Source organism: Chitinophaga sp. RCC_12, from assembly GCF_041360695.1.
Taxonomy (GTDB): Bacteria; Bacteroidota; Bacteroidia; order Chitinophagales; family Chitinophagaceae; genus Chitinophaga.
On the sequence record NZ_JBFUPS010000006.1, the window covers coordinates 173,015 to 403,700 of the forward strand.

Below are 230,686 nucleotides of genomic sequence, written 5' to 3' on the forward strand. Positions count from 1 at the left end.
CACTCCAGTTTGTATAAAAAGGTAAAATCCATTTCCGGTCAAACCATCAATTCCTTTATCCGGTCCATCCGTCTCCGGAAGGCAGCCGTTTTGCTGCTCAAGGAAAACTACACCATTACGCAGGCAGCCATGCAGGTGGGCATTGGTGATGTAAAGTATTTCCGCGAACAGTTTGTAAAACTGTTTGGGATGAACCCTTCCGATTATGTAAAAAAATACCGCCATTCTTTTAACCGGGACTTCAATGTCACCGAAACTGAGGGGTAAATTCCTGTAATTAGCCGTGGATGGCACTTTATGCATATCCTGGGCGAGATGCCCGGGGGAAATACCCCTGTAATATTTTACGATTTTACCCCCTTTTTTAAATGATTTACCCCCTCTATGATGTCTGCCCGGCATAGTACATTGCGGGTATCATGAAAAGATGCGTACATCTTCCATGCAACCAAAATGGGTATTCCACTCTTCCAATTTAAATTATTGCGTTATGAAACAACTTCAATCCGGAACGGACCATCAGGTGTTTGTCCTATTACGGCGCCAACCTTTCTTTCAACTTATGCTGGCAATCACCTTGTTATTGATGGGAATGAACGTACAGGCACAACAAACCCCCATTACGGGAAAAGTAACCGATGCCAGTGAGCCTGTTCCCGGTGTTACAGTACGTGTAAAAAATAAAGCTACTGGTACGCTGACAGATGCGGAGGGCAAATTTTCCCTTAACGCCGCACCGGGTGATACCCTGATATTTAACCACATCGCCTATGAAGCGATGACGGTGCCTGTAAAGAACCTGTCTCCCTTAAAAATAGCATTGACATCCCTGAGCAAAAGTGTAAATGAAGTAGTGGTAGTGGGATATGGCACTCAAAAGAAAGCTACGCTGACCGGATCTATTTCCGTGGTAAAAGGAGCTGATATTTTGCAGAGTCCACAGCCGAACGTGTCCAATGCCCTCACCGGCCGCTTCTCCGGGGTTATTGCCAATAACCGCTCCGGCGAGCCGGGAAAGGATGGTTCCCGCATTACTATCCGCGGACTGGCCACTACCGGCAACAATGATGTGCTGATGGTAGTAGATGGCGTACCCGGACAAATAGGTGGTTTGGAACGGCTGGACCCCAATGATATTGAAAGCATATCGATATTGAAAGATGCATCTGCCGCGGTATATGGTAGCAGGGCCGCCAACGGCGTAATGCTGATCACTACTAAACGGGGTAAAACCGGCAAACCGGTGATCAATTACAGCTTTAACCAGGGATTTTCATCTCCCAGCCGCTTGCCCAAAATGGCCGATGCTGCCACTTATGCGCAGATCAGGAATGAAATCCAATATTATAATAATCCTGCTGGTGGTATGAACCAGTTTTATACTGACGAGCAACTCCAGAAATTCCGTGACGGGTCAGACCCGGTGAATTTCCCGAATACCGACTGGCAGGAAGCTACTTTAAAGAAAGTGGCCACCCAAAATCAACATAGTCTTTCCGTAAATGGTGGCAGTGAAAATGTGCGTTATTATGTTTCACTTGGCATGATCAGCCAGGATGGATTGTATAAAAGCGGGGTGACCAAATATAACCAGTATAATTTCCGGTCAAATATTGATGCAGATGTAACGAAGAGATTAAAGGTAAGCCTGTATTTATCGGGCAGGGAGGAAGACCGCCTTTACCCTACTACCAGTGCAGATGACATTTTCCGGGGTATTTACCGTGCTTATCCTACCGTGTTGGACAGGTATCCGAACGGATTGCCTACCACCGGTATTGAAAACAATAACCCGGTGATGCAGGTAACTGACGCCGGTGGTACTGCGCGCAACCCTACACAGGTATTTAATGGTATCCTGAAAGGATCGTATGCCATACCGGGTGTAGAAGGGTTGTCGCTGGACGGATACTTATCGGCTGATAAATCCTGGAGTTCCAATAAAAGCTTCGCCACTCCTTATAAAGAATATACTTATAACCAGACTACACAATCGTACGATAAAACAGTGGTAGGCGGTTCCAACGGACTGGCTTCACTTGCCCAGCAGCAGCGGAACATGACGCTGATCACCAGCAATATTAAGCTGAACTTTGCCCGTCGTTTTGGCCAGCATAATATCACGGCCCTTGTTGGCTATGAGCAAAGCAAAACTGACCAGGATACCTTAGGTGCGATCCGCTTGAACTTCCCAACGCCGCAAACGCCTGAGATGTCGCAGGGAGGATCTGCTGCCACGGATAAAAACAATTCCGGCACCAGTTACAGTTTTACGAGAAAAAGTTATTTCGGCAGAATTGCCTATGACTATATGGAAAAATACCTGCTGGAAGTACAGGCCCGTTACGACGGTTCCTCTATTTTCCCGAAAGGCGAGCAGTATGGCTTTTTCCCTTCCGTATCTGCCGGCTGGCGCGTTTCAAAAGAAGAGTGGTTTAAAAACGTAAGTTTTATTAATGATCTGAAGCTGCGCGGCTCTTATGGTACCCTGGGAAATGACAATGTGGGTTTATTCCAGTATTTCGATAACTACTCCATCGTAAACCAATACGTAACCGGTGGCCAGATCCTTTCTGGCATTGATCTTACCAAACTGGGCAACCCGTATATCACCTGGGAGATTGCGCGGAAAATGGATCTGGGTTTTAATGTGGCTTTCCTGCAACATTTTAACCTGGAGTTCATTTACTTCCAGCAGAAGCGTTCCAAGATCCTTACCCAACGGAATGCGTCGCTGCCGCAGACTTCCGGCATTGTGAATCCATTCGATCCTGCTTTCCCGCTGGTACCTGCTGAAAATATCGGTAAGGTAAACAGCAATGGTATAGAAGCGACCCTGGGTTACGACAACACTACCAGCGGCGGTTTTCACTATAACATTTCCGGTAACATCACCTATGCAAAGAACGAAATCAAATTTATAGATGAAGCCCCCGGCACACTGTCTTATCAACGGAAAACCGGTGGTCCTATGAACAATTACCTGCTGTATGACGTGATCGGTATATTCCGGACTGCGGATGACCTGAATAAGAACGTACACCTGTCGGGTGCGCAACTGGGAGACCTGATCTACCGCGATGTGAATAATGACGGACAAATTAATGCAGATGACCAGGTAAGAACAAAGTATGGCAACATTCCTGAAATCACCTATGGTATTATACTTGGCGGTGATTACAAAGGATTTGATTTGTCGGTGTTATTAGCCGGACAGTCGCATGTAAGTCAATATGTATTACCTGAATCCGGTACCATTGGTAACTATTACAGCAGCTGGGCAGATAACCGCTGGAGTCCCACCAATACCGGCGGCTCGTATCCAAGAGTAGATGAACGCGCTTCTAATTCTGTAAATGGCGGCCGTTTCCAAAATAATTTCTGGCTCAACAACGCTGCTTTCCTGCGGTTGAAAAATGTATCGCTCGGTTATACGTTCAAATCGGACATTCTGTCCCGCATAAATATTGGCAGTCTGAGAGTGTATGCCAACGCATTTAACCTTTTCACCATTACCAAGGTAAAAGACTACGATCCTGAAGGAAATAATGAAAGGGGACAGTTTTATCCACAGCAGCGGATCATCAATGTGGGGGTAAATGTTAGATTCTAAACCAGAAAAAAAGCAGTCATGAAAACAACGCACTTTATATACAGTTTAACTTTAGTTGCCGCAGGATTATTTTCCTCCTGCAAACAGGACTTTCTGAATATTACGCCTACCGACCGTATCCTGGCCGACGCCGTACTGGGCGATTCCGCTTTGTTTCAGAATTACGTGATCAACCGGTACACGAGCATCAAATTACAGGATAAAGAAGGAGAAGGTACTAATCCGGGTTTTGGCAGAGGCTTTGAATACGGCCTTTGGAGCTCTATCACCGACGAATCCATTTATAACAACGACGATAATACCTGGGTGATCCAACAGGGGCAGATTGCACCGGAAAATACCGGCATTGCAGGTACTATCTGGGGAAGAAGCTATCGCAGTATCCGGGAATGTAATTACGCACTGAATAACATTGACAGCGTGGAAATGAGCGCCTCTCTCCGTAAAAAGCTGACCGCAGAGTTGCGCTTTATCCGGGCGTTCCGGTACCATGATCTGATCCGCAATTATGGCGGCGTGGTGCTGATGGGTGATAAAGAGTACCAGCTCACCAGTGACCTTACAGATCCGGCTTTATTTAAAAGGGCCACCCTGCAGGAATCTATGAATTATGCCGTGAGTGAACTCACCGCCGCAGCAGCAGACCTGCCGGCTGACAACGATGGCAGCTGGCAGACCGGCAGGGCAACTCAGGCCGTTGCCATGGCGCTGAAAGCACGCTTATTATTATATGCAGCAAGTCCGTTGTACAACGTTGGCACCTGGCAAGCCGCAGCTGATGCTGCTAAAGCAGTGATGAACCTGTCGAAGTTTTCCCTCGCAGCAGACTACAGCCAGTTGTTCCTGAAAGCAGATAACAATGAAATCATTTTTGCACGGCAATACGCCGTAGGCGCCCGCCACGTGTGCCTGGAAATATCCAATGGTCCTAATGGTTACGGCGGATGGGCAGGTAATACCCCGCTGCAGAACATGGTAGATGCTTATGAAATGAAAAATGGTAAACTGATCACCGATCCAACATCCGGCTATAACGCGCAACAGCCGTATGCGAACAGGGATGCCCGTTTTTACGCCACTATTCTTTATAATGGCGCACCATACAGGGGATCTACGGTACAACCATTTTCTCCCGGTGGAAAAGATGGAAAAGATGGCCCTTCCAACTGGAACTCCACTAAAACTGGCTACTATCTTAAAAAATTCATGGACGATAAAAACCCGATCGATAATCCCTGGGACGTGGCTGGATTACAGCCCTGGATCTATTTACGTTATGCAGAAGTATTGCTGAACTATGCAGAGGCACAAAATGAAGCAGCAGGGCCTGATGCCAGCGTATATGCCGCGGTTAACCAGATCCGGCAGCGTGCCAGTGTACAGCAACCGGTGCTTCCGGCCGGCCTGAGTAAAGACCAGATGCGTGAGGCTATTCATCATGAAAGACAGGTAGAACTGGCATTTGAGGAACATCGCTTTTATGATGTACGGCGCTGGAGAACAGCTATTGTAACAGAAAATGTTCCTGCTTACGGCATCAACATCAGCGTTAATAACAGTGGCGTATATACGTATACTAGAAAAGTAGCGCTTGCCGGCCGTTTGTTCGCTGAAAAAAATTACTGGCTGCCGATTCCGAGAACAGAAATCCTGTCATCCAACGGCCTGTTGGAGCAGAACAAGGGTTATTAAACACTCATCCGCTTCACACAAAGCTGCTATGTTAGCCTGCCGGTTATCATAATTGAAAAATATTTAACGGGCATTTTGCTATTTTCCGGCGGCTTTGTGTGAAGCAAAGCGTTTTAGGAACATGAAAAAAATCATTTGCTCACTGCCGCTGTGCTTTGCGCTGCATACTGCATTATCGCAACAAAGCAACAGCAACGTTATCCAGGTGAACATCGACCTACATAAAACAGCGCAAACGATCCGCAACTTCGCGGCTTCGGATGCGTGGGCGGGTCAGTTTACCGGCAACTGGCCGGATAGCAAACGTAACCAGATAGCCGACTGGCTGTTTAGCACCGATACCACCGCCAACGGCCAGCCCAAAGGCATTGGCCTGTCGATGTGGCGTTTTAACATCGGCGCCGGCAGTGCGGAACAAGGCGATAACAGTGGCATCAAAGACGAATGGCGTCGCGCGGAATCCTTTCTGCAGGCGGATCATACCTACAACTGGAAAAAACAATCCGGCCAGTTGTGGTTTTTACAGGCGGCAAAACAACGCGGCGTTACAGATTTCCTGGGTTTCCTGAATAGCCCGCCGGCAGTGTTTACCAGCAACGGAAAAGCCTTTGCCGACAAGGGACAATGTAACCTTTCCCCGGACAAGTATGCTGCTGCCGCTGTTTTTCTGAAAGAGGTAGTGCAGGGCATACGTATAGCCACGGGCGTTAGTATCAATTATATCAGCCCGGTAAATGAACCACAGTGGGACTGGAGCGATGGCGGACAGGAAGGCTGCCCTTATAACAATGAACAGATTGCAGGCTTTACCAAAACCATCAGCAAAACTTTCAGCGAAGCAAAGCTGCCGGTAAACATACTGATTACAGAAGCAGGAAAAATCAATTACCTCTATGCCCCGGAAGATAAGCCGGGCAAAGGCTCACAGATAAATGCCTTCTTTAATCCTCATAGCCGGACTTACGTGGGCAACCTCCCCAATGTATACAAAGGCATCGCCGCCCATAGTTATTTCACTACTTCGCCGGAAGATACGGCCACCGCTATACGAAAACGGCTGCATACCGCGCTGAACGGGCTGGAATTCTGGCAATCGGAATATTGTATCCTGGGAGATAACGCGGGAGAAATAAATGGCGCCGGTGTAGACCTTGGCATGGATGCAGCGCTTTATATGGCGCGGGTAATCCACTCCGATCTTACTATTGCAAATGCCGCTGCCTGGCAGTGGTGGCTCGCCATTTCGCCGTATAATTATAAAGATGGATTGATTTATATCGATAAAAATAAAACAGACGGGCAGCTGCGCGATACCAAAATGATGTGGGTGTTAGGCAACTACAGCCGGTTTATAAGACCCGGCGCTACCAGGGTGCAGGCAGTTATGAGCGATAGCGCAGCGTCGAAAAATCTCTATCTGTCTGCTTATAAAAACAAAGATAATACCCTCCGGATAGTGGTGATTAACAACGGCAGCACTGCCGCTGATGCCAACATACACTGCAGGGAACTAAAAACAGGCAGTATGCGCAGCTATACCACCAGCGCGCAGGAAAACCTAACGCCAGGCTATATTTCCGGTAACATTATTCACATTCCGCCACGGTCAGTAGTTACATTGACAGGTAACCTAAGCAATAAACAGTAGATAATGAAAAAACTAAGCGTTGTAATTTTAATGGTATTGTGCAGCATACAGTTGTTTGCACAACACACTTTCCAGCTCGGCGACTCCGCCTTCCTGCTGGACGGCAAACCTTTCCAGATGATTTCAGGAGAGATCCATTACCTGCGCGTGCCGCGTGAAAGCTGGCGTGACCGCCTGAAAATGGCAAAGGCAATGGGACTGAATACCGTAGGCACCTATGTGTTCTGGAACATGCACGAGCCAGAAAAAGGACATTATGATTTTTCCGGCAACAACGATGTAGCCGCCTTTGTAAAAATAGCACAGGAAGAAGGATTGTGGGTGGTATTACGCCCTAGTCCGTATGCCTGCGCCGAATGGGAATTTGGCGGATATCCATACTGGCTGCAGAACATAAAAGGTCTCGAGGTGCGCAGTAAAGAACCGCAATACCTCGCCGCCTATAATAATTATATCAAGGCAGTTGGAAAACAACTATCGGGCTTGCAGATAAATCACGGCGGCAACATCCTGATGGTGCAGATAGAAAATGAATATGGTTCTTACTCCAATGATAAAAGCTACCTCGACATTAACCGGAAGATGTTTATTGACGCAGGTTTCGACGGGCTGCTTTACACCTGCGATCCCGCAGCCGATGTAGCCAAAGGCCATCTGCCCGGTTTGCTGCCGGCAGTAAACGGTATCGATGATCCGCAAAAGGTAAAACAGCTGGTGAGAGAAAACCACAATGGCAAAGGGCCGTTTTATATTGCCGAATGGTACCCGGCCTGGTTTGATTCCTGGGGACAAAAGCACCACACCATTCCTTATGAAAACTTCCTCGACCGCCTGGATCGTGTACTCGCAGCCGGCATTTCCATTAACATGTACATGTTTCACGGTGGCACTACCCGTGGCTATATGAATGGCGCGAACTATAATGATAAGAGTCCTTATGAGCCGCAGATCAGCAGTTACGACTATGATGCGCCACTGGATGAAGCAGGAAATGCCACACCAAAATTCATGAAGTTCCGCGAAGTGATAGCCAGGCATCTGCCGGCGGGCGTAACTTTACCCGAAGTTCCCGCAAAGAAACCGGTAATCACCACCCCACAGATCACCTTTGAACGCAGCGCAGCAGTTTTCAACAAATTGCCCGCGGCCATTAAAAGCGTAGATCCGTTAACGTTTGAAGATCTTAACCAGGCTTATGGATTTGTGCTGTATCGCACTACCGTTCCCGGCGGACATAGTGGCCTGCTGAAAATAAAAGATCTCCGTGATTACGGTATTGTGTTCGTAAACGGCAAAAGGGTGGCTATACTGGACCGCCGTTTGGCGCAGGACAGTGTGGAGGTAACGCTTCCAGCCGGTACTGTTACCCTGGATATCCTGGTAGAAAATCTTGGACGTATCAATTTTGGACCCTATCTTCTTAAAAATAAAAAAGGTATTGCCGGCCAGGTATTATTTAATGGCCAGGCTATTCATCAGTGGCAGCAATTTAAACTGCCCTTTGATGTTCAGCCGGCTGTAAAGCCTTCTGCTGCCGGTACTGATGCACCGGTGCTGAAAGAAGGCAGCTTTACGCTTTCCTCTACCGGTGACACCTACCTGGACATGACGCAGTGGGGTAAAGGAGCCGTATGGATCAATGGACACCACCTGGGCAGATACTGGCAGGTAGGCCCGCAACAAACCTTGTATGTACCTGCTGAATGGCTGAAAAAAGGCAGCAATAAAATTACTGTGCTGGAACTGATTAAGCCGGCTGCAAACACCTTGCAGGGCATCGATCATCCTATACTGGACGTATTACAATAACACAAGAGAAGTTTGTAAAAAGCTATTGGAGCGGGTTTCCGTTTCAATAGCTTTTTACTTTACCTTTATACGGTACCTCTAATCCCACAGCTGCCGTATGAAAAAAATTGTTCTGTTAGCAATTGCCTGTATGGCCGGGTTACCGGTTTTCTCTCAGCGCTTTGTACACGGCATAGGGTTTTCCACATTTATTGATCATACGTCCAGGTACGGCAGCATCGCCAGCTTCGGCCTTTCCTATGCCATCCGTTATAATGTGATGGAAACAGATAAGATGACTGTTTCGGTGGGCATTCCATTATCAGTTGGCGGGTCGGGGGAATCTGACACCAACATGGAATCGTATTATGATGCGGAAGGTAATATTGTGTATTACTACACCCGCGATGAGGATGATGGTCCCAGGACAAAGCCCAGGGGTATGGTCGATATCCCGCTAATCATTAACCTGAACTTCGCCGGATTTTCTTCCCTGGATAATAAAAACTCCGTAGGCCTCTTTGTGGGAGGCGGACTGGCCTACCATTACGGTCCTGTAAATGTAAAGTACAAAGACCGTAACGGCGGCAGCTTTACAGACTCTACTACCCAGCATGCGGTAGGGCCGATAGGTAACCTGGGAATGCGGATCGGGCTTGGCAAAAAAAAGAACGGCGCTATTGAAATCAGGGGCTCCTATATGAAGAGCTTAACAAAGCGACAGCCCGACATTTATGGCATCAGCTTATTATATATACTTCCTAAAACAGGCAAATACGCTAATTCTTACGGTTTATATTAATCCCCACCCTTGCAAAATAAAATGATCCGAGTGTGCCCATCTGCACCGACGCATATTTAAACACGCCGAAATAACTGTTGCCATATACCTGTTCATCCGGGAAAACATCGAGGATGTTATTGGCGCCCACTGTTATGGTAACAGGTTTCAGGTTATAGCTGAAAGACAGGTCCGTTACCACTTTCCCTTTGTGCACCTGTACTTCTCCAAAGGGGAAACTGTTGCGGGATACTTCTCCGAAATATACATTGCGCAGTAACACACTGAATTTTTTATAACCATAGGTAAGCGATAAATTAGTCTTTACGCGTGGTGTACCATCCGTGATAAGAATACTGTCGTTGGGAGAAAAGAAGATCTGTTCCTGTCCTTTTAAACCGTCGGGAATATGCAGGTTGCCGGTGATCTTATTTTTATTGTAGTTGAATCCCAGCGAAGCATTGAAACTATGGGGACCCGAACGGAGATTATAGTCGGCTACCACATCGATGCCCGCGGTACGGGTATCAATACCATTGCTGAAAAATCGTGCAGAACTGGCGCCCAGCGGATTGATAATATGCTGGATAGCTTCCACCGGATCGCCGTTGGCATCGAAGCCGAAGCTGCCGGTTAACACAATCCTGTTTTTGATGTTGGTAAGATAACCATCTACAGAGATGCTGAAATTATGGGCGGCCTGTGCGGTAAAGCCCAGGCTGTAGTTTACAGATGTTTCCTGTTTCAACTTTGGGATACCCAATGCTTTTGCCACGGTGCTCTGGTTGGTAAAGAACCCGGATTGACCGAGCGTGTTATCCGGTAAAATATCCGTGCTCACATAACTGAAATACTGCTGATGCAGGGAGGGCGCCCGGAAACCATTGCTCACGGCGCCACGCACGTTGAACGCATCAGAAATTTTATACCTTGTCGCAAATTTACCACTCAGCGCTGTTCCGAAATCGCTGTAGTGTTCCAGCCGCGATGCCGCGCTGATCAGCCACCTGGAAGTAACATCCAGTTCGCCATCTATATAAACACCGGTGTTATTCCTGTTTTTATGGATGGCATTATCCGGTGAAAACCCGGTAAACGACTGCGATCCGCCTGCCAGTCCCGAGGGGTTAGACACGGTACCATCCGGGTTTTCCATCAAGGCGTAATTTTTCCAGGAAGCCTCTTCCCCGGTGCGGATGCGGTAATCATCTACCCTGAACTCTGCGCCAAAGGCCAGGTTAAAGCCAGCAGCCACGCCTGCAAAGCGACGGCTGAAATCGAGGTTGGTAGTGTTCTGTAAAAATTCATGTCCGCCGGCTTTGAAGCTGGTGGGAGATGCATTCTGCAACGAGGCATTTACGGTATGATCTACCTCATAGTCGAAACGGTTGTCGCCCAGTGTATTGCTCAGGTCGGCCTGCCATTCACCAAATTTATGTTTCAGTCCTACGGCGATAGAACGGTCGTGGATACGTGAATCAGTAGTAGGCTGAAAACCATCGGGGTAAATCGTATATACGTTTACGGTAGGATCGCTTGGTAAGCGTCTGAAGCCGAAGCCTTCGCCCTGGCGGTAACTGTAGCCGCCAAAAGAATAGAATTCACTTTTGCTGTTGTTAAAAGGAAGCGATAAATTATAGAATACGCCGCCATTCTTTATTTGTGCATCGCCGATCTGGAAATTAAAATCATTTCTTTTTAGTCCTTTCTGCTTCAGCATATCGTCGTCGTACTTCCGGGAAGCGGCGGGATCATTGGTAAAGTCGTACGCGAAATAATTATCGAGAGACGACTGATCGAAGATGATTAGGTTATTATTTTGTGCGCGGGTGGTTTTACCTCTCTGGTAAGCTTCCCCGGTGATATTGATATAACCGCCCTGTTTGCCGAGACCGGCGCCGTAGTTGAGGCTCAGCTGACCAAGGCCTCCATCGCCGCGGGAGGTAACACCGCCGGTTAATGCGGCAAACAGCTGCTGCGTGTTTTGTTTCAGGATGATATTAATCACCCCTGCAATGGCATCGGAGCCGTATTGCGCTGAGGCGCCGTCGCGCAGCACTTCTATGCGTTCGATGGCAGCAGCAGGGATGGCATTGAGATCTGTTCCTACAGAACCATTACCAACAGTGCCCTGGTTATTGACCAGCGAGGTAGTATGACGACGTTTGCCGTTAATCAATACCAATAACTGGTCAGGACCAAGCCCGCGGATGCTGGCGGGATCAATATGCTCGCTTCCGTCTGAAGAGGATTGCCGGTTGGAGTTAAAAGACGGGGAAATATATTGCAGGATCTGGTTCAGATCATTTTGCGGTGTGAGTATTTGTATTTTGGAGAGATGAAAAACATCAACGGGCGCCACGGTGTTTAATCGTGTGCGGCCACTGCTGCGGGTACCTACTGTTACCACTTCATTCAAAGTGCGTATAGCCGGGGCCGGTATAGTATCTGCCGCGTTTTGCGCAATGGCAGCGCTGCTGATCAATACAAAAATAAAGGCAGGGTATAAAGATCTTATCATCAGTAGCGATTTATTTTTTAGGAGATAAAGTTACTTCCACGCTCCACTCACTACCGCTTCCGATGTGATAGGCAGCGGCAAAGTTGCCCTGGTTGAGGGCAAAAGACAGCTGCAGTAAGCTGTTCAGGTAGCTCAGTGGTTTTCCTTCCGGTACTGCGCCAAAAGTTTGACTGTACGGCGCCGCTGTTTGATGTACTTTTTTTCCGTTATGGAAAAATGTGACCTGCAGTACATCGCCGTATTGAGGATGCAGCTGGTTGAGGAGATCGGCGGTGATGTTGGTCCACACGTTACCATATTGCACATCCAGGATGGAGATGTTGCCCTTTAGTTTTCCGCCTTCCAGCACGGCCGCCTGGTAAGGTATTTTTACTACCTCTTTGGGCAATACCGATCCTACCTCTTCAAAGGTGATAGCGCCTGCTGCCAGTCGCGCGCCGGTATATGCATATACATCCCTGCCATGGAAAGTGTAGGATTTCTGCGAGTCCTTTCGGCGGTTCACGGCTTCATTGATTTCACGTATTTCCGCGATGCCTTCGGAGGCCGCAATGAGGGTGAGAGTGCCGTTGTCTGGTGTTACAATAAAGTGGCCTTTGTTTGTTTTGAGCACTACCGATTTACGGCTGGTACCCACGCCGGGGTCTATTACCGATACGAACACGGTGCCTGCGGGCCAGTAGGGCACTGTTTGTTCCAGCCGGTAGGCGGCCTCCCATATATTGTATGCGGGTATTTCATGGGTGAGGTCATATAGTTTCAGGTCGGGCGATACGCCGGAGGCTACGCCTTTCATGGCAGAAACGGCGCCATCTTTCAAACCGAAATCCGACTGGAAAACAACTATTTTATTTTGTGCAAATCCAATGCTGGTAGCTAATAATAATGCCAGGCTGGCGATGAAACGGTGTGTTGCAATGTTCATGGGGGAATGTAATTAGTCTACAAATCTAGTAGATTATTATGAAATCATTAAAAATTATTACCTTGAATATAATTCATCTGCTATTAAAATGAAGTACCAGGAATTACCACCACCGGCATATCTTAAAAACCACGTCCGTTATTTCTGGACGCTGGAGAGTAATGATGTTGCCCACGTGCCTAAAATTTTGGGGCCAATGGCAGATGGTTGTCCGGGTTTAATTTTCCAGCAGTCGGACAGCGGTACCTTTTACCAGGAAAACAAAGAGTTGCCTGATTTGTTGTTGTACGGCCAAACCACGAAATATACGGAGCTGCAGGTAACAGGCACCATCTGTTCCATTGGGGTGTGTTGTTATCCGCATGCGTTGAAATCTGTTTTTGGTTTGAATGCCGATGAGTTAACCAATTCCTGTTTAGACCTGGATATACTGGCGGCTACCAGGGATTTTTACCTGGCAGAAAGGTTAGGCAACACGCCTTCATTAACGGAGAAGATAGCCGTTATTGCTGCTTTTTTATTTAAGCAGATAAATGAAAACAGTACGCCTGCCGATGAGGTGACGCACTTCGCCTTATCGCAGATCATTGCATCCGGTGGCAGTATTTCGTTAAAGGACTTACAGCAGCAGTTGCAGTTAACGGAAAGAAGTTTCGAGCGCCGGTTTAAACAGGGCGTTGGCATCTCTCCGAAATTATTTTCCCGGATATGCCGTTTTCAAAATTCCCTGAAGCAATTAAAAAGCAACAACTACAGCAAGTTGTCTGATATTGCCTTTGAGCATGATTATGCTGATCAATCCCACTACATCAGGGCCTTCAAGGAGTTTGCAGGCTTCTCTCCTTACCAGTACCAGAAAAAATCGACCGAAGCAGAAGCAGGCAGTAATTTCCTGTTGATGACCAGGTAAGTATCCCAATTTTTGTTCTTATAGATAGTTCCTTTAAATTGGGCGGCAAATGACACGTGTATGGAGATTTTCGCATCTACCCCCCGGTTGATTTTAAGGGAACTGATACCTGCTGATGCCGCCGGCATGTTTGAACTGGATTCAGATGAAGCGGTACATTTATACCTGGGTAACAAACCCGTAAGCACCATAGAAGAATCGCGGGAGGCCATTCAGTTGATCCGGCAGCAATACCGGGAGAACGGTATTGGCAGATGGGCGGTGATAGAGAAAGATACCAACCAGTTTGTGGGATGGGCGGGATTAAAACTGATAAAAGAACCTACCAACGGCCATGTTAACTACTACGACCTCGGCTATCGTTTTATAAAAAAATACTGGGGAAAGGGATATGCTACGGAATGTGCGCGGGCCAGCCTGGAATATGGCTTTAACCGGCTCGGGCTGGAAAATATTTATGCCATTGCCGATGTAAACAACGATGCGTCGAAGCGCGTTTTAGAGAAGGTGGGGCTGAGCCTGGACGGCACTTTTCACGACGGCGAAACGATGCATAATTGGTTTACAATCAGCCGGGAAGCATGGAACAGATCGCGTAACTGACAGCAGGGTACTGACTGAAGTGTAATTACAGCAGCCCGGTTTAACTTGCTTTACACAAAAGTGACCGGTGTTGCCATCCTTTACCCTCAATCAGTATCCCTTTTTATGAAGATTAACAGCATACAGTTATTAAGGGCAGTAGCAGTTATCCTCGTGGTACATGTACACGCCATCGACTTACAGGAAGCATTCACCGTTTCCCATCAGCAAAAATTTTATTTCCTCGAAAACTTTGGTGCTATTGGCGTAGATCTCTTTTTTGGGATATCGGGGTTTATCATCAGTTATGTAGCCAGTAACTATTTTGGTGCGCGTGACGGCGTGGATTTCCTGAAGAAACGGTTCCTGCGGATCAACCCTATTTATTATGTAGCCAGTGTGTGCTACATGGTGTTCTTTTGTTTTTTTGACCAGATGTACCCCATCACCGCTATTCTTTACGGATGGCGGGATACGATCTTTATGCTGCCTGTATTGAACTCGCAGAAGTGGCTGGCGCCTATCCTGGTGGTGGGCTGGTCGCTGAGTTTTGAGTGGTGGTTCTATTTCCTTTTCTTCTTCCTGATCCTGTTCCGTACAAAATACAAAACCTTGTTGCTGTTACTTGTTATTCCTGCGCTGGTGGCGGTGGGACAGTTGCTGAAGCCAGCTGATTTCCGGCTGATATTTTACACTAACCCTATCATGCTGGAGTTTCTCTTTGGGGTGATCATTTTCTGGCTGTACCGGCATGCAAAAGTGGCTGCCGGCGTAGCCGGGCTGCTGCTCCTGCTGGGCGTGGGCGGTTATATTTATAACATCGTGTATGGATTTGGAAATATTTCTGAACTGAGCAGTGTGACCGGTGGTACCGGCAGTTTGAAAAGGGTGTTATTGTGGGGTTTGCCCAGTGCGTGTATCCTGGCGGGTTGCATTTTCCTGGAGAAGCAGGGTGTTTGGACAAAGCTCTGGAATAACAAATGGGGTTTATTGATAGGCGATGCTTCTTATTCTATTTACCTGACCCACTATACTTTTTATTATTTCATCGCGCAGATATATGCCGCCACCGGCTATTTCCTGAATGCCGATCTTTCTGTTATCGTACATATGGTGCTGGCGGTGGCGGTGGGTATTTTCTTCTACTACAAAGTAGAGCGGCCGCTGATAAAGTTACTGCATTCCAGGCCCGCTGCGCGACCTGTTCATACGGCTATGCCATGATTTATATCAGATCAGGGGGTGTTGGGAATCCAGCCCCCTCTTTTCATCCACCACACCATGGGGTCCAGCCATTCGTTTACGGGTAACCGTTGGGTGAAGCCGTGGTTGCCGGTGGGATAGAGATGCAGTTCAGCGGGAATGCCTCCTCTCAGCATGGCCTGGTAAAAGGCGATACTGTTATTTACATTCACCACGGCATCATCGCTGGTATGCGTTATATAGGCCGGCGGTGTATTATTGTTCACCCACTCTTCGTTGGAAAAGAAGGCAATTTTTTCTTTGGAAGGCTCACTCCCTATCAGGTTGATGCTTGATCCCTGGTGCGCCAGGTCCTTGTTCATGCTTATTACGGGGTATACGAGGATCATGAAATCCGGGCGCAGATCGGTGTTTTCCTTATTGGGCACATAGCTCCTGGCGCTGTGGGTGCCCAGCGTGGAGGCCACGTGTCCGCCGGCGGAATAGCCTGCAATCCCTATTTTATGTGGGTCCAGTCCCCATTCCGCGGCATTCATGCGTACCAGTTTAATGGCCTGCTGTGCGTCCTGGAGCGGTCCTATACTTTTATCGCGCATGGTGGCATCTGAGGGCAGCCGGTATTTTACCACGAAGGCGGTGACTCCTTTTGTAATGAATGCTTCTGCGATTTTGGTGCCTTCCTCTGCGAAGGCCAGGAAGGCGTATGCACCGCCGGGGAAGATGATCACCGCCGCCCCATTGGGCTTTTCCGGCTTATAGATAGTAATGGTAGGTGCATCTGCCGGTGCAGTTTTCCCGATACTGTTGGGAATGGAATCTTTGTACAAAGGTCTTATTTCCTGGGCCTTTACAGATATAGCGGTAAATGGCAGCACAAAAACAAGAAGGGCCAGCATTTTCCCGATGCGGGGATAATTGTGTTGAATCATCCGTCAAAAGAAAAAATTCCGGTCCGCCGGAGTGTTTTACAATTGTAAAAGCGAGTGGATTAACAAATGATTCACCGGAATGGTGGCGTGGTATTTTGCGTGTTTTTCCTGCAAAGGCATCAGAAAAATGGGAACCAACGGCTTTCATTACCGGGCACATGCGTGGATATCCTTTACCCATCTGCCTGAAAAATATTTTAAAAAAAATTCCCGGAAGATGTCCAATTTCCTTTTTACCGATCCTTATTGGTGTATAAACGAACAAATTCATCACCAATAAAAACTTAAAAACATGAAACAGAGAATCAATCTGCTGACAAAAGGAGCTAACGCAGTAAAAGCATTATATGGCGTAGGCGCGTATCTTGCAAAATCATCCATTGAAAAATCCCTGCAGCATTTAATTTATTTCCGGGTATCCCAGATGAATGGCTGCGCATTTTGCCTGGATATGCACTCCAAAGATGCACGTGCAGAAGGAGAAACGGAGCAGCGCATTTATATGCTGGCGGGCTGGAGAGAAGCTACTGTGTATACCGACCGTGAGCGGGCTGCCTTTGCCTGGGCAGAAGCAGTTACCAGGCTTACGAACGGCGACGTACCCGATGAAGTATATGACGTAGTTCGTCAGCAGTTTTCAGAGGAAGAGATTGTAGACCTGACCATAGCAGTTACTACCATTAACAGCTATAACCGCATTAATGTGGCTTTCCGTACCTCAGCAGGAAGCTATACGCCGGGGATGTTTGCCGCCAAAGCAAATTAATTCATATATTTCATCCGTGATTTAAATTATAAAAAGATGAAAGAATTCTTATTGTTATTTCGCCAGTCGGAATATGCCTACCGCGAATACTCTGCGGAAGACTTCCAGTCGCTGATGAAGAAGTGGCAGGATTGGACAGGCGGTATTGCTGCACAGGGCAAACTGGTGAGTAACGGCCGTCGCCTTTCTACAGAAGGAAAAGTATTAAAAGCAGGAGGCGTTATTACCGATGGGCCGTTTGTAGAAATCAGGGAACGGCTGGGCGGCTTCTTAGTAGTGCAGGCCGATACGCTGGAAGAAGCTACCACATTGGCTCATGGCTGCCCGGTGCTGGACTCCCAAGGCTGTGTGGAAGTGAGGGAAATAGTTTCGTAACCAGTATCACGGAAATAAAGAAAACCACTCTTTCGTTAGAGTGGTTTTTACTGTTTTAGTATGGAAAAGGAACACGAATCACTGAAGTATTTATTTAAGCAGGAATTCTCAAAAATGGTGGCTGTGATCAGCAAACTTTTTGGGTTGCAGCATATTGAGATCGCAGAAGATATTGTGAGTGAAACATTTTTACTCGCATCGGAAACATGGGGCGTGAAAGGACTCCCTCCCAATCCTGCTGCCTGGCTTTATACCGTAGCCAAACAAAAAGCCATACATCATTTCAGAAGAAATAAAATATTCGACAAAAAAGTATTGCCCGAAATAGTGGCCCGGCAAGAACTGGTGGATGATGCCGAAGCGCTGAGTTTCTCACAGGAGAATATCAAAGACAGCCAGCTGCAAATGCTTTTCGCCATCTGTAATCCGTCTATTGCCAGCGAGGCACAGATAGGGCTGGCGCTGCGCATCCTTTGCGGTTTCGGGATAGATGAAATTGCAGAAGCTTTTTTGTCCAATAAAGAAACCATTAATAAAAGATTGTTCCGGGCGAAAGAGAAACTGCGCGAAGAAAAGATCAGGATGGAGTTGCCCCCGGAAAATGAAATTCCGCAGCGGCTGGATAATGTATTGCATATTATCTACCTGCTTTTCAGTGAAGGATATTACTCCCAGACACAGAACCAGATCCTGCAACAGGATCTTTGCCTGGAAGCGCTCCGCCTGGGATTAATGCTTACGGCTTACGACAAAACCAACCGGCCCAAAACAAATGCGCTCATTGCCCTTATGTGTTTCCACGCTTCCCGCTTCAATGCCAGGCAGGCCGGCGAAGGCGAAGTGGTACTGTATGAAGCGCAAAATGAAGCGCTATGGGATCAGGCATTGATCAACCAGGGCATTTATTTCCTGCAGCTTTCTGCCGAAGGCAATGAGATCAGTTCCTATCACCTGGAAGCCAGGATCGCTTACTGGCATTGTGTGAAAGAGGATACGCCGGAAAAATGGGAAGAGATCCTGCAGTTATACAACGCCCTGCTGATGATCAATTACTCCCCCAGTGTAGCACTGAACCGTACTTTCGCCCTGTATAAAGCAAACGGGCAGCAGGAAGCGCTGGCAGAAGCAGAAAAGTTGAAGCTGGAAAATAATCATTTCTATTATGTGCTGCTGGGAGAACTGTATAAGAATATTGATAATGATAAAGCAAAAGCGAGCTTTCATAGAGCCTGGCAGTTAGCTAAAACAGATACCGAAAAACAAGGCATACAAGTACAAATAAACCGGCTTACCGATGAGCATACACACTAATCTGATCAGGGCTATGGAACATTTCATCCGTATGGATGAAGCCGAGAAGCTATTCATTTCCTCGTTGTTTGTGAGCCGGGAATACCAGAAGAATGATTATTTTCTGCGGGAAGGACAGGTTTGCCGGGAAGCGGGTTTTATTGAGAAGGGGCTGATCCGGTACTACAGTATTAAAGACTCCGGGGAGGAGCTGACATTTGACTTTGGAAAGGAAAATGAATTTACCTGTAATTACGAAAGTTTTCTCGATCATTCTGCTTCGCAGCGCAGCATCCAGTGTATTGAGCCAACCACAATACTGGCGATTTCCTATGAAAATCTTCAATTGCTTTACAGCAAAATAAAAGAAGGGGAAAAATTTGGCCGGTTGATTTGTGAGTACCTGTATTTGAATGCCATAAAAAAAATCACTTCTATTTATAGCGATCAGCCGGAGCAACGTTATCTGCAATTCGTCAACAACTATCCCGACCTGCAGCAGCGCATCCCGCAGTATTATATTTCTTCCTTTGTAGGCGTAAAGCCTCCGTCTTTAAGCCGGATCAGGAAAAGGCTGGCGATGTAGATTTATTAACCTGGGTGAACGAACCCGCGGAAAGCTGTTTTTACCTTTGTTGCATCATCATAAAATAATGCAACAAATGAAAAACACATCTGAAAAAATCGCCTTTTACGCCACCGTATCTATGGGGATATTGCTGGTATTTATCGGGCTTCGCTTCCTCCTCTCCCCGCTGGTGGCGGAAGCTGCTTTTGGCATCCACGTACCTGTAAACGGTAATTTCTCTTTTCATTATATCAAAGGCATCCGCGATCTGTTTACCGGCATTGCTATACTTGGCGTACTATGGACCGGCGAGCGCCGTGCATTGGGAGTGCTATTGCTGGCAGGAGCCATTATCCCGGTGGTGGATTTCAGCCTGGTGTTGCAAAATCCCGTATATGAAACCGGCAAACTGATTCCGCACGTGGTAGCTATTGTAATGGCGCTGGTGCTCGGAGGGTTTTATCTTTCTTCCACCGCCCAAAAAACATCCCATGCTCTTTAATATTGTGTTGCTTCTGCACTTCGGATGCTTTTTAGGATATCTCGCTATATTGGTGACCCAGCGGACCGATTACCATACAAAAGTGCGCGACCATAAAGGACTGATACTGGGCATTGTGCTGCTGGTAACCGGTATCATACTGGTGGCGCTGAAATATCCGCATGTCAATTATTACAAAGTGATACCCAAAACCGGCCTGTTCGCGGTGGTAACGTTCATCAATATACGTTTCACAAACAAAGTATTTACAAAGCCGGCTTACTATGCGTTACTGGCGTCAACACTGGCGGCTGCCTGCATAGCGGTATGGCATTAAAAAAGGGAGCTAACCAATATGGTCAGCTCCCCCTCGACATCATTGCTCTCTGCTATTGATAATTATAATTATCCCAGTAAGGATTTTTTGCTCTTGCTGCAGCAGGCACCCAGAAAATCGGGCTGGTTAAATTATTTTCTCCTGCTACTTTCTTGAAGTTATCCGGGTTGTTGGTCAGCTCAATAGTTGGATAACGTACTCTTTCAGGCATTGGTTTCCATACGGAAGTATGCCAGGTGAAGGGTTCCAACTTCGGATGACGGGTCCTTCTCAGTTCTGCCCACAGTTCGTAAGGCTGGTAGAGATTCAGGTGAATATACTTTTGCTGCATCAGGATTTCCATTTTGTCGTCCAGTGTAGCGGCCAGCGTAAACTTGGCTTTAACCACATCGCCCCATGCGCTCACTACTGCTGCAGATGGTTTCGTAGGGTATACCATGGCTGTTTGCTGAGGTGTCATCTGGGTTTTAGCGTAGCTGCTCAGTTGATTAATGGTGTACCAGAAATCTATCGAGTGTGTTACTTCGTCTTTAATGTGTTCTTCAGCGGATTTGCCGGTATTCGCTAATCCTTTCAGCGCTATTTCCGCCAGCAGCAGATCCAGCTCTCCCAATGAACTCATATAAACCGGCATCTTCGCATTCTGGTGGAAGGTAGCATGGTTGTAAGTAGATTTGGCATTGGTAGAAAAAGTAGAAGCGATATTATCTGCATACGGATAATACCTTTCTCCGCTGTTATACAATGCAGATTGTTCTTCAATATTAGCAGATACACCACGGTAATCCAGGTATTTGGTAGGCATAGCCAGCACGGGCAGGCGCGGATCATCAATCCCTTCCTGGTAAGCAGGTGTGCCGTAGTTCATCCTTTTCATGATGATGTTCGGGATAAAGGAGGCGAAGGTATTTTCATACACCCCACGAATCCATGTTCCGCCACCGGTGGGATCAATATCAAACCAGTAGAACCAGTAAAGATCCGTTTGTGGCAAAGGCTTAGCCAGTGCTGCCTGGATCAGCGGTTTGGCATATGCTTCTTCCACTCCGGCGATTCTTACCAGCAATTTCAGGCGGGTAAAATTGATCAGGGATACCCACTTATTGATATCACCGTGGAAGGCTATATCCTGCTCCGTAAATACGGTTTTGGCATCAGCCGACATCTGTGAATAGGCAGCGGGCAGTTCATCCACAATAGCTCCCAGTTCCTGTATGATAGACTGGTAGATCTCTTTTGGATCATCATATTTAGGGAAGAGGTATTTAGGTTCTTTTTTTGCTCCCTGGAAAGCATCTGAATAAGGAACCGAATTAAAGAAATCTACCAGCTTGGCGCTTTGGTAACATTTTATAAAGCTAACCAGTTTCAGGTATACATCTCCATCCTGTTTCAATTGCCCGGTACGTGCATTCACAGAATCCCTGATCACTTCATAATTCTTCAACCGGGTATAACTGTGTTGAAAGAAAGATTGCCCGTTGATGGGAGAATCATCAAATCCGTTACCGGTGGTTAAATCATTGTATGTGGAGAACCAGTCGTAGCGATAAGATACAAACCGTTGCACCACTTGCTCATAGCCGGTGATACTGGTACCTCCGTTGAGCAGGTAATACCACTCGCCGTAGTCCTGTGCAAATATTTTATTGTTTGTAAGCACGCCGGTAAATAAGCCGGGCACCACATCTATAGTACTGCCGGTGGAGAGCTTGTCTTTGTCGTAGAACCGGTCTTCCAGGTCTTTTTTACAAGCTCCCAGGACGGAAGCAGAAAGCAGGAAAATATATAAGTAAGCTTTTTTCATTTTTTTCAGTTTATACATTAGAAAGCAACATTTAACCCCAGGGAGTAAGTCCTTTGGGAAGGGTAGATGGTATTTTCCACGAAAACATCTGCACCCAGCGCTCCTTCCGGATCAATATTGGGAATAGATTTGTAGAGATAGAACAGGTTACGGGCAGCTGCGGTGACCGTGAGCCTTTGCATTCTTATCCTTTTGGAAATTTCCGCGGGTAATGTATAGGAAAGCGCTACTTCCCTCACTTTGATGTAATTGTTTTTGAATACGCGATCCGGTGGGAAAGAGGTAGCCAGGTCGTTTGCATAGCTTCCATAATAAGAAGAAGCACTGGTGATGATATCATTGGTTACATACTTCCCATTATCATCAATTTTCACACCGGGCAGGACCAGACCATCGTGATACACCTTACCATCCGCAGACTGAGCAGGCGCTGGCTGTGAATGCTGCCACGGCACGTTCTGTTCGTTAGAATTAATATAATAGGCCAAACCGCCGTTTTCTTCATCGCGGTATTTCATGGTATTTTCTAACTGCCCAACACCTGTTAAACGGTTGTTGGTGTAGCTGAAAATAGTACCGCCGTATTTGTAATCCAGCCCGATACGGAAGTTGAAGTTCTTATACTGGAAGTCGGAAATAAACCCGCCGTATACTTTTGGCATTACATTGCCGGCTACGGTTGATTTCTGATCATCGAGTATATAGATACCCTGGTTGTTGACTACTTTATTGCCAGCTTCATCACGTTTATAATCGTTCATTACAATTTCACCATACGGGCGACCTTCATCTGCATGAATAGATGCAGCAGCGCCATTAATCAGGTTACTGAAAGGATAATTGGTAACGCCCGGATACAGGTCTATTACTTTTGATGCCTGGCTGGCGGCATTCAGGGTGAGGCTCCAGCGGTAGTTTTTACCTACCAGTGGTACGCCTGTTAATGCCAGTTCAAAACCCCAGGCCTTTACATCACCCGCATTCACGATCAGACCAGTGGAACTGGAGGCTGAAGAAATAGGTAAGCTGATGATCTGGTTGTAGCGGTGGTTGGTATAGAAAGAGAAATCGAGGATCACCCTATCCTGTGGCAGGAAGGTGTTGTTGATCCCAATTTCAAATTCCCTTTTACGCTCTGGTTTCAGGGCGCCCGGTAACAATTTGTCGGGAGGAGAAACGGAGTTGGCGCCTGTACTTGGCAGACGAGTGTATCCATACAGGTTATTGGCGAAATAACGGGTAGTACCGTTACCTACATCCGCCCAGGACAATCTCAGCTGTCCACTGTTTACGCCGGCAAGCCGGTAACGTTCTGTATAATTCCAGGTAAGTGCAGCGCCCGGATAAAAATACTTGTTGTTTTCCGGAGGAAGAGTAGAGTTCCAGTCCTGGCGACCCTGCAATTCCAATGTAAATTCATTCTTCCAGGACAGTGCTGCTGAGGCCAGCAAGCTATATAATACGTCAGAACCTCTTGTATAGTTTCTGAGCAGGTGTGCATTGTCGGCACTGGGTGTTCCCAGCTGATTGGAGAAAGAATACCAATCGGGGAAGGTAAGTCCACCAACGGTGCTGGTGGCCAGGTAATCCACATTACGCAGGCGGTACACACCGCCTCCAAATGCGAACAAACGGAGATCGTTGTTCAGGAATGATTTATTATAGTTCAGTAACGCCTGGTAAGTTTGGGTGGTAGCGTTTTCCTTTGCTACGCCAAAACTTCCTTTGTCTACCGTGGGAAGCAACCTGGTTATACTTACCTCTGTATTATAATTGGTATTATCATAATCCAACCCCGCCTGTCCTACGAGGAAAATATTCTTCGTAAAGTTTAATGTTACTTTGGCAGAGGTAATCATGTGGATGTTTTCATCCTTGTAGCGGTTCTTTTTGTTATTCCAGATATAGTTGCCAAGTAAGTTAAAGGCATCGGATACACGTGCATTGGAAAGATCCCTTTTATAGCCGGTGGCATCTGTATAATAAGGATATACCAGGTTATAATCATAGTCAACCGGGTATCCCCATGCTACCGGTCCATCGTTCTGGGAACGGCGGTTTTGGGTAGAGATGCTGTAAATGTTGGAGATCACTTCAAAGGAAGCCAGTTCGGATGCTTTGATATTACCATTGAAGCTAAAGGAGTTCCTTTTCTGCCAGGAATTATCACCGGCAATATCCTGGTAATTATAGTTGGTATAAGAAGCCCTGATACTACCCTTTTCATTACTGCCCGCAATTGCTACGTTGGCAGAAGTAGAGTGACCGTTCTGGAAGAGTGACATAAAGTTATTCGCATGCGGCGAATTCTTCACCATGGAACTATCGTAGAACATCACATTGGCACCATCGAAAGCAGGACCGAAGCTGAAGCGCTTATTGGGCAGCATCCTGGTTTTTACGCCATTGATGGTTTCATAGGTCGTATCATAAAGGTTGTCACCCAGCCCATATTTGGTTTGCAGCTTCAGGTAAGATACCGGTTGTTCTATGGTGTGTTGTATGTTACCGGTCATACCAAATCCTTTCACATTACGGCCGTTTTTGGTAGTAATGATCATTACACCGTTGGCGGCATCGCTACCATACAATACAGTCGCTTTAGCGCCTTTCAGGATATCGATTGATTCGATATCGTCCGGGTTAATATCATTGATACCGGCGCCATAGTCGAATCCCTGCCCCACGTCACCGCCTATCTGTGTTTTACGGTCGCTCAGGATTACGCCGTCTACCACAAACAGGGGTCTTACGTTCTGATCGGGGTTCATACTGGCTGCGCCGCGGATGTTAATCCTAACGCCGCCCTGCGGACCGGATGCGCCAACGTTTACGCCTACACCGGCTGCTTTACCATACAGGGCAAGGAATGGGTTCATGGTTGAACCGGCCTTGGTAAGTTCATCGCCTTTAATGGTGCTGATCGCGTATCCGAGTGTTCCCTTCGGGCGTTTGATACCGAGAGCGGTAACCACCATTTCATTCAACCCGCTGGAGGCAATGGAAAGTGTTACGTTCAGGAATGTGGAGGTGCCGAGGGTAACTGATTTTGATTCATATCCTACAGAGGTGAATACCAGTACTACATTGCCTTCCGGCACATCAAGACTGAACCGGCCCTGTACATCTGTGGTGGCACCGTTTTTAGTGCCTTTGATGAGAATGGTGACGCCGGGGATGGGTGTTCCGGTGCTGTCTTTTACCGTACCGCTTATTTTACGGAGTACTACTTCCGGTATGGCGATGAAGGGAGTGGCATTTTCCAGCCTGATATCTTTCTCTTTTACAGCGATGATTTTGCCGATCACTTCATAACTGAAGGGTTGGTTTCTGAAAAGCAGTGCCAGTACGTCTTCCAGCGAACCATTCCGGATGGAGATATCTACCGGCTTACTTTTGGTGAGCATAGCATCTTCATACCAGAACTTATAGCCGGATTGCTTTTTTATTTCTTCAAATACCTTTTGGATCGGTGCGTTCTTTTGCGACAAGGTTATCTGTTGCGACAGAGATTTGGCGCTGATCTGCAAACAAACTACCGTTAAGAGGATAGCCGTAATCTTCATTTGCTTAATCAGTTGTTTTTTTATCCTCAGATGGGCACCTGATTTTCTGAATGTCAGGACGCGATCTTTGATGGTTGATAATAGCCCAGGTACAAAGACGGGCTTTGCATGACAATTAGATTGCATACATTTGTGGTGTTTGGGTTGAGATAAATCTTGATTTCTGATAAGTATTGATGTCAGGTACCAGACCCAGGCTCTTTTCCAGGGGCGGGTGAGATCGCTCCTGGTTTTTTATGCCGGTTCTTACCACACGTCATTCAGGGACCTTTGTTCATGGTAATAGCAATTTGGTTGATATAATGAATAAGATACTTACGGCATAACGATCAGCCTGCGTTGTTCCATTTTAAAATGGATCCTGCTGATTTCCAGTAATCGCAATAATTCTGACAAGTTCGCGTCTCTCGGAATATCTCCTGTGAAGCTGCGGACGGGTATTGCGCCGCTATATACTACTTCCACATCGTACCATCTTTCCACCTGCCGCATGATTGTTTTGATGTCTGCACTTTTAAAAGAAGTAAGTCCGTTTTTCCATGCTACCGCCAGGCTTACGTCAGCATTTTCTATTACTTTCATTTTGCCGTTTGGTTCCAGCAGTGATTGTTCTCCCGGCTTTAATACACTGGAAGCATTTGCCTGGCTTACCTTTACGGCGCCTTCCAGCAGGGTAGTTCTCATGGCTGCTTCATCGGCGTAAGCCATTACATTGAAGCTGGTGCCCAATACCGCGATACTGGCGTTATTAACGGATACAAAAAATGGCTGGCTGGCATTCCTGGCTACTTCAAAGTAGGCTTCCCCGTTTAGTTCCACCCGGCGTTCCTTTCCAACAAAGGCAGTTGGAAATTTCAGGGAAGAGGCGGCATTCAGCCACACTTTTGAGCCATCCGGCAGTTCCAGCTGATACTGTCCCCCTTTGGGGGTTTTTAATATGTTATAGGCTATACTATTAGCAGCTGTCTGCTTGTTTTGGTCGTATTTCAGCATTCCCGGGCTCACATGTAAATTCACATTCCCTTGTTTCGCCAGTGTGCCCTTCAGTGAGCTATCCAGCGCTATCACATTCCCGTTTGCCAGTGTGAGCATGGCTTTTGTTCCGCCCGGTTTCACATCTTTTTTTATATTTTCTGTTACCACAGCTGGTAACTTATCTGCTTTCCGTGTTTTGGTGACCAGCAGCAAGATGCTGGTGGCGACGATCAATAATAATACAGCAGCGGCCCAACGCTGCCAGTAAACCCATTTAAGCGGCTGCCGCGCCGGTACCTGGTTTAGCTGGGGCGAGGGAAAAAACATTTCATCTTCCTCACCGGACTGTATCCAGGCTTCTTCGATCAGCAATTCCAGCTGCGTTTGATTATCTGCCGCATTTAAAAAATCACTTAACTCGGATTGTTCCGCCTGGGTGATTGTTTTACCCGCATATCGGCTAAGCAGGTAGCGCAACCTGGTATTATCCATCAGCATAGATTGATTCTACCCTATAAGACAGCAACAAGTATAAAAAAGAGGTAATGGTGTAAGAAAAAAAATTTACCCCCTGAAAGGTGTGACCAGAATAAGCATCAGCAAATTGATTTCCGGGTGCGTCATTGCATAACTCCGGATGGAACGCAGGGCCAGTACCATGTGCTTCTTAACTGTTTCCAGAGAGATGGCCATACGCTCAGCAATTTCAGCCTGGCGGAGACCTTCATCCCGGCTTAAAAGATATACTTTCTGACGCTGGGCCGGCAGTTCTGAGATGGCCTGGTCTATGATGCGCCGGTAATTCCGGATGACAGCATCATCTTCCTGGTCGTGGGTAGCCGCTATACTGGTTTCCCATGCCTGTTTCCTGGCCAGCTCCCGGCCAAGCTTCTTCAGGAAGGATATGCTATAGTTCCTGGCTACTGCATACAGGTAAGGATGAAAATGTTCTACCTGCCTTAACTTCTCCCGTTTTTCCCAGATCCGGATAAATATTTCCTGTACAATCTCTTCGGCCAGCGGTTTGGATCCCGTTAGCTGCATAACAAATGCTCCCAGCCTGTTTTGGTAGGTATGAAATAAATGTGCAAAGGCAGCCTCATCGCCCTGCGACACCCTGAATAGTAAATCTGGTTCACTATTTAATTGCACGGTATTCAAAATAAATGTAAGTGCTTCCCCCGAAGCTAATCTGGTTGATATAACATAAAGGTATGCATTCCTTTGCTGATAAAAAATCACACCTTTCGGCCACCTGCCGGAAATGTTAATTCCACATCAATGATTGTTAACCAACAATTAATTTCCACTGCAATGAACCAAACAGTATTCTCCTGTATTTTTAATATAAATACTTCCATTATGAACCTGAAAACCCTTTTGGTGGCCCTGGCCATCCTTTCTCTTTTTGGCTGTAAAAAAGACCTGGTAAATCCTGATGCTGCAGCCAGCGGTGAAGCAATCACAAAAAACGCGGTAACCGGCGCTTTAAGCGTAACCCTTACCGGCTGGATGAGCGCCATTGCAGACAATACCAGTCTCACGGCCCTGTCTATTCCCGGCACACACGACAGCGGCGCCCGTGTGGAACCGGTTGGCGGCACCGCCAAATGTCAGAACCTCAGCATCCGCGAACAACTGGATGCCGGTACCCGTTTCCTTGATATCCGTTGCCGGCACATCGGCGATGCTTTCGCCATTCACCACGGTTCTATTTACCAGAACCTCAATTTTACGGACGTACTTACCGCCTGTTATGATTTCCTGGCAGCAAATCCTTCAGAAACGATTGTAATGTGTGTAAAAGAGGAGTATGATCCTACCAACAACACCCGCTCCTTTGAGCAAACTTTCGACAGCTATACACAGCTGCAACCCTCCAAATGGTATTTGGGCGATGCGGTTCCAAACCTCGGCCAGGTAAGGGGCAAAATTGTGCTGCTGAGAAGATTTGGCGCCACCAGTACCCCCAAAGGTATTGAAGCCACCAACTGGGCAGATAATACCACGTTTTCTATCAATAACGCCAACTCCTCCCTGCGGGTGCAGGACCAGTATGTAGTACCCGATAATAACGCGAAATGGACAGGCATTACCAACCTGTTCACAGAAGCTAAGAACGGCAGCCAGTCGGTACTCTACATCAATTTCACCAGTGGCTATAAATCACTGATCTTTGGCATTCCCAGCATTACTACCGTTTCCAATGCCATCAATCCACAGATCAACACTTACTTTACCAGTAACACGCATGGCAGATATGGTATTATCCCGATGGATTTTGCAGCGGCCGACCGGAATACGCTGATCATTAATACTAATTTCTAAAGATATATGGTCAATAAATGAAAGGAGGCCGCTTCATCGGGGATGAAGCGGCCTCCTTTTTCCCGGTTTTTAAAATGCCGGGAAGTTGTTATCTTTAGATAACTCCAGAAAAGATTCATCAGACAGCTATCCCATAACAGTATAAAACCATTGTGAAATAATATTCTTACCCCCAAATTTTAAAAATCAATTGTTATGAATTACCCCAACAAAGTAATTAAGGCTGGTGAAACAAACAGCCAGATTGTAAAAGCCATTCAACAAAGACTGATTGAACTCGGTATTGGTACTTTACAGGGCACAGGCACCTTTGGCCCCAAAACTGTATCTGCCGTAAAACAATTCCAGGCACTGCACCGCGACCGGTTTGGCAATCCGCTTATTGTGGATGGTGAAGTGGGCGCCATTACCTGGGAAGTATTGTTTGACGATGGTGTACCGGAAGAAACAAATGCGCCCAATACGCTACTTGCCAAAGCGATTGAAGTTGCCGAAAGCCAGATTGGCGTGATGGAAGTACCTCCTGGCAGCAACCGGGGACCACAGGTAGAAGCCTATCTGGCCAGTACCAATACCCCTCCCGGCAACTACTGGTGCGCCGCCTTTGTATACTGGTGCTTCAAAAAAGCCGCAGCAGACCTGGGCATTTCTAATCCCGTTGTTAAAACTGCCGGCTGCCTGGATCACTGGAACAAAACAAAAGCGCTGAAAATCACCACCGCAAAAGCTATCAACAACCCCTCCCTGATAGTTCCGGGCAGCATCTTCATTAAAAGCCATGGTGGCGGCTTCGGTCATACCGGTATCGTAACCGCTGTAAATGGTGGCTTTATTGAAACCATTGAAGGCAATAGCAACCCCAACGGCAGCAGTAACGGGATTGGCGTGTTCCGTATTAAATTCCGGAAGATAAATTCCATTGAGAAAGGGTTCATTATTTACGGATAAATTCCTGCTTCCGGGCCGCCAACCTGTTGCCCGGAAGTATTACTTCACCATAAACACGCTTCTTTTTCATTTTATAATAAAAAAGATATTTCAAATAGCGTTTTATTCCCTTCTTTTTTGATTAAATTCATTAGCGAAAACCTAAGTATACTACCCCAAAATAAACACCCTCAATAAATGATACCTCATTGGAAAGTTATCCAGGAAGTAGCAAATCGTTTTGGCGACCGTCAGCCACAGTTTGAAGCCGCCGAAAGAAAGATGTGTGCCTTACGGGAAGCCAATCAGCCTTTAGTACAACTGGAAGATAATCCCACACGGGTGCAATATCGTGTGGCCCGCGAAAACACGCCCCTGGTGGCAACTGCGCTGGAGCGGATTACAGGCACGGCCGACTTCCAGGACAAATATGTGCTGGACAGGTTATCTGAAATGTCGAAGGCCGTGTGCCGTATCCTGAAAGGCGGGACGCCCATTGGCACCGGTTTCCTCGTAACAGAAGATATCCTGCTGACCAACCACCATGTGATTGAATCGGCTGATGATGCCGAAGACATGATGGCAGAATTCAACTATGAAGTGGACGCTACTACAAAAGCGCTGAAAAGAAGCGCTTCCTTCAAACTGGATGCCCGCAAGTTTTTTATGACCTCCAGCCTGGAAGTAAGTAAAACCACGCTGAACAGCGGTCTCGACTTCACCCTGATAGGTGTAAACCTGACCGGTACTTTTGGTGAATTACTGTCGCAGTTTCCGCCCATCCGTCTTGACGGCAACCTCGGCAAAATCATCAAAGGCGAATCCTGTGTAATTGTGCAGCACCCCAACGGACTGCCTAAAAAAGTGGTACTGAAAGATATCCGCTTCTTCTCTGAAACGGGCACCCGCCTGGTGTATGAATCGGATACACTGCCCGGCAGCAGCGGCTCCCCGGTATTCGGAATGGGTACCTGCGAAATTATTGCCCTGCATCACAGCGGGCTTTCCCGCACGGATGATCAAAACCGCGTACTTACCCGGAGTGGACAACTGGCCACTCCTGAAACACCGGACGACGAGATTGACTGGATCGGCAATGAAGGCATTAAAGTGAGTGTAATTGTCAGCGCTGTACGGGAAGCCACGTTAAGTCCGGATATGGAAAAAGGCCGCCGCGCTTTATTAAAAGATACCGACAATATAGCACCGCAACTGAAGCAGGCCTTACCCGACCAGGCCAGCGTCCGGAGTGGTGTAAACAATGTAGTAACAGCTGCAGCTGCGAGCAATAACAGCACTCCATCCAATGTTCCCGATATTCCTTCATCTCCCAAAGAAAATACTATGGATGTTCCTTCATCTGCCAATATCAGTACCCCTACCGCCTTTATAATCTCTGCATTGAATAAACCGGAAACGGTGGCGCAGATAGAAGCGGTATTATCTGTAAAATATCCGCCGGGTGTTAAGCTGTCGCTGCTTACACCCGCCACCGCCGTTGCCGGCAAAGAAGAGTTGTTTACGTTTACCACCAACTTCAGTGGCAATGCCCATGAAGAAGCCGGGAAACTGGCACAGGTACCAGGCATCTTTTATGCAGAAGCAGATCTGCCTTTATACCTGAATGCCGATACCGTTAATATTATCAGGAAGGGTGGCGGTCCTGCCGAATCCGGCTTTCTGTTTGACGACGGTTATGGCACGCCCAACGAAGATGCTTTCCTTAAAAATTATACGGTAACGGCTGTGAGCAAATTTGTTGCCGGCCGGAAAGCAGAAGAATACCGGCGCTGGAACTGGTATGCCACCGGGTTCGATAAGATATTGCTGACACAACAAACACCTGCATCCCCGCATGAAAAAGGCATCCGTGTTGTACAGTTTGATACCGGTTATACCGACCATTCCAAAGTAGCCGGTGCATTTGACACCGACAACGATTATAACTTCCTCGATAATACCAATGACGCGCTGGACTTGCGCACCATATCGCTGGGAAAGCAACCCGGTCATGGCACCCGCACCGGCAGCCTGTTAATTGGCCACGACTTTTCACCTGCCGCAGGTAACGGCAACTGCGGCTTACTGGCTCCCGACAATTACAAACTGGTTCCGTTTCGTATAGCCGAAACAGTAGTCATCATCAACAGGCAGCAGCAACTGGCAGCAGCATTGGATGCAGCCATTGCCCAGGGTTTTGATATCATTACCATGAGCATGGGCATTCCCCCTACGCTCACCACTGCACGGCTGGCAAAAAAGGCATATGAAAGTGGCGTTATCTGGTGCTGTGCAGCGGGTAACAGCGTGCAGGCGGTAGTAGCACCCGCTGTGTTTCCCGGCACTATTGCAGTGGCAGCGTCCAATCCGCTGGACCGGGAATGGACCGGATCTTCGAGAGGAGATACAGTAGATATTACTGCGCCGGGAGAAGATGTGCTGGTACCCATCTGGCAGGCGGCAGGCGACCACCTGGAAGGTTTTGCCTATGGCGATGGCACCAGCTACGCCACACCGCATGTTGCTGCCGCAGCTGCATACTGGCTGGCAAAATACCAGGACCAGCTCAGGGCGCCGGAATATGCCGGCTGGAAAAGAGTAGAAGCTTTCCGGCAGGCGCTGAAAGACTCTGCCCGCAAAAGCGATCAACTACCCACGAAAGGTTTTGGCAGTGGTATTCTCAACGCAGAAAAACTTCTAAACACGCCCCCTAAACCCGCCGGCAAATTAAACAACCAATACAACGGCTGGAACGAAAGCGCTTTCCTGAACTCGCTGCAGGGTTATGGCGAAATAGTAAAAACTTACTGGAACAAACTTCACAATGCCATTTTTGGTACAAGAAGAGGCAACCAGGAATCGCTCACCGCTATTTCCACTCCAATGTCCGACAGTGCGCGGATGCTGGAAAGCGCCACCTTTGGAAAGAGCAGAAGCGCCTATGAAAGCACCACTCCTGCCACCTATCCGGATCTGCTTCAACGGTTTAACACCGTTCAGTCTATTATTGAAAATGCCGCTAAATAAGTGACCCCATGACAAACAAGATATTCGACTTTCATTTTCATCTGCTGTTTAAACATTATCTCAGCAATGGCACCCCTATAAATGAGCAGGTGAAAACCACCGGCCTGGCCAGTTTGCTGAACGATCTTTTCGGCGGACCGTTCAATAGCCAGTCGTCGCCCGACCAGGTGAAAGACAGCCAGCTCTATCTGGGAGTGGCTTCTATTATCAGCCTGGAACACGCCTTTGCCCGTAGAATTTTGCATGTGCTGGGTATCGACTTCTCCCATATATTACCTTTAAACAAAGACATCATAAATAAAACCAGGGATGGGAAGACCAGCTACTACGCCGAGTTTCAGCAACAGGTAAAAATGTACCTGGATAGTAAGGCCATCCTGGAGCAGGCACCCTATCATATAAAATATACAGGGAGGAAAGATTGGGAAGGTAAAACGCCGCAACAAATAGCAGATGTGCTGAAAGATGATAACACACAACGCTACCTCATCTTTTCTATAGAAGGCGGTCATAATTTATCCGACGTACCTATCCGGGGTGCTGCGTTATCCAGGACGCCGGAGCTAAACCTGAAGGATATCCAGGATAACAGCGAACTGGATTTTATCAGTATTAATCTCTGTCACCTCAGCTATATCCCGGAGCAGCCGCTGGGCGGGTTTGCGCAGGGACTTAACAAGCAGGCGCAAATAGCTTTCAGCAGCGAGGACTTCATGCCTAAAGCCGGTCTCGGACTTACACAGCTGGGAAAAAAGGTAATACGCCAGGCGCTGCTGCATGAAAAGAGACCGGTGCTTATTGATCTGAAACATATGAGCGTATACACGCGGTTTCATTATTACCGTTACCGCGAATCGCTGATCAATGAATCGCCCGCCGTCAACAGGCTGCCGATCATCACCTCTCATACTGGTTTCACCTTCACTTCATTGAATAACTATCTCGCTAAAAAACAATTCAGATCCACCACTGGTCAGCAGGATGGCGTATTGGTGAGTATAGTGGAATCTGAAAACCGGAAAATCGGAAAAACAAACGACAGCATTAATAGCGGTCTTTATGGCAATCCCTGGACTATCAATTTATTCGATGAAGAAATTATAGAGATCATGAGCTCCCGGGGAATGATTGGTATCAGTCTTGACCAGCGTATCCTGGGTGCAGAAAAAATGGTTGACAGTAACCGGCCTGAATATTTTGATCCCGAATACATTGCCCGGGAGGAATGGGAAAAGCTTTTCAGGGATGGTCAACTTCCGGGCGCAGAGAAATTATTTGATTTCCTGAGCATTCCTTCGAGGGCGGAGCGGCACCTGATGCTGTTGTGCCTTCACATTATTTATGCCGTGAGGATCGGGAATACCGGCATGGGATGGGAGCCTGGTACTTCGCCGTGGGATCATATCTGCATCGGCTCTGATTTCGATGGACTGATTAATCCTATCAACCGGATAGATAATATCCTGAAATTATCTGACCTGGCTGCCGGGTTAAAAAAATATTTACCTGTTGCCGATAAATATCTGAATACGGGAGATGGTAACAATGCGCGCTCACTTCGCTACAATCCCGCAGACGGATCCCTGGACATGAATTACCTGGAGGAAGTGATCGGGAAGTTTATGTACACCAATGGGCTGAGTTTTACCGCAAGGTACCTGAGTAACTGGAAGGAATAGCGCCGATTTCAAATAGCTGTATCGTAGTATAAGACCGTTGTTTAATAACCACACTGCACGCAGGTGATGCTCCTCTATGCGCCGCATACACTTCATATTATAATTTAAGATGATTATTCCATTTTGTATATAAGAATCATAGTCGTAAATTGATAACGTAATTATCACCAGCAAGCGCGAAATCACCTCATGGAGCAAGTACAAATTGGTAAGTGTGTGTACATTCTGAATACGGGTAAAAACCTGTATAAGATTGGTAAAACGCAGGACCTGCATAAGCGTCTGGCGGCTTATCATACACACCTGCCCGTAATGTTCCGAGTTATCAGGCAGTATGCAGCGTTGAATATGACAGACCTGGAAGAGAGTCTGCATATTGTTTTTCAGCATAAACGTGTAAAAGGCGAATGGTTTGAGCTCAGCAAGAGCGACCTCATCATCTGCGATAATATTGCCCGGAACTATGCTTTGCAGGCCTTACAGAAGCAGCACCGGAAGTATACTGACATTGCTTTCAGCGACAATCCCCTGTTACAGGTAATGGAAGCCAATGAAAAATATCTGCAGGATTATTCCAGGATTGCTGATGACATTAAGCTGGGACTTAATAATGACGAGGTATTTGAGCTTCATGAAGGCACGGTGAATAAATCCATTATTGAAACGGTGAGGCGATTAATGCGGTACCGCACTCCCAATTCAGAATTTCTAGGCAAATGGCTGCGGGTTGTAAACGAGCTGAGTGATGGCATTAGTGAAAGTACTATTCTTCAAAAATACAAAGGCCAGATCAGCCGTTCCACTATACAAATGATCAAAAGAATTTTACGTAATCAGTTGTATTGATACCGGCGACTCACTCCACTTTTTTTGCGACAGCTATCCCATTCTGAATTTTTGTTAATCCTGTAACGGTTCCGTTTTTATCCAGGTTGAACACCAGCTGCGCATCTAAATTTCTTGCAAAAAAACTGCAGGTATCATAGGGAACTATTTCCTGCCTGATTTGCCTGCGACCGTTGCCTGTGCCATATAACCGGTTACCATCCCGGGTAATGGCAAGAATAAAGTTATCCGGAAACTGATATTTCCCAATGTACCTTTTCAGCGCTTCAGGGGAAATATTTATCGCATACAGGTTGTTCAGTTTAATACCTGTCCGGATGAATGTAACTGCTTTCCCCGCCGTTTCAGAAACGAGCCCGCCGATACTTCCATCTTTCTTCTTCAAAAATTCTATGATGGTCAGGTTGTTCTCAAAATAAAATTTGTCATTCCCAAAAGGGATCAGCTGTTCTTTCGGTCCTCCTTTTACAAAGTACAGGAGTCGTCCATCTTCATAAGATACGGTTCTTTGTCCCTCTGTTGCTGATTCATAGATGGCTGCATATGATTTAAGTTGCGCTATGGGTAACCCGATTTCGTTGGTGTGATAAGGTTTACCGATAGCTATGCCGGCAATTTTTGATCCGATGACTTCAGGGTTATTGTTTTCACAGTTGGTAAAAACAGCCACAAATACTTTCTCCTTTGGCAGATAAACAGTGAATGTTGAGAATCCATTGATCAGGCCATCGTGTTTAATATCCGGGCTTCCCTGGATATTTCCCAGCCACCAACCGTATCCGTAAGCAGTGAAATTTCCATTGTTCAGTTGATGGGAGGTATGTGCTTTTTCCAGGCTTTTTCTACTGAGAACTTTCCCATCCATCAGGGCTTTATTCCAGATGTACAGATCTTCAACGGTAGAAAGAATGGAACCTGCTGAATAGGGTTGTGTCATACTTAGAAAATCGGCGTTCTTATATGTGTCGTTGTCTTTCTGATAGCCACTGATACGGCCGGGGATTATAGAAGCAGTATTGTCGTACCCGGAATTTTTCATTCTTAACGGTTTAAAGAAATTTTCGCTGATATATGTTTCATAGGGCATACCCGAAACGTATTCAATGATATGGCCTAACAGTACATATCCGTTATTATTATAGCGAAAACCTTCGCCGGGCAAAAAGTCTGATGGCTGGTGCTTAAAAGAGTCAATCAGCGCCTGTGGGGTAAAATCACGCTTCCTTGTTTCAGGCGTCCATGCGCCTGCACTGGTATTTATACCCGAGGTGTGGGTAAGCAGCTGTTCGATGGTAACATCCGGCACAGGATAATCCCTGATAAATTTAGTGATCTCATCCTGCAACGATAATTTCCCTTCCTCTGCCAGCTTTAAAATTGCGCAGGCGGTAAATTGTTTGGTAATAGAGCCTATCCGGAATACATGATCGGGCTTCAATGCTATATTCAGCTCCAGATTAGCTTTCCCAAATGCTTTTCTGTAAACAATTTTATTTGCTTTAGCCACCAGCACGGCAGCCCCCGGGCCGGTGGGCGGAAACGTCCGGGTTAACATGGCATCCAGTTCTCTTTCCAGGTGCTGACCAAAGGATATAAGTGGCAGATATATCAGCATGGAATACATCGCTATTATCAATAATTTTCTCATGGTGTTTGTGTTTAATCCTTAAAAAAGAGCAAAGGCTTCCCCTAGCGGGTTAAACCCGCCAGTTCTGGCTGCAATAAATGAAGCAGGAAGTATTACTTTTTCTTATCTATGCTCTTTAGTACAAAATAGGAGACTATCAAACTAATTCCCAAAAACAGGAATATGGTTGCCGGCAGTATAAAATCTCGTATTCCATCAATATTTAATGATCTCAAAAAAGTTCCCAGTACAACTCCCAGGGATATGCCAATACTCACAATGCCAAGAAGCAATATAAATAACAGGTAGTTGGTACCTCCTTTAAAATAGTCAGGAGGAAGTCCTTTTTCAATAATGGTCATTCGCTCTTTATACCTTGTTGTGAAATAGTAATAACTTATCCCGAAAACGACAAGTGCAAGCGAAATGATTAAAGATGCGGACGTTATTTGCATGACTATATTTTTAGATATTTTTGAGTTCCTAATAATAAGACTGCTAAAAAGCCAAAGTGGTCACAATGTGACCACTTCGCTCCCCAGGTAGTCTAAATCATGAGATGGCAACCCACAGAGAAAATAAACAGGAAAATGAAATATGGAATAAAGCCATAAATGGCGATATAAATAGTATTGCCGACTTGGTAAATACCTATAAGGACTTTTCTTTTACAATCGCGAAATCTGTCGTTGCCAATAATGAGGATGCGGAAGAGGTAGTACAGGATGCTTTTATGAAGGCATTTGCAGCGCTGGGTAAGTTCAAACAGGCGTCCAGATTTTCTACCTGGTTATACCGTATTGTTTATAATACGGCATTGACAAAACTCAAAAACAGGAAAACGCCTACTGTGAGTATAGACCAACAGTCCGAAACCGAACAGGATGAGGCTACAGAAAATCATGGATGGAATCTGGTAAAGGATGCGGAAAGAAAAAGATACGTCAGATTAGCGCTCAACAGGCTATCGAAGGAAGACCGGCTGGTGCTGATCCTCCACTATATCGAGGAAAAGAATATTGCTGAAATCTGTGAGATCCTTGGCGCCGGAAAGTCTGCCATAAAGATGCGTTTATTAAGAGGAAGGAAACAGCTGGAAGCCGAATTAGGGTTATTGTTAAACCATGAAACAAGAAATTTACTATGAAAAATAATAATACGTCAGAAGATAAGCTCCCGGCTATCCTGAAAGAAGACGGCATAGAAAAGCCGTCGGAATTCTTCTCCCATCGTTTAATGCAGGCCGTTGTACAGCAACAAAAGGAAAAAGCAGCTGCAGTTTTTAAACCCGTGAATTGGATAGGAAAATTTATTTTGGGTATCCTCTTATCATTCAACCTCCTGTTACTTTATTATTTGAACCCCTTACGGGAGCAATCTGTACTATTCATTGCCATAGCTGCGTTCTTAGCGGGTACATGGGGCGTAATTGCGGTGATAAGGAGATTCCGGTTATCACGTTAAACTATCTGTGACTGATGAATTAAGGGATATGCGTACCGCAGTCCCCTCCGTGGAGTTGACGACTATGCAATCCATGGCTGCTGGTTGATATCCGAGCCTTGATTATTCGTGAAATTATCTGCGGAAGCCAGCGCGATCAGTTTAAAAAGTCAATACCTTTCTATTTTCCCGCTATTCAATTATTCTTTTAAATATATTTTGTACTAATTGGTAAAGTATATATCTTTATACCGGCAAATAACTTCTATATGACACACTTCACGTAATAATTATAAACAAATACCCGTCACAAACGATATTTTTTTAACTAATAATGTACCAAACAGTACAAAAACTACATTCAGATGCAAACACTCACTACTACCCCCGTTCTCCACAAAACAGTTACTGTCAATCATCTCAATATTTTCTACCGCGAAGCCGGTCCGGCAGATGCGCCCGTGATATTGCTACTCCATGGCTTTCCATCCACCTCGCACATGTACCGTGATCTGATCCATGACCTGGCCGGCAGGTATCATGTAATAGCCCCGGATTACCCGGGATTTGGCCAAAGCAGTATTCCTTCGCAATCAGCATTCGATTATACTTTCGATAACCTGGCCCTGGTAATAGAACAGTTTATCGACAAGCTGGGATTAACAAAATTCAGCTGGTACCTGCAGGACTATGGCGGCCCTGTCGCCTTCCGCATCATTAGTAAAAGACCCGAACTGGTGGAAGCGCTGATCATACAAAATGCCAATGTATATAACGAAGGATTAGGCCCGGATATACAGGAAATTGGCGCACTGCAGCAGGCCGGAGATGAGAAAGCATTACTGGCAGCCATTGTGCATAAATTAAGCCTGGAAAAAATCAAGGAAGAACACCTGCTGGGAGCGGCCAACCCCAAAAGCGTGAGCCCGGACAGTTATGAACTGGCACATGCCTATATGTCGAGGCCCGGCGTGGAAGCAGTACAGGTAGCCCTGTTTCAGAATTATGGCACCAACTTCCCCAAGTACCCTGAATGGCAGCAATACCTGCGTACCCACCAGCCACGGCTGCTGGTAGTATGGGGCAAACACGACCGCATCTTTACCTGGCCCGGCGCAGAAGCTTATAAAAAAGACGTGCCCAATGCAGAAGTTCACTTACTGGAAGGCAGCCACTTCGCACTGGAAGAATACCATGAGGAAATAGCTGCCCTGATACACGATTTCTTAAAAAGATAATTACTAAAAAATATTTTATGTCGCACACAAAAATTGCCATCAACGGATTTGAAATAGTAAGCAGTGACATCATCGGCGCCACTACGGCTCCCTCTTTGATGCCACTCAAACAAAAGTATTATCTGCCGGGGAACAACAGATTATAAGAGTGGTGAGCTGGTACGATAATGAGATGGGTTATGTTTCACAGCTGGCTCGTACCGTCATCTATTTTGCCCGGTTACAACAGTAGTAATTTGCTCATAAAAAAAATGCGTCCCGGAAATCCCGGGACGCATTTTTTCTTTACATCTCTTTTTCTACTTCACTACCTCTACCCACTTGCCTGGTGCGAAAGCATGTATGGTATTATCATACATCGCCTCGCAAGAGGTTGCCGGCAGATAATACCTGCCGAGATAGGCTGCGTTCAGCAATACATTATAAGTACGTTTCTTGTTTTCTTCTATGTTGAAATAAGTGTATACCCGGTCGTCACGTATATCCATATACGTAGCCGGTGAAGAATGGAACGCGCTGTCGTTTTCCATCAAACGGGTGTTTATTATTTCCCAGCCGGAAGGGAAGACCTGCGACAGGGCCATTTGTTCGTAGTACCCTCTTTTACCAGGGTTATTGACGGTAACGGTGGCCATAAAATCGCTTCCCTGGCGCAATGTAGCCGGATCCAGCGGTTTGCCATCGCGGGTACTGAAGCTTACCTGCATGCCCAATATATCCGGGTTATTGGTAGCCACGGGTTCCTGACCTGCATCCGGTTGGCCCTGGAGGATAAGGCGCACGTACAACACATTTTGCCCGTTATTCTGGATGCTGATATTGCCCGCACTGCCGTTGACCGCAACAGGTATTTGCGTAACAAAAGATTGCCCGGTTACACTGCCTTTGGTACCGTTAATAGTATACGCAAAACTCATCTTGCTACCGCCCTTGTTGTTGCCGCAATATTTGGCAACGGCAATCAGTGAATAAGCAGTTGTTTGTGTACTATACCACTGGTCGTTTTGCGATAGTTGTGCAGCAATTTGTTTCACGAGTTCATTAGCGCGGTTACGTTGCCCCATGATGGTAAGCGTTTCCAGGATCATAGCTTTGTCGCGCAGATCGGAACCAAAGGTGCCGCCCAATTGTGTATACGCTTTCACCTCGGTGGTAAGTCCCTGGATAAGGGAATTGGCTACTTCCGGCTGACCGGAAAGCTTATAAGCCGCAGCAAGCCGCCATTTGGCCGGAACGGACAGATATTTGAATTCCTTTAACCGGTTCATCGCACCCAGTTCCGGTGATTTGGCCAGTGCGAGCAGGTACAGGCGGTACGACTGTGTAAGATCTCCACCATAAAAATTAAGGGTGCTGGGCGCCCAGGTACCAGCCTTATTACGCTGGTACTTCTTCCACTGATCCAATAATCCCGCTGGTAATGTATAACCTTGTGCCTGTGCTTCTATAAGGAAATGACCGCCATAGTTGGTACCCCACTCATCAGAGTTTCCTTCACCCGGCCAGTAGCTGAAACCGCCGTCGGAAGTCTGGAAACTTTTCAGCCTGTTGATACCCGCTTTCACGTTACGGTCTACTTCTGCCCGCTGACTTTCTTTCAGATCCATCAACTGGTTCAACACCAGTTGCGGGAATACGCCCGAAGTAGTTTGTTCAATACAGCCATGCGGATACTCTATCAGGAATCGCAGGCGTTTGCCCAGGTTGAGCGACGGAATGGTAGATACTTCCAGCACACCGGAGTTGGTGCCTGTCATGCCCACCGGGCTAAAAGCAGATTGCCAGCTCTTATTTCCTTCCAGCGTATTTTCAATAATGTTGGTGATCACCGGGTTGGGATTACGAACATTCAGCTCAATGTTTTCTTCTGCCTTTTCTGCACCACTGGTGGCTGTTACTTTTATTTTAGCCACGCCCGTTTGCGGACGTACTTTTACGTCGAAGTATACAATTTGTTCCCCGGGTTGAGAGAAGGTCACTGTTTTGGTTTGTTCACCTACAACTTCCAGTAGTGAGCTGGTAGATAAACTAACATTTACATTACGGATATTGGGCTCCAGGCCAAACACGGTTACCGGTACCTGGATGGTTTCTGACGGACCAAGTACACGTGGTGCGGTGGTGAGCAGCATCAAAGGTTTCTTTACCGCTACCGCTTTTTCAGCAAAGCCATAGGCGCCGTCCTGCCCGGCTACCACCATTGCTTTTACTGATCCTATGTATGGCGGCAGCTTAAATTTATGTGTTTGTTTTTGTCCTGTTTTCAGGTAGAAGGGACCCATGTATTTTACCACAGGCTTAAAGCGATTGGCTTTAGCGCCACCGGCATTTTTATCCAATCCTTCGTCACCGCCTATACTCAGGATGCGGTCCATATCCGCTCCCCAGGCGCCTATTACGTAGTCGAACAGATCCCAGGTTTTTACGCCGAGTGCTTCCCTTGCATAGAATGCATTATGAGGGTCCGGTGTTTTGAAACGGGTAAGATCGAGCAGGCCTTCATCTACAATAGCGATGGTATAGGTCATTGGTTTGCCATTACCTTCACTTACGGTGATGCTGGCTTCTGTTTCGGGCTTCAGCTTGTCGGCCATGGTGATTACCGGTTTCAGGATAGTGCCCGGATCCTCAATAGAAATCGGAATGGTACCATACATACGGATTGGCAAATCGTTGAGGGTTTGCGCATGTGGTTGCAGCAAACTAACGTTCACGTATATATTGGGCGTCATCGATTTTTCTGCCTTGAATTTAAAGGTCGTTTGTCCCTGTTTGGTAGTGATCCAGTATGTTTTCAGCACTTTACTGCCGGATTCAATACTTACTAGTCCGCGGCCGCCTTCACTGCTTGGAATGGTGAGGTTAATATCATCGCCGGTTTTGTAGGTTTGTTTATCGGATGTGAACACCAGCATGGAGGCCTCTGCAGGATTATCCTTCTGCATCCTTTCCGCCCAGCCCGGCCAGTCGATATACACCGCCTTACCTGCGGTATGACCGCTTTGCAAATCTTTCACCCGGATCAGGTACCGGCCCCAATCCGGTGAGTTTACGCGCAGGTCCCATTTACCTTTACCATTCTGCAGGGTAACGGTTTCTTTACTCAGCAGCTGATTATAGCTGTCTTGTGTGAAGTTGGAATAGTCGTCCTGTTCACCTTCATCCCACCACCATCTCCATTTGATCTTGTATAATTCTACCTGTACTTCGCGGCTGCCGGTTGTGAGATTGCCATTGCCGTCTACATCTACCAGGTCGATCGAATGCGGGCGGTCCGTGAGCAGCATGCCGGTAGTCCGGTCGCCTGCAGGAATGCGTATGCCGGCGTAGGAAGTGAAAGGATTATAAGGCATGGAGAAGTGGTCGATACTGAAATCTCCTCCCGGTTCAAATACTTTTACTTCAAAGTTAGCTTTCAGCTGGCCGGGTGCTACCTTACCCAGTTGAATATCTGCATTCACGGGAGCGCTGCCGCTTTCACTCAGCGGGCCTTCAAAGATGGTTTTATTTTCTGCTTCGAAATGGGTTACCGGGTCGTCGAAAGCGTAGTCCCCGAATTTAGGGAAGCTGGTGCTTTGTTGTACCAGCGATACATCCACTTTGGCTTTCAGATGCTGTGCAGTGGCGCCAAACAGCCACATGGCAGATAAGTTACCTGTAGCGCTGCCTTTCGACAAGGAAGTGATACTGCCGAAATCCATTTTTATTTTGAGGCGGTTAGGCTTCACCGTTTCAATGCGTACATTTTTCTGGAAGGTGGCACCGCCTACTTTTACTTTTGCCACCCAGTTGCCGGTTGGATCATCCGGTGCAGTAGCGGTAGCAAAGCTGTAGAAGCCATTTAGTCCTTCGTGCTGATTGATCCGTTTGTAGAGTTGCCCTTTAGGATTATATAATTCCAGTGAAACAGGGTGGTCTGCCGGTAATTTCTCCCCTTTATCTTCCAAAATAAAAGTAAGATAAACGGAATCGCCCGGACGCCATACACCACGTTCGCCATAGAGGAAGCCTTTGATACCGTTTTGTACTTCTTCTCCTTTCACATCAAACCGGCTTAATGGAAGCGAGCCGCCATCGTCGAGTTTAAGGTACCCTCTTTCATTTTCTTTTTTGGCGATGAGCAGGTAGGGTTTGCGTTTCAGATCAAAGGACGCGAGTCCTTCCCCATCACTTTTGGTTTTGAAGATGACCTGGTTTTGATAGTCAAGTAATTCCAGTTCCACTCCGATGAGCGGTTTGGTATCGCGGATATCGGTTACAGCCACCAGCATGCTGTTATCGTTTCCTCTTTTGGCGATAAGACCGATGTTGGAAGCAATCACATTGCGGGATGCCCATTTGTCTTTGCTGTAGTAGGAGTTGGAGCAGGCATCATTGCGGCGGTCCCAGTTATAGCCATATGGATAGTAGCTGTCGTACCGTTGCCAGAACGAGTCATCATCATCAATTTTTTCTCCGCCATAATATTCTTCTTCTCCTTCCTCATCGGAAGACGCATTGTCACCGTCCTTGGTAGTATCTGCCGAGCAGGCGGTCATGGCGTATGATTTCCGGAAGCCGATAGTAATGCGGTAAATGGCGCCGGGTTCGGTGCGCAGCATTTTATCCAGGTCCAGGAAGAAGCGGTTCTTCTTATGCAGGTTCACAGATTTATCTCCATCAAGGCGGATAGTTTTCTCTACTACGGGCTTGCCTACACGACGGAGCTCCTGGCTGCCGTCGAGGTCATTCCGCTGAAGATACTGCGGCACATTATTCTCGTAGATTTTTATAATGGAAACGTCCACCGCATTGAGGTTCACCGCTTCAAACGGCATCACCAGCTTATTGCTTTCCGGGAGAATTACGCCTTTGCCGGGAATGCTCACGCTGGGTAAAGTATTTTCAAAGTTAACGTTGGCGCTGAAGGTTCTACCTAAGCGTTTATCCGTGATGTTTATAACGCCTTCATTTACGATTACATTATAGTTTCCTTCCAGCCGCACCGGTGCATACACTCTTACTTCGCTGCCATCAATGGTGTAACGCAGGTCGCTTTGACCACTGATGCCGATCAATCCTTCCAGGGTTTGGGCCATACTTACGGGGTCCGAAAACTGTACCAGGAGATGTTGCTCCGGATCTGAGAGCGCTTTTACATTCAGCACTTTAAAGTCGCCGATAGCGGGAACTTCGATGGTATTTTTCCCGGTATTATCCACTTTCAACGATCCGCCGTTCCAGCTCAGTTCCATGTTACGGGCAATGTTAGCCCGTGCAATGTTGGCAATGGTGAAGCGGGAAGTACGTTCTGCGGCGTTGTGTTGCCAGGTAATAGGTAAGCCTTTACCGGCGTATTGTGCGGTGAGTATTTTTTCAATCGCCTGCGGGTCTTCCACATCCGCTGTATAAATAGCGCCGGTGCAGGTCATGCGGTCGAGCGTATTATTAGTGCTGGCTTTCAGCCCATCATTCTCTATAGAGAATGATGGCTTGATGATCTTGAATTCAAAATCAAATGATTTGAGTTCCTTGGGCACTTCCAGTATTTTGCCAAGTTTAAAGTTGGCTTCATACGTTTTACCGGGTTGCAGGTTTTCATCCGGTCTGAATTCGATGGTGGTGGCATCAATCCAGTAAGCCTTTCCTTTGATGGAAGGGGAAAACTCAAATACTTCCTTCTCCAGGGGTTCGTTCTGGGTATGGGTTACATTGGTTTGTGAGGTGAGGTGAACACGGATAGCGCTTTGTTTGGAAATAATCCCCGCGGTATATGCCTCAATGTACCGGGCAAATTCGGGGTTCATTTCTTTCTTCGCCGTACGGCAACCATTGATCACAAACAGGGCGGCCAGGAATAAAAACAATGCTGCTACAGCGGTAAGCCTTTTTGTTGGGTGCATCGGGAAAGCAGATTAGGTGATTAACTATTAGGTGCGAATGTCGGGAATTTTCTTTAAACGCGGATTTTGTCTTTCTCAGGATTACGCTGATTTTTACTGATTAGCTGGATTTTTACTTTTGGATTTTTTTTGATTTTCTTACTGATTAATATAACTAAGGGAGATAAGAGCGATATATCCGCTTCCATCTCCCTTAATCCTTTATAAAATCCAAAAGTAAAAATCCAGCTAATCAGTAAAAATCAGCGTAATCCTGAGAAAGACAACATCCGCACTACACCATTTCACCCTTGTTCAACCGGATGAACTTATCTACACACGAAGGCAGTTCATCTTCGTAGTGGGTAACGAAGATGAGTGTTACCGGCATGTGTTCACACAACTGTTCTATTACTTTTTTGAAATGTAGCTTTTGTTGGGTATCCAGTCCCTGGCAGGGTTCATCAAAGATCAGCAGGGGTGGATTTTTAACCAGCGCGCGTGCCAGCAGGGTTAAGCGCTGGGCGCTTTCAGGCACCTGTTTGAACGGCGCTTTTTCATGTTCCGCTATATTGAGAACGCTCATCCAGTCGCGGGCCACCTGTTGTTGTGCAGCAGTAGCTGGCCTGGTGCTGCCGATTACGTCGGAGAAGCCGGAACATACTACCTGGAGGCAGTTGTCGCGGGAGGTAAAATACTGGTGTAATTCAGGGGAAACGAAGCCGATTTTTTTCTTGATATCCCAGATGCTTTCGCCGCTGCCCCGCTTCCGGTCGAACAGCCAGAGCTTATTGGCATATGCCTGCGGATTATCCCCATTTACAAGACTCAGCAGCGTAGATTTACCGGCGCCGTTGGGACCAAGCAGTGCCCATTTTTCGTTTGGTTTTACCGTCCAGTTGATGCCATTCAGGATGGTGTTTTCACCGTATTTAATATGGATGTCTTCCATCCGGACAATGGTGTCGAATTGTTGCTGCTGACTGTTTTGCACCAGCGCGGCTATCTTATGGGCTTCCATTTCCGGCAGCGCTATTGCTGTTGCTGCGGGCAGCGGCAGCTGTATAAATTCACTGCGTGTATACTTACCTGTTATACCGCCATTTTCCAGGGTAAGGACATGTGTAATATGCTCAGGAATTTCATGGGGGGCGGTAGCAAGCAATACGGTGGCGCCGCCGGCAATGATTTCATTGATCATATTGCTGAAATCTTTCCTGGCCTGCACATCCAGCCCGATGTAGGGATTATCCAGCATAAGCAGTTGCGGCTGTTGGATGAGGGCACGTGCAATCATTACCCGGCGGGTTTCGCCATTGGATAATTTGATGAGCCGTTTTTCCAGCAGCGGGGCGATGCGGAGCGGCTGGAGTAATGCCGGTACTTCGGTGAGTTCCAGGTATTCCATTACAGTAGGTGAATTATCAGCGTCCATACTATTGAAGCGTTGCTGATAATAAAAATCCGTGGTAGTATTGGAGAGGTTCCGGAAGGTATGATGATGTCCCACCATGGCTACCAGGTTACGGTAATTAAACCAGGGATCTGTGACGGTATGTTGCCGGCACCACTCCTCGTAAAAGTGGTAATGGATACTACCATTGATGATATTAAATTTACCAAGAATGGTATTCAGCAGGGCTGTTTTACCGGAACCGCTGGGTCCTGTAATGGCCCACTGCTCTCCTTTGTTGATCTGCCAGGTGAGGGTATTGAATAATGTTTTATCAAGATACCTCACCGTAATGTGTTCCAGCGAGAGGAACGGTGTTTGCTGTTCTGCCATAGTTTGAACGATTGGGCTCAATATTCTTCTGTCGGATATAAAATTAATCCGATTATTGAAAGCTTCCACTAAATTTATGGCAAAGCTTGAGGGTATGATCTGGAATATAAAATCATTTGAGGAGTTAACTACTGCCGAACTCTATGCTATCCTGCATTTGCGTAGTGAAGTATTTGTGGTGGAGCAAAACTGCGCCTACCAGGACCTGGACTATTCCGACCAGAAAGGACTGCATTTAATGGGAACAGATGAAGAGGGCCGGTTGCTGGCATATACCCGTATTTTTCCGCCGGGGATCAAATTTAAGGAGGCATCTATCGGCAGGGTAATTACATCCCCGCTGGCCCGTGGCAAAGGTGCGGGAAGGGAATTGATGGAGCGCTCTATTGCAGCGTTGCAGAAGCATTATGGCGTGATTCCTATCCGGATAGGGGCACAGCAATATTTGCAACGGTTTTATACTTCACTGGGATTTGAGCAAACCAGCGATACTTATATGGAAGATGGGATTCCTCACATTGAGATGCTGCGGCGATGATCGCCGCGGAGGTTGTCTTTCTCAGGATTACGCTGATTATACTGATTACCTGGATTTTTACTTTTTGATTTTATAAAGGATTAAGGGAGATAGAAGCGGATATTCGCTCTTATCTCCCTTAATTATTATTTTAAGAAAATCTAAAAATCTAAAAAAAATCCAAAAGTAAAAATCCAGGTAATCAGTATAATCAGCGTAATCCTGAGAAAGACAACCTCCGCACCGCGTTATCGCTTAGGTATTTTCTTCTTCTTCACTTCTTTATCGGGCGCGTGTTCTTTTATCCGGTAGAAAGGGATGGCGTATGAAATGGTGTATTGCACATCAAAAACTGATCTTTTAGAACCGTTACCAAAACCGGGAATGACGAGTGGCGTCATGTTATCGGTTTTTACGTTGTTAACCAGGATGCGTTCCCGGATGTTCCAGCCCATGAAAAAGTTCTTGAGCACTTCTACTTTCAATCCTACCAGGAGTTCCACCCAATGGGCATTCACTGCGGTTTTGGGGACGCTGCCCGTGAGATTATCGCCCCAATAGGTATTTTTAATGGAGTAGGTGGGAACCGAATAATTAAAATGAGAGAATCCATAACGGAAGCCCACATAGAACATATTCTTTTCGGAAACATATTGCCTTTTCAGAAAATTATAATCAACACCCAGGGTTACAAACATACCATTTCCTTTGTAGGTATAATTGGTATCGCTGTATGGGGTATTGGCATATCCGGCTTCAAAGGCAGCGTAAAGATTACTGTTGATACGAGCATCTGCCACAGCAGTTACTTCTTTTCTGTAAGGATAATAGATAGCAGAAACGATACGGCTAAGATCCACTCCTATCCGCACTGCACCCGGAATAAACCAGGAGCTGTCTTTATGCGCCAACACCGCTGCTTTTGCTGAATCAGCCAGCACTTTATGCGTGGTATCAGCTTTAACAGCTTTGGGCAGCGTATCCGTTTTAGCGGCGGCCGGCTTGTTTTGTGCCATGGCAGCAACGCTGAGCAGGATACTAGTCAAAAAAGAAATACAAAGTAAGATGCGTGTCATTACTGCTAGTTACGGACTTATTATTAATTACGACAGAATCGATAGTATGCATGGTGGTGATAACGGTATCTATATTAAAATAGGTACCAAAGCCACATCCGGGGGAAATAAAATGCTGTTGCCGTGTATACCTGATCTTTAAAGTATCAGGTACAAAGCTGGAATCCACTTTCACGTAAAAGAGGCTGCTGTCTGCTATCGGCGATAACTGGAAGAACAGGTCGCCCAGTGCCTGACTTTTGTAAATGGTATCTCTGCCAAATGCATATGCGGTTACTTTGGGCATAACAGTATCAGATAACTTGTCATTGAGTTTGCGCATAAGATGCGTATGGTAATCATTCCGTAAAGTCTGATCGCATACTTTCGTTTCATTTTCACAGGCAATGATGCCCGCGAAAATGAAACAGGTGAGTAATATCTGGTAGATGCTTTTCATTGCTTGTTTACAGTTGGCAAGATATTAAATTCCCAGCTCCTTTTTGAGGAATCTGGCGGTATGACTTTCTTTGCAGGTACTTACCTGTTCTGGAGTGCCGGTACATAAGATGGTACCGCCGCCGCCACCGCCTTCCGGCCCCAGGTCTACAATGTAGTCCGCCATTTTAATAACATCCAGGTTATGTTCAATGACCAGTACGGTGTTGCCCCTGTCTACCAGTTTGTACAGTACTTTTAACAGCAGCTGTATGTCCTGGAAATGCAGTCCCGTTGTTGGTTCATCGAGTATATAAATGGTCTTGCCGGTATCTTTCTTGGATAGTTCGGTGGCCAGTTTTACCCGCTGCGCCTCGCCTCCGGAAAGGGTTACGGCAGATTGTCCGAGCGTAATGTATCCGAGTCCCACATCCTGCAGCGTTTTTATTTTGCGGTAGATCCATGGTACCGGCTGGAAAAATTCCACGGCTTCGTCTACTGTCATGTCCAGCACATCGGAAATGGATTTGCCTTTATAGCGGATTTCCAGCGTTTCGCGGTTGTACCGGCGACCGTTACATTTTTCGCAATGCACATATACATCCGGCAGGAAGTTCATTTCGATCACGCGCATGCCGCCGCCTTCACAAACATCACAGCGACCGGTTTTTACATTAAATGAGAAACGGCCAGCATTATATCCCCGGATCTTAGCCTCCGGCACGGAAGCAAAGAGGGTCCTGATGTCGGTGAAAAATCCGCAATAGGTAGCCGGGTTGCTGCGCGGGGTACGGCCTATGGGCGACTGATCAATTTCAATCACCTTATCTATAAACTCCAGTCCCTTGATGCTTTTGTAAGGCATGGGAACCATCTTTGAGTCGTAAGCGTGTTTAGAAAGAATGGGATACAGGGTTTCATTGATCAGGGTAGACTTACCGCTGCCGGAAACGCCGGTAACACAAATGAAAGTGCCCAGGGGCAGTTTCAGGTTTACATTCTTCAGGTTATTGCCGGTAGCGCCTTTCAGCTCGAGGAAATTACCATTGCCTTTGCGGCGTTGTTCGGGTACTTCCGGGGTGGCGTTACCATTCAGGTATCCGGCGGTGGGTGTATTGAGTTTAAGTATTTGTTTGGGCGTACCCTGTGCAATGATCTGGCCACCGTGAACACCGGCGCCGGGACCGATATCTACCAGGTGATCCGCATGGAGCATAATGTCTTTGTCGTGTTCCACTACAATAACGGTATTGCCCATGTCTTTCAGGTTGCGGAGGGCATCTATCAGCTGCATGTTATCGCGCTGATGTAAACCGATACTGGGTTCATCCAGGATATAGGTGATGCCCATGAGCTGGGATCCTATCTGGGTGGCGAGGCGGATACGTTGCGATTCGCCGCCGCTGAGGCTCCGCGTGGGGCGGTTCAGCGTGAGGTAGTTTAATCCTACGTTCAGCAGGAACCCGAGTCTTTCACGAATCTCTTTCAGGATATCTTTGGCAATTGCATTTTGTTTTTTCTCAAGACGGGTTTCGATATTTCCAAACCAGGCCAGGAGCTTATCCAGGTCCATGTTACCAAGTTCAGAGATATTTTTTTCATCGATCTTAAAAAACAGGCTTTCCTTTTTGAGGCGGGCGCCGTTACATTCAGGGCAGGTGCTTAGTTTCATGAAACCTTCTGCCCAGCTGCGTACATGATCGGAGGAGGTGTCGTTAAAATAACGGCGAACCATGTTTACTACTCCTTCGTATTCAGTGGCGTATTCGGTGCTGCCGTTGTTTTCTCCAAATTCAAGGTCTACTTCCAGTTTGCCGTTTTCGTCGCCAAACAACAATACGTTGAGGGCTTTTTGCGGGATGCTGGAAATAGGGGCTGTTAAGGAAAATTTATACTTTTTGGCGAGTTGTTGTACCTGTTTAAAGGTAAAGGTATCGCGTGCTTCGCCTAATGGTTTTAGTCCGCCGTCGGTGATGGATATGTTGTAATCCGGGATTACTTCGTCCATATCTATCTGGTAGATGGTGCCAAGACCTTTACAGCGGGGACAGGCGCCATAGGGGGAGTTAAAGGAGAACGTGTTGGGGCTGGGCTCTTCGTAGGAAAGGCCGGTTTCCTCACACATCAGTTGTTTGCTGTACTGGCTCACTTTATTGGTATCGTGGTCCATGATAAACAGCAGTCCTTTCCCCATGGTGAGCGCTTTTTGTACGCTCTGGCTGATGCGGGTGCGCGCATCTTCCTGAACCTGGATTCGGTCTATCACGAGTTCAATGTCATGGATCTTGTAGCGGTCCACCTGCATTCTTTCTTTCAGGTCTTCTATTTCCCCGTCAATCCGCACTTTGAGGTAGCCTTGTTTACGTACCTGTTCAAACAGTTCCCGGTAGTGGCCTTTTCGTCCGCGTACAAGCGGTGCGAGGATGGCCAGCTTTTTATTTTTATAATGTTTGAAAACATGCGCCAATATTTCCTCTTCTGAGAAGCGGGTCATGGGTTTGTTGGTATTGTAGGAATAAGCGGTTCCGGCGCGTGCGTAGAGCAGGCGGAGGAAATCGTAAATCTCCGTGATAGTACCAACGGTAGACCGTGGATTTTTATTGGTCGTTTTCTGTTCTATAGAAATAACGGGAGAAAGTCCGGTGATTTTATCCACATCGGGCCTTTCCATATCGCCGATAAACTGGCGGGCATAAGCGGAAAAGCTTTCCATGTAACGGCGTTGTCCTTCTGCATAGATGGTATCAAATGCCAGTGACGATTTTCCACTGCCACTGATGCCGGTGATCACTACCAGTTTATTTTTGGGCAACTGCAGGTCCAGGTTTTTCAGGTTATGCTCCCGGGCGCCAAAAATGGCTATTTGTTCGTCTGCCGGGGCTTGCGCAACGGAAGTATCGGGTACATTCTCTTTTTTCTTTGCCATAATATTAAACTACTAAGCTACGGCATAATTGCGAATTTTCGGTTCTGTAATGCTAAGAATTTTAGCGAAGTGAGGGGAGGCGCCTTCGGCGCCTTTAAATTGTCTTGGAGCAGGATTTTGGGATTAACCGTAATTGCACTGATTTTCCCACGTCTTGTTATAAATATTTCGGGGAGATAAACTAGGATTAAATTGATTTTACCCCTTGGTGATTATTAACGGGGTTGTTAACAGATTCGGGGAGATAGAAGCGGTTTTATCCGCTTTTATCTCCCCGAAATATTTATAACAAGACGTGGGAAAATCAGTGCAATTACGGTTAATCCCAAAATCCTGCTCAAGACAATTTAAAAGGCGCCGTAGGCGCCGCCTACGCCTTATATTTTTTGAATATTACAATCGCGTTGTGTCCGCCAAAACCGAAGGTATTGCTCATGGCTACGTTCACCGTACGTTGCTGTGCCTTACCGAGGGTGAGGTTCAGGTTGGTAGGGATGCCTTCACCCAACACGGAAGTGTTGATGGTGGGTGGAATGATATCTTCCTGTGTGGCTTTGATACAAGCGATGGCTTCAATTGCGCCGGCCGCTCCGAGCAGGTGACCTGTCATGGATTTGGTAGCGCTGATATTGAGTTTTTGCACATGGTCACCAAAAGCGGTAACAATGGCTTTTAATTCGCTGAGATCTCCTACTGGTGTGGAGGTAGTGTGTGAGTTGATATAATCCACATCAGTAGTAGCGATGTCGGCATCTTCCAGGGCCTGTTCCATACCTAAGCGTGCGCCCATGCCTTCCGGATGGGTGGCTGTGAGGTGGTAGGCATCGCAGGTCATGGCGCCGCCAATCATTTCTCCATAGATGGTAGCACCTCTGGCGATAGCATGTTCATATTCTTCCAGGATAATAGCGCCTGCGCCTTCACCCATTACAAATCCGTCGCGTTCTATATCGAACGGGCGGGATGCATGTGCTGCATCTTCATTGCGGGTGGATAAAGCTTTAAGGGCATTGAATCCGGCAATACCGGCGCGGGTTACAGGGGCTTCAGAGCCACCTGCCACAATTGCGTTGGCTTTACCCAGGCGGATGTAGTTAAAAGCATCTACCAGGGCACTGGTAGAGGAAGCGCATGCAGAAACTGTACAGAAGTTGATCCCCATGAAACCGTATTTCATAGCTATCTGGCCTGCTGCAATGTCACATATCAATTTAGGGATAAAGAAAGGGTTGAATTTAGGGACAAAGTTGGCCTGTGTAAATTCAACGATCTGTTCTTCGAACGTAAGCATCCCGCCATTGCCTGATGCCCAGATCACCCCAATTTTAGTTTTGTCGATGTTGGCATTATCGAGGCCGGCATTCTGTACTGCTTCCTGTGCAGCCGCCATAGCGTACTGGGTGAAGCAATCCATTTTGCGGGCTTCTTTCTTTTCCATATATTTTTCCACCTCAAAACCCTTGACTTCACAGGCGAATTTTGTTTTAAACTCTGTGGTGTCAAATTTAGTGATGGGGCCGGCGCCACTAACGCCTGCCTTCATATTGTTCCAAAAAGTATCTACATCATTCCCGATAGGTGTTAATGCTCCCAATCCGGTAACCACAACCCTTTTCAGTGTAACAGTACGCATATTTTTTACTTTAATAAAAAAAGTTAGAGCGCAAATTTAGTTACTTATTGTTATGATTAAGCATATTCATTAAGATAATATAATATAACTTTTTGGAATTTACGATGAAGCGCTGTGCAGACGCGGGTTCGTACGCATGAGGGCGCAGGATCTGACAGTTCCCTTACTCTTTTCCCGGCATTTTCATCTTAAAAATGTGAGAATGCAAGGGAATTGTAACCTTATAAAAGGAAAATCCTCCCGTAAATGGACAGTAATATTATCAGGCTGCAGCCACAGCTGCCGGTACAGGCAGTGCGGTAATTTTACGGGTACGCTGCTTCAGGAAGCAAATGATTTCAGCATCTGTCTGGAAGCGGTCGCCGATATTCACAAAGTGTTTTGCCAGCAGGTCGTAACGTTTGCCCATAAGGAAGGCCCATACATGCAGGAAATGGATGCCATCAAACACGATAGCTTCGTTACTGATATATTCGTCCAGTGTTTTAGTGAAGTATACAGGATGCTCTGTCCAATGCATGTTTGGTTTTACGTGATGACTGATATGATAGCCATCGTTCCAGCATTTGTGGTTATATTTTGTATTGATGCAGGTGATGCTGTTTTTATAGGAATTATCCGGTTCCTCGGGGCAGATAAAAGCATGTTGCGCCCAGTTGCCCACCATCATGATCACGCGGGAAATCATAAACGGTAATATAAATACCACGAAAGTAGCAGGGAAGTTGATAAAGGATAAACCAACGCAGGCGCCGAGAAACAATACTTCCCCCCTTACCAGTTTTACCATCAGTTTACTTCTTTTTCTCTGTAAATGATAGCGGGCGGTATCATAAACACCGAAAGTGATAAAGCTTCCCAGGTAAGAAAGAAATCCACGGAGGGAATCGCGCTGGTAGATCATGGTGCAGCTATCATCGTCGGGCATATTATTTTCCGGATGATGCATGCCAATATGATGAGAATAATAGCCTTCCGGCGTTTGGCCGAACAACGGACCGATGGCCCAGGGCAGATAATTATTCCAGAACTGGTATTTTTTTTCAAAGAAGGCGCGGTGGCTGGTGCAATGCAGCATCAGGCCAAAAGGCCCTTTGAAAGTAAAGTTATTCAGGAACTGGTAAGCAATAGCTGCGCCCCACCAAACCCAGTTATTTATTCCGGGAATATACATGAGGATAGCCAGCGGCCAGAGGGTGAAAGTAATTTTCAGTGTCAGGTACACAAAGGGAAGGTCGCGTTCATCCCTGATCCAGCTTTTGAAAAGGCGGTCAAGTGCAGTTTCATGTATAGGCTTGATGTAAACCGGGTCAGTAAGTTGAGAAAGTTGCTTCATATGCTCAGTGTATTTTTACTACTGTTGTAATAATGTTGGCCAGGAGCCGGTAGATTATTATAACGTTCCCACGGAAGATATATTATGCCGTACAGGGTTACTGAAGATAACCATTTTTTTCTTCCCTGGTAGTAATTACAGGTATTTTTGTAATTTCCGTTTCAATGTGTATCTGTCAGAGGGTAACATACCCTGTAATATGTAATAGATGGATGTGTGGGAATGTCCAGGTAATTCCATTTTCATATATGCCAAAACCAATCACTATACATGAAGCGATTAACCCTTAAGGATGTTGCAAAAATGGCCGGAGTAGCGCCTTCCACGGTATCTTTCGTTTTAAACGGAAAGGGAAAGCAAATGCGTATCCGCGACGAGGTAGCCACCAGGATCATGCAGGTGGCGGAAAAATCCGGGTATGAGCCTCACCGTATGGCGGTGAATCTCCGTACCGGGCAATCCAAGACCCTGGGTCTTATCGTGGAAAGTATTTCCGGAAGTTTTTTTGCAAGTCTTGCTAAAACAATTGAAACGGAAGCAGAGCGCAAAGGATACAATGTGGTGTATTGCAGCACCGAAAACAATGCGCAGAAAGGCGGGGAATTAATCCGTATGCTTGGCCGGCAAATGGTAGACGGTTACCTGATTACACCTGCACCAGGTATGGAAAAAGAAATCCAGCAACTGGTGCACCAGCATAAGCCGGTAGTGCTGATGGACAGCTATTTTCCATCTATCAAAACGCCTTATGTACTGATCAATAACTTTGACGGTGTGCAACAGGGGATGAAACACCTGATAGGCAAAGGTCTCACCAAAATAGGCTTTGTAATGGTGGATGTGAAACTGATACAACTCGAAGAGCGCCTGCGGGGCTACACCACTGCACTGAAAGAACATAAGATCCCCGTAAAGAAAAAACATATCCTGCAGTTGCAGTACCACCGGCAGCGGGAAGACTCGCTGAATGAGCTCCAGGCCTTTATAGAAGCCAACCCGGAGCTGGACGCCATCTTTTTCTCTACCAACTACCTGGGTATCCTGGGACTGGAAGTAATCGCCAGGATGGGATTGAAGATGCCGGATGATATTGCCGTGCTCTGTTTCGACGATCATGATATCTTCCGTTTATATCCTCCCGGTATATCGGTGATAGAACAGCCGATAGAAGGTATTGCCAAAACGGCCATAGACCTGCTTATGCATCAGCTGGACAAAAACAGCGGGCCAATGAAGAAAACGGCGATAGAATTACCCGGAAAGTTCATCCTACGGGGATCGGCTTAATTGCCGGTACCGCTCGTAAAAAAACCATTAAATACTTGCAAATGCTGGAAAAATATTTATACTTTTAGAACCGGCTATTGTCGTTTAAGAGAAAAGGATTCGATGAATCTTTTTTTTCTGTACCTATGCTAAATCGATTTTGTAAAAATTTCACGGTATCTTCACACAACGGAGTGTGATATTGGCCTAAGGATCATTTTTGTTGTATATAATATCTAATCATGAAAAAAGTTGGACTGTTAGCAGCCGCTTTATTATGCCTGCATGGTGCACACAGCCAAACGGTAAATAAAGTTGCTGAGCCGGCGGACTGGGTAAATACCCTGATGGGCACCGATTCCAAAGTGAGCTTATCAAACGGGAACACCTATCCTGCCATTGCCCTGCCCTGGGGTATGAACTTCTGGATGCCACAAACCAATACCATGGGGAATGGCTGGGCATATCAATATACCGCTGATAAAATCAGGGGATTCAAGCAAACGCACCAACCTTCACCCTGGATCAACGACTATGGCCAGTTTGCCATTATGCCCATTACCGGTACCATGAAGTTTGATCAAAACAAACGTGCGAGCTGGTTTTCTCATAAATCAGAAGTAGCGAAACCATACTATTACAGCGTATACCTGGCCGATCCGGACGTTACCACGGAAATTACGCCAACGGAAAGAGCCGCCCAGCTGCGTTTTACCTACCCCGCTACCGACAGCGCTTTTATCGTGGTAGACGCATTCGACAAAGGCTCCTATATTAAAATATTACCTGACGAAAAGAAGATTATTGGATATACCACCAAAAACAGCGGTGGCGTACCTTCCAATTTCAAAAACTACTTCGTTATCAAATTTGATAAACCATTTACGGTAGCCGATATCTGGCATGACTCGGTACTGGTGAAAGGCCAGCTGGAACTGCAGGCAGATCATACCGGCGCCGTGGTTGGTTTTAAAACAAAGAAAGGAGAGAAGGTGGGAATCAAAACCGCGTCTTCCTTTATCAGTTTTGAACAGGCAGAATTAAACCTGCAACGCGAAATCGGCCAGGATAACTTTGACGCTACCTGTAAAAAAGCAAAAGACAGCTGGAACCAGGAACTCGGCAGATTGGCCATAGAAGGCGGTACCAGCGAACAGGTAAGCACCTTCTACTCCTCCCTGTACCGTACCATGCTCTTCCCGCGCAAGTTCTATGAAATCAATGCAAAGAACGAAATCGTACACTACAGCCCGTTCAATGGCCAGGTATTACCAGGCTACATGTTCACCGATAACGGGTTCTGGGATACTTTCCGGGCAGTACACCCCTTCTTCACACTGATGTATCCTACACTCAGCTCGCATATCATGGAAGGACTATCCAACGCTTACAATGAAAGCGGCTGGTTACCTGAGTGGGCAAGTCCCGGTCACCGCGATTGCATGGTGGGTTCCAACTCCGCATCCCTGATCGCTGACGCTTATTTAAAAGGTATCCGCGGATACGACATCAATAACCTGTACAAAGCGATTCTGAAAAATACGGAAAACGAAGGTCCGCTTAGCTCTGTAGGCCGCCTGGGTGTTAAATATTACAACACACTCGGCTACGTGCCCTACGATGTGGAAGTAAACGAAAACGCTGCACGTACACTGGAATATGCTTACGACGATTTCACCATTTACCAGCTGGCAAAAGCACTCAACCGTCCGAAGAACGAAATCGACCGTTTTGAAAAACGTTCCCAGAACTACCGTAATCTCTTTGATCCGGAAACAAAACTGATGCGTGGAAAAAACAAAGATGGCAAATTCCAGACGCCGTTCAATCCATTCAAATGGGGTGATGCCTTTACAGAAGGAAACAGCTGGCACTATACCTGGTCTGTATTCCACGATGTGCAAGGCCTGGCCAAACTGATGGGCGGCCGTGAAATGTTTGCCAAAATGCTGGATTCCGTTTTCAATATGCCGCCTGTATTTGATGAAAGCTACTATGGCACCGTTATCCACGAAATACGCGAAATGCAGATCATGAACATGGGACAGTATGCACACGGCAACCAACCCATTCAGCACATGATCTATTTATATAATTATGCAGGCCAGCCCTGGAAAACACAATACTGGATCCGCCAGGTAATGAGCCGTTTGTACAAAGCCACCCCGGATGGATACTGTGGTGATGAAGACAACGGTCAAACCAGCGCCTGGTACGTGTTCTCCGCCATGGGCTTCTATCCTGTTTGTCCGGGTACCCAACAATATGTACTGGGTACGCCACTCTTCTCCAAACTGACCATGACTTTCGAAGATGGTAAGAAAATGGTGATCAATGCTCCGGGCAACAGCGACACGAACCTGTATGTGCAAAAGGCATCTCTGAACGGGCAGCCTTATACGAAGAACTGGATCAGCCACCAGGACCTGCAGAAAGGCGGTACCCTGGAATTTAACATGGGCGCTACTCCTGAGAAATCAAGAGGAACCGATCCGGCGGCTTATCCTTATTCCTATTCAGCAACAGCGAATAAGTAACACATACCGCCTGTAAACGATTTTCATTGTTCACTGAAATATTTCATCCCGACTCTTCGGGATGTACCAAATTTCTTACGCGAAGGTTGTCTTATTCAGGATTACGCTGATTTTGTTGATTTTTCTCTTTTGATTTTTTTTGATTTTAAAAGATTTTCTTTCAAATTATTTAAAAAAAATTCAGTGAAATCAACAAAATCAGCGTAATCCTGCATAAGACAACCTCCGCTAAAATCAACCGCTATGAGGAAACTACTTTTACCTTTACTTATCTTTCCATCCCTGTGCGCAATGGCACAGGAGAATGTAATACAATATGTGAAGCCGATTACCGGCACACAGCGGATGGGGCACACCTATCCGGGCGCTACCGTGCCTTTTGGTATGGTGCAGCTTAGTCCTGAAACCGATACCATTCCCTATGAAATGAATGGGAAGTATAACCCCGATGTATATAAGTATTGCGCGGGTTATCAGTATGAAGATAAAACGATTGTAGGCTTCAGTCATACCCACTTCAGCGGTACCGGCCATTCCGACCTGGGCGATTTCCTCATCATGCCTACTGTGGGCGCACTGCAATTAAATCCCGGTACGGCAGATCATCCTGAAAGTGGCTACAGATCCAAATTTTCCCATAGCACGGAAGTAGCGGAGCCTGCTTACTATAAAGTAAAACTGGAAGATGATAACATCCTCGCAGAATTTACCGCCAGCAACCGCGTGGGATTTCATCAGTATACTTTTCCCGGTACCGGCCAGGCGCATATCATCCTGGATATGATGTCCGGCATTTACAACTACGACAATAAAAACGTGTGGACCTTTATCCGGGTAGAAAATGATACCCTGATCACCGGGTTCCGCCAAACTAACGGTTGGGCACGTACGAGAATAGAATACTTTGCCATGACCTTCTCGAAACCCTTTGTTCAGTACGGGCATCAGAATTATGCCAAAGATGTGTACAAAGGCTTCTGGAGAAAGTTTGACCAGTCGAAGAATTTCCCGGAAATGGCAGGAAAACAGATCCGCGCCTATTTCGACTTTAAAACAACACCGGGTGAAAAGATCAAAATTAAATTTGCTTTATCACCGGTAAGCACCGAAGGCGCATTGAAAAACCTGCGCGCGGAAATTCCGGGTTGGGATTTCGACCAGGTAAAACGCGATGGACAAGCACTGTGGACCAAAGAGCTGAATAAAATTCATATTGAATCAAAAAGCCGGGAAGAGAAAGAAAACTTCTATACCGCCATGTACCATGCCTTCATCAATCCTACTACTTACATGGATGTGGATGGGCAATACCGCGGACTGGATATGAACATTCATACCGCAAACGGATATACGAACTATACAACCTTTTCACTCTGGGATACCTACCGTGCATTGCACCCGCTGTTTAATATGATCCAGCCGAAACGGAATGCTGACATGATCCAGTCGATGCTGAATCACTATGAACAAAGCGCACAACACATGCTGCCTATCTGGTCGCATTATGCCAATGAAAACTGGTGCATGATCGGCTATCACAGCGTGTCCGTTATTGCTGACGCCGTCATGAAAGGCAACGCTCCGTTTGATGTAAACAAAGCACTGGATGCATGCGTAACGACGGCGCGCCACCGCACTTACGACGGACTGGAATATTACATCGACAGGGGTTATATACCAGAGGATAAAAACGGTTCTTCCGTTTCCAAAACCCTGGAGTATGCATATGACGATTGGTGTATTGCACAGGTAGCTAAGAAATTAGGGCGGACAGATCTTTATGAAGAATTTATTAAACGCTCGCTGAACTATAAGAATGTATACGATTCCAATACCGGTTTCATGCGTCCAAAACTGAACGACGGTACCTTTAAAGCTAACTTTGATGCGCTGCAAACGCACGACCAGGGCTTTATTGAGGGGAACGCCTGGAACTATAGTTTATACGTGCCTCATTACCCCGATGAAATGATTGCCATGATGGGTGGTAAGAAACAATTTACCATTCACCTCGATTCCCTGTTTACCATGGAATTGCCCGATAAATTTTTTGCTGAAACAGAAGATATCACCCGCGATGGCATTATCGGTAACTACGTTCATGGCAACGAGCCTTCGCATCATGTGGCCTACCTGTATAACTGGACCGGCTATCCGTGGAAAACACAGGAGCGTGTACGCATGATCCTGAAAAAGATGTACCACCCGGGGCCTGATGGTCTTGGCGGTAATGATGACTGCGGACAGATGAGTGCCTGGTATATTTTTACCACGCTGGGCTTCTACCCGGTTTGTCCTGGTTCCGACCAGTATTCACTGGGCAGCCCGGCTATTGATAAGGCAACGCTGCAGCTGGAAAACGGTAAAACCTTTGTGGTGGATGTAAAAAATCAGGGCGATAAAAATGTGTATGTACAAAAGGTATTGCTCAACGGCACGCCGTTGAACCGTTTGTATATCACACATGCCGATATCATGAACGGCGGCACCATCACTTTTTATATGAGCGCCAAACCAAAGAAATAACAAGAGTGCCCAATCAGACAACTGGCTGTTTCCGATTACGGAAGCAGCCTTTTTTATGCCGCCATATTCCTATCTTGGCGGTAATAAATAACAAAAATGATTGCTATTGTTAAAGCAAATATCAACAACCTGATTGATGTATGGCGTATAGCCAGCACCCCTTTCAACGCCTGTGTAGAAACGCCGGATTTCAGCTGGTGCAGTGTGCCTGGCCTGGAATGGCCCAATAAACTGTGGTTTAACGGAGATATTACGGAAGAAGTAATGGTAACAGCACTGGATAGTATTCCTTCCGGCAAAATGGTAATCCCTTATTGGAATGCTACCGGGGAAGAAATTATTATCGCGCATGGAGGGATAAAGGGTTCTGAGCAGGCAGGGATGTCGTTGAAACTGGAACGGCCGTTCCGGAATGAGAACAGGCTGTTGTTCCGGGCAGTTAACACCCCTGCAGATGCTGCGTTGTGGGCGCGAATTTATCCACAGGCATTCGGATACAGCATTGATCAGAAAATCCTGGAAGCTACGTATAGCGATCTCCGTTATTATCTTGCCTTGCTTAACGGGCAGCCGGTAGGTACTGCTATCCTCCATCTTGAAGATGGTATTGCCGGTATACATGGAGTGGGCGTGATTCCGGAGGCGAGAAGAAAAGGATTTGCTAATGAAATTATGGCGTTTGTACTGAATGAATCCCTGGCGCTGAATGCACGCTATGCCACGCTGCAGGCCTCACAAATGGGGAAAGGCATATACCTGGACATGGGATTTGAAGAACAGTTTGTTATCAGGAATTATGCAGTGCATAAGTGAATTTGTCTTATAAAAAGAAAGGGGAACTCTTATACAGAGCTCCCCTTTCTTTTTATAAAAAACTAGTATTATGGATGCAGGGTAAATGACACGATACCCAACTGTACTGTTTGCGCCGCATCAATTGCTTTGTAGCGGAAATACAGGTTGTGTTTCTTGCCGTCTGTTACCGGGGTAAAGTTGAAGTTAACCTTGTTCGGAACTTTTGGTTGTGCACCCGGACCAATGGTCACTTCACCCAGGCGGGTGCCGTTGGCATCATCCAGGAATGCTTCAACTATAAAGCCGGATTGCGGTGTTTCCTGTACCACGTAAGCGAGTTCTATGCCGCTTACACCCGTCAGATCCAGGTTGTTGTAAGTGGCCCATCCTGCTGTGTTGGAAGGGATGAGGAACTTCGTACCATTCACAGCGAATACCGCCATGCCATCTGCTTTGCTGAAATCTGCTGCCGCCAGTTTAGGGCTGATCAGTTCTGCAGAAGCAGTGCCGGTGATAGGCTTAATACCAGGACCACCCTTATCGGTATAGCTGGCCAACAGGTACAACACGCCGTTGTCTTTTGGTTCACCGCCCAATGTAGGGTTGACGCTGCCGGTTACAGGCAGGGATGGTACCTTAGGTGCATTGCCACCGATGGAATAAATATATTCCACCAGTTGTTTTGCTTCACCCACAGAGATGCCTGGATGTGCAGACATGGCTGTTTCGCCCCATACGCCGCCACCGCCGTTGATGATCTTTTTAGCGAGCATTTCAGGTGCGGCAGGATCGTTCTTATACTTTTCTGTTATTTGTTTAAAAGAAGGCCCGATAGATTTTTCATCCGGCTTGTGGCAGGTTTTACAATCAGATACTTCCATGATATTTTTACCGGCAATAGCACCGGTAATGATCTGGTGTCCCTGTGGTTGTGCTGCTTTGTCACGACCTTCTACATAGTCCGCCTTTACAAAAATGTTGTTGGCGTCCAGTTTACCATCTGCAGAATTGCCATCTTCCTTATCGGAGATATTAACCGCATACTGGATGGGTTTACCGGGGAAGTAGAACATCTGGTTACCGGTGATATTGATCTTTACGTCAGGTGTTTCATTACCGGCGTAGAGGTCAATGGATTTGCTCTTTGTTTTGGCGCCTTTATCATCTGCCACTTCCACAAATACAGGATATTCACCTGCGGTGCTGTAGGTGTATTCTACACTCGGTTCAGTGGTTTCTTTCTTTGTGCCATTGCCGAAATTCCAGAGGTAGGTGAGTTTATCGCCATCAGGATCTTTGGATCCTTCTGCGGTTAATTTCACTTTAAATGGTAAGCCGCCGGTGGTGCGCGTAGCATGGATATTAGCTACAGGTGCGCGGTTGCCGCCATTGAAATCAATGCGGGAAAGACCTGCATCCACATTTTTGCTAAACCATCCGTTACCATATTCGAGGATATACAGGCGGCCGTCCGGACCCATTTCCATATCGATGGGTGCATTCAGCTTGGTGTTAGGCATAAACTTTTCCATTTTGGAGAAGTCACCGTTCTTATCCATGGTTACGGCCATTATCCATCCGCGGATCCAGTCGTAGATAAACAGTTTATCGTTATAGTAATCCGGGAAACGTGTTTCTTTCGGATAAAATTCGCTGTGATAAACGGGGCCTGCTTCTGCGTTACGGCCACCACTGCCTACAATCGGGAACTCGTCTGATTTCGCATAAGGATACCAGATGAATGCCGGAGTAGCCGGTGGCAACTCTCTCAAACCGGTATTGTTGCGGGAATCATTGATGGGTTTCAGCGGATCAAAATAAGGACCGCTTTCACCTGTTTCATAATTATATTGACGGTAAGGTTTATTGTTGGCAATAAACATCGGGTACCCGAAGAAGCCGGGCTTTTTCGCCTGGTTTACCTCATCATATCCTCTCGGCCCTCGCAGGGAGTCGTCGTTATTGGCATCCGGCCCTACTTCTCCCCAGTATACATATCCTGTTTTCTGGTCTACCGACATCCGGTAAGGGTTACGGGTACCCATTGCATAAATTTCAGGACGTGTGCCTTTTGTGCCTTTCGGGAACAGGTTACCGTCCGGAATGGTATAGGAGCCATCTGCTTCTACTTTGATACGGATGATTTTTCCGCGAAGATCGTTGGTGTTCGCAGAACCGCGGCGGTCATCATACTGCAGGTGACCGGGACGGTCATCTGTAGGACCGTAGCCTTTGCTCACATATTGCTGTCCGGGTTCGTCAAACGGCGTGGTGTTGTCGCCTGTGGATAAGTACAGCAGTCCGCCTGGCCCGAATGCAATAGAACCGCCGGTATGGCAGCAGATATCGCGCTGGGAGTAGAATTGCAGGATTACTTTTTCAGAAGACATATCCAGTTTGTTGTTTTCAAATTTGAAACGGGACAAACGGTTTACGGAAGTATCTACCGGCGAATACATCGCATAGATGTAGTGATTGTTTTTAAAGTCGGGATCTGCGGCAAGGCCGAGGAATCCTTCTTCTGCATTTACCTTTGGTACATCGGTGTGGTGATATACTTTGAGGAAACCTACCTGTGAAAGTTTCTTTTCTGCTGCATTGTAGAGCATCAGTTCCCCGCGGCGTTGCGCCACCAGGATATCCAGGTTAGGGAGTATAGCCATTTCCGTTGGTTCGAAGAACTCACCGGATACCAGCACATTTTTGGTAAAGCGGTCTTCTTCCGGTACACGCAGCGTTTTAGCGGCGCTGTAGTCAAGTACCTGGTTTTTACCGATGGCATACTTGATACCGCCGGCGAGATGTTTCAGGAACAGGCTGTCGGTATAAGATTCTTCTGTATGACCAAGACCGGTATAAAAAGCACGGCCGCCATCATAATCGTGATACCAGCTGATAGGGTGATTACCGCCCATAGTACCGCCCTGGTATGACTTTTCGTCCAGTTTCAGCAATACAGTAGTGGTGGTATCTACATTTTTATAATTATACCACTCGTCGGTATGTTCCCATTTTTCCGGGAGTCCTTCTGTAGCGGGAAAAGATTTTTCAATTACATCAACTATAGCTTTATGAACGCCCGGAGGATGGCTCTGGAACCATGCACCGGCGAGGTGGTTATACCAGCCCCATTCGTATTCGGTGTCGGCTGCTGCGTGTACGCCTACATAACCGCCACCTGCCTGGATATATCTTTCGAAATCGGCTTCCTGGTAGTTATTGAGCACATCACCGGTAGTGCTCAGGAAGATAACGGCGGCATATTGCGCCAGGGTATCTTCATTAAATTTAGCGGCGTTTTCTGTAGTGTCTACATCAAATCCGTTTTCCAACCCCAGTTTCTGAATGGCTTTAATACCAACAGGGATGGAGCTGTGACGGAAGCCGCTGGTTTTGGTAAATACCAGTACCCTGGGTTTACCGGGGCGTGATTTTTTACAGGCTGCGAGACCAACAACAACGAGTGCCAGCAGCAAAAAAATTCTGAGAGTATGTTTCATTATTACGGATTATTTTTTGGGTTTCCAGTTGCCGATGGCGTATTCAATGCCACCCAGCAAATGTTTCAGATATACGGGGTCCTGGTAAGCTTCTTTCACATGGCCCATTTCAGTATAAAAGGCGCGGCCTCCTTCAAAGTCGTGATACCAGCACATAGGATGGTTATCACCATTTTTGCCGCCGGTATAGCTGGATTCATCAATTTTGATGAGCACATGTACGTCGGGGTTAAGATCTTTGAAATTGTACCATTCGTCTTTGCGGATCCATTCGTCCGGTAAATCTTTTGTAGCCGGATGATTGTGGTCCACTACTTTGAGGGTAGCTGTTTGCTGGCTCGGATGACTCAGGAACCAGGCGCCTGCCAGTTTGTTATACCACGGCCAGTCGTACTCCGTATCTGTAGCTGCGTGGATACCCATCCATGCACCGCCTTTGTGGATATAGTTCTGAAAAGCCACCTGTTGGGCGTCGTCGAGCACGTCGCCGGTGGTGCAGCTGAAAATGACGGCTGCATACTTTTTCAGATTGTCTGCAGTAAAGGCACTGGCATCTTCAGTAGTGTCTACTTCAAAGCCATTTTCCTTTCCGAGTTGCATAATAGCTATTTTGGAAGCGGGAATGCAATCGTGCCGGAAGCCTTTTGTTTTTGAGAACACGAGCACCCTTTTGGTCTTGTGTTTATGCTTTGCCTGCACGGAAATGGTGCCGGCGAGGAGCAAGAGTGTAATAAACGCGGTTAATGCTTTCATCTTATTTTACGTGGGAATGGAAATGAAAAAATTCAGAGAAGCAAAAAGCAAAAAGCTACTGAAGTATTGAGATAAGCGAGCGCCCATCTCCGCTTCAGTAGCTTTTTGCTTAATGCCTTTGCGCTATCGGAAATTAAAGAACTCTTATTTTGATATTACGGTACCATACATCATCGCCATGATCCTGCAGGGCGATATGACCTTTCGCGTGTTTGCCGAACTCTTTCCAGTCGTGGAATTTGCTTTTTGCCACCAGTGCATCCCATTCAGGTGTGCCCATGGTAGTTTCTGCAGTTTTCACGCCATTGAGCCAGAGGGTCAGGTGACCATCTTTCTTCGTTAATTTGGCGGAATTCCATTCACCAACCGGTTTGGCTGGCCTGGTGGCCGCTTTGATGAGATCGTATAATTCACCCGCATTGTGTTTTGGGTTTTTACCATCGGGATGGCCGGCATCATCAATCACCTGCATTTCAGGACCGGAGAGATAAGTCTGGCTTAAAGCCGGATCTTCATGAACGCTGAAGATAAGACCGCTGTTGCCGCCAGGAGAAATTTTCCATTCGTAACTCAGCTCATAGTTTTCGTATTCTGCGTCAGTAACGAGATCTCCGCCGGGTGCGCCATTCTTTTTGGCTTCCTGGTTCAGGCCAATCGCACCATCAGTTACGCCCCATGCGGGACTGGCTGTGGATTTCAGGTAAGTATGCCAGCCTTTGGTAGAAGTACCATCGAACAGGAGTACCCATCCTTGCTTCTTCTCCTTCGCTGACAGGGTATTTAATTTCTGGGCTTTTACTGCGGTGGTACCGAGAACGGCAGCTACCATCAGTGCACCCATGATTAATTTTTTCATTCCGGATGATTGAGTTTATGATAAATCAATTATTTGCCAATAGATAAGATATAGCTTACCATTTCTTTGGCATCTTCTTTTGAAATCTGTGGGTGTGGCAACATGGCTACTTCGCCCCAGTTACCTGAACCGCCTTTGATTACTTTATCGGCCAGTTTTTCCACATTCTCCGGTGTGTTAGGATACTTGCCTGCAATGTCTTTCAGGGCAGGTCCTACCACTTTCATTTCTTCTTTATGACATGTTTTACAATCGCTTTCAGCCATCAGTGTTTCGCCTTTGCTTACTGGTTTGTTGGCATTTGGCGAAACCATTGAATTATCTGCTGCTGGGCTTTCATGAGTGCTAACGCTGTCTGCGTTTTCTGCTTTTTTCTCACCACCTCCGCAAGCTGCAAAGAATAATACACTTAATACGAGCGGCGCCAGATATCTCTTTCTCATTTGTTGATTTTTTTATTTGGTTATTGTTTACTAACGATCGGTGGATTGGATGGCTTACAAGCCTAATATTCTTTTATTAAAGGCATCATCTGTACCGCCTCCTGCAAAGTCATCAAATGCCTTTTCAGTGACACGGATAATATGATCCTTGATGAAGGGAGCGCCTTCTTTAGCGCCATCTTCCGGATGTTTAATACAACATTCCCACTCCATAACGGCCCAGCCGGCAAAATCGTATTGCGCCATTTTGCTGAAGATGGATTTAAAGTCGACCTGACCATCGCCCAGAGAGCGGAAACGGCCCGGACGATCGATCCACGCCTGGTATCCGCCGTAAACGCCGGAGCGGCCGGTGGCGTTGAACTCTGCATCTTTTACGTGAAAGGCTTTGATCCTTTCGTGGTAAATATCGATATATTCCAGATAATCGAGGCATTGCAGCAACAGGTGGCTCGGATCGTACAGGAGGTTGGCGCGGGTATGGTTACCGGTGGCTTCCAGGAAGCGCTCAAAGGTGATACCATCGTGCAGGTCCTCTCCCGGGTGAATTTCATAGCAAACGTCTACGCCGTTGGCATCAAATTCATTGAGGATCGGGAGCCAGCGTTTTGCCAGTTCAGCAAAACCTGTTTCCACCAATCCTGCCGGGCGTTGTGGCCACGGGTACATCGCCGGGGCCCATAACAGGGCGCCGCTGAATGTGGCGTGGGCATTGAGGCCCAGGTTACGGCTGGCTTTCGCAGCATATTTCAGCTGATTTACCGCCCACTCTGTACGAGCCTGGATATTATTGTGATATTGCGCAGGCGCAAAGCCGTCGAACATCTCCGTAAAAGCAGGATTTACTGCTACCAACTGCCCCTGCAGGTGTGTACTCAGTTCGGTGATTTCAAGCCCGGCTGCATTAACAATGCCCTTGATTTCATCTGCATAGGTTTTGCTTTCAGCAGCCTTTTGCAGGTCTATCAGGCGCGTTTCCCAGGTGGGGATCTGTACTCCTTTGAAACCAATGGAGGCCGCCCATTCACAGATAGATTTCAGATTATTGAACGGCGCTTCTTCTCCCATGAACTGCGCCAGAAAAATACCAGGTCCTTTTATCGTTTTCATATGCTCAATCTGTGATGAATACTATATCTCGAAGTTAGTCCATTTAGCATCGCTTTGTGAAGAGCGTACTACATTATCGATGAATGCCATACCGCGTACGCCTTCTTCTGTACCCGGGAAATCCAGTGATTCCGGAGATGGCTGAACGCCATCGATCTTTGCAGATAAAGTTTGAGCGAAGTTGCGGTACAGGTTACCGAATGCTTCCAGGTATCCTTCCGGATGGCCACCCGGTGTGCGGGTGTTGTGTGTCATGTAGGACGACTGGAAACTGTATCCGCCACCTGCGCGGTAAATTTCGGTTGGTTTATCCAGCCATTTTACCAGGAGGGTATTAGGCTCGTGCTGTGCCCATTCGAGGCCGCCTTTTTCGCCGTATACACGGATCTTCAGGGCGTTCTCTTCACCGGCTGCCACCTGCGACGCCATTAATACGCCGGCTGCGCCGTTGTCGAAGCGGAGCAATACTGCGCCGTCGTCGTCCAGCGCGCGGCCAGAAACCATAATGTTGAGATCAGCGCACAATTTTTCAATTTTGGCGCCGGTGATATATTCTGCCAGGTTCGCTGCGTGGGTACCGATGTCGCCCATACAGCCGCTTTTACCTGATTTTTTTGGATCTGTTCTCCAGGCTGCCTGTGCGTTGCCTTCTCTTTCACTGAGTTTGCTGAGCCATCCTTGTGGATATTCCACCCATACTTTACGGATTTTGCCCAGTGCGCCGTCTTTCACCATCTGCCTGGCTTGTTTTACCATAGGGTAGCCGGTGTAGGTATGTGTAAGTAAAAGCGTTAAACCGGTAGCTTCTACTTTTGCTTTTAATTGTTTGGCTTCGTCGAGGGAAAACGTGATCGGTTTTTCGATAACTACGTTAAAACCCAGGTCCAGCGCCATCATGGCAGGTTCAAAATGGGCGAAGTTTGGCGTAACGATGGTTACGAAGTCCAGCCGCTTCTCTGCCGGCATTTTCGCTTCATTTTCCAGCATGGTTTTAAAATCGAGGTAGGTGCGTTCCGGATCGAGGAACAACATTTTACCTGATTCTACTGCTACGTCGTTATTAATGCTGAGGGCGCCGGCAGTCAGCTCAATCAGTCCGTCCATATTGGCTGCAATACGGTGAATTGCACCAATGAAGGCATCCTTACCGCCTCCTATCATTCCCATTCTAAGTTTCCGTGTCATATTTACAATTATCGTTTTATAATTTATACTATTTGAACGTGTGCTTTTTCTACTTTTTTGCGGCTGCGCATGTAAAAGAAAAGTCCTGCGAAAGCCACTATCAGGATAACGGGTATTACCAGGGTGGCGTTAATGATTTCCGGACCGGCTACTGCGGTGGCCTGGCTGAAAGCGGTAGCTTCAGCAGAACCGGGGGCAGCGGAGCGGTAAGCATCCAGGGATGCACCGGCAGGCAGTTGTTTTACGATGATACTATCATAGAACCCGCCCATAAAATACATGTATACAGATACGGCAAACATACCGGCGCCGCCCATCAGGTTCATGCCCAGTGCACCTGATTCGGGGATATTTTCTGATATAAAGCCCAGCATGGTTGGCCAGAAATAAGTAACGCCCATACCAAAGATAAAGGCCGCCACAAATACCATGTTGCCAGATACATGAGAAAGTAAATATAAGCCCAAAGCGGATAAAATCGCAGAAATAAGTAAAACACCGGTAGGAGAAATTTTATGTACCACAGGGCCGGCGATGCCTCTTCCAAGTACCTGTACACCTGCAGTTAATGCCAGTATGAGGATGGAATTTTCGGTTACATTTTTCAGTAATACTTCAATCCACTGTCCGGTGAAAAGCTCTGTGATGGCGGTGCCAAACATCAGAATAAACATCACAATAAACAGGGGACTTAATACAGATTTGTACATCTGCGCAGAAGATACGCCGGATGCCACTCTTTCTGTAACAGGAAACTCAAGCTTCATAAAAAGATAACCATAGATCAGGGTGGGGATCACCATAGTGGCTACCTGCAGCTGCCAGCTGAGGCCAATTTTGGTAAGTAAAAATACCAGAAGGGTACCCACTACGATACCGCCGGGGAACCACAGGTGAAAGTGATTCAGTTTGGTGGTTTTGTTGTCCGGGAAAATAGTGGCCACGAGCGGATTACACGCCGCTTCCACGGTACCGTTGGCCATCCCGATAAACAGGGTGGAGATGAACAGCGACCAGAAGCCGTTCGCAAATACCGTTAGCACAATACCCAGCAGGTGCAGGATAAAAGCTGCCAGCAGTAACCGTTTCATGCCTATGGCATCTACAATGAATCCTCCTATAATCACTGCCAGCGGGAATCCCCAGAAAGCAGTTCCCGCAATGATGCTCAATTGTTTGGTATCCAGGTGGAACTCAACGCCTAAGCGGCTTAATATTCCGGCACGGATGCCAAAGGATAATGATGTTACCAGTAGCGCCATACAGCTTGCTACGAACAATTTTTGCGGCTGAATTGCATTTGCCATAAACGTGGATATTTGTGTAAATAAGTTAAAACGGCTATTAAACCTTTAAATTTATAAAAAGTATTTTCATATTTCCATCTTTTTATATGGACGACAGGCATTTTTTTTGAAAATTTTCTTTTCTGGCGCTGACCAGCAATCCCAGCGGGGAGCTGGTCGCAGATCCCCCTGTTTGGCTGGTCGTATTTTATGATAAGCGGTTTGCCGGGAAAGTGCCGGAACGCCCGGAGATAGTACTACAGTAACGCTACCAGTGGCTTCAGTCGCAATTTCGTACAGGCGTTGGCGAAAGATATAACGGGAACATCCGGGTAGAAAGCCAGGACTTAATGCGTTGCGAAGCATCCTGCCGGATCTTAGCTTACAGTCACGGATATCTATGCACCACGCAGTGTACTGGTATTTTGGCAGGTATGAGCCTGAGGCCTCCCGGCAGCAATACTGCCAATTTGGGCGCCGCGCTGTAAACAAATAAACCGGCAGCTGGCTGGTTGGCTGCTTTCCTGCGACAGTCCTATATCCTATGAAGTCATTTCCCATAGCATTGCCGGCTGTGGTTTGTTGTATTACTTCCGGAAATTGGCTTGGTATGAGGTTTACTGTCCCTAAAAATGGCCAGGACTGGTTAGTAAAAAAGAATACAGGGTATCCGCCGGAGTGGCTATACCAGTAACTTTTGCCGCTGATATGAAAGATATGTTAATTGATGATGGTAAAATGGAAAATCCCTTCAAAATCCCCCTTGAATCACCGAATTTATTCCTACTTTTACAGGCCTTGCCGGGGCGGGCTGTAAAACTGACACCTTGACAGTTCGTCTTTAACAAGCACAATATTTGAGTAATCTGGATGCCGTCTATCCAACTGACGAAGCCCGCAGCCTTTGTGCCACAGGCTGGTGAAGCAGAAATCTATCAACTGATACACGCTGCCTGGATGGGATCAGGTTACAATAAATAGAAATCGTAATTCGTAATTAAACATTTAACATGTTAGGTTTTTTATCAAAGCTATTTGGAGGGAATAAATCAGAAAGGGATATTAAATCCATCTCTCCGGTGGTGCAGCAGATTAATGAGGAGTACGAAAAACTACAGTCCCTGCCTATCGATGACCTCCGCCATAAAACACAGGAATTCCGCGCACGTATCGCTGAACATCTTGCCACTATCGATAAAGAAATAGCGGAAAAACAAGCCAGCGCAGATGAAGAGGAAGATGTAACTGTAAAGGACACGATATACCAGGAAATAGATATTCTTAAAAAAGACCGTGACAAGCAACTGGAAGTAGTACTGAAAGAATTACTGCCCGCCGCTTTTGCAGTAGTAAAAGAAACAGCCCGCCGCTTTACCAATAACACCACACTGACTGCTACCGCTACTAACCTGGATCGTCAGCTCGCTGTGAGAAAGGATTATGTGACCATTGAAGGCGATAAAGCCATCTGGAAAAACAGCTGGAGCGCAGCCGGCAGCATGGTTACCTGGAACATGGTACATTATGATGTGCAGTTGATTGGTGGTACTGTACTGCACCAGGGTAAAATTGCCGAAATGGCAACAGGTGAAGGTAAAACCCTCGTATCTACACTCCCTGCCTATCTCAATGCACTGGCAGGACAAGGCGTACATATCGTAACGGTGAATGATTACCTGGCGCGTCGTGACTCTGAGTGGAACGGGCCTCTTTTCGAATTCCTCGATATTACCGTAGACTGTATCGATAAACATCAACCCAATACACCAGACCGCCGTAACGCTTACCTGGCGGACATTACGTATGGCACCAACAATGAATTCGGCTTTGACTACCTCCGTGATAACATGGTACACAACCCGGATGAAATGGTACAACGCAAACACCATTATGCCATGGTGGATGAGGTGGATAGCGTACTGGTAGATGATGCCCGTACTCCGCTGATCATTTCCGGCCCTATCCCCCGCGGTGAAGAGCAGGAATTCCATGCATTAAAACCACGTATCGAATACCTGGTGGAAATGCAGAAGAAAGCAACCAATCAATATCTGCAGGAAGCAAAGAAACTGATTGCAGAAGGTAAAGATGATCCTAAAACCGGTGGACTGGCCCTGATGCGCGCCTGGAGAGGCTTGCCAAAGAGCAGTGCACTGATCAAATATCTCAGCGAACCTGGTAACAGGGTATTATTACAAAAAGCTGAAAACTACTACCTGGCAGATCAGCAACGCGAAATGCCAAAAGTAGATGAAGGCCTTTTCTTCGCTATCGAAGAAAAACAAAACAGTGTAGATCTCACTGATAAAGGTATTCACCTGATCACCCAGGGCGGAGAAGATGCTAACTTCTTTATCCTCCCGGATGTGGGAACTGAACTGGCCGAAATTGAAAAGCTGCCGCTGACACCAGAAGAAAAACTGCAGCGTAAAGATGTATTGCTGCAGGACTTCGCCGCTAAATCAGACCGTATCCACTCCGTGCAGCAGCTGCTGAAAGCCTACACTTTATTTGATAAAGATGTGGAGTACGTGGTAATGGATGGTAAGGTAAAGATCGTAGATGAGCAAACCGGCCGTATCCTTGATGGACGCCGTTACTCAGATGGATTGCACCAGGCAATTGAAGCAAAGGAAAATGTAAAAGTGGAAGCTGCCACCCAAACATTTGCCACCATCACCCTGCAGAACTTCTTCCGTATGTATCATAAGCTGGCCGGTATGACCGGTACAGCATCCACAGAAGCCGGTGAGCTCTGGGAGATCTACAAACTGGATGTGGTAACTATTCCTACCAACGTCCCTATTTCCCGTGTAGATGCGGAAGATCTTGTATACAAAACAAAGAGAGACAAATACAAAGCGGTTATCGAAGAAATCAAGCAGCTGCAGACAAAAGGACGCCCCGTACTGGTAGGTACTACCTCTGTGGAAGTGTCTGAATTGCTGAGCAAAATGCTCACCTTCGAAAAAGTGCCGCATAATGTACTGAATGCGAAGCAACACGCCCGTGAAGCGCAAATCGTTGCGGAAGCAGGTTTGCCCGGAGCAGTGACCATCGCCACCAACATGGCGGGTCGTGGTACGGATATCAAGCTCGGACCTGGCGTGAAAGAAGCCGGCGGGTTAGCCATCATTGGTACAGAAAGACATGAAAGCCGTCGTGTTGACCGCCAGCTGCGTGGTCGTGCCGGTCGTCAGGGTGATCCGGGAACTTCACAATTCTTCGTTTCCCTGGAAGATGACCTGATGCGTATGTTCGGTTCAGAACGTATTGCCGGCCTGATGGACCGTATGGGCTATAAAGAAGGAGAAGTGATCCAGCACAGCATGATCACACGTTCCATTGAAAGAGCGCAGAAGAAAGTAGAAGAAAATAACTTCGGTATCCGTAAGCGTTTGCTGGAGTATGATGATGTAATGAATAAACAGCGTACGGTGATCTACGCAAAACGTAATCACGCCCTGTTTGGCGAACGACTGGCAATAGACATCGATAACGCTTTCTACGATGTAGCGGAAAACATGGTGTCTACCCACAAAGCCAGCGGAGATTATGAAGCATTCAAGATGGATGCGATCATGAACTTCTCCATCGATACAAAAATCACCAGTGAAGAACTGGCCAAGACGGATATTCCTAACCTGGCCAACAAGCTGTATTTCGAAGGAAAAGATAACTATACACGTAAGGTAAATGATCTTATCAGCAATACCTTACCGGTAATAGAACGTATCTACCAGGAACAGGGCCACCAGATCGAAAATATCTCTATACCGTTTACAGATGGTAAAAAAGGTATCAACGTACTGGCCAACCTGCAAAAGGTAGTGGAAACAAAGGGACATGAAACCATGAACGCCCTGGAACGCAGCATCACCCTGGCTTTGATTGATGAGTCGTGGAAAGAGCACCTGCGTGCAATGGATGACCTGAAACAATCCGTACAGAGTGCCGTATACGAACAGAAGGATCCTTTGCTGATCTACAAATTTGAAGCATTCAACCTGTTCAAGGCGATGGATGGTGAAACCAGCCGCGATATCGTTTCCTTCCTGACCAAATGCGGTATCCCCGTAAGCAACCAGGAACAGGAAGCAGCTCCGGAAATCCGCGAAGGCCGGGAAGAAAAAACCGATATGAGCCGCATGCGTGCTTCTCATGAGGAACTGGCGGAAAACGGCAGTCACCAGAACAGCGCCCCTGAAATTCAAACGGCCGAAGAAGTAAAAGCAGAGCCTATCCGCCACCAGGGTCCACAAATAGGTCGCAATGATCTTTGCCCATGTGGTAGCGGTAAAAAATACAAACAATGCCACGGTAAGAACGCCTAAGCGCACCTGCCTGGAAATGATATCAGAACGGATTACGGCAACGTAATCCGTTTTGCATTAATTTCGCCTTGTAATCAAGTAAATGAATGATGGAGATTAACCGCTATATAGACCATACCGTATTGAAGCCCACCACCACGCTGGAAGACGTTAAACAGTTGTGCATGCAGTGTGTGGAGTACGATTTTGCAGCGGCCTGTGTGCCCCCGTTATATGTGAAGCTCGCCAAACAATTCCTGGGCGCTACCAATACCAAAATAGCCACGGTGATTGGCTTCCCTTTCGGTTATTCCGCTATTGAAGCCAAAGTAGCCGAAACAGTACTGGCTATTGTAGACGGCGCCGATGAACTGGATGTGGTGATCAATATCTCTGCTATCAAAAACAAAGACTGGGAATACCTGGAAAAAGAGATCGCCAATATCATGTACCTGGTGCGGGAAAAGAATAAAGTCATTAAGATCATCATTGAAAGTGGCATATTATTGGAAGAAGAAATTGTGCAGTGCTGCCAGCTGTATGCGAAGTATGGCGTGGATTTCATGAAAACGTCTACAGGATATGCAGAAAGAGGTGCTACCGTAGAGGCAGTAAAGCTGATGCGGGCTAATTTGCCGGCTAACATACAAATAAAAGCTTCCGGAGGTATTCGTACCTTTGCTTTTGCGAAAGAGCTGATAGATGCCGGCGCTACCCGGATCGGGGCCAGTGCCAGTGTGAACATAGTAAAAGAAGGCAAGGAAGCCCAGTAACGATTATTCATAGTTAATTATACCGTATTCATGCAAAAGTTATTCATCCTGGTGTGCTGTCTGTTGGGGAGTGGTGTGGCCATGGCGCAGGACAATGCAACCGCCGGCAACGGAAATGTGAGAGTGGTGAAAGATAGTCGTTTGGACGCGCTGATTAAAAAACAGATCTACATTAACACCCTGGCCATCCGCAACCAGTCCGGTTTCCGGGTACAGGTAATTTCTACCAACAAACGCGGTGATGCCAATGAAGCCAAAGCAAAAGTAATGCAGCTTTTTGGTGACTACCGCACCTATCTCGATTACCAGGCCCCGTATTTTAAAGTGCGCGTAGGCGATTTTAAAACCCGTGAGGAAGCATCTGAATTACGGGACAAATTATCCGACCTGTTTGCAGGTGGTGTATTTGTAGTACCCGCCATTATTAACGTGTCACTGGATAAAGAACTATCGAATGAAGAACCGTATTAAAGAGCTGGCAAAAGCATATGCCCCTGAATTTACTGCCATCAGGAGGCATCTGCATTCCCACCCCGAATTGTCTTTCCAGGAATTTGAAACCACTGCTTATATACAACAGCAGTTAACCGCGTTCGGTGTTCCTTTTAAGGCAGGTATTGCCGGCACCGGCATCATCGCGCTGATAGAAGGAAAGAACCCTGCCTCCAAAACCATCGCGCTGCGTGCTGATATAGATGCATTGCCCATCACTGAAGCCAACGATGTGCCTTACAAATCCACCAACGTGGGTGTAATGCATGCCTGCGGACATGATGTACATACGTCGGTGGTACTGGGCGCTACCAAAATATTGAATGATTTAAAAGAGGAGTTTGAAGGCACCATTAAGGTGCTGTTTCAGCCGGGTGAAGAGAAACATCCCGGCGGCGCCAGCATTATGATTGAAGAAGGCGCTCTTGAAAATCCCCGGCCCGACGCCATCCTCGGATTGCATGTGCATCCTTCCATGGAAGCCGGTAAGCTTGGATTTCATGCCGGTAAGTATATGGCCAGCGCAGACGAAATTTATATAACCATCAAAGGAAAAGGCGGCCATGCCGCGCAGCCACATCTTACGGTAGATACCATCCTGGTAGCATCTCAACTGGTGGTAAGCTTACAGCAGGTTATCTCCCGTAACAACAATCCTTTCTCCCCCTCTGTATTATCAATCTGTGCTTTCAATGGCGGATTTACTACCAATGTGATTCCCAGCGAAGTAAAGCTGATGGGTACTTTCAGGGCTATGGATGAAACCTGGCGTTTCAAAGCGCATGAGCTGATACGCAAACAGGCCACCGGTATTGCTGAAGCGATGGGCGCCGGAATTGATATCGAAATATTGGTAGGTTACCCTACTTTATATAATAATGAAGAAGTGACCACGAAGGCCCGTGGCTTTGCTACGGATTACCTGGGCGCTGAAGCAGTGGGTGATACAGAAATCAGGATGGGTGCGGAAGATTTTGCCTTTTATTCGCAGGTGGTACCTGCGTGCTTTTTCCGGCTGGGTACCGGCAATACAGCCCGTGGTATTACTTCCGGTGTACATACACCCACTTTTGATGTAGATGAACATGCAATAGAGATAGGTATCGGAACGATGGCCTACCTGGCTACGCAGTTTTAAAGAGATATAACAACTTTAAAAAGATATAACAGCAACGTCCCGATAGAAATCGGGACGTTCATTTTTAACACAAAAACTTGTTATGTAATTTTAAACCGGCTGAAAAACCGGTTTATGCATTGATAGAATTTATTGCTAAATCTTTAGTTAATCCGTTTTAAACTTTGTAAGGACCTGCCGGTTATATTCAGGTCCTCTAAACTATCCACGCTGAATTCCCCCGACTGATACGGTGCATAAAAATACAGTGAGCCATGTTTAGCCATCGTTACTTTCACAGAGTCCAGTATATTATTTTCATTTATTTCCAGCGTATTGTTTTCTCCTCCCGTAAAGGCAAAAGAATTAATTTTTGTATTGATCACAAAAGTCCGCAGACTTTTACCTGCATTGATTTCCAGCTTTGGTGATTTAATATCTGAAACTGTCAGGCTGTAATCGCTTTTGTTGTCGATATAGCCGATAGCAGGAGCATACAAGGTGATGTCACGCGCCTTGCTGATCGCTACGTAAAGTGTGTCGCCCGACATATCATAAGTAGCGTTCTTATAGAATTCGAGACTGTATTCCGGCGATTCACGCACATAGATAGTAGCTTCGCCATTTGCAGTAGTGTTCTTCAGTACCAGCGCTTTGAAAGCAGGTACGGTCATTTTTGCATAATCCGGATCCTTTTGTGGCTGGTAGTTCTCTGTATTGGTGATGCCTTTATTGTAATTGGCTTTTAGTATAATGGCAGAAAACAGCATGAGTAACACCAGTACCCCTGAAAAACCTAATAGTAATTTATGGCTGATTTTCATGTTAGTTGAAATTTGATTTTTTGAATTTCTCAAAATGAGGTTTCAGTTCATCGAGGTCGAGATCGAGCAGGTACATACTGCGGAAGAAACTTGGCAATTCGTTCCGGATAAAAGTGTCTTTTTTGAATTGCTTTATTTTCTTCACCGCATCTCCGCTGATAAAATAGCCGATCCCTCTTTTATTCTGAATAATTTCCTGTTGCTGCAGGAGCTCGCAGGTGCGCATCACTGTATTGGGATTTACTTCCAGCGAAACCGCCAGTTCCCTTACAGAAGGAATACGTTCTTCCGGCTGCCATTTAGTAAGCAATATCTGTTCGCAGATATAATCCGCGATCTGTATGTATATTGCCTGTGTATCTTTGAATTCCATTTCGCTAAGTTTTTAAATTTCTTGATCCTTCAACCGGAAATAAGCAATGGTCCAGAGTACAGGGGCTATCACAAATTTTATCATAAACAGGTAAGTGTTTTGCAGCCATTCCGGGATCAGGTATTGTGTAGTGTGCCATGAGGTGGGCCCGCCTTCCAAACTCGAGACCAGCAGGAATGGTACCGATCTTTTCCAGAAGTCATGTCCAAATCCGAAAATCAGGGTAACGATGATGCAGTTAACAAGCCACAATCCGAATCCGGCTGCAAAAATGGATAACACTGTTTTAATAAAACTGTACTTATGGAAGTAGGTGGCACCCAGTAAAAATGCCGCCTGCAGTACAATATAGCTGTAATAGATGTATACCTTTTCTTTCGGGTTGTCCAGGAAGTCGTAGTTTCTTTCTATTTTTTGATTGAGGGCAGCTAACTGTGTGCTTTCAATAATTTTAAAACTCAGGTAGCTGCTGATATGATAAAACAAAAAATAGCCTATACTGCTGATGAGAAACAGGGTAATGAATTTCTCAAACTGGGAGGCCGGCAACATTAAGAAGTCTACTCCTTTTTCCTTGCTACCCAGCTCATTAAAAGCCCTGCTGGTGAATAACAGGCCGCCAAAGAATAAACCGATATAATAGAAGGGAACCATCTCGTTTATGCGGTGGAAGGGTTGGCGGGCTACCAGTACCATTAAAAGCGCCATGCCGGTCATCAGCCCGAATATGGCAAGCATGCCCATTCCATAAAAGCGGTAATGATCGGTAAAATGTTTTTGCAGGTATAGCTGCATACGACGAACATTAAATACGTTGTTTGGTTGCATGTGTGGATCAGTTGAATATTTCCTGGATGGGTTTATGATTGGTGAGGATCGCATTGAACAGCAGCTCCATATCTATTTTACTTTGTTCCTGGCCTGCGTTGCGGGTAATGATGGTATGTCCGCGCAGGTTGCTGTCCGCGAAGAGGACACCGGTGGTTTCCTCGATCCTGCTCACGGTTTTGAAGCTCAATTTGTCTGTTACCGTTTGTACATCTTCCCGGAAAATAATTTTGTGATCATCAATGATCACGATGCTGTCGATGAGATTATCCAGGTCGCGTACCTGGTGTGTGGAAATCACAATGCATTTTTCGTCGCTCACTGCGGCGGCAATTACTTTACGGAACTGGCTTTTGGAGGGGATATCCAGGCCATTGGTGGGTTCGTCCATGATCAACACTTTGGTGTTGGTGGCCAGGGCGAAACTGATCAGTACTTTTTTCTTTTGTCCGTACGACATTTCCGTCAACTGCTGGTCTTTTGGAATTTCAAATTCCTTGAGATAGTTGTAAAACGCGGCCTCATCGAAGTTGGGATAAAAAGGGGCGTAGGTGTTGACATATCTTTTCACACTTACTTTTGGGAGATAGAATTCTTCCGGCACCAGGAATATCTCCCGGAGGAAGGCGGGTTGTCTTTTGGCAGATGAATAGCCCATCACCTCACAGGTGCCGCTGTCGGGGAACAGTAAGCCGGCCATTTGTTTGAGGAGCGTGGATTTGCCCGCACCGTTTTTTCCAAGCAAACCATAAATATGTCCTGCTTCCAGCCGTAGCTGTAAGTTTTCAAACAGGGGCTTGTTTTTCCGGTAGCTGAATGTCAGGGATTGGATGTTAATCATATCTTGTGGTTTAGTGCACTACTTAACTAGTACACTATAAAGATAAGGGTATATTCCGGAAATCAAAATAAATGCAGCGATTTTTTTTGCGGGGCGCTTTCGCCTTCGGCGAAGCGGAAATTGTCTTGGCTCAGGATTACGCTGATTTTACTGATTACCTGGATTTTTACTTTTTGATTATAAAAGATAAAGGGAGATAGAAGCGGATATTCGCTTTTATCTCCCTTTATTATTAAATCTCAAAATCAAAAAAAAATCAAAAAAGTAAAAATCCAGCTAATCAGTAAAATCAGCGTAATCCTGAGCCAAGACAAAATCCGCCTACAACTCGGGATACAGCGGGAACTGCTGCATAAACGTATTCACTTCGCCTCTAACTTTGAGGATCAGCGCTTCATTGTCTGCGTCCAGCAGCAAGGCATCGATCCAGTCAACGATCTGGCCCATATGGCCTTCGTTCATACCACGGGTGGTGATAGCGGGAACGCCGATACGGATGCCGGAAGTAACAAAGGCAGATTTATCGTCGAAAGGCACCATGTTTTTATTGACGGTGATATCGGCTTTTACCAGTGTTTGTTCTGCTTTTTTACCGGAGATATTTTTATTACGGAGGTCAATCAGCATCAGGTGATTGTCGGTACCACCGGAAATGATTTCGTATCCTTTGCCTACAAAGCTTTTCGCCATGGACTGCGCATTTTTCAGGATCTGGTTGGCGTATACCGTGTACTCGTCAGACAGTATCTCGAAGAAGGAAACAGCTTTAGCGGCAATTACATGTTCCAGCGGACCGCCCTGGATACCAGGGAATACAGCGGTATCAATGAGAGAACTCATCAGGCGGGTTTCGCCTTTTGGTGTTTTCAGACCGAACGGATTTTCGAAATCTGCGCCCATCATGATCATACCGCCGCGGGGCCCACGGAGGGTTTTATGGGTAGTGGTGGTTACGAAATGGCAATGGGCAAACGGAGAGTTCAGTAAGCCTTTGGCAATCAAACCTGCCGGGTGGGCAATATCAGCCAGTACAAAAGCGCCTACCTGGTCAGCTATTTCACGGATACGTTTGTAATCCCAGTCGCGGCTGTAAGCAGAAGCACCGCAAACAATCAGTTTGGGCTTTTCGCGATTGGCAATTTCTTCCATTTTATCATATTCTACCAGGCCTGTTTCTTTGTTAACACCATAGAAATGAGGTTGGTAGAGCTTTCCGGAGTAGTTTACGGAAGAACCGTGGGTAAGATGGCCTCCCATGCTCAGATCCAGTCCGAGGATTTTATCGCCCGGTTGCAGAATAGCCAGCATAACAGCGGCATTGGCCTGTGCCCCTGAGTGAGGTTGTACGTTCACATAAGCAGCGCCAAATATTTCTTTAGCCCTGTCAATCGCCAGTTGTTCGCTCTGGTCCACAATTTCACAGCCCGCATAATATCTTCTGCCAGGATAACCTTCGGCGTATTTATTCGTCATCACATGTCCCATCGCCTGCATTACCTGTAAGCTGGTAAAGTTTTCAGATGCGATCAATTCAATGCCGTGGCGCTGACGCTCCAACTCCTGGCCGATTAAATCAAATATTTGCTGGTCTCTTTGCATGTTGCCTTAAATTTCGTGCAAAAATAAATTAAAGCCGGATCAATTGCAAGCATAAAGGCTTCTGCTTTATGCTTTCCGCTTTTTATGTTAATTTCGCCGCATTCGAGCAGCAATAGCTAATCCTAACTACAACACTAAATGAAGGCAATAATACCAGTGGCAGGGGCAGGCACCAAGCTTCGTCCACATACATATACACAGCCTAAAGCATTAATACCTTTAGCCGGCAGAACCATTCTCAGTATCATTATTGATCAGTTGGTGGATGCGGGTATCACAGAATTTGTTTTTGTGGTAGGCTATCTTGGTGAAAAGATCCAGCATTATGTAGAAAAGAAGTATCCGCAGCTTACCTGCCACTTTGTGCAGCAAAACAGCCGCGAAGGTACCGGTCATGCTTTATCCCTTACCCGCGATGTAGTGGGTAATGATGAAATACTGATTGTACTTGGCGATACCATCTGTGAATGCGACTTTAAAGAAGTGATCGCCTCTCCTTACTCTATGCTGGGCCTGAAGAAAGTAGACGACCCGCGTAACTTCGGCGTTGCCGAACTGGATGAACAGGGTAAAATTACCCGCGTAGTGGAAAAGCCACAGATCCCTAAGTCGAACCTCGCACTGGTGGGACTTTACAAGATCAAGGAAACGGATCAGCTGTACGACTGCCTCCAAAGCAATATCGACAACAGGATAAAGTCGCACGATGAGTTCCAGCTCACAGATGCACTGGAATGTATGATTGAGCACGGTGTGCAGTTCAACGGCTTCAAAGTATCCAACTGGTTCGATTGCGGCCGGAAAGACACGCTGCTGGAAACAAACGCTATCCTCCTGAAGAAATATAAACTGGCCAGCAATCCCGTATTACCATATGAAAATACGATCATCATCCCGCCGGTAAGCATAGGGGAAGGCTGTAACATTAAAAACGCCATTATCGGCCCTAATGTGGCCATTGGTGATAATACGGTGATCAACTACTCTATTGTAAAGGATTCTATTATCGGCTCTTTCAGCAACCTGTATGAAGTAGTATTGAAATCTTCCCTGATAGGCAGCGATGCCAATATCCGCGGATTGAGCCAGAGCCTGAACATAGGCGATAATACCGAAATAGACCTGGGATAATACCGGCAGCATCAAGCTATAGTATATTCGCTTATGAACAACCGTATCACTTCCTTATTCGATATTCAATATCCTGTTATCCAGGCTGGCATGATTTGGGCGAGCGGATGGCGTTTAGCCAGCGCAGTTAGTAATGCCGGCGGCCTGGGCCTCATCGGCGCGGGAAGCATGTACCCTGCCGTATTGCGGGAGCACATTCAAAAGTGTAAACAGGCAACTGATAAGCCTTTCGGAGTGAATGTACCCTTGTTATACCCGGATATTGACCAGCTGATAAATATTATCCTGGAAGAAGGAGTACAAATTGTGTTCACTTCTGCCGGGAATCCTAAAACGTGGACACCGGTACTGAAAGCGGCAGGCATCAAGGTAGTGCATGTGGTATCCAGCGCAGCCTTTGCATTAAAAAGCGAGGCCGCAGGCGTAGATGCAGTAGTAGCAGAAGGATTTGAAGCCGGCGGTCATAACGGCCGCGAAGAAACCACCACCATGGTATTGATCCCGGCAGTATGCGAACAGGTAAAAATACCGGTTATTGCAGCCGGGGGCATAGGCTCCGGGAAAGCCATGGCAGCAGCATTTGCCTTAGGCGCATCTGGTGTGCAGGTAGGCAGCCGTTTTGTAGCAACCCCCGAAGCATCTTCCCATATAAATTTTAAACAGGCGGTGGTAAATGCCAAAGAAGGTGATACCATGTTAAGTTTAAAGAAGCTGGCACCGGTGCGCCTTATCAAAAATAATTTTTACCAGGCGGTGCGGCAGGCAGAAGATAACGGCGCAGATATAAATGCCCTGAAAACCTTGCTGGGACGCGCCCGCGCCAAATCAGGCATGTTTGAAGGTAACCTCGAAGAAGGGGAACTGGAAATAGGCCAGGTAAGTGCGCTGATACATGATATAAAGCCTGCAGCAGCTGTATTGGCGGAAATATGGACGGAGTTCAGGGAAACCATCCGCCGTTTAAATAGCTTCGATATTTGATTGGTTACCGGAACAACTGCCCCGGTAACCATCTCACAAAATTTTTATGGTTTTCTTACTACCCACTTCATCGCTTCTTTCAGCGTAATTTTCTTTCCATACATCAGGATCCCTGTGCGGTATATTCTGCCAGCTAACCAGGTAGTACCCAAAAAGCCACCAATAAGACAAACAAACGACAATATCAGCTGCCAGTAAGGTACTGTGCCGGGAACGCCATAGGGCAGCCGCGCCATCATTACCATCGGCGATGTGAACGGGATAATACTGCCCCATACCGCGAGCGGACTACCAGGGTCCTGTACTGCCTTCATCATAATCATGATACCAATAATGATGGGCACTGTTACGGGAATGGTGAGCTGCTGTACGTCGGAAGCATCTTCGTTGACCAAACTGCCAATGGCGGCATACAAGGCAGAGTAAAAGAGATACCCTCCCAGGAAATACAACACAAAGCAAGGTACCAGTAAGCTCCAGTTGATACTGCCTATCACTTCCCGCATTCTGTGCACCATTTCAGCCGTTTGTGCCGGGTTGCCCTGGGCGGCAGCTGCCTGCATGCTTTCAGGAGAAAAGAACAATGGTATCAGGGAATATATGGCTGTAATGAAGATACCCCATATAAAAAATTGCAGCAGGCCCACTGCGGCTATGCCTACAATTTTTCCCATCATCAGCTGGAAAGGCTTCACGCTGGAGATCATTACTTCTGCAATGCGGCTCACTTTTTCTTCCATCACGCCCCGCATAACGGAGGTACCAAACAGTAACAGTACAAAGTAGATAATGAACCCGCTGGCATAGCCTACTCCATAAGACACCCAGGAGCTGCCTTTCTTTTCGTCCTTACCATTTTTAAAGGTTACTTCCACATCCGACCTGATTTCATCCATTTTAGAGGGTTCAATCCCCTGCAGCTGCATGCGTTTCTTTTCAATGATGCTGTTGATATCCTTGTTGATACTGTTTTCTATGGTGATGCTTGCCTGGCCGCTGCTGTAAAATTCAAAGCCGGAGGGCCTGTTGATATCAAACTCGGGGATATACAGCACGCCTTCATAGCCGAGGTCACTGTAATGCAGTTTGAGGCTATCGATGGGCTGGTTTTGCACGTATTTGAAATATACGCCTTTGGAATCGGGGAACTTGTTTTCAAACAACCCGCTTTTGTCTACCACCGCAATGAGCTTATGTTCACTGGAAGAAGTAGATAAAAGGATGGGCACAATGATCATGGCAGCAAAGGCCAGGGGTACCAGTATAGTGGTGATGAGGAATGATTTTTTACGCACGCGGGTAAAGAATTCCCTTTTTATAATGAGCCAGATTTTCTCCATAAGTAGCAGGTTAATCAGGCCAGCGGCAAAGCAGCTACGGGGGCGTTGCTGTTTTCGGTTTGCTGCACCTGGGTGATAAATACCTCGTTGATAGAAGGAAGGATTTCTTCAAAATATGTAACAGAAATGTCCTGGCGGATGAAGTGCAGCAGGATATCGTTGGTGCTGCTGTCTTCATTCATTTTTACGGTAAACGCCTTATCATGTGTTTGCACAATGTTAAAGTGATAAGTAGCCATTTGTGCAGGATTAGGCATCGTGCCCAGGCCTACTTTAAAAAGGCCCTGTTTAAAATCCTGCTGGATTTGTTTTACGCTGCCGTCCAGTATTTTATGGCCTTTGTTGATCAGCATGATATGGTCGCAGATTTCTTCTACCTGTTCCATGCGGTGGGTAGAGAAAATAATGGTGGTACCTTGCTGACTGAGGTTGAAAATTTCCTGTTTAATGAGGTTGGAGTTGATAGGGTCCAGGCCGGAGAAGGGTTCATCGAGGATCAGCAGCCTGGGCTGATGTAGAACAGTGGAGATGAACTGCACTTTCTGCTGCATGCCTTTACTGAGTTCATCGACCCGTTTGTTGTACCAGGAGTTGATATCGAATTTATCAAACCAGTATTGGATCTTCTGTACCGCTTCTTTCCGGGAGAGTCCTTTGAGCTGGGCGAGATAGAGTGTTTGTTCGCCTACCTTCATTTTTTTATAGAGACCTCTTTCTTCCGGCATATACCCGATGTACTGCACATCGTTTTCCGGGTTGAATTTTTGTCCGTTGAAAATGATCTGGCCTTCATCGGGGTAGAAGATACCGGTAATCATGCGGAGCAGGGTTGTTTTACCGGCGCCGTTAGGACCCAGTAATCCGAAGATGCTGCCCTGCTGTATATCAAAGCTAACATCATCCACCGCTTTGTGGGTGTCATAATGTTTTTTCAGGTGTTTGACTTCGAGTAGGTTCATGGTGAAAAATTAGTGATTAATCCCCAATAAATAAGTCGGAATATCGTTACGACAACTTTGCGGCGATGATGGCGGCCACGCGTTCGCCGTCCATTGCAGCGGATACGATCCCTCCGGCATATCCGGCGCCTTCCGCGCAGGGATAAAGACCTGCCACCTGCGGGTGTTCCAGCGTATCATTATTACGGGGAATGCGTACCGGTGAAGAGGTGCGTGACTCTGTGGCCACCAGTACAGCATTTTCGGTGTAGTATCCTTTCATTTTGCGGCCAAAGGCTTTAAAGGCGCCGGCGAGGCGCTGGTGTACTACTTTGGGTAATACGCTGCGCAGATCCACGCTGTTGAGACCCGGCACATACGAGCATTCAGGCAAGGATGCAGACACTTTTTTATTGACAAAGTCGGTCATGCGTTGTGCGGGCGCCACGAAGTTGCCGCCACCGGCATGATACGCCTGTTTTTCAACCGCCTGTTGAAAGTACATCGCTGCAAGCGGGCCGTGATGTGCGAATGGTGCAAAGTCGGATTCATCAACGGTAACCACCATGCCTGAATTAGCGAAGGGGTTGTTTCGTTTGGAAGGCGACCAGCCATTCACCACCAGTTCGCCGGGATCGGTAGCTGCGGGGGCGATAATGCCACCCGGGCACATACAGAAAGAGAATACGCCGCGGCCTTCCACCTGTTCTACCAGGCTGTAACTGGCTGGCGGGAGATATTCGCCACGCACCTGGCAATGATACTGTGCATTGTCGATGAGTTCCTGCGGGTGTTCCACGCGCACACCGAGGGCAAAGGGTTTGGCTTCCAGCAAAATGTTTTGCTGGTGGAGCATGATAAATATATCGCGGGCGGAGTGGCCTGTGGCGAGAATTAGTTGTTTGCCTTCGAATATTTGCCCCGTGGCGGTTTGCACGCCTGTAACTGCGCCATTGCTGATTTGTATGGCGCTTACTTTTTGTTCGAAGTGTACTTCTCCGCCGCTGTTGATGATTTGTTCGCGCATAGCGGTGATGATATGCGGGAGTTTGTTGGTGCCGATGTGCGGGTGTGCATCGATCATAATCTTATCTTCTGCGCCGAAGTGTACGAATATGTTGAGGATGCGGTTAATATCGCCGCGTTTATTGGAGCGGGTATATAGTTTACCATCGGAGTAGGTACCGGCGCCGCCTTCGCCGAAGCAGTAGTTGGAGTCGGGGTTTACGATACCTGTTTTATTGAGGGCGGCGAGATCGCGGCGTCGTGCGCGTACATCTTTACCGCGTTCCAGTATAACTGGTTTTACGCCTGCTTCTATGAGCCGCAAGGCGGCGAAGAGGCCCGCGGGTCCGGCGCCTGCAATCAGCACCCGTGGTGCATTGGCTGGCAGAGATGGATATACCGGATGGGTGTGTTGCCTTTCTTCAAAAGGTTCGTTAATGAATACCTGTATGGTAAGGACAAAGAACACCTGTTTGGAACGTGCGTCTATAGAGCGTTTCAGCAGATTGAATCCTGTAATGTCGGCAGGCTTTACACTTAGTGTGGCAGCAGCGTGCTGTATGATATTTGTATGAGAGGCGGCATCGGCCGGCAGTAATTTGAGAGATATTTGTTGTATCATATTAGCGGTTAGGTGTTTATCCTAAAACTGCGGCAAAGATAGCAAATGCGGGGTAATGTATAAAATGAGTAAAGCGAAGACATAAGGGGATGTAATCCGCTTATATCTTCGCTTCAATAGCTTTTGTGTGATGCTTTTCAGCTTAGAAAGGCAGGTCGTCGCCGCCATCTCCGCCGCTTGCAGGCATCTGTGGAGTATTGTAGTTAGGCTGTGGATCTGCGCCCGGAGCAGGTGCTGCCATTACAGATTCCATACGCCATGCGTCCAGGTTGGTGATGTAGTTCACTTTACCATCTTTTTCCCATCTGGTGCCTTTGATATTGAAATAAACTTTAACGTTTTCACCTTCATTGAACCGGTCTACAATACCAGTGCGGTCTTGCACCGACTGAAACTTTATATAGTTGTTGATAACACGGCCATTGATGTCGTCGGACTTCTCAATAACGAACTCTCTTGTCTTAAAAGTTTCGCTACGTTGTACCGTGTTGTACTTCACAATCAGCTTTCCGGTAATTTCAAAACTCATAGAAAAATTATTTTAAATTCAGAAGGGTCAAAGATAAGGTATTCGGCTTAGTGCGGACAAATATTTTTTATTAATCCGGTGCGCGTGGATATAAATAAATACTTTCACAATTACTATCCCCTAATACATTTTTTTAAATGGAGATACTAACATAGTTTTGCACCCTCTCCCGAAAAAGTGTGAATATCTCATGACTTAACAGTGAACATATTTTTTTGAGAGAAAGGATACAATATTATTTTATCAATTATATATCCATATTTATGATAAAAAGGAGAATGGAAAAGATAAAGGTGCTGTTAATCAATGGGGTTTATAGTAATGAAAACCTTGTCACGTCTGGGCTGTAAAGCCACAGCAGTAGTGGAAAAAGGGGTTTTGGTACTCTGTAATCAGGAGAATATAAACAAGGGTAGATAAATTTTTTTTTTCAACATTTTCTACAGATATTCGTCGTCCTGTCTGAAAATTTTTCAACTTCCTGCGTTGGGGAATTTCGAATTCGAGAACTAAGCATCCTTAATTAAGAAACAACTAATTTTTTTTATCTCAATGAATAAAACTTGCGAACAAGTTTGGGAAAAGTGTCTTAATATAATTAGGGATATAGTAGAATGGCAGCCGTTTAAGACATGGTTTGAACCTATTAAACCCATTAAACTTGAAAACAATGTTTTAACCATCCAGGTCCCCAGCCAATTCTTTTATGAATACCTTGAGGAGCATTATGTGGGATTGTTAGGAAAAACCATCAAGAGAGAATTAGGTAAAGAAGCCCGGTTGGAGTATCGCATTGTAGTAGAGAACGGTACGCCACATCAGCATCCCAGAACAGTAAACATGCCCACGCAGTTTACCAAACCTCAGAAAGACAATGAAGTAGATTTTCCTTTAACGATTCACAACCCGGTTAAGAATCCCTTTGTTATTCCGGGCATTAAAAGGGTACAGATTGACTCGCAGCTCAATCCCAATTATACGTTTGATGCGTATGTAGAAGGAGACAGTAACCGTGTGGCAAGACGTGCAGGTAAAACAGTGGCCGAAAAGCCCGGTGGCACCTCTTTTAATCCGCTGGTAATATATGGTGGAGTAGGTTTGGGAAAAACGCATCTTGCACAGGCAGTAGGCAATGATGTAAAACGTATACATCCGAACAAAGCGGTGTTATATGTAAGTGCAGAGAAATTCATTAACCAGTTTATAGATCACTCCAAGAATAATATCATCAACGACTTTATCCACTTTTACCAGTTGATAGATGTGTTGATCGTAGATGATATCCAGTTCTTTGCCCGCGCAGAGAAAACACAGGATGCCTTCTTCGCTATCTTTAACCACCTGCACCAATCCGGCAAGCAACTGATCCTAACGTCTGATAAGGCGCCTAAAGATCTGGATGGCGTACAGGAAAGATTACTGAGCCGTTTCCGCTGGGGACTGAGCGCTGATATCCAGATCCCCGATTTTGAAACCCGGATGGAAATCCTGGAAATGAAGATGCGGAACGATGGACTGGAAATGCCGAAAGAAGTAGTGAAGTATGTAGCCTATAACATCCAGACAAACGTACGTGAACTGGAAGGCGCACTGATTTCCCTGCTGGCACAATCGTCGCTGAACCGTAAGGAAATAGACCTGGAACTGGCGAAACGCGTATTGAAATCTTTCGTAAAAACATCTTCCAAAGAAATTACAATCGAGAGTATCCAGAAAATGGTCTGCGAATATTTTGATGTGCCTTATGATAAGCTGTTGCAAAAAACACGTAAACGTGAAATTGTGCAGGCCAGGCAAATCACCATGTATCTTGCTAAATCATTTACTAAAAATTCCCTGAAAACAATCGGTGAACATTTTGGTGGACGCGATCATACCACCGTTATCCACAGCTGTCAAACCGTAAAGGACCTGATGGATACTGACAATAACTTCCGTGACAGTGTAATTGAATTGCAACAGAAAGTACAACTGGCGGCCATGTAAAGCCGGCCTTAGCCCTGATAACCTATTTTAAAAAGCCGTGCAGCAACTGCACGGCTTTTTCATGTCCACCCGCATGGGGAGTGCCTTTCAGCGGATTTCCATGTGCTCAGGGCAAGTTTTTTTGTAAAAAACGGAATTTGCTTTTGGAGAATATAAAACTTTTCCTATTTTTGCAACCCCTTCAGGGAAATAATGGAGAGATGCCTGAGTGGCCGAAAGGAACGGTTTGCTAAACCGTCATACGGGTTAAACTGTATCGAGGGTTCGAATCCCTCTCTCTCCGCCAGGAAAAAGCCTTCAAATCGAAAGATTTGGAGGCTTTTTTGATTTGAGGGATTGAGATTGGATGAGCAGCAATCCTATAGCCAAACCTTATCCGATCTTACGCGTTACCATCATATGTCTATAAATCTGGCATGTCGATTTTGAAGTTTCGCTAATCTTAGGTGCCTGCTTAATAACACTCTCCAAAAAGCTGCGATTAGCATCACCCCATTGGTTCATGGCATCAATAATAGGCATCAGCGAACAGCCGATCTCCGTAAGCGAATACTCCACTTTAGGCGGTAGTTGCGGGTAGGTTTTCTTCTCTATCATACCATGCCCTTCCAATTCTTTGAGTTGTACGTTCAGCACCCTGCGGGTAGCTCCGGGAAATAAGCGTAGTATCTCGCTTGGACGCTTTACATCCATCGAAATAGCACGGAGGATGGCTGGCTTCCATTTGCCATTCAGCACTTCTTTAGTCAGGTGCAGTCCGCAATCTATTGTGAGGGGAGTCTTTCTTTCGTACATATGCTGTTCACTTTATTCAAAAATAGGCATTGTATTTTAATTCCTTAATGGGATAAATTTATCCCTATGGCATTAGTTTCTCCCGTATTGTAACGCTGGGGCATATGCCCGAAGTTTGCTTTAAAAAAACAATGGGAAATACAGCACAACCTCTGTTAGAGGAATATCAGATAGGTGATTTGAAATTAAAAAACCGGGTGGTAATGGCATCACTTACGCGTGGCCGTGCCACCAATACAGGCCTGGTTCCTACACCATTGATGGCCAGGTATTATGCACAACGCGCTTCAGCAGGCTTAATATTGAGTGAAGGCACCTGGGTGAATCCGAAGTCCATTGGTTTTATTAATGTGCCAGGCATTTATACGCAGGAGCAGATTGAAGGATGGAAACTGGTGACCCAGGCAGTACACAACAAAGGAGGATTAATCTTCTCTCAATTAGGGCATATTGGTGCTGCATCTCATCCGGATTTTTTTGATGGTGAATTGCCGGCAGGGCCTTCCGCCATTAATCCGCAAAATCATTCTTTTACACCACAGGGCTTTAAAGATACACAAACGCCCCGCGAGTTCACCGTTGCTGAAATTAAACAAACTATACAGGACTACAGGCAGGCAGCTAAGAATGCGAAAGAAGCAGGATTTGATGGCGTTGAAGTACATGCACAGGCTGGCATGTTAATACCTCAATTTCTAAGCCTGGCCACTAATCATCGCACCGATGAGTATGGTGGCAGTATTGAAAATCGTGCACGTATTATATTTGAAATACTGGATGTCATCCTGGAAGTATGGGAAAGCACAAGGATAGCGATCAAGTTTACACCGGTCGCATACAGCCATGTAGGCATCGTGACGCCGGATAAAGAAACTATCCCCATGTTCCAGTACATCCTTAAAAAACTGAATGATTACAATCTTGCTTTCCTGCACATTGTTGGACCAGCAGAAACTTTAACAGGTACACCGGTAGAAGTATTGCAGGATAATTATTTCAGCCATTTCCGCTATCACTACAGCGGCAGGTTGATGGCTAATCTGGGCTTTACGCAGGAAAGCGGGAATGCCATTCTGAAAGAAGGCATAGCCGACCTGGTATCTTTTGGTGCACCATTCATTGCCAACCCCGATTTGGCAATCCGCTTTAAATATAATTTGCCATTGTCAGAAATCAACCGGGATACGTTGTATAGTGGAGGGGAAAATGGATATACCGATTATCCTGAAGCGGTGTTTTAAAACACCGGCCATTGAAGTAAATACTTCTTGTATCAATGCAAGAAGTATTTACTTCAATATGTGATTTGTCTGTCCTTTTTCGTTTCTGGCGGGATTGCCCGGTAACAGGTAGGTGTAAAACCCCGGGGCACTTACACTATATTTCTTAATAATTCTTCCAGTCTTAATTCGCCTGCCACCGTTTGTGCGCCGTTTGCCATTACTTTCTTCATGATCTCTGCAGTACGTGGAGTAAATGCCAGCGTCGCCCAACCATCATTTTCAGCTTTAAAGCCTTCTACATTTTTGGCCGGAGCTAAAACTTTTTTAACAGCTGCCATTACACCTTCCGGCAAGGCCGCAATGCGTTGCGCCAGTTGATTTACAAACAGATCGATTTCATTATCCGGCAAGGCGCGGTTGATCCAACCATAGCGTTCTGCAGTAGCAGCATCAAACAGGCCGGCTCCCAGTATAATTTCCAATGCGCGGCTGCGTGTCATCCTGGAAGAAAGATATTGCGTGGCTCCGCCTCCTGGTATAATACCCATCAGTGCTTCACACTGGGCCAGTTTCCCTTTTTCTGCAGCCGCGAAGCACATGTCTGCCGCCGCAACAAATTCGGCTCCACCACCACGGGCAATACCTTTCAATTTTACGATCGTTACCTGGGGCTGCTCCCTGAGCATTTCACCAACCGCCTGAAATATATTCAACCCTTCCGGTGCTGCTTTGGCTAATTCCTCCAATATCCCTTGTTCCTCAAGAATATTTATATCCACATGAGCGATGAAGAAATCCGGGTTTGCACTGTCAAACACGATCACTTTAACATCTTTATTATAGGATAACTCCCCGAGTAATTGCTTCAAGGCCTTGATCAATGACCCGCATAGTGCATTAACAGGTGCGTTATCCAGGGTGATATTGGCCACGCCGTTTTCGATAGTCAGATGAAGTAATTTGTTACTTTTATTCGCTGTCATTTCAATTTATTTTCTATTAATAATTAGCGCTACTTTTATTGCTATACCTGACAAAAGTAGCGGCTACACAGATCGATTTTTAAATTGCTATTGTAAACCATAGCACATGACAAAAGACAAGAAAAAGAAACGACCGTACATCTGTACGATGAAGGATGAGAAAGAAATTAAATATGCGCAGGATGCCCTGTATGTTCTGAGTGGCAAATGGCGTATGCCGGTGGTCTTAGCATTATATAATGGTCTCTCCCGGTACCGTGAAATTGCACAGAGTATACCCGGTATAACCTTTTCCATGCTGTCTAAAGAGTTGCAGGTAATGGAACTCAACAACCTGATAGTAAGAACAGAAGATCCCGATTTTCCCAAAAATGTACAATATAAGCTGACGGATTATTGCGAATCCCTGTACCCGATTGTGGAATACCTGATAACCTGGGGCAAGCAACACAGAAAAGTGATCAGTGCTGGATAGCTTTGGTCCTTTTCATCCCAAATATTTCTACTTACGTAACATTTTCATAGATCAGCTGACTCATTCGTGTATTTTTAAATCAATGCCAGGCATATTGATCCTGGACACATGTAATAAAATCCCCTCCATAAAATGATTCGAATAAAGTTGATCTATAACTTATTATTACTATCGCTGATAATTTGCACTTCCCTGAATATTGCTTCAGCACAAAGCCTTGAAAGCAAGATGGATAGTTTAGTTCTAACACTATTCAATGATAAAGATGGCCCCGGTGCGGTATTTATGGTTGCTCAAAATGGGAAGCCTATTTATCAGAAAGCGTTCGGCAAGGCTAACCTGGAATCAGATGTAAATTTGACGCCGGAGAATGTGTTCCAGTTGGGTTCCATGACCAAACAATTTACGGCTGTAGCGATTCTCATGCTAGAAGAACAAGGTAAATTAAGTGTAAAGGACCCTGTCTCAAAATACATAGCCGATTATCCTTCAGGAAGTAAAATAACGATACATCATTTATTGACCCATACTTCAGGCATTAAGGACTTCACCAGCATGAAATCTCTTTCGACGATTGCGCAGAAAGATATGAGTCCTGAAATGATGGTCAATTTTTTCAAAAACGAACCAGCCGATTTTGCACCAGGCGAAAGGTTTGCGTATAATAATTCGGGGTATGTGCTGCTGGGATATATCATAGAATTGGTTTCCGGAGAGACATATAAAGATTTTATCGGGAAACATATTTTCGATAAAGTTGGGATGAGTCAATCTCACTACTGCAGCGACAGGCAAATCATCAAAAAAAGAGCATACGGATATCACAAAAAGGAATATGGATACGTTAATAAAACGATGATCAGTTTCAGTGTTCCTTTTTCATCTGGTTCGCTGATGTCCACCGCCGGCGATATGCTGAAATGGCAGAATGCTTTGAATCAGCACCTGTTACTCAATACAGCAGCAACCCAAAAGGCTTTTACGAAGTATAAATTGAACAATGGAGAAGAGTTTGCCTATGGGTATGGCTGGCACATCAGGGAAATAAAAGGGATACCGGCCAGAGAACATGGCGGCAGTATATTCGGGTTCAAAACAATGGGCGTTTATATTCCCGGTGAAGATATTTACGTAATCGGAATGAGTAACTGTGATTGTAATTCACCGACGAAAATAACAGAAGACCTGACGGCATTGGCGCTGGATGGGTTAAGAAAAAAGAAGTGACGAATGAAAATTTGAGGATAATGACCTGAATTACAAACTGCCGCCTTCAAATATTTTTTGCTTTTTATTCCAGATTTTCCAATATTCAGACTTGGCTTCACTGTTTAAGAAAGAGGCTTCAATCAGCGTCCGAACTTTACTATTACCAGCCTGAAATTTACAATAACTATTGCTGCGGGCTTTGTCTGGTATTCCCAGGAGCTGGCCCAATGTTTCAAAATCTTTTAACTTGATATTTTTCTTTTTCCCGCAAAGCATCAAGGCTGTTTCTTCTTTGTCATCCGGAAACACCAGGTTTACATTCAGCAAATCATAAGCTGGGCTGAGAACAATTTTATCTTCGAGATAGAGTAATGAAAAGTTTTTGAGATGCATATCATTATTACCTGTCAGATAGCAAAAAATGAGTAGTTCAAAGTATTTCAATACATCCAGTCCGGTATTAGTACAATATTGTAAAATCAGTTTACCTGCTCTTTCATAAGATCCCTTGTATTTATTTTCTGTTAGGAATTCAGATAACTGACAAAAATCCTCCACATGGACTTTCTTTCCTTTAGCCCGATCGAAGCGACGGGCAATGTATACCAGGTTCCCATCCGTAGCTCTTAATAAAGCGTGATCGCAAACCGGAATACCAAATATCGCTGCGAGATGCATAGTGAGGTCTTCCGTTTCCGGCATGGCTTCCAGTTCATTATGCTGGGGCTTTAAGATATACTCTCCCCATAAACCCACTATGGTAAGGCGGTTACTTTCTTTATCCTGTTCCAATGTAACAGATAATTTTGGTTGCACGCCCGTTAGCGATATTCTTTGATTAATGGTACTTTCCGCAAGAGTTTTAAGCAGACGTTTGCTTAATTCAAGTTCCGGCATTTTTGCGGTACCAAAAAAACGTTTTGCGCATTTAGTATGATAATGCTGATCACCTGCGTCTTCATAACAAAGTAAGCAATTAGGCATAACTATTCGTCTTTATGGTCAGGTACTACAGTTACTGCACCGATAGTATCCCTGCAGGTGAGAAGCAATAATTCAAACCTGTCGTTTGCTTTTACCTTCCAATGCTTTTTGGCAATGTCCAGTAACCACCCCTCCGGAATCAGGCCATCAAAAAAAGCAAACAGTGTTTTACTCCGATAAGTGTATTGACTTAAAGGTAAAGTCAGGCTAATTGGTTTGGCTGATTTATCAGACAAGTAATCCTCACTGTACGAGAATTCATAACCAGCATCAGATTCCGTTACATGGCCTGCTAACGTATTGCCGTAGTATACTTTCCCTGTCTTACTCATTGTTTCGTGCTTTAGGCGTTGGCGACAGTTCCATGCCGAAAAGCGCCAGCAGTTGATTAACTTTATCCATACGCATGGATGTTTTGCCTTGCTCAATTTCCCTAATCAAGCGTAACCCAAGCCCGGATTTTTGTGAAAGATCCTGCTGGGTAAGGCCATTTGCTTTCCGAAGTTCTTTTATGATGGTAGCCAGTGTTTTCAAATTATACCTCTTAGGGTATAAATTTAAATCTTTTTTTCATTTTTATACCCTAAGGGGTATAAAAAATTACAGACTTCTTACATTATACCCTTAAGGGTATAACAAATAATGAAACACCCCATACAATACACTCAACCCAATCAGGTATAAAATATTCATTTTAAACCTCAGCATCAGCACCAATGATACGATCATCCATACCAGCGCCAGGATATCCGGTTTGCTGAATAAAATGCCACCTGGAAAAATCACATCTTTCCCGAGATATAAAGTAAGATTTAGTATCACACCCACTACAGCGGCGGTAATTAATCCAAGAATGCCTTCGATGATGTCAATACCATGCGTTTTCTCTATCAGGGGAGCACCGGCGAAAATCATCAGGAAACAGGGCAAAAAGGTAAAGTAGGTGGTGGCGAGCAGTCCGGCTGTACCCATCCATAAAGAGCCGCCAAAATGGTTATAACCGGCCATAAAACCCACGAATGATAATACAATGATGAGCGGACCGGGTGTTGTTTCCGCCAGTGCAAAACCATCGATCATCTGTAGCTTACTGAGCCAGTGCAGTTTTGTAACACTGTATTGCGCCACATAAGGCAACACCGTATACGAGCCGCCTACAGTCACAAACGCGGTTTGTGTGAAGAACAACCCCATATTTTTCCAGAACGTAAAGTCGCTGAAAAACAACAGGAACAGTCCAAACGGAAGCAGCCAGGCGATAAAGGCAATGCCCAGTAATTTCAGGAGCCGCCGTGCCTGGAAGCCCTCTCCGGGCGATACGGTGTTTTTATTCAACACATACGTATGTTCTTCATCTCCGGTTATTGCTGTATTTTTTTCCTGGTGTTGTAACGCGGCGGGCCATATCATGCGGGTGACGATACCAACAACAACTACGCCGCCAATGATGGCCAGTAAGGAAATGTTGAAGAAGAAAATGCATGCAAATGCCAGCGCCGCCACCCCGTAATGCAATGGTCCGTGTAACGCTTTCTGCCCGATCCTGAACATGGCGATAAGGATGAGGGCAATCACAGCGGGCTTTAATCCGGCGAACATGGCGGTTACCCACGGGATATTGCCAAAGAGCACATAAATGATGCTTAGCCCCAGTAAAATAAACATCGATGGCAATACAAACAGGATACCGGCAGCGAGCCCTCCTTTCCTGCCATGCAGCAACCACCCGATATAGATGGATAATTGCTGTGCTTCCGGTCCGGGCAGGATCATACAATGATTCAGGGCATGCAGAAACTTACTGTTGCTGATCCACTTTTTCCGGTCCACTAAATAATCATGCATAATGGCAATGTGGCCGGCGGTACCGCCAAAACTTATCCATCCTAATTTAAACCAGAATTTAAGCGCTTCTCTAAACGCCGGCTTCCGCGTAATAATTTGTTCTTCCATATGATTATTCTTCCTGCCACTGCTACTTTAAAAGCAAATGATCCCCTCCGGTATCCGGAGATACCGTTTTTACATGCAATAAAAGCAGTTGAAAACAACCGGGCAATAACTGCCGGCTGAGTGGCAAAAAAGTAGCTGTTTTACGATTAAAAAAGACTGTCTGATGGCTTCCGGTAAGCAGCAACGAAGATACGAAAATGCTCCCGGTAATGCAAGGATTTTAGCCGGTAAAAGACTGATTTATTTGACATTGCAGGATAACCGTAAGTCCAAAAATAAAGGGACTATTTACCCGTGGAATTAATCGTGATTTTATGCATGTATTGCGAAATAACATTTTTATCGGTTGGCGTTTTTGCCAGTTGCAAAGCGCTGGTAAAATGTTGCAGTGCCTTTCCATCATCGATGCCGGTATACAGGTAGCCTAACAACGAATGATATAAATGGTTGCCGGAAAGCGCCAGTTTTTCAGCCTCTTTAATAGCGGCGGCATTGCCGTTTACTTTCGACAAAGCATACGTCCGGTTTAATGCGGTTACAGGAGAATAGGCCAGTTGCAGCAGTTGGTTATACAGTTGCAGAATGTTCTCCCACTTATTTTTCACCGTTGTTTTAGTGCAATGCCAGTAGGCAATGGAGGCTTCGAGATGATATTTGGAAAGGGTTGTACCACGGGCGCTTTCAATCAGGTAATAATTCCCCCGGCTGATTAATTCATCATTCCACAGGCTGCGGTCTTGTTCTTCATATAAAATATACGCGCCGGAATCACTGGTCCTGGCTTCAAACCGCGAAGCGTGGAAACACATCAGCGACATCAATGCGTTTACGGCTGGCGTATTGGTAGCTGTATTTTCCAGCAGAAAATAATTCAGCCGCATAGCTTCCAGACACAACTCTTTGCGCAGCACCTGGTGTTGCGTAGTGGAATAATAGCCTTCATTAAACAGCAGATAAATAGTGGTCAGTACATTATCCAGCCGTTGGGCGATGTCCGCTTCTTCCGGCAATTCGATGTTTATTTTTTCTGTTCTCAGCTTTTCCTTTGCCCTGAACAATCTTTTGTTGATCGTTTCTTTACCGGTTAAAAAAGTGGCCGCTATTTCCTCAATACCAAAGCCGCACAGGATACGCAGAGAAAGCCCTATCCGGGCTTCCGCAGGGATAGCCGGGTGACAAATCGCAAACATCATTTTCAACTGGCTGTCCTGGATGTTGGCGGCGGAGAGATCAATATCAATTTCCTCCGGTGGTGGCTGGTGCAGTTTCAGATCGGCAGCTATCTTTTCGCTGAAAATTTTATTTCTTCTGAGATAATCTTTTGTTTTGTTTTTAGCAACGGTGTACAGCCAGGCGGAAGGATTCTCCGGAATACCTTTTGAACTCCATGTTTCAGCTGCCAGCAGGAAAGTATCATTAACGATGTCTTCTGCCGTTTCCATGTGCGGAAGGCCGAATAGTTTACAGAGTACAGCAATAATTTTGCTGTACTCTGTTTTGAATAGTTGAGGAAGAAGATCGTTATACACCGGACCTGATGATTGTGTTAATTCATTTTTATAATGTCCCTTACTTCCACATGGCCGCCTGCAAGAAGAATAGGACAGCCATCAACCAGCTGCATCGCTTCTTCCAGTGAAGTGGCCTTTACAATCAGGTAACCGCCCACTATTTCCTTTACTTCTGCATAGGGGCCGTCGGTGATTACCTTATCGGCCCGGAGCGTTTTTGCCTCCTGCCCCAGTTGACCGGTGCTTAAAAACTTTCCCTGTGCAGCGATACCGCCGATCCAGTCCTGCCACTGCCGGAGGATGGCCTGCATTTGCTCGGGGCTTATCACCCGGTTGGGGTCCGGTGCATGTCGGAAGATCATCATGAATTCTTTCATTTTTCTGAATTTTAACGTTGAATGATGTTGTTTACGACCTTATGACGAATGACACCTGGACTATTGGACAAATTATTTCTCGCGGAAATTAAGATACAGATTTTTGCAGCGGATTATGCCGATAATCTGCTGGCGGGACAGGTTTAAAAATGAACATTTTATGGTTTAAAACCGAACATATTATAAATACTTTAAAGTATAATTATCTAGTATAAAGATATTCCATATCTGGCACCTTGTTAGCTTTTCACAAAACAGATCAATCTTGCACCCATATGTTCAAAAGTTACCTGAAAACAGCCTTCAGAAACCTTTTCAGGAATAAATTATTTTCCGGCCTCAATATTTTTGGATTAGCTACAGGCATGGCCTGCAGTATTCTTATTTTCCTGTGGGTGCAGGATGAACTGGGCTACGACCGCTTTAACACCAATGCCGGGCATATTTACCGCCTCACGGCCCGTGTAGGGGATATAGCAGCAGCAGTGGTGCCAGTACCGGCTGCAATGGCCATCAGGGAAGCTGTTCCGGGCGTAAAGAACACCACCCGGCTGGCCGCCCTGCAAAGCATGGTAACCGTAAATAATCAAAAGTATGAGGAGAAAAACATTTACTACGCCGACAGTAATTTTCTCCGCATCTTCGATTATCCCCTTTTGCTGGGAGACGCGTCTAGCCTGCTGTCCAGGCCCGATGGGGTAGTACTCACCGCCAGCAGTGCGAAGAAGTACTTTGGCAGCCCCGAAAATGCCATGGGCAAAACCCTGCACATTGATAATGATTACAATGGCAATAACCTGCTGGTAACGGGTATACTGAAAGATATTCCCCGTAATTCGCACCTGCAGTTTGATATGTTGCTTCCCATTCAGCTCTATGAAAGAACGATCAACCTGGAACAGGGATGGGGCAATTTTGATGTGTATACTTACCTGCTGATGGATGATCATTTCAGTGGCACACCAGCAGCCCTGGCATCGTTACAGCAGCAGATCCAGGCGCTTTACCGCCGCCTGGATATAACGAAAACAAACGGGTTCCTGTACGTTCAGCCGCTGAAGGATGTGCATCTGCGCTCCCGCCTGATGCTCGATGTAGCCGGCCAGGGTAACTATCAACAGGTAAAGATCTTTTCCCTGATCGCGGTTTTTATTTTACTGATTGCCGGCATCAATTTTATGAACCTGTCCACTGCTTTGTCCGGGCAACGGGCCAAAGAAGTAGGGATGCGTAAAACTGTGGGCGCTTTGCGGTCGCAACTCATAATACAGTTTTTAAGTGAGGCGTTATTATTATCTTTTATCTCCCTGATTATAGGGCTGGTGATAGCATGGGCGCTGATACCATTGTTCAACCAGCTGGCAGCGAAATCTATCTCCATTAACCTGCTGAATATAAAATTCATGGCCGGTCTTTTAGGAATAGCAATAGGTGTAGGTTTGCTTTCGGGAAGTTACCCCGCGCTGTTCCTTTCTTCTTTTAACCCGGTGAAAGTGCTGAAAGGGGTAAAGATGCTACATGGCAGGAAAACGTTTTTCAGGAACAGCCTGATCATCGTGCAATTCTCCATTGCAGTAATCCTGATAGTGAGCACTATTGTAGTGTATAAACAACTGCACTATATCCGGACCATGGATATCGGTTACAACAAGGAAAACCTCCTGTATGTACCGATTCCCCGCCTGGGCGACCTGCAGCGGAACCAGGTGGCGCTGAAAGCTGTAATGAGCCAGTATCCGGAGATAGATGATTATACTTTTATCAGTCACCTGCCCACAGATCTGCCCACCGGTACCCGTTCGGTTGAATGGGAAGGAAAGGATCCGCAGGCAAACCTGGTGTTTCCGCAAATGTGGGTGGATGATCATTTTGTGCATACTTTCCGGATGCAGTTAAAGGCCGGCAGGTTTTTTTCCAAAGATTTTAAGGGAGATGAGAATAATTATGTGCTCAATGAAACGGCCATAAAAGCAATGAAGCTAAACGCGGAAACCGCGCTGGGAACGAGAATAACCATGGATAGCCGTACAGGCATTGTCATAGGAATAGTAAAAGATTTTAACTTCAAGCCGGTGCAACAGCCCATACAACCGCTGATTATCAGGAACGGCAGTTCCGGCAATTTTAACGGGAACACAGGGTATATTGTACAGCGGACTACGGCTGCCAATATGCAGCAAAGCCTGGCGACGATGAAAAAAGTATTTCAGCAGGTATATACCGATTTCCCTTTTTCTTTCGGTTTTGTAAATGAAGACCTGTCGCGCTTATACCTTGCCGAGCAGCGCATGGGAAAGCTTTTCAACATTTTCTCTGTGTTATCTGTAATGGTGTCCTGCCTGGGACTTTTCGGCCTGGCTACTTTTGCCACACAAAAACGTATTAAGGAAATCGGGGTCAGGAAAGTGCTGGGCGCCAGCGTAGCGGGTATTGTGGGGATGTTGTCGAAAGATTTTTTAAAGCTGGTGGTATTTGCTTTGCTGATCGCCTTCCCCGTGGCGTGGTGGGTAATGAATAAATGGCTGCAGAATTTTGCCTATCATATCAGCATCCGCTGGTGGTTTTTCGCGTTGGCGGGTGTTATTGCCATTGTCATCTCTTTTATAACCGTCGGCTACCAATCGATCAAAGCGGCCAGGTCCAATCCGGTAAAAAGCTTGCGTACCGAATAAATTTTTCCGGAAAGGGATGCGCTTTGAGCGATCTTATTTCACAGGTTTGTTACTTTCTTGAGAAAATTGTCACCTCGTGTAATCCAGAGTAGCAGGGCATTCTATTATATTTTGCGTCTTTTTGTTAAAAAAATTTGTTTTTATGTTAAACATTTTCCTACATTTGCACTCCGCAATTGAAGCAAAGGTATTGCCGCAAGGGCAGCTGTTAATGCAGAAGATGCGGACTAAGAAGGGATTTCGGGGCGTAGCGTAGCCCGGTATCGCGCCTGCTTTGGGAGCAGGAGGTCGCAGGTTCGAATCCTGCCGCCCCGACTTAGCATTTAAAAGGCTTTCCGTAAACGGAAAGCCTTTTTTAATTATGTATACTCTCATACCGCCTCACAGCACTATTTCAAACAAGCTGGAAGTACCCCCCTTATAATGCGCAGGTAACTCATCACTCGCCACCGGCGCCACCACGCCAAGGTAGTTAAAGCCACAGCTTACATAATAATTGTTCAGCTTATCATTGCCGCTGCCGGTATCCATCCTGATATAGTTTTTCCCGATACTTACTGCATATTCCCTGGCCCACTGTACAATATGCTTTACATAACCATTGCCCCTGAAGTCCGGATGAGTAGCGATACGGTGAATGTAAATAGCCGGATCTTTATCTTTCTCTTTCCAGATAAAGGGATCCTGGAACGTAAGAGAAAAGATGCAGGCAATCCGTTCGTCCTCCATTATTTTCCATAACCTCTTTTCACGGATATCTGTTTCCACCAGCGCCTGGTCAAATCCCTCCCAGTGCTTCTGTGCAATTTTCTTTTGAAGTTGTGTGCCGGCTTCATAAAGACTAAAGATTACATCGATATCTTCCGGCGTACTGTTAATTATCTGCATCATAGAACAAATATTGAGACCGTAAAATTCAGCTATAAAAGGCAAATAAAACAGATTCAGTTTTGTTTATTTTAACCATATCAGATTTGTCGTTATACTTACTGGTGGAGAGTCTGTGAAATATGTCTATCTTTATAACATAACTAAGAACTACTGATGAAGCTAACGATATCAGGCTACTCTACCGCCTTATTTTCCACCTGGTACTTCCTGGAAGAACTGGGTATTTTAATGGATGCGGGAGATGGATTAACGGCAGCGCTTTTGCAAAAAAGCAGGAAGATCAATTATGTATTTATTTCTCATGCAGACAGGGATCATTTAACGGGCCTGCTACAGCTGAACCAGCTGAATGCACGGGATGGACTGCCGGTAATCTGTTATCCGAGGGACAGCAGTTCTTTTCCGGCGATGGAAGCATTCTCCAAAAAATTTGATCCTCATATTGCCGGTACACAATGGAGGGCGGTAGCACCGGGTGATGAAATATGGGTAAAAGACGATGTAGTGGTTATTCCTGTGCGTAACGAACATGTAACTACTGATGCGCACATCATCCGGAGCCTGAGCTATAAGGTAATGCAGGTGAAACAAAAAGTGAAGCCGGAACTGGCAGCGCTTCCCCCGGAAACGATCCGGCAAATCATTATGGAGCAAGGAAAAGAAAGCACCACAATGGAAATAAGAACCAACCTGGTTGGCTATTCGGGCGATACGCCTGTGCAGGATATGGAACGCTGGGATGGCACCGAAATCCTGATCCATGAAGCTACCTTTCTCGCCAGTGAAGGGGATGTGAAAATAGTAGCGCATAAGAATAAGCACAGCAAACTGGAAGAAGTGATGGATATGGTAAGCCATATCCGCGTAAAGCAGCTGATCCTCGGACATTTCTCCTCCAGGTACAGCGCGGAACTTATTGACCGGAGTATTAAAGAACTGTGCAATAAATACGGCATCAGTATTCCCGTATTCCGTTTGTTACCCGGCCTAACGGTAAGGGATATACTTTCTGGCACGCCTGTCAATAAATGAATATCATCACTGAAGTTTTTTTCAGCAGGATTTGTTTTTGTGGATATTTATTTCCTACATTTGCATCCCGCTACACAGCGTCGGAGACGGGGCGTAGCGTAGCCCGGTATCGCGCCTGCTTTGGGAGCAGGAGGTCGCAGGTTCGAATCCTGCCGCCCCGACTTAGAAAAAAAGCCTTGCAGTTATGCAGGGCTTTTTTGTTTTAACAATTCCCGGGTAAGAGAAAATGGGTGAGAGAATTCTTCTTAAGAGTTAACTTCAAGCTTATATCCTTTTCCACGGATAACCACAATTTTGATATTCGGATCAAATTCCAGTTTTTTTCTAAGCTTTGATATGAACATATCCAGGCTACGTCCTACAATAACACCTTCATCTTCCCATATCTCTTTCTGCAGCCGGCTTCTCTCTATAGTCTCGTTGGGCGACAACGCGAAAATTTGGAGTACACGGGTTTCAGTTCCGGTTAAGTCTATCGTCTTTCCATCTATTGTGAGCTTACGATTCTTCGCATCAAACAAAACCGAACCTAAAGTAATTATGCCGGTATCCTGATCATCCCCTGGTAAAGCTCTTTTCTCAGGTAAAGCTCTCCGCGGCCTAACAGATCTCAAAAAAAGAAAACCAACAACTGCTAAAAATGGCAGGCTGCCCAGGAGATATCCATTCTTTGCAGTATTTATACCCGCCGGTTTGAATTTAACATTGATCATGTAACATGCCCTGGGCTGTTTTCTTCCCATACAGGTTACAATATCATCTTTTGTATTTTTGGAGATAGCGTATCCATAGGCTACACTGGAGTTGCTACAGTTCAGCACATTAACAACATAATCACGTGCGAGCGGGTCTTTGGCCAGCAAACGCCGGGTGGTATTCACCAGGGAGTCCGGTTGAAAAGTAAGCTCATTCTCAAACGTGATCCGGTATTCATTTTCAGCGATCTTTTTTACCGGGAGCACCCTTGACGTACTGTCGCCCGACTGTAAAAGTAGTTCATGCCCGATCCGGCGAAGTAAAACCTCCCTTCTGGAAATATCAAAATCGTCACTTCCACCCATCATGAAAGCCACGCAGATGACGGAGACAAACAGGAATAGTATCAGTCCCAACAGGTATTTGCGTTTCCCCAGGAGGAGATTTTGACTAAGGTGCATAGTGTAAAGTTATTATTTACAAAGTTTACAATTCTATTTACAATCCAAACGCCCTGTGCTGAAAGATATCAAACTAATTTCGCCGGATCAACTTCGAGCCCGGTTATCATGCTGGTGACAGGAATAATTTATTCCCCCGCAAAGGCGAAATCGTGGTACCTGGTTGCCCACCAGAAAGACAACCTGGTTGATACAATATAAATACATTATCAATAACAAATTGACGTAATGATGCGTAAATTTAACAAAACAATTATTCAGACAATCTTCCTTGTCGTCTTTATTATGGCAGGCATCTTCAATGTCTCCTACGGACAAACTAAAACCGGACCTAAAACCATCACCCGAAATATCATGCAAGATAGAAAGGGCAACATCTGGATCGCCTCCTGGGAGGGGATTTTCCGATACGATGGAACATCTTTTACCAATATTACCACTAAAGTGAGTCCGGCCCGTTTTTTTTCTGTTTTGGAAGATCGTAAAGGCAACTTGTGGTTCGGCTCTATTGGTTCAGGTGTTTATTATTATGATGGGAAATCCTTTCAAAATTTCACCACCAGGGATGGACTTCTTAACAATGATGTTGGGAGCATTTATGAAGATAAAAAAGGCAACATCTGGTTCGGTGTTTTTGGAGGTGCAAGCCGTTACGATGGAAAATCCTTCCGGAATTATATCATCAATGGAGATGCGATGAATGAAGACCGGACAGGGAAAACTTTTCCGGAGAGGCCCCCTTATGAAGTTACTGCTATTATTGAAGACAAAACAGGTAAGTTTTGGTTTGCTACAAGAGGTAATACTTTCGTGTATGATGGAAAAACATTCTCCGTTTTTACCCATGAGAATAAACCTTTTAAGAATGTTCGTTCTATAATCGAAGATAAAAAAGGTAATATCTGGCTTGGCGGGTCTGATGGTCTTTGGCGCTATGATGGCAGTACATTTGCCAATTTCACGCAAAAGTTTGTTGGTTATATCATCGAAGATAAAAAAGGCAATATCTGGACTAGTTCAGAAAGGGATCATAGCCAGGCTTTGGCAGTTCCCAGGTACGACGGAAAGTTCCTCCCCAATCAAGCCTGGGTACTTTCCCGGTATGATCAAAAGTCTTTGCCTGATCAGGGGCCAACGGTAACCGAAATAACGTATAACCCAATGTTCTTTGGGATTCTGGAAGCCAACGATGGAAGTATTTGGTTTGGATCTGTAAACGGAGTGTATCGTTATGATGGAAAGACCATCAAGGATTTTAAAGGTGAAGAGGGGCAGAAGTAATGTGTAGAGAGCAACCTGTGATCACATCCTGAGCACCAGATATACCACCCGTTCAAAACAATAAGTTAACTTATCTTTGAACGCGCATAAAAAAATAATGAAGCCTGATATCCTTAAACAATGGTGCATCAAAAAAAAGTGGTGGCTCGCAGCCGCCGCTGTTGTCCTGATCGCCTATTATTTTTGTTTACCCAAACAACTCTTTACCAGCCCAACCTCCTATGTGCTGGAAGACAGCAACGGCGATCTGCTGAACGCCAGCATTGCACCGGATGGCCAATGGCGGTTTCCGTACAATGCGCATGTGCCGGATAAATTTGAAAAGTGTATCGTCGCATATGAAGACAAACGTTTCTATTATCACTGGGGCATAGATCCTATCGCCATAGGCCGGGCTATTAATCAAAATGCCCGTGGCAGAAAAGTCGTAAGCGGTGGCAGCACCCTCACAATGCAGGTAATACGCTTGTCGCGCAATCAGCCCCGCAATATCTGGCAAAAGATGATGGAAGCGGTGTTGGCTACCCGGCTGGAATTTGCGGCCTCTAAAAAGAAAATTATCGCTTTATATGCTGCCAATGCACCTTTCGGGGGCAATGTAGTTGGACTGGAAGCCGCCGCCTGGCGGTATTATGGCCGTAAGGCCGATTTATTGTCCTGGGGCGAAATGGCCGCGCTGGCGGTGCTGCCTAACAGCCCGGCGCTGGTACATCCCGGCCGTAACCGGGTAACGTTGCTGAATAAACGAAATCAACTACTGAATAAATTATATCACCAGCACACCATCGACAGCATCACCTGCCAGCTGGCGAAATTAGAACCCCTGCCGGATCAGCCCTTACCGTTGCCACAGGAAGCGCCGCACCTGCTGGATTTATTCCGCCGTGATTACCTGCAACAGCAAACGGACGAACCTACCCGCATCAAAACAACCCTGCAGGCCGACCTGCAACATAACGCCACCGCCATCGCCGAACGTTATCACAATGCTTATAAGGCCAACGGCATCAACAATGCAGCTGTATTGGTACTGGACGTAGAAACCGGCAACACCCTCGCGTATGTAGGAAACATTTATCATCCTTCAGATCCCGAGCTGGAAAGTCATGTGGATATTGTACAGGCGAGAAGAAGTCCGGGCAGTACATTAAAGCCCGTACTCTATGCCGCCATGCTCAACGATGGCCTCATATTGCCCAATACATTGATCCCCGATATTCCTACGCAGATAGCCGGCTATTCGCCGCAAAACTTTGACCTCGGTTACGATGGCGCGGTCCCTGCCTCCCGTGCGCTGGCAAGATCCCTCAATATCCCCGCCGTGCGCATGTTGCAGCAATACCGCTACGAACGGTTTCATTCCCTGCTGCAAAAAATGGGCATCACCACCCTCAATAAACCAGCCGATCACTATGGCTTGTCACTGATCCTTGGCGGCGGCGAAACCACCCTGTGGGAAATGTGCGGTATGTATGCCAGCATGGCCCGTACACTGCTACACCTGGATCAATATAAAGGCAGGTACGATATGGATGATATTCATCCTCCCAATTACCGGCTTAATATCCAACGCCAGTCGAAATACGGATTGAGTAAAGACGGCCTGCTGGATGCAGGCTCCATCTGGTACGCCTTTCAGGCGATGACCGAAGTGATGCGGCCGGGCGAAGAATTGCTGTGGCAGCAGTTCTCCTCTTCCCAGCGTATCGCCTGGAAAACAGGCACCAGCTTCGGCTTCCGCGACGGATGGGCAATTGGCGTAACGCCACAATATGTAGTAGGCGTATGGGTAGGAAACGCCGACGGAGAAGGCCGACCGGGCCTGATAGGCGTATCCACCGCCGCACCCATTCTCTTTGATGTTTTCCGTTTATTGCATACCAGCGGCTGGTTTAACACGCCTTATCAGCACCTGAAAAAAATTGAAGTATGCCGCAAAAGCGGGTTCCGTGCAGGCGAACTATGCGATGAAAAAGATTCCATTTATGTCCCCGCCGCCGGGATCAGGGCAGGCGTATGTCCGTACCACCAGTTGGTACATCTCGACAGAACCGGCCAGTGGCGCGTAACAGAAGCCTGCGAATCCCCCTCGCTCATGCAACATAAATCCTGGTTTGTATTGCCTCCTTCTCAGGAGTATTACTACCGTAGCAAAAACTATTATCAACAGTTGCCGCCGTATAAGCCGGATTGCCTCGCCTCACTGGGACAGGATAAGGCGCCTATGGAGCTGATCTATCCCCGGCCAGGGGCGCGTATATTCGTACCCGTTGAAATCGACGGAAAGCCTGGTCAAACCATCTTTACCGCCACTCACCGGAACAATGCCACTAAAATATTCTGGCACCTCGATAACAACTTCATAGGCGCTACCACCGAGTTTCACCAGATGGCGCTACACCCCGCAGCCGGGAAACATATTATTACACTGGTAGATGAAAACGGCGAAAGGATAGAACAATCATTTGAAATTTTAGATAAAGAAAGAGAGTAGTATAAGCATCCTATCTTCCGGGAACCAGTAATACGGCATCTGCCACAATCACGCCACCCGCTTCTTTATTGGAAATAGTGATGCCGGCTTTTTTGCCTGCCGGCAGATTAAATTTCCCTAAATGTACCCATTCACCGCTGGTCTGACCGTTTACAATCACCTTCTCTTTAACAATAGTTATCTCCCTGGATTGTTTGCCATCAAATACCATTACTTTGGTAGCGGGAGATACATTATTTATCCGCGGCAACACATAAGTGTAAATGTCATAATTTCCACCCTCCTTTATTTCCGGTATAAATTTCACGGACTTAGGCTGGTCATTTTCTGAAGAATAAAGAGCAGAAGGACCGTAAGTGCCTCCTTTTTTAAGCGACCACTTACCGGTGATTTCCACATGGGCAGCATCGTCATTATCCACCAGGATCTCTGGTGTACTGCCATTCATCAACGGATTGGCAGCCAGCAATGTCTGTATCTTTTTTACATCTACCTGCTGCACCGTGGTGTGCCCGTCAACCGCAAACGCAGCAGCTACCGCAGCGGACTGCCCCAGTACCATGAATACCGGTTCCATTCTTATAGAACCATAACCAATATGACTGGCAGATAAACAAACAGGCACCAGCAGGTTTTTACATTCGTTCTCTTTCGGTGTCAGCGACCGGTAAGCAATAGGATACGGACCGGCGCCGCCTTTTTCCACATCTCCCTCATTCTTTACCATCCCGTTAATAACAAGACGCTGGGTATTGTGAGAATCCATACCATATGCGGCCATCCCTATACCATCCGTTACCACTTCCTTCCGCTCACAATTAGCTTGCGTCATTACATATACGCCACGCATTCTGCGGGCTTCCCTGATGTACATCTGCGGGCTCCAGTGGTTGTTATCAGCGTATTCATCTTTAGGATATCCCCAGTTCAGCATAAACCGGCGCACACTGTCCGGTATACGGGGATCATGCCCGATAAAATACAGCAGCCCCTTGTTGTACAGTTCATGTTCCTTTTGGATTTTTTCCCTGGTAGCGTAATCCCCGTCCGGGTATTCCCAATTCCTGCCTATCATATCAGTAGAAAAGCCACCACCATTGTTGATGTCTGTTTTATGATTAGGCATCAGGTCAAATTTCAGGATCTCCCGGATATCATTAGGTGTAGTGAGCTTTGCTATATAGCGGGGCAATATTTCATACCGGCTGGAATCATAATCTTCCGGGCGGGTAATAGGTATAAGATTAGCAGGGTCGTCGGTTAAACAGATCCGGAAATTATAAGCCTGCACATGGTTATCGCCGCTTCCTATGGGCGCCAGCGCGGCGTTGCTGATGCCCCACAGCAAGCCACTGGATGGATTGCCGGGTATCTTATACGGGTCTACACCGTCGGGTACCTGGTTGCCATGCTGCGGTGTAGCAGGAGGCTGCACCTGCACGCCATTGTACGATTCGTTGTAAACAGCGGAAGATTCCCTTCCTACCGTATAAGATACACCGGCCCTTGCCATCAGGTCACCTTCATAGGAACAATCAATAAACACGGTTGCACGGATATGTTTTTGTTGCTTCGATGGAGTCGCTGTGTTCTCCACTGAGATCTCCTTAATAAAACCATTTTCCTTTACCGCCGCCACCATCCTCGACTGGTAAAGCACCGGCACATTCGCTTCCCTGATATACTGCATAAATACATCCTCTGCCACATGCGGCTCAAATATCCACGACTCAAACTGCCCGTAATGTTTGCCTACCCTGCGGTAAAAATCAATACCCAAACCGGTAACCGCATACTTGTTGCCGATATCAGTGTACCCCAGACCGCCGGATGACATACCGCCAAGGTGCTTACCCGGCTCAATCAGCAATACCGACTTCCCCATTTTCTTTGCGGTATAAGCCGCTATTACACCACCGGAGGTGCCGCCATACACGCATATATCATACGTTTCCTGCGACTTTGCAGCCATCGAAAAAATAAGACCCGCCAGTAAAAGAAAGTTTTTCTTCCTCATTATATATGTTTTGAAGAGATAATAATTTATTCTGTGTAGTTAAGATCTTTGGAAAATGTTTCTTCCATCTTCCATACTGCCAGCAGCGCAAGTATAATGGTAACAATGCCCACCATACCCGCAGCAACGGTAACGCCTGAATGATTTTTCAGCAACAGGAATGCAGGCGTAAAAATATTCACGCTGCCACGTACAAAATTGGGAACCGTAGTGGCCACCGTTGCCCGCATATTGGTACCAAATTGTTCTGCGGCAATCGTTACAAACAACGCCCAGTAACCAATGGCATATCCCAGCAAACCGCACAGTGAATAAAAGACAACAATACTCTGCGACCGCTGACTTAAGTAAACAACTATCGCCGCACAGGTAAGCATCACAAAAATAAGCACCGTTTTCCTCCTGCTTCTTAAATACTGGCTTAACAAGCCACTGCTCATATCTCCCAGCGAAAGCCCGATATAACAGAACATCACTGCTTTTCCTGCTTCCACAGCTGTAGTAAGACCAATCGCCTTTCCGAACTCCGGCGAAAAAGTAATCAGGATCCCGATCACGAACCAGATAGGTAACCCGATCATAATACATCTCAGGTATTTAAAAAATATTTTACCGGAAGAAAATAAGGAGAAGAAATTACCGCGTGATCTTTGTGCTTTTTTTACTTCTTTAAAAATACCCGATTCAAATACATTAAACCGCAGTACAAGCAATGCCAATCCCAATCCGCCGCCAATAAAATAAGCAATCTTCCAGTCGAAAAGGTCTGCTATAAAATAGGCCAGCACTGCTCCCAGCACGCCCACTGACGCCACTATGGCGGTACCATAACCGCGTATTTCCTTTGGCAGTATTTCCGCCACCAAAGTAATGCCGGCGCCCAGTTCCCCCGCCAGCCCTATCCCTGCGATAAAACGCAACAGGGCATATTGATCAACTGTAGTCACAAAACCATTCAGGATGTTGGCCACCGAGTATAACAGGATGGAACCAAACAATACAGACAGCCGTCCTTTTTTATCTCCCAATACTCCCCAAAAAATTCCGCCGAGCAACATTCCCGCCATCTGCATATTGATCAGGTAAATGCCCTTTTCCATCAGTTCACTTTCTGCCACGTGCAGGGCTCTTAAGCTCGGCATGCGCACAATGCTGAACAGCAGCAGATCGTAGATGTCAACAAAATAACCCAACGCCGCTACAATCACCGGGATGGAAAGCAGCTGGCCTGCCCTTGTACTCTTTTGCATAATGTGTAGTTGATTATTGGTGAATACCGGCTACTTTATGGGTTTCGACAGGATTGTGCTGCATCCTGATCCGCCATAAAAGTTCTTCAATGGAAACAACCTTTGTTCCTTTATCAAGGAGGTCCTTTGTCCATTTAACCGGTGTTACGCCGCGTTGGGCGGTAGTAATGCTTTTATCTTTAGTAACAATGGAATGATGTGTGGCACTGTCGCTGAAATGCGACCAGGCATGCACAATGGTCCAGTTCAGTTGTTTGCTTCCTGAAGAAGATGATGCGTTGTCGTTGTTTATCCAGCCTGCCAGCTGCACCGGATCACCGGAGCCTTGCTTGCTCAGGTTGGCCCATAGCTGGTATTTACAGGTAACGACAGGTATCTCTGTTCCTTTTTTATTTTTCACCCAGAAAACTTTTCCATAACCGCCATTATAAGGCGAATACTGCACGGCTATCATACCGGTGAGGTCTTCTATTTCTTCCGCATAGATCCTGTAGGCTTCCAACGCCTGCTCACCCGAAACATCTTTACAGATAAATCCGAAAACTTTTGCGCCGGTTCTTTTCATCTGCGTGTTGATCATACCGGCATATTCCCGGAGCAGCTTAGCTGGTTCCGGTCTTGACCTGGCAAAGAGATCCGGGTAATAATAGCCGGCGCCATACTCCACTATGGAGTTGTGTTTGGGCTGGGAGTTCGCCAGGCAGGTATACACATCGCTCCCCGCCTGGGCAAGGTTGAGCACACAAGTGGTAAAAGACATCGGGATATCTTCATTATAAGGGTTACTCCAATAGTCTTTGTTGTGTAGAAAATTGCCAAATGTCCACTGCATGTTATCGCCATCGCTCATTACAAAGGCATGATAGTTTAGCTGTTCCTGCCAGTTGATGTTCCGGGGATCAATAGAACGGACCTGCGGCAATTTATTTACCGGCGAAATCGATAACAACGCCAGGTTCATGCACCAATCCGAAGCAGTATTAATCAAACCCCAGCGGGTGCAAGGTGCTACGTGTTTAAATTCTTCTCCTTTATTCCATCCTATTACCGGAGAAAGCGGCTTTACCCACCTGATAATGGATTGGAAAATAGTATCCACGCCATAATAAACCATAGTTTTCTGCGCAATCGCGTAATCCCTGTTATTGGAATAAGCCGGGTTGGCAATCACCAGCGCATGGGGATTCAGCTCCGGCAGTAAGGCAAGAAGGCTGGCTTCCTTAACATCAGCTTTGGTGGCATCATATAATTTTTTCAGCCCCTTACTGCTGGCCATGGCTTCCTGTGTAATATCTATCAGCACCCCTTTTTTAAGGGCGGCGTAAATAGTAGCCAGGTTAATGGAGTTATCATTTCTGCTGAAGTCATAAAGGATGTAACCTTTGATAATTCCCCTGGCTTTGTATCTTTCTACCAGTTGCCAGGTAGTAAACGTACCCGGCACTTTAGCTTTTAATCTTGCTACCAGTGAATGAAAATAAACGCTGTAGCCGGGATTGGATGTTTCAATCCACACGCCTTCATCGCCAGTGCCTTCATTCAGCGCCTGTGCAGCCAGCCCGGCAACAGACTGCGCCAGGTTCATTTCACGTATATCCGAACTATGTTTTATGGCAGCAATTACAATTGACCGCGGTGCTTTTTGCCCTGGCCACCAGCCAGCATGGGCCGGCAGCCAGAACAGCAATAAAAAGATAAATACTCGCATTTTTAGTCTATTGACGCTGGTGCAGGCAAGTCGCTAAGTTGCTTTATTTTCGACTCCAGCTTTGCTCCCTGTGCTATTAATTTATTACCCAATACTTTCGTATCCACATCCTGCACGGCTTTATTTTCCTTAACAGCCAATGCCGCCGCTGCGCCTGCTGCCTGCCCCATGATCATATACTGCGGCTCCATCCGGATGGTGGCATATACCACATGACTTACCGATATACACACGGTTACCAGTAAATTGCTGGCTTCTTTTTTCTTTGGCAACAGCACGCGGTAAGGTATCTGGTAAGGAATATGCTTCATCCGTTCAGGTTCGGTACGTTGTAACCCACCTTCATATTTGAGACGGCCTTTACTGTCGGCGTAACCCTGTACACGATGCACATCCAGGCCATAGGAGCCCAGGCCAACAGGATCTGGTTTCTGCATTTCCGAAATCACATCTTTCTGTGTCATCACCCAATCACCGGTCATGCGACGGGCCTCACGCACATATAACTCATAAGGCCAGTTATTATTATCTGCAAATTCATCTTTCGACAATCCCCATTGATTAAACACATTCCTGAATTCGGCAGGCAAACGTGGATCATTTGCCAGGAAATAAACATACCCCGCTACATAATCAATATGGTCCTGCCATATTTCCGCCCTGCGCTTATACGAACCATCAGGATAGTCCCAGTTACCGCCAACATAATCTGCCATGTTAAGATCTACTTTACTGTTGGGTATTTTTCCCATACCGGGAAACAACTTTGCAGCGGCTTCCGCAGCGCCCAGTTTTTCAATGGCATCCATAGTTGAATAATAAAGTTCAATGTACCTGGCAGGATCATATGTGGCCGGTTTAGGATAAGGTACCTGGTTCGCTTTATTGTTGGTAAGGGAAAGTCTGAAGTTATAAGACTGGGTTTTCTTATCGCCCGCGCCTATTGGCCCCGGAGGTGTTGGCTGGATGCCAGGCAATAATTTCCCGTTTTCAAAAGCGCTCCTGGTGCCGGAGCCTTCCCTGATACCGGCAGAATACTCATCGTACAAACTCTGTGCTTCCCGGCCCACGATATACGATACGCCTGAAAACGCCATCAGGTCGCCTTCATAGGTGGCATCAATAAATACTTTGGCAGAAAAAGAAGCGCCGTTCTCCATGGTAATCGCGGTTATTTTTCCCTCTTTCTTTTTAACGCCGTTCTTTTCTTTCAAACGGTGATTAAAAAATACCGTCACGTTGGCTTCTTTCACCATATCGTTTAATATTTTTTCGGCTACATGCGGTTCAGGAAACCAGGCCACCGTATCAGTGAGACCGTAATACTTACCGCAGCGCTGGTATACTTCCTTCGCATATCCGCCGATCACGTCTTTACGACCGAGATCAGTCGCAGAAAGGCCGCCGGTGACCATGCCGCCGAGATGCTTCTTTGGTTCCAGTATGGCTACTTTAAGCCCTTCACGCGCCGCTGTAACCGCCGCCATTACGCCGGATGCGGTGCCGCCGTATACTACCACATCATATTCAGCCGGCGCCATACTGTTGGCGGAAACAGAAAATGGTAAGATCATTCCAATGACCCATTTGATTAATACGCTTCTTACTTTCATTTTAGTAATTCGGGTTTTGTTTAAAGTTTGCTTTGTTGGTAGACAAGTCTATTTCAGATTGTGGAATAGGAAACAGGTAATGCTTTGCCGGATCAAAACTGGTGGCTGTATTTACAATTTTCGTATTGCCGGGATCCCGGTTCTTTTTCAGGAATGCCTCAAACCTGCCTGTGCGCGCGAGATCGAACCAGCGTTGAAATTCAAAACAAAGCTCCCTGGCGCGTTCCATCAGTATTTCATCGGTGGTAATATCTGCAGCAGTATAATCATTAAAGCCCGGCGTTTGTGCGGCGGTAACGGGAACACCGCTGGCATCCAGTCCGCGGGCGCGTTGCCTCACTTTGTTGATCGCAGCCAGCCCTTCTGCAGAAATGGTCCCGTTCATTTTATAATCCGCTTCCGCAAACATCAGCAACACATCTGCAAAGCGCAGCACAATCACATTGTTGGGACAATTGGAATACAGGTATTGCGAAGTGGTTTGCCAGGAAGCCCCCCAGCGGTATTTGGTAACGCCGCAACGCCCCAGGATGGTTTGGTTGTAAGCATCCGGCGAGTAGGGCGAAGCCCAGATATACGTTAATTTAGACGGTGCATTATTCGCCACATTGATCATGGAATCGGAAAGGTTCCATACCCTTCTTTTATCATAATCCACGTCTTTCGGCGTTTTCTTGTAGTAGGTATAAAACTTTGGCACATACACCAGGTTATTCACGCCGGCCATGGAATTGGTGTAATAAAGTGGATTACCGTTCACGGTGCCACCGGTGTAGGCCATCCCATATTCTTTAGTCCACTGTGTGCCGTAAGGCACGACCGGACTGAACTGCAATTCAAACAACGATTCCCTGTTCACATTTTTATTCTCAATTTTGAACACATCTCCGTACACCGGCAGCAGATCGGCACCACTGTTATCTTTCACGTCCTTCAACGCTTCCCAGGCTTTTGCATACAACACTTTTACATCCATCGTTATATCCTTGTAGCCATCCACTTTGCCCGTTTGTTTGGTAAGCGCAGTTTCCTTTGCAGAAGCCATGGTGAGATATACTTTGCCCAGCAGCGTTTTGGCGGCCCATTGATTGGCATGTCCGTCGTTTGTTTTTTGGGTTGTTAATACCCCATCCTGGGCAGCAAAGGTGAGATCGCTGAGAATGAAGTCATACACTTCTTTAAGGGGTCTTCTGGGAAGACCGTAATCAAATTTCCCGCTGATCGGCGTCTCTATGATGGGAATATCCCCAAAAGCCTGTACCAGCCGGAAGTACACAAAGGCGCGGATAAAACGGGCTTCTCCTGTAATCACTTTCCTGTCGGCATCAGAGATAGTGGCAACTTTAGCGGCAGCATCAATAACAATGTTAGCCCTTGCCGCAATTTCATAGTGCCTGATCCAGTATTCATAGATCGATCCTTCGCTTACAGAAAAAGTATAGCGGTCGAAATTGAAGCGTACGCCGGAAGTTCCTTTGAACATGGCTTCATCTGTACCTATTTCTGTCATGAACAGCGGGGTATTGGTATATACGCCAAACAGGTCTTTTGCGGAAGAATACATTCCTACAATTCCTGCGTCCAGTGTGGACTTGTCAACAAAAAAGTTATCGGTGGTATATTGTGTTTGCGGTTTTTCTTCCAGAAATTTTTTACAGGAAGAAAAAAGTACGATTGTACATGCAAGTATAATAGCTGATTTCATAACCATTTAGAATTGAGCTTTTAAACCGAATGAGTATACCCTGGAGCGTGGATAGGAGGCGTAGTCCAATGATGGCATCAGGTCCCCGAAACCTCCCTGGCGGGTGTTTACCTCCGGATCATACCCGGAGTATTTTGTGCTGATCCAGAGATTTTTACCGCTTACAAAAAGCGTGATATTCCCCACATTCCGCGCAGTAAAATGATAAGACAACGTTACATCGCTCAGGCGGATAAAACTGCCATCTTCTATCCAGTCGGATAACATCAGCAATTCTTCCGGGCTACCGGGCATGCGGTAGCTATTATTCGGATTCCCTTTTTCAACCAGTTCCCCTGATGTCATATCATATAAAGACGGACGCCAGGCGTTAACGGATCCTTTCGACATATTATTTGTGCTCCTTCCGGCTTCCATTGCCACCCTGTTGGCATTGTACAGTTTATTGCCATAACTGTACTGCACCACCACATTCAGATTAAATGCTTTGTACCGGAGTGAATTAGTGAGGCCGCCGGTAAAGGACGGTTGTCCCTGCCCCAGCACCACACGGTCGGCTGCATTAATGATACCGTCGCCGTTCTGGTCAATAAACTTCCTCGTTCCAGGCCGTATTTTACTGATAGCCTGTCCGTTGATCACGGTAAGCCCCGATGCATCTATTTCCGCCTGCGACTGGAAAATTCCGTTTGTTTGGTATCCGAACCATTGCCCGATCGGCTGACCGTTCCTGATAATAGCGGTGGTACCAATCCCGGCTACCACGGCAGGGTCGAGACCGAGATCCGGTCCTATTTCCACCGCCTTTGAGCGGTTAACGCCAATGTTGGCATCCAGGTTCCAGCCAAATTGCGCCCGGGTAATCAGCGGAGAGCTGATATTAAACTCAAACCCGCTGTTCTGGATGGAACCGAGATTGTTCCATGAACTCCGGTAACCGCTGTAACCAGGCGTAATTTGTTGTATCAGCAGGTCTTTGGTCCGCTTCAGGTACCAGTCGGCCGTAATATTTACTTTATCGTTCCATAACCCGAGGTCCATGCCGGCGTCCACCTGTGTAGTGGTTTCCCATTTGAGGGAAGCGTTTTCAGGTCTTTCCACCACTACCCCAAAATCGGGGGTGTTACCATCCATCGGGGAAAAGTAGGTAGTAATCGTAGATAGTGTCAGGTAAGACGGGATCGCCGTATTGCCGCTTTGTCCCAGGCTTGCGCGGAACTTTAAGTTACTGATCGCGTGTACGGATTTCAGGAACTTTTCATCGCTGGCTCTCCAGGCTACTGCGGCGGAAGGGAAGTAGCCCCACTTGTTATCTTTACTGAAGCGGGAAGACCCGTCGGCCCTCATGGTAAGTGTGGCCATATATTTTTGGCGGTAACTGTACTCCGCCCTTCCCAGGAAAGAGGCCATCGTCCATTTGGTAATGTTATAGGTGGGTATTACCGGTACGGTGCCGTTTCCCAGGCCATATGGTCCCAGCAACTCTATATCGTAATGCTGGTTTTCGGCGGTAACAAGACTCGCTTTATTCTGTTCAAAGATGGCGCCCCCCATGATATTAATACTGTGGTCCCTGCCTATATTGCCTTTATAGTACAGCAGGTTTTCATTCATCAGTTTATCAGTGGCACCTCTTGCCAGCACGGCGCGTCCGCCGTACTTGGCACCAGAAGATGTATTCTTGGGATAATAGGCATCTGTATTGGTATTTACGGCAGAATAATTGGCCGTTGTACGAAAGGTGAAATGCCTGTTAATGCTCCATTCCAGCGCCAGGCGCGTTACCCATTCTGCATTGGACCTTTTATTGGTGACATTCTTTGCCAGCGAATAGGGATTGGTGCTGATGTAACCTTCCACGCCCTCATTATCTTCAATATCGGAAAAGCTCAGCGGCTTTACCGGCTGCTGGCTGAACATACTGGTGATAACACTGTTGGAGGTGATGCCGCCGTTCTGTGAACCGGAGATAAAACCGTTGATGGTCGTCCGGCTGCCGGAAATGTTGCTGGTCAGGGTTACTGCGGGTGATAGTTTCTGTTGAAAATTAAACCGCCCGTTAAAGCGCTCATAGCCGCTGTAAACGATCAGTCCTCCCTGGTTGAGGTAACCGCCCATAAAGGAAAACTTCGTGTCTTTTGAGCCCCCGGAAGCGATAATACGGTATTCCTGTATGGCGCTGTTCTGAAACATGGCCTTTTGCCAGTCGGTATTTGTTGAATCGGGGTTATTATAGTTGTACCAGTCGTGATACGTTTCATCGGTGGCTACTCCCCAGAAACCGGCAGATTTGCCTAATGGTGCATCCCGGTAATAGGTATAGCCGGTGAGTTCCGTGGCTGGTTTATTTGGGTCCGTGGCATCTGCAGGCGTGTAAGTATAGGCCGAAGCCAGGAAGCGGGCATGCGCGTACTCCGAAGCGTCCATTACGCCTACCAGGTGGCCGGGTGTCTGAAAACCGGTGTTGGCGTACAGTTCCACCACTGTTTTTCCTGCCTTGCCGGTTTTGGTGGTGATCATGATAACGCCGTTGGCGCCCCGGGCGCCGTAAATAGCGGTGCCGGAAGCATCTTTCAAAATCTCAATGGATTCAATATCTCCCGGGTTAATATCATTGGCATTTTCCTGCATCACCCCATCTATTACATACAAGGGGGTGCTTCCGCCACTGATGGAGCTGGCCCCGCGGATGCGGATGGTGCTTTCAGAACCGGGCGTGCCATCGTTCTGCGTGATCTGCACACCGGCGGCTTTGCCTTTCATGGCGTCTGCCAGGGAAAACAATGTTCGCTCCGACATGGCTTCCTTTGAGATAGAGGATACGGATGCGGTCACATCTTTCTTCTTCACCGTACCATAACCTATTACCAGCACGTCGTTCAGGGTAGATCCTTCGCCCATCAGGCTTACATTGATCTGCGAACGGTTTTTTACGGGCACTTCCCGGCTTTGAAAACCGATATAAGATACCACCAGTATCCCCGCACCGTGCGTAACATCTGGGAGGTCAAATTCCCCTTTTTCATTGGTAACGCCACCCTTATCGGTACCTTTCAGTTTCACGGAGGCGCCGGGCAGCAGTACGCCTTTCTGGTCTGTGATCTTCCCCGAAATACGCATAACAGTATCCGTTAATGCAGGCGCATTGCGCGTGGAATCCGGGGGCAGACCTTCCTTTTTTTTAATGTAAATGACCTTATCGCGGTACTGCCAGGTAAAACCGTTTCCCAATACGGCTTTCAGTACTTCCTGGAGAGCCGCCTCTTTCAGGTTCAGCGACACCTTTTGCTGGTCGTTGATCTGCTGATTGCTGTAAAATAAGTCGTAGCCCGTTTTTGCGGTAATCTGATTAAAAATTTCCTTTAACGATACATTCCTGACATTCAATGAAATTTTGTCTGACGGCAATTGGCCACTGGCCGGGATAAAGTAAAAACATGACAATAGAAAAATAAAAGCACCTCGTACATAATGTGGCATACGTTCAGTTTTTCAAGTACGTGAAATTTGTTCTATAGACAACTTTTGCCCGTAACGGGTGACAAATTTTTTATACTGTTTTGAATATTTTTTTTGTTTAGGTTTGTAAAAGAAATTCCAACCTGTTCCTCGTTAGATTGCTGCTATAAGATGTCAGAACAAAACCAGAAAGCATTCGGTGAAATATTCTCTGTTCATTACAGAAGAATGGTAATGGAGGCATTTTACCTGCTGAGGGATGAGCAGCAGGCTAAAGATGTGGTACAGGAAATATTTATTGATCTGTGGCATAAACAAAACCTGGAAGATATTCTATCCATAAAAGCATACCTGACCCAAAGCGTCCGCAACAGGTGTCTTAACTTAAAAAAATCAGAGAAGTCGCGCGAGCAGAAAGAATTAGGATATCAATATGCGGTGCAGTCGGATACCGCTGTAATAAAAGTACACGGAGACGAAGATCAGGCCTTGCAATACCAGCAGAGGGCCGATCATTTATTACAGGTAATGGGGGAATTGCCGCCAAAAACCGCGCGGATCTTCCAGTTGTATTATATAGAAAAGAAAAGCCGTAATGATGTAGCGGCAGAATTAGGGGTGAGCATTAATACTGTTAAAACAGTACTATCCCGCGCCCTGCAATTTTTACGAAAGAAAATGCTTTGAGCTCAAATATATGGACCATACTGCGGAAGAAATAAAAAGCCTGATGATAGATAAACTGGACAATCATATTGATCCGGAAGATGAGCTGTTGCTACAGCGCCTGATTTCGGAACAGGAAGATGTACAGCTGATGTGGGAGGAAATGCAGCAGCTCTTCTCTGTTGGCAAAGGCAAGGTAATGATGGAGAAACTGGATACGCGCGAAGAATGGGCCAACCTAAACAATGAGTTGAAAAAAACACGGAGAAAAAAGATTACGCGGTACATCGGCATCGCAGCCGGCATTGCTGCCGCTGCAACAGCTGTTTTGCTGTACCTGAAATTGCCTGAAGCAACTCACCAAAAATCCATCGCCGCTACAGCGCCGGCCAAAGCCATTCTGCTGAAAATTGACGACGGCAAAGAAATTGATCTTACTGGTAGCGGCAGCCAGGCTATTGTAGCCGGAGATGCCCGCTTTCATAACAATGGGAAGGTATTAACCCTGCAGGGGGGCGCCAGCAATCAATGGAGTACGATCAGCGTTCCAACCGGAATGGATTACCAGGTAAAGTTATCTGACAGCTCTGTACTCTGGCTGAATGCTGCTACCACCGCGCATTTCCCGGTGAACTTCACCGGCAACACCCGTGAAATAGAGATCAGGGGAGAAGCTTACCTGCAGGTGGCGAAAGACGCTTCGCGGCCTTTTATCGTGCATTTGCCCGGCGGCGCAGCCATAGAAGTACTGGGCACCGCTTTCAATATCAACTCCTATGATCCCGCAGCAGTAAAAGTTGCACTGGTGGAAGGAAGTGTAAATATGCGCACATCCACGCAAACCGTAGGATTGAAGCCCGGTTACCAGGCACGGGTTACTGCCGGTGCGCCTGTACAGGTAGCTGTTTTTGATGAGCGGCAGGTGCTGTCGTGGATGAAAGGACAATACATATTTTACAATACGCCCGTACACGAAATTGCACTGACCCTTCAGCGCTGGTACGATGTACAGGTAGTGATAGATAACCCCGCAGTAGGGAAGAAGTGTTTTACAGGGGTTATTAACAAACAAAAGAAACTCCAGGACTTCCTCGATAACCTCATTTCAACAGCTGAAGTGAGTTATTATTTCCAGGAAGGTGTTTTGCATTTTAAATAGGGGGAGTGTATAGGGAGTGTATGAGAAGTGTATCATGAGTGTATCACGAGTGTATAGTGAGTGTATGGGGACTATATAGGGACTGTATGGGGACTATATGGGGAGTACGACACATACGCTACTCCTAAGTATCTGAGAAGTATCCGAGAAGTATCGGAGAAGTATCCGGGAAGTAACGCCTGCATAAAGACAAAGCGGCCTGTTCAGCAAACTGAACAGGCCGCTTTGTCTTTATTACTTTATCTTTAATAATTATATTTTTCCTTCCACAAACTTTTCAGGTAATTCCTCAATTCATTTTCACGCGGGTTATTTCCCGGATCATAAAACTTCGTTCCCTTGATGGCATCCGGCAGAAATTCCTGTATAACAAAATTGTTTTCATAACTATGTGCATAGGCATACCCTTTGCCATAGTCCATTTCTTTCATCAATTTCGTAGGGGCGTTCCTGATATGCAAAGGCACAGGCAGGTCACCGGTTTTAGCGACTACCGACTGCGCCGCGCTGATAGCAGCAACCGCTGCATTGCTTTTGGCAGAAGCAGCAAGGTAGGTAACGCATTGCGACAGGATAATCCTTGATTCAGGAAAGCCGATCAGGTTTACGGCCTGGAAGCAGCTGGTAGCCAGCAACTGCGCATTGGGATTGGCATTGCCGATATCTTCCGACGCCAGGATTACCAGCCTGCGGGCGATGAATTTCACATCTTCTCCACCATCGATCATGCGGGCGAGATAGTACAATGCCGCATTGGGATCACTGCCCCGGATGGACTTGATAAACGCGGAGATAATATCGTAGTGCTGTTCTCCTTTTTTATCGTAGATGGCAACCCGTTGCTGGGCGATGTCCATTACTTTTTTATCGGTAATCACAAGCGGATCTTCCCGTAAAGTAGTCACCACCAGTTCAAAAAGATTGAGCAGTTTACGTGCGTCTCCGCCGGAAATATTAAACAGGGCGCTGGTTTCCTTTATCTCAATATTTTTACTGCGCAGCCACTCATCCCGTTCCATGGCCTGTTGCAGCAGCTGCATCAGCTGATCGTTGCCGAGAGGTTTCAATACATACACCTGGCTGCGGGATAACACCGCCGCATTTACCTCAAAAGAAGGGTTCTCGGTAGTGGCGCCGATAAGCGTAATGATGCCTTTCTCTACAGCGCCCAGCAGGGCATCCTGCTGTGATTTATTAAACCGGTGGATCTCATCAATAAATAGCACAGCATGCTGTTGCCGCCGGGCCATTTCTATCACTTCCCTCACTTCCTTCACCCCGGCCGATATAGCACTGAGTGTATAAAAAGGCACCTGTAATGTATGCGCAATGATGTTGGCAATAGTTGTTTTTCCAACACCGGGAGGACCCCACAAAATCATGGAAGGAATCATTCCCTGCTCTATCGCTTTTCTTAAAATACTGTCCTTGCCGGTAAGATGTTCCTGCCCCACCAGTTCATCCAACGTTACCGGTCTTAACCGCTCCGCTAATGGTTGCATACTACACTTATTGGTTTATTGTTTATTGCCCGGGTTAACGAGCGGAATTTGATTGCCGGTACCAGGATGATTGATCTGGTTCATTTTAAACGACATGATCCCTTTTACAGACCGGGCGCGGGTAACTGCCAGTGCGGCTTTCTCTCCCGTAAAACTTTCGGCGACGGTGGCTTCAAACAGTTGCAGCCAGCGGTCAAAATATACAGGCTCCAATGGGATCAGCTTATTCAGCTTAAAATGAGGATCCATCACATTTCCCTTATAATTACCGCCATCCAGCAAAATCCCTTCCCAAAAATTATACATAATGGGCAGGTGATGCGGCCAGTCTACCTTTGCTACATCATTAAAAATAAAGCCGATCAGATCGTCCGCTTTTACTTTATCATAAAAACTGTTTACCAGTAATATGATATCATCCCTGTTGGCTATCTCCCGCTTTTCCATAACTCTGTTTTTTATTCTTCATGTTCTTCGCTCCTCCCGCCCTGCAGTTGCAGCCACTGGCGGAGATACCGGAACGATAACCCTATATTCAACACGATCAAACTTCCCACCACCAGCAGAAAAACGCCTATCGGCGCTATCAGGGTTTGTTTAACCGCCGCCTGCTGGTCTGGCGGCAGATTGTCGATCTCCGCCTTCATCTGCTCCGGCGTAACCAGCAATATGGTTAATCCCGACAAAATGAGCAGCACAGAAAATATCAGCCCTATTGTACCCATAAATCTCATGCCACCCGGCGTACTCTCTTTCAGCGGAATTTCCGGTAATAACAGGCTCCGCTGAAGATATAATGATAAAACGCTATGAATAAAACAGGCCCCCATAGAAAGCAGGAATACAATTGACCCGAAGTTGGTACCCAGAAAAAGTATGCTGGACAAGAGCATGAATGTGAAAATACCGGATATCATCAATACTATAGCCGTGGTAACCCTGTACAATTTAAACCTGAAATCCATTTATATGTTAATTTACGTAACACAAACCTACCTAATTATTTAGAGATTCCGGGATTTGATCGGCAACAGCCATCATGGCGGCGATTGCCGTTCATAAAAAACCTTTCATGCAACCTGACCCGTTTTCCATAACTTAGGATACTAAACCTGTTTTAAATATGAACAAAACCAATGCGGTAAAACTACCGTTGCTGGCTGCCATGGTTACATTTGCAGCCTGCAATTCCAACAGTTCCTCGCAGCAGGCGGAAACGGCCGACACCACCAAGGTGCCCGCTTTTAACCTGGCTGATATCGATTCTTCCTACAAAGCCTGTGATGATTTTGACAACTACGTGAATGGTAACTGGAAAAAAAACAACCCCATCCCATCTACAGAAAGCCGCTGGGGAGCGTTTAACGTCCTCGATAAAGAAAACAAGGAAGTTCGCCTCAAAGGAATCATTGCTGAAATTACCAGCAAAACAGATCTGAAAAAAGGCACAGAAGAACAACAGATCGCCGACTATTACTCATCTTTCCTGGATACCGCTACTATCGAACAACGCGGCATCACCCCACTGCAACCCTACCTCGATAAGATTGCTGCCGTTAAAACACTCGCCGACTGGGCCAGTGTAACCGGTGAACTCCAGAAAATCGGGGTATCTTCCTTTACTGGTTTTGGCGCAGATGCTGATGCCAAAAACAGTAAAATGAATGTTCTTTACCAGGCACAGGATGGCCTCAGCCTGGGTGAAAAAAGCTATTACGAAAGACAGGATTCCGCTACCAAAAATGTGCGCAACGAATTTGTTAGTCACGTTGATAAAATGTTCAAACTGGCAGGTTTCCCTGAAGCAAGCGCCGGACAAACCATCCTCGACTTTGAAACCAAACTCGCCGCTATTCAGCTGAGCAATGTAGAACTGCGCGATCCGGTTAAAACGTACAACAGGGCCGCCTTCTCTGAACTGAAAACACTGGCGCCCGACTTCGACTGGGAAAACTTCGCCGCTAAACAGGATATCAAAACTGATACCCTCGTGCTCCAGAACAAGCCCTATCTCACCAAAGCCAATGCTTTGCTGAAAGCTACGCCACTGGAAACACTGAAAACATATTCCAAATGGCAGCTGCTCGGCCAGTTTGCCGGTTATTTACCTGCTACCTTCGACAATGAAAATTTCCATTTCTACGGTACGGTAATGACAGGTAAAAAGTCGCAGAAAACCCGTGCAGAACGCGCTATCCGCTCCACCGATGGAAAAATGGGCATGCCGCTGGGTAAACTGTTTGCCAAAAAGTACTTCCCGGAAAGCAGCAAACAGAAAGTATCTGAAATGATCGAAAACGTGCGTAAAGTATATGGAGAAAGAATCGATAAACTCACCTGGATGGGCGATTCTACCAAACAAATGGCACACAAAAAACTCGCTTCCTTTACCTATAAGATCGGTTACCCCGACAAATGGAAAGATTACTCTTCCATCAATATAGAAAAAGGCAAACTGGTGGAAAATGTAATCGCTGCAAGCTTATATGTACACAAAGAAAATATTGATAAAATAGGCAAGCCGGTAGATAAAAGCGAATGGGGTATGACACCTCAAACCGTAAACGCATATTACAACCCGTTAAATAACGAAGTAGTATTCCCTGCAGGTATCCTCCAGCCTCCTTTCTACAATCCTAATGCAGATGATGCTATCAACTATGGCGGTATCATCGCCGTTATCGGCCACGAATTTACCCACGGCTTTGACGACCAGGGCTCACAGTTCGATGCAGAAGGTAACCTGAAAAACTGGTGGACAGAAGCCGACCGCAAGAACTTCGATAAACTGACCAAGCGTTATATCGACTACTTCAACGGCCTTGAAGCGCTGCCTGGTTTTAAAATTAATGGCGCCTTAACCATCGGCGAAAACGTAGCCGACCTGGGTGGTTTAACCCTTGCTTATCACGCCCTCGTAAAATCGTTTGAAGGTAAAGGGGAACCTAAACCTATTGATGGATTTACCTGGCAGCAACGTTTCTTCCTGGGCTGGGCACAGGTATGGCATGGCAACATCACAGATGCCGCCCTGCGCAACCAGATCCAGACAGATCCGCACTCCCCGGCAAAATTCCGCATCAACGGACCACTGCCTCACCTGGCTGAATTCCAGGCTGCATGGGGCTGCGCTCCGGGCAATAAAATGGTGCTGCCGGAAGCAGAACGGGTAGTGATCTGGTAAAATAATTACTGCAATTACTATATAGTATTACGGATTTGTTGGAAGAAGTGTAATCAGTTCACTATCTCCCGCAAATCCGTAATTCTTTTTTATCTATACCTTCGTTAAAAAATTCTATGAAATATATATTCATTACGTGTAGCGCCTTATTCCTGTTTGCCTGCGCACAAAAGCAGGCGCCCGCTGAAAATACTACTGCTCCTGCTGCCGGAACACCAGCAGCTATTGCAGTCAATAAACTTCCGGACCCCGTTTGTGAAATGCCCTATGATACCAGTTATAAAGAATGGGCGGTTTATAAAACAGATACCCTGCATTTTTGCTCGGCTACCTGCAAAAATGTGTTTGAAAAAGCACCGGAGAAGTATATGGCTAAACTGGGCAAATAAAAAATAGCCGCCTGGGTAAAAACCCGGGCGGCCTAAGATTACAGTTTATGAAATTTAAATAAATACTATTTATCTGCAAATTTGGTCCAGCCTTTAAACCAGGTATCACCTGCTGCTGCCGCACCTACATAGGTAGTGGTAGTAAAGGCGCCACCACCTAATTTCGCGTTGGTAAAATCCGCACCAGCCAGCAGTGGAGAACCAGCTGCGGGGCTTGGATCAAAAGTAGTATAACCAGTACTGGTCAGTTTCACATCGGTAACAGCAGCCAGTGTTTTATTGGCAAATGCTGCAGTACTGAACCAGGCCAGGGAATTAAATGTTGCGGTACCAGCAGCTACCACCAGCGGGCTACCGGCAATGGTGTTATTCTTGTACTCCAGTGCATTGGAAGTAGCATTTGCTTCTGTCAGCGCACCATCCACAAACAAGCCAACAGGCCAGCCAACAAATACAGAGTTGAATATTGAAATTTTACTGTTCCTTCTGATATGCGCACCTCTTTTGTAAGGAGCAGCAGTAGCAGCCGGAGCGGCATTAGCATAAGGTCCTACAATAGTCATGTTGCTAAAAGTAGCAGCAGTCTGCGGCGTTTTGGTAGTACCATCCGCATCGTTGTCAGATTCAAAACCGTTAGAAGCACCGCTCGGTCCGAAATCAGCGATAGCAGCATCACGCAGTACCAGGCCAAACTGGATCTTTCCGGAGAAGCCGTTATCAGTATCGAAATCGTCATCCGTACCGCGATAAGCGATCAGGTGTTTACAATTTACTGTACCACCAAACCACTCGAAGGAATCATCGCCGGAATAGCTTACCTGTACATAATCAATGGTAGTTCCTGAACCAACGCTACCAAAAGTAACACCGTTGATTTCATCGTTTACGGCAAAGGCAATACCTGGATATTCTACTCTCACATATTTCAGTATGCCGGAGTTATCATCAGCTTTGGTACCACCATGTAAACCGTAACCAGTAGCTGTTTCATTTACACCGCCTTCAATGGCCTGTAAGCCGGCAATACCGTCTTTTGCACCATTGTTAGGCGCATTACCCAACAGGATAATACCACCCCAGTCGCCACTGTTAGGAGTAGCCTGGCTGGATGTAAATACAATCGGAGCGGCAGCAGTACCCTGTGCATCAATCTTACCATTCCTGGTGATGATCAGCGCACCTTTATTCGGAGATTTAGATCCTTTAATGGTAACACCTGGTTCTATTTTAATAGTTGCACCGTTCAATACAAAAGTAAAATCAGTCAGCAGGTAAGTTTTACCTGTTTTCAAAACAGTATTGGAAGTGATCTGCTTTGGCAGTGTTTCAGGAGATTCCTTAAATTCACTGTTATCGCTGGTTCTTTCAATAGTAGCCTTAGTCATGTCTATTGGCTGGGCCGGTGGCGGAGTTGTAGGATCATCGTCTTTGCCGCAGGATGAGATAATCACCGCCAAAAACATTACAGGAAACAGAATTTTTTTCATGTCAGATGGATTGAAATTAAATGCAATTTTTAAAATCTATTATTCCTATTATTACGCTTCTCTTTATCAGAATTTATAAGAGAAAGAAAGATTCACATTGGTACCGCCTTTGGTACTTATTCTCAGGAAGTCTGATGTTTTGTCATACTTGCCATTGTCATCATTATCCTGGTAAAAATTAGCCGGCTGATTCAGGATATCACTTACGGTCAGCTTGATTTCTCCTTTACGGAAAACCTTCTGCGCTACCATGAAGTCCAGTAAAGATCTCGGCGCTTCATATACGTCAGGCTCAGTGTCATTACCTACAATGAAAATCCTTCTGCCGATGCGGTTAAACAATACATTCGCCACAGTACCGGTAGATTCTTTTTCAAACTGTAAACCTACATTGATCACATAAGGAGATTGACCCTGCATAGGCCGTGCTTTCAGCACTTTATCCTTTTCGAAAGAAACTTTATTATAGATGTAGGCCACATTGGAAAACACGGTGAACGAATGCCAGAACCCGGCGTTATCAGGATTCAGAAAATCGAGATTCTTTCTAAATTCCACTTCGGCGCCAGCGCTATTCGCCTTAGGAGCATTCAGGTAGGTTAAGCCAACAGAACCCGCACCACTATTGTAAAATCTTTCAATAGGCGATTCAAAGTGCTTGTAGAAACCAGCAATGGTTAATACTTCTCCGGAGCGGGGATACAGCTCATAGCGCAGATCCACGTTGGTCACTTTACTTCTCTTCAGGTTAGAGTTACCCGATTCGGTAGCCATAAGGTCAAAGTTGTAGAAGGCAAACGGCGCCTGCTCACGGAACTCAGGCCGGATAACGGTTTGGGATGCGCTGAAGCGGATATTTGTTTTTGCGTTCAGCAGGTAGGTCAGGTTCAGGGAAGGTAATATATCCGTTACCGTAGTTTTGTTATTCTGTGGTCCGTTCTGGTTATATTTAATCGACTGGTCAAAGTTCTCCACTCTCACCCCCCATACCAGTCGCCATTTCTCATAAATATTGTTATCAAACTGCAGGTAACCTGCGTTAAGCAGCGCATTGGCGCCATAAGCATCCGGCGTATTGGTAATTTCATCCATCCGCAATAAGCGGTCGGTAAAATTTTCCGGTGCAAATAATTTATCCGGAGATAAGCGTACCAGGTCATGTGCATAAGGATCGCCGGCATCAAAAAGGGTGTAGCCAAGCGCACGTGGAGTGAAACCGCGTTCCTTGCTCTGAACCAGGTAACCCATCTTTATCTGTTGTTGCCGGCCACCAATTTTTACAAACCGGCTCAGGTCCAGGATACCACCATAAATATTATCATTCAGTTTGGAATAGAAACGGCCGGAACCAGTAAGGGTAGCGGAACCGCCGGAAGATATATTGGCATAAAAATCATTCTTACCGGCAATGCTGTTATAACCCAACCGGCGAAGATCCGGCACATCCTGCTTCATATTGGTGTAGCTGCCATTCCATTTGATCTTCACCTTTGCTTTCTCCCAGAAATGCTCACCGGATAATTGCGAAGTATAGATGCGGTTGCTGTTGAATCCCAGTTCATAGGCGCGTACATCTGTTTCGGAAGGAATATCGTTACCCGTTCTTACTGTGGTAGCCACGGTAGAATTAACACTGTACAGGTTTTTGAAGCTGATCTTATTCTTGCCAAACTGGTACGATAAATTGGCCAGTCCGCCCCACAATACATTCTGAGTAGATTTTTTATCGTAATAGTTGTAGATCCGGGATCCGTCATTATCAAAGTCGGTACGGTAAGTATCGAAATTACGGTTGTTACGGTTGTAGCTTAGCGACAGTACCGCACCAAAACGGTTACCTTCTTTTCCTTTATTGATACCGCCGGCAATCTGGAAATTAGAGTTAAGCGGTGTTGTTTTTGTATTTACTGACCAGATATCCGGGAATGATTTGGATACAGCAATTTTATCTGCTGTTGACAGTTGATCATAACCGGTTTTGGTAGAGGGAAAGGAAGACGGGAGCTTTCTGGTATCATCGTCTACCCCGAGCCAGTCTTTGTTGCCACCTTTATAAGTGTTAAAGTCCTTTCCGGCCGACATCGTATTAAAACCTGTACCGGCCAATACTGTCAGGAAATTTTCGGAAGGGATATCTTTTGTATTTACCTGTACAAGGCCACCGGCAAATTCCGCCGGTAATTCAGGTACAGCTGCTTTATTGATGACGATGTTTTCAACAATATTGGATGGGAACAGGTCAAAGGAAAATGTTTTCCGGTCTGGTTCTGTACTGGACAACAGGGCGCCGTTAACCGTGGCCTGATTGTAACGGTCGGCAAGTCCGCGCACTATGAGGTATTTACCTTCCTGCAAAGAGGCGCCGGATACTCTTTTCAATACTTCTCCGGTATTTCTGTCCGGCGATTTACGGATGGCTTCTGCAGATACTACCTGTGCTACCGTGTTGGTATTCTTTTGCAGCGTAAGCAGGGAATTGATGGTTTCCTGTTTGGCCGTTCCGGTGATTACTACTTCCTTCAGGCTTTTGGAACTTCTTTCTTCCATTACAATGTCCAGGTAAGTGGGTTTACCTGCACTTACGATTACTTCTGAAACTGATTTCGTCTGGTACCCCATGAATTTAAACTCCAGGGTATAAGTGCCGGGGTCAACTGAAATCTGGTACCTTCCTTCCACATCTGTTACTGCGCCTTTGCCTGTACCAGCTACTACTACAGTTAACCCGATGATGGCTTCACCTGTTTTCTTGTCGGTAACCTTACCGGTGATTTTGGCGGGATCAGCTGCAAAGGAAGCATTGGCGAAGGAGCAACACGCTAACAGTGTCCAGATAAGTATAGAAGAGATTCGTTTCACAATAATTTTTTAATCAGATTTTAATACGGTTTTAAGGCCGTTTTAATATTTGATGGCAAAAGTATTGGCACTACATTACCGCAGTGTTAACGGGGCATTACGAGAATGTTAATTGATAAAAGGTTTTTCGCGTAGTTAATTTTAAAGAGAAGATCAGCCGGGTCAGCTGAGAGGATATATAAGGGGGCGAACAAATAATTACCACATATTTTGTTGGGGCGACTGACGGTTATTATTCGTCAGCATGTCAAGGGAAATATCCAGCTGGTAGTTACGGTCTGTGTTTCTGTCGGCTACCGGGCAGGCAATCTGGAATAAGTGCTGGCTTTTATTCATGAAAGGTTTGTTGTCCTTGTTGCACAACTCCAGTGAAAAATTAAACCTTTCTTCCACTTCTTCCTCAAACTCCCGCAAACTCAGTGTTTCATCTATCGGATATTCAATCAGAACATCTTCTTCAAAACCTGCGTCTTTTAATGTATCAAATGTATTGGCAAGCGAATTACGCACATACACGGCCACATTACAATAAAGCAAACGCTGGATCTGCATTTGCAATAGGGAGATCGTCATTAAAGGATGTAACTTCAATACTTTCATCTAGCTGTTTTTCTTGCTTATCTAAATGTGCCACTATCGTCACACTTAATTATTTCTCTGGCAAACTTAGTAGTCTACTTTTAATTTAATATTAAGCGCTTGTTATGATTTTGTGAAAATAGTATTTAAATATAAATATATTTAAAATATTTAAATGTAATAAGTAGAAAGAAAAAATCAGGAGCCGGGGAAGGTAATAATACGGGTAGCATCCCAGTCGGTGAGTCCATCATCGTCGTCCTCTGCAAGTACAGCGCCCTTCCGGGTAACGGGGTGTTGGTACAGGGCCCATTGCTGGTTGGTATACTCAAGGGAAGTAAGACTTTCCACCCAATCGCCCGAATTCAGATAGGTGATTGTTTTATCGCCTACCTGCATTTCTTTGATCAGGGGCTGGTGGATATGACCGCAGCACACTACATCAAACTCTTTATCGGCGGCTATTTCGGCAACGGTTTGTTCAAAATCGGAAATGAATTTTACGGCCGACTTCACCCCCTGTTTTACTTTTTTGGAGAAAGACATCTTTTCCCTCCCCATGCTTTCCAGCACATGATTGACCAGCCGGTTGAGGATAATGAGCAGATCATATCCTTTTCCGCCCAGCTTGGCCAGCCACTTGGAATTTTTCATGGTTACGTCGTACACGTCTCCATGAAAGAACCAGTGTCTTTTGCCATCTACGTCCAGCACCAGCTTATTATCGATTGTAAAGTTACCCAGCTCAAACCCTGCATATTTACGGAGGGCCTCGTCGTGGTTACCTGTCAGGTAATACACCTCGGTGCCTTTGCCGATCATCTTCAGGATTTTCCGGATCACTTTGGTATGCGCCTTTGGAAAATAGCGTTTGCTGAATTGCCAGATATCGATAATATCCCCATTCAGCACCAATATCCGCGGGTCGATACTATCCAGGTACTGAATCAGCTCTTTGGCGTGGCAGCCGTAAATTCCCAGATGAACATCTGAAATTACGGCTATATCTAATGGGCGTTTATCCGACATTATAGGTTTGTATGTACAGGTTGTAGGCAGCCTGTTTATGAGTATAATTTTCTATGCAAAGGAAAAATCGCTATATTACTTTTATATTAATCCAGTGTTAAGGAATTATTAATTCACGTTTTTTACTGGCTGGGATAGATTCTGAAAGCTATTTTTGCGGCAAATTTTATAAACTCAAACGTATGGGAGGCTTCAATTCTTTTGTTAAACTATTCATGCCGAAAGACCGGGTATTTTATTCTTTGTTTGAAGATGTAGCTTCCAATCTGGTAGAAATGGCGACTGTGCTCAACGAGCTGGTAGCCACCACAGATCTGGCTGTGAGAAAGGATAAGGTACACCTGATAGAACGCCTGGAACACAAAAACGACGATTACACACACCGCATATTTGTAGAGCTCGGACAAAACTTTATCACTCCGTTTGACCGTGAAGACATTCACTACCTGGCGGCAACACTGGACGATGTGGCAGATTATATCCATGGTTCTGCCAAAAGAATGGATCTCTATAAAGTACACTACATCAACGACAGCATCCGCAAACTGGCGGAACTGATCCACCTGGGTGTACTGGAACTTGCCAAAGCAATCCCCGAACTGCGCAATATGCAGAATATGCGCATTATTACCGATGCCTGCGTAAAGATCAACAGCCTGGAAAACCATGCTGATGATATCTACGATATGGCTATCGCCGACCTTTTTGATACAGAGCAGAACGCCGCAGAACTGATTAAAATGCGTGAAATCTACCAGGCCCTGGAAATCGCTACCGATAAGTGCGAGGACTGCGCCAACGTAATAGAAACCATTATTATCAAGTACTCCTGATAAAGGGGAATACAGTTCTGAACGCATAATTCTCCTGATGTCATGACTTTACTAGTAATTATTATCATACTGGCATTCATTTTCGACTATATCAATGGTTTCCATGATGCCGCCAACTCTATCGCCACTATTGTGTCGACCAAAGTGCTTACGCCTTTCCAGGCAGTTCTCTGGGCCGCAGTATTCAACTTTGTGGCCTTTTTTGTTGCCAAATACTACATCGGTGAGTTTAAAGTAGCCAATTCCGTAGCCAACTCGGTATTTGAGCAGTTTATCACGCTGAAAGTAATCCTTTGCGGCCTGGTGGCAGCTATTACCTGGAACCTCTTCACCTGGTGGCTGGGCATTCCCTCCAGCTCCTCACATACCCTGATAGGTGGTTTCATTGGTGCAGCTGTAACCGCCTCCGGTGGCAATATTGACGTAATCAATTTCCACAAAGTTTTGCCCACAGTGTATTTCATTGTACTGGCGCCCCTCATAGGTATGGTGGTGGCCTTTATAATAACACTCATCATTGTAAATATCTGCCGTAAGGCAAATCCATACCGGGCAGAAAGCTGGTTCAAACGCCTGCAGCTAGCCTCTTCCGCGGCATTAAGCCTTGGTCACGGTAGTAACGATGCCCAGAAAGTAATGGGTATCATTTCCGCTGCAATGGTATCTGCCGGCTATATCGGCAGCCTCAAGGAAATGCCGGACTGGGTACCGCTGGCGTGTTTTACCTGTATCGCACTCGGCACCATGAGCGGTGGCTGGAAAATTGTGAAAACAATGGGAACCCGTATCACCAAAGTAACCCCGCTGGAAGGCGTGGCTGCTGAAACCTCCGGCGCCATTACCCTCTTCCTCACGGAACACCTGGGTATTCCCGCCAGTACCACCCACGTTATTACGGGTGCTATTATGGGCGTAGGCGCTACCAAAAGGTTATCTGCCGTTCGTTGGGGTGTTACCGTATCACTACTGTGGGCCTGGGTTTTAACCATTCCCATCAGTGGATTACTGGCCGCAGTCACCTATTTCATCGTAAACCTGTTCATTTAAAAAAGTGAACCAACAGATACTTTTAAAAGCTCTCCGTAACCTCCGGAGAGCTTTTTTTATAAAAAAAAGACGCCAATTGAAAGAGAGCCGCTATTTTTGTGCGGTTTTCTTCTGATCGGAAGAGTTAAGTTAGTGACCATCAAAAATTGATCTTGCAAATGAAAGGAATAATCCTGGCCGGCGGCTCCGGCACCCGGCTGCACCCCATTACGTATGCTATCAGCAAACAGATCATGCCGGTCTACGATAAACCAATGATCTATTACCCGCTGTCTACCCTGATGCTGGCGGGCATTAAGGATATCCTGATCATTTCTACCCCACACGATCTGCCGGCTTTTCAACGGCTCTTTGGTAATGGTCAACAACTAGGACTGAATTTAACTTATGCGGAACAACCCAACCCCAATGGCCTGGCACAGGCTTTTGTGATCGGCGAGGAATTTATCGGGCAGGACCCGGTAGCACTGGTACTGGGTGATAATATCTTTTATGGGGCAGGACTCGGTACACAACTGGCTCACAATGCCAACCCCGACGGCGGCATCGTATATGCCTACCAGGTATCCGACCCGGAAAGGTATGGAGTAGTGGAATTTGGTCAGGACATGAAAGTACTGTCCATCGAGGAAAAACCCACACAACCGAAATCCCACTTCGCTGTACCCGGACTCTACTTCTACGATAATGAAGTAGTGGAAATCGCTAAAAATCTGCAACCCAGTCCACGCGGCGAATATGAAATTACAGATGTAAATAAAGAATATTTGCAGCGGGGAAAATTAAAAGTTTCTATCTTACCACGCGGAACAGCATGGCTGGATACCGGCACATTTGACTCGCTGATGCAGGCATCCCAATTTGTACAGGTAATAGAACAAAGACAAGGAATTAAAGTAGCCTGTATCGAAGAAATCGCCTATCGTAAAGGATTTATTGACGCCGGCCAACTGAAGGAACTGGCAAAACCTTTACTGAAAAGCGGCTACGGAGCTTACCTCGAAACGGTGCTCAATCAAAAAGTTTTCTGAAATATCAAATAAACGTAAATCTGAAATATCATGAAGGTTCTTGTTACGGGTGGTTGTGGCTATATAGGCGCGCATACTATTGTAGATCTGATCAATAATGGATTTGATGTAGTATCTGTAGACAGTAATATCAGGAGCAGCACCCAATTATTAGATGGTATAGAAAAAATTACCGGAAAAAAGGTACGCAACTACAAAGTAGATCTTTGTAACCTGGAAGACACCAATGCGGTATTTCATGAAAACCGGGATATCGTTGGGGTCATCCATTTTGCTGCCCTGAAAGCAGTGGGAGAATCTGTAAACGAGCCCCTGATGTACTTTCAGAACAATATCACCTCGCTGGTCAACGTGTTGAAATGCGTGAAAGAATACAATGTACCCAACCTCGTATTCTCCTCTTCCTGCTCGGTTTACGGCAATACCAAAGCCCTCCCGGTAGTGGAAGAAACACCGCTCGGCGAAGCCCAGTCTCCATACGCCCGTACCAAACAAATGGGTGAACAAATCATCGAAGACTATAGCCGGGTAAATGAAACCAATTCCATCCTGCTCCGCTATTTTAACCCGGTAGGCGCACACCCATCTGCACTTATCGGCGAACTGCCGCTGGGAAAACCAGACAACCTGGTTCCCGTAATCACCCAAACCGCCATCGGGAAAATTCCAAAAATGACGGTATTCGGCACCGACTACGATACCCGCGACGGCTCCTGCGTCCGCGATTATATCCACGTAATGGATATCGCCGCCGCTCACACGAAAGCGCTCCAATATCTCATAGAACACCACAATACCAGCAACTGTGAAGTGTTTAACCTCGGTACCGGCAACGGCGTAACCGTGCTGGAAGCCATCAAGGCATTTGAAAAAATTTCCGGCATCAAATTAAACTACACCACCGGCCCACGCAGGGAAGGAGATGTGATCTCTATTTATGCCAATAACAGTAAGGCGAAGGAAAAGCTGAACTGGGAGCCAAAAATTGGTATCGAAGACAGCATGCGCACCGCCTGGCAATGGGAAGTGAGCCTGCGTAATAAAGTACTGAGTAACTAGGATCCTCATTTTTTAATGTTTACATTTACGCTTCATTTTTAAAAAGACCACAATGGTAAAAGATATTCAACCACTAAATGAAAAAGAAACCCGTGGCGGGTTTGGTGAGGGCATACTCGAAGTAGGTCGTAAAAACCCCAATGTAGTTGCACTGACAGCAGATTTGCTCGGTTCTATGAAACTGAACGCTTTTATTAAAGAATTCCCCGATCGCTTTGTACAGGTAGGTATCGCAGAAGCCAACATGATTGGCATCGCAGCAGGCTTAACCATCGGCGGTAAAATACCATACACCACTACTTTCGCTAACTTCTCTACCGGAAGGGTATACGACCAGATCCGTCAGTCTGTTGCCTATTCCAACAAGAACGTAAAAATATGCGCTTCCCACGCAGGACTTACCCTGGGTGAAGATGGCGCCACCCACCAGATCCTGGAAGATATCGGCATGATGAAAATGCTGCCCGGAATGACTGTTATCGTACCTTGCGATTTCAATCAAACCAAAGCTGCTACCATTGCTATCGCCGACTACGAAGGACCGGTATATCTCCGTTTCGGTCGCCCGAAATGGCCCAATTTTACCGCGGAAGACCAGAAATTTGAAGTGGGTAAAGCACAGATCCTCCACGAAGGAACAGATATCACCTTATTCGCCTGTGGTCACCTGGTTTGGATTGCCATCGAAGCCGGTAAAGTACTGGAAGAAAAAGGCTACAGCGTGGAAATCATCAACATCCACACCATTAAACCACTGGATGAAGCAGCAGTAATCGCTTCCCTGAAAAAAACCGGTTGCGCCGTTACTGCCGAAGAACACAACGTACTCGGTGGCCTGGGCGACAGCATCGCACAGGTAGCCGCCCGCCATACCCCCGTTCCCATCGAATACGTGGGCACCAACGATACCTTCGGCGAAAGCGGTAAACCACTGGACCTGCTGAAAAAATATGGCCTCGATTCAGATCACATCGTTGCAGCAGCAGAAAAAGCCATCCAGCGCAAGAAACAGGCGTAGCATCGCCTTCGGCGATTTTAAATTGTCTTGGAGCAGGATTACGCTGATTATACTGATTAACTGGATTTTTACTTTTTGATTTTATAAAGGATTAAGGGAGATAGAAGCAGATATATATTCGCTTTTATCTCCCTTAATTATATCTTAAGTAAATCAAAAAAATCTAAAAAAAATCCAAAAGTAAAAATCCAGGTAATCCTTAAAATCAGCGTAATCCTGAGAAAGACAAAATCCGCGCACATTAAACTTCGCCACAATCTCCGCGTCTTATGAACAGGTTTTTATTTATATTCAATGAAATAAAACCTGTTAAGAACCATTTAACCTATGGCCGTTTCACAGGACGATAAATCACTCTTGGCATTATACCGTATACCTGATACAAAGGAAAAAGGGTTTACCCTTATTATCCAAAAGTACCAGGAAAGGCTCTACTGGCATATCCGCAGGATGGTAATGGATCACGACGATGCCAATGATGTGCTGCAAAACGTTTTTATTAAGGTGTGGAAAAACCTGGAAAACTTCCGGGAAGATGCCCAGTTGTATACCTGGCTGTATAAAATAGCCACCAACGAAAGCCTCACTTTCCTCGAGCAGCAAAAACGTAAAACGTCGGTTTCATTGTCTGATGTGGAAAACGGCCTAAGCAACAAACTCAGGGCGGATCCGCAGTTTGATCCCAATAAACTGGAGTGGAAACTGCAGCGCGCTATCCTCAGTTTACCCGATAAACAAAGGATCGTATTTAACCTGCGCTACTACGATGAAATGCCCTACGAGGAAATGAGCAAAGTGCTGGAAACCTCGGAAGGCGCCCTGAAAGCCTCGTATCACCATGCTGTTAAGAAGATCGAAGAGTTTATCCGCAACGGCTGACCATAAATTTTACAAATATTTATTTTAAGTAATTTTTAAAGAATTTTACCAAAAGATTAAAATCACATTAAACTATTAATACCGTTTACTGTCTAAAAAACAGCAAATATGAACAGGCAGACCTACATAACAAATGAATTAATGCAAATAGCGCCAGGCATCAACTGGCCGGCAGAAGTACCATTTACGGTACCAGCAGGCTATTTTGAACACCTGCCCGCCGCTATCCTGCTGCAAATTCAACTGGAAGATCTGCGTTCCGGAACAGCCGCTGTTCCAAACCAGCCGACAACTGTTCCTGCCGGCTACTTCGAAGGATTACCACAGGCCATCCTGCAACGGATCCAAACGGAAGAAGGAACCAGCTCCCTCACCTCCGTACACACGGAACTGGAAGCCATTTCGCCCTTCCTCGCGGCAATACCCAAACAGACGCCATTTACAGTACCCACCGGTTATTTTGAGTCCCTACGGGCCAGTTCCAGCCCTGTAATTCCACTGCGGGTAGCCCACCGGAACCGGACCGCCACCTGGTTGAAATGGACCGTAGCCGCCTGTCTTACCGCTTTCATCGGTAGCAGCGCCCTACTGTTCGTGATCAACAACAACAACCATCATAATGCTATAGAAAGACAACTGGAAGACCTGAATGACCAGGATATCGTTAATTACCTGCAAACCCACACTGATCCCTTTGATAATGAAGCTTTCTTCGCCAGTTCCGCGGAAATAACCCCGGTGCAAAGTCAGCTGAAAGAAGCAGTTCCACTGGAAGCCATCGAAAATTACCTGCAAAAGACCGATTTATCAAAGGAAGTGTTACCTGAAAATAAATGATGAAACATCTTTACTTTATATGGATTACAATGTTTGTGCTCCTCACCCATGCCGGCGTGAGCAAGGCCCAGCAAAACCCGTCGGAAAGTGCCGCCGAAAAAATAAAAGCCATACAAATCCAATACCTGGCCCAGAAATTAAACCTCACCCCGGAAGAAGCCCAGAAATTCTGGCCGGTTTATAATAACTATACCCACGAAGTGGAACAACTGATCGCGGAACGCCACCAGAAAAGAGACCAGGAAAAATTAGCCACCGACAATGCCGATGATGCCGCCCGGAAAAATATGGATAAGGAACTGAAATACGAAAAACGGATGCTGGACATCAAATCACGCTACAGTACAGAATTCCAGCGTGTACTCCCCGGCAGAAAAGCAGGCATGGTGTTTAAAAGCGAAAGAGAATTCCGGACCATCATGGTAAACCACCTCAACACCCAACGCATGAACAGAATGGGCGGAGGCCCAAGAAGAAGACCCTAAAAGAATTACGGGGAAATACCCCGCAATTCCCCTGTACTATTATTTATAATGTGCCCTTACTTCACTCACCAGCCCCTTTTCATTAATCACCATCATCTCCGTACTTAATTTATCATTGATGCTTTTATAATAAAGCACAATAGAATTCACCCCTTCCAGGATATGGTACAACTCAAAATGCAGATCAGGATAGGCTTCCAGCCCACGGGTAAAGTAAGCCTTCAGGTTCTCCTTCCCCCGGATACAACCGGTAGGATCATTGTTGATTCTTTTAATTAAAGGGGAATAGAAAATAACATCCGCATCGTAATGCGACATGATCTCGTCGAGGTTGTGGGAATTCCAGGCCTGTAGCCAGGCTTCACCAATTTTGGTCAAACTTTCCATTGTCGTTTTTTTTCACAATGTAAGCCATCCGCCGGCACAACTATTTGCTGAAAAGATCAGTTTCCATTTTACGCCATTGCAATGGCGTTACTTTAAAACAACGGCGAAACTGCCGGTAAAAATGGGTCACATCTTCAAACCCTGCACGGTAAGCTATTTCCGCGATCGGCTGTTCCGTGGTGCGCAGCAGGAAACCCGCCATCTGCAGCCGCTTCTCCAGCACCCAATGCATGGGGGAACTATGATAGATATCCCGGAAACGGCGTTTCAATGTAGCCGTACTCATATGCCCCATAGCGGCCACATCTTCCAGCAGCCGCACCTCCGCAATCCCGGTACTGAGCTTCTCCATCACCTCCGGAAGCGGGTACATGGCGGCTTTGGTGAGCATGGCACTTATTGCCTTCTCACCGGAAATAAGGTGAAGCGCCCTTGATATAATGTCGTAATAATCAGGAATGATAAGGTTATCGTCTGCAAAGTGCTGCAGCAGTGACTGTGTGAAGTTGTGCCAATGGCTGTTTACCGGCAGTGTAGTTAATGCCCGGCCAACGGTATGAGCTTTATTTCCCGGCTTTTTAAGCAAGCACAGGATCATTTCATCCGGGATCACGAGGTTAATACTTCCGTATTGCCGCTGTGGCTGCAATATCTCTGAGCAAAGCAGGCTGCCAGCCGGAATCACCATCGCATCCCTGCTGCGGAGGTAATGTACCTGCCTGCCGTCGTACATTCTTTTCTCTCCCTGTACTACCAGGTTGAGCACCGTTTGCGGAATATACAACTCATGCGTGGCCTGATCGCGGTAAACGCTATACGATGCCCAGCTGTGGCCCTGTTGTTTCCACGTTTTATTGGTATGCTGTCCTGTAAGTGACAAGCTGTCAAACGGCGTATACATCTTGACATCTCATAAAATCCAAAAAATTCCGGTAATCAGTGTAATCCTGAGTAAGACAACCTCCGCTTAAAACTTAGCAAAAGGTTCTTTGGTATCATGATAAAACAGGAATGTCCAGCCTTCCTGTTTGCCCCGCTCCAGGAATTCCTGGCGAAGCTCCATACTGCGCTTGCCATCGTAATCATATTTGGCTGCAAACCGGCTCCTCATCTGGGATATCTGCGGCGCCACATCTCCGCCGAAAAATATTTTATCTGCTCCATCATCTACCAGAAATACCTGGTGATAAGGACAGTGACCACCGGTCACTTCGTAATGAATATACCCGTCGATAGTCCCGTTACCGGTTGTAAACACCACGTTATCCCGCTGTTGTAATAACATAATATCTTCAGAGAGATAAGATTTGCCGGAATGCTCCACGGCGTAAAGCATTTCCTCGTTGTTTACATAATAGGTAGCGCCGGGAAAATTGAGCGTGCGTTCTCCCGTGATAGGATCTTCTGAAGAAACGCCGCCGGAATGATCTTTATGTAAATGGCTCATCAACACTTTGGTGATTTCCATCGGATTGATGCCATTGTCTATTAGGTGCTGATGGATTTGCAGTACGCCGTCGGGGTTACGAAAGCCCAGCCCGGTATCAAATAAAATATAATCGCGGTCCGTGATTACAAGGAACGGCTGTATTTCAACCAGCAACGAACCATGCGGGCGATCCTGCATGCTATCTGTTCCCAGCTTAAAAGGAAAAAATTTCTTGGTCCCGTCTACGGTAAATGACCCTTCTGATAATGGAATAATACGTGCCATTTTGCAAAGATACTATCTTAACACCATCTGCCGGTCGGCATCCAGCCGCAGCAGTATAAATATCAGCATGGTAAAGGTCATCAGGGAAGAACCGCCATAGCTCACCAGGGGCAGGGGAATCCCGATCACCGGCGCAAGACCGATCGTCATCGCAATATTAATAGCCAGGTGGAAAAAAATGATACTGGCTACCCCATAGGCATAGACTCGCGTAAAGGTCGATCGCTGTCGTTCCGCCACAAAAATGATCCGGAAAAGAAGGGCTACATATATACCCAGGAAAATCACGCTTCCGAAGAAGCCGAAATCTTCTCCCACAGTACAGAAGATAAAGTCGGTGCTTTGTTCAGGCACAAAATCGTAACGGGTTTGGGTACCTTTCAGGTATCCCTTTCCCCAGAAGCCACCGGAGCCAATGGCAATCATACTCTGCCTGGTGTTGTAAGTAGCCTTCGGATCGTTTTCCTTACCCAGCATTACTTCAATACGGCGTACCTGGTAGTCCTTCAGTACTTTGGTAAATACAAAGGGAACGATGAACATCACAAAGAGTCCGCAGAAGGCGTATACGCCCAGGATCAGCGCGAGCTTCGATCGCTTTCGTTTTATTTCGCGCCGCATAAAGTAGATGACCAGCGCGGTGATGACCGTAAAAATAATGAAGAGTATCGTTCGGTCCACCAACAGGGCCGACAACACGAGTACAATTCCCGAAAAGGCGATTACCAGCAGTACGCCGGGCAATCCTTCGCGGAACATCACCAGGAAAAAGGAAAAATATACCAGGGCCAATCCTGTTTCGTCCTGCAAAATGATGATACCGGCAGGTATCAGGGCCAATGCAGCGGCAATCAGTCTGGATCGTAGTTTCGTAAAATCAGTTTCCTGCGACGACAGGTATTTGGCGAGCGCCAGGTTGGTACAAAGCTTCGTCAGCTCCGCCGGCTGAAACTGGAATCCACCAATCACCAGCCAGGAATGCGATCCCTTCACATCTTTACCGATCCCAAGCACCAGCAATAGTAGCAACAGGCCGCCTGCATACATCAGGTTGGCCGTGGCCGTAAAAAATTTACTGTCTGTAAGCCATATCACTGCAGCCAGTACAATGGATACGCCAAACCAGATCAGCTGCCTCGAATAGTTTTTACTTGGATGAAGGATATCCTGCCACACGTTATCATCACCCCGGTATTCCGCAGCAAAAATGGACATGATGCCTATGATCACCAATGCCAGGTACAGGCCAACTATTGGCCAGTCAATCCCTTGTGTCAGTTTGGCTTGCGAGCGGTTCATTATTGATTAATCGGTTTATTCGATGATTGGTTAAGGCTTGTTCTTCTTAATAACAGCATTCTGATTCAACGAATCCAAATGCGATTTAGCCAGCATGGCCTGATCTATTGTTACTGTTTCCATCACTGATTTCAACAGCGGCTGACGTTTGGTGGAGATACTGTCTTTCAGGTATTTCTCCATCATCAAACTGGCAATAGGCGCTGCATACTTGGCACCAAAACCGGAGTTTTCCACTATCACGGCAATGGCTATACGTGCTTTTTCAGCAGGGGCAAAAGCCACAAACACCGCGTGGTTCTTCAGTTTTGTTCTTACACCGTTTACAATACCATAGTTTTCTGCTGTACCGGTTTTACCGCCAACGGTAATACCTTCAATCTGTGCAATACGCCCGGTACCGCTTTCCACCACGTCTGTCATACCATGAATAACCGCGCTGTAGGCCGTATCAGAGATATGCGCTACGTCGTGCTTTTGTTTGTATTTATCCAGGAGATGGGTGTTATCGTTATCAATGCTGGATACAAAGTGCGGAATATAATAAGAACCGCGGTTGGCTACAATACACATGGCATTGGCCATTTGCAGCGGCGTTAGCAACAATTCACCCTGACCGATTCCCAGGAACACGGATGTACACGAGTTCCAGCTGCCTTTGTACCGGGCATCGTAATATTTTTTATCCGGTACCAGTCCGCGGCCTTCACTGGGAATATCCACCCCTATCTTATGCCCGAAGCCAAAGTTATTCATATAGTCGGCCCACTTCTGCATACCGCCTACCTTGATCCCCCCAAATTTACCCGCATCCACACTCAAACGGTATACATGCGAAAAATAGGAGTTACAGGAATGCGATAGTGCCAGGCGGAGATTAGCCGCGTGACCAGCATCGTGGTGTTCGCATTTGATAGGTCTTGAACAGCCGTAGTAAGCGCCGCCACAGGGGTATCCGAAGCTGGGGGTAATTACGCCTTCATCCAGTCCTACCAGTGCGATCATGGGTTTAAACGTGGAGCCCGGCGGATAGGTAGCCTGGATGGCACGGTTAAACAGTGGCTTGGTGGTATCTGTATAAAGTTTGCTGAAATTGGCGCTGCGATACGAACCTGTGAGCAGGTTAGGATCGAAGCTCGGACCGCTTACCATGGCCAGGATACCGCCTGTTTGCGGATCGATGGCCACAATACTGCCCGATTTGCCTTTCATTAATTTCTCACCGAGTACCTGTAACTCAATGTCCAGGGAAAGCCGCAGGTTTCTGCCGGCTACTGCCGCACTGTCAAACTCCCCGTTTTCATAAGCTCCCTGGGGTCTGTTCAGGTTATCTTTAACCAGGTATTGTATGCCCCGTTGGCCCATCAATACGGTTTCATAGGTCTTTTCCAGACCCGTGAATCCAAGATAATCGCCGGAGTTATAAGAGGCGTAAGTACCAGTATCCTTTAACATGGCCGGGGATATTTCCGCTATATACCCGAGGATATTAGCTGCGGCCGAATAAGGGTAGGAGCGGATTTGCCTGGGTACCAGTTCAAATCCCGGCTGGAAGAGATACATGCTTTCCTGTAGCTGCCCGAATACTTCCGGCGCCAGCAGGGGAGCGAAAACTGATTGTCTTACCCGGCCATTTTTGATAATGGCGGTAACGATCCGTTTCCTGAATTCTTCCTTATCTATTTTTAAAATATTACAGAGATAGCCTGTATCGATGCTTTTTACGCTGGCAGGGGTTACTACGAGGTCGTATAATACGTCGTTGCCGAGGATGCTGCGGTTCTGCCGGTCGTAGATGATACCCCGGCTTGGATAAATGACTTTACGAAGCACGGCATTGGCATCCGCCAGCTTGGCGTACTTCTTTTCCACTACCTGCAGAAAGAATAACCTGGTGATGATCAGTATTACCATCCCAAGTATAATCATCTGTATTACTCTCTTCCTGGGCTGATTGAATACTGACATGCTATTAAGGACGGAATTATTTTAAGTTACAAACCTACGTTAAAAAGCAGAAACTATTTTTTCGAGAAGAACAGCAATTCATACAGCACAATCAGGAAAAGACTGGCCAATGTTGAAGAGACGATCTTCATCACCAGGTATAACGGGTTACCCATACCAAATACTTCCAACGTAAAGAAAAGTGCGTGGTGCAGGAATACCAGGATAGCGGCATAGATGAGAAACTGGGACACGCCCATACTGGTCATCGAAGGCGTTTTCTGGGTAGTTTCAAAACCTCCCTGTGGTGACAGGATATTGATAATAAACGGGCGCAGATAAGCAATGAACACACAGGCGGCAGCATGCATACCCGGCGTATTCATAAACATATCCAGGGAAAGCCCCATCAGCAATCCCAGGAGCATAAGCCCGGGGCGTGGCAGATTAAAAGGCAGCGCCAGGATAAACAGCATATAAAGATAGGGGCTCACCAGCTGGTGCAACAATATTTCATTGAGCACAAACACCTGAATCAGCAGCAGGAGCACGAAGCGGATTATATTTCTTAACAGTATACTCATTTAATCAACTTATACGTTGAATCTTCCAATCTTTGTTGTTCTTCTTTCAACAGGTTTTCTATCACGTATACATATTGCAGGTTGAAGAAATTGGTAGCCAATTTCAACCGGATAGTAAACGAGGTGCTGGCTTTGTCTCCTACGGCAATGCTTTCTACATAGCCGATCGGAATATTTTCAGGGAACAGGGCAGAGAAGCCGCTGGTCACCACGGTATCACCTTTATGTATTTTGGCGCTTTTCGGCACGTCTTTCAGCAGGGCATAGCCGGCGTCTTCACCATCCCAGTGCACAGAACCCATTTCCTTTCCCTGCCCCAGGCGGGCGCTGATGGATACAGAATTGGATTTAGAGAGCATCGACAATACCACGGAGTAGTTGTCGCTCACACTTCTCACCACACCCACCACGCCGCTGCTGCTGATAACGCCCATATTAGGACGGATCCCCTGCAGGCTGCCGCGGTGAATAGTAATATAGTTGACGGGTTTGTTAATGGAGTTGTTGATCACTTTGGCGGAGAAGTACTCGTACCGGCGGATCTGCGTGCCAACAACACGGTGGGCGGTATCATCGCTGTATTGCCGGATCGTGTCAATTTTGATCCCGTTGGTGGTTATCATACTGTCGTAGCTGGTACGGAGCAGGTTGTGCAGGCGCATGTTTTCATTCACCAGGCTGTCGTTGGTCGACTTCAGGTGAAAGTAATACTGTACATTATTATACTTGTCATATAATTTACCGCTGATATCATTTGCGGAACTGAGGTAGGCGGCTCGCTGAAAGTTGTTATGCTGGAATACCAATACCATACAAATCACTTCCAGCAGCAGAAATAAGAAGAAGTTAAAATATCGCCTAAAGAAAATGATTAGATTTCGCACAAGCGCGCACTATTTTAGGATTTGGTTATCCGGATACCCTGTAATTCCCTCCCAATGGGATGAATAACAAAATATCCGGATCACAAATAGTTTTATTGCATCAGGAACGGATACTTACCTACATGCTTTAAGGCAATACCTGTACCTCTTACCACTGCGCGTAACGGATCGTCTGCTACATGCACCGGCAATTTGATTTTTTGGGTAAGACGTTTATCCAGTCCGCGCAGCAATGCACCGCCACCGGTCAGGTATAAACCCCTGCGGTAAATATCTGAGGCCAGCTCAGGAGGCGTTGTTTCCAGCGCTTTCAGGATGGCTTCTTCGATTTTAAAGATAGATTTATCAAGGGCTTCCGCAATTTCCTGGTAAGATACCATGATTTGCTTGGGGATGCCGGTTACCAGATCCCTTCCGTTAACAGGGATGTCGTCTGGTGGGTTATCCAGTTCTTTCAGGGCTGATCCGATGTGGATCTTAATCTGTTCAGCAGTTCTTTCACCGATCAGGAGGCTATGATAGCGGCGCAGGGCTTCCATGATATCAGCCGTGAACTCGTCACCGGCGATACGGATACTCTGGTCGCAAACAATACCTGCCAGTGCTATTACCGAAATACCGGTAGTACCACCGCCTATGTCAATGATCATATTACCTACAGGCTCTTCTACATCAATGCCGATACCCAGGGCAGCTGCCATTGGCTCGTGCAACAAGTATACTTCCTTTGCGCCGGCCTGTTCAGCAGAGTCGCGTACAGCTCTCTTTTCCACTTCCGTAATGCTGGAAGGAATACAGATCACCATCCGCCAGCTTGGTGCAAACAAGGGCTTTTTGGGGTAAACCATTTTTATGAGTTCCCTGAGCATTCCTTCAGCGGCATTAAAATCCGCTATCACGCCATCTTTCAGGGGACGTATAGTACGAAGATATTCGTGTGTTTTTTCGTGCATCATCATGGCCTTTTTTCCAACTGCCACAATTTTGCCACTAGCCCGTTCTATCGCTACAATGGAAGGCTCGTCCACTACCACCTGGTCATTATGAATTATCAGCGTGTTCGCTGTACCAAGATCAATCGCGATTTCCTGCGTTAAAAAATTAAAAAATCCCATTGTTGATACGGTCAAAAATTAGAATGCAAAAATGAATAATTCCAACGAATATACGATGCAAAAAATGGATATTCTTGCAATAATACAGCTAAATATTAAAAAAAGTTATTTGTTGTACAAACGGCATAGTAACTGCTCTCTTTATGCTCCGACCAGATGAACGGGATAACCCCGTTTTAATTGTTCCTACTGCCTAAAATTGTGCCTTTACAAGTCCCGCTTTTCAATTGTCCTGTACCAGTCCTCCCTACTGTAAATTAACCCCGGCTAACGTCTAAACAAATTCGTACCCGATATCCCTGCGGTATACCTTACCATCAAACGCAATCTGCTCCGCTGTTTGTACAGAATGAGCCAGTGCCATCGACAGGTCAGACGCCAGTGAAGTAATGGCTAATACCCGGCCGCCGTTGGTCAGCACCTCGTCGCCTTCCTGCCGTGTACCGGCATGAAACACGATCTGGTCGCGGGTAGGCGCCGGAATTCCATGGATCACCTTATTCTTTTCGTATGCTTCGGGATATCCTTTTGATACCAGCATCACCGTAGCAGCGGCACGCTCGTCGGCGTAAATCGTTTGCCCGCTCAGTTTGCCGGTCATTACTGCAGTAAACAGTTCCAACGCATCATTCTTCAAACGTGGCATCACAACTTCCGTTTCCGGATCGCCCATACGGCAGTTGTATTCAATTACAAAGGGCGAACCCTCTACATTAATCAGGCCAAAAAACACAAAGCCATGATACACAATACCTTCCTTGGAAAGGCCTGCTATCGTGGGCCGGATCACTTCATCCTCCACTTTTTTCATAAACGCTGCATCGGCAAACGGCACCGGCGACACCGCACCCATACCACCGGTATTCAGCCCCAGGTCACCTTCTCCAATCCTTTTATAATCCTTTGCTTCCGGTAATATCTTATAGGTATGACCATCGGTGATCGCAAATACAGACAGCTCAATACCCGTCAGGAACTGCTCCACTACTACCGTTTTACTGGCATCGCCAAACTTGGCCGACTTGATCATCTGCTCAAACTCCACGGCCGCCTCTTCATAAGAAGTTGCTATCACCACACCCTTGCCTGCCGCCAGGCCATCGGCCTTCAATACAATTGGTAAGGAGTGCTGCTGAAGATAGGCCAGCCCTTCTTCATAATTCTTTTCACTGAATTCACGGTAAGCCGCAGTAGGTATATTGTTCCGCTGCATAAACAGCTTGGCATAAGCCTTACTGCCTTCCAGCTGGGCGCCTTCCTTTGAAGGACCCAGTACGGGGATATGCTGTAACAGTTCATCTTTCTGAAAGAAATCATAGATCCCGTTTACCAGGGCCTCTTCAGATCCGGGCAATACCAGGTCTATCGCATTATCCAGGCAAAAGGTCTTTATCTTATCGAATTCACTCACACCCATGTTAACGTTCGTGCCGCATTGAGCGGTACCAGCATTACCCGGTGCTATAAACAGTTGACCGCAAAGGGTGCTTTGTGACATTTTAAGGGCCAGTGCGTGTTCCCGGCCACCACTTCCAAGTAATAGTATGTTCATATGAATTGCCTAATAAATGCAGATGCGAAAGAAAGTGCAAAGAAAGATCAAAAAACCGCAAAAAATGAGCATTTATACCATTTTTTTACGCAGATTAACGATTTTATTTAACTTGCCATATTTAAAGGTTCACGAAATCTGAAACAACTATTGCTAAAACTAACCAATTTATGATGCAAACTACTGTTGCACAAGAGTCCCCTATTGCCTCTGAGAAGGGCCACCCTAAAGGGCTCTCAGTATTATTTGCCACGGAAATGTGGGAACGGTTTAATTTTTATGGTATGCGGGCGTTACTTACGCTCTTCCTGGTAAATGCACTGGCTTTCTCTGAAGCAGATTCCTCTATCATTTACGGGGGCTTTCTCGGCTTATGTTATCTCACCCCCATGCTGGGAGGATACATATCCGACAGGTACCTCGGTAACAGGAACTGTATCATATTAGGCGGTTTTATAATGGGCGTTGGCCAGCTCCTCATGGTCCTCAGCGCCACCATCTATGCCTCCAATGTGGAAACAGCCAAAACCATCGTTTGGCTCGCCCTTTTCATCATCATCTTTGGTAACGGCTTCTTTAAACCCAACATCTCTTCTATGGTGGGGCAGCTGTATCCGAAAAACGACGGCCGCCTCGATTCCGCTTTCACCATCTTTTATATGGGTATCAACATGGGCGCCTTCCTCGGAATGCTCATTTGCCCTATCCTCGGCGACGTAAAAGTAGACGGCGTGAGAATGGTCAGCGCTTTCAAATGGGGCTTCCTCGCCGCCAGTATAGCCATGTTCACCGGAACCATCCTGTTCTTCTTCCTGAAAGATAAATACGTGGTAAAACCAACCGGTGAAGCCATCGGCGCCAAACCGGATTTCTCCAAAGTTTCTGCCGTAACCGGCGAAGCCGATAAAGCCAAATTTACTACCAGCGCTATCCTCGGTGTACTGGTGTTAATGGTGGTACTGTTCTTCGGTATCCACTACCTGTCGCTCGATCCCAACCCCATCAAATCATGGGTGTATCCTTTTATATATGCAGCCGGTATCAGCCTCGCTGTACTGATCCTTACCGATAAATCTATTACCAAGGTAGAAAGACAACAGATCACCGTTATCTACTTCGTGGCCTTTTTCGTGATCTTCTTCTGGGCCTGCTTCGAACAAGCCGGTTCCTCCCTTACCTTTGTAGCTGATTACCAGACAGATCGCCGCCTCTTCGGCTGGGATATGCCTCCTTCCTTCGTTCAAAACGCCAACTCTATTTTCATCATCGTATTTGCATTGCCTTTCAGCTGGTTATGGCTCAAATTACAACAACGCAACCTGGAGCCGATCTCCCCGATGAAACAATCACTCGGACTGGCATTGCTGGCGCTCGGATTCTTTATCATCGCCATACAGATGAAAAATCTCGGACCTAATGAGAAACTGGGCGTAAGCTGGTTGATCCTAATGTACCTCTTCCATACCCTCGGCGAATTGTGCCTGTCGCCAATAGGTTTGTCACTGGTATCCAAACTGGCGCCTCACCGTTTCTCCTCCCTGCTTATGGGAGTATGGTTCCTCGCCAATGCCGCCGGTTACGCACTGGCCGGTACCCTGGGCGCATTATTGCCTCCAACCCTGGATAAATACAAACTTGCTACTGATAACGGTATCAACCTGAAAGGCATCCTGGATGGTACCATCACCGCTACCGCACAGCAAATGGATAAATTACAGGAACTTAAACTGGCTACACATTACCCAACCTTCGCAGGCTTCACCATCCACAACCTCTATGAGTTTTTCATGGTGTTTGTAATCCTGCCAGGCGCCGCAGCAGTACTGCTGTTCCTGTCTACCAGCTTCCTGAAAAAATGGATGCACGGTATCAGGTAAGTCACCCTTATTATAAAAAGGAAAGGAGGAAAGCTGATAACTTTCCTCCTTTCCTTTTTTAAAAGTAAATTCATTGCTTATAACATCTCTACCTGTAAATCCATAAACGATCTTATGTCCGATAACAACTTCAAACCCTTTGTTTCACCCGGCGTACAAATGAAAGAATTTACGCTGAAATCTATTTTGCTGGGCTGTATCTTTGGTATCATCTTCGGTGCTGCCACCGTGTACCTGGCGCTGAAAGCAGGTCTTACCGTTTCTGCTTCCATTCCTATTGCCGTTATCGCTATTACCTTAGGAAGAAAATTTTTCAAGACCACCATTCTCGAAAACAACATCATCCAAACGACCGGGTCTGCCGGCGAATCCATCGCTGCAGGTGTGGTATTCACCCTGCCGGGATTCCTGTTCCTCAGTGATGGTGGTGGCACACAGTTCTTTAATTACTTCACCATCCTCATCCTGGCCATCTTCGGTGGTATCCTTGGTACCCTGATGATGATCCCGCTGAGAAAATCACTGATCGTAAAAGAACATAAAACCCTGCCTTATCCCGAAGGCACCGCCTGCGGCGATGTACTGATAGCAGGAGAGAAAGGCGGCGACTTTGCCAAAACCGCCTTCTACGGACTGGGCTTTGCTTTTGCCTACGCCATCCTTCAAAAGATCCTGCATGTGATTGCCGAAACACCGGAATACATGACCAAACAGGCCAGCAAATTTTTCCCTTCCGCCAAACTCAGCGCCGATATCACCCCGGAGTATATGGGCGTTGGTTATATCATCGGACCACGCATTGCAGGAGTACTGGTGGCCGGCGGTGTGCTGTCGTGGCTGGCACTCATTCCTTTGCTCGCATCATTGCTGCCGGCAGATGTGATCGCCACCCAGCTGGTGAAAATAGGCTACCTCGCTAATTTGCAAACCCCGGGCGGGCAGGGCGACTGGAACCCGCTCACCCATACTTTTGCAGATTATTCTTCCGCGGTTTATTATGCATACGTAAGACAAATCGGCGCAGGAGCAGTAGCAGCAGGCGGTTTCATCACCCTGCTGAAAACCATCCCTACTATCATTTCTTCTTTCAAAGGAAGTATCGGCGCTATTAAAGATGGCTCGGGCAATACAGACGAGAAAGGAAATGTACCCAGAACAGAAAGAGACCTCAGTTTGAAAGTAGTGCTGTTCGGCAGCCTTGCCCTCATCCTGCTGATGGCTTTCTTACCACAGCTTCCAGGCGATTCTATCGGCAAAAAATTGCTGGTAGGTCTGCTGGTAGTAGTGTTCGGTGCCTTCTTCGTTACGGTGTCCAGCCGCATTGTGGGCCTCATCGGCTCTTCCAATAATCCTATTTCCGGTATGACCATCGCCACACTGATGGGCACCTGCCTGGTGTTCATCGCCGTAGGCTGGACCGGCAAACTATACGAACCAATGGCGCTGGTGGTAGGTGGCATGATCTGCATTGCAGCTGCCAATGCCGGCGGTACTTCCCAGGACCTGAAATCAGGCTACATCGTAGGCGCCACGCCCATGTACCAGCAAATCGCATTGTTCATTGGCGCCATTGTATCGTCTGTGGTGATAGGTTTAACAGTGAAGTTCCTGGATAAGCCTACGGCAGATATGATTGCGCACGGGGTTACTGAACATGCAATCGGCAGCGCATACTATCCTGCCCCGCAAGGCACGCTCATGGCTACACTCGCGAAAGGTATCCTTTCCTTTAACCTCGACTGGCAATTTGTATTGGTGGGTGTGTTTCTGGCGATAACGATGGAACTATGTAATATTAATTCGCTCTCCTTCGCAGTAGGCGCGTATCTTCCATTGTCCACTACATTGCCCATCTTTGTTGGCGGCGCTATCCGTGGTGTGGTTGATCACAAACAAAAGAAAGCCAATAAAAAATTATCTCCGGAGGAAGAAGAGCTGGGTAAGGGCAACCTCTTTGCCACAGGTCTTGTGGCCGGTGGCGCCGTTGCCGGCGTGATCATCGCCATCCTCGCAGGTTTCGACTGGTCGGCCGTCATTCTTGCCAAACTCAATAGCCAACAGCTGCTCACAAATATCCTCGGGCCGGGTGGCTACTACATAATAGGATGCGCCTTTTTTGCGTTTATGGGCTGGTACCTGTACCGCACCGCCCGCAAAGCTTAGATCCAACTTTTCAAGATCAATACCGATGCCGGTAACAGGGTGTAACAATCCATTACCGGCATCCGTTTTTATTTTTTAAATGTTTAATTTAGCCGGGATTAATTAAAACTGATTATAATATAACCTATGCGCATATTAGTTACCGCAATGCTCAGCGCCATTGTTTTACTGGGCATCTCCTGCGGCAAGGATAAAGATGATAGCCGCCAACGCAGATTTATATCATTGAAGCTGGACGACCGGGTTTATCTTTCAGAAAATCCAAAGGGCATTATCACCCTGCCAAATCTTACGGATGAAAACCCGGACAACGATTATCCTACTATGGAAATCACCGGCCAGAGCTATAACGGGGATGTGATCACCTTTAGCTTAGCTACCGCATCCATGCCCTTCAAACCAGGCGTGTACCCAGCTACCCAGAAAGGAAACGGTTTACTGATTGCCCTCAACAGCACTTACTACACCAACCTTACCTCTGCTGGAAGCACTGATTTTCAAATCACCATCACCCACATAGACAACCTCAACGTGGAAGGAACCTTCTCCGGAACACTCAAAGACGCCAGCGGTGCCGGCGGAACACGCGTTACCAAAAACGGTGCGTTCAGAGCGATGATTAGTCAGCAGGGCCAGTAAGCGGAGGGATCGCCTTCGGCGCTTTTAAATTGTCTTGGAGCACTGATTACGCTGATTATACTGATTGGCTTGATTTGATTACGTTTGATTTTAATTTTTGAATTTATAAGATAAAGGGAGATAAATGCGGATATCGCATTTATCTCCCTTTATCATCTTATAAAAATCAAAAAATCAATACGAAATCAAATCAAGCCAATCAGTATAATCAGCGTAATCAGTGCTCCAAGACAATTTAAAAGCGCCGAAGGCGCTAACTACACAAACGACAAATGAGGGTACGTTGCCTTCAGCACCGCCTTGTCATCAGCGCCAAGCCAGTTGGATAGCAGCGTGGCATAAACGCTTTTGAAGTCAACCTGGTATTGCAGGTCCCCGTCTTTCAGATTAAGCAGGTCCGGACCATCGTTGATAAGTCCCGGTTGCTTTAGCCCGCCACCTACCAGGAACATATTATTCGCGGTGCCATGATCGGTACCGCCACTGGCATTCTGGCTCACCCTTCTTCCAAATTCAGAGAAAGTCATTACTACTACATCCTCAAAACGATGATTCGATTTCAGGTCATCTGTAAATACCGTTAACGCATCGCTTAGTTGACCAAATAACCGGTCTTGCTGTTCCTGCTGGTTTACATGGGTATCAAAACTGCCATGCGACACATAATATACTTTGGTATTGATATCCGACATCACCAGGTTGGCAATGGTGCGCAGGTTCCTTCCCAGCTCTGTATTGGGATAGGGGGCAGAAGATTTATATGTTTTAAACTGTTGCTGGATATAGGCTGCGGAAGAAATGGTTTCACCCATCGTTTTATACAGGTAATCCGCATTATTATGATGATCGTTATCGGTGGTATGCTGCTTTAGCAGCTCTGCAAAATATTTATCATTACTGGTGCCGTAAAGCCTTGCAGGGTCTGTCATGGCAAGGCCTTTGTCGCTGTCGCCTTTCAGCGCCAGGCTCAGGGTATCATCTATTTCCAGCGCCTGTGTTGGTTTATCGCATCCCTTGCATTGAGCGTCGAGATAACGGCCTATCCAGCCATCCGACCAGTACTCGTTCGACTGGCTCGCGGAATGCCAGATATCCATGGAGCGGAAATGCGAGCGGTCGGGGTTAGGATAGCCTACGTTATTGAGAATACCCAGCGCGCCGTCATCATACAGGGTCTTCAATCCTTTCAGTGCAGGGTGTATTCCCAGGTCGTCATTCAGGGAAAGGGCTGCCTCCCTTTTTATGCCCAGCGCCGGGCGCGCCTTATAATAAATATCGTTGCGATAGGGAATAACTGTATTCAATCCGTCGTTACCGCCGGATAGCTGGATGATCACCAGTACTTTGTTGCCCGGGGGCGCCAGATGCCCTCTTTCCAGTGCTTTCAGGAACTTCGGCATCATCACCGCGGCAGAAGCCAGTGAACCCACCTGTAAAAAACGACGCCTGTTGAGAATCAGCATAGCATAACTTTTAGCGGTTAGTAGTTAACACAATTGATATTCCGGTGTACTCATCACATCAATTGTTACCGTTTTAATATAGTTTTCGCGGCTGCTGCTATCAGCATATTTTTCCAGCAGCTGGCGGCTTATATTACCGGGCTGCTGTAATAAAACACCGGCAATTTCATCGGCAAGCCGCTCTCTTGGCACCTTTTCATAACCTGCCACATAAGGGTCCCAGTTTATATTTGCATTCACCTTCTTTGCGAATTGCCGCTTCAGGAAATCATTGATCTGCAGCGTCATTTTATAGTTAGCGCCTTCACCCATTTCAGGAGTCAGCTCTTTAGGCTTCACATTAAACGCCTGCGAGTATAATATTACCTGGGGTACACGCAGCCGGAACATCAGGCTGGAGCTGTCGATCCAGTTCCGCCCGCCAGGCCAGCCGGCTACATTGGGCGGATAAAAAAGCAGCTGACCTAATACCCGCTGAAACAACAACATCACTTCTTCCTTTTCAAACGTCATGGGAATAGTTCTGCGGATGCCTGCCAGCAATTCCACGGGCGATTTTATCCGGTTGCCAATGATATCCGGACTGTAAAACCAGTCGGCCATAAATATTTCCCGCATCAGGGATTTGATGTTGTAACCCGACTGGTAAAACTTTTCCGACAGCGTGGTAATACGCGCTTCATCAGGGGTTTCAGACACAAAATACTGGTATATTTTTGCGGTAATAAACCTGGCGGTATGCCGTTGCTCCAAAAGTATTTTCAATACATCATCTCCATTAAAATTTCCCTGTTTGCCCAGGAAATTTTTCACGCCGTCGTCATGCTGTTTTTGCCGGAAAACAAAAGTGCCGGTTTCATCAAAGCCCCATCCGGTAAAGGCCCTTGCCGCTTCTTTCACATCCTGTTCGGAATAGTTGCCTCTTCCCATCGTGAACAGTTCCATCACTTCACGGGCAAAATTTTCATTGGGATGTTGTTTACGGTTCTGCTGGTTGTTAAGAAATTGCAGCATAGCCGGGCTTTTAGATACGGCGCCGAGCAGATCTCCAAAATTGCCGAGCGCATTTTCACGCACTACCGACAATAACTGCTGATTAAATAATACATTTTGCGTACGGCAGGCGAAATGCCCATGCCAGAAAAGACTCATTTTTTCGCGGAGGGGATGCTCACTCTGTACCATGGCATTTACCCAGGATACGTTCAGGTCTTTAATGCCCTGGTCATTCATTTGCCGCACACTTTTCTTTTCCTCCGGCGTCATCGTTTTCTGCTTCCGGTAATCCGGAAGATCATCCGCGGCTACTACATCCACAGAAGTAACTGACGCTTTTGCAGGGCCGATAAGTATCTTATTCACAATTTTTTCCCGCCTTTTGCTTTCCCAGTGAGAGATCACGGGGAGGGTTTCTCCGAAGCCAGCGCGCCAGGCGAGATGTTGCATCTGAATTTTACGGGCAACTTCAGCCATAAGCATTAATTTATGATGAGACTATCAAATGCAGAACGGGTTTAACCAATGAAAGGCTTCTCACAGAAATAATCACCGGGAACGGTTGTTAACGGAACCGCCACACCTGGTAACTGCTTCCTTTCTCAAAAACACTTTCTTCCAGCGGCAGGGTGAGGAAAGCATCTGCTTTAAGCAAACTGGCCAGATCGCCCGAACCCTGGTAGGGCTGCGGTATGGCCAGCAGCACACCATTGGGTTGTGATTGCAGCTTTACCGGCAAATAATATTCCAGTGCGGCGTCAAAAATAACTTTCTCCGATAGCTGTGCGTAGCAAGGCTCCGGTAAGACCGCTCCCATAGCGGATTGTATCCACGCATGGATATACCTGTAAAAACACATAAAGCCCGATACGGGGTTGCCAGGTAAGGCAAACACAACGGGACCGTCATTAAAAGTTCCAAACAGGAAAGGCTTGCCTGGCCGCTGCTGTACTTTATGAAATACCTGTTGCATTCCCAGCTGTTGCAGCACAGCCGGCAGGTAGTCAAACATGCCTGCACTTACTGCACCGGAGCTGATCCATATATCGGTTTCGTCCATCAGTGGCCGGAGCTGGTCTTTCATAGCTGCTTCATCATCCAGGAGGTGTACATAACGGGCAGGAATACCCATTTCCGCCAGTGAGGCCAGCAGGCTGTATACATTGGAAATGCGTACCTGGTGAGGTTCCGGCGTTTCGTGTACCGCTACCAGTTCATCTCCTGTAGCAATTACCACCACGCGCGGGCGTTTGCTTACTTCTACTGTGGTCTGGCCCACTGTGGCCAGCACACCGGCTTCAGCCGGGCCAATACGGGTACCGGGTTTAATCAGCACTGTGCCGGCATCTACATCCGAACCTTTTTTATGAATATTCTGCCCCTTCTTCACGGCGCCCTGAATAGTAAAGCGCCGGAACCCTTCATGTTCCGAAGGTGTAAGGTGTTCATATTGAACAACGGTATCTGTCATTTCCGGCAAAATGGCGCCGGTCATTACTTCTATACAATTGGCAGTATTGGAAAGCTGCAGCTGTGGAGTGCCCGCAGCCTGCACATCTTCCACGCCAAAAATATGCTGCCCGCGGGCAAAGCTGTCGTAGTTAACAGCAATACCGTCCATCGTCACACGGTCAAATGGCGGAAAGGGCCTATCGGCCAATACAGGCTCCCGCAAAATACGGCCGGCGGCGGATTCAAACGGTACCGTTTCAGTACCCAGGTCCCGCACAGTTTGCATCACAGCCTTAAATGCAGCAGCAACAGTCAACATCATTTTGAATTACTTTTGTATCAGGTGAACTTGTTTAAATTTATGCTTTTATGTCCAATGAATCAAGTAATGCTTTTTCACATCTGAACGAGAGCGGCCAGCCTGCAATGGTCGATATCAGCGGCAAACTGGATACTTATCGTATAGCCGTTGCCGGGAGCCGTGTTTACCTCCCGCAGGTGATACGCGACCAGTTCCAGGGACAGGATATCCAAACCCGCAAAGGTGGCGTGTTTCAAACCGCTATCATCGCCGGTATTATGGCCGCGAAAAAAACACCGGAACTCATCCCGCTTTGTCATACCTTACTGCTGGATGGTTGCGATGTACAGATTCACCTCGAAGGAGAAGAAGCCATCATCCGCTGCACGGTAAAAACCAACGGTAAAACAGGCGTGGAAATGGAAGCCCTCACCGGCGCCAGCGTAGCTGCACTTACCATTTACGATATGTGCAAAGCGCTTACCCAGGATATGGTTATCCGGGAAACAAAACTCATCAGCAAAACAGGCGGCAAACATGACTATAACCGGTAATAAGACGCCACTGAAAGGACTGGTGCTCTGCGGCGGCTTCAGCACCCGCATGCAGGAAGATAAAAGCAGCATTAACTATCATGGGATGCCTCAATGGCAATACCTGGTTACCTTACTGCAATCGCTGCTGCCGGAAATATACATTTCCTGCCGCGCGGATCAGCAGGAACATTTTGCCGGTTACCCTAACCTGGTGCCGGATTCGGTGCCTTTTGGCGGGCCATCCGCCGGGTTACTGAGCGCACACGCCCTGCAACCGGAAACGGCCTGGCTGGTGCTCGCCGTTGACCTGCCCCTGCTCAGCAAACAAAGCCTGGAGCTGCTTATTGCCCAACGTGACGCATCCAAAGCGGCCACCACTTTTGTGAGTCCCGTCAACGATTTGCCGGAACCCCTCATTGCCATCTGGGAACCAGCCGGTTTAAATGCGCTGTTGGAAAATGTAACCGCCGGGAAAAACTGCCCACGGAAAACCATGCTGAGTAACAGCATCGCCCTTCTTAAAAATCCATATGCAGCAGAACAATTTAATGCCAATACGCCCGAAGAAAAGGCGGAAGCATTGAAAGACCTGGAGAAATAAGGTTATTATTCAACCATTGCAGGACTACACAATTTCACCATCTGCAAAAAATTCCTTTTTCCAGATAGGCACTGTTTCTTTGAGGGTGTCTATCGCAAATTCACAGGCGTCGAACGCTATCCCCCGGTGAGCAGAAGCCACTGCTATTACCACTGCGAGGTCGCCGGGATACTTATCCCCAACGGCATGCAGCATGGCCAGGCGTTGTACATCCCATTTTTCCGCTACCTGCGCCGCTATTTTCTGCATTTCAGAAATAGCCATCGCTTCATAACATTCGTAAAATAATTTTAATACCGGCCGTTGTTTGGTGTGATTACGCACGGTACCGGCAAAAATTACCTCCCCGCCGCATTCCGGCGCCTGGATGAAGGCCAGCGCTTCCTCCACGGTAATGGTATCTTTAATATCTATTAATATTTCCATCTCTTAAATACTAAAACTGAAAACTATACTCAACCTCCGCTTACCGGCGGGATCACCGCAATTTCATCCTGGCCGCTTATCTCCTGTGTATCAGCAGCATACGTCCGGTTTACCGCTATCATCACGGAACGGAGCTGCTGCAACGACGGATATACCTCATACAACCAGGCTTTCAAAGTGGCTACATCTGTAATATGTTCCGGCTTTTCCAGTACCGGCACACCAGCAATATCCTTTGCTGCTCCAAACAATAATATGCCCATACATTGTAAATTGTTAGTTAAAACTACAATATAGCCCGATAAAGTAGTAATTTTAATACGGCAGAAAATCAATTTATGAAAATACGGTTAAGAGGCAACAGCATAAGATATCGGCTGGATAAAGCAGATGTGGAACTCCTGGAAAGTACAGGAAAAGTGGAATCAATTACGCATATAGGCGCCGGTACCCTCCATTTCTGCCTCCGGGGAAAAGATATTTCCGACCCCATCATAAAGATGGAACACGATGGTATACACCTGCTGCTCCCGCTTCCCCGTCTTACTGCCTGGTACGCACCCGACCAGGTAGGTTTTGAACTGATCCTGCCCAACGCCGATGGATCATCACTGACTATCCTGGTGGAGAAAGATTTTAAATGTCTTACAGACAGAAATGAGGACGAAAGCCAGTCATTCGATAATCCGATGGCGGGGAAAAACTGCTGATAAATGCTAACAGATGCACATCATCGTATCATAGACTACGTACGCTTGTCGGTAACAGACCGGTGTAACCTCCGTTGCACTTACTGTATGCCGGAGAATATGCATTTTGTGCAACGCAAGGCATTACTTACCGACGATGAAATTTTACGGCTGCTGCAAACTCTCGCAACCGCCGGTATCTCTAAAATAAGGATCACCGGGGGTGAACCCTTTCTCCGGCCGGGCCTGATGACCCTCCTGGAAAAAATAAAAGCCATTCCCGGTATCAGCGAAATAGCTATCACCACCAATGGCGTCTTAACACAGGCATATATTCCCGCATTGCAGCAACTAGGCATCACGCATATCAACCTGAGCCTGGATACGCTGCAGGCCGACCGCTTCCTGCAAATCACCCGGCGCAACCGGTTCTCCGCAGTTATGGACACCCTGCAAAGCCTGTTGCAACACAACATGCAGGTGAAGATCAACGCCGTGGTAATGGAAAATGTGAATACCGATGAACTCAATGCCTTCACCGCACTTACACGCGATAATGCACTGTCCGTAAGGTTTATAGAAGAAATGCCCTTCAACGGGCAGGGACATACATTTTCAGGTATCGTATGGAACTATCATAAAATTTTGTCTGTAATAGGCGAGAATTATACGCTGCAAAAAATAGCGGATGCGCCACATTCCACTTCTCTCAATTATCACATCCCCGGCCATAAAGGCAATATCGGCGTAATCCCCGCTTATAGCCGCACGTTTTGCGGCACCTGTAACCGTCTTCGTATATCCGCTACCGGTAGTATGAAAACGTGTTTGTATGGCAACGATGTGTTAAACGTAAAAGAGATGATGAGAAATGAACTGCAGCAACACCTCCTGCTACCAGCCATACAATCAGCCATCCATGCGCGTTTTGCCAATGGCTTCGAAGCGGAACAGCATCATACCGAAAAAAATATGGAAAGCATGTCGGTAATAGGTGGTTAACCATTTACTTCAGCAACATCTGCACACCCGCATACAGGATCAACAAAGCCGTAACACCCGCCACCCACCTGGGATTCAGCACTCTCGCACTCAGACGCGCCCCAATTTGTCCGCCGGCAATAACCGCTAACAATAAAGGCCCTGCAAACTTCACATCAAACACAATGGCATGCTTTGCCGCCTGACCGCATAAACCGGCAATAGAATTTACGAGAATAAAAAAACTGCTCAACCCCGCAATGTTCTTGGCGGTGTCGTATTTGCCCAAACGCAGCACCGGCGAAAGATAGATGCCGCCGCCGATTCCTGTCATGCCGGAAAGCAACCCAATGCCGCCGCCAATAACTCCATACGCTACGCTATTCCTTTTATTGGCAGGGATAATTGGCTCTTCTTTCTCAAAAAACAAACGGTAGCACATCAGCACCGCCGCCAGCGTAAGCGCAAGTCCCAGCAACAGGAAAAAAGTAGCCTGCTTCATAGGTAAGTAACTACCCGCAAAAGCCAGCGGCACACTTACCAGCGACAACTGCCACGCCTTTTTCAAAGGCAGGTGACCGCTTTTGTAAAAATGATAAACGCCGCCGGTCACCACCGCTACATTACACAGCAAAGCTGTGGACTTCATCAACTGAAAATCTACTGCCCAGAAAGGCAACGACAAAATAGCCAGGTAGCTGGAACCGCCGCCAAAACCGGCTGCAGAGTAGGCCAACGCCACTATAAAAAAGAGGATACAAAGTTCAGGGATCACAGTTAATAGGTTTGCATCTGGTGATCAATAACACTGGCCCAGGCATGAATGCCGCCTTCCACATTGTAAATACGGTTAAAGCCCAGTTCCGTTAAACGCTGCGCCACAGCGCGGCTTCTCATACCGTGATGACAAAGCACCGCTACCGGCACATCATCAGGAATGGCTGACACCTGCTGTAATACACGCCCCATCGGGATATGCACGGATTGCGGAATACGGCAGATCTCCCATTCATCATCTTCCCGCACATCCAGCAACATGAAACGGGTATCCCGCTGCAACCAGTCGTTTAATTGCTGCACGGATAAAGATTGTACCCCTTCCAGTTCACAAACTGTTTGCTGGTAGTTTGCCTGCAGTGCCGTAATTTGCCGGTTGGCTGCTACCGGGGTAATATTAAAGGTAAGATGGGTATTGTTCAGGGTGTCAATGGTCATCAGTTGGTTGCGCAGCGGTGCGCCGATACCGGTAATTACTTTCACCGTTTCATTGGCCATATAACAGCCAATGATACCTGGTAAAACGCCCAGCACGCCAATGTCGTTGCAGTTAAGCATTTCGCCGCTTTCCGGCGCCTCCGGGAAAATACAGCGATAAGTAGCTCCTTCCTGGTAGTTAAATACACTCAGCTGGCCTTCGTATTTATAGATGGCGCCGTATACCAATGGTTTGCCGGTAATTACACAGGCGTCGTTCACCAGGTAGCGGGTGCCGAAATTATCTGAACCATCCACAATGACGTCGTATTCCTGGAAAAGCGCCAGTGCATTATCTGTAGTGAGCCAGGTGTCGTGTATAACATGGGTTATCTCCGGGTTCAGCTGCTGCAGCCGTTTTACGGCTTGTTCTACCTTGGATTTTCCCTGGTCGGCGGTAGTATATAATACCTGTCGTTGCAGGTTGGTGATGGAAACAACATCATGTTCTACAATGCCTATTTTCCCGATTCCCATGGAGGTAAGATATTGCAACACGGGTACACCGAGGCCACCGGCGCCAATTACCAGCACTTTTGCCTGTTGCAGTAATGCCTGTTTTGCGGAGCCAAATCCTTCCAGTCTTGTTTGCCTGTCATATCTGTCCATACTGCTTCATTTAAACACTAAAATTAATTGTATTCGGGAGAAATTTTCCAGGTGTTTTTTCGGGAGAAGGATTTCCTACACCTCCGGGGTGTTGCGGGCAGCTTGTCAGCGTTTTAATTCCAGGTACATAGTTACCAGGTCTACATAACTGCCATCTTTCTGCCTAATGCCATTGGGCAGGCGGCCACATTCCATGAAGCCGAAATTGCGGTACAGCTGCATGGCTTTTTCATTGGTGGAAAAAACATGCAGGTAAATCAGGCGCAGGGCGGGGCGCGATTCGGTCCACCGCAGCATGGCGGTGAGCAGGCGCCGGCCGATACCCATATTGTTCCATTGCTTTTCCACGGCAATGCCTATCTCCGCGGTATGCGCTTTTTTATGCAAACCGGTGTGGTTTACGTTGATAGAGCCAATGATCTGGTCCCTTACAACGGCTACCAGCAGGAGCTGGTTGGGATTATCGGTGTAAGACTGGATATAATCCTCTTCAGACGCAATGTCCAGCTCCATGGATTCACTGCGGGTAAAGAGCAGGTAATCCGTTTCCCGGGTCAGGCGCTGGAAACTGGCCAGCAGCGCTGCTGCATCATTATGTTCGGGAGGGCGAATGATGAGTTCGTCGCCGGTGGGCAGGAAATGTTTCATAATAGAATACCGGGTGGAAATTACGAATTCCAAACGACGAATGACGGATTTCAGGCAGCTGTCAGCGGGTATTACTCCGTTTACAATCTCCCTGCGAATCCGTCATCCGTTAAAGATTATCCGTAATGGCTTATATCTTGTGACTGCCAAAATAGGTTTGCAGCACGGTCGGTATCTGTATGCCTTCCGCAGTCTGGTTGTTTTCCAGCAGGCAGGCCATGATACGCGGCAATGCCAGGGAACTTCCGTTCAAAGAGTGCAGCAGCTGCGGCTTACCATTGTTTTCCTTGAACCGTATTTTCATGCGGTGGGTTTGGTAAGCTTCAAAGTTGCTCACAGAGCTTACTTCCAGCCATTTCTGCTGGGCAGCGCTGTATACTTCGAAATCGTAGGTAATAGCAGAGGTAAAGCCCATATCACCGGCGCACAAACGAAGAATGCGGTAAGGCAGCTCCAGCTGGTTCAGCAACGCTTCTACGTGCGCTACCATTTCATCCAGTGCCTCATAAGATTTATCGGGATGTACCAGTTGCACAATTTCTACCTTATCAAACTGGTGAACACGGTTCAAACCACGTACATCTTTACCATAAGAACCGGCTTCACGGCGGAAACAAGGCGTATACGCGGTCATCTTCACCGGCAGGTCGGTATCTTTTATGATCTCATCGCGGTAAATATTAGTCACCGGTACTTCTGCAGTGGGAATAAGATAATAGTTATCCGCCGTTGCATGATACATCTGACCTTCTTTATCCGGCAACTGGCCGGTGCCATAGGCAGATGCTTCGTTCACCAGGTATGGCGGCGCATATTCAGTGTAGCCGTTGAGGGTATTATAATCCAGGAAATATTGGATCAGCGCACGTTGTAAGCGGGCGCCCCTGTTTTTGAAAACAGGGAAACCACTGCCGGTAATTTTGTTACCCAGCTCAAAGTCAATCAGGTCGTACTGTTTCGCCAGGTCCCAGTGTGGAACGGCGCCTGCATACAGGTCAGGAATTTTACCACCCTTGCGGATTTCCACGTTTTCTTCCGGCGTTTTACCGGCGGGCACCATCGCTGCGGGCAGGTTAGGTAGTTTCACCAGGGCATCCTGCAATGCTTTTTCAGTAGCGTTCAGCTCTTCATTCACGGGACCGAGGCGGTCTTTCAAAGCCGCTACAGCAGCACGCTGCGCTTCTCCTTCTTCCTTTTTTCCCTGGGCCATCAGTTTACCGATTTCTTTGGATAAACTGTTCACCTGGGCCTGCGTTTCATCGTATTCGAGGGTTAACTTCTTACGCTTGTCATCCAGCGCCAGCACTTCTTCTACTACTTCCAGCTCCTTGAAATTCTTAAATGCCAGGCGCTCCAATACCAACTCTTTATTTTGACGTATAAACGGTACTTGTAACATGTTGTATGATCAAATTTTAGCAAATATATTAAAATAGCTTAACTCAGGTACTTCCCTACAATGGGCACTCTACGGCCTATACCAAAGGCTTTGGAGGATACCCGTATAATAGGGCAGAATTGATTTCTCTTGTATTCATTGGTATTCACCATCTTTAAGGCCCGCGAAACCAACGCCGCATCGAAGCCCTGAGCAACTATTTCGCGCGGTCCCTGACGGCGCTCTATGTACTGATAAAGTATCCTGTCGAGGATCGCATAGTCCGGTAAACTGTCGCTGTCCTTCTGATCTGGCCGTAGCTCCGCAGAAGGCGCTTTGTCAATAATATTAGTCGGTATAATCTCTTTCTCCCGGTTAATATATCTTGCCAGTGAATACACCTGCATCTTATACACATCTCCCAAAACGCTTAATCCGCCGGCCATATCTCCATATAATGTACCATAACCGGTAGACAGCTCACTCTTATTGGATGTATTCAGCAATATATAACCAAACTTGTTGGATAAGCCCATCAGCAGGTTACCCCGTATGCGCGACTGCATATTTTCTTCTGCCACATTAAAAGGCAATCCTTTGAAATAAGGCTCCAGCGTGGCTAAGAACGTTTCATAAATGTTGTTGATACGGATAACATCATGCGGGTTATCCAGGTTTTCGGATAGCGCCACAGCATCATCTACAGAGTGACTGGTAGAGTAGGGAGAAGGCATCAGGATAGCCCGTACATTTTCCTTACCCAACGCATCGCAGGCAATAGCCAGTGTAACGGCGCTGTCGATTCCGCCTGAAGAGCCGAGGATGGCCTTTGTAAAGCCCATCTTACCAAAATAATCTTTGATTCCCAACACCAGGGCATCATAGATGCGATCAATGTTATGGTCAAACACCAGCTCGGTGAGCGGTGTAAAATCAACAGGTTTCACCGGCGGCAAGTGGCTGCCAACCAGCTTCTCCAACTCCATGCCGCCCATCGCTTCTTCAAAGTAAGGCAGTTCTTTCACTACATTACCCTGCGCATCATAAATAAGGGAGCCTCCGTCGAATACAATTTCCGTTTGGGAACCCACCGTATTGCAGTAATACATCGGGATCTTATATTTCAATACATTGGCAAGAATAATTTCTTTGCGGTCTTCATCATGATCATAATCAAACGGAGAAGCGGAGAGGTTAATCATCACATCCGGCTCCTGTGCAATCAGCTGATCCATCGGGCAAACACGGTACAGGGGATTATCTCCCAGGTTCCAGATATCTTCACAAATGGTAACTGCCAGCTTCTTGCCTTTAAACGGGATGATATTCCATTCAATAGACGGTTCAAAATAACGGTATTCATCAAACACATCGTAGGTAGGCAACAGCGTTTTATGCACCACCTGCTTTACTTCGCCTTCATATAAAAACCAGGCCGCGTTAAACAGGTCTTTCCCTTCCCGTTGCGGGTTACGGGCCGGACCGCCCACCAGCACGGCGATATCTTTGGTATGCGCTTTTATAACATCTATCGCATGATAGCATTGTGCAATAAAATCTTCAAATTCAAGAAAATCACGCGGAGGGTAACCACATACACATAACTCGGAAAACACTACCAGGTCGGCTCCCTGTGCCTTTGCCGCATGGATGCCGTCGATGATCTTTGCCGTATTCTTTTCAAAATTGCCAATGTGATAATTCTGCTGTGCCAGTATAATATTCATGGTAAAAATATTCAATTAAAAAAGAGGGAAAACTAGAAAAATACACCCAGCCGGAGTGCAAAGCTATTCATATTTACCCTTCCATCGTCCCATTTGCCGTTACGGGTTACGTCCACAAAACCGTTCTGGTAGGTAATGCCTGCCATACCCGTAAGATTGGCGCCCAGCGGGTATTCTATGCCCGCGCCCAATAACATGCCTATGTTGATACGGTTCATTTCCGGTAAGATATTCACCTTATCATAGGTTTGCCCCATCGACACTACATCTGCGCGGCCGGTGATAGGAAAATCCAGGTAAGTACCAAACTGTCCCCAGAAACCGATACCTCCTTCATCCGGCGAAGTTTTCAGCTTCAATGCCAGCGGTATTTCTATATAGGAAAGCTTCATATTATACTCCGCAGGATTGGCTTTATAATCGCCTAAACCCTTACCTGCATCATATTTCAGCTTGCTGCCGGCCAGTAATACCTGGAACCCCGACGAAAATGCATAAGTACCTTGTTCGTTCAGCTTAAAATCGGCCATCAGCCCGAAGTTCAGCCCTGCTTTGGCACTGTTCCTGTTTACACCCGATTCCTGTGGCTTCAGGATGGAAACCATCGGGCTCACGGTAAATCCAAGCTTCACTTTTTCCCTGAAAGCATTACCGCCATATTGCGCCATACCTGCTTTTGCCATTCCCATTATCGCCAGTAAAAAGATGATCTTCTTCATAGATGATGCTAATTCGTAATTTTTTATAATACAAGGTAAATAATAATTTTACCTTAGATGAGTTTTAAGAATGATGCAAAGTTACATTAATAAATATACCCTGCTGATAAGTTGCGTGGTAGCCCTGCTGGGTACCGCAGCCTGTAATTCCGGTGATAAAGCGCCGGATGTTAGTCATATAGCCATGAACGTTAGTTTGTCGCGTTTCGACTCCGCCCTGTTTACTATTGATACCAATAATATACAACCCGGACTGGCAAAGCTGCATGAAGCATACCCGGTATTCCTGCCCCTGTATATTACGGATATCCTTAACCTGGGCGCCTATTCCGACAGCAACGCAGCGGTACAGCAACAACTGCACCTGTTTTTAACCACGCCCGATTTCCGCCAGCTGGAAAAAGCAGTATCTGCCAAATACGGCAGTCATTCCACACTGAAACCAGAACTGGAACAGTGTTTCCGGTATGTCAAATACTATATCCCTTCTTTCCGTCCGCCCAGAGTGGTCACTTTTATATCTGGTATCGCCAATTACGGCGCTATCACCGTGGATTCCATCCTGGGCATTGGTTTGGATATGTATATGGGAGAAGATTTTCCACCCTATGCACAGATCCCCGATTACCCGGATTATATGGTGCACCGGTTTGCCCCTCAATACATTACTACCAACTGTATGCAGGTAATCCAGCAACAGTTGTATCCCCCTGCGCGTAAAAACGGGAACCTGCTGGAACAGATGATGGAGGCCGGTAAGCAACAATATTTCCTGGACAAAGTATTACCGGAAACGCCGGATACTATCAAGCTGGGATATACGAAAAGCCAGCTGGACTGGTGCCGGGAAAACGAGCGCATGATCTGGCAGTTTTTTGTGCAGAATAACCTGGTGTATTCCAGCGACTGGCAGCAGATCAATCATTTTATTGGCGATGGCCCGTCTACGCAGGGTATGCCCGAGGGCGCCCCAGGCAAAATTGCCAATTTTGTGGGCTGGCAGATCATAAAAAAGTATATGAGTGAACACAAGGATGTGACCTTGCAGCAATTAATGGAGTCAAAAGAAGTGACGGAGATCTTCAAAGCCTCGAAGTACAGGCCCTGAGAATGGATTACAGGCTAAACGAAAACGGGTATTAATTCAGTTTAAAGGGAACGACCATCTGGAACTCAGGAATTTTCACTTCCAGTATTTTCTTGTCCAGCTGGTTTTCCATTTGATAAGTACCGTACATCTTGCCGATCTCAGTCCGTAAATTGGATCCCGAGACGTACTGATAAGTTTCACCTGGCGCCAGCAGTGGTTGAACACCTACAACACCTTCTCCTTCTACTTCACGGTGTGTGCCATTGGAATCAATAATGTACCAGTGACGGCGAAGCAGTTTGATCGGGAAAATGTTGTTGTTCTCAATGGTAATACGGTAAGCAAACATGAATTCGCTTCCAATAGGATTTGAATAATCCGGCTGGTAGAATGTTTCCACGCTGATGGTGATGCCCTCTGTTACCTTCTTAACCATAAAATCAACCTTTAACGTAAAAATAAGAAAAATAAAACCAGTGGCTGGAAATTTTCTGACTTTAACGATTCTTTAGACTATTTCAATATCATCCAGTATAGCAGGATCTTCCTCTGAAGCCCTGGCGGCCACCTCTAAAGCGTTATTATAGTAGCCCCTCCGCAGGTATTCGGACAAATATCTCCATAAAAATCCAAAAAAGCCCAGATGCTGGTATTGTTTGATATGACAAGCTTCATGCCGCATCCAGGTTGTATCCGCTAAAAAGCGTTCCCGGGACGCTCCATGCAAGTGGATGGTGCGTCCCAGGACCATGGCTACAGACTGCACCCGCATGAAGCGGGCGGCTGTTTTGGCTAACCATGAATTTTCACGTATGCGGCATTTTATTTTTTCCAATCTTTCTTCCCGAATAACGTAAATCTACGGGAAATATTGAAACCCCAACGGAATTGGCCCTGTAACCAGGTAGTAGTGGTTTCAGGAATAAACTGACTTTCCTGTATGGCAGTGGAGTTGGTAAAAGTAATGCTGAATACGTGACCACCGGTTTCTATTTCCAGTCCAACGGCCAGTGGGTTGTAAAAAGAGATCCCCTTCGCAGATTTGAAATAGTCTTTGCTTTCCTGGGAACGGAACGGATAATAGTATTCTGCCAGGAGTCCCATCCTTTTGCTGAGCTTCAGCCTGCCGGCTGCTCCCAGGGCAAACATATTATTCATGTCCATGTATGCCACGTGATTACGGTGCACATAAGTAGGCGACAGGGTAAGCGATAACTTGTCGCCAAATTTCCTAGATACAATAGCCTGGGCCACATACATGAGCCGGTCGGCACCGTCTTCAAAATAAGCCGCCGAGGTTTTATCCGTGGCAGAAGGCATCCCGCTGATCACGGCGTTACCAAATACGGCCAGCGATAACGGGATATGGTTATCAGTTGTTTGCTGAAAAAAACGGTACTTCACCAGTCCTTCGTACAACTGCTGCAAATCCCCGCTGCCCTTAGTCCGGCTGATACCCACCATGAGGTCGTCGCTCACCCCATATTCAAAAGCAATACGGATATCGGTTGAATTATCTGTACCGAAAAACGTTTTGGTACCGCCAAACTCACCACCGGCATCGCCGAAACGGTGGGTAACACGGAAATCCAGTTCGTGCCTGCGCAGCATTTCGGTCGACTGGCCCTGTACAATCCGGGTACTTTTATAGGTATCCCGCACTTTGGTATGACCGGTGGCCGTAGAATCAAAAAGCTTGTCGAGGCTCTGTGCATGCGCACATACAGAGAGCACACAGCATAATAAGATGGTTGATATATACTTCATGGATTGATGTTGTTATTTACTGTAAGGTGTATAAACTGCATTAACCGTAACGGCTACTACTTCTGCTACATTTTGCACTACCAGGGAAGGTATCTTAATACCGTGATCGGCTACACGAACATTAAAGGTGGATACAGCGGTAAGCGTTGTGCCCTGCGTAGTAATAGTGCCTTTGGCGGTGTAACTCTTTTCTACCCCGTGAATATTCAGTGTGCCCGTAATCGTTACCGGGTAAGTACCGTCCTTGCTGAATTCCGGCGATTCATTAATCTTTCCCTTGAATTCTGCAAACGGGTATTTATCACTTTCAAGGTAATTTTCGTTAAAATGCTCCTGCATCAGCTTCTTTTTAAACTGGAAAGAACTGATAGGTACTTTAAAAAAAACTTCCTTCGTTTTTGTGTTGAGTGCAGAAGCGCCTTTATCTGTTTTAGCTTCTATATCCTCCAGTGGAGAAGACGAAAAAAATGATAAACGGGTATTTTTGCAGGAGTAAACATCCTGTGCAGATGCAGTAACAACCGGTAGCAGGGCAACTGCAAAAAGCAATAAGTATTTCATGTTTATCTTTTTTAGGTTATTGATCCGGAAGTCCTTTTGCGATCCAGCAGGCGATAGAGTCTTTTAAACCCTGGCTGAGTGCAGGAAAAGACATTGACTGTGGCATATCTGCCTGTGGACCGGTTACACGGGCCTCAAAAACAGTACGGTTGGCATTAATAAACGTTTTCAGTTTTGCAGCGGTGGAAAAATCTGCCAGGGCGGGCGAGTTGCCGCCCGGATGGCAGCCACGGCTGGTACAGTTAGCTTGTATGATCGCAAAAACGGTGGCTGTTGTGATATGGGCTGCATCACAGTCTACCCCGCCACTTACCGGCGCAGGGGCCTGTTCATTTTTACAGGCAGCCAGCAGCAGGCATGCCATTAAAAAAAGCTTGTTCCTTGTCATTGGTCTTTCAAATTTGATTGTAGATAGTAAGTACGGGATGATGAGAGAATTGGTTGCTTCACAGGCAGATAAAATTCTGCTATATTACATGATTAACCACTTATTTTTGTACCAAATAAGATCTGACCGTGAATATTGAACAACTATACAGCATCTATGAGCAGCATCGCTCCGTACAAACAGATACCCGTAAACTGAAAGCCAATGATATTTTCTTTGCGCTGAAAGGAGGCAATTTCAATGGTAACGAATTTGCCGCCCGGGCGCTTGAAATGGGCGCCGCCTTTGCGGTGGTTGATGAAGCAGCTTATTTTACCGTACCGGATAAAATGATGCTGGTAGATGATGCCCTCTCCGCTTTACAGCAACTGGCTTTACATCACCGCAAACAATTAAATATCCCGTTCCTGGCCATCACCGGTACTAACGGTAAAACCACTACGAAAGAACTGATCAATGCAGCACTGTCTGCCGGATTAAAAACATATGCCACCGTTGGCAACCTAAATAACCACATCGGCGTACCTCTTACTATTTTAAGTATACTCCCGGGCGTAGAAATAGCTGTAGTGGAAATGGGCGCTAACCACCAGCGGGAAATAGCCGGTTATTGCGAAATTGCATTGCCTACCCATGGCATCATTACCAATATCGGGAAAGCACACCTGGAAGGCTTTGGCAGCGAAGAAGGCGTTAAAAAAGCAAAAGGGGAACTGTATGATTTTTTACGCGCCAACAACGGCACCGTATTCGTTTGCAATGATTATGGTTACCTGCTTGAAATGGCGCATGGCATCCCGGAAATCATTACCTATGGCAGCAGCGAAGCCGATTACGTAGGCGAAGCCATCGCCGACAGCGCCCTCCTGGCCGTGGAAGTACGGGGCAGCAGCCAGGTAGGATTTATACAAACACAACTGACAGGCGCTTATAACTTTCCGAATGTAATGGCCGCAGTGGCGGTAGCCAGCCACTTTAACGTGCCGGAATCAGCGATTGCACCGGCCATTGCACATTATACCCCCTCCAACAACCGCTCACAGGTAATAAAAAAAGGCCGCAATACCATTATCATGGATGCCTATAATGCCAACCCCTCCAGCATGAGAGCCGCTATTGAAAACTTTGCCGGTATCCAGGCCGATAAAAAAGTGCTGCTGCTCGGCGCCATGATGGAACTTGGAACAGATAGCATTAAAGAACACCAGGACCTGGTAAACTTACTGGAACGCACACACTGGGAAGCAGTGGTACTGGTTGGCGGCGACTTTAAAAAAGTAACCCACCCGTACATCTTCCTCGAAAATGCCACCGAAGCCGGAAAATGGCTGCAGCAGCAGCAGTACCAGGATACACATATACTTATCAAAGGCTCCCGGAGCACCGGTATGGAGAAAGTGCTGGCCTGATAACCAGGGGCGATTCAGCAGGCAGACCCGAAGCGTTCAAAATATTTGTTAACGATTTCATAATTGTATTATTTTTAATACTTCAATCTGTCATTTGAACTTTACCAAAATCTGAATCGCAATGCACAAAAAAATCTGGCATTACCTTATTAGTATGCTTTGCTGCGTACTATTGATCCCTGCTGCCCTGTTTGCCCAGGAAACAACCGCCGACATAGCCGGTATTATTGTTAGTAAAGAAGGACCTGTTCCCGGCGCAAGCATTACTGCTACCCATGTGCCCACCGGCACAAAATATAACACCGTTTCCCGGAAAGACGGCCGTTATAATTTACCAAATCTCCGCGTTGGTGGCCCTTATACCTTATCTGTTTCTTATATTGGCTTTAAAGATGAGAAACGCGATAACATTTTCCTGTCGCTGGGACAGGATTTCAAATCAGACATCAACCTGCAATCCAGTACCAGCACCCTCACTGAAATAGTGGTCACCTCTGTAACCCAGAACAAAGTGATTAACAGGGCCCGCACCGGCAGCCAGGAAGTAATTACCCGCTCCCAGATGGACCGCCTGCCTACGATCAGCAGGTCTATGCAAGACTTTACCAAACTCACTCCCTCTGCCAACGGCCTGAATATCGGCGGCAGAAGCAACCAGTTAAACAACATCACCGTCGACGGCGCCAACTTCAACAACTCATTTGGTTTACAGCCCACCCTCGGCTCTCAAACAGCCTCCCAGCCAATCAGCCTGGAAGCGCTCGAACAGATCCAGGTAAACGTATCTCCCTACGACGTAAGACAGGGCGGCTTCTCCGGCGCCGGTATCAACAGCGTTACCAAAAGCGGTACCAACACTTTCAAAGGAGCTGTGTACACCTACATTCAAACACCCGGATTACAGGGGCTGAAAGTAGGCAACGCCACCGTTCCCAAACCCGACTTTAACTATAACCTGCGCGGCTTCAATGTGGGCGGCGCCATCATCCCCAATAAATTGTTCTTCTTCGTAAGTGCAGAACAGGAAAGGATCAAAGCTCCCGCTACCAGCCTCGTAGCCAACAAACCCGGCGGAGTAGCCGGTGGCAACGTATCACAGGCAGTAGCAGATACACTGGATGCACTCAAACAATTCCTGATCAGCAAATACGGATACAATCCCGGCGATTACCAGAATTATACTTACCGCACGCAAAGTGATAAAGTAACACTGAAGGTCGACTGGAACGTGAATGAGCATAACACCTTTACGTTTAAATACAGTTACCTGAAATCATTTAAAGATATTCCTGCCAGTAACAGTGGCGCTCCCGGCGGCGGTGCTGTTGGAAGTGGCCGCCAGCCTAGTGCTACCGGTCTTCCTTTCAGCGGAAGCGGCTATACTATCAACAATAACTTCAACATTTTTATTGCGGAACTGAATACCCGCATCGGCAACCGCGCCTCCAATAAATTGCAGATCGGCTACTCCGCCATGCGCGATTTCAGGAATGCTTTGTCGCAAAGTAATTTCCCCCTCGTGGATATCATGAACGGCCAGGGCGCCAGCTATACCGCCTTTGGATATGAGCCGTTCACCTACAATAACAAGCTCAATACCGATGTATACCAGCTGTCTGATATCTTCACCATGTACAAGGGAAAACATGAAATCACGATAGGAACACAAAATTATTATAAAACGTTCCTCAATGGCTTCGCTCCAAACTACAATGGTAACTACCGCTTTAATACACTCCAGGATTTTTATGCCAGCGCCAACAGCAACCTGGCAACGGCCTCACGTTACGCAGTGTCTTATGCAACTACCAAAGACGGATCCTTTCCATACGCAAAAATCAACATGCTGGAACTGGGCGCATTTATCCAGGATAAGTGGAGTGTTACCAACTTCTTTACATTTACCTACGGTTTGCGTATAGACGTACCAGTTATAGGCAGTACGTTCTCTAAAAATGATTCGCTCACTGCGCTGACTTTCAGGGATGGAGTGAAGATAGATGTAGGCCAGGCGCCAAAAACAACACCGCTCCTGTCGCCAAGAATTGGATTTAACTGGGACGTTACACATGACGGCAAAACGCAGCTCCGTGGTGGAGCAGGTTTATTTGCCGGTCCGCCGCCAGCTGTATGGCTGAGCAACCAGGCCGGTAACAACGGCGTACAATTCGGATCGTTTGTAGCGCAAACAAGTGCCACTGCGCCCACCATTCCTTACCCGTTCAGTGCTGATCCGAATACTTACAAAGCTGGTACAGAAGGACGGTTATCTTCCCAATATAATATAGCCGTTACCGATAAAAACTTTAAATATCCGCAGGTATTAAAAGCAACACTGGCTGTTGACCGGCAGTTACCATGGGGCGTAATCGGTACCCTGGAATTCAACTATTCCAAAGATATCAATGCGGTATATTTCCAGAACGTAAACCTTCCTACTGCAGGGTTTCAGCTGGATAGCACCCCCGATCACCGCACCCGCTATAATTCTTCTAAAATATACGCAGGCAACAGCCTGAGTAATCCAAATATCAGCGATGCCATCCTGATGCGCAATACCAACAAGGGCTATTCGTATTTTGCCACCATCCAGTTGCAGAAAAACCTGCCTAATCTTTACCTGAGTGCGGCCTATACTTATAGTAAGTCACGCAGTGTAAATGACGGTGGCAGCATCGCACAAAGCAACTGGCGCGATCGCCCCGTTGCCGGCGATCCTAATGCCAATGCACTGGGCTACTCCAATTACTACATGCCCCACCGTGTCATCGCAGCCGCTACCTACCGCTTTACCTGGGCCAAACATTTCGCTACCTCTGTTGGCGTAGTATATGAAGCCGCTCCAAGTATAAACGGACTTTACAGCAACACTTCCTATACTTACAACGGCGACGTAAACAACGATGCTTCCGGTGGTAACAACGATCTTATCTACATTCCAAAAACCAGGAACGATATTAAACTGGTGCCGGTTGGTTATGGCGACAAAACCTATAACCCCGCTACCAATGCAGATAAACGGACCGCAGACATCATCTGGAATCAGCTCGATAATTTTATCAAGCAGGATAACTACCTGAGCGGCCACCGCGGGGAATATGCAGAACGCAACGCTGTAGTATTACCTTTCGCCAAACGCATGGACCTGAATATTACACAGGACATCTTTGTATTCAGTGGCAAAGAGAAAACCAAACACACCGTGCGTATCAGTTTTGATATCATCAACTTTGGTAACTTCCTGAATAAGCGCTGGGGTATTTCCAAAATTCCGAACCTGCCCTCTTTCCTGAAATACGAAGGACAATACAAAGACGCTTCCGGCACCGCTACTGCTGCCGCAGCCTACTCCTTCCCTTACCTGGATGCAGCGAACCAGATCCCGCTCACCAGTTCATTCAGAGACAATACCGGCACCATTTCCAGATGGCAGGGACAGCTTGGTATCAGGTATATGTTTAATTAACGCGAATTTTGTCTTTCTCACTGATTACGCTGATTATACTGATTAGTTTGATTTTTACTTTTGGATTTTATAAAAATGATTAAGGGAGATAGAAGCGGATAACCGCTCTTATCTCCCTTAGTTATTATTCTAAAAATCAAAGAAAATCCAAAATAAAAATCAAACTAATCAGTATAATCAGCGTAATCAGTGAGAAAGACAAAATCCGCCGGGATACAATTTATCGGAGTAATAGTGCGTTAATATTTTTTGAAATTGATCCCTCTATTTGTGAGAAGTGGCTTAAAAAAAAGACCTGCAAGCTAAAAAACCCGCAGGTGTTCATAACCTATGCCAACTTTAGAGTAATCTTTAAAACTTAAACTGTTAGAATCTATAAAGCCTAAGTCTTGTAATATTTTGAGTATTGATGTTTTTTCTATTTTGTATATAAGAGATAACGTAATGGAAAATGTATTTGTTCAAAAATTCGTGAAAAAATTTTGGTCTTAACATTTTGGGCCCTTCTTTCCGGGGTATCTCTCTATTACTTACGGAGGATAAATTCCTTTGGATTGCTAAAATGGAAAAAAAATTAAAAAAAATATTATTATTTAAATTTTAAATATATAAGTAAATGCTTACTTGATATCCTGGCAGATTTCTATCAAAACCCCGTTACTGTGCTTAGGATGCAGGAAACAGATCAGCTTATTATCAGCCCCCTTTTTTGGCGTTTCCTGTAATAAAACAAACCCTTCTTCCTGTAAGCGTTTCATTTCCGCATAAATATCCGGTACCTCAAAGGCGATGTGATGCATGCCTTCTCCTTTCTTATCCAGGAACTTTGCAATAGCGCTGTCCGGCCCTGTGGCCTCCAGCAATTCTATTTTGGTTTCGCCCTGCCGGAAAAAGGCGGTCTGCACCTGCTCACTGTCCACCTCCTCCTGCTTGTAACATGGCGTGTTCAGCAGCTTTTCAAAAAGCGGAATGGACACAGATAATTTATTAACGGCAATGCCTATATGTTCTACCCTGAGCATGTTTATAAATATTAATAGCGGTACGAATCCGGTATCCGTACCGCTTTCCGGAATATGCTTAACCCGGTAAAAATAGAACTTATGTTGTAAATTTGTTAGGCCCGGATTTTAATATAAATAGAAAGACATGATGCTGCAGCTGCCCGTTTACCTCGATAACAACGCCACCACACCCTGCGATCCCAGGGTAGTAGCGGCCATGTTACCTTATTTCACCGAAATATTCGGCAACGCAGCGAGCCGCAGCCACCTCCTGGGATGGGCTGCTGAGGAAGCGGTAGACAATGCCCGCGAACAGGTAGCCAAACTGATTGGTGCAACACCCAAAGAAATTGTCTTTACTTCCGGCGCCACAGAAGCCGTTAACCTTGCCATCAAAGGAGTGTATGAAACATACGCCGGCAAAGGCAATCATATTATTACTGCCGTCACCGAACATAAAGCCGTCATTGACACCTGCAAACACCTCGAAAAACAGGGCGCACAGGTAACCTGGCTTCCGGTAAACCACGAAGGACTTATTGACCTCAACGAACTGGAAGCGGCCATTACACCCCAAACTATCCTGATCAGCCTGATGTATGCCAATAATGAAACCGGTGTCATCAATCCCATACGTGCCATCAGCGATATTGCCCGGAAGCATGGCGTATTATTTATGACAGATGCCACCCAGGCAGCAGGGAAAATTCCGGTAGACGTAAACGACGATGGTATAGACCTGCTGACCCTCAGCGCCCATAAAATGTACGGGCCTAAAGGAACAGGCGCCTTATATGTGCGCAGACGTTCCCCCCGCGTAAAGCTCACCGCGCAGATCGACGGTGGCGGCCACGAAAGAGGTATGCGCTCCGGCACGCTGAATGTGCCCGGCATCGTAGGACTGGGAAAAGCCTGCGAACTATGTATGGAAGAAATGGCCGCCGACACACAACGCATCCTTCCCATGAGAAACAGGCTGGAAAAGGCTTTGCTGGAAATAGAGCAAACATATTTAAATGGCGCCCCCGGCCAGCGCCTGCCACATACCTGCAACCTGTCGTTTAAATACGTGGAAAGCGAAACCCTCATGATGGGCTTCAATAAAAAGATCGCGCTTTCCTCCGGATCAGCCTGTACCTCCGCTTCCATGGAACCCAGTTACGTACTGAAAGCGATGGGCCTCAGCGACGACCTCGCACACGCCTCCCTCCGCTTTGGACTGGGAAGATTTACCACCAATGAACAAATAGATTTTACCATCCAAACCATTACAGACGCCGTTTCCCAACTAAGAACCATCAGCCCCATATGGGAAATGTATAAAGATGGCGTGGACCTTTAAGTCCACCTTTCACCCGGGTCAACGCCGTAGATACTCCGTACATACTCCCGGTATACTCCCCGGATAAAGCCCCTTAAAAACCTCCATACAATAGCCGGAAAGGTAATAGCGTTTACCCTATATTTGTATCTTTACTAATATCCTAATCCTTACAAACTGTTCATGCTAGCCATCTTTAAGAAAGAGATTAACCAGTTTTTCAGCAGTGTTACCGGCTATGTAGCCATCATACTGTTTTTACTGGCGAATGGATTAATGTTGTTCGTTTTCCCGGATACCAGCTTACTGGACACCGGGTATGCTAACCTGGATCCGCTGTTCAACCTGGCGCCGCTCATTTACCTGCTGCTCATACCAGCCATTACCATGCGCTGCTTTGCAGATGAATTTAAAACCGGTACCATGGAATTGCTGAGCACCAAACCACTCACCGGCTGGCAGATTGTAATGGGTAAATTCTGGGGCAGCCTGCTCATTGTAGCCATCTCCCTGATTCCTACGATCGTTTATTATTTTGCTATAAAGCAATTGAGTGTAGATAACCAGCTGCTTGATACCGGCGGTATCATTGGCTCTTATATCGGGCTTTTACTGCTGGGTGCAACGTTCACCGCTACTGGCATCTGGTCTTCTTCCTTAACCAACAATGCCATGATCGCCTTTCTCATTGCACTGTTTACCTGCTTTATACTTTATAACGGCTTCGATGCCGTTAGTAAAATACCGGCGTTCAGCGGCGGGGCCGACTACTACCTGCAAATGGCAGGGATTAAATTCCATTACGCCTCCATCAGCCGTGGCGTAATAGATAGCCGCGATATCGTTTATTTTATCAGCATCATAGGCCTGATGCTCTATCTCACTAAATTATCCCTGCAAAGAAAACTCTGGCAAAACGGTTAATGACCGTCCTTACTAAACAACATGGCTACACGAAAGAAATACATACAACGTGCAATAGCAGTTATACTGGTACTCACGGGCATTAATATAGCAGCAGCTTATTTTCATGGCAGATGGGACCTGACAGCAGAAAAAAGATACACGCTCACCACCAGCACCCGGCAAATGCTCCGCAAACTGGACAGCCCGGTGGAAATTGAGGTATTCCTCAAAGGCGATTACCCCGCCAGCTTCCGTCAGCTGGCACAATCTACTTCCGAACTGCTGGAAGAATTCCGCGAATACGGTAAACAAAACCTCCGGTTTACATTTATCAATCCCGGACAAGGCCTTTCAGACTCCGCACGCATGAAATTCCTCGGTGAACTCACCGCACAGGGCATCATGCCGTTTAATATGAAAGTGCAGCAGGAGGCCAACGACGGCTTCGCTGAAAAACTGATCTTCCCCGGCGCACTGGTGCATTACAAAGGCAAAACGATAGGGGTGAATCTCCTGAAAAACCAGGGCGGGCAGGATCCCATGCAAACCATGAACAGCTCGGAAGCGTTGCTGGAATACCAGTTTGCCTATGCCATCCATAAATTGCAGGAAAAGGAAAAACCACTCATCGGGTATATGCTGGGTCATGGAGAATCGCTCGGCGCCGAAGTATACGACGCCCTGAGTACCCTTCAAACCAGCTACGGCCTGGATACCCTCACCCTGCAGGCCGCTTCCTACATACCCCGCGATTTTAATGTAATCCTCTTTGCAAAGCCGGCAGGCGCTTTCTCTGATGCAGATAAATTCAAAATAGATCAGTATGTAATGAATGGTGGCAAAGTACTGTGGTTCCTCGATGAATCCAGCGCCACCATGGACAGTTTACACGAGCACCCGGAATTTTTTGCCATGGATCGCGGGCTGAACCTGGAAGACCTCCTGTTCCGCTACGGCGTGCGCATTAACCAGGATCTGGTACTGGACCTGCAAAGCGATGTAGTGCCGCTGGTAGTAGGCAATGTGGGCAACCGGCCGCAGATACAGCCGATGCCGTTCCCTTATTTCCCCATGCTGATGCCTACCAAAGCGCATCCTATCGTAAAAAATCTGGATATGGTGCTGAGCCGCTTCGTAAGTTCTATCGACACTATAAAAAACGACGCCATCCGCAAAACCATACTGCTCACCACTTCCAGGAACAGCCGCACTACCCGGCTGCCGGCACAGGTAAGCTGGGACATTGTAAAAACACAGCCCAATCCGCGGGAATACCGCCAGAAATACCTGCCCACAGCCGTTTTGCTGGAAGGGAAATTCACCTCCCTGTTCCGCAACCGGGAAAATCCTGATGCGGTAAACCAGCTGTTTCACGCATCAGGTCAACCTTTCAGGGAATCATCCGATACTATCAACAAAATGATTGTGGTAAGCGATGGCGATGTAATTTCCAACGCCGTATCCCGCAAGGAAGGCCCGCTGCAAATGGGCATCAACGAATTCAACCCGGGCTTTGCCTTTGCCAATAAAGAGTTTTTTCTCAACTGCCTGGAGTATCTCAGCGGCAACAGCGGTATCATGGAAGCCCGGAACAAGGAGCTGACACTGCGTTTGCTGGATGGAGAAAAAATTCGGCAGGAAAAAACCAAATGGCAGGTCATCTGTTTCCTCGTACCCGTTGGGCTGGTTTTGCTATTTGCCATGGTATTCCAGTTTATGCGGCAACGTAAATTTGCTGAATAGGCTGAAGTGCTGTAAGACACTGGCTTTCAGGGCATACAACTGTGGCCGCTTCCTGGAAATGGCAACCTTAAACCGGAAACCTAGCTGCCGTTTTCCTATCTTTGCTGCTCATAAAATGCAAATCACGTGGGAAAAACAGAAGTAACATATCTGGTATTTTTTATTGTGATCATCCTGGCAGTAGTATTTGACCTTGGTTTTTTTAGTAAGAAAAATACGAAAACAAGCTTGAAGACTGCCCTGTGGCAAAGCATTTTCTGGGTAGTTTTATCTATGCTCTTTTTTGGGTTCATGTGGCTGGAGGACGGCGCAGAACCGGCCATCAGCTTTTTGAGCGCATACCTGATGGAGAAATCCCTATCGATAGATAATATCTTTGTATTTGTACTCATCTTTAGTTTTTTTAAGATAAAAGAAGAGTACTATTCCAGGGTATTACTGATAGGTATACTAATGGCCATTATTTTCAGGGCTTTATTTATCTGGCTGGGAATTGAGCTCATAGAAAGATTTGAATGGATATTATACATCTTCGGTGCTTTTCTCATTTATACCGGCATTAAAATGTTTGTCACAAAAGAGGATGACGAATTTAAACCGGAAGAAAATGCGATTTACCGTTTTATGAATAAATACATGCGGGTAACTACAGAAGAGCCGAAAGGCAAATTTGTGATCCGTAAACATAATAAGGCATATCTCACTACATTATCACTGGTTGTGGTGATGCTGGCAGTAACAGATATCTTATTTGCGGTAGATTCTATACCGGCTGTATTTGCCATATCGCGGGATCCGATGGTAGTATATACCTCTAATATATTTGCGGTTTTGGGACTCAGGTCCCTGTTCTTTTTACTGAGGGGAGCGGTAGATAAATTTGATTATCTGCCCCAGGGTATTGCCATCGTCCTGGTTTTCATAGGACTGAAAATGCTGGCAGAGTATTTTTTGCACAAGCACAATATTCATATACCGGTATACGTATCATTGATAGTGATAGTGCTATGCCTGGGAGGTTCCATCCTCTATTCTCTCTATCATCAGAAAAAAGAATTACCGGAAGGAGAAGTGAAGTAAAAAGCAGCGCAGACATTAATTTTGCAGCAGCTAAGTGATTATTCAAACCTGATAAACGTGTATAACGCAGCCAGCATCAACAAAACTTTGAAAGGGGAATTGTTGCAAGAGACCGGATTTTCTGAAATTGACCATCTTTTATTGGACAGCAGGAAGCTCAGCTTCCCCGAAACATCTCTGTTTATTCCATTGGTTAGCCCGCGGCGCAACGCGCATCAATACATTGAAGAATTGTACCGCAAAGGGGTGAGCAATTTTGTGGTGAGTGAACAAGTGCCGCTGGAGAAGTATCCTAAAGCCAACTTCATTCTCGTAAAAGACACCCTGCAGGCGCTGCACGCACTGGTGGCCTTTCACCGGCACCAGTTCCATATACCTGTTATTGGCATCACCGGCAGCAATGGCAAAACCATTGTAAAGGAATGGCTGTACCAGCTGCTGGAAAAAGATTACAATATTGTTCGCAGTCCTAAAAGCTATAACTCCCAGATAGGAGTACCGCTTTCTGTATGGCAAATGAAACCGGAACACCAGCTGGCCATCTTTGAAGCCGGCATTTCACAACCCGGCGAAATGGTGAACCTCGAAAAAATTATCCGTCCCACTATCGGCATCTTCACCAATATCGGGGAAGCCCACAGTGAAGGATTCTTAAATATCCGCCAGAAAATAAATGAAAAGCTGGTACTGTTTGCCAAAAGTGATATCCTCATTTACTGCAAAGACTATCTCGCCCTCAATGAATGTGTGCTGGCCTTCCACAACCAGGTAGGCAAAAAAGAAAACCAGGAAGGCGGACCGGAATTATTTTCGTGGTCACGGAAAACAGATGCCGACCTCCGGGTAACCGGTGTGGATAAACGCGATAACCATACCCGCATCGATGCCCTTTACAAACAGGAACCCCTGCATTTCCAGATTCCTTTTGTAGATGAAGGCTCCATCGAAAACGCCATTCACTGCCTGGCGCTCATGCTGTACCTCGGCAAGGAACAAGCCGTTATCCAGCAACGGATGGATCAGCTCAGCAATATCGCCATGCGTCTGGAACTGAAACAGGGCATCAATAACTGCTCGGTGATTAACGACAGCTACAGCCTGGACCTTGGCTCCTTAACCATTGCGCTCGACTTCCTCCAGCAACAACAGCAGCACGCTACCCGCACGGTTATCCTCAGCGATATCCTCCAAAGTGGCAAAAGCGACGCTACCCTGTATGAGGAAGTAGCAGACCTCCTCCAAAAGAAAGGCATCAATAAATTAATTGCTATCGGTAAAAATATAGGCAGGGAGAAAAAAAGCTTCCAGCAGATAGAAGGCCTGAAAACACAGTTCCTTACCACCACCGATGAATACATACAACAATTCAACGCAGATGATTTCCAGAACGAAACCATCCTGGTAAAAGGCTCCCGCATCTTCCAGTTTGAACGCATCGGCAAACTGCTGGAACAAAAGGCGCATCAAACCATCCTGGAAATTAATCTCACCGCTATTTCCCATAATGTAAAGCTGTACCAGTCGCTGTTAAAACCAAACACCAAATTAATGGCCATGGTAAAAGCGTTCTCCTATGGCAGCGGCAGCTTTGAAATAGCCAATCTCCTCCAGTTTCACGGAGTCGACTACCTCGCGGTAGCCTACGCAGACGAAGGAGTGGAGCTAAGAAGGGCCGGCATTACCATGCCTATCATGGTGATGAACCCGGAACCTGCCAGTTTCGACGCCATCCTTCACTGGAACCTGGAACCCGAAATTTATTCCATGCAGATCCTCCTGCAGTTTATGGAAGAAATCACCACAGCAGGCAAAACGGAGTTCCCTGTTCACATCAAGCTTGATACCGGTATGCACCGCCTGGGCTTCGTGAAAAGCGAAATTGCCGAACTGGCGCAAATACTCACTGCCACCCCGCTGATGAAAGTACAATCCATTTTCAGCCACCTGGCTGCCAGTGAAGATCCTGCAAAGGATGCTTTCACACAGCAGCAAGGCCGCCTGTTTTATGATATGAGCCATGAGCTGCAAAAAGCACTGGGCTATACTGTCATCCGCCATATTGCCAACAGCGCCGCCATCAGTCGCCATCCCGACCTGCAACTGGATATGGTGCGCCTGGGTATCGGCATGTACGGCATCGACAGCAGCAACGGCATCCAGGACCAGCTTCGCAATGTAAGCACCCTGAAAACCACCGTAGCACAACTGAAACGCCTGGAAGCCGGCGATACCGTGGGTTATGGCGCCAAATGGGAAGCCAAAGGCCCGGCAGTGACTGCTACCGTGCGTATTGGCTATGCAGATGGCTACCCGCGCAGACTAGGCATGGGCGTTGGTAAAATGCTGGTTCGTGGCAAACTGGCGCCTGTAGCCGGTGTAGTGGCGATGGATATGCTTATGCTCGATGTAACACATATCCCCGACGTAGTGGAGGGAGACGAGGTGATTGTTTTTGGCCAGGATTTGTCCGTACAGGACCTCTCCGCCTGGGCTGAAACCATTCCCTATGAAATATTAACAGGAATTTCACAGCGCGTAAAAAGGGTATATTTCCAGGAATAATGATATTGCAGGCTTCGACTTTGAAATAAACTATTATTTTTGATAAAATTCTAATATCAGTTGAAATATCGTCACGTAGTATTTATCGTTATCCTGATCCTGGTTATTGACCAGACACTGAAATTCTGGATCAAGACGCATATGTTTATGCAACAGGAGTTTGTGATTTTCCCCAATTGGTTCCGGATCCATTTTATTGAAAATGAAGGAATGGCCTATGGTCTTAAATTCGGAGGCGACTTCGGGAAGATCCTTCTTACCATGTTCCGCCTGGTAGCTGTAGTGGTGGGCTTTGTGTACATGAAAAAGCTCATCAAAGAAAAATACAGCACCGGCCTGCTGATCTGTGGATCCCTGATCCTGGCAGGAGCAGCCGGCAACCTGATAGACAGTATGTTCTACGGCCTTATTTTTAACGATAGCGTAGGGTATGAAGTGGCGAAGTTTATGCCTGCCGGCGGCGGTTATGGCAGCTTCCTGCACGGCCGCGTGGTGGATATGTTATACTTCCCTATCTACGAAGGCTACCTGCCTAAATGGGTTCCGTTTAAAGGCGGCGACTACTTCGTGTTTTTCCGCCCCGTATTCAACGTAGCCGATGCAGCTATTTCTACCGGCGTAATCACGATCCTGCTGTTCCAGAAACGCTTCTTCGGAAAACATATGCAGCCTAAAGCCGTTGAACACCCCGACGCCGTGGCAAAAGATCCCGTAGCTTAATTAGCATATGTTGTCTTTAGCGTATTTTGTCTTTCTCAGGATTACGCTGATTATACTGATTTAGGGATTTGATCATTTGTGATTTTAAAGGATTCGGGGAGATGTAAGCGGATGTTGTCTTTCCCTGATTTTTTTTGGAATTTCAGTTGATCATGTTTATCTTCACAATGCACATAAAGCGTTGATATTCAGTTAATTTATATTACAGCGTCCGTCTAAGGAATATCTTTAGACCTACTATAGCGCATTGATGCACAATACATTACGGATCAAGTCCACGTCACCTCCACATCAAGTCTACGTCAAAGGCATGTGTAAAGCATATCAAAAGCATGTGTAAAGCATGTGTAAAGCATCCACTACCTACCTCCTTCCTATTCAACCCATCTTTAAATACCTCATTTTTCCAAAAAAGGAAAAATAAAATCCGCTTACATCTCCCCAAATCCTTTAAAATCCCAAATGATCAAATCGCCTAAATCAGCATAATCAGCGTAATCCTGAGAAAGACAACATCCGCTAAAGACAATCCATTCACCTTGAAGGAATTAGAACCCCAATTGCACTCCCATCGCAGTTCCGGACACACCTTTTTCCAAATAATCCCCCCATTTGCTTTGAAATGAAAAATACCCGGACTATATTTGTCTACTAATTCTATAGACTATATGATAATAAATTTTACAAATCATTCATTTTCAGTACGATGTTGCGGCACGGCATCGTAAAAAGGTCCCCTTATCATTTTCTCATTCCAGAATCAATAATGTTTACAGCACATGCAAAAGTTTTTAATGCTGGCAAAATACCTGTTCTTAATATTGGCATTCAGTCCGGCACTGGTACATGCTCAACTTAACGGCTCTTATGTCATCCAGGGCAAAATTACAGACGATCATGGGGCAGCCCTTCCCGGCGCCTCCGTACAAATCAAAGGCACTTCCTTCGGCGCTCAAACAGATACCACCGGCCGCTTTGAAGTAACCACCAATTCTAAATTTCCGCTAAAGCTGGTCATCAGGCTCATAGGCTATCAACCCCAGGAGTTTGAAGTAAAAAGCAGCAGCAGCAAACTGGCCATCCAGTTATATACACAATCACTATTGGTAAATGAAGTAGTGGTGTCCGCTTCCCGTCAGCAGGAAAAACTGCTCCGCTCACCGGTTGCCATCGAAAAACTGGACATCAGGGCGCTGAAAGAAACCCCTTCTTCCACGTTCTACGACGCCCTCGGTAACCTGAAAGGCGTGCAAATGACCACCGCAGGCCTTACCTTCAAAGTATTCAACACCCGCGGCTTCAACGTTCCCAACAACTTCCGCTTTATGCAGCTGGTAGATGGTGTGGATAACCAGGCAGCTACCCTCGGCGTACCACTGGGTAACGCCATCGGACCTACGGAGCTTGATATTTCCAGCGTGGAAGTCACCCCCGGCGCATCTTCCGCCCTGTATGGCATGAACGCCATCAACGGAATGTCCAACCTCATCACTAAAAACCCCTTCCAATACCAGGGCGTAAGCGTATACCAGAAAGTAGCCGTGAACCACGTTGGCGACGACGGTGGCGCAAAATTACTCACGGAAACGGCTGTACGCTATGCACAGCAATACTCTTCCTGGTTTGCCTGGAAAATTAACCTGAGCTACATGCAGGGTACCGACTGGTACGCTGATAACCACAGCGACTTTTCCCCGCAATCCAAAGCCAACCCCGACTTTCCACAACTCAGCGGCGCTAACAACATCGCCAACGATGCCTGGAATAAATATGGCGATAACTCCAACCTCCAGGTCATTGATAAAGACGGACGCGCCTACAATGTACACCGCACCGGCTACTGGGAAAAAGATATCGTGGGCGACTTTACCGTTAAGAATAAAAAAGCCGACGTGTCTTTTAACTTCCGCTTACCCCACAAACTGGAACTGTCCGCGTCTTACCGCTACGGGGAAATGGACGGCTTCTTCCAACGTGGTAACCGTATCGGCCTCAGAGGCGTAACTGTACAAAACGGCAAACTGGAACTCGTACACCCCGACTTCACCGTGAGGTCGTACATCTCCATTGAAAATACCGGCGATTCCTATAACATGAATCCGCTGGCCGACAACCTCGAAAAATCGTTCAAACCAGATAAAAAATGGCTGGCCGATTATACTTCCGGCCTGAACAACGCGCTCACGGCGGGCTCCGACCTGGTAGCCGCTCACGCTGCTGCCCGCTCCTTTGCAGACGCCGGCAGATGGACGCCCGGCACACCCGCTTTTGATGCACAGGTGGCTAAAATAAAAAGTATCAACGACTGGGATATTTACCCTACTTCCAAGAACCCCGAAAATACCAGTGGCGGCGCCGCTCTCCTGCAAAAGAGCCGGTTCTACCACACAGAAGGTACCTGGAACCTGCGTAAATACATCCATTTCGCCGATGTACTGGTAGGCGCCGATTACCGCACCTATGAAATCATCCCGGACGGTAACAACTTCGTGGATTTCTCCCGCCCCGCCGATAAACGCAACCAACCAGGCGGTAAACACATCTGGTACGGTAAATACGGCGGCTTCGCACAAATCAGCAAAACATTCTTCAACGACGCATTAAAGCTCACCGGCTCCCTGCGCTACGATAAAAACGAACAATTCGAAGGTAAAGTAAACCCACGCATCGCGGCAGTTTACAGCATCAAAGACAAACATAACTTCCGCCTTTCCTGGCAAAACGGATTCCGCTTCCCTTCACTGTTTGAAGCTTACTCCTTCGTAAACAACGGCCAGGTAAGACGTGTAGGCGGACTCGCATTCATTGAAGAAGGACTTGGTTACTTCAAAAACTCCTTCCTCACCAGCTCCGTAGATGCGTTTGGTGTAGCGGTAAATAAAACCATCAACGCGGAACACATCTCCAAAGATGCCGCCGCCGCAAAAAATGCAGGCGTATTGAAAGTGGCCAACCTGGATCCTATCGTTCCGGAACAGATCACCTCTTTTGAAGCCGGCTATAAAGCGGTATTGCTCGATAATAAACTCTTTGTAGACATAGATGGATACTACAGCTCTTATAAACATTTCATCGGCCAGATTGAAGCAGTAGTGCCTAAAACAGGCAATGTTAACAATCCCGATCAAACAGTGCTGAACCAGATGCTGGATAAGTCTTTACAGGATCGCTACCGCGTATGGACCAACAGTAAATCCACCGTAAACAACTACGGTTTCGCTGTAGCAGTTACTTACGATCTGTATAAAAATTACACCATCAGCGGTAACGCCAACTACAACAAACTGGCGCAGGACAAAACCAAAGATGATGCGTTGATTCCCGGCTTTAACACACCAGACTGGTTTACCAACGTAAGCTTAGGTAACCGCAATGTGTACAAAAACGTTGGCTTCAACGTAGTATGGCACTGGCAGAATACTTTCTACTGGCAGAACCTCTTTGGTAACGGCGACGTGCCTTCCTACAACACCGTAGATGCGCAGATCACCTACCGTGTACCAAAAATCAAAACATCCTTTAAACTGGGCGCTTCCAATATTCTGAACTCCAAGTACTTCCAGTATGTGGGAGGTCCCACTATTGGCGGATTATACTACCTGGCGTTAACATACGACAATGTGTTCCAGCGGAAATAATAAATAATAGTTGCTGAGATACAGGGGTGCAGCGATATCGCTGCATTCCTGTTTTTTAAAAAACTACTTAAAATAACTGGTATGACTACACGTACAACAGCCGTTGCAGGCACCGTTACCGAAAAGCCGCAGTCCTCCTTCAAATGGTGGCAGATAGGGGTTGTATCGTTGTTGATAGTCACCGCGTTGATTGCCCTTTATTATTACGAAGTACCGGATGCCGTACAGGGAAATGTACGCCGGTTCTTTCACTCCCTCTTTACAACAGAGCTGCTGTTTTATATTGTGGTGGGATTATGCGCGCAACTGGTAGACGGCGCATTGGGTATGGCATACGGCGCTACCTCTTCTTCTTTATTACTGGGACTGGGCGTATCGCCTTCAGTAAGCAGCGCCAGCGTGCATGTGGCAGAAGTATTTACCACCGGCGCTTCAGGGTTTGCACATTTTAAACTGGGCAACGTAAATAAGAAACTGTTTTTATGCCTGTTGATCCCGGGAATGATCGGCGCCATCTCCGGCGCTTACCTGTTATCCGACAAGATTGACGGAGATGTGATAAAGCCCTTCATCAGCGCATACCTGCTGGTACTCGGTATTATAGTGATCCGGAAAGGCATCCAGAAAAATAAAAGAAAAACCAAAACAAAAAGACTCGGACCATTGGCATTTATAGGAGGATTTATGGACGCCATCGGTGGCGGAGGCTGGGGTCCCATTGTTACTTCCACCTTGCTGAGTAAAGGCCGTACCGTACATTATACCATCGGTTCCGTAAATGCAGCAGAGTTCTTTATCTCCCTTTCCAGCGCTGCCACCTTCCTGATCTTCACCGGCATCTCCAGCTGGCAGGTGATTGTAGGCCTGGTAATCGGTGGTGTGATTGCTTCTCCTTTTGCTGCCATCCTGGTGCGGAAAATAAAACGGAAACCACTGATGATTATGGTAGGCATCCTCATTATTATTCTGAGCCTGCGTACTATTATCGCTACGCTACTTCACCTCGTTTAACAACACGCCCTCTTTTTCAAAACTACGTATATTGTTCAGCGTTACCTCTGCTATCTGCGTAAGCGCTTCTTTTGTAAAAAAGCCCTGGTGGGCAGTTACCAGCACATTGGGGAAGGTAGTTAACCTTGATAATACATCGTCCTGGATAATACTTCCGGAGAAGTTCTGAAAAAACAGGTGTTCTTCCTGCTCATATACATCTATTCCAAGTGCGCCGATATGGCCATCTTTAAGCGCTGCCACCACCGAAGCCGTATCTATTAATCCGCCGCGGCTGGTATTGATCAGCACCACGCCCATCTTCATGGATGCAATAGCATTCGCATTGATCATGTGCCGCGTACGCTCCATCAGCGGGCAATGCAGCGATATCACATCCGACTGTGCAAAAATAGTATCCAGCGATACATACTTTACACCTGATTCCAGCAGCTCTTCATTCTCGTAAATATCATGCGCATACACCTTACAACCGAAGCCCAGCATGATCCTGCAAAACACGGAACCGATATTGCCTGTCCCTACCACGCCGATTGTTTTACCAAAGAGATCAAAACCTTCCAGTCCGTTCAGTGTAAAGTTGCCGTCACGCACACGGTTATACGATTTATATATTTTCCGGTTCAGCCCCAGGAGTAAGGCCACCGCATGCTCCGCCACCGCATGAGGCGAGTAGGCCGGCACGCGCACTACCTTTATACCTGCTGCTGCTGCTGCCTTGAGATCTACATTATTAAAACCGGCACAACGCAATGCAATAAGACGTACGCCTTTTTGCTGAAGCATACTGATCACAGCCGCATTCACCTTATCATTCACAAATACGCAGATCACCGGTTCATCTTTTATCAGGGCGGCATTATCTTCATTTAACTGCACTTCCAGGAAACGGAAACGATGCTCCTCCTGGTGGTTACTTTGATTGAAGTAATGAACATCGTATGGCTGCGCGCTGAAAAAGACTATATCCATGATCGTGGTGCTTGTTTGCATTGAAGGTAATAAAAAAAGAGTCCCGTTATTGGCGGGACTCTTTTCTTCCATAAATATGATCTGTTATTACTTGATTTCTCCTACCATGTTTGCTGGTACTACCCATTCATCAAATTCGGCCGGGGTTACATAACCCAGTTTCACGGCCATTTCTTTGAGGGTAGTTCCTTCCTTGTGGGCTTTCTGCGCAATTTCGGCTGCTTTGTAGTAGCCAATTTTGGTGTTCAGTGCCGTTACCAGCATCAGGGAATTTTCCACATGTTTTTTGATATTGGCTTCAATAGGTTCGATGCCTTCTGCGCATTTATCGTTGAAGCTTACGCAACCGTCGCCGATGAGGCGTGCAGAGTGCAGGAAGTTGAAGATCATTACCGGCTTAAATACGTTCAGTTCAAAGTGTCCGTTGGAACCGCCGATACTGATAGTAACATCGTTACCCATTACCTGTGCCGCAATCATGGTGAGGGCTTCGCACTGGGTTGGATTCACTTTGCCCGGCATGATAGACGATCCCGGTTCATTGTCGGGAATATGAATTTCGCCGATACCCGCGCGTGGGCCGGAGCTCAGCATGCGTATGTCGTTGGCTATCTTCATTAAACTTACTGCCACTGTTTTCAGCGCACCATGTGCTTCTACGATGGCATCGTGTGCAGCGAGGGCTTCAAATTTATTTTCTGCTGTAATAAAAGGTAAACCGGTTAACAGGGCGATATTCTTTGCCACATTTTCAGAATAGCCTTTTGGCGTATTGATGCCGGTGCCTACTGCAGTGCCACCCAATGCCAGTTCGCTCAGGTGAGCCAGTGAATTGTTGATAGCTTTCAGGCCATGATTCAGCTGGGCTACATAGCCGCTGATTTCCTGTCCGAGTGTAAGCGGGGTAGCATCCATAAAATGGGTGCGGCCAATTTTCACTACGTTTTTAAACGCTTCTGCCTTTTTTGCCAGCGTGTCGCGGAGCTTTGTGATGCCGGGAATGGTAACTTCCTGCAGCATTTTGTAAGCAGCGATGTGCATAGCAGTAGGGAAGGTGTCGTTGGAGGACTGTGATTTGTTCACATCATCGTTGGGGTGAACAAATTTGTCTTTATCAGTAAGCTGACCGCCATGAATTACGTGAGCGCGGTAAGCCACCACTTCGTTTACGTTCATGTTAGACTGGGTACCGGAGCCTGTTTGCCATACTACCAGCGGAAACTGATCGTCCAGTTTACCTTCCAGGATTTCATCGCAAACCTGGCCAATCAGATCACTTTTTTCCTTGGGCAGTACGCCTGCTTCGAGGTTAGTGATAGCTGCCGCTTTCTTCAGGTAAGCGAATGCCTTGATAATTTCCTTCGGCATTTTGTTGATATCCTGTGCGATCTTGAAATTTTCAATGGAGCGCTGTGTTTGAGCGCCATAATAGGCATTTACAGGCACTTTAACCTCGCCCATTGTGTCTTTCTCTATTCTGAATTCCATGACTTAAACTTTTAAGGCTACAAAAGTACGGCTTTACGGGTTGGGCTGCAAGCTATTCCCCGGTAAAATTCGCCTGTCTTTTCTGAATAAAGGCGGCAGCGCCTTCCTGCAGATCTTTTGTAGCGAAGCAGGCCCCGAATTCCTTCAGTTCCAGCTCAAAGCCGTCCATGTCCTTATCCAGTGCGGCATTAGCGCATTTAATCACGCGCGCTACTGCCAGCGGCGCTTTTGTTTGTATTTTTTGTAAGATGGATTTCGCTTTGGGCAGCAATTCTTCGAGCTTTAAAACATGGTTCACCAATCCCCAGGCCTGTGCTTCTGTGGCGTTGATCATGTCCCCCGTGAGCATCAGTTCCAGGGCTTTTCCCTTTCCTATGAGCTGCGTAAGACGCTGGGTGCCGCCATAACCCGGAATGAGCCCGAGGTTTACTTCCGGCTGGCCAAACTTTGCGTTGTCGCTGGCAATCCGGAAATGGCAGGCCATCGCCAGTTCGCAGCCCCCACCCAGTGCAAAGCCGTTTACGGCGGCAATGATGGGCTTAGGGCTGCTTTCTATACGCTGAAAAATTACGTGGCCTTTCTTGGCCAGTTCTTCTCCCTGTTTATCTGATAAAGTAAGGAACTCGCTGATATCTGCACCTGCTACAAATGCTTTTTCACCTGCACCGGTAATAATGGCGCCCTTGATTTCCCGGTTGCTGTATATTTCATCTACCGCCAATGCCAGGTCGGCCAGCACCTGCTGGTTGAGGGCATTCAGCTTTTCCGGGCGGTTGATCGTAATCGTGAGGATATTGTTTTCCAGTTGTGTGCTTAACGTCTGATACATGTGCCGTATTTTAGTTTATCAATATTAAGCAATATTCAATAACCTAACGAATCAGCCCGATAGCCGCTTTCTCTCATTTTGGCGATAACTGCTATCGACAAAAAAAAACCGGAACTAATTGTAAAATTAGTTCCGGTTTGCCCAAAATAGCGGATATATTTTTCTTAATAGTTCACTTCAAACTCTGCTTTTCCGTTTTTCATCTTCATATAGTGTCTTTTCTTCTTTACTTTAAAATAATCGATACCGCTGAAGTTATAATTGAGCGTAACGAACATCATATTTGCTTCTAAGTTTTTATACGGATAAACGGAATTACCGTCTTTATCTTTTGTTTTAAAGTCTTTGTTAAAGAAATTCTGCGGGTAGTATTGCACTTTCAGTCCGAAGCCGGGGTTAATGCGGAACCCGGCAAAAAAGGAGGGCATCAGCAGTGGTGTGCGGTCGCTGAACCATTCATTGAACTTATGGACTTTATCGCCATCTACAAATTGTTTCTCTTTATAATTAACGGCCAGGTCTATTTCTCCACCGGCAAAAAAGAAGAAGCTGCCGGAAGTCACGTCACCTATCTTTATCCCCAGCGGAACACCAAGGGTATACACGCGCTGTTTAAGCTTCAGAGAGTCGGTAGGTTTGGAGATCAGACCAATGTTTTTGATATTGATGCCCGTAAAAACGCCAAAGTTCTTCGAGAAGTCTTTATTAAAGTTAGAGCCAACATTGAGAAAGAGGGTAAACCGGGGGATGTTGCGCAGGTGTTCCCCGTTTTCTTTCATAGAAGCAAAGGACAGCAGGGGACCGTCGCCACCGTGGGTTACGTATACCCCTTCCCGGTGTTTGGGATATTTTCCAAAAATGATGGAAAAAACGGTTTTCCCGGTAGCAGTATCGGGGGCAGCAGCATTGGCTGAATCTTTTTTCTCCTGGGCAAATACATTACAACACAACGTCAACAGTAACAGGAATAACGGGCACAACTTACATTTCATAAAAACGGGTGTTATGGTTTTTAGATATTTGGTGGACTATTTCCATTAAAGACGACCCGGTTTAGAAAATGTTACGGCAACAGGGAAATATTTTTAAAAATTTCTATGACTGGCCACCCAGCCGGTGATATACTCAGAAATATCTTTGGTATTGGTGCCGGGAGGGAACAGTTTTCCTACCCCCATTTCCTGCAGTGTTTCCATATCGGCATCGGGGATGATGCCGCCACCGGTCAGCAGTACGTCGTTCATGCCCTTTTCCTTCATCTGGGCAATGATCTTGGGGAATACGGTCATATGGGCGCCGGAGAGAATACTGATGCCAATAGCGTCCACATCTTCCTGCAGGGCTGCATTCACCACCATTTCCGGGGTTTGGCGTAAACCGGTATATATTACCTCCATTCCGGCATCCCGCAGTGCTGCCGCAATTACTTTTGCGCCCCTGTCGTGGCCATCCAGGCCCACCTTAGCTACCAATACACGAACAGGACGATTTAACGGGTTGACCATACCATTATCATATTAAGGAAGTAAATGTACGAAAAAGCAGAAAGCTTAAGCTCTCGGCTTTTTTGTACATTTGCCGTCCAAGATAAAATCATTATGAGCGAAGAAAGATCCCTCAACTTTATAGAACAAATTGTTGAAGAAGACATAGCGAACGGCGTTAACGACGGAAGGGTACTGACCCGTTTTCCGCCAGAACCTAATGGCTACCTGCATATAGGTCATGCCAAATCCATTGTGCTGAACTTTGGACTGGCCCAGAAATACAATGGAAAAACCAATCTCCGCTTTGATGATACCAACCCGGTAACAGAAGATACTGAATACGTGGACTCCATTAAAGAGGATATCCGCTGGCTGGGATTTGAGTGGGAAAAGGAATTGTATGCCTCTGACTATTTTGAACAGCTTTACGCATTTGCCGTAAAAATGATAGAAAAAGGACTGGCCTATGTAGAAGATGCCAGCGCCGATGAAATTGCCGCAGCCAAAGGTACCCCCACCGCGCCTGGTACGCCCACCCCGGCCAGAAGCCGCTCTGTTGCGGAAAACCTGGACCTGTTTGAGCGGATGCGCAAAGGCGAATTCAAAGACGGGGAAAAAACACTCCGCGCCAAAGGAGACCTGGCTTCCCCCAATATGCACATGCGCGACCCGCTCATGTATCGCATTAAACATGCCCATCACCACCGTACCGGCGACAAATGGTGCATCTACCCGATGTATGATTTCGCGCACGGACAAAGCGATAGCATCGAACATATTACTCATTCCATCTGTACGCTGGAGTTCATCCCGCACCGCCCGCTGTACGACTGGTTCATCAAAGAACTGGAGATCTTCCCCAGCCGCCAGTACGAGTTTGCGCGTTTAAACCTCACTTATACGGTGATGAGTAAACGAAAACTGAAACAACTGGTGGAAGAAGGTCATGTAAGCGGATGGGACGATCCCCGCATGCCGACTATCAGTGGTCTGCGCCGCCGCGGCTACACCGCCGCCAGCATCCGCCAGCTCTGCGAACGCGTAGGTGTGCAGAAACGTGATAACATGATTGAACTCGGCCTGCTGGAATTCTGTATCCGCGAAGAGCTGAACAGAACCGCCAACCGCGTAATGGCAGTACTGGACCCGGTAAAACTGGTGATCACCAACTACCCGGAAGGACAGGTAGAAGAAATGGCTGCCGATAATAACCCGGAAGATGAAAACGCTGGCTCCCGCACCCTGCCTTTCAGCAATACCCTGTACATTGAGCGGGAAGACTTCATGGAAGCGCCTCCTAAAAAGTTCTTCCGCCTCGGTCCCGGCCTGATGGTACGACTGAAAAATGCATATATCATCAAAGGCGAAAGCTTTGAGAAAGATGCCGACGGCAATATCACTACCATTTACGCCACGTACCTGCCCGAAAGCAAAAGTGGCGGCGACCAGAGCGGCTTAACCGTTAAAGGCACCATTCACTGGGTAAGCGCAGCTCATGCCGCAACCGCTGAAGTAAGGATCTACGACCGCCTCTTTACCGCGGAAAATCCACAGGCAGAGGAAGCCGACTTCAAAACGCTTATCAACCCGGATTCGCTGCACGTCATTAAACAGGCGTATGTGGAACCAGGACTGCTGCAAGCTGCCCCGGGCGAACGTTTCCAGTTCCTGCGCAAAGGTTACTTTGTAGTGGATAAAGACAGCACGCCTGAAAAAATAGTGTTCAACCGGACCGTAACGCTGAAAGATGCCTGGGCAAAAGAAAACGCTAAAGGGAAATAAATATTTTTTTTAAAAAAAGTGAAGGCCGGGCAGTTACTGTCCGGCCTTTTTATGTGTATAATTATATGTATTTTTATTTACAGTAAATCACTTTATATGGCTAAAACCAATATAGATTTAGACGATAAGCTGATCAAAGAAGCGATGAAGCTTAACAAGGGTAAAACCAAAGAGGAAGTTATAAACGAGGCGCTCAGGAAGTATATTTTAGGTATGAATCAGCGTAAATTTTTAGACCTGAAGGGAAAGATTGAATGGGAAGGAGATTTAAACGAAATGCGAGGTAAATAATGCAACCACTACTCTTCGACACATCCGTTTGGATTGATGCTTTACGGCGGAAGGAAACACCACAAACCAACCTGTTAACTCATTACATCGATAATGATTTTGAAATTCCGCTTATTCCCATTGTTGTTCAGGAATGCCTGCAAGGAATAAGAGATGATAACCAGCATCAGAAAGTAAAGGAAACATTCCGCCGTTTTACAAGACTGGAAATAGCGCCTATGGCCGCCGCTATGGGTGCCTCCGCATTATTCCGTTTACTCCGCAAAAAAGGTGTTACCATTCGCAAAAGCAACGATTGCGTAATTGCTTTTTATGCCATGAGCTTTGATCTGGAAGTGGTGCACAACGACAGCGACTTTGAGCTGATCAGCACGTACTCGGAATTAAAAACCTGGAAAAATAACTAAGGCTAAGCGACTCACCGTCGCTTAGCCTTAATCTATTTGAAACTAATAACAATTCTACTTAAACGCTGCCAGTCCCTTTGCAATCCTGTTACGGGTTTCCGCTACACCGAGCGTTGCCACGATATCAAATACAGGAGGACCGAATTTACCACCGGTCAGCATAATGCGGAATGGCAATTGTACATCTCCCATTTTAAGATTCTTTTCAGCAGCCAGCGCTTTGAAAGCAGTTTCCAGATCGGCTGCAGGAGCAGCAGACAATGATTCCAGCTGTTCAGACCAGGCATGAAAAAATGCTTCTTTATCAGCATTCCATTTTGGTTTTACAGCAGCTTCATCATAGCTGTCCGGGCTTTGGAAGAAGAAGAATCCGTGGTCCCATATTTCATTCACAAAATAGCAGCGCTCTTTTACTAACCCTGCTACGGTAGCCACATAAGCCGGATCGGCGGTAACTCCCTTTTCATCCAGCACCGGCTGGAACAAGGCTGCCAGGCTTCCATTGTCTTTGTGGTGGATATACTGGTGATTAAACCATTTGGCTTTTTCGAAATCGAATTTGGCGCCGGCCTTATGTACTCGCTCCAGGGAGAACTTCTGGATCAGTTCCTCCAGGGAGAAAATTTCCTGCTCAGTACCATCATTCCAGCCCAGCATCACCAGCATATTAATAAACGCTTCCGGCAGGAAACCACGTTCACGGAAGCCTTTCGTTACTTCTTTGCTCACGGGGTCAGTCCAGTTCATGGCGTATACGGGGAAGCCTAAACGATCGCCGTCACGTTTGCTCAGTTTGCCATTGCCATCCGGTTTCAGGATCAGTGGAAGATGCGCCCATTGCGGCATATCGGCTTCCCAACCCAGGAATTTCCAGAGCAGGAGATGTACCGGCGCCGATGGCAGCCATTCTTCTCCGCGGAAGGCGTGGGTTATTTTCATGAGATAATCGTCCACTACCACAGCAAGGTGATAGGTAGGCATACCATCTGCTTTCAGCAAAACTTTATCATCTACCTGCGAAGTATGAAAGGTTACTTCTCCACGAACCAGGTCGGTAAAAGTAACTTCTTCATTGGCAGGCATATTTATACGGATAACATGCGGCGTATTCTTCACCAGCAGGTCCTGTACTTCAGCATCGGAGAGCGTAAGGGAATTACGCATTTTTGCCCTTACAACATGGTTGTATTGCGGAGAAGGATTCTCCGGCGTTTTCAGGCGCTCGCGCATACTTTCCAGTTCTTCGGGGGTATCGAAAGCGTAGTATGCATGGCCGGCTTTTACCAGCTGTTCCGCATATTGACGGTATAAATGCTTGCGCTCACTCTGACGGTAAGGAGCAAACGGTCCGCCTGCCTCCGGGCTCTCATCGGGAGTAAGGCCGCACCAACGCAAACATTCATTGATATACTCTTCCGCGCCGGGAACGTAACGGGTTTGGTCTGTATCTTCTATACGCAACACAAAATCGCCGTTGTGCTGCTTCGCAAACAAATAGTTGAACAATACAGTGCGTACACCTCCAAGATGTAAGCCACCAGTAGGACTGGGCGCAAAACGCACTCTTACTTTTTTGTGATCCATAGGCCGCAAAGATAAGGATTTAGCTTTTAGGTGGAAGTTATTGGCAGGGAGATAATTGGGAGATTAAAATTTTTTAATACGAAGTCCTGCTAACAGACATTAAGTATATTGCAATACTAAAGCTCATCGCTAAAAAGCCAAAGGCTATATGTTCTATCTTACTAAAACTCCCGGCATCCTGAAAGCCTTATACAAAAGCTGTGTCTGGAATCTCTCCCCGGCAGGGAATAAGGTATATCTTACTTTTGATGATGGCCCGCATCCGCAGGCAACGCCCTTTGTGCTCGAGCAACTGGCAAAGTTCAATGCCAAAGCCACTTTTTTCTGTATAGGAAAAAATGTACTGGAGCATCCCGCTATCTATCAGCAGATACTGGAAGCAGGGCATACTACCGGCAATCATACCCATAACCATTTGAACGGATGGAAAACCAATACCGGAAAATATATTGAAAATGTGCTGGAAGCGGCAAAATATATTGCCTCCCCGTTGTTCAGACCTCCCTATGGCAGGATCACTCCCTTCCAGATCCGTCAGATCAGGAATAAGATGCCGGGCGCTAAAATTATTATGTGGGATATTCTCAGCGGCGATTTTGATACGCAAATCAATGGGGAAGCCTGTGTGCAGAACGTAGTATTCAAGTTGCAGCCGGGATCTATTGTGGTATTTCACGACAGCGCCAAAGCCTGGGACCGGCTGGAGTATGCGCTGCCACGGGTACTGGAGTATTGCAGGAAGCAAAAATTTGAAGTAGCCGCTATATTATAATAACTGTTGCTGATAAATGAGTTTATCAGCAACAGTTAAACAGGTTTATAACTTGATCTCTTTGGTTTTATCTCCTACAGTAATCGTAATGGGATCGGTACATTTACCATTGCCGTAATCAATTACCCCGGTTACTTTATCAAATTCAACCTTCAGTTTTCCTTTAACGAAGTGCTGGCAGTCAAATATTTTCACCAGTGCTTCCTGTGTTGTAAAAGTGGCCGTAACACCAATTACAGGCCCTTTTTCATAAGAAATGCTGGCAGTTCCCTCCACGGTAAACACATCATCAGAAGGATTTAACAACGGTGTTACCGGGTCAAAACCTGCTGTTTGCTTAATGGTTTTCTTACTGGCATAGTTTATCACAACACTATCGCTAAGCGTTACTTTTCCGTTGGTTAATTCGGTGGTATACTGGATACCGGTTGTTGCGCTGTAGCTCACGCCACCGATGATAAATTGGCCTTCTACGGATTTGCCGTTGAGTTTATATCCAAGTGGCTCTACCACGATGATAGAAGCAGGATTGAATAACGGACCACTGAAAGTAACATTTAATATACCGCTGCGGTACACGCCATACCTGTCGAGGCACGATTCCCCAAAATCAATCTTTACCTTTTTAGGCCATTGATCGGGGTTAGTGGCATCCAGCAGTTCTGCTACTGGGCAGGAAGTTGTAACGGCCAGCGCATTGTTTACGTTATCTGCCTTGCGGGCGGTAAACAATCCCTGCGTAATGGCTACTTCCGCCACAGTTTCAAACAGTCCGCTGTACATGGCGCTGGCGGCCGCCTCGTGTTGTGAAGCAGCAATGGTATTGTTATCTGATTGGTTATTCGGTGCAGTATCTGTGGTTACTTCCTTCTTACAGGCAAAGAAAATGGTGACTACTGCCACGCTGGTGAAGGTCCACGCCAGCACACGATTGGTACTGAAATAGCTTTTCATAGTTTAGGTTTTATTAGCAATTAGGTTTTTCGGTCTTTACCTTTACAGAAATAAAGATACCGTTTAAATATTAAAGAAATTACAAATTTAATAAAATAATTATTATGCTTTGGATAGATACCCACACGCACCTTTATTCTGAAGAATTTGAGGCCGACCGGGACGAAATGGTAGCGCGGGCCATAGCAGCGGGGGTAGATAAACTGTTGTTGCCGAATATAGACGAGAGTTCCATTGAAGGGATGCTGGCGCTGGAAGCCAGGTATCCCGATCATATTTATGCCATGATGGGAATACACCCCTGTTATGTAAAGGAAGCCGTAGATGAGCAGCTGGACCTGGTAAGAGCCTGGTTACAGCAGCGGCCTTTCCGGGCGATCGGGGAAATAGGACTGGATTTTTACTGGGATAAATCCCTGCTTATCCAGCAATACAAGGCTTTCCAGGAGCAGCTGATGCTGGCGCGGGAGTATGGGTTGCCCGTATCCATTCACAGCCGGGAAGCTACACGGGAATGTATCAACGAAGTAAAGGCATTGCAGGATGGCCGTTTAAGCGGTGTTTTCCACTGTTTTTCGGGCACCCTGGAAGAAGCCAAGGAAATCATTGATCTGGGCTTTTACCTGGGCATAGGCGGGGTAGTTACCTTCAAGAAGTCGGGTTTGGATAAGCTGCTGGAAGAAATAGACCTGGCGCATATCGTGATGGAAACAGATGCACCCTATCTGGCGCCGGTTCCTTATCGCGGTAAACGCAATGAAAGTGCTTACCTCCCGCTGGCAGGTGAAAAGGTGGCAGATATAAAAAATCTAAAAATAGCAGACGTTGCAGCTATAACAAGCAGCAATGCCCGGAAATTATTCAAAATGCTCTAACTGTTTAGTGAATACCTTTGCAGGCAATGGCTACTAGCACAATGAGTAAAATTCTGATAATTTACACGGGCGGTACTGTAGGTATGATCTACGACGATAAAACCAAAGCGCTGCGCCCGATCGGCTTCAATGAAATAAGGAATAATTTACCGGAACTATACCGGATGGGCATCGATTTTTATGTGTACGCATTTAATCCGCCTATTGATTCATCAGACATGCAGCCGGAGATATGGGTGGAACTGGCCAGTATTATTGAAGACCGGTACGACCGGTACGATGGTTTTGTAATTCTGCACGGATCCGATACAATGGCCTTCACGGCATCCGCCCTGAGCTTCATGCTGGAAAACCTGTCGAAGCCCGTTATTTTAACCGGCTCCCAGCTTCCCATCGGGAAAATACGTACAGATGCCAAAGAGAACATCATAACAGCGATGGAAATAGCCTGCAGCAGGCATAATGGCACTGCCATCTCTATGGTACCTGAAGTATGTATTTACTTTGACTTCTCCCTGTTCAGAGGCAACCGTTCCAAAAAATATAACGCGGAAAAGTTTGAGGCCTTCTATACCATGAACTACCCTCAGCTCGCGGAAGCCGGCATCGATATTAAATTCAAGCACCAGTTTATTTTACCGCCGCCTACACAACCACTGAAGGTGCATAAAGAACTGGAAACAAATATCACCGTATTGAAATTATTCCCGGGCATTACCAGGAGAGCTGTAGAAGCCACGCTGGGTGTATCCGGTTTGAAAGGTGTGATCATGGAAACCTTTGGCAGTGGCAACACCAATACACAGCCCTGGTTTATTGAGAGCATAAAAAAAGTGATTGATCATGGCGCCATTGTAGTAGACATTACCCAATGTGATGGCGGCTCTGTGGAGTTAGGCAAATATGAAACCAGTCAGCATTTAGTGGAAATTGGGGTAGTGAGCGGGCATGATATGACCTTTGAAGCAGCAGTCACCAAACTGATGTTCGTATTGGGTCAGGGACTCTCTGTAGACGATGCAAAGACAATGCTGGAAACATCACTGCGGGGCGAACTAACGCCAATCGAAGTATACTAAATACCTTTTTAACGGAAGCTTATACAAGCGGGAGATACATTCAGTTGTACTTTCGCTTTTTTTTATTTTGAATATTTAAGGTAATTTTAAATATCACCAAATTCTCTTCCCCTATTTTCTATTCACCACAAAATTCATTATTCTATGGGAGTTTCCTTATCACAGAAATGCATTGCTGAATTCTTCGGCACTTTTGTCCTGGTATTTATGGGTTGCGGCAGTGCCGTGTTAGCCGGTACGCACGTAGGGTTTCTGGGTATCGCTTTTGCATTTGGTTTATCAGTAGTAACCATGGCGTACGCTGTAGGCCACATCTCCGGATGTCATTTAAATCCGGCTATTACTATTTCCCTGTGGTCTACAGGAAAAATATCCGGCAAAGATGCGGGCGGATACATTGTAGCACAGATCATCGGAGGTATTGTTGCTGCTGCACTCCTGTATTTTATTGCACAGGGAAAAGCAGATTACAGTCTTGCTGCCAACGGCCTTGGCGCCAATGGTGTGGAAGATGGCTCACCAGACCATTATTCACTGATCAGTGGATTGATTGCTGAAATCGTTCTTACCGCCATTTTCCTGGTAGTAGTTCATGGCAGCACCAGTAAAAACAATGGCAACAGCGCATTTGCCGGACTGGCAATAGGTCTCTGCCTCACCATGATCCATATTGTAGGTATCCCGGTTACAGGAGTATCTGTGAACCCGGCAAGGAGTATCGGACCGGCTCTGTTTGTTGGCGGCGCCGCCCTTTCCCATTTGTGGGTATTCCTCGTAGGACCCATTGTAGGCGGGCTTTTAGGCGGAGGAATATGGAAGCTGTATGATAAGAATTAAACTTTTTTTTGAAATATAAACTAAAGGATTATCTTTGCAACCCTGAATTGGAAAATCAACCCTTCCTTTTTGTTCAGGCAAAGATAATCACGGAGAAGTGCAGGAGTGGTTGAACTGGCACGCCTGGAAAGTGTGTATAGGTGAAAGCCTATCAAGGGTTCGAATCCCTTCTTCTCCGCAAGCTTTAAAGCTCTGGTAACGCAAGTTATCAGGGCTTTTTTGTTTTAGATAATATAATGCCCTTCCCGTTATACATATCTGTCATCGTCATCTCAAAAAAACATAATTACTACCCCGGCCTGTTTCTTCTTAACTTCAATTATGAACATCTCCCAAGACACAGAAAACAAGGTTCGCCTGCTATTGCAACAACACCGGAAAGTGGAAGCGGTGAAACTCGTTTATGATACCGCCCATTGCGGGCTGAAAGAAGCCAAAGATTACGTTGATAATCTTCAGTTACCAAAGCCGCTCACGTCCCCTCATACCAATAATATCGACGATACCATCCTCTCATTACTTGCAGAAAACAAAAAGGTTCATGCAGTAAAATACTACAAAGATCAAACGGGTAAACCACTTGCGGAAAGCCTGGCCTATGTGGATAGCCTGTATAAAAGCAGGACACCTGGTCAGCGCTCAAGCACCATGAATACCGAAATTGATAAAATTATACAGCAACAGGGAATGGCCCCCGGCAGTAAAAAACATCAGGGCAATTTTCTGCCCAAACTCCTTATATTCCTGATCCTGACAGCCCTGGCGATATACCTGCTATTTCTCCGCTAGCCCCGGATTATCTGATATCAATCATGTACCCTCATCATACCTAATCAAGCACTATATCCTTACAGGCTCTGTGATATTTCTATTTTGGATTTACCTCTTTTTTTGTTAAATTTAGTACGTATCCTAAAAACCTCTTCACCATTATTTTTATTTTTATGCAAAATACATGGTCGGAAAAAAAATCAGACAGCCATCCCTCAAGGGCCGTCAGCGAACAAAGTACTAATAACACCGGCAAAAGCTTACCTGGTGTATTTCAGACCAAAATGGCGCAACGCGGGAATCAGACACCTGTTCAGCTAATAAAGAACGAAGAGGAACCGTTACCCGTTCAGGGACGGTTTACAATACAAAAACAGAAGGAAAAAGAAGAACCACCTCTGCAATTAAAACCATTTAGTTTGCGCCCCCAACAGGTGGCCCCCTTTCAGCTGAAAGACCAGGCAACAGGCGCTAAAGTTAATAACACCGGTTTACCAGATCAGCTGAAATCCGGTATTGAAAACCTTTCCGGCTTTTCTGCCGACGATGTAAAGGTTCATTATAATTCAGACAGACCCGCCCAACTGCAGGCATTGGCTTACGCACAGGGAACTGATATACATGTTGCACCCGGACAAGAAAAGCACCTGCCCCATGAAGCCTGGCATGTGGTACAACAGAAACAGGGACGGGTACAGCCCACCTTCCAGATGAAAGGTGGAGTCTCCGTTAATAACGACAAAGGCCTGGAAGAAGAAGCAGATGCAATGGGGGCGCGTGCACTACAACGGATGGAAAATAAAAATACCGGCCGGGAAAACAAGGTAATCCCGTTCCTACATACGGTTACTCAGCTCCAACTGCAGGAAGGAGTATACTTCACAACGAAAGAAGCTAATCTCCGTAACAACAACCATAATTACGAAGTGATACGAAAACTACGTGCACACGAAGCAGTAACGGTCATCTCAAAAGGAACACGAATTTCTAAATTCAGCGCCGGAATATTAAACAACGAACACTCCTGGATACGCACAGAAAGAGGTGAGCTAGGTTGGGTGGAAGACAGCAAACTCCGGTACGCAGCACAACAACCTGTACATCAGGACAACTTGAGTTCATCCGGAGGAGACATTGGCGGACAGGTGGCAGTACCACAGGTAGCATCCGTACCACGATTAATGCCCCAATTAGCACTGCCGGTAATCAGCGAAGATCAACGGGCTAAATGGAACTTTGGTCAGGACCAGGAAACGGAAGATAAATACAATAAAATGAAAGAGCTCCTGGGCGCGCTCGATGCATTACAGGCATATCAGAACAGTCATCTGGTCCCCAATCCCCAGGCATATGTACACACCGATGAAAAAGGCGGTGTATCTTCAGACTTCCACAGAGCCGGTGCCAACGCCAGGGCAGATGTATACCAGGAAGCAACAACTGCAGGATACAATTTAAATGATGCCGAAGTCAGGAAGAGGGTCGATACAGTACTCGCTCTACACCATTCATACTTTTACCAATCCATCGTAACAACAACAGGACATCTTATTTAAATCTCACGCCATCATCCGCGACAAAATAACCCGGTCCACATAAAACGTTCCGAAAGGAATAATACACGCCAGTAAAACTTTCCAGGTAGTTGTACTGAATTTCCACTTATAGGCAATTCCTACACTCAGGGTATTCAGGATAAAGAACAGGAATAATATTCCGTGCACGGGGCCTATTGCCTTTACCAGGGAGGCATCATGATATACATACTTCAGCGGTACTGCCACACCAATCAGTATCAACAGGGAAATCCCTTCTAAAAAGGCGATCAGCCGCAATCTTCCGATTTTTGTATTAAAGAACTTCAGCATAGTTAAAATGGTCTTATATATGGCCGGCTCGCCAGCGGTGAGAACGGCCACGGTATTGCAATGAAAATAATAATAAGCGCAAGGGAAAACCAAATGGTCATAGTACGGAACCTGCCTGCATCGGTATTTTGCCGTTTGGCTACCGATGAACCAATGGTTATAAAAACGATGGCGATGGTCATCAGCACAATGTGTATTAACCCGAAAAACAGGAAATCAAATTGCCGGATGGCTTCATGGAAATGAGACCTGAAGTAAGCCACCACCGGGCTCTTAAAGTACAGGATGTAACCAATCGCCAGTTGGATATGTGCGATAGTGGCCGTACCATGTCTTACCAGATCATCCTGCCGGGTAAATATGTCTTTGCGGCTCCATCCGCGTATACCACGGTATACAGCGTAAAAAAGACTTAGCACTACTGCCCAGCGGAATAATGAATGTGTGAATAACAAAAAGAAATACATGCCCGCAAAGCTCTGATGAAAAGCAACGGACTGTTAGGACAAATAAGGGTTGTTTTAGGACAATTCAATCTTCCTGCGGAAATCAGTAGGGGTAATACCTTCATACTTTTTAAAGAGCCGGGTGAAGTACGACTGATCCCCGAAACCCACTTCTCCCGCTACTTCGCTGATGGTGAGATCACTTTGACTTAGCAATACTTTTGCTTCCAGCACAATAGCCTCATCGATCCACCGCGCGGGTGATTTACCGGTAACCGCTTTCACCGATTTGTTTAAATGATTGGGGGAAATATTCAGCAGGGATGCATAATCCGTTACCAGGTGCCGCGACCGGACATTGGTAAATACCAGCTCCTTAAAACGGTTGGTGGTATTGACGGCTGCCGTTTGATGACTGCCCGTCAGCGGCTTATAAAGCAGCTTTACCTCGCATAGTAATGTGATCAGGTAGGGTTGGATAATTTCCAGGTGCTGCAGCCCGTTCCGGCTGTAATCAAATAACAGGCGTTTGAAAAGATGTACCACAAACCCTGCGGTTTGCCTGTCGAGACTGATCCTCGGATTACCCCATACCCTTAAAAAATCAAATGCTTTCAGCGGCTCTTGTGTATTGTATTTTCCGGTAAGGATATCGGTATGGAAATTACACAGATATCCCTTGTTCACTTCCCCGCTTTTAAAGGAAAAAACCTGGCCCGCCGGTACAAACAACATTTCATTTTTGTGGATGGTATACAATTCACTACCAATTTTTATACTTGCTTCTCCACTGGTAACAAACAGGCAGCTATGGTTGGTAGACCTGGAAGCCGGTACTGACTGCGTTACCAGCCGGTACATCTCTTCCACTTTCACTATAAAAAACTTATCAAAATCGGGTCTTAAGATGTTATCAAGCTCCTTCTTAGGTTGCATAAACCTGGCAGTAAATGAACCAGGACCATATACCCTTATTCCCTTTCTCGCTGGCATGATCAATTTTCTTTTACCCTGAAGGTAAAAAATTATGCGCTTCCCGGCAGGCCTATATTACGCCGGCCTGGCGAGGGAGTAACACAACAGCCCCGTCAGGTCATCTTCTTTTTCCAGTTCTTCCCTCAATGCATGATCTATTTCAAAGTGATGACGTTCGAGGAGCTTAATGGATTTTTCATTTTTGTCAGCGGGGAGAGCTGCAATTTTTTGAAGATGCAATTGCTCAAATCCAAACTTTATGACCACCGGTATCACTTCCTGCATAATGCCTTTTCCAAAGAAGGCTGAGCGAAGCTCGTAGCCAATTTCAGCCCGGCCGGCTTCAGGTACTATGTTCCAGCAACAAATAGTGCCAACGAGTTGGTCGATTTCTTTGTCGATAATTATCCAGTACAGCGATTTGTTGGCAGCGATGCCTGCCTGAAGCTTTTCAATAAACTGCCGGGCGGCTGCTACTGTAGTGGTGGCAGCCCGGTTCAGGAACTGGTTCACATGCGGGTCCGACCTGAGAGCGGCAATGGCTTCATCATCATTCAAGGTAGGAGCCCTCAAAATAAATCGTTCGGAAACGAGCGTCGGAAAGGGGTTAAAATTAAGTGCCAGCATACAGTTAAAATAATCATTATTCAGTTGCCATATACTTATCGACAGGCATATTTTTAAATATACAGGTACAACCCGCATGTATCAGGTGTTCATGCAGGTTGTTCTTTTTTAAAAAGATGTACAACGGCTAGCGCTATGCAGGCCAGGGATTCTGGTAAGTGGAGTTATTTAATTTCACCTCCCTCGATGACAAGGTCAGCTGTATTTGCAGGGGTTGCTCATTGGCGGAATTAAACGTCTCTTCGTATTCTACGCAATAGGCGTCTGTAAATTTCAGCTCTTTGAGCCTCGACATGGAGTCCCGCCGGAAAAAGGTGATACTGCCGTTTTTCGTCTGGGTGTTGGAAATCATCCAGTCAAACAAACTGGTTTCACCGGCAGACTCGATCAGCAGGTTGATAGTGCCTCCTTTGGGGCGGGCGGCAGGTTTCCCGTTATGATCTGTATTTTGGGTAAATGAAAACCTGCATTCCAGGATGTTCATTTCTTCCCCGTCGATGTTGAGAACAGCTTTAAAAGACATAATTAATCTGGTTAACAGGTCCGTTGCAAGGCACAACAGACAGGCACAAAAATATGGTATACAGAATGAAAATACACATTTCTGTTTACATGCCGAAAAATTGAGGGTTATTTTTGAAGGAAGCCAATGGATACCGCAGGGATGGCCCTTTCAGCCAGTTGTTGATATACGGTTTAATAACTATATAAGATCAAATGCCTGGGCAAAACTGGTCAGGTCGTAGCTCGACTGTGCCCCGATCTTCGCTTTGATATTTCGCCGGTGCGTAACGGCGGTCTTTTCGGAGATCCCCGCCTTTTCGGCAATTTCACTGGCGCTGAGTCCGAGGGCCAGCAGCCGCAGGATTTCCTTTTCCCTTTTGGTAAGGGAAGCAAAAATATGCTGGTTGCGGCGCAGGAAGTTATTTTCTTCCAGCAGGCGGTTTACCTTGCTGGTAACGTGATGCAGCGGATCAATGGGAATAGCGCAGGTAATAACGTGTGTGGGAAGCCCTCCGGCATCCCGCATAAATACCCGCGTAGAGCCCAGATGCCAGGTCCAGTCCCGCGATGCAGTGGTTCGTACCTGCTGGAAAAAGGTGACCGTTATATTGGCTTCCGCCGGTGCGTCCAGCATGTTGATGATCTTTGGCAGGTAATCCGCTACATCGTGTGGGTTAAAGAAGGTGTCGTAATACCCGGCGCCCATTTCCCGTAAAGCCTCCAGCGTAATATCGAGTTCCCGGCAGCCCCGTGGCGACATATACTCCACGTAGCTCTTTACCACATTCATTACGATTACCACTACCGGAAGCTCCTGATCAATGGCCCTTAAAGCGTTCAGCTTCTCTTCCAGCCCTGATCCGTCATTATTAAATGCAGCGTGCTCAATCATGTACCTGATATAAAATCGTGTATAGGAATCCTCTGTGATGTTGGTTGACTACTTACTTCAGTGCTCTTTCGGCAACAAATGTAGTGAAAATAAGAAAGGGTCCCTCACAAAGAAGAGACCCTTTTTTGGGGATAGAAAATACGGTGATTGACTAAATCAGGTGGATGACTTTATATAGAATAATGTGAAATCAGATTATTTTCACAAAGATATGTTAAAGCTAAAGGGAAACAAATACCTACATGTGAGTATTTTTAAAAAAATAAATGACCTTCCTGTCATGAAAGCCAGTCCGGAACATTTCCTCCAAAGCCTTTCGCACATTGCTCCCCTCAGCGATGAAGCAAGGGAACTATTTGCAACACATACTACTTCACAAATAGTAAAAAAGGGTGACTATCTAGTGCGTGAAGGACAGCGCTGCCAACACATATGGCTCATTGAAACCGGCGCCTGCAGAGCTTTTCAGCATCATAATGAAAAAGAGATCAACACCGGCTTCTACTTTGAAAATACATTTCTCACTAACCTGAACAGCCTGCGAAACAACGTTACAGCCGATTACAATATACAAGCTATTGAAGCCGGCACCATATGGAAATGGCATAAGGACAATCTGTTTTCACTCTATCAGCAGTCATCCGAAATCACCGCCTTTGGCCGCCAGTGGCTGGAACACCTGTTCATTGAACAGGAAAAACATAACCAATGGCTTAAAAGACACAATCCCGAAGAAAGGTACCAGTCCATACTAACTACACAACCCGAACTCCTGCAACGTGTATCTCTTACACAACTCAGCTCTTATCTCGGCATCTCGCGGGAAACCCTCAGCCGCATCCGCCGCCGCCTGCCCTGAACCCATTATGTGACGTTTGACACAATTGCTTTATAGCAGGCCTTCTACCTTTACGGTATAAAACTAACGGTCATGACTATACAAGAACAGAAAGATTTCATCGGACACTACATTGCCACTATCTGGAACCTCGGCGATACCGGCCGTTTGGAGCAATTCCTGCATCCCGGTTATGTGGATCACTCCTTGCCGCCCGCGCTGCCCGGCAATGCCACCGGCCTGCAACAATGGATTGCATTAACGCATGAATCCTTCCAACCCGAAACCATTATAGAAGAACAGGTGGCCGAACCCGGGAAGTGTATCATAAAAGTAACCATGCGCATGAAACACATTGGACTATGGCGGGGAATAAGTCCTACCGGCTTAACAGTAAGCATTCCTGGCTATCGTTGCTTTCGATTGCAGGATGACCGGATCGCGGAGCACTGGGGTTTAATAGATGGAAATGCACTCGAAAGAAAACTTGCCCTAAAATCTTAAATACTCCGTATGTCCGTACCCGTTATAAACGTTTACTACGGATGGAGCTTATTGGTCGTCTGCCGCAGGGGGGCAAGCCCCTGCCGGAAAGCAACACCATTGGTAAACTGAGTAATAAAACGTGAAAGTGGAATGGGAAAATGCAACAGTCCATCTGTGGAAAGACCTGTATTAATACAGTAAGCGGTGGCACAGCTATGAAAATCCAGGTGTTACGGCCGGCTATGTTCCCTTCCGGAACCATTGTAAAATCAACTATCCGCGCATCCGGATCGTTGATTTCAACAGCCAGCTCCTTCCGGTAATATTCGTCCTCCCATTACAACACCACGCCGGCCATAAACACCTGGAAATAATATTATTCGTCTCCCTTCAAATGCTCTCTATACAAATATGCCTTTTATTCACACATCTACTTAATACTTTTTTATCTTTTAATTATACTTTGATAGTCAAATTCAGGATAAAATAAGTGTAATAATAACACCTATCTGCCCAAATCGCCCGGCAGTTAATACTATAAGAAAAAAAGTAAAAATTGTATTTTACGTCCGATAACCTTACTTTTATAATGCTTTTTTAGCAACCAGGTCATAAAAATCAACAACCAGTACTTACATTCCACGTCAGGATGCCGGTGTGTTATAAAAACTGTGCTCATTATGAAGAGTAAATTATTAAGGGAAATCACTCCTCTTACGCAAAGTGATTGCTTTACGTTGTTTGCCCGTGAGAAAAAAGTGTTCGATTTCCCGTTGCATTACCACGACGAATTTGAATTAAACTTTATCCAGTATGCCAGTGGCGCCAAACGGATCATCGGGGATCATATTGAAGAGATAGGCGACCTTGAACTGGTACTGGTAGGGCCCAACCTGCAACATGGCTGGTTTGCCAACAACCATGAAGGCGGCAGCGTTAAGGAAATAACCATCCAGTTCCACCGCGATCTGTTTGATGATAAATTCCTGCAGCGCAACCAGATGAATTTCATCAAAAACATGTTTGAACGTTCTCTGCGAGGCATCCTCTTTTCTACCGAAACCACCCAGCAGATCATGCACCGCCTGATCCGGTTGCCGCAACAGCAAGGCTTCGATTCCGTCCTGGAACTGATGTCTATTTTGCACGACCTGTCTATCAGCCGGAATATGCGCATCCTGTCTGATTCTACTTTCGGCAACACGGAAACCTTCTCCTACAATAGCCGCCGCGTGGAAAAGATCATGACCTACCTGAATGCCAATTATGATAAAAATATTTCACTGGGGGAAGCCGCCAGGCTCGCTGCCATGACGGAAGTGGCCTTCAGCCGCTTTTTCAAGGCCAAAATCGGTAAAACCTTTGTGGATACCCTCATAGAAATCAGGCTGGGACACGCTTCCCGGCTATTAATAGAAACCACACACACGGTGAATGAAATCGCCTATAAGTGCGGTTTTAATAATATCTCCAACTTCAACCGCATCTTTAAAAAGAAAAAAGATTGTACACCCAAGGAATTCAGGCTGGCCTATACATCTTCAGGGACGCGGACTTTCGTTTAACGCGGATTTTGTCTTGGCTCAGGATTACGCTGATTTTAAGGATTACCTGGATTTTTACTTTTGGATTTTTTTGGATTTTCAGATTTATAATATAATAATTAAGGGAGATAAGAGCGAATATCCGCTTCTATCTCCCTTAATCCTTTATAAATCCAAAAGTAAAAATCCAGGTAATCCTTAAAATCAGCGTAATCCTGAGCCAAGACAAAATCCGCTTAGCCGGTTAATTGTAACAGCGACATGTAAAAAAAAAGGTATTACTGGCCACTGTACCAGTTTATATGCCCCGTTTTGCATATATGTAGGGTTTAAATCCTCCAAAAATGCCGGTAAAAGCGTAACTTTGCGGCTTCATGCAGACTTCTACTTTATTAAAGCCTAATTGCTACGTAAATGATGCCGGGTTTGACTGGTTGTATCCTGAAAAAATACAGCAACTATCAAGACGGCACTGGACGCCACTCAGTATCGCTAAAGCAGCGGCCCGTTTCCTCGCAAATGAACCAGGGAAGAAAATTCTGGACATCGGCAGCGGTGTCGGAAAATTTTGCCTGGTAGGCGCCCGCTTTTACCCGGGAACCAATTTTTACGGCATTGAGCAACGGGAAGAGCTTTATCAGCACGCACTTGAAGCAAAGGCTGCCACGCAAATCAGGAATGTGAGCTTTATTCACGGCAATTTTACGCAGGAGGATTTTTCTGCGTATGACGGTTTTTACTTCTATAATTCTTTCTTTGAAAACCTGGTAGATCAGGATCAGATAGATAACAACGTAGAATATTCAACAAGTTTATATAATTATTACAGCCGCTTTTTATTTAAAAAACTGGAAAGCAGTGCAAGCGGTACAAGACTCGTAACATACCACAGTCTTGAAGATGAAGTACCTCCCTGTTATCAGATGGTGGATGCTTCTACGGATTTAATGCTAAAAATGTGGATCAGAAGATAGGACTAAGTAATACAAAAATTAATACAATGACTGCAGACGAACATACTTTAGAGATCATAGCACAATTAGGCGCCATAACAGATTACCAGCAGGCAGACCAGTTACTGGAAACCATAAAAAAGGAACATGCTGCTTTATATAAAGAAATCTTCACCTCCCTCCAGGAAAAAATAGAAAGTTTGTCACCATTGGAATGTAACAGTTTACAATGGAGCATTTACCGGTATGCCTTGATGCACATACGTAAATGCACGGCATTGGAACCAGCCTGCTAATCAGGCGCTGATAGCCAGCTTTTTGCCAATGGCAGCCACCACGGCTTCCGGCGAAAATTCTTCCTGCAAGTACAGGTCAACAAAATCGTAACTGATTTCCAGTGAAGGCGCAATAAGATATGCCGCCGGCACAGGTACGTCTGCATTAACACCGGAAACAAAGCCCCAGATCGGGTCTGATTCCCTGTAAATGCCTGCTTTCCTGGCTATGCGGAACTGTGCGTCGTGCACTACATCAAATGGCAATACTTCCGGATAAACCGATGTAAACTGCTTCTTATCCTCACTGGATAATACCAGCAAACGGGCGCCGGCAGCCACTATTGCCGCATGGCTTTCTTTCAGTCGTTCCATCAGCTGATCAGCGTAATTGTTCCAGTGCCAGGAATAAAACACCACTACCAGCGGCTGCAAAGTAAGACTGTGCAATGATGCGCCGGAATGGGCATTATTCAGCAGCGGACCAGCGTTGATCACACGCGCTTCTTCAATAAAAAATTCAGGAAAAAAGCTGCCTGATTTTAACGGGTTAATTTTTTCCCTGTTCCTCACAGGGCTGGGGAAGTTTTCCGGTGTGGGCTGCGGTAAGTAATCGGCGTATCTGTACAATGATGACATATTAAAGGCTTTTATAATGGCTGATAAAATGGCCGCTGTTATAGGTTTGGTGAATATCTTTTGCTTTCGTAAAACAAATATAGGGAGAATATTTTAATTACCCTACTATTCCTATAGACTATTAGGATTATAAATTCTAAATAACTGGTTCCTAATAACTTTGAGAGAAAAATATTTTTCCGGGAGATAAAAACAGGGGATATTTTAAGTCCGCCGCCAAACATTCAAAGCGTGTACCCGTTATTGTTATAAAGTTATAGCAACCGGGGGCGCCCATCTTTAAAAAAAATGATAAAAACTTGCCAGGATAAACCCGGATGACATAATTTACAGCGAAGCCATAAAAGAATAAATATTGACATATGCTGCTGAAACACAGACTATCACTCGGCCAGATCTTTTCCTTTACCTGGAAGGTAGACCTTATGCTGCTGGGATGTTGTACCCTGGTATATTTCCTCGACTCACGCTGGCTGGCAGCACATATTAACATCCCCATAGCCGTATCTACCGTACTGGGTACCGCCATCGCCTTCTTTATCGGCTTCAATAACAACCAGGCTTACGACCGCTGGTGGGAAGCCCGTAAAATATGGGGCGCACTGGTAAACGACTCCCGCACCTGGAGCCGGTCCATGCTCAACTATCCCTCCTCGGACGCTACGCCCGAAACCAAGGCCCTCATCCGCCACATGATTTACCGGCACCTCGCCTTTATTTATGCGCTCAAAACCGTTCTCCGCAAACGGCCCGACGACTATTACACCCGTTACCTTACCACCGAAGAAATTGAAGAAGTACAAAAACAAAGCAATATTCCCAATGCCATCCTGAACCTGCAGACCCGCGACCTCCAGCAACTCCGGGCCTCTGGTAGCATCGATGGCTTCACTTTTATAGAACTGAACCAGATCCTGGTAAAACACTGCGACTGCATGGGGCAGTCGGAAAGGATCAGGAATACCGTATTCCCTCCCAGCTATGTATATTTTACGCAGATGTTTATCTGGTTTTACGTTATCATGAATACACTGATGATGACGGAATCCATCGGCGCATGGGCCATTCCGTTCGGATGGATGTTCGGCTTCGTATTCCATGTAACCCACCTGAACGGCATCACCCTCATGGATCCGTTTGATTTTCAGCCGCTCGCTATTCCGCTCGATAGCATCGCCCGGACCATTGAAATCAACGTTATCCAGCTGCTGGGAGATGAACCGGTACCTGCACCGGTATTGCCGCGACAGGAAGGTTTGTACGTAATGTAAGCCCATAGCGAAACGTATTTACTTTGTAATACGTAATTCCTTATTTTTACACCTATGACGTATGACCAATTATGTAATCTATATGCCCAGTCAGTTACCCTCAAGATACTACGGGCACGTAGCGCGCCAATGATGTTGTCATTTTTTCATTACACATTCAAGGAAAAAAATCATACTACCATTTCCAATGTGGAACTGGTAACCCGCTTGTCCGACTACCTCGGCGTAACCGGCTACCGGGCCGCAGATGATGAAATAGACGCTACCAGCCTGCTGGAACACGACGATGTGAAGGCCAGGAAATATATCGATCAATGGAGCAATAAAGGTTTTCTCCGCAAATATCCCGACGACGACGGACTGGATATCCATGAGCTGAGCAGCGACATGGAAAAAGTAATGCACTGGGTATCCACCCTCCAGAAAAGAGAATTTGTTGGCACAGAAAGCCGCTTCAAAGACATCTTCTCCAAACTCAAAGAACTGATTGACCAGAGCAATAAAGACCCGGAACAAAGGATCCAGGAACTGGAGAAAAAGAAATATGAGATAGAACAGGAAATAAAAGCGATCACCATCACCGGTAAAGTACAGGTGTTTGATGATACCCAGATAAAGGAAAGATTTTACGACGTCAATCGCATGTCGCGCGAACTCCTGAGCGATTTCAAAGAAGTGGAACAAAACTTTGAACAGATTACCCAGGAAATTTATCGCAAACAAAGCGAAAAAGATATCGCGAAAGGCGCCCTGCTGGCGTATACCCTCGACTCCTTCGAAGCGCTCCGCCAGAAAGACCAGGGGAAAAGCTTCTACTCTTTCTGGCAGTTCCTCATGGATGAAAACAAACAAGAGGAAATGCGGGAGCTGATCGAAAAACTTTATCTCCTCCTGGAAGACCGGAACATCGAATATAAAAATGACCGCTTCTTAAAAAAACTCAAACAATTCCTTCATGCCTCCGGCAAAAAGGTAATTGACGCCAATAAAAAACTGAGCGATAAGCTCAGCCGCGTGCTCAGCGAAAATAATCTTACGGATCACCGCAAAGCAATGGAGCTTATCAACGATATCCGGCAGCTGGCGTTCCAATCGCTCGAGAACCCACCAGGGGAGGAATTTTTTATAGAGATAGAAAGCGATCCTGAAATAGACCTCCTCGACCGCTGGGATATGGCGGAAGAGAAGAAACCCAACGTTGAAGTGGAATTCCCCGAAGGAATGGGTGGTACCGAATTTGACGACAACGACCTGAACGCATTATTTAACCATTTTAACATAGACCGCGCCCTGCTGGAAGATCGCATTTCCACACAACTGCAAAATAAAAAGCAGGTAAGCCTGAAAGAACTGGTAGAAATTTATGGCGCCGAAAAAGGGCTCACTGAACTCATTACCTATTTTTCCATCGCCAGCCAGTCGGCACACCATATCATCCTGGAAACCCCGGACCCGGTGATGCTGGGCAGCCGCACCATCAATATGCCGATGGTGCTGTTCACAAATTCACAAAACTAATATCATGGCCGAGAAAAATATATCTCCCTTTGCACACGTGTTTCTAAAACTCATGCAGGGACCTGTATACGAAGAAGATAAATCTTACTGGAAAGACCTGCTTGGATGGCAAACAGAGCTCAGCAAATACCTGCAGCAAACCGGTCTCCAACTGGTGGTAAACGAAGCCGACGGATTTGCACGTATCGTGCAACCGGAAGCAGATGAAACCAACGAAAAACCACTGCCTCGCCTCATGCGCAAATCACGGCTTACCTACGAAGCCACGCTGCTGTGCATTGTGCTCCGCGAAGCCCTCGATGAATTTGATATCCAAGGCAATGGCACCCGTCTTTTTATGACACAAAAAGAAATCAAAGAAAGACTCGCACTCTTCTTTAAAGAACGACACAACAAATCCAAACTACTGAAAGATCTCAATAAACCCATCAACAGCCTCTTAAATGTAGGCGTGCTGAAAATGACCCGGGAGGACGCTGCCAACAAGGAACTGCATCAATACGAGGTAAAAAGAATCATCAAAGCACTGGTAAATAACGAGAAACTGGAAGAAATAAAATCAAAATTAAACCTGCATGTCCACCCTGTTCAATAGTGATTCAAAAGAAAGTGGATTCCGGTTGCAATATTTTGAAATATACAACTGGGGAACCTTCCACAATAAAATATATCGCGTCAATACCAACGGGAATACCTCCCTGCTCACCGGCGCAAACGGTAGCGGTAAAACTACCCTGATCGATGCGCTCTTAACACTGCTGGTGCCCGCCGGTAAAAGATTCTATAACCAGTCGTCCGGAACAGAACAACGCCGCGACCGTGGGGAAGAATCCTATTTCTGGGGCTATTACGGTAAAACCTTCTCCGAAGAATCGCAGCAGTCAAAAACGGACCAGCTCCGTCATAAGGAAAACAACCCTTATTCGGTACTGCTGGCCTACTTCTACAACGCCGCTACCATGCACCAGATCACACTGGCGCAGGTTAGATGGTACTCCGGGGAAATGAAACGGCAATACATCGTTTCGCCACATAAACTTAATATCAACGACCACTTCGGTGCCGGGAAGTTTGATGTGAAAGGCGACTGGAAAAAAAGACTGCGCCTCGAATTTCCCAAAACAGAAATCACCGACAGCTTTAAAGAATACGCAGCCCTGTTCAGCAACATCTTCGGACTGCGAAGCGAAAAAGCCCTGTCTCTCTTTAACCAAACCGTTGGTATCAAAGTACTCGGCGATCTGAACACGTTTATCCGCGGACAGATGCTGGAAGAAACAGACAGCGAAAACGAATTCCTGAAACTGCGCGAAAACTATGATAGTTTACTCACCAGTCACCGCGCCATTCAGAAAGATGAAACCCAGCTGAAACTGCTGGAACCTATCATCGAAAACCGCGCGGCCTGGCAGCAATTACAAGACAGGAACCGGGAGTTGCAAATGCTCCAGGATATCCTGCCCTCCTGGTTTAATAAACAGGAAAAAGACATCCTGGAAAGAGAACTGGAATCTTTACAGAAAGAACAACAGGCAACTACCCGCAGTCTTACCAATATCAATGAGCAACTCCAGTCGCTGCACCTCCGCAAAGACGAGCTGATAGCCCAGAAAGCCAATAACAGCGTAGATGAACAACTGCGCTCTATCGAAAAATCCATCCATTATGAACAAAAAGCCATGGAGGCCAAACGTAATAAGATGGAAGAATACAATATGCTCACAGACCGGCTGGAGCTCGCACCCAATCCGGATGAACAACAGTTCCACGAAAATATTGCAGGCGCTGAACAGATGAAAACAGCGCACGATAAACAACTGGAAACATTACAGGAAGAAATTTTTCATCACAAAAGCAGCCTCGCCGCAGAAAGGACACAGGTATCAAAGCTGGAAGAAGAAATAGATTCCTTCCTGCACCGGAAAAATAATATTCCTTATGAACTGATCCGCATCCGTCAGCAGCTGGCAAATATGCTGGATATCCAGGAAGATGACCTGCCCTTTGCCGGTGAACTGATCAAAGTAAAAGATGCAGAGATCCATTGGGAAAACGCCATCGAAAAGGTATTGCACAACTTCGGTCTGCGCCTCCTGGTACCGGAAGAATATATCCTGGACATCAACCGCTACATCAATTCCAATAACCTGCAAACCCGCCTCGTATACCACAAAGTAGAAGAGGAGAGTTATACCATGTTGCGGATGCCTTCTGAAAAAGAAAGCCTGCTGCAAAAAATAGATATCAAACCCGGCACCATCTTCAAGGAATGGCTACAGAACCAGCTGCTCGATCAGTTCGATTATACCTGTACCGACGACATGACCGTATTCAACCGTTGCCGGAAAGCAGTAACTTCCAACGGACTAACGCGGCAGGCTACACGCCATGAAAAAGATGACCGCCCTAACCGTTCCCAGAAAAATAATTATGTACTGGGATGGAACAATAAAAACAAATTGCGCCTGTTAAAAGAAGAACAGGACGAATGCAATAAGAATATTGAAACCCTGCAGCATAGCATTTCGCAGCTGGAAGACAGCAGGAAAGCCATTGCTAATATCAATGCACTGCTGAACGCATTGCTGTCGCTGCGTAACTACAGTGAAATCAACTGGCAGATCCATGCCGGCGTCATTGAATCATTTGCACGCGAAAAAGCAACGCTGCTCAAAACCAGCGATAAATACCAGGTGATCTGTGATCAGCTGGACGATATTACCGGGCAAATACAAGGCAAGGAAAAAGAGAAAGAAGGCACCCTCCAGGAAAAAGGCCGCCTGGACGATAAAGCCGCGGAGAAACTGCGCCACTTCAATCAACTGAAGGTCAATAAACTGGACGACGTTTCCCTGCAATACGTGCTGGAATACCTTACAGACCTGTCGCTGACCGAACCGGCGGAAACAACCCTTGAGCTGGCATCTTACCGGAAACGGGCAGATGATAACATGAAGGCAACCATGCACGACGCGATGCGTCTGACCGCGGAAAAAGAAGCCGAAATCACCCGGCAGCTGGCAGCATTTGTGATGCCGCCAAAATCCATCCACGATACCTTCCCCGACTGGCTCGGTGATGTTACGGATCTGCAGCCGCATGTGAAATACCTCGACGAATTTACCTCGCTCTATGAGCGGATTAAATTCCAGCGGCTCATTGAACATAAAGAACGCTTCCGTAAATACATGGACACCAGCATGCTCAATGCCATCACCAACTACCGGGCATGGATATACGGACAGGAAGACCTGATACGCGAAGTAATGGAAGACCTGAACGAACCTTTACGCAACATCACCTTCAATAAAAATCCGGATACCTATCTCCAGCTGGAATGCCGCCATGTACGCGATGTGGAGATCCGGAACTTCAAGGAAAAACTCAGCAACGCAGTACCGGATTCGTATAAATATCAACTTGAAAAAGATGAAGCCTATGGCGATCAGCTGTTTGAAAATATCAAACTGCTCATTACCGAGTTACAACAAAACGAAGCATGGCGCCGCAAAGTAACGGATGTGCGCAACTGGCTCGACTTCGGCGCAAAAGAATTCTATGTGGCCGACAACAAGGCATTCAAATATTATGAGGATACGGCCAGTCTTTCCGGTGGCGAAAAAGCGCAGTTCACCTACACCATCCTGGGAGCAGCCATTGCCTACCAGTTTGGTATCAATGAAGCCAACCGTCAACACCGCAGCCTGCGCTTCATCACAGTGGATGAAGCCTTCAGCAAACTGGATCCTGAAAAGAGTCACTACCTCATGGAATATTGCGGACAACTGAACCTGCAGCTACTGGTAGTAACGCCGCTGGACAAACTGAATATCGCAGAACCATATATCCATGCGTGTCACTTTGTAGCAAATAAAAACAAACGCGACTCCGTGGTATACAACTTCACTATGGAAGAATACCGCGACAGGAAGAAAGAGTTCGAATCAATGGCGGCAATGTCCTAAGCGAAGGTTGTCTTTCTCAGGATTACGCTGATTATACTGATTAACTGGATTTTTACTTTTTGGATTTTATAAAGGATTAAGGGAGATATAAGCGGACATATTCGCTTTTATCTCCCTTAATTATTAAATCTAAAAATCTTAAAAAAATCCAAAAAGTAAAATCAGTAAAATCAGCGTAATCCTGAGAAAGACAACCTTCGCTTAGGACATTGCCGCCAGAGTGGGTGCTGGCTGACATTGCGGCTCCCGTCCCATTTGTTTGCGGCCCCATTCACTCAGCAGGGTGATGAAGGGTAGTAGTTCCCTGCCCGTATCTGTTAGCTGGTATTCCACTCGGGGCGGCACCTCCAGGTATACATGGCGGGTAACAAGGTCATCGTCCTCCAGTTCACGCAGCACTTGTGTGAGCATTTTAGGGGTTATACCGGTCATGATCCGGCGTAGTTCTCCATATCTTTTCACCCCGTTTCTCAGGTGGTAAATAACACGTCCTTTATGCTTCCCGCCAATCCGTTGGAAAGCGTAATCAACCGCGCAAATCGTGTCAGCATGAATATTTTTTCCGGATTTCTTCATTTTTTTAGCGTTGATTATCAGCAATAGTATCCATCTTGTACCTACATTCCCAAATGGTGCATACTTGTCTTATATGAAGTTAGGGAGCAATTTTGTGAAAGAAAAAAAATAGTTCTTATGAAAGCAATACAACAAGTAGCATTCGGACTGGAGAGTTTACAGCTCAAAGAAATACCCACTCCCATAGCCGGCCCCGGTGAAGTACTGGTAAAAATAGAAGCCGCAGCACTCAATTACCTCGATGTAGCCCTCGCTACCGGCACTTACAGCAAGGAATTGCCGCTGCCCCGCATTCCTACCTCCGATGGCGCCGGGGTGGTAGCCGCTATCGGTAATAACGTCACCAAATGGCAACCTGGCGATCGGGTGGCCATTCATTACAACCAGCTCTGGCAGCATGGCCAGGCCACCGCCGGCACCAATCATATCAGAACAGGCGTAAGCACGCCCGGCCTGCTGGCGGAATATGCAGTCATCCCTGAATATGCACTGGTACGCACTCCTGCCAATTTAACCAGCGTGGAAGCCGCTACATTGCCTGTTGCCGGCGTTACCGCATGGACAGGCCTGATGGGCTACGCCGGTATCAAAGCAGGGCAAACCGTACTTACGCAAGGCACTGGCGGCGTGTCTCTTTTTGCCATGCAAATCGCACTGGCAGCAGGCGCAAAGGTGATTGCCACCAGCAGTCACCCGGATAAACTGAAGAAATTGCAGGAGCTGGGCGCCCACGAAGTAATCGATTATAAAAAATATCCCAACTGGCATGAAGAAGTAAAACGTATCACCGGTGGGGAAGGCGTGCACGCTACGTTGGATATTGCCGGCGCCGCCACCATCGTTAATTCTGTTAAGTCGGTAGGCTTCAATGGCTTTGTGGGCCTGGTAGGCTTCATTGAAGGCGCACAGCTGCCGGTAGACCTGTTTACAGTTGTAGGAAGCTATATACGGCTGCAGGGCTATTCTGTAGGCAGTCTGAAAAGTTTCCAGGAGCTGGCTGCTGCAATAGAAGTAAATGATATCCATCCGGTAATAGACAGCATATTCCCTGTAAGCGAGGCGCAGGAGGCATTCAGATATATGGGCAGCGGTAATTATTTCGGGAAAGTAGTAATAGAAATGAAGTAAAGTGGCGAATATATAAACGTCCTGCACATCGGCAGGACGTTATACCAAGTAAACCATTACACTAAAATTATTGTTTCAAGATAGTAAAAACAAGTCGAAAACCGGGTTATTTCCTTGTTAAGGTGATGATAACATTATATTTTTATCAATACATGACAAACATCAGTTTCATGGATATCTTCACCTGCTACCTTTGCATCAATAATTGAACATTATGCCTTCAGTAGAAATACTATCCAGAATACAGTTTGCCTTTACCATTGCCTTCCATTACATCTATCCTCCGTTGAGTATAGGGCTGGGACTGTGCCTCGTGATCATGGAGGGCCTGTACCTCAGAACCGGTTTGGCGCTTTACAAGGACATTACACGATATTGGATCAAAATATTCGCATTGATCTTCGGGATCGGTGTAGCCACGGGCATTGTAATGGAATTTGAATTCGGTACAAACTGGGCTACTTATTCACATTACGTAGGCGATATTTTCGGAAGTGCGCTGGCAGCGGAAGGTATCTTTGCGTTTGCGATGGAATCTGCCTTCCTGGGTGTATTATTGTTTGGCTGGAACCGCGTTCACAAAGGCGTACATTTCTTTTCTACGTGTATGGTGGCGCTGGGCTCTATCTTTTCTGCATTGTGGATCGTTATTGCCAATTCCTGGCAGCAAACGCCAACAGGTTACCGCATAGAAGGGCATGATCTGCAGGCGCGTGCAGTAGTTACGGATTTCTGGGAAATGGTGTTTAACCCTTCTTCGGTCGACAGGTTCTCACATGTGATCATTGGTTCCTTTCTCGCCGGCTCTTTCCTGGTGATGAGCGTTGCCGCCTGGTATGTACTTAAAAACCGCTTTACCAAACATGCACAGGCTATGTTTAAAGTGGGCCTGGGCGTAGCTGTAATTGCGGCGCTGATGCAGCTTTTCACCGGTCACCGTTCCGCTCACTATGTAAGCAAGTATCAACCCGCTAAACTGGCTGCTATGGAAGGGCACTACGATAGTTCTGCAGTAGCGCCCATGTATATTGTGGGTTGGGTAGATAATAAAAATGAAAAAACTACCGGCATAAAAATTCCGGGAGGCCTTTCTTTCCTTACGCATGGCAGCTTCTCCGCTCCCGTAGAAGGCCTTAGAGCCACGCCCAAAGCGGACAGACCCAGCGCAGTGAACTTTGTATTCCAGATGTACCATTTGATGATTACGATCGGCATGATACTCATAGGACTTACGCTGCTGGCCGTTTTCTTTTTATGGAGAAAGAAACTGTTTAACCAGCGCTGGCTGATGATCATATTTGCATGGGCGGTACTGCTGCCGCAAATAGCCAACCAGGTAGGCTGGTATGCCGCCGAAGTAGGACGCCAGCCCTGGGTGGTGTACAAACTGCTGCGCACATCTGATGCACTGTCGCGTAAAGTAACCGCAGACCAGGTAATGTTCTCGCTGATATTATTTACACTGGTATATATGTTGCTGTTTACGCTGTTCATCTATTTACTGACCCGGAAAATACAGCACGGACCAGATGTTTCAGAGAATGCTGAAATTGAATACGACGGCTATTATCACGATAATATAACTTACCATCCCACTAAATTATAACTCATGGAAACAATTCTCGGACTGGATCTTCCCACCTGGTGGTTTTTAGTGATTGGCGGATTGATCACTGGTTATGGTGTGCTGGATGGCTTCGACCTGGGTGCTGGTGCCTTGCACCTGTTTTTTAAAAAAGAAGAAAGCCGGCGCCTGGTGCTGAATGCGATAGGACCGGTATGGGATGGAAATGAGGTATGGCTGGTAATTGCCGGCGGGGCTTTGTTTGCCGGTTTCCCGCTGGTATACGGCGTGGTACTGTCTACCTTCTACATTCCCTTTATGTTATTCCTCGTAGCTCTCATCTTCCGGGCTATTTCAATAGAATTCAGAAGTAAGGAAACCTGGCTATGGTGGCGCAAAATGTGGGATATCAGTTATACAGTGTCCAGCACCGGTATTACGCTGCTGCTGGGATTGGTACTGGGCAACCTCATTCACGGTCTCCCGATTAATAAGGAACATGAATTTACCGGTACGCTGCTCACCTTTTTTAATCCTTATGCGATATTGATTGCTTTTACCACCTTATCGCTGTTCATGCTGCATGGTTCTATTTACCTGGTAATGAAAACGGAAAACAGGCTGTACACCAGGCTTACGGTGATAGTGAACAACTGCAGCAAGTTCTTCATTCTTTGCTTTATTCTAACGTCAATGGCTACCCTTATTTATGTGCCGCACATGACGTTCCAGTTTAAATCGCATCCGCAGCTGTTCCTGCTGCCCATGCTGGCGGTACTGATCCTGCTGAATATCAAAAGAAATGTGGATGCGCGCAGGTATTATACGGCCTTCCTCTATTCTTCTATTATCACTGCCTGTTTGCTCATTCTCTTCGCGGTAGGGCTGTATCCCAACATTGTGATATCTACTACTGATCCTGCTTATAGTATCAGCATTTATGCAGCGGCGTCTTCAGTTAAGTCGTTGAAAATTATGCTGCTCATTGCAGCCATAGGCACCCCGATGGTAATTGGATATACTACTTTCTTATTCTGGACATTCCGGGGTAAAGTGAAGCTGAACGAGATGAGCTATTAGATATTAGCTATTGGCTAAAAAAACAGGTCCCCGCAAGAAATTGCAGGGACTTACCATTTAACCTATATTCTGTACTGTAGCATTGTGTTGATGATCTCCCGAAAGTCGCCAGTTATCATTTTCCCGGTATCCTATCTTTTATCAGGAGAGATGTATTTAAGACGGCCTGCTTTGATAAAAGTTTAACCGGTTTAAAAAAATTTCTGAAAATAATTCCGGGAAGCCGAAATTAGTACCCAGAATTGATCACTTCCATGAATCGTATCGACCGGCTTACCGCCATTCTCATACAACTACAGGGTAAAAAAATAGTAAAGGCCGCGGAGATTTCCGACCGCTTTAACATTAGCTTAAGAACGGTGTACAGGGATGTAAAAGCCCTGCAGGAAGCCGGCGTGCCCATTGGTGCAGAAGCGGGTACCGGCTATTATATCGTGGAAGGCTATCATCTGCCCCCTGTGATGTTTTCCAAAGAAGAGGCGGCCGCACTCCTGACCGGGGAAAAACTGATGGAACAATTCAGTGACCACAGTAACCGGAAACAGTTCAGTCTTGCTATGGAAAAGATCCGTTCCGTACTCCGTGGAACAGAGAAGGACTACCTCGAATCATTGGATGAAAACATCGCCGTATTGAGGTACCGCCCTGTTGTAACAGATGCGGCGGAGTTCCCCAACCGGTTCCTTTCCGATATTCAGCAAGCCCTGGGCATGAACCAGGTGATCAGTATGGAGTACTTTTCCTTCCAGGAAGAAGTGGCCACCCGCAGGGAAGTAGAACCAATAGGTATTTTTCATAGCAGCGCCAACTGGCACCTGATCGCCTTCTGCAAGCTCCGGCAGGGCTACCGCGACTTCCGGGTAGACCGTATCCGCAAATTAACCGTGCTGCCGGCCACTTATAAGAAAAACAAGCACCTTTCTTTGCAGGATTACCTGGAACAACAGCGCAGCCGGAATAGCGAAAATACCTATCTCGTTAAAATAGCGCTGGACAACGATATGTTGCGGTATGTAAGGGAACAGAAGTATTATTATGGTCTTATGGACGAAAAAGTGGTGGGCGATAAAACAGAGCTTACATTCCTCCAGGCCTCCCTGGGCCATTTCGCCAGGTGGTTGATTATGTTTGGCAACCGGGTGGAAGTGCTGCAGCCCCAGGAGCTTAAAACCGCTATCGGAGATCTTGTAACAGAACTTCACGGACATTATTTATAAATCCGGAAATGCTGCTGACATAAGGTTGTCACTCCCCGGCTGTTCTTTTGTATTGTGATCAAAAACAATACAAATATGAATAAGCTCAGCAATTGCTATGTATTCCTGTTCGATGGCTACTCCGACTGGGAACCCGCGCTGGCCATGTATGGCCTGGGAAGCTTCACAGATACCAATATCGTTACCTTTTCCGTTACCGGCGAACCCGTTACTTCCGGCGGGCAGCTAAAGATACAACCCCGTGCAAGTCTTGATGAGGCATTGAAAGCGGATATCGACCTGCTGATACTTCCTGGAGGTGCGGCCATGGAAAATGATTCCAATGCCGCAATCATTCCACTTGTTGAACAACTGCTGGCACAGCAAAAAACAGTCGCGGCTATCTGCGGCGCCACTGTGCTGCTGGGGCAGCACGGCTTCCTGGACAACATTGCCCATACCAGCAATCACCCTGAAGTGCTAAAGCAACAGGCCCCTGCTTATAAAGGCGCCGGAAAATACCTGGATGAACCCGCAGTAGCTGATAAGCAGATCATAACTGCCAGCGGTACTGCAATGACAGCCTTTGCCAAAGCCATCTATCAGCATTTTAATTTACTGGAGATAGAACCCCTGAAGTTTTGGTTTGGCTTCTTTGATCATTCGGCTGTTCTTCCGGAGATGTTGTCTGCGGCGCCCTTTCATTTCTTCTATCAACGCTACGAAACTAACTATGCCGGTATGCTGTCGCTCGTACGCACCGCTATTAAAGACGTGTACCAGGAGGCCATCAACGCCGGAATGGAAATATGCGGCGCCCCCGAATGGCACTACCGCAACTTCGACGGAAAACCAGATACCGTATTCACCCTGGATATCGGCCTGCCGGTAACGGCTGTGCAAACAGTTACCGCGCCGTGGCAATGCGAAACACTGCCCGCCTTCAACTGCGTAAGCATGCAGCACAAAGGCCCCTGGGAACAGCTCATCACTACCTACGGGCAGCTATTTACCGGTATCGGTATACTGGGTATGGAGGTAACCGGCTACACGCGGGAACAATACCTCCGGTATAATTTTGAACAACCGGCGCAGAATATCACCAACATATAGATTGGTGTGCGCTAGCCGGCCTAAACATCCCCTGGTACTCCCCAGGGGATTTTAACTCTTAAAACAATGAAAGCTTATATCATCATGGGATGGCTGCTGCTCATCGCCTTTGCATTTGATATACAATTAACATTTAAAAATATGAGTAAACTGGATTTAACAAAGGAATTCAAACAGTACTATACTGCCGCATTAGTACCTGAACTGGTTACCATAGAAAAGGGACTGTTTGTAACTATCACAGGCAAAGGGGATCCCAATGGTCCCATGTTTAGTGAAGTAACGGCA

The 230,686-nt window shown here is 46.5% G+C and carries 193 protein-coding genes and 4 tRNA genes (2 of these 197 cut by a window edge); 101 read left to right on the forward strand and 96 right to left on the reverse strand.

All coding sequences use genetic code 11. The features are described from left to right. From AB6805_RS19065 to AB6805_RS19090, 6 genes are all read left to right on the forward strand, one after another. Positions 1–267 carry the end of a two-component regulator propeller domain-containing protein gene (locus tag AB6805_RS19065; RefSeq protein WP_370911037.1) on the forward strand. The gene continues 3,783 nt to the left of window position 1, outside the view, so 267 of the gene's 4,050 nt are visible here — the last part of the coding sequence; its start codon lies off the left edge, out of view; it ends in the stop codon at positions 265–267. 223 nt (positions 268–490) lie between these two features. Further along, positions 491–3,613: a SusC/RagA family TonB-linked outer membrane protein gene (locus AB6805_RS19070; RefSeq protein ID WP_370911038.1), complete on the forward strand. Its 3,123-nt coding sequence runs from the start codon at positions 491–493 to the stop codon at positions 3,611–3,613. 18 nt (positions 3,614–3,631) lie between these two features. Further along, positions 3,632–5,305 carry a RagB/SusD family nutrient uptake outer membrane protein gene (locus AB6805_RS19075; RefSeq protein ID WP_370911039.1) on the forward strand — a complete coding sequence of 558 codons (1,674 nt, stop codon included), beginning with the start codon at positions 3,632–3,634 and terminating at the stop codon, positions 5,303–5,305. Positions 5,306–5,426: 121 nt separating this feature from the next. Then, on the forward strand, positions 5,427–6,953 hold the full coding sequence (locus tag AB6805_RS19080; RefSeq protein WP_370911040.1) for a glycoside hydrolase: 1,527 nt from the start codon (positions 5,427–5,429) through the stop codon (positions 6,951–6,953). A 3-nt stretch (positions 6,954–6,956) separates the two neighbouring features. Beyond that, a complete protein-coding gene (locus tag AB6805_RS19085) occupies positions 6,957–8,762 on the forward strand; it encodes a beta-galactosidase family protein (protein ID WP_370911041.1) in 1,806 nt (601 codons plus the stop codon). 97 nt (positions 8,763–8,859) lie between these two features. Next, positions 8,860–9,543 (forward strand): hypothetical protein, encoded by a 684-nt coding sequence (locus tag AB6805_RS19090; protein ID WP_370911042.1) that lies wholly within the window; start codon positions 8,860–8,862, stop codon positions 9,541–9,543. Here the strand turns inward: AB6805_RS19090 and AB6805_RS19095 are convergent. Both AB6805_RS19095 and AB6805_RS19100 read right to left on the reverse strand, forming a co-directional pair. After that, the gene (locus AB6805_RS19095; RefSeq protein WP_370911043.1) at positions 9,521–12,043 is read right to left on the reverse strand and encodes a TonB-dependent receptor plug domain-containing protein; all 2,523 of its coding nucleotides are present in this window, start codon (positions 12,041–12,043) and stop codon (positions 9,521–9,523) included. The genes AB6805_RS19090 and AB6805_RS19095 overlap by 23 nt on opposite strands. Before the next feature lie 10 nt (positions 12,044–12,053). Next, positions 12,054–12,968 (reverse strand): S-adenosyl-l-methionine hydroxide adenosyltransferase family protein, encoded by a 915-nt coding sequence (locus AB6805_RS19100; RefSeq protein ID WP_370911044.1) that lies wholly within the window; start codon positions 12,966–12,968, stop codon positions 12,054–12,056. Between the two features lie 88 nt (positions 12,969–13,056). On the opposite strand from AB6805_RS19100, the gene AB6805_RS19105 reads away from it, so the two are divergent. The 3 genes from AB6805_RS19105 to AB6805_RS19115 all read left to right on the forward strand — a co-directional run bounded on the left by AB6805_RS19105 (position 13,057) and on the right by AB6805_RS19115 (position 15,684). Continuing rightward, the gene (locus AB6805_RS19105; protein WP_370911045.1) at positions 13,057–13,878 is read left to right on the forward strand and encodes a DUF6597 domain-containing transcriptional factor; all 822 of its coding nucleotides are present in this window, start codon (positions 13,057–13,059) and stop codon (positions 13,876–13,878) included. 60 nt (positions 13,879–13,938) lie between these two features. After that, positions 13,939–14,481: a GNAT family N-acetyltransferase gene (locus AB6805_RS19110; protein ID WP_370911046.1), complete on the forward strand. Its 543-nt coding sequence runs from the start codon at positions 13,939–13,941 to the stop codon at positions 14,479–14,481. Between the two features lie 105 nt (positions 14,482–14,586). Further along, positions 14,587–15,684: an acyltransferase family protein gene (locus AB6805_RS19115; RefSeq protein WP_370911047.1), complete on the forward strand. Its 1,098-nt coding sequence runs from the start codon at positions 14,587–14,589 to the stop codon at positions 15,682–15,684. 11 nt (positions 15,685–15,695) lie between these two features. On the opposite strand, the gene AB6805_RS19120 is transcribed toward AB6805_RS19115, so the two are convergent. Next, on the reverse strand, positions 15,696–16,592 hold the full coding sequence (locus AB6805_RS19120; RefSeq protein WP_370911048.1) for an alpha/beta hydrolase: 897 nt from the start codon (positions 16,590–16,592) through the stop codon (positions 15,696–15,698). Between the two features lie 292 nt (positions 16,593–16,884). Between AB6805_RS19120 and AB6805_RS19125 the strand changes: the two genes are divergently transcribed. The 6 genes from AB6805_RS19125 (at position 16,885) to AB6805_RS19150 (ending at position 20,409) form a co-directional block, all read left to right on the forward strand. Next, the gene (locus AB6805_RS19125; protein ID WP_370911049.1) at positions 16,885–17,358 is read left to right on the forward strand and encodes a carboxymuconolactone decarboxylase family protein; all 474 of its coding nucleotides are present in this window, start codon (positions 16,885–16,887) and stop codon (positions 17,356–17,358) included. 36 nt (positions 17,359–17,394) lie between these two features. After that, the gene (locus AB6805_RS19130) at positions 17,395–17,733 is read left to right on the forward strand and encodes a YciI family protein (RefSeq protein ID WP_370911050.1); all 339 of its coding nucleotides are present in this window, start codon (positions 17,395–17,397) and stop codon (positions 17,731–17,733) included. A 60-nt stretch (positions 17,734–17,793) separates the two neighbouring features. Continuing rightward, entirely contained in the window at positions 17,794–19,044 is a 1,251-nt protein-coding gene (locus tag AB6805_RS19135) for an RNA polymerase sigma factor (RefSeq protein ID WP_370911051.1), read from the forward strand. After that, positions 19,028–19,609: a Crp/Fnr family transcriptional regulator gene (locus tag AB6805_RS19140; RefSeq protein ID WP_370911052.1), complete on the forward strand. Its 582-nt coding sequence runs from the start codon at positions 19,028–19,030 to the stop codon at positions 19,607–19,609. The genes AB6805_RS19135 and AB6805_RS19140 overlap by 17 nt, the downstream gene beginning before the upstream one ends. Before the next feature lie 76 nt (positions 19,610–19,685). Next, positions 19,686–20,093: a DUF4267 domain-containing protein gene (locus AB6805_RS19145; RefSeq protein ID WP_370911053.1), complete on the forward strand. Its 408-nt coding sequence runs from the start codon at positions 19,686–19,688 to the stop codon at positions 20,091–20,093. After that, the gene (locus tag AB6805_RS19150; RefSeq protein WP_370911054.1) at positions 20,083–20,409 is read left to right on the forward strand and encodes a hypothetical protein; all 327 of its coding nucleotides are present in this window, start codon (positions 20,083–20,085) and stop codon (positions 20,407–20,409) included. Before AB6805_RS19145 ends, AB6805_RS19150 begins: the two co-directional genes overlap by 11 nt. Positions 20,410–20,461: 52 nt before the next feature. On the opposite strand, the gene AB6805_RS19155 is transcribed toward AB6805_RS19150, so the two are convergent. The 4 genes from AB6805_RS19155 to AB6805_RS19170 all read right to left on the reverse strand — a co-directional run bounded on the left by AB6805_RS19155 (position 20,462) and on the right by AB6805_RS19170 (position 27,909). Then, positions 20,462–22,216: a SusD/RagB family nutrient-binding outer membrane lipoprotein gene (locus AB6805_RS19155; protein WP_370911055.1), complete on the reverse strand. Its 1,755-nt coding sequence runs from the start codon at positions 22,214–22,216 to the stop codon at positions 20,462–20,464. A 17-nt stretch (positions 22,217–22,233) separates the two neighbouring features. Then, the gene (locus AB6805_RS19160; RefSeq protein WP_370911056.1) at positions 22,234–25,782 is read right to left on the reverse strand and encodes a SusC/RagA family TonB-linked outer membrane protein; all 3,549 of its coding nucleotides are present in this window, start codon (positions 25,780–25,782) and stop codon (positions 22,234–22,236) included. Positions 25,783–26,097: 315 nt separating this feature from the next. Beyond that, the gene (locus AB6805_RS19165; protein ID WP_370911057.1) at positions 26,098–27,249 is read right to left on the reverse strand and encodes a FecR family protein; all 1,152 of its coding nucleotides are present in this window, start codon (positions 27,247–27,249) and stop codon (positions 26,098–26,100) included. A 72-nt stretch (positions 27,250–27,321) separates the two neighbouring features. Then, on the reverse strand, positions 27,322–27,909 hold the full coding sequence (locus AB6805_RS19170; protein ID WP_370911058.1) for an RNA polymerase sigma-70 factor: 588 nt from the start codon (positions 27,907–27,909) through the stop codon (positions 27,322–27,324). Positions 27,910–28,119: 210 nt separating this feature from the next. On the opposite strand from AB6805_RS19170, the gene AB6805_RS19175 reads away from it, so the two are divergent. From AB6805_RS19175 to AB6805_RS19195, 5 genes are all read left to right on the forward strand, one after another. Beyond that, the gene (locus AB6805_RS19175) at positions 28,120–29,085 is read left to right on the forward strand and encodes a phosphatidylinositol-specific phospholipase C (protein ID WP_370911059.1); all 966 of its coding nucleotides are present in this window, start codon (positions 28,120–28,122) and stop codon (positions 29,083–29,085) included. Positions 29,086–29,280: 195 nt separating this feature from the next. After that, complete coding sequence (locus tag AB6805_RS19180; protein WP_370911060.1) at positions 29,281–30,033, forward strand: CHAP domain-containing protein; 753 nt, start codon at positions 29,281–29,283, stop codon at positions 30,031–30,033. A gap of 177 nt (positions 30,034–30,210) precedes the next feature. Further along, a complete protein-coding gene (locus AB6805_RS19185; protein ID WP_370911061.1) occupies positions 30,211–33,039 on the forward strand; it encodes a S8 family serine peptidase in 2,829 nt (942 codons plus the stop codon). Positions 33,040–33,047: 8 nt separating this feature from the next. After that, entirely contained in the window at positions 33,048–34,718 is a 1,671-nt protein-coding gene (locus AB6805_RS19190) for a hypothetical protein (protein ID WP_370911062.1), read from the forward strand. Between the two features lie 189 nt (positions 34,719–34,907). Next, entirely contained in the window at positions 34,908–35,564 is a 657-nt protein-coding gene (locus AB6805_RS19195; RefSeq protein ID WP_370911063.1) for a GIY-YIG nuclease family protein, read from the forward strand. Between the two features lie 10 nt (positions 35,565–35,574). Here the strand turns inward: AB6805_RS19195 and AB6805_RS19200 are convergent, their stop codons facing one another. Both AB6805_RS19200 and AB6805_RS19205 read right to left on the reverse strand, forming a co-directional pair. Beyond that, complete coding sequence (locus tag AB6805_RS19200; protein ID WP_370911064.1) at positions 35,575–37,212, reverse strand: serine hydrolase; 1,638 nt, start codon at positions 37,210–37,212, stop codon at positions 35,575–35,577. A 92-nt stretch (positions 37,213–37,304) separates the two neighbouring features. Continuing rightward, on the reverse strand, positions 37,305–37,646 hold the full coding sequence (locus tag AB6805_RS19205) for a DUF6249 domain-containing protein (RefSeq protein WP_370911065.1): 342 nt from the start codon (positions 37,644–37,646) through the stop codon (positions 37,305–37,307). A gap of 104 nt (positions 37,647–37,750) precedes the next feature. Here AB6805_RS19205 and AB6805_RS19210 point away from each other — a divergent pair, with 104 nt between their 5' ends. The 4 genes from AB6805_RS19210 to AB6805_RS19225 all read left to right on the forward strand — a co-directional run bounded on the left by AB6805_RS19210 (position 37,751) and on the right by AB6805_RS19225 (position 40,018). Further along, positions 37,751–38,338 (forward strand): RNA polymerase sigma factor, encoded by a 588-nt coding sequence (locus AB6805_RS19210; RefSeq protein WP_370911066.1) that lies wholly within the window; start codon positions 37,751–37,753, stop codon positions 38,336–38,338. Beyond that, positions 38,335–38,655, forward strand: coding sequence for a hypothetical protein (locus AB6805_RS19215; protein WP_370911067.1), 321 nt, complete (start codon positions 38,335–38,337; stop codon positions 38,653–38,655). The genes AB6805_RS19210 and AB6805_RS19215 overlap by 4 nt, the downstream gene beginning before the upstream one ends. A gap of 344 nt (positions 38,656–38,999) precedes the next feature. After that, positions 39,000–39,872, forward strand: coding sequence for an alpha/beta fold hydrolase (locus AB6805_RS19220; protein WP_370911068.1), 873 nt, complete (start codon positions 39,000–39,002; stop codon positions 39,870–39,872). Positions 39,873–39,889: 17 nt separating this feature from the next. After that, positions 39,890–40,018 (forward strand): hypothetical protein, encoded by a 129-nt coding sequence (locus AB6805_RS19225; protein ID WP_370911069.1) that lies wholly within the window; start codon positions 39,890–39,892, stop codon positions 40,016–40,018. A 153-nt stretch (positions 40,019–40,171) separates the two neighbouring features. On the opposite strand, the gene AB6805_RS19230 is transcribed toward AB6805_RS19225, so the two are convergent. Further along, positions 40,172–45,754, reverse strand: a complete 5,583-nt coding sequence (locus tag AB6805_RS19230; RefSeq protein ID WP_370911070.1) for an alpha-2-macroglobulin — start codon at positions 45,752–45,754, stop codon at positions 40,172–40,174. 274 nt (positions 45,755–46,028) lie between these two features. After that, entirely contained in the window at positions 46,029–47,519 is a 1,491-nt protein-coding gene (locus AB6805_RS19235; RefSeq protein ID WP_370911071.1) for an ATP-binding cassette domain-containing protein, read from the reverse strand. A gap of 76 nt (positions 47,520–47,595) precedes the next feature. Here AB6805_RS19235 and AB6805_RS19240 point away from each other — a divergent pair, with 76 nt between their 5' ends. Continuing rightward, positions 47,596–48,057: a GNAT family N-acetyltransferase gene (locus tag AB6805_RS19240; RefSeq protein WP_370911072.1), complete on the forward strand. Its 462-nt coding sequence runs from the start codon at positions 47,596–47,598 to the stop codon at positions 48,055–48,057. Positions 48,058–48,284: 227 nt separating this feature from the next. Here AB6805_RS19240 and AB6805_RS19245 read toward each other — a convergent pair whose 3' ends face one another. From AB6805_RS19245 to AB6805_RS19265, 5 genes are all read right to left on the reverse strand, one after another. Further along, complete coding sequence (locus tag AB6805_RS19245; protein ID WP_370911073.1) at positions 48,285–49,082, reverse strand: DUF6048 family protein; 798 nt, start codon at positions 49,080–49,082, stop codon at positions 48,285–48,287. Next, positions 49,075–49,551, reverse strand: a complete 477-nt coding sequence (locus AB6805_RS19250) for a DUF6452 family protein (protein ID WP_370911074.1) — start codon at positions 49,549–49,551, stop codon at positions 49,075–49,077. Before AB6805_RS19250 ends, AB6805_RS19245 begins: the two co-directional genes overlap by 8 nt. Before the next feature lie 24 nt (positions 49,552–49,575). Beyond that, positions 49,576–52,455 carry an excinuclease ABC subunit UvrA gene (uvrA, locus tag AB6805_RS19255; RefSeq protein WP_370911075.1) on the reverse strand — a complete coding sequence of 960 codons (2,880 nt, stop codon included), beginning with the start codon at positions 52,453–52,455 and terminating at the stop codon, positions 49,576–49,578. Positions 52,456–52,825: 370 nt separating this feature from the next. Further along, the gene (gene fabF / locus AB6805_RS19260) at positions 52,826–54,088 is read right to left on the reverse strand and encodes a beta-ketoacyl-ACP synthase II (RefSeq protein WP_370911076.1); all 1,263 of its coding nucleotides are present in this window, start codon (positions 54,086–54,088) and stop codon (positions 52,826–52,828) included. Positions 54,089–54,350: 262 nt separating this feature from the next. After that, on the reverse strand, positions 54,351–55,424 hold the full coding sequence (locus AB6805_RS19265) for a fatty acid desaturase (RefSeq protein ID WP_370911077.1): 1,074 nt from the start codon (positions 55,422–55,424) through the stop codon (positions 54,351–54,353). Between the two features lie 270 nt (positions 55,425–55,694). Here AB6805_RS19265 and AB6805_RS19270 point away from each other — a divergent pair, with 270 nt between their 5' ends. The 4 genes from AB6805_RS19270 (at position 55,695) to AB6805_RS19285 (ending at position 62,566) form a co-directional block, all read left to right on the forward strand. Continuing rightward, entirely contained in the window at positions 55,695–56,711 is a 1,017-nt protein-coding gene (locus AB6805_RS19270; protein ID WP_370911078.1) for a LacI family DNA-binding transcriptional regulator, read from the forward strand. A 221-nt stretch (positions 56,712–56,932) separates the two neighbouring features. Beyond that, positions 56,933–59,227: a GH92 family glycosyl hydrolase gene (locus tag AB6805_RS19275; RefSeq protein ID WP_370911079.1), complete on the forward strand. Its 2,295-nt coding sequence runs from the start codon at positions 56,933–56,935 to the stop codon at positions 59,225–59,227. Between the two features lie 243 nt (positions 59,228–59,470). Further along, positions 59,471–61,753 carry a GH92 family glycosyl hydrolase gene (locus tag AB6805_RS19280; RefSeq protein WP_370911080.1) on the forward strand — a complete coding sequence of 761 codons (2,283 nt, stop codon included), beginning with the start codon at positions 59,471–59,473 and terminating at the stop codon, positions 61,751–61,753. A 96-nt stretch (positions 61,754–61,849) separates the two neighbouring features. After that, a complete protein-coding gene (locus tag AB6805_RS19285) occupies positions 61,850–62,566 on the forward strand; it encodes a GNAT family N-acetyltransferase (protein WP_370911081.1) in 717 nt (238 codons plus the stop codon). Positions 62,567–62,634: 68 nt separating this feature from the next. Here AB6805_RS19285 and AB6805_RS19290 read toward each other — a convergent pair whose 3' ends face one another. The 7 genes from AB6805_RS19290 to AB6805_RS19320 all read right to left on the reverse strand — a co-directional run bounded on the left by AB6805_RS19290 (position 62,635) and on the right by AB6805_RS19320 (position 71,702). Beyond that, positions 62,635–66,048 (reverse strand): ThuA domain-containing protein, encoded by a 3,414-nt coding sequence (locus AB6805_RS19290; protein WP_370911082.1) that lies wholly within the window; start codon positions 66,046–66,048, stop codon positions 62,635–62,637. A gap of 9 nt (positions 66,049–66,057) precedes the next feature. Continuing rightward, positions 66,058–66,801 carry a ThuA domain-containing protein gene (locus AB6805_RS19295; protein ID WP_370911083.1) on the reverse strand — a complete coding sequence of 248 codons (744 nt, stop codon included), beginning with the start codon at positions 66,799–66,801 and terminating at the stop codon, positions 66,058–66,060. A gap of 133 nt (positions 66,802–66,934) precedes the next feature. Next, a complete protein-coding gene (locus AB6805_RS19300; RefSeq protein ID WP_370911084.1) occupies positions 66,935–67,657 on the reverse strand; it encodes a DUF1080 domain-containing protein in 723 nt (240 codons plus the stop codon). Positions 67,658–67,686: 29 nt separating this feature from the next. Next, positions 67,687–68,100 (reverse strand): c-type cytochrome, encoded by a 414-nt coding sequence (locus AB6805_RS19305; RefSeq protein ID WP_370911085.1) that lies wholly within the window; start codon positions 68,098–68,100, stop codon positions 67,687–67,689. Between the two features lie 54 nt (positions 68,101–68,154). Continuing rightward, on the reverse strand, positions 68,155–69,210 hold the full coding sequence (locus AB6805_RS19310) for a sugar phosphate isomerase/epimerase family protein (RefSeq protein ID WP_370911086.1): 1,056 nt from the start codon (positions 69,208–69,210) through the stop codon (positions 68,155–68,157). 21 nt (positions 69,211–69,231) lie between these two features. Beyond that, positions 69,232–70,395, reverse strand: a complete 1,164-nt coding sequence (locus AB6805_RS19315) for a Gfo/Idh/MocA family protein (protein WP_370911087.1) — start codon at positions 70,393–70,395, stop codon at positions 69,232–69,234. Positions 70,396–70,418: 23 nt separating this feature from the next. After that, positions 70,419–71,702: a sugar MFS transporter gene (locus tag AB6805_RS19320; RefSeq protein WP_370911088.1), complete on the reverse strand. Its 1,284-nt coding sequence runs from the start codon at positions 71,700–71,702 to the stop codon at positions 70,419–70,421. A gap of 989 nt (positions 71,703–72,691) precedes the next feature. On the opposite strand from AB6805_RS19320, the gene secA reads away from it, so the two are divergent. The 4 genes from secA to AB6805_RS19340 all read left to right on the forward strand — a co-directional run bounded on the left by secA (position 72,692) and on the right by AB6805_RS19340 (position 78,397). Next, complete coding sequence (secA, locus tag AB6805_RS19325; protein ID WP_370911089.1) at positions 72,692–76,015, forward strand: preprotein translocase subunit SecA; 3,324 nt, start codon at positions 72,692–72,694, stop codon at positions 76,013–76,015. 86 nt (positions 76,016–76,101) lie between these two features. Then, positions 76,102–76,767: a deoxyribose-phosphate aldolase gene (deoC, locus tag AB6805_RS19330; protein WP_370911090.1), complete on the forward strand. Its 666-nt coding sequence runs from the start codon at positions 76,102–76,104 to the stop codon at positions 76,765–76,767. Positions 76,768–76,797: 30 nt separating this feature from the next. After that, positions 76,798–77,238, forward strand: coding sequence for an SPOR domain-containing protein (locus tag AB6805_RS19335; protein ID WP_370911091.1), 441 nt, complete (start codon positions 76,798–76,800; stop codon positions 77,236–77,238). Next, positions 77,222–78,397 (forward strand): M20 family metallopeptidase, encoded by a 1,176-nt coding sequence (locus AB6805_RS19340; RefSeq protein ID WP_370911092.1) that lies wholly within the window; start codon positions 77,222–77,224, stop codon positions 78,395–78,397. The genes AB6805_RS19335 and AB6805_RS19340 overlap by 17 nt, the downstream gene beginning before the upstream one ends. A 143-nt stretch (positions 78,398–78,540) precedes the next feature. Here the strand turns inward: AB6805_RS19340 and AB6805_RS19345 are convergent, their stop codons facing one another. The 5 genes from AB6805_RS19345 to glyA all read right to left on the reverse strand — a co-directional run bounded on the left by AB6805_RS19345 (position 78,541) and on the right by glyA (position 82,841). Next, positions 78,541–79,200 (reverse strand): hypothetical protein, encoded by a 660-nt coding sequence (locus AB6805_RS19345; RefSeq protein ID WP_370911093.1) that lies wholly within the window; start codon positions 79,198–79,200, stop codon positions 78,541–78,543. 1 nt (position 79,201) lies between these two features. Further along, positions 79,202–79,573: a GntR family transcriptional regulator gene (locus AB6805_RS19350; protein WP_079469656.1), complete on the reverse strand. Its 372-nt coding sequence runs from the start codon at positions 79,571–79,573 to the stop codon at positions 79,202–79,204. A 12-nt stretch (positions 79,574–79,585) separates the two neighbouring features. Further along, on the reverse strand, positions 79,586–80,401 hold the full coding sequence (locus tag AB6805_RS19355) for a hypothetical protein (RefSeq protein ID WP_370911094.1): 816 nt from the start codon (positions 80,399–80,401) through the stop codon (positions 79,586–79,588). A 7-nt stretch (positions 80,402–80,408) separates the two neighbouring features. Further along, on the reverse strand, positions 80,409–81,242 hold the full coding sequence (locus tag AB6805_RS19360; protein ID WP_370911095.1) for an ATP-binding cassette domain-containing protein: 834 nt from the start codon (positions 81,240–81,242) through the stop codon (positions 80,409–80,411). 321 nt (positions 81,243–81,563) lie between these two features. Next, the gene (gene glyA / locus AB6805_RS19365) at positions 81,564–82,841 is read right to left on the reverse strand and encodes a serine hydroxymethyltransferase (RefSeq protein WP_370911096.1); all 1,278 of its coding nucleotides are present in this window, start codon (positions 82,839–82,841) and stop codon (positions 81,564–81,566) included. Between the two features lie 138 nt (positions 82,842–82,979). Between glyA and AB6805_RS19370 the strand changes: the two genes are divergently transcribed. Together AB6805_RS19370 and AB6805_RS19375 are read left to right on the forward strand one after the other, a co-directional pair. Next, positions 82,980–83,972: a sugar phosphate nucleotidyltransferase gene (locus AB6805_RS19370; RefSeq protein ID WP_370911097.1), complete on the forward strand. Its 993-nt coding sequence runs from the start codon at positions 82,980–82,982 to the stop codon at positions 83,970–83,972. 33 nt (positions 83,973–84,005) lie between these two features. Next, positions 84,006–84,953, forward strand: coding sequence for an NAD(P)H-dependent flavin oxidoreductase (locus tag AB6805_RS19375; protein ID WP_370911098.1), 948 nt, complete (start codon positions 84,006–84,008; stop codon positions 84,951–84,953). Positions 84,954–84,997: 44 nt separating this feature from the next. Here AB6805_RS19375 and AB6805_RS19380 read toward each other — a convergent pair whose 3' ends face one another. From AB6805_RS19380 to AB6805_RS19395, 4 genes are all read right to left on the reverse strand, one after another. Next, positions 84,998–86,293, reverse strand: a complete 1,296-nt coding sequence (locus AB6805_RS19380) for an ABC transporter permease (RefSeq protein WP_370911099.1) — start codon at positions 86,291–86,293, stop codon at positions 84,998–85,000. A gap of 14 nt (positions 86,294–86,307) precedes the next feature. Next, positions 86,308–87,252, reverse strand: a complete 945-nt coding sequence (locus AB6805_RS19385; protein ID WP_370911100.1) for an ABC transporter ATP-binding protein — start codon at positions 87,250–87,252, stop codon at positions 86,308–86,310. 46 nt (positions 87,253–87,298) lie between these two features. Continuing rightward, positions 87,299–88,858 carry an NAD(P)/FAD-dependent oxidoreductase gene (locus AB6805_RS19390; protein WP_370911101.1) on the reverse strand — a complete coding sequence of 520 codons (1,560 nt, stop codon included), beginning with the start codon at positions 88,856–88,858 and terminating at the stop codon, positions 87,299–87,301. A 142-nt stretch (positions 88,859–89,000) separates the two neighbouring features. Beyond that, positions 89,001–89,387, reverse strand: coding sequence for a DUF3127 domain-containing protein (locus AB6805_RS19395; protein ID WP_370911102.1), 387 nt, complete (start codon positions 89,385–89,387; stop codon positions 89,001–89,003). 552 nt (positions 89,388–89,939) lie between these two features. Between AB6805_RS19395 and dnaA the strand changes: the two genes are divergently transcribed. Together dnaA and AB6805_RS19405 are read left to right on the forward strand one after the other, a co-directional pair. After that, positions 89,940–91,373: a chromosomal replication initiator protein DnaA gene (gene dnaA / locus AB6805_RS19400; RefSeq protein ID WP_079469646.1), complete on the forward strand. Its 1,434-nt coding sequence runs from the start codon at positions 89,940–89,942 to the stop codon at positions 91,371–91,373. 194 nt (positions 91,374–91,567) lie between these two features. Next, a tRNA-Ser gene (locus AB6805_RS19405) sits at positions 91,568–91,659 on the forward strand. Positions 91,660–91,745: 86 nt separating this feature from the next. Here the strand turns inward: AB6805_RS19405 and AB6805_RS19410 are convergent. Next, positions 91,746–92,168, reverse strand: a complete 423-nt coding sequence (locus AB6805_RS19410; RefSeq protein WP_370911103.1) for a winged helix-turn-helix transcriptional regulator — start codon at positions 92,166–92,168, stop codon at positions 91,746–91,748. Between the two features lie 131 nt (positions 92,169–92,299). Between AB6805_RS19410 and AB6805_RS19415 the strand changes: the two genes are divergently transcribed. After that, on the forward strand, positions 92,300–93,409 hold the full coding sequence (locus AB6805_RS19415; RefSeq protein ID WP_370911104.1) for an alkene reductase: 1,110 nt from the start codon (positions 92,300–92,302) through the stop codon (positions 93,407–93,409). A gap of 131 nt (positions 93,410–93,540) precedes the next feature. Here AB6805_RS19415 and AB6805_RS19420 read toward each other — a convergent pair whose 3' ends face one another. Next, complete coding sequence (locus AB6805_RS19420) at positions 93,541–94,374, reverse strand: enoyl-CoA hydratase/isomerase family protein (RefSeq protein ID WP_370911105.1); 834 nt, start codon at positions 94,372–94,374, stop codon at positions 93,541–93,543. Between the two features lie 106 nt (positions 94,375–94,480). Between AB6805_RS19420 and AB6805_RS19425 the strand changes: the two genes are divergently transcribed. Both AB6805_RS19425 and AB6805_RS19430 read left to right on the forward strand, forming a co-directional pair. Continuing rightward, on the forward strand, positions 94,481–94,849 hold the full coding sequence (locus tag AB6805_RS19425) for a winged helix-turn-helix transcriptional regulator (RefSeq protein WP_370911106.1): 369 nt from the start codon (positions 94,481–94,483) through the stop codon (positions 94,847–94,849). Positions 94,850–94,981: 132 nt separating this feature from the next. Further along, positions 94,982–96,076, forward strand: a complete 1,095-nt coding sequence (locus AB6805_RS19430; RefSeq protein ID WP_370911107.1) for a serine hydrolase domain-containing protein — start codon at positions 94,982–94,984, stop codon at positions 96,074–96,076. A 30-nt stretch (positions 96,077–96,106) separates the two neighbouring features. Here the strand turns inward: AB6805_RS19430 and AB6805_RS19435 are convergent, their stop codons facing one another. The 6 genes from AB6805_RS19435 to AB6805_RS19460 all read right to left on the reverse strand — a co-directional run bounded on the left by AB6805_RS19435 (position 96,107) and on the right by AB6805_RS19460 (position 100,883). Further along, positions 96,107–97,042: a HipA domain-containing protein gene (locus AB6805_RS19435; RefSeq protein WP_370911108.1), complete on the reverse strand. Its 936-nt coding sequence runs from the start codon at positions 97,040–97,042 to the stop codon at positions 96,107–96,109. A 2-nt stretch (positions 97,043–97,044) separates the two neighbouring features. Continuing rightward, entirely contained in the window at positions 97,045–97,374 is a 330-nt protein-coding gene (locus AB6805_RS19440) for a HipA N-terminal domain-containing protein (protein ID WP_370911109.1), read from the reverse strand. Beyond that, a complete protein-coding gene (locus AB6805_RS19445; RefSeq protein ID WP_370911110.1) occupies positions 97,367–97,576 on the reverse strand; it encodes a helix-turn-helix transcriptional regulator in 210 nt (69 codons plus the stop codon). Before AB6805_RS19445 ends, AB6805_RS19440 begins: the two co-directional genes overlap by 8 nt. Before the next feature lie 90 nt (positions 97,577–97,666). Beyond that, a complete protein-coding gene (gene chrA / locus AB6805_RS19450) occupies positions 97,667–98,995 on the reverse strand; it encodes a chromate efflux transporter (protein ID WP_370911111.1) in 1,329 nt (442 codons plus the stop codon). Between the two features lie 284 nt (positions 98,996–99,279). Continuing rightward, positions 99,280–100,524: an RNA polymerase sigma factor gene (locus AB6805_RS19455; protein ID WP_370911112.1), complete on the reverse strand. Its 1,245-nt coding sequence runs from the start codon at positions 100,522–100,524 to the stop codon at positions 99,280–99,282. A 17-nt stretch (positions 100,525–100,541) separates the two neighbouring features. Continuing rightward, positions 100,542–100,883, reverse strand: a complete 342-nt coding sequence (locus AB6805_RS19460) for a YciI family protein (RefSeq protein WP_370911113.1) — start codon at positions 100,881–100,883, stop codon at positions 100,542–100,544. 275 nt (positions 100,884–101,158) lie between these two features. Here AB6805_RS19460 and AB6805_RS19465 point away from each other — a divergent pair, with 275 nt between their 5' ends. Together AB6805_RS19465 and AB6805_RS19470 are read left to right on the forward strand one after the other, a co-directional pair. After that, the gene (locus AB6805_RS19465; RefSeq protein ID WP_370911114.1) at positions 101,159–103,555 is read left to right on the forward strand and encodes an ABC transporter permease; all 2,397 of its coding nucleotides are present in this window, start codon (positions 101,159–101,161) and stop codon (positions 103,553–103,555) included. A gap of 241 nt (positions 103,556–103,796) precedes the next feature. Beyond that, positions 103,797–103,870, forward strand: a tRNA-Pro gene (locus AB6805_RS19470). Positions 103,871–103,936: 66 nt separating this feature from the next. Here the strand turns inward: AB6805_RS19470 and AB6805_RS19475 are convergent. Further along, the gene (locus AB6805_RS19475; protein WP_370911115.1) at positions 103,937–104,446 is read right to left on the reverse strand and encodes a GNAT family N-acetyltransferase; all 510 of its coding nucleotides are present in this window, start codon (positions 104,444–104,446) and stop codon (positions 103,937–103,939) included. Positions 104,447–104,599: 153 nt separating this feature from the next. Here AB6805_RS19475 and AB6805_RS19480 point away from each other — a divergent pair, with 153 nt between their 5' ends. Beyond that, positions 104,600–105,478 carry an MBL fold metallo-hydrolase gene (locus AB6805_RS19480; RefSeq protein ID WP_370911116.1) on the forward strand — a complete coding sequence of 293 codons (879 nt, stop codon included), beginning with the start codon at positions 104,600–104,602 and terminating at the stop codon, positions 105,476–105,478. Positions 105,479–105,565: 87 nt separating this feature from the next. Further along, positions 105,566–105,639 (forward strand) — tRNA-Pro (locus AB6805_RS19485). Between the two features lie 84 nt (positions 105,640–105,723). Here the strand turns inward: AB6805_RS19485 and AB6805_RS19490 are convergent. Continuing rightward, the gene (locus AB6805_RS19490; RefSeq protein ID WP_370911117.1) at positions 105,724–106,635 is read right to left on the reverse strand and encodes a winged helix-turn-helix domain-containing protein; all 912 of its coding nucleotides are present in this window, start codon (positions 106,633–106,635) and stop codon (positions 105,724–105,726) included. 231 nt (positions 106,636–106,866) lie between these two features. Here AB6805_RS19490 and AB6805_RS19495 point away from each other — a divergent pair, with 231 nt between their 5' ends. Continuing rightward, positions 106,867–107,916 carry a two-component regulator propeller domain-containing protein gene (locus tag AB6805_RS19495; RefSeq protein WP_370911118.1) on the forward strand — a complete coding sequence of 350 codons (1,050 nt, stop codon included), beginning with the start codon at positions 106,867–106,869 and terminating at the stop codon, positions 107,914–107,916. A 97-nt stretch (positions 107,917–108,013) separates the two neighbouring features. Beyond that, a complete protein-coding gene (gene pbpC / locus AB6805_RS19500; protein WP_370911119.1) occupies positions 108,014–110,410 on the forward strand; it encodes a penicillin-binding protein 1C in 2,397 nt (798 codons plus the stop codon). A 10-nt stretch (positions 110,411–110,420) separates the two neighbouring features. Here pbpC and AB6805_RS19505 read toward each other — a convergent pair whose 3' ends face one another. The 6 genes from AB6805_RS19505 to AB6805_RS19530 are packed head-to-tail and all read right to left on the reverse strand — an operon-like array spanning position 110,421 to position 122,183. Beyond that, the gene (locus AB6805_RS19505) at positions 110,421–112,427 is read right to left on the reverse strand and encodes an FAD-dependent oxidoreductase (RefSeq protein ID WP_370911120.1); all 2,007 of its coding nucleotides are present in this window, start codon (positions 112,425–112,427) and stop codon (positions 110,421–110,423) included. A gap of 26 nt (positions 112,428–112,453) precedes the next feature. Continuing rightward, complete coding sequence (locus tag AB6805_RS19510; protein ID WP_370911121.1) at positions 112,454–113,677, reverse strand: MFS transporter; 1,224 nt, start codon at positions 113,675–113,677, stop codon at positions 112,454–112,456. Between the two features lie 13 nt (positions 113,678–113,690). Further along, positions 113,691–115,385 (reverse strand): hypothetical protein, encoded by a 1,695-nt coding sequence (locus AB6805_RS19515; protein WP_370911122.1) that lies wholly within the window; start codon positions 115,383–115,385, stop codon positions 113,691–113,693. A 2-nt stretch (positions 115,386–115,387) separates the two neighbouring features. Continuing rightward, the gene (locus AB6805_RS19520) at positions 115,388–116,998 is read right to left on the reverse strand and encodes an FAD-dependent oxidoreductase (RefSeq protein WP_370911123.1); all 1,611 of its coding nucleotides are present in this window, start codon (positions 116,996–116,998) and stop codon (positions 115,388–115,390) included. Between the two features lies 1 nt (position 116,999). After that, a complete protein-coding gene (locus AB6805_RS19525; protein ID WP_370911124.1) occupies positions 117,000–118,703 on the reverse strand; it encodes a RagB/SusD family nutrient uptake outer membrane protein in 1,704 nt (567 codons plus the stop codon). Positions 118,704–118,709: 6 nt separating this feature from the next. After that, positions 118,710–122,183 carry a TonB-dependent receptor gene (locus AB6805_RS19530; RefSeq protein WP_370911125.1) on the reverse strand — a complete coding sequence of 1,158 codons (3,474 nt, stop codon included), beginning with the start codon at positions 122,181–122,183 and terminating at the stop codon, positions 118,710–118,712. A gap of 150 nt (positions 122,184–122,333) precedes the next feature. Between AB6805_RS19530 and AB6805_RS19535 the strand changes: the two genes are divergently transcribed. Both AB6805_RS19535 and AB6805_RS19540 read left to right on the forward strand, forming a co-directional pair. After that, positions 122,334–122,849 carry an RNA polymerase sigma factor gene (locus AB6805_RS19535; protein ID WP_370911126.1) on the forward strand — a complete coding sequence of 172 codons (516 nt, stop codon included), beginning with the start codon at positions 122,334–122,336 and terminating at the stop codon, positions 122,847–122,849. Between the two features lie 10 nt (positions 122,850–122,859). Next, entirely contained in the window at positions 122,860–123,987 is a 1,128-nt protein-coding gene (locus AB6805_RS19540) for a FecR family protein (protein ID WP_370911127.1), read from the forward strand. Positions 123,988–124,232: 245 nt separating this feature from the next. Here AB6805_RS19540 and AB6805_RS19545 read toward each other — a convergent pair whose 3' ends face one another. Genes AB6805_RS19545 through AB6805_RS19555 form a run of 3 tightly spaced genes read right to left on the reverse strand, consistent with a single transcriptional unit; the run spans position 124,233 to position 126,454 of the window. Further along, entirely contained in the window at positions 124,233–125,489 is a 1,257-nt protein-coding gene (locus AB6805_RS19545; protein ID WP_370911128.1) for a replication-associated recombination protein A, read from the reverse strand. Positions 125,490–125,504: 15 nt separating this feature from the next. Next, a complete protein-coding gene (locus tag AB6805_RS19550) occupies positions 125,505–125,936 on the reverse strand; it encodes a group III truncated hemoglobin (protein ID WP_370911129.1) in 432 nt (143 codons plus the stop codon). An 11-nt stretch (positions 125,937–125,947) separates the two neighbouring features. Further along, on the reverse strand, positions 125,948–126,454 hold the full coding sequence (locus AB6805_RS19555; protein ID WP_370911130.1) for a hypothetical protein: 507 nt from the start codon (positions 126,452–126,454) through the stop codon (positions 125,948–125,950). Between the two features lie 158 nt (positions 126,455–126,612). On the opposite strand from AB6805_RS19555, the gene AB6805_RS19560 reads away from it, so the two are divergent. Next, entirely contained in the window at positions 126,613–128,673 is a 2,061-nt protein-coding gene (locus tag AB6805_RS19560; protein WP_370911131.1) for a M13 family metallopeptidase, read from the forward strand. 116 nt (positions 128,674–128,789) lie between these two features. After that, the gene (locus AB6805_RS19565; RefSeq protein ID WP_370911132.1) at positions 128,790–129,062 is read left to right on the forward strand and encodes a YHS domain-containing protein; all 273 of its coding nucleotides are present in this window, start codon (positions 128,790–128,792) and stop codon (positions 129,060–129,062) included. Positions 129,063–129,127: 65 nt separating this feature from the next. Here the strand turns inward: AB6805_RS19565 and AB6805_RS19570 are convergent, their stop codons facing one another. The 4 genes from AB6805_RS19570 to AB6805_RS19585 form a co-directional block, all read right to left on the reverse strand. Further along, positions 129,128–130,549 carry a hypothetical protein gene (locus AB6805_RS19570; RefSeq protein WP_370911133.1) on the reverse strand — a complete coding sequence of 474 codons (1,422 nt, stop codon included), beginning with the start codon at positions 130,547–130,549 and terminating at the stop codon, positions 129,128–129,130. A gap of 66 nt (positions 130,550–130,615) precedes the next feature. Continuing rightward, positions 130,616–133,408 carry a TonB-dependent receptor domain-containing protein gene (locus tag AB6805_RS19575; RefSeq protein WP_370911134.1) on the reverse strand — a complete coding sequence of 931 codons (2,793 nt, stop codon included), beginning with the start codon at positions 133,406–133,408 and terminating at the stop codon, positions 130,616–130,618. Between the two features lie 198 nt (positions 133,409–133,606). Next, positions 133,607–134,008, reverse strand: a complete 402-nt coding sequence (locus AB6805_RS19580) for a hypothetical protein (protein ID WP_370911135.1) — start codon at positions 134,006–134,008, stop codon at positions 133,607–133,609. 177 nt (positions 134,009–134,185) lie between these two features. Then, positions 134,186–135,016, reverse strand: coding sequence for a UDP-2,3-diacylglucosamine diphosphatase (locus tag AB6805_RS19585; protein WP_370911136.1), 831 nt, complete (start codon positions 135,014–135,016; stop codon positions 134,186–134,188). Between the two features lie 182 nt (positions 135,017–135,198). Here AB6805_RS19585 and AB6805_RS19590 point away from each other — a divergent pair, with 182 nt between their 5' ends. The 8 genes from AB6805_RS19590 to AB6805_RS19625 all read left to right on the forward strand — a co-directional run bounded on the left by AB6805_RS19590 (position 135,199) and on the right by AB6805_RS19625 (position 142,205). After that, on the forward strand, positions 135,199–135,849 hold the full coding sequence (locus AB6805_RS19590) for a DUF47 domain-containing protein (RefSeq protein WP_079469694.1): 651 nt from the start codon (positions 135,199–135,201) through the stop codon (positions 135,847–135,849). 42 nt (positions 135,850–135,891) lie between these two features. Then, entirely contained in the window at positions 135,892–136,896 is a 1,005-nt protein-coding gene (locus tag AB6805_RS19595) for an anion permease (RefSeq protein WP_370911137.1), read from the forward strand. A 158-nt stretch (positions 136,897–137,054) separates the two neighbouring features. Beyond that, positions 137,055–137,927: a glucose-1-phosphate thymidylyltransferase RfbA gene (gene rfbA, locus AB6805_RS19600; RefSeq protein WP_370911138.1), complete on the forward strand. Its 873-nt coding sequence runs from the start codon at positions 137,055–137,057 to the stop codon at positions 137,925–137,927. A gap of 30 nt (positions 137,928–137,957) precedes the next feature. Then, the gene (gene galE, locus AB6805_RS19605) at positions 137,958–138,986 is read left to right on the forward strand and encodes a UDP-glucose 4-epimerase GalE (RefSeq protein ID WP_370911139.1); all 1,029 of its coding nucleotides are present in this window, start codon (positions 137,958–137,960) and stop codon (positions 138,984–138,986) included. Between the two features lie 52 nt (positions 138,987–139,038). Further along, the gene (locus AB6805_RS19610; RefSeq protein WP_370911140.1) at positions 139,039–140,004 is read left to right on the forward strand and encodes a transketolase family protein; all 966 of its coding nucleotides are present in this window, start codon (positions 139,039–139,041) and stop codon (positions 140,002–140,004) included. A 327-nt stretch (positions 140,005–140,331) separates the two neighbouring features. Continuing rightward, the gene (locus AB6805_RS19615; RefSeq protein WP_370911141.1) at positions 140,332–140,883 is read left to right on the forward strand and encodes an RNA polymerase sigma factor; all 552 of its coding nucleotides are present in this window, start codon (positions 140,332–140,334) and stop codon (positions 140,881–140,883) included. A 108-nt stretch (positions 140,884–140,991) separates the two neighbouring features. Next, a complete protein-coding gene (locus tag AB6805_RS19620) occupies positions 140,992–141,720 on the forward strand; it encodes a hypothetical protein (RefSeq protein WP_370911142.1) in 729 nt (242 codons plus the stop codon). Next, positions 141,717–142,205, forward strand: coding sequence for a hypothetical protein (locus AB6805_RS19625; protein WP_370911143.1), 489 nt, complete (start codon positions 141,717–141,719; stop codon positions 142,203–142,205). Before AB6805_RS19620 ends, AB6805_RS19625 begins: the two co-directional genes overlap by 4 nt. A 39-nt stretch (positions 142,206–142,244) precedes the next feature. On the opposite strand, the gene AB6805_RS19630 is transcribed toward AB6805_RS19625, so the two are convergent. From AB6805_RS19630 to purD, 9 genes are all read right to left on the reverse strand, one after another. Next, on the reverse strand, positions 142,245–142,592 hold the full coding sequence (locus AB6805_RS19630) for a nuclear transport factor 2 family protein (protein ID WP_370911144.1): 348 nt from the start codon (positions 142,590–142,592) through the stop codon (positions 142,245–142,247). A 40-nt stretch (positions 142,593–142,632) separates the two neighbouring features. Further along, positions 142,633–143,493: a helix-turn-helix domain-containing protein gene (locus AB6805_RS19635; RefSeq protein ID WP_370911145.1), complete on the reverse strand. Its 861-nt coding sequence runs from the start codon at positions 143,491–143,493 to the stop codon at positions 142,633–142,635. Positions 143,494–143,559: 66 nt separating this feature from the next. Continuing rightward, positions 143,560–144,306, reverse strand: a complete 747-nt coding sequence (locus tag AB6805_RS19640; protein ID WP_370911146.1) for an MBL fold metallo-hydrolase — start codon at positions 144,304–144,306, stop codon at positions 143,560–143,562. Between the two features lie 12 nt (positions 144,307–144,318). Continuing rightward, positions 144,319–145,605, reverse strand: a complete 1,287-nt coding sequence (gene rodA, locus AB6805_RS19645) for a rod shape-determining protein RodA (RefSeq protein ID WP_079469704.1) — start codon at positions 145,603–145,605, stop codon at positions 144,319–144,321. A 30-nt stretch (positions 145,606–145,635) separates the two neighbouring features. After that, entirely contained in the window at positions 145,636–147,573 is a 1,938-nt protein-coding gene (mrdA, locus tag AB6805_RS19650; protein WP_370911147.1) for a penicillin-binding protein 2, read from the reverse strand. A gap of 53 nt (positions 147,574–147,626) precedes the next feature. After that, positions 147,627–148,136 carry a rod shape-determining protein MreD gene (gene mreD, locus AB6805_RS19655; protein WP_370911148.1) on the reverse strand — a complete coding sequence of 170 codons (510 nt, stop codon included), beginning with the start codon at positions 148,134–148,136 and terminating at the stop codon, positions 147,627–147,629. Next, positions 148,133–149,020 (reverse strand): rod shape-determining protein MreC, encoded by an 888-nt coding sequence (gene mreC / locus AB6805_RS19660; protein ID WP_370911149.1) that lies wholly within the window; start codon positions 149,018–149,020, stop codon positions 148,133–148,135. The genes mreD and mreC overlap by 4 nt, the downstream gene beginning before the upstream one ends. A gap of 92 nt (positions 149,021–149,112) precedes the next feature. Further along, the gene (locus tag AB6805_RS19665; protein ID WP_079469708.1) at positions 149,113–150,135 is read right to left on the reverse strand and encodes a rod shape-determining protein; all 1,023 of its coding nucleotides are present in this window, start codon (positions 150,133–150,135) and stop codon (positions 149,113–149,115) included. Positions 150,136–150,409: 274 nt separating this feature from the next. Next, positions 150,410–151,687 (reverse strand): phosphoribosylamine--glycine ligase, encoded by a 1,278-nt coding sequence (gene purD / locus AB6805_RS19670; protein WP_370911150.1) that lies wholly within the window; start codon positions 151,685–151,687, stop codon positions 150,410–150,412. Between the two features lie 170 nt (positions 151,688–151,857). Here purD and AB6805_RS19675 point away from each other — a divergent pair, with 170 nt between their 5' ends. The 3 genes from AB6805_RS19675 to AB6805_RS19685 all read left to right on the forward strand — a co-directional run bounded on the left by AB6805_RS19675 (position 151,858) and on the right by AB6805_RS19685 (position 156,366). Beyond that, a complete protein-coding gene (locus AB6805_RS19675) occupies positions 151,858–153,564 on the forward strand; it encodes a peptide MFS transporter (RefSeq protein WP_370911151.1) in 1,707 nt (568 codons plus the stop codon). A gap of 114 nt (positions 153,565–153,678) precedes the next feature. Next, positions 153,679–155,727 (forward strand): OPT family oligopeptide transporter, encoded by a 2,049-nt coding sequence (locus tag AB6805_RS19680; RefSeq protein WP_370911152.1) that lies wholly within the window; start codon positions 153,679–153,681, stop codon positions 155,725–155,727. A 126-nt stretch (positions 155,728–155,853) separates the two neighbouring features. Then, positions 155,854–156,366 (forward strand): hypothetical protein, encoded by a 513-nt coding sequence (locus tag AB6805_RS19685; RefSeq protein ID WP_370911153.1) that lies wholly within the window; start codon positions 155,854–155,856, stop codon positions 156,364–156,366. 257 nt (positions 156,367–156,623) lie between these two features. Here AB6805_RS19685 and AB6805_RS19690 read toward each other — a convergent pair whose 3' ends face one another. From AB6805_RS19690 to AB6805_RS19700, 3 genes are all read right to left on the reverse strand, one after another. After that, positions 156,624–157,829 (reverse strand): DUF1501 domain-containing protein, encoded by a 1,206-nt coding sequence (locus AB6805_RS19690; protein ID WP_370911154.1) that lies wholly within the window; start codon positions 157,827–157,829, stop codon positions 156,624–156,626. Between the two features lie 24 nt (positions 157,830–157,853). Continuing rightward, positions 157,854–159,302, reverse strand: coding sequence for a DUF1800 family protein (locus AB6805_RS19695; protein WP_370911155.1), 1,449 nt, complete (start codon positions 159,300–159,302; stop codon positions 157,854–157,856). An 88-nt stretch (positions 159,303–159,390) separates the two neighbouring features. Next, a complete protein-coding gene (locus tag AB6805_RS19700; protein WP_370911156.1) occupies positions 159,391–160,599 on the reverse strand; it encodes a molybdopterin molybdotransferase MoeA in 1,209 nt (402 codons plus the stop codon). Positions 160,600–160,646: 47 nt separating this feature from the next. On the opposite strand from AB6805_RS19700, the gene moaC reads away from it, so the two are divergent. Both moaC and AB6805_RS19710 read left to right on the forward strand, forming a co-directional pair. After that, positions 160,647–161,132 carry a cyclic pyranopterin monophosphate synthase MoaC gene (gene moaC / locus AB6805_RS19705; RefSeq protein ID WP_370911157.1) on the forward strand — a complete coding sequence of 162 codons (486 nt, stop codon included), beginning with the start codon at positions 160,647–160,649 and terminating at the stop codon, positions 161,130–161,132. Next, entirely contained in the window at positions 161,116–161,715 is a 600-nt protein-coding gene (locus AB6805_RS19710; protein WP_370911158.1) for an NTP transferase domain-containing protein, read from the forward strand. Before moaC ends, AB6805_RS19710 begins: the two co-directional genes overlap by 17 nt. 24 nt (positions 161,716–161,739) lie before the next feature. Here AB6805_RS19710 and AB6805_RS19715 read toward each other — a convergent pair whose 3' ends face one another. Continuing rightward, positions 161,740–162,141, reverse strand: a complete 402-nt coding sequence (locus AB6805_RS19715; RefSeq protein ID WP_370911159.1) for a molybdenum cofactor biosynthesis protein MoaE — start codon at positions 162,139–162,141, stop codon at positions 161,740–161,742. A 29-nt stretch (positions 162,142–162,170) separates the two neighbouring features. Next, on the reverse strand, positions 162,171–162,404 hold the full coding sequence (moaD, locus tag AB6805_RS19720) for a molybdopterin converting factor subunit 1 (protein WP_370911160.1): 234 nt from the start codon (positions 162,402–162,404) through the stop codon (positions 162,171–162,173). Positions 162,405–162,479: 75 nt separating this feature from the next. Between moaD and AB6805_RS19725 the strand changes: the two genes are divergently transcribed. Then, a complete protein-coding gene (locus AB6805_RS19725) occupies positions 162,480–162,851 on the forward strand; it encodes a hypothetical protein (RefSeq protein ID WP_370911161.1) in 372 nt (123 codons plus the stop codon). Positions 162,852–162,854: 3 nt separating this feature from the next. Then, entirely contained in the window at positions 162,855–163,832 is a 978-nt protein-coding gene (moaA, locus tag AB6805_RS19730) for a GTP 3',8-cyclase MoaA (protein WP_370911162.1), read from the forward strand. Between the two features lie 4 nt (positions 163,833–163,836). Here the strand turns inward: moaA and AB6805_RS19735 are convergent, their stop codons facing one another. The 6 genes from AB6805_RS19735 to AB6805_RS19760 all read right to left on the reverse strand — a co-directional run bounded on the left by AB6805_RS19735 (position 163,837) and on the right by AB6805_RS19760 (position 170,146). Beyond that, on the reverse strand, positions 163,837–164,586 hold the full coding sequence (locus AB6805_RS19735; RefSeq protein ID WP_370911163.1) for a sulfite exporter TauE/SafE family protein: 750 nt from the start codon (positions 164,584–164,586) through the stop codon (positions 163,837–163,839). Between the two features lie 2 nt (positions 164,587–164,588). Further along, positions 164,589–165,674, reverse strand: coding sequence for a ThiF family adenylyltransferase (locus AB6805_RS19740; RefSeq protein WP_370911164.1), 1,086 nt, complete (start codon positions 165,672–165,674; stop codon positions 164,589–164,591). Positions 165,675–165,779: 105 nt separating this feature from the next. Further along, positions 165,780–166,322 carry an N-acetyltransferase family protein gene (locus AB6805_RS19745; RefSeq protein WP_370911165.1) on the reverse strand — a complete coding sequence of 181 codons (543 nt, stop codon included), beginning with the start codon at positions 166,320–166,322 and terminating at the stop codon, positions 165,780–165,782. Between the two features lie 130 nt (positions 166,323–166,452). Further along, the gene (gene serS, locus AB6805_RS19750) at positions 166,453–167,721 is read right to left on the reverse strand and encodes a serine--tRNA ligase (RefSeq protein ID WP_370911166.1); all 1,269 of its coding nucleotides are present in this window, start codon (positions 167,719–167,721) and stop codon (positions 166,453–166,455) included. Positions 167,722–167,759: 38 nt separating this feature from the next. Then, positions 167,760–169,427: an NAD+ synthase gene (locus AB6805_RS19755; RefSeq protein WP_370911167.1), complete on the reverse strand. Its 1,668-nt coding sequence runs from the start codon at positions 169,425–169,427 to the stop codon at positions 167,760–167,762. Between the two features lie 32 nt (positions 169,428–169,459). After that, positions 169,460–170,146 carry a porin family protein gene (locus AB6805_RS19760; RefSeq protein ID WP_370911168.1) on the reverse strand — a complete coding sequence of 229 codons (687 nt, stop codon included), beginning with the start codon at positions 170,144–170,146 and terminating at the stop codon, positions 169,460–169,462. A gap of 70 nt (positions 170,147–170,216) precedes the next feature. On the opposite strand from AB6805_RS19760, the gene AB6805_RS19765 reads away from it, so the two are divergent. Continuing rightward, positions 170,217–171,254 carry a hypothetical protein gene (locus AB6805_RS19765; protein ID WP_370911169.1) on the forward strand — a complete coding sequence of 346 codons (1,038 nt, stop codon included), beginning with the start codon at positions 170,217–170,219 and terminating at the stop codon, positions 171,252–171,254. Positions 171,255–171,285: 31 nt separating this feature from the next. On the opposite strand, the gene apaG is transcribed toward AB6805_RS19765, so the two are convergent. The 5 genes from apaG to AB6805_RS19790 form a co-directional block, all read right to left on the reverse strand. Continuing rightward, complete coding sequence (gene apaG, locus AB6805_RS19770) at positions 171,286–171,672, reverse strand: Co2+/Mg2+ efflux protein ApaG (protein WP_079469727.1); 387 nt, start codon at positions 171,670–171,672, stop codon at positions 171,286–171,288. A gap of 72 nt (positions 171,673–171,744) precedes the next feature. After that, positions 171,745–172,071 carry a DUF4157 domain-containing protein gene (locus AB6805_RS19775; protein WP_370911170.1) on the reverse strand — a complete coding sequence of 109 codons (327 nt, stop codon included), beginning with the start codon at positions 172,069–172,071 and terminating at the stop codon, positions 171,745–171,747. Next, complete coding sequence (locus tag AB6805_RS19780) at positions 172,059–173,003, reverse strand: DUF5777 family beta-barrel protein (RefSeq protein ID WP_370911171.1); 945 nt, start codon at positions 173,001–173,003, stop codon at positions 172,059–172,061. The genes AB6805_RS19775 and AB6805_RS19780 overlap by 13 nt, the downstream gene beginning before the upstream one ends. A gap of 12 nt (positions 173,004–173,015) precedes the next feature. Further along, positions 173,016–173,564, reverse strand: a complete 549-nt coding sequence (locus tag AB6805_RS19785; RefSeq protein ID WP_370911172.1) for a YceI family protein — start codon at positions 173,562–173,564, stop codon at positions 173,016–173,018. Positions 173,565–173,580: 16 nt separating this feature from the next. Continuing rightward, complete coding sequence (locus AB6805_RS19790; RefSeq protein WP_370911173.1) at positions 173,581–173,952, reverse strand: hypothetical protein; 372 nt, start codon at positions 173,950–173,952, stop codon at positions 173,581–173,583. A 128-nt stretch (positions 173,953–174,080) separates the two neighbouring features. Between AB6805_RS19790 and murF the strand changes: the two genes are divergently transcribed. Together murF and AB6805_RS19800 are read left to right on the forward strand one after the other, a co-directional pair. Further along, complete coding sequence (gene murF / locus AB6805_RS19795) at positions 174,081–175,361, forward strand: UDP-N-acetylmuramoyl-tripeptide--D-alanyl-D-alanine ligase (RefSeq protein ID WP_370911174.1); 1,281 nt, start codon at positions 174,081–174,083, stop codon at positions 175,359–175,361. Between the two features lie 121 nt (positions 175,362–175,482). Then, the gene (locus tag AB6805_RS19800) at positions 175,483–178,827 is read left to right on the forward strand and encodes a carboxypeptidase regulatory-like domain-containing protein (protein ID WP_370911175.1); all 3,345 of its coding nucleotides are present in this window, start codon (positions 175,483–175,485) and stop codon (positions 178,825–178,827) included. A 620-nt stretch (positions 178,828–179,447) separates the two neighbouring features. On the opposite strand, the gene mce is transcribed toward AB6805_RS19800, so the two are convergent. After that, complete coding sequence (mce, locus tag AB6805_RS19805; RefSeq protein WP_370911176.1) at positions 179,448–179,849, reverse strand: methylmalonyl-CoA epimerase; 402 nt, start codon at positions 179,847–179,849, stop codon at positions 179,448–179,450. A 133-nt stretch (positions 179,850–179,982) separates the two neighbouring features. Between mce and AB6805_RS19810 the strand changes: the two genes are divergently transcribed. The 8 genes from AB6805_RS19810 to AB6805_RS19845 all read left to right on the forward strand — a co-directional run bounded on the left by AB6805_RS19810 (position 179,983) and on the right by AB6805_RS19845 (position 192,812). After that, a complete protein-coding gene (locus AB6805_RS19810; protein ID WP_370911258.1) occupies positions 179,983–181,173 on the forward strand; it encodes an IscS subfamily cysteine desulfurase in 1,191 nt (396 codons plus the stop codon). A gap of 162 nt (positions 181,174–181,335) precedes the next feature. After that, complete coding sequence (gene gldF, locus AB6805_RS19815) at positions 181,336–182,076, forward strand: gliding motility-associated ABC transporter permease subunit GldF (RefSeq protein ID WP_370911177.1); 741 nt, start codon at positions 181,336–181,338, stop codon at positions 182,074–182,076. Between the two features lie 21 nt (positions 182,077–182,097). After that, on the forward strand, positions 182,098–183,801 hold the full coding sequence (gene gldG / locus AB6805_RS19820; RefSeq protein WP_370911178.1) for a gliding motility-associated ABC transporter substrate-binding protein GldG: 1,704 nt from the start codon (positions 182,098–182,100) through the stop codon (positions 183,799–183,801). Positions 183,802–183,927: 126 nt separating this feature from the next. Then, positions 183,928–184,881 carry a TerC/Alx family metal homeostasis membrane protein gene (locus AB6805_RS19825; RefSeq protein WP_370911179.1) on the forward strand — a complete coding sequence of 318 codons (954 nt, stop codon included), beginning with the start codon at positions 183,928–183,930 and terminating at the stop codon, positions 184,879–184,881. 57 nt (positions 184,882–184,938) lie between these two features. Next, positions 184,939–187,443, forward strand: a complete 2,505-nt coding sequence (locus AB6805_RS19830) for a bifunctional UDP-N-acetylmuramoyl-tripeptide:D-alanyl-D-alanine ligase/alanine racemase (protein WP_370911180.1) — start codon at positions 184,939–184,941, stop codon at positions 187,441–187,443. 60 nt (positions 187,444–187,503) lie between these two features. Beyond that, positions 187,504–188,163, forward strand: coding sequence for a lipoprotein signal peptidase (locus AB6805_RS19835; protein ID WP_370911181.1), 660 nt, complete (start codon positions 187,504–187,506; stop codon positions 188,161–188,163). A gap of 779 nt (positions 188,164–188,942) precedes the next feature. Next, positions 188,943–191,801, forward strand: a complete 2,859-nt coding sequence (locus tag AB6805_RS19840; protein ID WP_370911182.1) for a TonB-dependent receptor — start codon at positions 188,943–188,945, stop codon at positions 191,799–191,801. 81 nt (positions 191,802–191,882) lie between these two features. Next, complete coding sequence (locus AB6805_RS19845; RefSeq protein ID WP_370911183.1) at positions 191,883–192,812, forward strand: sulfite exporter TauE/SafE family protein; 930 nt, start codon at positions 191,883–191,885, stop codon at positions 192,810–192,812. On the opposite strand, the gene AB6805_RS19850 is transcribed toward AB6805_RS19845, so the two are convergent. The 5 genes from AB6805_RS19850 to AB6805_RS19870 all read right to left on the reverse strand — a co-directional run bounded on the left by AB6805_RS19850 (position 192,795) and on the right by AB6805_RS19870 (position 197,606). Then, positions 192,795–193,805: a 2-hydroxyacid dehydrogenase gene (locus tag AB6805_RS19850; RefSeq protein WP_370911184.1), complete on the reverse strand. Its 1,011-nt coding sequence runs from the start codon at positions 193,803–193,805 to the stop codon at positions 192,795–192,797. The two genes, AB6805_RS19845 and AB6805_RS19850, sit on opposite strands and share 18 nt — an antisense overlap. Positions 193,806–193,871: 66 nt before the next feature. Continuing rightward, positions 193,872–195,272, reverse strand: coding sequence for a class II fumarate hydratase (gene fumC / locus AB6805_RS19855; RefSeq protein ID WP_370911185.1), 1,401 nt, complete (start codon positions 195,270–195,272; stop codon positions 193,872–193,874). Positions 195,273–195,324: 52 nt separating this feature from the next. Next, complete coding sequence (locus AB6805_RS19860; RefSeq protein WP_370911186.1) at positions 195,325–196,101, reverse strand: enoyl-CoA hydratase/isomerase family protein; 777 nt, start codon at positions 196,099–196,101, stop codon at positions 195,325–195,327. Positions 196,102–196,265: 164 nt separating this feature from the next. Further along, positions 196,266–197,093, reverse strand: coding sequence for a hypothetical protein (locus AB6805_RS19865; protein ID WP_370911187.1), 828 nt, complete (start codon positions 197,091–197,093; stop codon positions 196,266–196,268). Between the two features lie 93 nt (positions 197,094–197,186). Next, complete coding sequence (locus tag AB6805_RS19870) at positions 197,187–197,606, reverse strand: cobalamin B12-binding domain-containing protein (protein WP_079469748.1); 420 nt, start codon at positions 197,604–197,606, stop codon at positions 197,187–197,189. A gap of 93 nt (positions 197,607–197,699) precedes the next feature. On the opposite strand from AB6805_RS19870, the gene AB6805_RS19875 reads away from it, so the two are divergent. The 3 genes from AB6805_RS19875 to AB6805_RS19885 all read left to right on the forward strand — a co-directional run bounded on the left by AB6805_RS19875 (position 197,700) and on the right by AB6805_RS19885 (position 200,068). Beyond that, positions 197,700–199,370: a glutamine--tRNA ligase/YqeY domain fusion protein gene (locus tag AB6805_RS19875; RefSeq protein ID WP_370911188.1), complete on the forward strand. Its 1,671-nt coding sequence runs from the start codon at positions 197,700–197,702 to the stop codon at positions 199,368–199,370. A 96-nt stretch (positions 199,371–199,466) separates the two neighbouring features. Next, entirely contained in the window at positions 199,467–199,661 is a 195-nt protein-coding gene (locus AB6805_RS19880) for a type II toxin-antitoxin system VapB family antitoxin (RefSeq protein ID WP_370911189.1), read from the forward strand. After that, positions 199,661–200,068 (forward strand): PIN domain nuclease, encoded by a 408-nt coding sequence (locus AB6805_RS19885; protein ID WP_370911190.1) that lies wholly within the window; start codon positions 199,661–199,663, stop codon positions 200,066–200,068. The genes AB6805_RS19880 and AB6805_RS19885 overlap by 1 nt, the downstream gene beginning before the upstream one ends. 54 nt (positions 200,069–200,122) lie before the next feature. Here the strand turns inward: AB6805_RS19885 and gltX are convergent, their stop codons facing one another. Further along, complete coding sequence (gene gltX / locus AB6805_RS19890) at positions 200,123–201,652, reverse strand: glutamate--tRNA ligase (RefSeq protein WP_370911191.1); 1,530 nt, start codon at positions 201,650–201,652, stop codon at positions 200,123–200,125. 148 nt (positions 201,653–201,800) lie between these two features. On the opposite strand from gltX, the gene AB6805_RS19895 reads away from it, so the two are divergent. Then, positions 201,801–202,424: a polysaccharide deacetylase family protein gene (locus AB6805_RS19895; protein ID WP_370911192.1), complete on the forward strand. Its 624-nt coding sequence runs from the start codon at positions 201,801–201,803 to the stop codon at positions 202,422–202,424. Positions 202,425–202,469: 45 nt separating this feature from the next. On the opposite strand, the gene AB6805_RS19900 is transcribed toward AB6805_RS19895, so the two are convergent. Then, positions 202,470–203,378 (reverse strand): hypothetical protein, encoded by a 909-nt coding sequence (locus AB6805_RS19900; protein ID WP_370911193.1) that lies wholly within the window; start codon positions 203,376–203,378, stop codon positions 202,470–202,472. Positions 203,379–203,482: 104 nt separating this feature from the next. Between AB6805_RS19900 and AB6805_RS19905 the strand changes: the two genes are divergently transcribed. The 6 genes from AB6805_RS19905 (at position 203,483) to AB6805_RS19930 (ending at position 208,496) form a co-directional block, all read left to right on the forward strand. Next, on the forward strand, positions 203,483–204,253 hold the full coding sequence (locus AB6805_RS19905; protein ID WP_370911194.1) for a TatD family hydrolase: 771 nt from the start codon (positions 203,483–203,485) through the stop codon (positions 204,251–204,253). Between the two features lie 41 nt (positions 204,254–204,294). Continuing rightward, positions 204,295–205,332 carry an asparaginase gene (locus tag AB6805_RS19910; protein WP_370911195.1) on the forward strand — a complete coding sequence of 346 codons (1,038 nt, stop codon included), beginning with the start codon at positions 204,295–204,297 and terminating at the stop codon, positions 205,330–205,332. 144 nt (positions 205,333–205,476) lie between these two features. Further along, entirely contained in the window at positions 205,477–206,169 is a 693-nt protein-coding gene (aqpZ, locus tag AB6805_RS19915; RefSeq protein WP_370911196.1) for an aquaporin Z, read from the forward strand. Between the two features lie 91 nt (positions 206,170–206,260). Beyond that, positions 206,261–206,347: transfer RNA gene (locus AB6805_RS19920), tRNA-Ser, on the forward strand. Between the two features lie 143 nt (positions 206,348–206,490). Then, entirely contained in the window at positions 206,491–206,958 is a 468-nt protein-coding gene (locus AB6805_RS19925; RefSeq protein ID WP_370911197.1) for a hypothetical protein, read from the forward strand. 155 nt (positions 206,959–207,113) lie between these two features. Continuing rightward, positions 207,114–208,496, forward strand: coding sequence for a DUF4157 domain-containing protein (locus AB6805_RS19930; RefSeq protein ID WP_370911198.1), 1,383 nt, complete (start codon positions 207,114–207,116; stop codon positions 208,494–208,496). A gap of 3 nt (positions 208,497–208,499) precedes the next feature. Here the strand turns inward: AB6805_RS19930 and AB6805_RS19935 are convergent, their stop codons facing one another. The 6 genes from AB6805_RS19935 to AB6805_RS19960 form a co-directional block, all read right to left on the reverse strand. Further along, on the reverse strand, positions 208,500–208,808 hold the full coding sequence (locus AB6805_RS19935) for a DUF3817 domain-containing protein (protein ID WP_370911199.1): 309 nt from the start codon (positions 208,806–208,808) through the stop codon (positions 208,500–208,502). A 2-nt stretch (positions 208,809–208,810) separates the two neighbouring features. Continuing rightward, complete coding sequence (locus AB6805_RS19940; protein ID WP_370911200.1) at positions 208,811–209,275, reverse strand: hypothetical protein; 465 nt, start codon at positions 209,273–209,275, stop codon at positions 208,811–208,813. 54 nt (positions 209,276–209,329) lie between these two features. Next, positions 209,330–210,247 carry a helix-turn-helix domain-containing protein gene (locus AB6805_RS19945; protein ID WP_370911201.1) on the reverse strand — a complete coding sequence of 306 codons (918 nt, stop codon included), beginning with the start codon at positions 210,245–210,247 and terminating at the stop codon, positions 209,330–209,332. Between the two features lie 57 nt (positions 210,248–210,304). After that, a complete protein-coding gene (locus tag AB6805_RS19950; RefSeq protein WP_370911202.1) occupies positions 210,305–210,856 on the reverse strand; it encodes a GNAT family N-acetyltransferase in 552 nt (183 codons plus the stop codon). A gap of 133 nt (positions 210,857–210,989) precedes the next feature. Beyond that, complete coding sequence (gene tssD, locus AB6805_RS19955) at positions 210,990–211,379, reverse strand: type VI secretion system tube protein TssD (RefSeq protein ID WP_079469761.1); 390 nt, start codon at positions 211,377–211,379, stop codon at positions 210,990–210,992. Between the two features lie 180 nt (positions 211,380–211,559). Continuing rightward, positions 211,560–212,252, reverse strand: a complete 693-nt coding sequence (locus tag AB6805_RS19960) for a response regulator transcription factor (protein WP_370911203.1) — start codon at positions 212,250–212,252, stop codon at positions 211,560–211,562. A 280-nt stretch (positions 212,253–212,532) separates the two neighbouring features. On the opposite strand from AB6805_RS19960, the gene AB6805_RS19965 reads away from it, so the two are divergent. The 5 genes from AB6805_RS19965 (at position 212,533) to AB6805_RS19985 (ending at position 216,369) form a co-directional block, all read left to right on the forward strand. After that, on the forward strand, positions 212,533–213,111 hold the full coding sequence (locus AB6805_RS19965) for a Crp/Fnr family transcriptional regulator (protein ID WP_370911204.1): 579 nt from the start codon (positions 212,533–212,535) through the stop codon (positions 213,109–213,111). 72 nt (positions 213,112–213,183) lie between these two features. Beyond that, positions 213,184–213,594 carry an ester cyclase gene (locus AB6805_RS19970; RefSeq protein WP_370911205.1) on the forward strand — a complete coding sequence of 137 codons (411 nt, stop codon included), beginning with the start codon at positions 213,184–213,186 and terminating at the stop codon, positions 213,592–213,594. 662 nt (positions 213,595–214,256) lie between these two features. Beyond that, positions 214,257–215,141, forward strand: a complete 885-nt coding sequence (locus AB6805_RS19975; protein WP_370911206.1) for an AraC family transcriptional regulator — start codon at positions 214,257–214,259, stop codon at positions 215,139–215,141. Between the two features lie 353 nt (positions 215,142–215,494). Then, entirely contained in the window at positions 215,495–216,094 is a 600-nt protein-coding gene (locus AB6805_RS19980) for a class I SAM-dependent methyltransferase (RefSeq protein ID WP_370911207.1), read from the forward strand. A gap of 26 nt (positions 216,095–216,120) precedes the next feature. Continuing rightward, positions 216,121–216,369, forward strand: a complete 249-nt coding sequence (locus AB6805_RS19985; protein WP_370911208.1) for a hypothetical protein — start codon at positions 216,121–216,123, stop codon at positions 216,367–216,369. Here AB6805_RS19985 and AB6805_RS19990 read toward each other — a convergent pair whose 3' ends face one another. Continuing rightward, entirely contained in the window at positions 216,370–216,987 is a 618-nt protein-coding gene (locus tag AB6805_RS19990) for a redoxin domain-containing protein (protein WP_370911209.1), read from the reverse strand. 362 nt (positions 216,988–217,349) lie between these two features. Here AB6805_RS19990 and AB6805_RS19995 point away from each other — a divergent pair, with 362 nt between their 5' ends. Genes AB6805_RS19995 through AB6805_RS20010 form a run of 4 tightly spaced genes read left to right on the forward strand, consistent with a single transcriptional unit; the run spans position 217,350 to position 223,741 of the window. Then, a complete protein-coding gene (locus AB6805_RS19995; protein ID WP_370911210.1) occupies positions 217,350–218,258 on the forward strand; it encodes a bestrophin family protein in 909 nt (302 codons plus the stop codon). Positions 218,259–218,312: 54 nt separating this feature from the next. Then, entirely contained in the window at positions 218,313–219,776 is a 1,464-nt protein-coding gene (locus AB6805_RS20000) for a DUF3375 domain-containing protein (protein WP_370911211.1), read from the forward strand. 4 nt (positions 219,777–219,780) lie between these two features. Continuing rightward, a complete protein-coding gene (locus tag AB6805_RS20005) occupies positions 219,781–220,371 on the forward strand; it encodes a DUF4194 domain-containing protein (RefSeq protein ID WP_370911212.1) in 591 nt (196 codons plus the stop codon). After that, positions 220,352–223,741, forward strand: a complete 3,390-nt coding sequence (locus AB6805_RS20010) for an ATP-binding protein (RefSeq protein WP_370911213.1) — start codon at positions 220,352–220,354, stop codon at positions 223,739–223,741. The genes AB6805_RS20005 and AB6805_RS20010 overlap by 20 nt, the downstream gene beginning before the upstream one ends. Positions 223,742–223,942: 201 nt before the next feature. On the opposite strand, the gene AB6805_RS20015 is transcribed toward AB6805_RS20010, so the two are convergent. Continuing rightward, complete coding sequence (locus AB6805_RS20015; RefSeq protein ID WP_370911214.1) at positions 223,943–224,317, reverse strand: winged helix-turn-helix transcriptional regulator; 375 nt, start codon at positions 224,315–224,317, stop codon at positions 223,943–223,945. Positions 224,318–224,434: 117 nt separating this feature from the next. Between AB6805_RS20015 and AB6805_RS20020 the strand changes: the two genes are divergently transcribed. The 6 genes from AB6805_RS20020 to AB6805_RS20045 form a co-directional block, all read left to right on the forward strand. Further along, a complete protein-coding gene (locus AB6805_RS20020; protein WP_370911215.1) occupies positions 224,435–225,445 on the forward strand; it encodes an NAD(P)-dependent alcohol dehydrogenase in 1,011 nt (336 codons plus the stop codon). A gap of 214 nt (positions 225,446–225,659) precedes the next feature. Next, positions 225,660–227,051: a cytochrome ubiquinol oxidase subunit I gene (locus AB6805_RS20025; RefSeq protein WP_370911216.1), complete on the forward strand. Its 1,392-nt coding sequence runs from the start codon at positions 225,660–225,662 to the stop codon at positions 227,049–227,051. Between the two features lie 3 nt (positions 227,052–227,054). Then, positions 227,055–228,089 (forward strand): cytochrome d ubiquinol oxidase subunit II, encoded by a 1,035-nt coding sequence (cydB, locus tag AB6805_RS20030; RefSeq protein ID WP_370911217.1) that lies wholly within the window; start codon positions 227,055–227,057, stop codon positions 228,087–228,089. Between the two features lie 254 nt (positions 228,090–228,343). Beyond that, positions 228,344–229,306: a helix-turn-helix transcriptional regulator gene (locus AB6805_RS20035; RefSeq protein WP_370911218.1), complete on the forward strand. Its 963-nt coding sequence runs from the start codon at positions 228,344–228,346 to the stop codon at positions 229,304–229,306. A 75-nt stretch (positions 229,307–229,381) separates the two neighbouring features. Then, the gene (locus tag AB6805_RS20040) at positions 229,382–230,398 is read left to right on the forward strand and encodes a DJ-1/PfpI family protein (RefSeq protein WP_370911219.1); all 1,017 of its coding nucleotides are present in this window, start codon (positions 229,382–229,384) and stop codon (positions 230,396–230,398) included. Positions 230,399–230,464: 66 nt separating this feature from the next. After that, on the forward strand, positions 230,465–230,686 hold the start of the coding sequence (locus AB6805_RS20045; RefSeq protein ID WP_370911220.1) for a GyrI-like domain-containing protein. 459 nt of this gene lie beyond the right edge of the window; the window shows 222 of its 681 coding nt (coding positions 1–222); its start codon is at positions 230,465–230,467; its stop codon lies off the right edge, out of view.

Bases quoted from the DNA above. Each gene is read 5' to 3' on its own strand.
- AB6805_RS19070 (WP_370911038.1), top strand. From the start codon at position 491: ATGAAACAACTTCAATCCGGAACGGACCATCAGGTGTTTGTCCTATTA.
- AB6805_RS19075 (WP_370911039.1), top strand. From the start codon at position 3,632: ATGAAAACAACGCACTTTATATACAGTTTAACTTTAGTTGCCGCAGGA.
- AB6805_RS19080 (WP_370911040.1), top strand. From the start codon at position 5,427: ATGAAAAAAATCATTTGCTCACTGCCGCTGTGCTTTGCGCTGCATACT.
- AB6805_RS19085 (WP_370911041.1), top strand. From the start codon at position 6,957: ATGAAAAAACTAAGCGTTGTAATTTTAATGGTATTGTGCAGCATACAG.
- AB6805_RS19090 (WP_370911042.1), top strand. From the start codon at position 8,860: ATGAAAAAAATTGTTCTGTTAGCAATTGCCTGTATGGCCGGGTTACCG.
- AB6805_RS19095 (WP_370911043.1), bottom strand. From the start codon at position 12,043: ATGATAAGATCTTTATACCCTGCCTTTATTTTTGTATTGATCAGCAGC.
- AB6805_RS19100 (WP_370911044.1), bottom strand. From the start codon at position 12,968: ATGAACATTGCAACACACCGTTTCATCGCCAGCCTGGCATTATTATTA.
- AB6805_RS19105 (WP_370911045.1), top strand. From the start codon at position 13,057: ATGAAGTACCAGGAATTACCACCACCGGCATATCTTAAAAACCACGTC.
- AB6805_RS19110 (WP_370911046.1), top strand. From the start codon at position 13,939: ATGGAGATTTTCGCATCTACCCCCCGGTTGATTTTAAGGGAACTGATA.
- AB6805_RS19115 (WP_370911047.1), top strand. From the start codon at position 14,587: ATGAAGATTAACAGCATACAGTTATTAAGGGCAGTAGCAGTTATCCTC.
- AB6805_RS19120 (WP_370911048.1), bottom strand. From the start codon at position 16,592: ATGATTCAACACAATTATCCCCGCATCGGGAAAATGCTGGCCCTTCTT.
- AB6805_RS19125 (WP_370911049.1), top strand. From the start codon at position 16,885: ATGAAACAGAGAATCAATCTGCTGACAAAAGGAGCTAACGCAGTAAAA.
- AB6805_RS19130 (WP_370911050.1), top strand. From the start codon at position 17,395: ATGAAAGAATTCTTATTGTTATTTCGCCAGTCGGAATATGCCTACCGC.
- AB6805_RS19135 (WP_370911051.1), top strand. From the start codon at position 17,794: ATGGAAAAGGAACACGAATCACTGAAGTATTTATTTAAGCAGGAATTC.
- AB6805_RS19140 (WP_370911052.1), top strand. From the start codon at position 19,028: ATGAGCATACACACTAATCTGATCAGGGCTATGGAACATTTCATCCGT.
- AB6805_RS19145 (WP_370911053.1), top strand. From the start codon at position 19,686: ATGAAAAACACATCTGAAAAAATCGCCTTTTACGCCACCGTATCTATG.
- AB6805_RS19150 (WP_370911054.1), top strand. From the start codon at position 20,083: ATGCTCTTTAATATTGTGTTGCTTCTGCACTTCGGATGCTTTTTAGGA.
- AB6805_RS19155 (WP_370911055.1), bottom strand. From the start codon at position 22,216: ATGAAAAAAGCTTACTTATATATTTTCCTGCTTTCTGCTTCCGTCCTG.
- AB6805_RS19160 (WP_370911056.1), bottom strand. From the start codon at position 25,782: ATGAAGATTACGGCTATCCTCTTAACGGTAGTTTGTTTGCAGATCAGC.
- AB6805_RS19165 (WP_370911057.1), bottom strand. From the start codon at position 27,249: ATGGATAATACCAGGTTGCGCTACCTGCTTAGCCGATATGCGGGTAAA.
- AB6805_RS19175 (WP_370911059.1), top strand. From the start codon at position 28,120: ATGAACCTGAAAACCCTTTTGGTGGCCCTGGCCATCCTTTCTCTTTTT.
- AB6805_RS19180 (WP_370911060.1), top strand. From the start codon at position 29,281: ATGAATTACCCCAACAAAGTAATTAAGGCTGGTGAAACAAACAGCCAG.
- AB6805_RS19185 (WP_370911061.1), top strand. From the start codon at position 30,211: ATGATACCTCATTGGAAAGTTATCCAGGAAGTAGCAAATCGTTTTGGC.
- AB6805_RS19190 (WP_370911062.1), top strand. From the start codon at position 33,048: ATGACAAACAAGATATTCGACTTTCATTTTCATCTGCTGTTTAAACAT.
- AB6805_RS19195 (WP_370911063.1), top strand. From the start codon at position 34,908: ATGGAGCAAGTACAAATTGGTAAGTGTGTGTACATTCTGAATACGGGT.
- AB6805_RS19200 (WP_370911064.1), bottom strand. From the start codon at position 37,212: ATGAGAAAATTATTGATAATAGCGATGTATTCCATGCTGATATATCTG.
- AB6805_RS19205 (WP_370911065.1), bottom strand. From the start codon at position 37,646: ATGCAAATAACGTCCGCATCTTTAATCATTTCGCTTGCACTTGTCGTT.
- AB6805_RS19210 (WP_370911066.1), top strand. From the start codon at position 37,751: ATGGCAACCCACAGAGAAAATAAACAGGAAAATGAAATATGGAATAAA.
- AB6805_RS19215 (WP_370911067.1), top strand. From the start codon at position 38,335: ATGAAAAATAATAATACGTCAGAAGATAAGCTCCCGGCTATCCTGAAA.
- AB6805_RS19220 (WP_370911068.1), top strand. From the start codon at position 39,000: ATGCAAACACTCACTACTACCCCCGTTCTCCACAAAACAGTTACTGTC.
- AB6805_RS19225 (WP_370911069.1), top strand. From the start codon at position 39,890: ATGTCGCACACAAAAATTGCCATCAACGGATTTGAAATAGTAAGCAGT.
- AB6805_RS19230 (WP_370911070.1), bottom strand. From the start codon at position 45,754: ATGCACCCAACAAAAAGGCTTACCGCTGTAGCAGCATTGTTTTTATTC.
- AB6805_RS19235 (WP_370911071.1), bottom strand. From the start codon at position 47,519: ATGGCAGAACAGCAAACACCGTTCCTCTCGCTGGAACACATTACGGTG.
- AB6805_RS19240 (WP_370911072.1), top strand. From the start codon at position 47,596: ATGGCAAAGCTTGAGGGTATGATCTGGAATATAAAATCATTTGAGGAG.
- AB6805_RS19250 (WP_370911074.1), bottom strand. From the start codon at position 49,551: ATGAAAAGCATCTACCAGATATTACTCACCTGTTTCATTTTCGCGGGC.
- uvrA (WP_370911075.1), bottom strand. From the start codon at position 52,455: ATGGCAAAGAAAAAAGAGAATGTACCCGATACTTCCGTTGCGCAAGCC.
- fabF (WP_370911076.1), bottom strand. From the start codon at position 54,088: ATGCGTACTGTTACACTGAAAAGGGTTGTGGTTACCGGATTGGGAGCA.
- AB6805_RS19265 (WP_370911077.1), bottom strand. From the start codon at position 55,424: ATGAAGCAACTTTCTCAACTTACTGACCCGGTTTACATCAAGCCTATA.
- AB6805_RS19270 (WP_370911078.1), top strand. From the start codon at position 55,695: ATGAAGCGATTAACCCTTAAGGATGTTGCAAAAATGGCCGGAGTAGCG.
- AB6805_RS19275 (WP_370911079.1), top strand. From the start codon at position 56,933: ATGAAAAAAGTTGGACTGTTAGCAGCCGCTTTATTATGCCTGCATGGT.
- AB6805_RS19280 (WP_370911080.1), top strand. From the start codon at position 59,471: ATGAGGAAACTACTTTTACCTTTACTTATCTTTCCATCCCTGTGCGCA.
- AB6805_RS19285 (WP_370911081.1), top strand. From the start codon at position 61,850: ATGATTGCTATTGTTAAAGCAAATATCAACAACCTGATTGATGTATGG.
- AB6805_RS19290 (WP_370911082.1), bottom strand. From the start codon at position 66,048: ATGAAACATACTCTCAGAATTTTTTTGCTGCTGGCACTCGTTGTTGTT.
- AB6805_RS19295 (WP_370911083.1), bottom strand. From the start codon at position 66,801: ATGAAAGCATTAACCGCGTTTATTACACTCTTGCTCCTCGCCGGCACC.
- AB6805_RS19300 (WP_370911084.1), bottom strand. From the start codon at position 67,657: ATGAAAAAATTAATCATGGGTGCACTGATGGTAGCTGCCGTTCTCGGT.
- AB6805_RS19305 (WP_370911085.1), bottom strand. From the start codon at position 68,100: ATGAGAAAGAGATATCTGGCGCCGCTCGTATTAAGTGTATTATTCTTT.
- AB6805_RS19310 (WP_370911086.1), bottom strand. From the start codon at position 69,210: ATGAAAACGATAAAAGGACCTGGTATTTTTCTGGCGCAGTTCATGGGA.
- AB6805_RS19315 (WP_370911087.1), bottom strand. From the start codon at position 70,395: ATGACACGGAAACTTAGAATGGGAATGATAGGAGGCGGTAAGGATGCC.
- AB6805_RS19320 (WP_370911088.1), bottom strand. From the start codon at position 71,702: ATGGCAAATGCAATTCAGCCGCAAAAATTGTTCGTAGCAAGCTGTATG.
- secA (WP_370911089.1), top strand. From the start codon at position 72,692: ATGTTAGGTTTTTTATCAAAGCTATTTGGAGGGAATAAATCAGAAAGG.
- deoC (WP_370911090.1), top strand. From the start codon at position 76,102: ATGATGGAGATTAACCGCTATATAGACCATACCGTATTGAAGCCCACC.
- AB6805_RS19335 (WP_370911091.1), top strand. From the start codon at position 76,798: ATGCAAAAGTTATTCATCCTGGTGTGCTGTCTGTTGGGGAGTGGTGTG.
- AB6805_RS19340 (WP_370911092.1), top strand. From the start codon at position 77,222: ATGAAGAACCGTATTAAAGAGCTGGCAAAAGCATATGCCCCTGAATTT.
- AB6805_RS19345 (WP_370911093.1), bottom strand. From the start codon at position 79,200: ATGAAAATCAGCCATAAATTACTATTAGGTTTTTCAGGGGTACTGGTG.
- AB6805_RS19350 (WP_079469656.1), bottom strand. From the start codon at position 79,573: ATGGAATTCAAAGATACACAGGCAATATACATACAGATCGCGGATTAT.
- AB6805_RS19355 (WP_370911094.1), bottom strand. From the start codon at position 80,401: ATGCAACCAAACAACGTATTTAATGTTCGTCGTATGCAGCTATACCTG.
- AB6805_RS19360 (WP_370911095.1), bottom strand. From the start codon at position 81,242: ATGATTAACATCCAATCCCTGACATTCAGCTACCGGAAAAACAAGCCC.
- glyA (WP_370911096.1), bottom strand. From the start codon at position 82,841: ATGCAAAGAGACCAGCAAATATTTGATTTAATCGGCCAGGAGTTGGAG.
- AB6805_RS19370 (WP_370911097.1), top strand. From the start codon at position 82,980: ATGAAGGCAATAATACCAGTGGCAGGGGCAGGCACCAAGCTTCGTCCA.
- AB6805_RS19375 (WP_370911098.1), top strand. From the start codon at position 84,006: ATGAACAACCGTATCACTTCCTTATTCGATATTCAATATCCTGTTATC.
- AB6805_RS19380 (WP_370911099.1), bottom strand. From the start codon at position 86,293: ATGGAGAAAATCTGGCTCATTATAAAAAGGGAATTCTTTACCCGCGTG.
- AB6805_RS19385 (WP_370911100.1), bottom strand. From the start codon at position 87,252: ATGAACCTACTCGAAGTCAAACACCTGAAAAAACATTATGACACCCAC.
- AB6805_RS19390 (WP_370911101.1), bottom strand. From the start codon at position 88,858: ATGATACAACAAATATCTCTCAAATTACTGCCGGCCGATGCCGCCTCT.
- AB6805_RS19395 (WP_370911102.1), bottom strand. From the start codon at position 89,387: ATGAGTTTTGAAATTACCGGAAAGCTGATTGTGAAGTACAACACGGTA.
- dnaA (WP_079469646.1), top strand. From the start codon at position 89,940: ATGAATAAAACTTGCGAACAAGTTTGGGAAAAGTGTCTTAATATAATT.
- AB6805_RS19410 (WP_370911103.1), bottom strand. From the start codon at position 92,168: ATGTACGAAAGAAAGACTCCCCTCACAATAGATTGCGGACTGCACCTG.
- AB6805_RS19415 (WP_370911104.1), top strand. From the start codon at position 92,300: ATGGGAAATACAGCACAACCTCTGTTAGAGGAATATCAGATAGGTGAT.
- AB6805_RS19420 (WP_370911105.1), bottom strand. From the start codon at position 94,374: ATGACAGCGAATAAAAGTAACAAATTACTTCATCTGACTATCGAAAAC.
- AB6805_RS19425 (WP_370911106.1), top strand. From the start codon at position 94,481: ATGACAAAAGACAAGAAAAAGAAACGACCGTACATCTGTACGATGAAG.
- AB6805_RS19430 (WP_370911107.1), top strand. From the start codon at position 94,982: ATGATTCGAATAAAGTTGATCTATAACTTATTATTACTATCGCTGATA.
- AB6805_RS19435 (WP_370911108.1), bottom strand. From the start codon at position 97,042: ATGCCTAATTGCTTACTTTGTTATGAAGACGCAGGTGATCAGCATTAT.
- AB6805_RS19440 (WP_370911109.1), bottom strand. From the start codon at position 97,374: ATGAGTAAGACAGGGAAAGTATACTACGGCAATACGTTAGCAGGCCAT.
- chrA (WP_370911111.1), bottom strand. From the start codon at position 98,995: ATGGAAGAACAAATTATTACGCGGAAGCCGGCGTTTAGAGAAGCGCTT.
- AB6805_RS19460 (WP_370911113.1), bottom strand. From the start codon at position 100,883: ATGAAAGAATTCATGATGATCTTCCGACATGCACCGGACCCCAACCGG.
- AB6805_RS19465 (WP_370911114.1), top strand. From the start codon at position 101,159: ATGTTCAAAAGTTACCTGAAAACAGCCTTCAGAAACCTTTTCAGGAAT.
- AB6805_RS19475 (WP_370911115.1), bottom strand. From the start codon at position 104,446: ATGATGCAGATAATTAACAGTACGCCGGAAGATATCGATGTAATCTTT.
- AB6805_RS19480 (WP_370911116.1), top strand. From the start codon at position 104,600: ATGAAGCTAACGATATCAGGCTACTCTACCGCCTTATTTTCCACCTGG.
- AB6805_RS19490 (WP_370911117.1), bottom strand. From the start codon at position 106,635: ATGCACCTTAGTCAAAATCTCCTCCTGGGGAAACGCAAATACCTGTTG.
- AB6805_RS19495 (WP_370911118.1), top strand. From the start codon at position 106,867: ATGCGTAAATTTAACAAAACAATTATTCAGACAATCTTCCTTGTCGTC.
- pbpC (WP_370911119.1), top strand. From the start codon at position 108,014: ATGAAGCCTGATATCCTTAAACAATGGTGCATCAAAAAAAAGTGGTGG.
- AB6805_RS19505 (WP_370911120.1), bottom strand. From the start codon at position 112,427: ATGAGGAAGAAAAACTTTCTTTTACTGGCGGGTCTTATTTTTTCGATG.
- AB6805_RS19510 (WP_370911121.1), bottom strand. From the start codon at position 113,677: ATGCAAAAGAGTACAAGGGCAGGCCAGCTGCTTTCCATCCCGGTGATT.
- AB6805_RS19515 (WP_370911122.1), bottom strand. From the start codon at position 115,385: ATGCGAGTATTTATCTTTTTATTGCTGTTCTGGCTGCCGGCCCATGCT.
- AB6805_RS19520 (WP_370911123.1), bottom strand. From the start codon at position 116,998: ATGAAAGTAAGAAGCGTATTAATCAAATGGGTCATTGGAATGATCTTA.
- AB6805_RS19525 (WP_370911124.1), bottom strand. From the start codon at position 118,703: ATGAAATCAGCTATTATACTTGCATGTACAATCGTACTTTTTTCTTCC.
- AB6805_RS19530 (WP_370911125.1), bottom strand. From the start codon at position 122,183: ATGCCACATTATGTACGAGGTGCTTTTATTTTTCTATTGTCATGTTTT.
- AB6805_RS19535 (WP_370911126.1), top strand. From the start codon at position 122,334: ATGTCAGAACAAAACCAGAAAGCATTCGGTGAAATATTCTCTGTTCAT.
- AB6805_RS19540 (WP_370911127.1), top strand. From the start codon at position 122,860: ATGGACCATACTGCGGAAGAAATAAAAAGCCTGATGATAGATAAACTG.
- AB6805_RS19545 (WP_370911128.1), bottom strand. From the start codon at position 125,489: ATGCAACCATTAGCGGAGCGGTTAAGACCGGTAACGTTGGATGAACTG.
- AB6805_RS19550 (WP_370911129.1), bottom strand. From the start codon at position 125,936: ATGGAAAAGCGGGAGATAGCCAACAGGGATGATATCATATTACTGGTA.
- AB6805_RS19555 (WP_370911130.1), bottom strand. From the start codon at position 126,454: ATGGATTTCAGGTTTAAATTGTACAGGGTTACCACGGCTATAGTATTG.
- AB6805_RS19560 (WP_370911131.1), top strand. From the start codon at position 126,613: ATGAACAAAACCAATGCGGTAAAACTACCGTTGCTGGCTGCCATGGTT.
- AB6805_RS19565 (WP_370911132.1), top strand. From the start codon at position 128,790: ATGAAATATATATTCATTACGTGTAGCGCCTTATTCCTGTTTGCCTGC.
- AB6805_RS19570 (WP_370911133.1), bottom strand. From the start codon at position 130,549: ATGAAAAAAATTCTGTTTCCTGTAATGTTTTTGGCGGTGATTATCTCA.
- AB6805_RS19580 (WP_370911135.1), bottom strand. From the start codon at position 134,008: ATGAAAGTATTGAAGTTACATCCTTTAATGACGATCTCCCTATTGCAA.
- AB6805_RS19585 (WP_370911136.1), bottom strand. From the start codon at position 135,016: ATGTCGGATAAACGCCCATTAGATATAGCCGTAATTTCAGATGTTCAT.
- AB6805_RS19590 (WP_079469694.1), top strand. From the start codon at position 135,199: ATGGGAGGCTTCAATTCTTTTGTTAAACTATTCATGCCGAAAGACCGG.
- AB6805_RS19595 (WP_370911137.1), top strand. From the start codon at position 135,892: ATGACTTTACTAGTAATTATTATCATACTGGCATTCATTTTCGACTAT.
- rfbA (WP_370911138.1), top strand. From the start codon at position 137,055: ATGAAAGGAATAATCCTGGCCGGCGGCTCCGGCACCCGGCTGCACCCC.
- galE (WP_370911139.1), top strand. From the start codon at position 137,958: ATGAAGGTTCTTGTTACGGGTGGTTGTGGCTATATAGGCGCGCATACT.
- AB6805_RS19610 (WP_370911140.1), top strand. From the start codon at position 139,039: ATGGTAAAAGATATTCAACCACTAAATGAAAAAGAAACCCGTGGCGGG.
- AB6805_RS19615 (WP_370911141.1), top strand. From the start codon at position 140,332: ATGGCCGTTTCACAGGACGATAAATCACTCTTGGCATTATACCGTATA.
- AB6805_RS19620 (WP_370911142.1), top strand. From the start codon at position 140,992: ATGAACAGGCAGACCTACATAACAAATGAATTAATGCAAATAGCGCCA.
- AB6805_RS19625 (WP_370911143.1), top strand. From the start codon at position 141,717: ATGATGAAACATCTTTACTTTATATGGATTACAATGTTTGTGCTCCTC.
- AB6805_RS19630 (WP_370911144.1), bottom strand. From the start codon at position 142,592: ATGGAAAGTTTGACCAAAATTGGTGAAGCCTGGCTACAGGCCTGGAAT.
- AB6805_RS19635 (WP_370911145.1), bottom strand. From the start codon at position 143,493: ATGTATACGCCGTTTGACAGCTTGTCACTTACAGGACAGCATACCAAT.
- AB6805_RS19640 (WP_370911146.1), bottom strand. From the start codon at position 144,306: ATGGCACGTATTATTCCATTATCAGAAGGGTCATTTACCGTAGACGGG.
- rodA (WP_079469704.1), bottom strand. From the start codon at position 145,605: ATGAACCGCTCGCAAGCCAAACTGACACAAGGGATTGACTGGCCAATA.
- mrdA (WP_370911147.1), bottom strand. From the start codon at position 147,573: ATGTCAGTATTCAATCAGCCCAGGAAGAGAGTAATACAGATGATTATA.
- mreD (WP_370911148.1), bottom strand. From the start codon at position 148,136: ATGAGTATACTGTTAAGAAATATAATCCGCTTCGTGCTCCTGCTGCTG.
- AB6805_RS19665 (WP_079469708.1), bottom strand. From the start codon at position 150,135: ATGGGATTTTTTAATTTTTTAACGCAGGAAATCGCGATTGATCTTGGT.
- purD (WP_370911150.1), bottom strand. From the start codon at position 151,687: ATGAACATACTATTACTTGGAAGTGGTGGCCGGGAACACGCACTGGCC.
- AB6805_RS19675 (WP_370911151.1), top strand. From the start codon at position 151,858: ATGATGCAAACTACTGTTGCACAAGAGTCCCCTATTGCCTCTGAGAAG.
- AB6805_RS19680 (WP_370911152.1), top strand. From the start codon at position 153,679: ATGTCCGATAACAACTTCAAACCCTTTGTTTCACCCGGCGTACAAATG.
- AB6805_RS19685 (WP_370911153.1), top strand. From the start codon at position 155,854: ATGCGCATATTAGTTACCGCAATGCTCAGCGCCATTGTTTTACTGGGC.
- AB6805_RS19690 (WP_370911154.1), bottom strand. From the start codon at position 157,829: ATGCTGATTCTCAACAGGCGTCGTTTTTTACAGGTGGGTTCACTGGCT.
- AB6805_RS19695 (WP_370911155.1), bottom strand. From the start codon at position 159,302: ATGGCTGAAGTTGCCCGTAAAATTCAGATGCAACATCTCGCCTGGCGC.
- AB6805_RS19700 (WP_370911156.1), bottom strand. From the start codon at position 160,599: ATGATGTTGACTGTTGCTGCTGCATTTAAGGCTGTGATGCAAACTGTG.
- moaC (WP_370911157.1), top strand. From the start codon at position 160,647: ATGTCCAATGAATCAAGTAATGCTTTTTCACATCTGAACGAGAGCGGC.
- AB6805_RS19710 (WP_370911158.1), top strand. From the start codon at position 161,116: ATGACTATAACCGGTAATAAGACGCCACTGAAAGGACTGGTGCTCTGC.
- AB6805_RS19715 (WP_370911159.1), bottom strand. From the start codon at position 162,141: ATGGAAATATTAATAGATATTAAAGATACCATTACCGTGGAGGAAGCG.
- moaD (WP_370911160.1), bottom strand. From the start codon at position 162,404: ATGGGCATATTATTGTTTGGAGCAGCAAAGGATATTGCTGGTGTGCCG.
- AB6805_RS19725 (WP_370911161.1), top strand. From the start codon at position 162,480: ATGAAAATACGGTTAAGAGGCAACAGCATAAGATATCGGCTGGATAAA.
- moaA (WP_370911162.1), top strand. From the start codon at position 162,855: ATGCTAACAGATGCACATCATCGTATCATAGACTACGTACGCTTGTCG.
- AB6805_RS19740 (WP_370911164.1), bottom strand. From the start codon at position 165,674: ATGGACAGATATGACAGGCAAACAAGACTGGAAGGATTTGGCTCCGCA.
- AB6805_RS19745 (WP_370911165.1), bottom strand. From the start codon at position 166,322: ATGAAACATTTCCTGCCCACCGGCGACGAACTCATCATTCGCCCTCCC.
- serS (WP_370911166.1), bottom strand. From the start codon at position 167,721: ATGTTACAAGTACCGTTTATACGTCAAAATAAAGAGTTGGTATTGGAG.
- AB6805_RS19755 (WP_370911167.1), bottom strand. From the start codon at position 169,427: ATGAATATTATACTGGCACAGCAGAATTATCACATTGGCAATTTTGAA.
- AB6805_RS19760 (WP_370911168.1), bottom strand. From the start codon at position 170,146: ATGAAGAAGATCATCTTTTTACTGGCGATAATGGGAATGGCAAAAGCA.
- AB6805_RS19765 (WP_370911169.1), top strand. From the start codon at position 170,217: ATGATGCAAAGTTACATTAATAAATATACCCTGCTGATAAGTTGCGTG.
- apaG (WP_079469727.1), bottom strand. From the start codon at position 171,672: ATGGTTAAGAAGGTAACAGAGGGCATCACCATCAGCGTGGAAACATTC.
- AB6805_RS19780 (WP_370911171.1), bottom strand. From the start codon at position 173,003: ATGAAGTATATATCAACCATCTTATTATGCTGTGTGCTCTCTGTATGT.
- AB6805_RS19785 (WP_370911172.1), bottom strand. From the start codon at position 173,564: ATGAAATACTTATTGCTTTTTGCAGTTGCCCTGCTACCGGTTGTTACT.
- AB6805_RS19790 (WP_370911173.1), bottom strand. From the start codon at position 173,952: ATGACAAGGAACAAGCTTTTTTTAATGGCATGCCTGCTGCTGGCTGCC.
- AB6805_RS19800 (WP_370911175.1), top strand. From the start codon at position 175,483: ATGCACAAAAAAATCTGGCATTACCTTATTAGTATGCTTTGCTGCGTA.
- mce (WP_370911176.1), bottom strand. From the start codon at position 179,849: ATGCTCAGGGTAGAACATATAGGCATTGCCGTTAATAAATTATCTGTG.
- gldF (WP_370911177.1), top strand. From the start codon at position 181,336: ATGCTAGCCATCTTTAAGAAAGAGATTAACCAGTTTTTCAGCAGTGTT.
- gldG (WP_370911178.1), top strand. From the start codon at position 182,098: ATGGCTACACGAAAGAAATACATACAACGTGCAATAGCAGTTATACTG.
- AB6805_RS19840 (WP_370911182.1), top strand. From the start codon at position 188,943: ATGCAAAAGTTTTTAATGCTGGCAAAATACCTGTTCTTAATATTGGCA.
- AB6805_RS19845 (WP_370911183.1), top strand. From the start codon at position 191,883: ATGACTACACGTACAACAGCCGTTGCAGGCACCGTTACCGAAAAGCCG.
- AB6805_RS19850 (WP_370911184.1), bottom strand. From the start codon at position 193,805: ATGCAAACAAGCACCACGATCATGGATATAGTCTTTTTCAGCGCGCAG.
- fumC (WP_370911185.1), bottom strand. From the start codon at position 195,272: ATGGAATTCAGAATAGAGAAAGACACAATGGGCGAGGTTAAAGTGCCT.
- AB6805_RS19860 (WP_370911186.1), bottom strand. From the start codon at position 196,101: ATGTATCAGACGTTAAGCACACAACTGGAAAACAATATCCTCACGATT.
- AB6805_RS19865 (WP_370911187.1), bottom strand. From the start codon at position 197,093: ATGAAATGTAAGTTGTGCCCGTTATTCCTGTTACTGTTGACGTTGTGT.
- AB6805_RS19870 (WP_079469748.1), bottom strand. From the start codon at position 197,606: ATGGTCAACCCGTTAAATCGTCCTGTTCGTGTATTGGTAGCTAAGGTG.
- AB6805_RS19875 (WP_370911188.1), top strand. From the start codon at position 197,700: ATGAGCGAAGAAAGATCCCTCAACTTTATAGAACAAATTGTTGAAGAA.
- AB6805_RS19880 (WP_370911189.1), top strand. From the start codon at position 199,467: ATGGCTAAAACCAATATAGATTTAGACGATAAGCTGATCAAAGAAGCG.
- AB6805_RS19885 (WP_370911190.1), top strand. From the start codon at position 199,661: ATGCAACCACTACTCTTCGACACATCCGTTTGGATTGATGCTTTACGG.
- gltX (WP_370911191.1), bottom strand. From the start codon at position 201,652: ATGGATCACAAAAAAGTAAGAGTGCGTTTTGCGCCCAGTCCTACTGGT.
- AB6805_RS19895 (WP_370911192.1), top strand. From the start codon at position 201,801: ATGTTCTATCTTACTAAAACTCCCGGCATCCTGAAAGCCTTATACAAA.
- AB6805_RS19900 (WP_370911193.1), bottom strand. From the start codon at position 203,378: ATGAAAAGCTATTTCAGTACCAATCGTGTGCTGGCGTGGACCTTCACC.
- AB6805_RS19905 (WP_370911194.1), top strand. From the start codon at position 203,483: ATGCTTTGGATAGATACCCACACGCACCTTTATTCTGAAGAATTTGAG.
- AB6805_RS19910 (WP_370911195.1), top strand. From the start codon at position 204,295: ATGAGTAAAATTCTGATAATTTACACGGGCGGTACTGTAGGTATGATC.
- aqpZ (WP_370911196.1), top strand. From the start codon at position 205,477: ATGGGAGTTTCCTTATCACAGAAATGCATTGCTGAATTCTTCGGCACT.
- AB6805_RS19925 (WP_370911197.1), top strand. From the start codon at position 206,491: ATGAACATCTCCCAAGACACAGAAAACAAGGTTCGCCTGCTATTGCAA.
- AB6805_RS19930 (WP_370911198.1), top strand. From the start codon at position 207,114: ATGCAAAATACATGGTCGGAAAAAAAATCAGACAGCCATCCCTCAAGG.
- AB6805_RS19935 (WP_370911199.1), bottom strand. From the start codon at position 208,808: ATGCTGAAGTTCTTTAATACAAAAATCGGAAGATTGCGGCTGATCGCC.
- AB6805_RS19940 (WP_370911200.1), bottom strand. From the start codon at position 209,275: ATGTATTTCTTTTTGTTATTCACACATTCATTATTCCGCTGGGCAGTA.
- AB6805_RS19945 (WP_370911201.1), bottom strand. From the start codon at position 210,247: ATGCCAGCGAGAAAGGGAATAAGGGTATATGGTCCTGGTTCATTTACT.
- AB6805_RS19950 (WP_370911202.1), bottom strand. From the start codon at position 210,856: ATGCTGGCACTTAATTTTAACCCCTTTCCGACGCTCGTTTCCGAACGA.
- tssD (WP_079469761.1), bottom strand. From the start codon at position 211,379: ATGTCTTTTAAAGCTGTTCTCAACATCGACGGGGAAGAAATGAACATC.
- AB6805_RS19960 (WP_370911203.1), bottom strand. From the start codon at position 212,252: ATGATTGAGCACGCTGCATTTAATAATGACGGATCAGGGCTGGAAGAG.
- AB6805_RS19965 (WP_370911204.1), top strand. From the start codon at position 212,533: ATGAAAGCCAGTCCGGAACATTTCCTCCAAAGCCTTTCGCACATTGCT.
- AB6805_RS19970 (WP_370911205.1), top strand. From the start codon at position 213,184: ATGACTATACAAGAACAGAAAGATTTCATCGGACACTACATTGCCACT.
- AB6805_RS19975 (WP_370911206.1), top strand. From the start codon at position 214,257: ATGAAGAGTAAATTATTAAGGGAAATCACTCCTCTTACGCAAAGTGAT.
- AB6805_RS19980 (WP_370911207.1), top strand. From the start codon at position 215,495: ATGCAGACTTCTACTTTATTAAAGCCTAATTGCTACGTAAATGATGCC.
- AB6805_RS19985 (WP_370911208.1), top strand. From the start codon at position 216,121: ATGACTGCAGACGAACATACTTTAGAGATCATAGCACAATTAGGCGCC.
- AB6805_RS19990 (WP_370911209.1), bottom strand. From the start codon at position 216,987: ATGTCATCATTGTACAGATACGCCGATTACTTACCGCAGCCCACACCG.
- AB6805_RS19995 (WP_370911210.1), top strand. From the start codon at position 217,350: ATGCTGCTGAAACACAGACTATCACTCGGCCAGATCTTTTCCTTTACC.
- AB6805_RS20000 (WP_370911211.1), top strand. From the start codon at position 218,313: ATGACGTATGACCAATTATGTAATCTATATGCCCAGTCAGTTACCCTC.
- AB6805_RS20005 (WP_370911212.1), top strand. From the start codon at position 219,781: ATGGCCGAGAAAAATATATCTCCCTTTGCACACGTGTTTCTAAAACTC.
- AB6805_RS20010 (WP_370911213.1), top strand. From the start codon at position 220,352: ATGTCCACCCTGTTCAATAGTGATTCAAAAGAAAGTGGATTCCGGTTG.
- AB6805_RS20015 (WP_370911214.1), bottom strand. From the start codon at position 224,317: ATGAAGAAATCCGGAAAAAATATTCATGCTGACACGATTTGCGCGGTT.
- AB6805_RS20020 (WP_370911215.1), top strand. From the start codon at position 224,435: ATGAAAGCAATACAACAAGTAGCATTCGGACTGGAGAGTTTACAGCTC.
- AB6805_RS20025 (WP_370911216.1), top strand. From the start codon at position 225,660: ATGCCTTCAGTAGAAATACTATCCAGAATACAGTTTGCCTTTACCATT.
- cydB (WP_370911217.1), top strand. From the start codon at position 227,055: ATGGAAACAATTCTCGGACTGGATCTTCCCACCTGGTGGTTTTTAGTG.
- AB6805_RS20035 (WP_370911218.1), top strand. From the start codon at position 228,344: ATGAATCGTATCGACCGGCTTACCGCCATTCTCATACAACTACAGGGT.
- AB6805_RS20040 (WP_370911219.1), top strand. From the start codon at position 229,382: ATGAATAAGCTCAGCAATTGCTATGTATTCCTGTTCGATGGCTACTCC.